Origin of the sequence: Candidatus Tisiphia endosymbiont of Nedyus quadrimaculatus, from assembly GCF_964059235.1 — a bacterium.
In the GTDB taxonomy this organism is placed as follows: domain Bacteria; phylum Pseudomonadota; class Alphaproteobacteria; order Rickettsiales; family Rickettsiaceae; genus Tisiphia.
In genome coordinates this window covers 980,415-1,211,100 of the sequence record NZ_OZ060452.1, presented here as the reverse complement: position 1 = coordinate 1,211,100, position 230,686 = coordinate 980,415, and the positions used below count along the sequence as shown (strand labels likewise).

At 33.0% G+C, this 230,686-nt stretch carries 224 protein-coding genes, 3 tRNA genes and 9 pseudogenes; 133 read left to right on the top strand and 103 right to left on the bottom strand.

Features of this window, described 5'->3' with window-relative positions; genetic code table 11:
- The first annotated feature begins 195 nt into the window (after positions 1–195).
- Complete coding sequence (locus tag AB3211_RS05785) at positions 196–711, top strand: hypothetical protein (protein WP_367363933.1); 516 nt, start codon at positions 196–198, stop codon at positions 709–711.
- On the opposite strand, the gene ruvC is transcribed toward AB3211_RS05785, so the two are convergent.
- The 6 genes from ruvC to AB3211_RS05755 form a co-directional block, all read right to left on the bottom strand.
- Entirely contained in the window at positions 706–1,191 is a 486-nt protein-coding gene (ruvC, locus tag AB3211_RS05780; RefSeq protein WP_341754291.1) for a crossover junction endodeoxyribonuclease RuvC, read from the bottom strand. The genes AB3211_RS05785 and ruvC overlap by 6 nt on opposite strands.
- A gap of 37 nt (positions 1,192–1,228) precedes the next feature.
- Positions 1,229–4,285: an efflux RND transporter permease subunit gene (locus tag AB3211_RS05775; RefSeq protein WP_367363932.1), complete on the bottom strand. Its 3,057-nt coding sequence runs from the start codon at positions 4,283–4,285 to the stop codon at positions 1,229–1,231.
- A 14-nt stretch (positions 4,286–4,299) separates the two neighbouring features.
- On the bottom strand, positions 4,300–4,959 hold the full coding sequence (locus tag AB3211_RS05770; RefSeq protein ID WP_367363931.1) for an amino acid ABC transporter permease: 660 nt from the start codon (positions 4,957–4,959) through the stop codon (positions 4,300–4,302).
- 539 nt (positions 4,960–5,498) lie between these two features.
- Positions 5,499–5,600 carry a hypothetical protein gene (locus AB3211_RS05765; RefSeq protein ID WP_367364828.1) on the bottom strand — a complete coding sequence of 34 codons (102 nt, stop codon included), beginning with the start codon at positions 5,598–5,600 and terminating at the stop codon, positions 5,499–5,501.
- 115 nt (positions 5,601–5,715) lie between these two features.
- Positions 5,716–6,273, bottom strand: a complete 558-nt coding sequence (locus AB3211_RS05760) for a histidine phosphatase family protein (protein WP_367363930.1) — start codon at positions 6,271–6,273, stop codon at positions 5,716–5,718.
- Positions 6,270–6,887 (bottom strand): chloramphenicol phosphotransferase CPT family protein, encoded by a 618-nt coding sequence (locus AB3211_RS05755; protein ID WP_367363929.1) that lies wholly within the window; start codon positions 6,885–6,887, stop codon positions 6,270–6,272. The genes AB3211_RS05760 and AB3211_RS05755 overlap by 4 nt, the downstream gene beginning before the upstream one ends.
- Before the next feature lie 245 nt (positions 6,888–7,132).
- Between AB3211_RS05755 and AB3211_RS05750 the strand changes: the two are divergent.
- Positions 7,133–8,164 (top strand): annotated as a pseudogene (locus AB3211_RS05750) (PDDEXK nuclease domain-containing protein); the annotation flags it as partial.
- Positions 8,165–8,561: 397 nt separating this feature from the next.
- Here AB3211_RS05750 and AB3211_RS05745 read toward each other — a convergent pair.
- On the bottom strand, positions 8,562–9,380 hold the full coding sequence (locus AB3211_RS05745; protein ID WP_367363927.1) for a YgfZ/GcvT domain-containing protein: 819 nt from the start codon (positions 9,378–9,380) through the stop codon (positions 8,562–8,564).
- A gap of 133 nt (positions 9,381–9,513) precedes the next feature.
- Between AB3211_RS05745 and AB3211_RS05740 the strand changes: the two genes are divergently transcribed.
- Complete coding sequence (locus AB3211_RS05740) at positions 9,514–10,317, top strand: RMD1 family protein (RefSeq protein ID WP_341754284.1); 804 nt, start codon at positions 9,514–9,516, stop codon at positions 10,315–10,317.
- A 332-nt stretch (positions 10,318–10,649) separates the two neighbouring features.
- Here AB3211_RS05740 and der read toward each other — a convergent pair whose 3' ends face one another.
- The gene (gene der / locus AB3211_RS05735; protein WP_367364827.1) at positions 10,650–11,999 is read right to left on the bottom strand and encodes a ribosome biogenesis GTPase Der; all 1,350 of its coding nucleotides are present in this window, start codon (positions 11,997–11,999) and stop codon (positions 10,650–10,652) included.
- 132 nt (positions 12,000–12,131) lie between these two features.
- Between der and phaZ the strand changes: the two genes are divergently transcribed.
- The 5 genes from phaZ (at position 12,132) to AB3211_RS05710 (ending at position 16,440) form a co-directional block, all read left to right on the top strand.
- Positions 12,132–13,370: a polyhydroxyalkanoate depolymerase gene (gene phaZ, locus AB3211_RS05730; RefSeq protein ID WP_367363926.1), complete on the top strand. Its 1,239-nt coding sequence runs from the start codon at positions 12,132–12,134 to the stop codon at positions 13,368–13,370.
- A 284-nt stretch (positions 13,371–13,654) separates the two neighbouring features.
- Positions 13,655–13,807, top strand: a complete 153-nt coding sequence (locus tag AB3211_RS05725) for a hypothetical protein (RefSeq protein WP_367363925.1) — start codon at positions 13,655–13,657, stop codon at positions 13,805–13,807.
- A 146-nt stretch (positions 13,808–13,953) separates the two neighbouring features.
- Positions 13,954–15,450: an IS21 family transposase gene (istA, locus tag AB3211_RS05720; protein WP_367363704.1), complete on the top strand. Its 1,497-nt coding sequence runs from the start codon at positions 13,954–13,956 to the stop codon at positions 15,448–15,450.
- The gene (gene istB, locus AB3211_RS05715; protein ID WP_367363705.1) at positions 15,450–16,199 is read left to right on the top strand and encodes an IS21-like element helper ATPase IstB; all 750 of its coding nucleotides are present in this window, start codon (positions 15,450–15,452) and stop codon (positions 16,197–16,199) included. Before istA (AB3211_RS05720) ends, istB (AB3211_RS05715) begins: the two co-directional genes overlap by 1 nt.
- Positions 16,200–16,209: 10 nt before the next feature.
- Positions 16,210–16,440, top strand: coding sequence for a hypothetical protein (locus tag AB3211_RS05710; RefSeq protein ID WP_367363924.1), 231 nt, complete (start codon positions 16,210–16,212; stop codon positions 16,438–16,440).
- 296 nt (positions 16,441–16,736) lie between these two features.
- Here AB3211_RS05710 and AB3211_RS05705 read toward each other — a convergent pair whose 3' ends face one another.
- The 6 genes from AB3211_RS05705 to AB3211_RS05680 all read right to left on the bottom strand — a co-directional run bounded on the left by AB3211_RS05705 (position 16,737) and on the right by AB3211_RS05680 (position 21,795).
- Positions 16,737–17,339 carry an ATP-dependent Clp protease proteolytic subunit gene (locus AB3211_RS05705; RefSeq protein WP_341754920.1) on the bottom strand — a complete coding sequence of 201 codons (603 nt, stop codon included), beginning with the start codon at positions 17,337–17,339 and terminating at the stop codon, positions 16,737–16,739.
- An 88-nt stretch (positions 17,340–17,427) separates the two neighbouring features.
- On the bottom strand, positions 17,428–18,207 hold the full coding sequence (locus tag AB3211_RS05700) for a GNAT family N-acetyltransferase (protein WP_367363923.1): 780 nt from the start codon (positions 18,205–18,207) through the stop codon (positions 17,428–17,430).
- 18 nt (positions 18,208–18,225) lie between these two features.
- Positions 18,226–19,197, bottom strand: a complete 972-nt coding sequence (locus AB3211_RS05695; protein WP_341754299.1) for an SPFH domain-containing protein — start codon at positions 19,195–19,197, stop codon at positions 18,226–18,228.
- Positions 19,198–19,283: 86 nt separating this feature from the next.
- Positions 19,284–20,297 (bottom strand): efflux RND transporter periplasmic adaptor subunit, encoded by a 1,014-nt coding sequence (locus AB3211_RS05690; protein WP_367363922.1) that lies wholly within the window; start codon positions 20,295–20,297, stop codon positions 19,284–19,286.
- Positions 20,273–21,034, bottom strand: a complete 762-nt coding sequence (locus tag AB3211_RS05685) for a DUF2608 domain-containing protein (RefSeq protein WP_341758297.1) — start codon at positions 21,032–21,034, stop codon at positions 20,273–20,275. The genes AB3211_RS05690 and AB3211_RS05685 overlap by 25 nt, the downstream gene beginning before the upstream one ends.
- The gene (locus tag AB3211_RS05680) at positions 21,031–21,795 is read right to left on the bottom strand and encodes an alpha/beta hydrolase (RefSeq protein ID WP_367363921.1); all 765 of its coding nucleotides are present in this window, start codon (positions 21,793–21,795) and stop codon (positions 21,031–21,033) included. The genes AB3211_RS05685 and AB3211_RS05680 overlap by 4 nt, the downstream gene beginning before the upstream one ends.
- 24 nt (positions 21,796–21,819) lie before the next feature.
- Here AB3211_RS05680 and AB3211_RS05675 point away from each other — a divergent pair, with 24 nt between their 5' ends.
- The 3 genes from AB3211_RS05675 (at position 21,820) to acpS (ending at position 23,912) form a co-directional block, all read left to right on the top strand.
- Positions 21,820–22,986: a glycosyltransferase family 4 protein gene (locus tag AB3211_RS05675; RefSeq protein ID WP_367363920.1), complete on the top strand. Its 1,167-nt coding sequence runs from the start codon at positions 21,820–21,822 to the stop codon at positions 22,984–22,986.
- A 153-nt stretch (positions 22,987–23,139) separates the two neighbouring features.
- The gene (gene rpoZ, locus AB3211_RS05670; RefSeq protein ID WP_341754303.1) at positions 23,140–23,532 is read left to right on the top strand and encodes a DNA-directed RNA polymerase subunit omega; all 393 of its coding nucleotides are present in this window, start codon (positions 23,140–23,142) and stop codon (positions 23,530–23,532) included.
- The gene (acpS, locus tag AB3211_RS05665; protein WP_341754304.1) at positions 23,529–23,912 is read left to right on the top strand and encodes a holo-ACP synthase; all 384 of its coding nucleotides are present in this window, start codon (positions 23,529–23,531) and stop codon (positions 23,910–23,912) included. Before rpoZ ends, acpS begins: the two co-directional genes overlap by 4 nt.
- On the opposite strand, the gene sucD is transcribed toward acpS, so the two are convergent.
- The 10 genes from sucD to AB3211_RS05615 form a co-directional block, all read right to left on the bottom strand.
- The gene (sucD, locus tag AB3211_RS05660; protein WP_367363919.1) at positions 23,909–24,787 is read right to left on the bottom strand and encodes a succinate--CoA ligase subunit alpha; all 879 of its coding nucleotides are present in this window, start codon (positions 24,785–24,787) and stop codon (positions 23,909–23,911) included. The genes acpS and sucD overlap by 4 nt on opposite strands.
- Positions 24,788–24,816: 29 nt before the next feature.
- Positions 24,817–25,977: an ADP-forming succinate--CoA ligase subunit beta gene (gene sucC, locus AB3211_RS05655; RefSeq protein ID WP_367363918.1), complete on the bottom strand. Its 1,161-nt coding sequence runs from the start codon at positions 25,975–25,977 to the stop codon at positions 24,817–24,819.
- A 248-nt stretch (positions 25,978–26,225) separates the two neighbouring features.
- Positions 26,226–27,062 carry a DMT family transporter gene (locus AB3211_RS05650; RefSeq protein WP_367363917.1) on the bottom strand — a complete coding sequence of 279 codons (837 nt, stop codon included), beginning with the start codon at positions 27,060–27,062 and terminating at the stop codon, positions 26,226–26,228.
- A gap of 128 nt (positions 27,063–27,190) precedes the next feature.
- Positions 27,191–27,865 carry a DUF5394 family protein gene (locus AB3211_RS05645; protein ID WP_341758289.1) on the bottom strand — a complete coding sequence of 225 codons (675 nt, stop codon included), beginning with the start codon at positions 27,863–27,865 and terminating at the stop codon, positions 27,191–27,193.
- Between the two features lie 24 nt (positions 27,866–27,889).
- A complete protein-coding gene (locus AB3211_RS05640; RefSeq protein WP_367363916.1) occupies positions 27,890–28,240 on the bottom strand; it encodes a hypothetical protein in 351 nt (116 codons plus the stop codon).
- 217 nt (positions 28,241–28,457) lie between these two features.
- A complete protein-coding gene (ctrA, locus tag AB3211_RS05635) occupies positions 28,458–29,219 on the bottom strand; it encodes a response regulator transcription factor CtrA (RefSeq protein WP_367363915.1) in 762 nt (253 codons plus the stop codon).
- A gap of 257 nt (positions 29,220–29,476) precedes the next feature.
- The gene (gene secB, locus AB3211_RS05630; RefSeq protein WP_367363914.1) at positions 29,477–29,926 is read right to left on the bottom strand and encodes a protein-export chaperone SecB; all 450 of its coding nucleotides are present in this window, start codon (positions 29,924–29,926) and stop codon (positions 29,477–29,479) included.
- 28 nt (positions 29,927–29,954) lie between these two features.
- Positions 29,955–30,521 (bottom strand): dCTP deaminase, encoded by a 567-nt coding sequence (dcd, locus tag AB3211_RS05625; protein ID WP_367363913.1) that lies wholly within the window; start codon positions 30,519–30,521, stop codon positions 29,955–29,957.
- Positions 30,522–31,137: 616 nt separating this feature from the next.
- Positions 31,138–31,632, bottom strand: coding sequence for a copper chaperone PCu(A)C (locus AB3211_RS05620; RefSeq protein WP_367363912.1), 495 nt, complete (start codon positions 31,630–31,632; stop codon positions 31,138–31,140).
- A gap of 112 nt (positions 31,633–31,744) precedes the next feature.
- Entirely contained in the window at positions 31,745–32,002 is a 258-nt protein-coding gene (locus tag AB3211_RS05615; protein ID WP_367363911.1) for a DUF2671 domain-containing protein, read from the bottom strand.
- A 125-nt stretch (positions 32,003–32,127) separates the two neighbouring features.
- On the opposite strand from AB3211_RS05615, the gene AB3211_RS05610 reads away from it, so the two are divergent.
- The 6 genes from AB3211_RS05610 to AB3211_RS05585 all read left to right on the top strand — a co-directional run bounded on the left by AB3211_RS05610 (position 32,128) and on the right by AB3211_RS05585 (position 42,076).
- The gene (locus AB3211_RS05610; protein WP_367363910.1) at positions 32,128–33,897 is read left to right on the top strand and encodes an ABC transporter ATP-binding protein; all 1,770 of its coding nucleotides are present in this window, start codon (positions 32,128–32,130) and stop codon (positions 33,895–33,897) included.
- 245 nt (positions 33,898–34,142) lie between these two features.
- Complete coding sequence (locus AB3211_RS05605; RefSeq protein ID WP_367363682.1) at positions 34,143–35,171, top strand: IS110 family transposase; 1,029 nt, start codon at positions 34,143–34,145, stop codon at positions 35,169–35,171.
- Positions 35,172–35,992: 821 nt separating this feature from the next.
- Complete coding sequence (locus tag AB3211_RS05600; protein WP_367363909.1) at positions 35,993–36,595, top strand: peroxiredoxin; 603 nt, start codon at positions 35,993–35,995, stop codon at positions 36,593–36,595.
- A gap of 305 nt (positions 36,596–36,900) precedes the next feature.
- Entirely contained in the window at positions 36,901–38,058 is a 1,158-nt protein-coding gene (gene dprA, locus AB3211_RS05595) for a DNA-processing protein DprA (RefSeq protein WP_367363908.1), read from the top strand.
- Positions 38,059–38,060: 2 nt separating this feature from the next.
- A complete protein-coding gene (topA, locus tag AB3211_RS05590; protein WP_367363907.1) occupies positions 38,061–40,580 on the top strand; it encodes a type I DNA topoisomerase in 2,520 nt (839 codons plus the stop codon).
- Positions 40,581–40,597: 17 nt separating this feature from the next.
- A complete protein-coding gene (locus AB3211_RS05585; RefSeq protein WP_367363906.1) occupies positions 40,598–42,076 on the top strand; it encodes a glutamate--tRNA ligase in 1,479 nt (492 codons plus the stop codon).
- 423 nt (positions 42,077–42,499) lie between these two features.
- Here AB3211_RS05585 and AB3211_RS05580 read toward each other — a convergent pair whose 3' ends face one another.
- Positions 42,500–44,629 carry a Sca4 family protein gene (locus tag AB3211_RS05580; protein ID WP_367363905.1) on the bottom strand — a complete coding sequence of 710 codons (2,130 nt, stop codon included), beginning with the start codon at positions 44,627–44,629 and terminating at the stop codon, positions 42,500–42,502.
- Between the two features lie 396 nt (positions 44,630–45,025).
- On the opposite strand from AB3211_RS05580, the gene AB3211_RS05575 reads away from it, so the two are divergent.
- Together AB3211_RS05575 and AB3211_RS05570 are read left to right on the top strand one after the other, a co-directional pair.
- Positions 45,026–45,604: a disulfide bond formation protein B gene (locus AB3211_RS05575; protein ID WP_367363904.1), complete on the top strand. Its 579-nt coding sequence runs from the start codon at positions 45,026–45,028 to the stop codon at positions 45,602–45,604.
- 226 nt (positions 45,605–45,830) lie between these two features.
- The gene (locus AB3211_RS05570; protein ID WP_367363903.1) at positions 45,831–46,292 is read left to right on the top strand and encodes a hypothetical protein; all 462 of its coding nucleotides are present in this window, start codon (positions 45,831–45,833) and stop codon (positions 46,290–46,292) included.
- 407 nt (positions 46,293–46,699) lie between these two features.
- Here the strand turns inward: AB3211_RS05570 and AB3211_RS05565 are convergent, their stop codons facing one another.
- Positions 46,700–47,545 carry a peptidylprolyl isomerase gene (locus AB3211_RS05565; protein WP_367363902.1) on the bottom strand — a complete coding sequence of 282 codons (846 nt, stop codon included), beginning with the start codon at positions 47,543–47,545 and terminating at the stop codon, positions 46,700–46,702.
- A 146-nt stretch (positions 47,546–47,691) separates the two neighbouring features.
- Here AB3211_RS05565 and secA point away from each other — a divergent pair, with 146 nt between their 5' ends.
- Together secA and AB3211_RS05555 are read left to right on the top strand one after the other, a co-directional pair.
- On the top strand, positions 47,692–50,424 hold the full coding sequence (gene secA, locus AB3211_RS05560) for a preprotein translocase subunit SecA (protein ID WP_367363901.1): 2,733 nt from the start codon (positions 47,692–47,694) through the stop codon (positions 50,422–50,424).
- 185 nt (positions 50,425–50,609) lie between these two features.
- Positions 50,610–51,485, top strand: coding sequence for an aminoglycoside phosphotransferase family protein (locus AB3211_RS05555; RefSeq protein ID WP_367363900.1), 876 nt, complete (start codon positions 50,610–50,612; stop codon positions 51,483–51,485).
- 265 nt (positions 51,486–51,750) lie between these two features.
- Here the strand turns inward: AB3211_RS05555 and AB3211_RS05550 are convergent.
- Positions 51,751–51,882, bottom strand: a pseudogene (locus tag AB3211_RS05550) (IS5/IS1182 family transposase); the annotation flags it as partial.
- Between the two features lie 162 nt (positions 51,883–52,044).
- Between AB3211_RS05550 and istA (AB3211_RS05545) the strand changes: the two are divergent.
- The 6 genes and pseudogenes from istA (AB3211_RS05545) to AB3211_RS05520 all read left to right on the top strand — a co-directional run bounded on the left by istA (AB3211_RS05545) (position 52,045) and on the right by AB3211_RS05520 (position 57,630).
- Positions 52,045–53,514, top strand: a complete 1,470-nt coding sequence (istA, locus tag AB3211_RS05545; RefSeq protein WP_367363899.1) for an IS21 family transposase — start codon at positions 52,045–52,047, stop codon at positions 53,512–53,514.
- The gene (locus tag AB3211_RS05540) at positions 53,515–54,096 is read left to right on the top strand and encodes an ATP-binding protein (protein ID WP_367363898.1); all 582 of its coding nucleotides are present in this window, start codon (positions 53,515–53,517) and stop codon (positions 54,094–54,096) included.
- A 73-nt stretch (positions 54,097–54,169) separates the two neighbouring features.
- A pseudogene (locus AB3211_RS05535) lies at positions 54,170–54,367 on the top strand (ATP-binding protein); the annotation flags it as partial.
- Between the two features lie 1,537 nt (positions 54,368–55,904).
- Entirely contained in the window at positions 55,905–56,363 is a 459-nt protein-coding gene (locus AB3211_RS05530) for a hypothetical protein (protein ID WP_367363897.1), read from the top strand.
- Between the two features lie 90 nt (positions 56,364–56,453).
- Positions 56,454–57,344, top strand: a complete 891-nt coding sequence (locus tag AB3211_RS05525) for an IS982 family transposase (RefSeq protein ID WP_367363772.1) — start codon at positions 56,454–56,456, stop codon at positions 57,342–57,344.
- The gene (locus tag AB3211_RS05520) at positions 57,316–57,630 is read left to right on the top strand and encodes a transposase (protein ID WP_367363896.1); all 315 of its coding nucleotides are present in this window, start codon (positions 57,316–57,318) and stop codon (positions 57,628–57,630) included. The genes AB3211_RS05525 and AB3211_RS05520 overlap by 29 nt, the downstream gene beginning before the upstream one ends.
- Here the strand turns inward: AB3211_RS05520 and AB3211_RS05515 are convergent.
- A complete protein-coding gene (locus AB3211_RS05515; protein ID WP_367363895.1) occupies positions 57,595–58,038 on the bottom strand; it encodes a transposase in 444 nt (147 codons plus the stop codon). The two genes, AB3211_RS05520 and AB3211_RS05515, sit on opposite strands and share 36 nt — an antisense overlap.
- A 105-nt stretch (positions 58,039–58,143) precedes the next feature.
- Here AB3211_RS05515 and AB3211_RS05510 point away from each other — a divergent pair, with 105 nt between their 5' ends.
- Both AB3211_RS05510 and istB (AB3211_RS05505) read left to right on the top strand, forming a co-directional pair.
- The gene (locus AB3211_RS05510) at positions 58,144–59,142 is read left to right on the top strand and encodes a Mu transposase domain-containing protein (protein WP_367363894.1); all 999 of its coding nucleotides are present in this window, start codon (positions 58,144–58,146) and stop codon (positions 59,140–59,142) included.
- 7 nt (positions 59,143–59,149) lie between these two features.
- Complete coding sequence (istB, locus tag AB3211_RS05505; RefSeq protein WP_367363760.1) at positions 59,150–59,983, top strand: IS21-like element helper ATPase IstB; 834 nt, start codon at positions 59,150–59,152, stop codon at positions 59,981–59,983.
- 40 nt (positions 59,984–60,023) lie between these two features.
- Here the strand turns inward: istB (AB3211_RS05505) and AB3211_RS05500 are convergent, their stop codons facing one another.
- Positions 60,024–60,635 carry a hypothetical protein gene (locus AB3211_RS05500; protein ID WP_367363893.1) on the bottom strand — a complete coding sequence of 204 codons (612 nt, stop codon included), beginning with the start codon at positions 60,633–60,635 and terminating at the stop codon, positions 60,024–60,026.
- 240 nt (positions 60,636–60,875) lie between these two features.
- Here AB3211_RS05500 and thrS point away from each other — a divergent pair, with 240 nt between their 5' ends.
- The 7 genes from thrS to istB (AB3211_RS05465) all read left to right on the top strand — a co-directional run bounded on the left by thrS (position 60,876) and on the right by istB (AB3211_RS05465) (position 69,278).
- Positions 60,876–62,789 carry a threonine--tRNA ligase gene (gene thrS / locus AB3211_RS05495; protein ID WP_367363892.1) on the top strand — a complete coding sequence of 638 codons (1,914 nt, stop codon included), beginning with the start codon at positions 60,876–60,878 and terminating at the stop codon, positions 62,787–62,789.
- 467 nt (positions 62,790–63,256) lie between these two features.
- Complete coding sequence (infC, locus tag AB3211_RS05490) at positions 63,257–63,712, top strand: translation initiation factor IF-3 (RefSeq protein ID WP_341753490.1); 456 nt, start codon at positions 63,257–63,259, stop codon at positions 63,710–63,712.
- 8 nt (positions 63,713–63,720) lie between these two features.
- Positions 63,721–64,968: a pyruvate dehydrogenase complex dihydrolipoamide acetyltransferase gene (locus AB3211_RS05485; protein ID WP_367363891.1), complete on the top strand. Its 1,248-nt coding sequence runs from the start codon at positions 63,721–63,723 to the stop codon at positions 64,966–64,968.
- Between the two features lie 164 nt (positions 64,969–65,132).
- Positions 65,133–66,200, top strand: a complete 1,068-nt coding sequence (prfA, locus tag AB3211_RS05480; RefSeq protein ID WP_367363890.1) for a peptide chain release factor 1 — start codon at positions 65,133–65,135, stop codon at positions 66,198–66,200.
- 309 nt (positions 66,201–66,509) lie between these two features.
- A complete protein-coding gene (locus tag AB3211_RS05475; protein ID WP_367363889.1) occupies positions 66,510–66,872 on the top strand; it encodes a hypothetical protein in 363 nt (120 codons plus the stop codon).
- A 160-nt stretch (positions 66,873–67,032) separates the two neighbouring features.
- Positions 67,033–68,529: an IS21 family transposase gene (gene istA, locus AB3211_RS05470; protein WP_367363704.1), complete on the top strand. Its 1,497-nt coding sequence runs from the start codon at positions 67,033–67,035 to the stop codon at positions 68,527–68,529.
- Positions 68,529–69,278 (top strand): IS21-like element helper ATPase IstB, encoded by a 750-nt coding sequence (gene istB, locus AB3211_RS05465; RefSeq protein ID WP_367363705.1) that lies wholly within the window; start codon positions 68,529–68,531, stop codon positions 69,276–69,278. The genes istA (AB3211_RS05470) and istB (AB3211_RS05465) overlap by 1 nt, the downstream gene beginning before the upstream one ends.
- 55 nt (positions 69,279–69,333) lie before the next feature.
- Here istB (AB3211_RS05465) and AB3211_RS05460 read toward each other — a convergent pair whose 3' ends face one another.
- The gene (locus AB3211_RS05460) at positions 69,334–70,446 is read right to left on the bottom strand and encodes an AAA family ATPase (RefSeq protein ID WP_367363888.1); all 1,113 of its coding nucleotides are present in this window, start codon (positions 70,444–70,446) and stop codon (positions 69,334–69,336) included.
- Positions 70,447–70,958: 512 nt separating this feature from the next.
- Here AB3211_RS05460 and AB3211_RS05455 point away from each other — a divergent pair.
- From AB3211_RS05455 to AB3211_RS05435, 5 genes are all read left to right on the top strand, one after another.
- The gene (locus AB3211_RS05455; RefSeq protein ID WP_367363887.1) at positions 70,959–71,549 is read left to right on the top strand and encodes a transposase; all 591 of its coding nucleotides are present in this window, start codon (positions 70,959–70,961) and stop codon (positions 71,547–71,549) included.
- Positions 71,550–71,684, top strand: a complete 135-nt coding sequence (locus AB3211_RS05450; protein WP_367364826.1) for a transposase — start codon at positions 71,550–71,552, stop codon at positions 71,682–71,684. It abuts the gene before it with no gap.
- Between the two features lie 891 nt (positions 71,685–72,575).
- Positions 72,576–74,237: a hypothetical protein gene (locus tag AB3211_RS05445; RefSeq protein WP_367363886.1), complete on the top strand. Its 1,662-nt coding sequence runs from the start codon at positions 72,576–72,578 to the stop codon at positions 74,235–74,237.
- A 68-nt stretch (positions 74,238–74,305) separates the two neighbouring features.
- Positions 74,306–74,818: a hypothetical protein gene (locus AB3211_RS05440; protein WP_367363885.1), complete on the top strand. Its 513-nt coding sequence runs from the start codon at positions 74,306–74,308 to the stop codon at positions 74,816–74,818.
- A 262-nt stretch (positions 74,819–75,080) separates the two neighbouring features.
- Positions 75,081–76,055 (top strand): IS481 family transposase, encoded by a 975-nt coding sequence (locus tag AB3211_RS05435; protein ID WP_367363884.1) that lies wholly within the window; start codon positions 75,081–75,083, stop codon positions 76,053–76,055.
- Between the two features lie 51 nt (positions 76,056–76,106).
- On the opposite strand, the gene AB3211_RS05430 is transcribed toward AB3211_RS05435, so the two are convergent.
- Entirely contained in the window at positions 76,107–76,691 is a 585-nt protein-coding gene (locus AB3211_RS05430) for a hypothetical protein (protein ID WP_367363883.1), read from the bottom strand.
- A gap of 789 nt (positions 76,692–77,480) precedes the next feature.
- Between AB3211_RS05430 and AB3211_RS05425 the strand changes: the two genes are divergently transcribed.
- The 4 genes from AB3211_RS05425 to AB3211_RS05410 all read left to right on the top strand — a co-directional run bounded on the left by AB3211_RS05425 (position 77,481) and on the right by AB3211_RS05410 (position 83,238).
- Entirely contained in the window at positions 77,481–79,568 is a 2,088-nt protein-coding gene (locus tag AB3211_RS05425; protein ID WP_367363882.1) for a MobA/MobL family protein, read from the top strand.
- 135 nt (positions 79,569–79,703) lie between these two features.
- Positions 79,704–81,200, top strand: a complete 1,497-nt coding sequence (istA, locus tag AB3211_RS05420; protein WP_367363704.1) for an IS21 family transposase — start codon at positions 79,704–79,706, stop codon at positions 81,198–81,200.
- Complete coding sequence (gene istB, locus AB3211_RS05415) at positions 81,200–81,967, top strand: IS21-like element helper ATPase IstB (protein WP_367363881.1); 768 nt, start codon at positions 81,200–81,202, stop codon at positions 81,965–81,967. The genes istA (AB3211_RS05420) and istB (AB3211_RS05415) overlap by 1 nt, the downstream gene beginning before the upstream one ends.
- 47 nt (positions 81,968–82,014) lie before the next feature.
- Positions 82,015–83,238: an IS256 family transposase gene (locus AB3211_RS05410; protein ID WP_367363880.1), complete on the top strand. Its 1,224-nt coding sequence runs from the start codon at positions 82,015–82,017 to the stop codon at positions 83,236–83,238.
- A 150-nt stretch (positions 83,239–83,388) separates the two neighbouring features.
- On the opposite strand, the gene AB3211_RS05405 is transcribed toward AB3211_RS05410, so the two are convergent.
- From AB3211_RS05405 to AB3211_RS05375, 7 genes are all read right to left on the bottom strand, one after another.
- Positions 83,389–84,033 (bottom strand): hypothetical protein, encoded by a 645-nt coding sequence (locus AB3211_RS05405; protein WP_367363879.1) that lies wholly within the window; start codon positions 84,031–84,033, stop codon positions 83,389–83,391.
- A gap of 4 nt (positions 84,034–84,037) precedes the next feature.
- Complete coding sequence (locus AB3211_RS05400; RefSeq protein ID WP_367363878.1) at positions 84,038–84,961, bottom strand: Rpn family recombination-promoting nuclease/putative transposase; 924 nt, start codon at positions 84,959–84,961, stop codon at positions 84,038–84,040.
- Between the two features lie 36 nt (positions 84,962–84,997).
- Positions 84,998–85,285 (bottom strand): hypothetical protein, encoded by a 288-nt coding sequence (locus tag AB3211_RS05395; RefSeq protein ID WP_367363877.1) that lies wholly within the window; start codon positions 85,283–85,285, stop codon positions 84,998–85,000.
- A 10-nt stretch (positions 85,286–85,295) separates the two neighbouring features.
- On the bottom strand, positions 85,296–86,873 hold the full coding sequence (locus tag AB3211_RS05390) for a portal protein (RefSeq protein WP_367363876.1): 1,578 nt from the start codon (positions 86,871–86,873) through the stop codon (positions 85,296–85,298).
- Complete coding sequence (locus AB3211_RS05385; protein ID WP_367363875.1) at positions 86,866–88,374, bottom strand: hypothetical protein; 1,509 nt, start codon at positions 88,372–88,374, stop codon at positions 86,866–86,868. Before AB3211_RS05385 ends, AB3211_RS05390 begins: the two co-directional genes overlap by 8 nt.
- A gap of 75 nt (positions 88,375–88,449) precedes the next feature.
- Positions 88,450–89,892 carry a hypothetical protein gene (locus AB3211_RS05380; RefSeq protein ID WP_367363874.1) on the bottom strand — a complete coding sequence of 481 codons (1,443 nt, stop codon included), beginning with the start codon at positions 89,890–89,892 and terminating at the stop codon, positions 88,450–88,452.
- The gene (locus AB3211_RS05375) at positions 89,858–90,394 is read right to left on the bottom strand and encodes a hypothetical protein (protein ID WP_367363873.1); all 537 of its coding nucleotides are present in this window, start codon (positions 90,392–90,394) and stop codon (positions 89,858–89,860) included. The genes AB3211_RS05380 and AB3211_RS05375 overlap by 35 nt, the downstream gene beginning before the upstream one ends.
- A 237-nt stretch (positions 90,395–90,631) precedes the next feature.
- Between AB3211_RS05375 and AB3211_RS05370 the strand changes: the two genes are divergently transcribed.
- Both AB3211_RS05370 and AB3211_RS05365 read left to right on the top strand, forming a co-directional pair.
- Positions 90,632–91,078: a DUF6978 family protein gene (locus tag AB3211_RS05370; protein WP_367363872.1), complete on the top strand. Its 447-nt coding sequence runs from the start codon at positions 90,632–90,634 to the stop codon at positions 91,076–91,078.
- Positions 91,075–91,845 (top strand): DUF1828 domain-containing protein, encoded by a 771-nt coding sequence (locus AB3211_RS05365; protein WP_367363871.1) that lies wholly within the window; start codon positions 91,075–91,077, stop codon positions 91,843–91,845. The genes AB3211_RS05370 and AB3211_RS05365 overlap by 4 nt, the downstream gene beginning before the upstream one ends.
- A 543-nt stretch (positions 91,846–92,388) precedes the next feature.
- On the opposite strand, the gene AB3211_RS05360 is transcribed toward AB3211_RS05365, so the two are convergent.
- The 6 genes from AB3211_RS05360 to AB3211_RS05335 all read right to left on the bottom strand — a co-directional run bounded on the left by AB3211_RS05360 (position 92,389) and on the right by AB3211_RS05335 (position 96,969).
- A complete protein-coding gene (locus AB3211_RS05360; protein WP_367363870.1) occupies positions 92,389–94,203 on the bottom strand; it encodes a hypothetical protein in 1,815 nt (604 codons plus the stop codon).
- Between the two features lie 137 nt (positions 94,204–94,340).
- A tRNA-Asp gene (locus AB3211_RS05355) sits at positions 94,341–94,417 on the bottom strand.
- A gap of 242 nt (positions 94,418–94,659) precedes the next feature.
- Positions 94,660–94,782: a hypothetical protein gene (locus AB3211_RS05350; RefSeq protein ID WP_367363869.1), complete on the bottom strand. Its 123-nt coding sequence runs from the start codon at positions 94,780–94,782 to the stop codon at positions 94,660–94,662.
- 65 nt (positions 94,783–94,847) lie between these two features.
- Entirely contained in the window at positions 94,848–95,612 is a 765-nt protein-coding gene (locus tag AB3211_RS05345) for a CDP-alcohol phosphatidyltransferase family protein (RefSeq protein WP_367363868.1), read from the bottom strand.
- Between the two features lie 37 nt (positions 95,613–95,649).
- Positions 95,650–96,345 (bottom strand): phosphatidylserine decarboxylase, encoded by a 696-nt coding sequence (locus AB3211_RS05340; protein ID WP_341748140.1) that lies wholly within the window; start codon positions 96,343–96,345, stop codon positions 95,650–95,652.
- A 153-nt stretch (positions 96,346–96,498) separates the two neighbouring features.
- The gene (locus AB3211_RS05335; protein WP_367363867.1) at positions 96,499–96,969 is read right to left on the bottom strand and encodes an RT0821/Lpp0805 family surface protein; all 471 of its coding nucleotides are present in this window, start codon (positions 96,967–96,969) and stop codon (positions 96,499–96,501) included.
- Positions 96,970–97,083: 114 nt separating this feature from the next.
- On the opposite strand from AB3211_RS05335, the gene AB3211_RS05330 reads away from it, so the two are divergent.
- The 4 genes from AB3211_RS05330 to AB3211_RS05315 all read left to right on the top strand — a co-directional run bounded on the left by AB3211_RS05330 (position 97,084) and on the right by AB3211_RS05315 (position 100,349).
- Positions 97,084–97,992, top strand: coding sequence for a cation diffusion facilitator family transporter (locus tag AB3211_RS05330; protein WP_367363866.1), 909 nt, complete (start codon positions 97,084–97,086; stop codon positions 97,990–97,992).
- 10 nt (positions 97,993–98,002) lie between these two features.
- Positions 98,003–98,446, top strand: a complete 444-nt coding sequence (locus AB3211_RS05325) for a nucleoside deaminase (protein WP_367364825.1) — start codon at positions 98,003–98,005, stop codon at positions 98,444–98,446.
- Between the two features lie 119 nt (positions 98,447–98,565).
- Entirely contained in the window at positions 98,566–99,399 is an 834-nt protein-coding gene (locus tag AB3211_RS05320) for an endonuclease/exonuclease/phosphatase family protein (RefSeq protein WP_367363865.1), read from the top strand.
- A 317-nt stretch (positions 99,400–99,716) separates the two neighbouring features.
- On the top strand, positions 99,717–100,349 hold the full coding sequence (locus AB3211_RS05315) for a 2OG-Fe(II) oxygenase (protein ID WP_367363864.1): 633 nt from the start codon (positions 99,717–99,719) through the stop codon (positions 100,347–100,349).
- A gap of 284 nt (positions 100,350–100,633) precedes the next feature.
- On the opposite strand, the gene AB3211_RS05310 is transcribed toward AB3211_RS05315, so the two are convergent.
- From AB3211_RS05310 to sdhC, 5 genes are all read right to left on the bottom strand, one after another.
- Complete coding sequence (locus tag AB3211_RS05310; protein WP_367363863.1) at positions 100,634–101,275, bottom strand: histidine phosphotransferase family protein; 642 nt, start codon at positions 101,273–101,275, stop codon at positions 100,634–100,636.
- A gap of 4 nt (positions 101,276–101,279) precedes the next feature.
- Positions 101,280–103,070 (bottom strand): succinate dehydrogenase flavoprotein subunit, encoded by a 1,791-nt coding sequence (sdhA, locus tag AB3211_RS05305; protein WP_367363862.1) that lies wholly within the window; start codon positions 103,068–103,070, stop codon positions 101,280–101,282.
- A 294-nt stretch (positions 103,071–103,364) separates the two neighbouring features.
- Complete coding sequence (locus AB3211_RS05300) at positions 103,365–104,258, bottom strand: HEPN domain-containing protein (RefSeq protein WP_367363861.1); 894 nt, start codon at positions 104,256–104,258, stop codon at positions 103,365–103,367.
- 178 nt (positions 104,259–104,436) lie between these two features.
- The gene (gene sdhD, locus AB3211_RS05295) at positions 104,437–104,820 is read right to left on the bottom strand and encodes a succinate dehydrogenase, hydrophobic membrane anchor protein (RefSeq protein ID WP_367363860.1); all 384 of its coding nucleotides are present in this window, start codon (positions 104,818–104,820) and stop codon (positions 104,437–104,439) included.
- A gap of 14 nt (positions 104,821–104,834) precedes the next feature.
- Positions 104,835–105,224, bottom strand: coding sequence for a succinate dehydrogenase, cytochrome b556 subunit (sdhC, locus tag AB3211_RS05290; protein ID WP_367363859.1), 390 nt, complete (start codon positions 105,222–105,224; stop codon positions 104,835–104,837).
- Between the two features lie 189 nt (positions 105,225–105,413).
- Between sdhC and AB3211_RS05285 the strand changes: the two genes are divergently transcribed.
- From AB3211_RS05285 to AB3211_RS05275, 3 genes are read left to right on the top strand one after another with little or no spacing between them, the layout of a single operon-like run.
- Positions 105,414–105,635: a hypothetical protein gene (locus tag AB3211_RS05285; protein WP_367363858.1), complete on the top strand. Its 222-nt coding sequence runs from the start codon at positions 105,414–105,416 to the stop codon at positions 105,633–105,635.
- Positions 105,632–105,745: a type II toxin-antitoxin system PemK/MazF family toxin gene (locus AB3211_RS05280; RefSeq protein WP_367364824.1), complete on the top strand. Its 114-nt coding sequence runs from the start codon at positions 105,632–105,634 to the stop codon at positions 105,743–105,745. Before AB3211_RS05285 ends, AB3211_RS05280 begins: the two co-directional genes overlap by 4 nt.
- A 25-nt stretch (positions 105,746–105,770) precedes the next feature.
- Positions 105,771–106,046, top strand: a complete 276-nt coding sequence (locus AB3211_RS05275) for a type II toxin-antitoxin system PemK/MazF family toxin (protein ID WP_367363857.1) — start codon at positions 105,771–105,773, stop codon at positions 106,044–106,046.
- A gap of 345 nt (positions 106,047–106,391) precedes the next feature.
- On the opposite strand, the gene AB3211_RS05270 is transcribed toward AB3211_RS05275, so the two are convergent.
- Positions 106,392–107,063: a hypothetical protein gene (locus AB3211_RS05270; RefSeq protein WP_367363856.1), complete on the bottom strand. Its 672-nt coding sequence runs from the start codon at positions 107,061–107,063 to the stop codon at positions 106,392–106,394.
- A gap of 262 nt (positions 107,064–107,325) precedes the next feature.
- Between AB3211_RS05270 and AB3211_RS05265 the strand changes: the two genes are divergently transcribed.
- The 6 genes and pseudogenes from AB3211_RS05265 to AB3211_RS05240 form a co-directional block, all read left to right on the top strand.
- Positions 107,326–107,616 (top strand): LuxR C-terminal-related transcriptional regulator, encoded by a 291-nt coding sequence (locus tag AB3211_RS05265; protein WP_367363728.1) that lies wholly within the window; start codon positions 107,326–107,328, stop codon positions 107,614–107,616.
- Positions 107,588–108,340 carry an IS21 family transposase gene (istA, locus tag AB3211_RS05260; protein ID WP_367363855.1) on the top strand — a complete coding sequence of 251 codons (753 nt, stop codon included), beginning with the start codon at positions 107,588–107,590 and terminating at the stop codon, positions 108,338–108,340. Before AB3211_RS05265 ends, istA (AB3211_RS05260) begins: the two co-directional genes overlap by 29 nt.
- Positions 108,341–108,436: 96 nt before the next feature.
- Entirely contained in the window at positions 108,437–108,925 is a 489-nt protein-coding gene (locus AB3211_RS05255) for a hypothetical protein (protein WP_367363842.1), read from the top strand.
- Positions 108,926–109,081, top strand: coding sequence for a hypothetical protein (locus tag AB3211_RS05250; RefSeq protein WP_367363755.1), 156 nt, complete (start codon positions 108,926–108,928; stop codon positions 109,079–109,081). It abuts the gene before it with no gap.
- A complete protein-coding gene (locus tag AB3211_RS05245; protein ID WP_367363841.1) occupies positions 109,078–109,656 on the top strand; it encodes an ATP-binding protein in 579 nt (192 codons plus the stop codon). The genes AB3211_RS05250 and AB3211_RS05245 overlap by 4 nt, the downstream gene beginning before the upstream one ends.
- A 73-nt stretch (positions 109,657–109,729) precedes the next feature.
- A pseudogene (locus AB3211_RS05240) lies at positions 109,730–109,927 on the top strand (ATP-binding protein); the annotation flags it as partial.
- 262 nt (positions 109,928–110,189) lie between these two features.
- On the opposite strand, the gene AB3211_RS05235 reads toward AB3211_RS05240, so the two are convergent.
- Both AB3211_RS05235 and AB3211_RS05230 read right to left on the bottom strand, forming a co-directional pair.
- The gene (locus AB3211_RS05235) at positions 110,190–110,501 is read right to left on the bottom strand and encodes a hypothetical protein (protein ID WP_367363854.1); all 312 of its coding nucleotides are present in this window, start codon (positions 110,499–110,501) and stop codon (positions 110,190–110,192) included.
- A 36-nt stretch (positions 110,502–110,537) separates the two neighbouring features.
- The gene (locus AB3211_RS05230; protein WP_367363853.1) at positions 110,538–111,083 is read right to left on the bottom strand and encodes a hypothetical protein; all 546 of its coding nucleotides are present in this window, start codon (positions 111,081–111,083) and stop codon (positions 110,538–110,540) included.
- A gap of 305 nt (positions 111,084–111,388) precedes the next feature.
- On the opposite strand from AB3211_RS05230, the gene obgE reads away from it, so the two are divergent.
- The 5 genes from obgE (at position 111,389) to AB3211_RS05205 (ending at position 114,199) form a co-directional block, all read left to right on the top strand.
- Positions 111,389–112,393, top strand: a complete 1,005-nt coding sequence (gene obgE / locus AB3211_RS05225) for a GTPase ObgE (protein WP_367363852.1) — start codon at positions 111,389–111,391, stop codon at positions 112,391–112,393.
- Between the two features lie 475 nt (positions 112,394–112,868).
- Complete coding sequence (locus tag AB3211_RS05220; protein WP_367363851.1) at positions 112,869–113,027, top strand: hypothetical protein; 159 nt, start codon at positions 112,869–112,871, stop codon at positions 113,025–113,027.
- 17 nt (positions 113,028–113,044) lie between these two features.
- Positions 113,045–113,416: an IS630 transposase-related protein gene (locus tag AB3211_RS05215; RefSeq protein WP_367363850.1), complete on the top strand. Its 372-nt coding sequence runs from the start codon at positions 113,045–113,047 to the stop codon at positions 113,414–113,416.
- A complete protein-coding gene (locus AB3211_RS05210; RefSeq protein WP_367363849.1) occupies positions 113,380–113,898 on the top strand; it encodes an IS630 family transposase in 519 nt (172 codons plus the stop codon). Before AB3211_RS05215 ends, AB3211_RS05210 begins: the two co-directional genes overlap by 37 nt.
- 205 nt (positions 113,899–114,103) lie before the next feature.
- Complete coding sequence (locus AB3211_RS05205; protein ID WP_367363848.1) at positions 114,104–114,199, top strand: helix-turn-helix domain-containing protein; 96 nt, start codon at positions 114,104–114,106, stop codon at positions 114,197–114,199.
- A gap of 520 nt (positions 114,200–114,719) precedes the next feature.
- Here the strand turns inward: AB3211_RS05205 and AB3211_RS05200 are convergent.
- The 4 genes from AB3211_RS05200 to AB3211_RS05185 form a co-directional block, all read right to left on the bottom strand.
- Complete coding sequence (locus tag AB3211_RS05200) at positions 114,720–115,589, bottom strand: IS4 family transposase (RefSeq protein WP_367363847.1); 870 nt, start codon at positions 115,587–115,589, stop codon at positions 114,720–114,722.
- A 167-nt stretch (positions 115,590–115,756) separates the two neighbouring features.
- Positions 115,757–115,969 (bottom strand): hypothetical protein, encoded by a 213-nt coding sequence (locus AB3211_RS05195; protein ID WP_367363846.1) that lies wholly within the window; start codon positions 115,967–115,969, stop codon positions 115,757–115,759.
- A 277-nt stretch (positions 115,970–116,246) separates the two neighbouring features.
- Positions 116,247–116,663, bottom strand: coding sequence for a type II toxin-antitoxin system VapC family toxin (locus tag AB3211_RS05190; protein ID WP_367363845.1), 417 nt, complete (start codon positions 116,661–116,663; stop codon positions 116,247–116,249).
- Positions 116,656–116,889 carry a type II toxin-antitoxin system Phd/YefM family antitoxin gene (locus AB3211_RS05185; RefSeq protein ID WP_367363844.1) on the bottom strand — a complete coding sequence of 78 codons (234 nt, stop codon included), beginning with the start codon at positions 116,887–116,889 and terminating at the stop codon, positions 116,656–116,658. Before AB3211_RS05185 ends, AB3211_RS05190 begins: the two co-directional genes overlap by 8 nt.
- Before the next feature lie 290 nt (positions 116,890–117,179).
- Between AB3211_RS05185 and AB3211_RS05180 the strand changes: the two are divergent.
- A pseudogene (locus AB3211_RS05180) lies at positions 117,180–117,290 on the top strand (recombinase family protein); the annotation flags it as partial.
- A gap of 152 nt (positions 117,291–117,442) precedes the next feature.
- Here the strand turns inward: AB3211_RS05180 and AB3211_RS05175 are convergent.
- A pseudogene (locus AB3211_RS05175) lies at positions 117,443–117,637 on the bottom strand (ATP-binding protein); the annotation flags it as partial.
- A gap of 155 nt (positions 117,638–117,792) precedes the next feature.
- On the opposite strand from AB3211_RS05175, the gene AB3211_RS05170 reads away from it, so the two are divergent.
- The 18 genes and pseudogenes from AB3211_RS05170 (at position 117,793) to AB3211_RS05085 (ending at position 132,679) form a co-directional block, all read left to right on the top strand.
- Positions 117,793–118,110 carry a helix-turn-helix domain-containing protein gene (locus AB3211_RS05170; RefSeq protein WP_367363757.1) on the top strand — a complete coding sequence of 106 codons (318 nt, stop codon included), beginning with the start codon at positions 117,793–117,795 and terminating at the stop codon, positions 118,108–118,110.
- Positions 118,082–118,834 (top strand): IS21 family transposase, encoded by a 753-nt coding sequence (gene istA, locus AB3211_RS05165; RefSeq protein ID WP_367363843.1) that lies wholly within the window; start codon positions 118,082–118,084, stop codon positions 118,832–118,834. The genes AB3211_RS05170 and istA (AB3211_RS05165) overlap by 29 nt, the downstream gene beginning before the upstream one ends.
- A gap of 96 nt (positions 118,835–118,930) precedes the next feature.
- Entirely contained in the window at positions 118,931–119,419 is a 489-nt protein-coding gene (locus AB3211_RS05160) for a hypothetical protein (RefSeq protein WP_367363842.1), read from the top strand.
- Entirely contained in the window at positions 119,420–119,575 is a 156-nt protein-coding gene (locus tag AB3211_RS05155) for a hypothetical protein (RefSeq protein ID WP_367363755.1), read from the top strand. It abuts the gene before it with no gap.
- Positions 119,572–120,150, top strand: coding sequence for an ATP-binding protein (locus AB3211_RS05150; RefSeq protein ID WP_367363841.1), 579 nt, complete (start codon positions 119,572–119,574; stop codon positions 120,148–120,150). Before AB3211_RS05155 ends, AB3211_RS05150 begins: the two co-directional genes overlap by 4 nt.
- Positions 120,151–120,223: 73 nt before the next feature.
- A pseudogene (locus AB3211_RS05145) lies at positions 120,224–120,421 on the top strand (ATP-binding protein); the annotation flags it as partial.
- 577 nt (positions 120,422–120,998) lie between these two features.
- On the top strand, positions 120,999–121,157 hold the full coding sequence (locus tag AB3211_RS05140; protein ID WP_367363840.1) for a transposase: 159 nt from the start codon (positions 120,999–121,001) through the stop codon (positions 121,155–121,157).
- The gene (locus AB3211_RS05135; protein ID WP_367363839.1) at positions 121,127–121,645 is read left to right on the top strand and encodes an IS3 family transposase; all 519 of its coding nucleotides are present in this window, start codon (positions 121,127–121,129) and stop codon (positions 121,643–121,645) included. Before AB3211_RS05140 ends, AB3211_RS05135 begins: the two co-directional genes overlap by 31 nt.
- 257 nt (positions 121,646–121,902) lie before the next feature.
- Complete coding sequence (locus tag AB3211_RS05130; RefSeq protein ID WP_367363838.1) at positions 121,903–122,757, top strand: dTDP-4-dehydrorhamnose reductase family protein; 855 nt, start codon at positions 121,903–121,905, stop codon at positions 122,755–122,757.
- Positions 122,758–122,766: 9 nt separating this feature from the next.
- Complete coding sequence (locus tag AB3211_RS05125) at positions 122,767–123,777, top strand: polysaccharide biosynthesis protein (RefSeq protein ID WP_367363837.1); 1,011 nt, start codon at positions 122,767–122,769, stop codon at positions 123,775–123,777.
- Complete coding sequence (gene wecB / locus AB3211_RS05120) at positions 123,770–124,897, top strand: non-hydrolyzing UDP-N-acetylglucosamine 2-epimerase (RefSeq protein WP_367363836.1); 1,128 nt, start codon at positions 123,770–123,772, stop codon at positions 124,895–124,897. The genes AB3211_RS05125 and wecB overlap by 8 nt, the downstream gene beginning before the upstream one ends.
- Before the next feature lie 50 nt (positions 124,898–124,947).
- Positions 124,948–125,760 (top strand): 2OG-Fe(II) oxygenase, encoded by an 813-nt coding sequence (locus tag AB3211_RS05115; protein WP_367363835.1) that lies wholly within the window; start codon positions 124,948–124,950, stop codon positions 125,758–125,760.
- A 6-nt stretch (positions 125,761–125,766) separates the two neighbouring features.
- Positions 125,767–126,999, top strand: a complete 1,233-nt coding sequence (locus AB3211_RS05110; RefSeq protein ID WP_367363834.1) for a glycosyltransferase family 4 protein — start codon at positions 125,767–125,769, stop codon at positions 126,997–126,999.
- On the top strand, positions 126,996–128,837 hold the full coding sequence (locus AB3211_RS05105; protein WP_367363833.1) for a hypothetical protein: 1,842 nt from the start codon (positions 126,996–126,998) through the stop codon (positions 128,835–128,837). The genes AB3211_RS05110 and AB3211_RS05105 overlap by 4 nt, the downstream gene beginning before the upstream one ends.
- 66 nt (positions 128,838–128,903) lie before the next feature.
- Positions 128,904–130,646, top strand: coding sequence for a glycosyltransferase family 2 protein (locus AB3211_RS05100; protein WP_367363832.1), 1,743 nt, complete (start codon positions 128,904–128,906; stop codon positions 130,644–130,646).
- Positions 130,647–131,112: 466 nt separating this feature from the next.
- Complete coding sequence (locus AB3211_RS05095; protein WP_367363831.1) at positions 131,113–131,634, top strand: hypothetical protein; 522 nt, start codon at positions 131,113–131,115, stop codon at positions 131,632–131,634.
- A complete protein-coding gene (istB, locus tag AB3211_RS05090) occupies positions 131,634–132,383 on the top strand; it encodes an IS21-like element helper ATPase IstB (protein WP_367363705.1) in 750 nt (249 codons plus the stop codon). Before AB3211_RS05095 ends, istB (AB3211_RS05090) begins: the two co-directional genes overlap by 1 nt.
- A 122-nt stretch (positions 132,384–132,505) precedes the next feature.
- A complete protein-coding gene (locus AB3211_RS05085) occupies positions 132,506–132,679 on the top strand; it encodes a hypothetical protein (protein WP_367363830.1) in 174 nt (57 codons plus the stop codon).
- Between the two features lie 110 nt (positions 132,680–132,789).
- Here AB3211_RS05085 and AB3211_RS05080 read toward each other — a convergent pair.
- Positions 132,790–132,877: transfer RNA gene (locus AB3211_RS05080), tRNA-Ser, on the bottom strand.
- Between the two features lie 354 nt (positions 132,878–133,231).
- Positions 133,232–133,870 (bottom strand): endonuclease III, encoded by a 639-nt coding sequence (nth, locus tag AB3211_RS05075; RefSeq protein ID WP_341754065.1) that lies wholly within the window; start codon positions 133,868–133,870, stop codon positions 133,232–133,234.
- A 50-nt stretch (positions 133,871–133,920) separates the two neighbouring features.
- On the opposite strand from nth, the gene grxD reads away from it, so the two are divergent.
- Positions 133,921–134,253 (top strand): Grx4 family monothiol glutaredoxin, encoded by a 333-nt coding sequence (gene grxD, locus AB3211_RS05070; protein WP_367363829.1) that lies wholly within the window; start codon positions 133,921–133,923, stop codon positions 134,251–134,253.
- Positions 134,254–134,307: 54 nt separating this feature from the next.
- On the opposite strand, the gene AB3211_RS05065 is transcribed toward grxD, so the two are convergent.
- The 5 genes from AB3211_RS05065 to AB3211_RS05045 form a co-directional block, all read right to left on the bottom strand.
- Positions 134,308–134,715, bottom strand: coding sequence for a response regulator (locus AB3211_RS05065; protein WP_367363828.1), 408 nt, complete (start codon positions 134,713–134,715; stop codon positions 134,308–134,310).
- 1 nt (position 134,716) lies between these two features.
- The gene (locus tag AB3211_RS05060; RefSeq protein WP_367363827.1) at positions 134,717–135,493 is read right to left on the bottom strand and encodes a sensor histidine kinase; all 777 of its coding nucleotides are present in this window, start codon (positions 135,491–135,493) and stop codon (positions 134,717–134,719) included.
- A 315-nt stretch (positions 135,494–135,808) separates the two neighbouring features.
- Positions 135,809–136,408 carry a recombination mediator RecR gene (gene recR, locus AB3211_RS05055; protein ID WP_367363826.1) on the bottom strand — a complete coding sequence of 200 codons (600 nt, stop codon included), beginning with the start codon at positions 136,406–136,408 and terminating at the stop codon, positions 135,809–135,811.
- A gap of 218 nt (positions 136,409–136,626) precedes the next feature.
- Entirely contained in the window at positions 136,627–137,112 is a 486-nt protein-coding gene (locus AB3211_RS05050) for an RDD family protein (RefSeq protein WP_367363825.1), read from the bottom strand.
- A 158-nt stretch (positions 137,113–137,270) separates the two neighbouring features.
- The gene (locus AB3211_RS05045; protein ID WP_367363824.1) at positions 137,271–137,921 is read right to left on the bottom strand and encodes an MJ0042-type zinc finger domain-containing protein; all 651 of its coding nucleotides are present in this window, start codon (positions 137,919–137,921) and stop codon (positions 137,271–137,273) included.
- A 95-nt stretch (positions 137,922–138,016) separates the two neighbouring features.
- On the opposite strand from AB3211_RS05045, the gene dapD reads away from it, so the two are divergent.
- From dapD to AB3211_RS05010, 7 genes are all read left to right on the top strand, one after another.
- Positions 138,017–138,841 (top strand): 2,3,4,5-tetrahydropyridine-2,6-dicarboxylate N-succinyltransferase, encoded by an 825-nt coding sequence (gene dapD / locus AB3211_RS05040; RefSeq protein ID WP_367363823.1) that lies wholly within the window; start codon positions 138,017–138,019, stop codon positions 138,839–138,841.
- Positions 138,842–139,224: 383 nt separating this feature from the next.
- Positions 139,225–139,917, top strand: coding sequence for a polyprenyl diphosphate synthase (gene uppS / locus AB3211_RS05035; RefSeq protein WP_367363822.1), 693 nt, complete (start codon positions 139,225–139,227; stop codon positions 139,915–139,917).
- Positions 139,904–140,566: a phosphatidate cytidylyltransferase gene (locus tag AB3211_RS05030; RefSeq protein WP_367363821.1), complete on the top strand. Its 663-nt coding sequence runs from the start codon at positions 139,904–139,906 to the stop codon at positions 140,564–140,566. The genes uppS and AB3211_RS05030 overlap by 14 nt, the downstream gene beginning before the upstream one ends.
- A complete protein-coding gene (locus AB3211_RS05025) occupies positions 140,563–140,880 on the top strand; it encodes a septum formation initiator family protein (protein WP_341754077.1) in 318 nt (105 codons plus the stop codon). Before AB3211_RS05030 ends, AB3211_RS05025 begins: the two co-directional genes overlap by 4 nt.
- Before the next feature lie 97 nt (positions 140,881–140,977).
- Positions 140,978–141,589 (top strand): ribonuclease D, encoded by a 612-nt coding sequence (locus tag AB3211_RS05020; RefSeq protein ID WP_367364823.1) that lies wholly within the window; start codon positions 140,978–140,980, stop codon positions 141,587–141,589.
- Between the two features lie 35 nt (positions 141,590–141,624).
- Complete coding sequence (locus tag AB3211_RS05015; RefSeq protein ID WP_367363820.1) at positions 141,625–144,189, top strand: N-6 DNA methylase; 2,565 nt, start codon at positions 141,625–141,627, stop codon at positions 144,187–144,189.
- Positions 144,190–144,201: 12 nt separating this feature from the next.
- The gene (locus AB3211_RS05010; protein ID WP_367363819.1) at positions 144,202–146,277 is read left to right on the top strand and encodes an ATP-dependent DNA helicase RecG; all 2,076 of its coding nucleotides are present in this window, start codon (positions 144,202–144,204) and stop codon (positions 146,275–146,277) included.
- Positions 146,278–146,795: 518 nt separating this feature from the next.
- Here AB3211_RS05010 and AB3211_RS05005 read toward each other — a convergent pair.
- Positions 146,796–147,488: a CvpA family protein gene (locus tag AB3211_RS05005; protein ID WP_367363818.1), complete on the bottom strand. Its 693-nt coding sequence runs from the start codon at positions 147,486–147,488 to the stop codon at positions 146,796–146,798.
- Positions 147,489–147,671: 183 nt separating this feature from the next.
- Between AB3211_RS05005 and AB3211_RS05000 the strand changes: the two genes are divergently transcribed.
- From AB3211_RS05000 to fabF, 4 genes are all read left to right on the top strand, one after another.
- Positions 147,672–148,244, top strand: coding sequence for a YqgE/AlgH family protein (locus AB3211_RS05000; protein ID WP_367363817.1), 573 nt, complete (start codon positions 147,672–147,674; stop codon positions 148,242–148,244).
- A gap of 70 nt (positions 148,245–148,314) precedes the next feature.
- Complete coding sequence (locus AB3211_RS04995) at positions 148,315–149,217, top strand: TerC/Alx family metal homeostasis membrane protein (protein WP_367363816.1); 903 nt, start codon at positions 148,315–148,317, stop codon at positions 149,215–149,217.
- Positions 149,218–149,428: 211 nt separating this feature from the next.
- Positions 149,429–149,725, top strand: coding sequence for an acyl carrier protein (acpP, locus tag AB3211_RS04990; protein WP_341757856.1), 297 nt, complete (start codon positions 149,429–149,431; stop codon positions 149,723–149,725).
- Complete coding sequence (gene fabF, locus AB3211_RS04985) at positions 149,715–150,974, top strand: beta-ketoacyl-ACP synthase II (RefSeq protein ID WP_367363815.1); 1,260 nt, start codon at positions 149,715–149,717, stop codon at positions 150,972–150,974. Before acpP ends, fabF begins: the two co-directional genes overlap by 11 nt.
- Before the next feature lie 3 nt (positions 150,975–150,977).
- Here the strand turns inward: fabF and AB3211_RS04980 are convergent, their stop codons facing one another.
- The 3 genes from AB3211_RS04980 to infA all read right to left on the bottom strand — a co-directional run bounded on the left by AB3211_RS04980 (position 150,978) and on the right by infA (position 153,056).
- Positions 150,978–151,694, bottom strand: a complete 717-nt coding sequence (locus AB3211_RS04980; RefSeq protein WP_367363814.1) for an HD domain-containing protein — start codon at positions 151,692–151,694, stop codon at positions 150,978–150,980.
- Positions 151,695–152,192: 498 nt separating this feature from the next.
- Complete coding sequence (locus tag AB3211_RS04975) at positions 152,193–152,825, bottom strand: Maf family protein (protein WP_367363813.1); 633 nt, start codon at positions 152,823–152,825, stop codon at positions 152,193–152,195.
- A gap of 15 nt (positions 152,826–152,840) precedes the next feature.
- Entirely contained in the window at positions 152,841–153,056 is a 216-nt protein-coding gene (gene infA / locus AB3211_RS04970; protein WP_341757860.1) for a translation initiation factor IF-1, read from the bottom strand.
- A gap of 418 nt (positions 153,057–153,474) precedes the next feature.
- On the opposite strand from infA, the gene AB3211_RS04965 reads away from it, so the two are divergent.
- Positions 153,475–154,395, top strand: coding sequence for a hypothetical protein (locus AB3211_RS04965; RefSeq protein WP_367363812.1), 921 nt, complete (start codon positions 153,475–153,477; stop codon positions 154,393–154,395).
- A gap of 400 nt (positions 154,396–154,795) precedes the next feature.
- On the opposite strand, the gene AB3211_RS04960 is transcribed toward AB3211_RS04965, so the two are convergent.
- On the bottom strand, positions 154,796–155,038 hold the full coding sequence (locus tag AB3211_RS04960; protein ID WP_367363811.1) for a hypothetical protein: 243 nt from the start codon (positions 155,036–155,038) through the stop codon (positions 154,796–154,798).
- Between the two features lie 347 nt (positions 155,039–155,385).
- On the opposite strand from AB3211_RS04960, the gene AB3211_RS04955 reads away from it, so the two are divergent.
- Complete coding sequence (locus AB3211_RS04955) at positions 155,386–156,039, top strand: queuosine precursor transporter (RefSeq protein WP_367363810.1); 654 nt, start codon at positions 155,386–155,388, stop codon at positions 156,037–156,039.
- Between the two features lie 10 nt (positions 156,040–156,049).
- Here the strand turns inward: AB3211_RS04955 and AB3211_RS04950 are convergent, their stop codons facing one another.
- The 3 genes from AB3211_RS04950 to AB3211_RS04940 form a co-directional block, all read right to left on the bottom strand.
- On the bottom strand, positions 156,050–156,673 hold the full coding sequence (locus tag AB3211_RS04950) for a bifunctional (p)ppGpp synthetase/guanosine-3',5'-bis(diphosphate) 3'-pyrophosphohydrolase (protein WP_367363809.1): 624 nt from the start codon (positions 156,671–156,673) through the stop codon (positions 156,050–156,052).
- A gap of 514 nt (positions 156,674–157,187) precedes the next feature.
- A complete protein-coding gene (locus AB3211_RS04945) occupies positions 157,188–157,664 on the bottom strand; it encodes a Na+/H+ antiporter subunit E (RefSeq protein WP_367363808.1) in 477 nt (158 codons plus the stop codon).
- Positions 157,654–159,216: a DHA2 family efflux MFS transporter permease subunit gene (locus AB3211_RS04940; protein ID WP_367364822.1), complete on the bottom strand. Its 1,563-nt coding sequence runs from the start codon at positions 159,214–159,216 to the stop codon at positions 157,654–157,656. The genes AB3211_RS04945 and AB3211_RS04940 overlap by 11 nt, the downstream gene beginning before the upstream one ends.
- Positions 159,217–159,367: 151 nt before the next feature.
- Here AB3211_RS04940 and AB3211_RS04935 point away from each other — a divergent pair, with 151 nt between their 5' ends.
- Complete coding sequence (locus tag AB3211_RS04935) at positions 159,368–160,309, top strand: hypothetical protein (protein WP_367363807.1); 942 nt, start codon at positions 159,368–159,370, stop codon at positions 160,307–160,309.
- A gap of 1 nt (position 160,310) precedes the next feature.
- On the opposite strand, the gene AB3211_RS04930 is transcribed toward AB3211_RS04935, so the two are convergent.
- From AB3211_RS04930 to AB3211_RS04920, 3 genes are all read right to left on the bottom strand, one after another.
- The gene (locus AB3211_RS04930; RefSeq protein WP_367363806.1) at positions 160,311–161,948 is read right to left on the bottom strand and encodes a hypothetical protein; all 1,638 of its coding nucleotides are present in this window, start codon (positions 161,946–161,948) and stop codon (positions 160,311–160,313) included.
- A gap of 142 nt (positions 161,949–162,090) precedes the next feature.
- Positions 162,091–163,446, bottom strand: coding sequence for a DASS family sodium-coupled anion symporter (locus AB3211_RS04925; RefSeq protein WP_367363805.1), 1,356 nt, complete (start codon positions 163,444–163,446; stop codon positions 162,091–162,093).
- A gap of 163 nt (positions 163,447–163,609) precedes the next feature.
- A complete protein-coding gene (locus AB3211_RS04920; RefSeq protein ID WP_367363804.1) occupies positions 163,610–163,876 on the bottom strand; it encodes a BolA family protein in 267 nt (88 codons plus the stop codon).
- An 80-nt stretch (positions 163,877–163,956) separates the two neighbouring features.
- On the opposite strand from AB3211_RS04920, the gene AB3211_RS04915 reads away from it, so the two are divergent.
- Together AB3211_RS04915 and AB3211_RS04910 are read left to right on the top strand one after the other, a co-directional pair.
- Positions 163,957–165,171 carry an EAL domain-containing protein gene (locus AB3211_RS04915; protein ID WP_367363803.1) on the top strand — a complete coding sequence of 405 codons (1,215 nt, stop codon included), beginning with the start codon at positions 163,957–163,959 and terminating at the stop codon, positions 165,169–165,171.
- A gap of 770 nt (positions 165,172–165,941) precedes the next feature.
- Entirely contained in the window at positions 165,942–168,242 is a 2,301-nt protein-coding gene (locus AB3211_RS04910) for a tetratricopeptide repeat protein (protein ID WP_367363802.1), read from the top strand.
- A gap of 288 nt (positions 168,243–168,530) precedes the next feature.
- Here the strand turns inward: AB3211_RS04910 and cyoE are convergent, their stop codons facing one another.
- The 4 genes from cyoE to lgt form a co-directional block, all read right to left on the bottom strand.
- Positions 168,531–169,406 (bottom strand): heme o synthase, encoded by an 876-nt coding sequence (gene cyoE / locus AB3211_RS04905; RefSeq protein ID WP_367364821.1) that lies wholly within the window; start codon positions 169,404–169,406, stop codon positions 168,531–168,533.
- A 59-nt stretch (positions 169,407–169,465) separates the two neighbouring features.
- The gene (gene parC / locus AB3211_RS04900; protein WP_367364820.1) at positions 169,466–171,676 is read right to left on the bottom strand and encodes a DNA topoisomerase IV subunit A; all 2,211 of its coding nucleotides are present in this window, start codon (positions 171,674–171,676) and stop codon (positions 169,466–169,468) included.
- Between the two features lie 323 nt (positions 171,677–171,999).
- Positions 172,000–173,079 (bottom strand): class I SAM-dependent methyltransferase, encoded by a 1,080-nt coding sequence (locus tag AB3211_RS04895; protein WP_367363801.1) that lies wholly within the window; start codon positions 173,077–173,079, stop codon positions 172,000–172,002.
- Complete coding sequence (lgt, locus tag AB3211_RS04890; protein ID WP_367363800.1) at positions 173,058–173,849, bottom strand: prolipoprotein diacylglyceryl transferase; 792 nt, start codon at positions 173,847–173,849, stop codon at positions 173,058–173,060. The genes AB3211_RS04895 and lgt overlap by 22 nt, the downstream gene beginning before the upstream one ends.
- A 385-nt stretch (positions 173,850–174,234) precedes the next feature.
- Here lgt and AB3211_RS04885 point away from each other — a divergent pair, with 385 nt between their 5' ends.
- Together AB3211_RS04885 and AB3211_RS04880 are read left to right on the top strand one after the other, a co-directional pair.
- Positions 174,235–175,398, top strand: a complete 1,164-nt coding sequence (locus tag AB3211_RS04885) for a mechanosensitive ion channel family protein (RefSeq protein WP_367363799.1) — start codon at positions 174,235–174,237, stop codon at positions 175,396–175,398.
- An 18-nt stretch (positions 175,399–175,416) separates the two neighbouring features.
- Positions 175,417–176,136 carry a class II aldolase/adducin family protein gene (locus tag AB3211_RS04880; protein WP_367363798.1) on the top strand — a complete coding sequence of 240 codons (720 nt, stop codon included), beginning with the start codon at positions 175,417–175,419 and terminating at the stop codon, positions 176,134–176,136.
- Positions 176,137–176,372: 236 nt separating this feature from the next.
- Here the strand turns inward: AB3211_RS04880 and erpA are convergent, their stop codons facing one another.
- Entirely contained in the window at positions 176,373–176,705 is a 333-nt protein-coding gene (erpA, locus tag AB3211_RS04875; protein WP_367363797.1) for an iron-sulfur cluster insertion protein ErpA, read from the bottom strand.
- A 124-nt stretch (positions 176,706–176,829) separates the two neighbouring features.
- Here erpA and AB3211_RS04870 point away from each other — a divergent pair, with 124 nt between their 5' ends.
- The 5 genes and pseudogenes from AB3211_RS04870 to AB3211_RS04850 all read left to right on the top strand — a co-directional run bounded on the left by AB3211_RS04870 (position 176,830) and on the right by AB3211_RS04850 (position 182,964).
- Positions 176,830–177,981 carry a deoxyguanosinetriphosphate triphosphohydrolase gene (locus AB3211_RS04870; RefSeq protein WP_367363796.1) on the top strand — a complete coding sequence of 384 codons (1,152 nt, stop codon included), beginning with the start codon at positions 176,830–176,832 and terminating at the stop codon, positions 177,979–177,981.
- 3 nt (positions 177,982–177,984) lie between these two features.
- Positions 177,985–179,718, top strand: coding sequence for an arginine--tRNA ligase (argS, locus tag AB3211_RS04865; RefSeq protein WP_367363795.1), 1,734 nt, complete (start codon positions 177,985–177,987; stop codon positions 179,716–179,718).
- Between the two features lie 24 nt (positions 179,719–179,742).
- Positions 179,743–180,552, top strand: coding sequence for an SPOR domain-containing protein (locus tag AB3211_RS04860; RefSeq protein ID WP_367363794.1), 810 nt, complete (start codon positions 179,743–179,745; stop codon positions 180,550–180,552).
- Between the two features lie 408 nt (positions 180,553–180,960).
- A complete protein-coding gene (gene dut / locus AB3211_RS04855) occupies positions 180,961–181,407 on the top strand; it encodes a dUTP diphosphatase (protein WP_367363793.1) in 447 nt (148 codons plus the stop codon).
- A 333-nt stretch (positions 181,408–181,740) separates the two neighbouring features.
- Positions 181,741–182,964: pseudogene (locus tag AB3211_RS04850) on the top strand (IS256 family transposase).
- A gap of 18 nt (positions 182,965–182,982) precedes the next feature.
- On the opposite strand, the gene AB3211_RS04845 reads toward AB3211_RS04850, so the two are convergent.
- The 5 genes from AB3211_RS04845 to AB3211_RS04820 form a co-directional block, all read right to left on the bottom strand.
- Positions 182,983–183,942, bottom strand: coding sequence for a hypothetical protein (locus tag AB3211_RS04845; RefSeq protein ID WP_367363792.1), 960 nt, complete (start codon positions 183,940–183,942; stop codon positions 182,983–182,985).
- 122 nt (positions 183,943–184,064) lie between these two features.
- Entirely contained in the window at positions 184,065–184,820 is a 756-nt protein-coding gene (locus AB3211_RS04840; protein ID WP_367363791.1) for a YaaA family protein, read from the bottom strand.
- Between the two features lie 150 nt (positions 184,821–184,970).
- Positions 184,971–185,918 (bottom strand): malate dehydrogenase, encoded by a 948-nt coding sequence (mdh, locus tag AB3211_RS04835; protein ID WP_367363790.1) that lies wholly within the window; start codon positions 185,916–185,918, stop codon positions 184,971–184,973.
- A gap of 285 nt (positions 185,919–186,203) precedes the next feature.
- Complete coding sequence (gene rho, locus AB3211_RS04830; protein ID WP_341757619.1) at positions 186,204–187,556, bottom strand: transcription termination factor Rho; 1,353 nt, start codon at positions 187,554–187,556, stop codon at positions 186,204–186,206.
- A 644-nt stretch (positions 187,557–188,200) separates the two neighbouring features.
- Positions 188,201–190,432 (bottom strand): palindromic element RPE1 domain-containing protein, encoded by a 2,232-nt coding sequence (locus AB3211_RS04820; protein WP_367363788.1) that lies wholly within the window; start codon positions 190,430–190,432, stop codon positions 188,201–188,203.
- A 231-nt stretch (positions 190,433–190,663) separates the two neighbouring features.
- Between AB3211_RS04820 and nuoF the strand changes: the two genes are divergently transcribed.
- Positions 190,664–191,929: an NADH-quinone oxidoreductase subunit NuoF gene (gene nuoF, locus AB3211_RS04815; RefSeq protein ID WP_367363787.1), complete on the top strand. Its 1,266-nt coding sequence runs from the start codon at positions 190,664–190,666 to the stop codon at positions 191,927–191,929.
- Positions 191,930–191,980: 51 nt separating this feature from the next.
- Here the strand turns inward: nuoF and AB3211_RS04810 are convergent, their stop codons facing one another.
- Positions 191,981–192,490: a DUF805 domain-containing protein gene (locus tag AB3211_RS04810; protein WP_367363786.1), complete on the bottom strand. Its 510-nt coding sequence runs from the start codon at positions 192,488–192,490 to the stop codon at positions 191,981–191,983.
- A gap of 319 nt (positions 192,491–192,809) precedes the next feature.
- Here AB3211_RS04810 and AB3211_RS04805 point away from each other — a divergent pair, with 319 nt between their 5' ends.
- On the top strand, positions 192,810–193,796 hold the full coding sequence (locus AB3211_RS04805; protein WP_367363785.1) for a hypothetical protein: 987 nt from the start codon (positions 192,810–192,812) through the stop codon (positions 193,794–193,796).
- A gap of 67 nt (positions 193,797–193,863) precedes the next feature.
- On the opposite strand, the gene AB3211_RS04800 is transcribed toward AB3211_RS04805, so the two are convergent.
- Positions 193,864–195,033: an IS256 family transposase gene (locus AB3211_RS04800; protein WP_367363784.1), complete on the bottom strand. Its 1,170-nt coding sequence runs from the start codon at positions 195,031–195,033 to the stop codon at positions 193,864–193,866.
- A gap of 59 nt (positions 195,034–195,092) precedes the next feature.
- Between AB3211_RS04800 and AB3211_RS04795 the strand changes: the two genes are divergently transcribed.
- Positions 195,093–195,317: a hypothetical protein gene (locus tag AB3211_RS04795; RefSeq protein WP_367363783.1), complete on the top strand. Its 225-nt coding sequence runs from the start codon at positions 195,093–195,095 to the stop codon at positions 195,315–195,317.
- Between the two features lie 39 nt (positions 195,318–195,356).
- On the opposite strand, the gene AB3211_RS04790 is transcribed toward AB3211_RS04795, so the two are convergent.
- On the bottom strand, positions 195,357–195,938 hold the full coding sequence (locus AB3211_RS04790) for an IS110 family transposase (protein ID WP_367363782.1): 582 nt from the start codon (positions 195,936–195,938) through the stop codon (positions 195,357–195,359).
- Between the two features lie 443 nt (positions 195,939–196,381).
- Here AB3211_RS04790 and AB3211_RS04785 point away from each other — a divergent pair.
- Positions 196,382–196,458: transfer RNA gene (locus AB3211_RS04785), tRNA-Arg, on the top strand.
- Here AB3211_RS04785 and AB3211_RS04780 read toward each other — a convergent pair.
- The 4 genes from AB3211_RS04780 to AB3211_RS04765 form a co-directional block, all read right to left on the bottom strand.
- Positions 196,429–197,985 carry a recombinase family protein gene (locus AB3211_RS04780; protein WP_367363781.1) on the bottom strand — a complete coding sequence of 519 codons (1,557 nt, stop codon included), beginning with the start codon at positions 197,983–197,985 and terminating at the stop codon, positions 196,429–196,431. The genes AB3211_RS04785 and AB3211_RS04780 overlap by 30 nt on opposite strands.
- Before the next feature lie 619 nt (positions 197,986–198,604).
- Positions 198,605–198,868, bottom strand: coding sequence for a hypothetical protein (locus AB3211_RS04775; RefSeq protein WP_367363780.1), 264 nt, complete (start codon positions 198,866–198,868; stop codon positions 198,605–198,607).
- Between the two features lie 15 nt (positions 198,869–198,883).
- On the bottom strand, positions 198,884–199,060 hold the full coding sequence (locus AB3211_RS04770; RefSeq protein ID WP_367363779.1) for a hypothetical protein: 177 nt from the start codon (positions 199,058–199,060) through the stop codon (positions 198,884–198,886).
- A gap of 317 nt (positions 199,061–199,377) precedes the next feature.
- Positions 199,378–199,506, bottom strand: a complete 129-nt coding sequence (locus tag AB3211_RS04765) for a hypothetical protein (protein WP_367363778.1) — start codon at positions 199,504–199,506, stop codon at positions 199,378–199,380.
- An 83-nt stretch (positions 199,507–199,589) separates the two neighbouring features.
- Here AB3211_RS04765 and AB3211_RS04760 point away from each other — a divergent pair, with 83 nt between their 5' ends.
- Both AB3211_RS04760 and AB3211_RS04755 read left to right on the top strand, forming a co-directional pair.
- Entirely contained in the window at positions 199,590–199,823 is a 234-nt protein-coding gene (locus tag AB3211_RS04760; RefSeq protein WP_367363777.1) for a hypothetical protein, read from the top strand.
- A gap of 183 nt (positions 199,824–200,006) precedes the next feature.
- A complete protein-coding gene (locus AB3211_RS04755) occupies positions 200,007–200,711 on the top strand; it encodes an HD domain-containing protein (protein WP_367363776.1) in 705 nt (234 codons plus the stop codon).
- Here AB3211_RS04755 and AB3211_RS04750 read toward each other — a convergent pair.
- Both AB3211_RS04750 and AB3211_RS04745 read right to left on the bottom strand, forming a co-directional pair.
- Entirely contained in the window at positions 200,644–201,975 is a 1,332-nt protein-coding gene (locus AB3211_RS04750) for an MFS transporter (protein WP_367363775.1), read from the bottom strand. The genes AB3211_RS04755 and AB3211_RS04750 overlap by 68 nt on opposite strands.
- Before the next feature lie 580 nt (positions 201,976–202,555).
- Entirely contained in the window at positions 202,556–203,446 is an 891-nt protein-coding gene (locus tag AB3211_RS04745) for an IS982 family transposase (RefSeq protein WP_367363772.1), read from the bottom strand.
- Positions 203,447–203,582: 136 nt separating this feature from the next.
- Between AB3211_RS04745 and AB3211_RS04740 the strand changes: the two genes are divergently transcribed.
- Entirely contained in the window at positions 203,583–204,215 is a 633-nt protein-coding gene (locus AB3211_RS04740; protein WP_367363774.1) for an HD domain-containing protein, read from the top strand.
- On the opposite strand, the gene AB3211_RS04735 is transcribed toward AB3211_RS04740, so the two are convergent.
- A complete protein-coding gene (locus AB3211_RS04735) occupies positions 204,166–205,491 on the bottom strand; it encodes an MFS transporter (RefSeq protein WP_367363773.1) in 1,326 nt (441 codons plus the stop codon). The two genes, AB3211_RS04740 and AB3211_RS04735, sit on opposite strands and share 50 nt — an antisense overlap.
- 510 nt (positions 205,492–206,001) lie before the next feature.
- On the opposite strand from AB3211_RS04735, the gene AB3211_RS04730 reads away from it, so the two are divergent.
- Both AB3211_RS04730 and AB3211_RS04725 read left to right on the top strand, forming a co-directional pair.
- Positions 206,002–206,892, top strand: coding sequence for an IS982 family transposase (locus AB3211_RS04730; RefSeq protein WP_367363772.1), 891 nt, complete (start codon positions 206,002–206,004; stop codon positions 206,890–206,892).
- A gap of 32 nt (positions 206,893–206,924) precedes the next feature.
- Positions 206,925–207,572, top strand: coding sequence for an HD domain-containing protein (locus AB3211_RS04725; RefSeq protein ID WP_367363771.1), 648 nt, complete (start codon positions 206,925–206,927; stop codon positions 207,570–207,572).
- Between the two features lie 4 nt (positions 207,573–207,576).
- On the opposite strand, the gene AB3211_RS04720 is transcribed toward AB3211_RS04725, so the two are convergent.
- Both AB3211_RS04720 and AB3211_RS04715 read right to left on the bottom strand, forming a co-directional pair.
- Positions 207,577–208,800, bottom strand: coding sequence for an IS256 family transposase (locus AB3211_RS04720; protein WP_367363661.1), 1,224 nt, complete (start codon positions 208,798–208,800; stop codon positions 207,577–207,579).
- A gap of 202 nt (positions 208,801–209,002) precedes the next feature.
- The gene (locus AB3211_RS04715) at positions 209,003–209,281 is read right to left on the bottom strand and encodes an IS110 family transposase (RefSeq protein ID WP_367363770.1); all 279 of its coding nucleotides are present in this window, start codon (positions 209,279–209,281) and stop codon (positions 209,003–209,005) included.
- A 485-nt stretch (positions 209,282–209,766) separates the two neighbouring features.
- Here AB3211_RS04715 and AB3211_RS04710 point away from each other — a divergent pair, with 485 nt between their 5' ends.
- The 9 genes from AB3211_RS04710 (at position 209,767) to istB (AB3211_RS04670) (ending at position 221,444) form a co-directional block, all read left to right on the top strand.
- Positions 209,767–209,952, top strand: coding sequence for a type II toxin-antitoxin system prevent-host-death family antitoxin (locus AB3211_RS04710; protein ID WP_367363769.1), 186 nt, complete (start codon positions 209,767–209,769; stop codon positions 209,950–209,952).
- A gap of 188 nt (positions 209,953–210,140) precedes the next feature.
- Positions 210,141–210,272: a hypothetical protein gene (locus AB3211_RS04705; RefSeq protein ID WP_367363768.1), complete on the top strand. Its 132-nt coding sequence runs from the start codon at positions 210,141–210,143 to the stop codon at positions 210,270–210,272.
- A gap of 92 nt (positions 210,273–210,364) precedes the next feature.
- Entirely contained in the window at positions 210,365–212,908 is a 2,544-nt protein-coding gene (locus tag AB3211_RS04700; protein ID WP_367363767.1) for an N-6 DNA methylase, read from the top strand.
- Between the two features lie 791 nt (positions 212,909–213,699).
- Entirely contained in the window at positions 213,700–214,971 is a 1,272-nt protein-coding gene (locus tag AB3211_RS04695) for an HlyC/CorC family transporter (protein ID WP_367363766.1), read from the top strand.
- Positions 214,972–215,187: 216 nt separating this feature from the next.
- The gene (locus AB3211_RS04690; RefSeq protein WP_367364791.1) at positions 215,188–216,372 is read left to right on the top strand and encodes an IS256 family transposase; all 1,185 of its coding nucleotides are present in this window, start codon (positions 215,188–215,190) and stop codon (positions 216,370–216,372) included.
- A gap of 122 nt (positions 216,373–216,494) precedes the next feature.
- Entirely contained in the window at positions 216,495–218,525 is a 2,031-nt protein-coding gene (locus AB3211_RS04685) for a heme lyase CcmF/NrfE family subunit (RefSeq protein ID WP_367363765.1), read from the top strand.
- On the top strand, positions 218,522–219,052 hold the full coding sequence (locus AB3211_RS04680) for a histidine phosphatase family protein (RefSeq protein WP_367363764.1): 531 nt from the start codon (positions 218,522–218,524) through the stop codon (positions 219,050–219,052). Before AB3211_RS04685 ends, AB3211_RS04680 begins: the two co-directional genes overlap by 4 nt.
- A 146-nt stretch (positions 219,053–219,198) precedes the next feature.
- Positions 219,199–220,695 carry an IS21 family transposase gene (gene istA / locus AB3211_RS04675; protein WP_367363704.1) on the top strand — a complete coding sequence of 499 codons (1,497 nt, stop codon included), beginning with the start codon at positions 219,199–219,201 and terminating at the stop codon, positions 220,693–220,695.
- On the top strand, positions 220,695–221,444 hold the full coding sequence (gene istB, locus AB3211_RS04670; protein WP_367363705.1) for an IS21-like element helper ATPase IstB: 750 nt from the start codon (positions 220,695–220,697) through the stop codon (positions 221,442–221,444). Before istA (AB3211_RS04675) ends, istB (AB3211_RS04670) begins: the two co-directional genes overlap by 1 nt.
- A gap of 182 nt (positions 221,445–221,626) precedes the next feature.
- Here the strand turns inward: istB (AB3211_RS04670) and AB3211_RS04665 are convergent.
- From AB3211_RS04665 to AB3211_RS04655, 3 genes and pseudogenes are all read right to left on the bottom strand, one after another.
- A pseudogene (locus AB3211_RS04665) lies at positions 221,627–221,995 on the bottom strand (DDE-type integrase/transposase/recombinase); the annotation flags it as partial.
- 161 nt (positions 221,996–222,156) lie between these two features.
- Entirely contained in the window at positions 222,157–223,062 is a 906-nt protein-coding gene (locus AB3211_RS04660) for an ankyrin repeat domain-containing protein (RefSeq protein ID WP_367363763.1), read from the bottom strand.
- A gap of 167 nt (positions 223,063–223,229) precedes the next feature.
- On the bottom strand, positions 223,230–223,442 hold the full coding sequence (locus AB3211_RS04655; RefSeq protein WP_367363762.1) for a hypothetical protein: 213 nt from the start codon (positions 223,440–223,442) through the stop codon (positions 223,230–223,232).
- A gap of 246 nt (positions 223,443–223,688) precedes the next feature.
- Between AB3211_RS04655 and AB3211_RS04650 the strand changes: the two genes are divergently transcribed.
- Complete coding sequence (locus AB3211_RS04650; RefSeq protein WP_367363761.1) at positions 223,689–223,838, top strand: hypothetical protein; 150 nt, start codon at positions 223,689–223,691, stop codon at positions 223,836–223,838.
- A gap of 213 nt (positions 223,839–224,051) precedes the next feature.
- On the opposite strand, the gene istB (AB3211_RS04645) is transcribed toward AB3211_RS04650, so the two are convergent.
- Positions 224,052–224,885 carry an IS21-like element helper ATPase IstB gene (gene istB / locus AB3211_RS04645; RefSeq protein ID WP_367363760.1) on the bottom strand — a complete coding sequence of 278 codons (834 nt, stop codon included), beginning with the start codon at positions 224,883–224,885 and terminating at the stop codon, positions 224,052–224,054.
- A gap of 7 nt (positions 224,886–224,892) precedes the next feature.
- Positions 224,893–226,326, bottom strand: coding sequence for an IS21 family transposase (istA, locus tag AB3211_RS04640; protein WP_367363759.1), 1,434 nt, complete (start codon positions 226,324–226,326; stop codon positions 224,893–224,895).
- Between the two features lie 684 nt (positions 226,327–227,010).
- On the opposite strand from istA (AB3211_RS04640), the gene AB3211_RS04635 reads away from it, so the two are divergent.
- Positions 227,011–227,184: a hypothetical protein gene (locus AB3211_RS04635; protein WP_367363758.1), complete on the top strand. Its 174-nt coding sequence runs from the start codon at positions 227,011–227,013 to the stop codon at positions 227,182–227,184.
- A gap of 26 nt (positions 227,185–227,210) precedes the next feature.
- On the opposite strand, the gene tnpA is transcribed toward AB3211_RS04635, so the two are convergent.
- Complete coding sequence (gene tnpA / locus AB3211_RS04630) at positions 227,211–227,651, bottom strand: IS200/IS605 family transposase (protein ID WP_367364806.1); 441 nt, start codon at positions 227,649–227,651, stop codon at positions 227,211–227,213.
- Between the two features lie 469 nt (positions 227,652–228,120).
- Between tnpA and AB3211_RS04625 the strand changes: the two genes are divergently transcribed.
- From AB3211_RS04625 to AB3211_RS04605, 5 genes are all read left to right on the top strand, one after another.
- Positions 228,121–228,438, top strand: a complete 318-nt coding sequence (locus AB3211_RS04625; RefSeq protein ID WP_367363757.1) for a helix-turn-helix domain-containing protein — start codon at positions 228,121–228,123, stop codon at positions 228,436–228,438.
- Positions 228,410–229,612: an IS21 family transposase gene (gene istA / locus AB3211_RS04620; RefSeq protein WP_367363756.1), complete on the top strand. Its 1,203-nt coding sequence runs from the start codon at positions 228,410–228,412 to the stop codon at positions 229,610–229,612. Before AB3211_RS04625 ends, istA (AB3211_RS04620) begins: the two co-directional genes overlap by 29 nt.
- A 5-nt stretch (positions 229,613–229,617) precedes the next feature.
- Positions 229,618–229,773 carry a hypothetical protein gene (locus tag AB3211_RS04615; protein WP_367363755.1) on the top strand — a complete coding sequence of 52 codons (156 nt, stop codon included), beginning with the start codon at positions 229,618–229,620 and terminating at the stop codon, positions 229,771–229,773.
- Between the two features lie 167 nt (positions 229,774–229,940).
- Positions 229,941–230,348, top strand: coding sequence for an ATP-binding protein (locus AB3211_RS04610; RefSeq protein WP_367363754.1), 408 nt, complete (start codon positions 229,941–229,943; stop codon positions 230,346–230,348).
- 40 nt (positions 230,349–230,388) lie between these two features.
- Complete coding sequence (locus AB3211_RS04605) at positions 230,389–230,619, top strand: ATP-binding protein (protein ID WP_367363753.1); 231 nt, start codon at positions 230,389–230,391, stop codon at positions 230,617–230,619.
- The last annotated feature ends 67 nt before the right edge of the window (positions 230,620–230,686 follow it).

The window sequence follows — 230,686 nt, the reverse complement described above, 5'->3', positions numbered from 1 at the left end:
AATTGTATCTATTTTACATCAAGTTAGTTTCTTATCCTGTAGTTAGGAGGTAGTTTAACTAGTCTTATAACTAATAATTAAACTTTAAAACTAGTTGATAGTATATTATTTTTGCTTAAATGAAATAATTAGTTGAAAATCATAATAGTTTATATATTATACCTTTCTTATTTAATATATAAAAAGGTAACTCTTATGATCACTAGACTATTCTACATATTATTTATTTCAATTTTTAGTTTAAATGTTAGTGCTAATCCAGCTCCATTGGGTTTTGAATTAAATAAAGCAAGTATAGCAGATGTAGAGCAAGTATATCAGATTACCAAAAAAGAGAGAAATCATTGGGATGGATATAATTATTATGTTAATGTTAGAGATGTCAAATTAGAGGGGATGACTGAGTTATTAGTAATATGTAATGATGATAATATTATCCAAGCAATCATCTTAACGATAAATAACGATAAATTTACAGAGTTTTATGAGTTACTTTCAGAAAAATACAAACTCACCCATAGCCAAAACCCTAATTTAGGTAATAAGGAGATTAGATTTGCCGATGGTGGTTGTACTATTATATTAGATGCTCCATTCCTTAGCTTTAGTATGAGTCTTATATACATAACAGATGAGTTTCTAACAAAATTTAAAGGTAAGCAAAAAGAAGAAGAAAAAGTAAAAAAAGCAAAAGGTAAAGAATTGCTATAATTCAATTATGGGAGTTTTTGAAGTATAAGCCCAACAAACATAAGCCACTGCAAGGGCATCTGCTTGATCAAAGTTACTGATTGCAATTGCTCCTGGTAGTAAAAGTTTAATCATTTGCAGAACCTGATTTTTTTCAGCATGACCATAACCCACTACCGATTTTTTGATAACATTAGGTTTAAATTCTTGAAAAGCAATATCATATCCTCCTATAAGTGACATGACTGCTCCTCTAGCATATCCCAATTTTAAAGATGAAACACTATTCATATTAACAAATGTCTCCTCCATAGCAACAATAGCAGGTTTATATTGTACTATTATCTTTTGCAAGGACGAGCTAATGAAAGCTAGCCTTTTATGCATTGGTTCGCTTGATTTAGTCTTTATAACCCCACTATCTAAATATTTCAGAGGATCGGTATCGATTACCCCCCATCCCATACCAGCTAAAGATGGGTCAATTCCTAGTATAATCAAAATTATTCCCCCACTAATAGATTTTTTATAAAATTATCTAATGCTTCAATTCATTTATTTGAATATATTCCCTTTTAAAACTTTGATATAAAACTGGAATAACAAATATAGTGAAAAGAGTTCCTATACTCATTCCTCCAACTATTACCAAACCAATAGAATTTTGAGCGGCTGCTCCTGCTCCAGAACTAATCACTAATGACATTGCCCCAAAAATGGTTGCTAGAGTAGTCATTAGAATAGGTCTAAGTCTTAAGCTAGAGGCTCTAGTTACAGCTTCTCTAACACTTAGTCCTTGGTCTCTTAAGTTATTAGCAAATTCTACTATCATAATAGAATTTTTTGTTATCAAACCAATTAAAGTGATCAAGCCAATATTACTATACATATTAAGCGTATTACCACATATTAAGAGCATTAATACCCCTCCAGTAATTGAGAATGGTACAGCAATAAGTATTAATATAGGATCAGTAAAACTTTCAAATTGTGCTGAAAGTACTAAATAAATAAACAACAAAGCAAATAAGAAAGTAACAATAAGACTACCTTGCGATTCTGTCATTCTTTTAATCTCTCCAATATATTCTAATGTAGTTGTGCTACTATCCAATAATTCATCAGCTATAGTATTTATCGAATTTATGGCATCGGTAATTTTTTGGTTTGGAGCTAAACCTGACGAAATCGTTACCGATCTAGAATTATTATAGTGGTTATAATACTTAATAGACACTGTCTCAACCATATTAGCGACTACACTTAATGGCAGCAAATTATTAGTTGGTTTATTGGTTGGTATCAGTATCTTACTAAAATGATCGGTACTATTACGGTATTTTAAATTATATTGCATAGTTATATCATACAGATTATTGCCCATTCTGAAATCACCAATTTTTCTTCCTGCCAGCAAATATTGCAATGTTATCCCTATATTTTCTAAACTCATACCAAGCAGATAAGCTTTATCTCGGTTAACAATTACGTCAATTGTCGGCATAGAAGCATTTAAATCTCTACCCACATCGATAAAAACTGGATCTTTCTTCATTCTATTAACGAATTTCTGTGATATTTGATCTAACTCGTCATATTCAAGCGAGGTTTGCAAAGTAAACTCGACAGCATTTCTAGCATTACCACTAAACAACGAAGGATGATCATTAACAAAAATCGACATTCCAGCTATTTGTTGAAATTGCTTATTAAGCATATTTTTTATAGCTTCTTGTGACATTGACCTTTCCTTCCAATCTTTAAGAGATACGAAGGCAAAAGCACTGTTACTACCTCCCCAGCCAATTACTGTCAAATAACCTGCTATATCTTTATGAGGACTAAGTATTTTCTCAGCTTCTGCTACTATTTTTTCTGATTGTTTAATACTAGAACCTTGAGGACCAGAGAAGAAAACTTGTAATAAACCATCATCTTCCTGAGGAATAAAAACTTTTTTGACAAAGATAAAACTAACAACTAGTACAACTAAAGATAGTGCAATAATAAGTGAGAATTTCTTTTTATGATCAAGAGCAAGATCTAAATAGTACAAATACTTGCTTTGTACTAATTTAATGAACTGATCAAATTTAACTAAAAACCCTAAAGGAGGTTGATCATTTTTGTTAATCATTCGACTTGCCATCATTGGCGTTAAAGTAATCGCCACAAAACCGGAAAATAAAACGCAGAATGCTAAGGTCCAAGCAAATTCAATGAATAACTTGCCCATAAATCCATCAATAAAACCTATTGGTAAGAATACTGAAACAAGTGTTATAGTCATCGCTACAATGGCAAAAGCAATTTCCTTAGATGCAAGAAAGGCAGCTTCTATAGGAGAATGCCCCATCTCATTGTACCTAAAAATGTTTTCTAACATTACTATTGCATCATCTACTACCAAGCCAATAGCTAATATCATTGCTAAAAGGGTAAATATATTGATAGAAAATCCTAAATAATACATAACAATAAACGTACCAATTAATGATATCGGAACAGTTACAAATGGTATGAGGGTGATTCTTACTGATGCCAAGAACAGGTATATTACTACCATAACCAAAACTAGTGCTTCCATGATAGTGAAGAACACTGATCTGATTGAAGCCCTAACTGGAATTGATTCATCATAGGCTATATCAATTGTTATACCCTTAGGTAGATTTTTTTTTATTTTATCTAGTGAAGATCTAACCTCTTTGGATAAATCAAGTATGTTTGCCTTCGATTGTTTTATAAGACCAAGTGCTATCGAGTTTTTTCCGTTATATCTAAAAATTACCTCAGTATCTGGAGGGGCTAAATATATTTTAGCAATATCTCGTAACTTTAATATATTAGCATCTTTCACTTTTAGTATAATTTTTTCAAACTCTTCCGGTTTACTTAAAGAACCATCTAATCTTACAGCAAAATCACGTGCAGCTGTTTTAATAGTTCCTGCTGGATAATAGATATTTTGTTTTTTTATAGCACTCTCAATTTCTAACACTGACATTTTATGTTGATATAATTTTACCGGATCTGGTTCTATACGCATAGAGTAATCTTTAGCACCATATATCTCAACCTGACCTATTGTTTCAAGTTTGTCTAAAATGGTTTTTACGCTATCTTGAACAATTTGGGTTAATTGTAAATCATCATATACATCACTACTGATACTTAAATACAAACTAGCGGAATTATCTGCATCCATCTTATCAACATAAGGCATGCTCATATCTTGGGGGAAGGAACTTATATTAGAAATTTTAGACCGAACATCGTTTAATGCTGTTTCTATATCAGCCGATGATAGAAACCTTAAAGTAATATGGCTGCTACCTGTAGAGCTTTGTGAAGTGATAGTATCAAGGTTTTTGACAGTTTTTAGTGCTTTTTCAATACGAGTTGTTATCTCTTTCTCCATATAAAGAGCATCTGCCCCAGGGTAATCTGCATATACTGTTATTACAGGAAAAGAAATATCGGGAATAGCCCTAATTTGCAGTTTAGTAAAAAATACCGCCCCTAAAATAACAACCACTAGACTCAACACTGTTGCAAATACTGGACGTTTTATACATATTTCACTTAAGTACATATTATCAATAAATCCTACTCAACTCCAATTACTAGTCTTTTTTCAATAATTTTAGCTAATTTACTGATAATTATTACCATAACATAGTAACAAAGTCCTGCTATTAACATAGGAGTAAAAAAAGTAAGATGTTCAGCCGATACTAGCTGAGCTCTCCGCATTAAATCCATTTCACCGATCATTGATATAATCGCCGACTCTTTGATTAAATTAATAAGCTCATTAACTAGTGAAGGTAAAATATTTCTTATGGCTTGAGGCAAGATAATATCTTTCATCATTAATCTCTCGGGTATAGCTAATGCTTTAGCTGCCTCAATCTGCCCTTTATCAACACTATTAATTCCAGCTCTAATTATTTCCGAAACATATGCCCCAGAGTTTAATGAGAAAGCTATGCTACCAGCAACGAAGACACCAAGCTTAATACCAATTACACTAGGTAAACCAAAATAAATTATGCTAAGTTGTATAAGTAATGGAGTACCACGAAAAACAGATGTATAGAAATTAGCAAACAGTCTTAACGCACAACTTTTACTTACCTTACAAATTGCTAGTAAGATACCAATAATCAATCCTAATAACACTGAAACTATACTGTATTTCAGTGTTACTACCATCCCTTGCATAATAAAATATATAGAAGAAAAATCAAGTAATTGCTCAAACATCTAACACTCTTAAGTAATCTCCATTAATAAAGCCAATGAATACCAGTGTACTCAGGCGGGAATGATGTCATCTACCGTCTTAAGAGTCAAGAGTAAAAAACATTATTTTATATAAATTTTGTTATCTTTTAACATAGAATTTAAACAAATAATAATTTTACGCATGACAGCTACCAATGCAACTTTAGCCGGTTTACCCGATTCAATTAAGCAGTAGTAAAAGACTTTCATTTTATAGCTAACCCGAAAAGGTTTAAGGCATATTAATGTAATAGCCTTGATGTCATTCCCGCTTCGGTCAGGAATCTAAAAAAATAGCCTAAAGACTATTAGATATTATATATCCCTGCCTACGTAGGGATGACATCGCTTCTAGCTAATCTAAGATTAACATATACCTAAAACCTTTTCGGGTTAGCTATATCATTAGATATCTTTTGAAACTCGCTTATGCTGAGGAATTTAAAGAAGCTACGGAACCTTGACCCGCAGCGTACTCAGATGCACGTGAGGAGCAGAGTACCGGTAGCACGAATAAATTACCAGCAGAAGTAGAGTTTCAAAAGATATCTATTATAACGCATAGCCACCAAAGCCGCCATATATAAAGCTTTTCTAGCATAAAATTTGCCGCCACTAATATACCCCTTACCAATTTTCTTACCACTCTTATTAATATAATCCTGAACTCATTTCAGGATGACGTCCCCTAAGTCCAAAGATGTGGGTAATAGTAAGCTCACAACTAACCTGAGGTTAACTGAGTTCACACATAGACCATGATTGACTTTGTCCGATTGGTGGACTGTGAAAAATAGCAGAACAATTTTTAAGATGTATAATTGGCCATCCTAAAAGTCTTTGGATAGCATAATAAACTCCACCATGTGCAACAATTAAAACTGGCTCTTGAAAGCTGAGCGTACTATTTAAAGCACACAAAACTCTCTTGTCAAAATCATTTACATATTCTGCTCCTTGGTGAGTATTGCCATCTCGCCATCTCTTCCAAATATTATCATCAACGGATTGACCTTCATATTCACCCCAACAACATTCTGCTAACTCCGGGACAATTGTAAGATCAACTTTTAGCTTTTCATTGACGATCTCAGCAGTCCTGTATGCTCTCATAAGCGGGCTTGTGACAATATGCTTTATATCCTTTTCTCCAAGAATATCAGAGGCTTCCCTCGCTTGGTTTTCTCCAGTTTGATTGAGAGGAATATCCTGCGAACCCATGTAAATATGGTGTCTATTCCAATCTGTTTCACCATGACGTAAAAAATAAAAAGGTTTTAAGGGAAGCGTCATAACTGTAATCTCTCATGCATAGTCATAAAACCTTGTGGGGCAGGATTTTCCTCTACAAAAGTCAGAATTTGCTTGGCAATCTCAAAAGGTGACCGGCTCGTAGTATCAACTGTTAAATCATATTCTCGCAGGCTACCTGCATGGACTCTATCTATTTGATCATTCGATAAACCTATAGCACGATCACAGCGTAAAATTTCTCGCTCTTGCATCACTGAAAGATCACAAAAAACTCCGACAAAATGGACAATATACCCTTTCAAGACTTTTATGTAAGATTTGAGGTAAACATCATCAAATAAGACTTCATCGATAATGATATTGTTTCCTCGACCTGCAAGCAAATTAGTAAAATCTGGCATGATACCAAAGAGTTGTTCACCTTTTTCTCCAACCTCAACACGCATGGTTGGGCCACGGTCATTTATCCCCGGAACGAAGGAAAAGTATCTAACATCCGGTTTATCATCAGATAAGCATGGTAATGGTGTCATGCTAATAAAAGTATCTATGCCAAAAGTAAGCCAAGAATCCTTACTTAAATACTGTATTGCTCTTGCGATAGATGTTTTACCAGCAGAACCACATCCATTTAAAAATATAATTTTACTCATATGGTATCTTGCTGTTCTTTCTCATTGCTACTAATACTGTGTCCTCCTAGGGTTAACTATATATAATAAATATAACAGATTTTTATGCTCCACTAATAGCAATTTTTATTATTTTTGCAAGGTTGCTTATTTTTTTTCATTCCTCAATACATTACTCTTGCTCACATTTTTTTAAAGAGTTATCATTATCTAGAGCTGAAGTTATAGTAATTAAGTTAGGTAATCAATAAATTAATAGAAATACCATGGATAAAAATATTATAACTACAGAATATAAAGAGTTTTTAGAACAGTTAAAAGTCCGTGTAGCTACAAGTCGCTATCAAGCAGCACGATCTGTTAATAAAGAGCTGATAATTTTATATCACCATATTGGTAGCGAGATTTTGACTCGTCAAGAGCAACATGCCTGGGGAACTAAAATAATTGACAAACTTAGTCGTGATTTAATATCTGCTTTTCCTGAAATGAAAGGATTTAGCACTAGAAACCTTAAATATATGCGACAATTTGCTAAAGAATATCCTGAACCTACATTTGTGCAAGAGGTACTTGCACAATTAACATGGTATCATAATATTACTTTACTAGATAAGGTAATAGATAAAGAGATTCGTCTTTTTTATATTAAGCACTCTATTACATATGGTTGGTCAAGAAATGTAATGGTTATGCAAATTGAATTAGCTCTACATAAACGTCAGAGTCAAGCTATAACAAATTTTAAAAATAAATTACCATCTCCGCAGTCAGATTTAGCCCATCATACTCTAAAAGATCCATATATTTTTGACTTCCTTAGCATAGGCAATGAAGCACATGAAAGAGAAGTTGAAAAAGCGTTAGTTTCTCATATAGAAAAATTTCTTCTTGAACTTGGAGTAGGCTTTGCCTTTGTGGGACGACAATATAAATTATCAATAGGAAATGAAGATTATTATATTGATCTGTTATTCTATCATTTGCATCTTAGAGCCTTTATAATTATTGAGCTCAAGGCAGGTAAATTTTCTCCTCGTGATGTAGGACAATTAAATTTTTACTTATCAGCTGTTGATGAACAATTAAAACATTCAACTGATAATCCATCTATAGGCTTAATTCTTTGTAAGGATAAAGGAGAACAAATCAAAGCCGAATATGCACTACGGGACATGACTAAGCCAATTGGTCTTGCTGAATATAAGTTGACTGAAAGCTTGCCAAAAAATATAAAAACTGCCCTACCAACCATTGAAGAGCTGGAAGTTGGATTGTCCGAGTATTTTGATTATGAGACTCTTGAGCGGACAACTGCTAAATTACAATCATTACCTAACTTACTAGCCCAAGAAAGAAAATCATTGCACAAACTTGCTGAGCTATATCCTGATCTAGCAAGTCAGTTTGTAGGAAAACATTATGATACCCATGCAACAGAATATCAACGAGAGAAAACAGCAGATGCAAGTAGTACAGCATTAGAAGAGTTGGAGAACATTGTGAGAATATGTGGTGGTTATGAGAAATTAGGTTTAACTCCAGTACAGCCACAATTACCTGAATTGGGCAAAACACGACAACACTCTACCATAATAATCAAAAAAGTAACCAAGTAATGACCAAGTTATAGCTAACCCGTTTAGGTTCTAGGAGTACAACTGTCAAAAGTGACTCCTCGCAATGACAAAATAGTTAACTATAACGCCAAGGTGGAACAACCAAAGAAACAGGTAAGTTTTTTACAGTAATAGCTGTATTTTGTAATGAATAATAATCATCCTCTCTAATTAAAGCTATTGCCATGTTCTGATAAATCGAACATATTGTACCAATTTTTATATTATTGGCAATAATCTCATCATCTTTTGCTATATCTGAACTGCCTGTATTAATGGAATCTATGTTAACGGATAATTTAAATATTTTTTTCCTTACTACTCCTTGGTATTTTGTTCTTGAAATAACTTCCTGTCCAATATAGCAACCTTTGGTATAACTTACAGCGTTTAATTCCTCACAGCCATATTCGACCGGAATGGATCTGTTGAAAATTAGATCCTCATACCCATCAACTATGGCAAAATTATATTTATCTTGCAGGTATAGTCCTGCTGTTCCTGCAGTTATTGGTACATCTTTACTAACAATGGAACGGAAACCGAGTTGATCATAACGAGGGTCTTTATATCCATTAAATTCCAACTGTTGTTTTGAGTAAATAACCTGATAGATGTTAGTTAAGTCGTTCACTTCAATTTTAGCACGTAATTTATACCGCACTAAGTGATTTTTAAATAAATCAGACTGATTAACATTTATATCAATAAAAAACCTTGTTGCTGCTAGTTTTAATACAAAGAAATCAAATAAATACCTTCCTTGATTACTTAGAGCATAACTATAACAATAATTATTATTTTTTATATCATTAGTTGTCAAATTATGCAAGAAATTCATCGCATCATCACCAAAAACTTCAATAATTGCTCTATTTGTTAATATTTCATGCATAATTACCAACTATGATATTTTAATTGACTTTAATAAGTTTTATAATACTATATTATACTGATGCAACAGTTGTTTGCTATAAATTATTTATTATATGAGATGTGCTTCCTACTGTACGACTTCTGAATATAAGATGAATGACTTAGTAATAAATCTCAATAAGATTGGTCTTGAACCTAAACACTTCGATGATGTACTATATATTCAAAAAGAACAAGTAAAAAACTTAGACCCTATAGATGTTTTCTTTTTCCCATTTGGCTGTGTTACTATATGGGGAGCTGAAGAAAGCCAAGAAAAAATGATTCTAGAAGACATAGTAGCTCTGCAAGCTAATCAAACTGACGAGATAATGTCTGACTTTATCTATTTTGATTATGATGAAACTACAGGTAAAACCTTTATAGATGAAGAAAAAAACCAAATCATTCTAGCAGATAAATCAACTTTTATAAAATTATCTATATCGCATGCTTTAGCTCAGTCAGTTAAGCTTAGTGTACTGGAAAAATCAGTAAGTAATTTAATTGTAAAAACAACACCGATTCAACAAGAGCTAGCCAGCACTGGCAGTGTATCACTTTCAAAAAAGGAAATATCTCAACAAATTGGCATATTATTTAACGAACGATATTCTATTAATTTACACAGCGATATACTAGATACTCCTGAATTTTTTTGGCGTCGTCCTAGTTATGAGCCTTTATACTTAATGACGGCAGAGTTTCAAGATATTCAAATTCGTCAGAATATTCTTAACCATCGACTGAACATGATTCATGAACTCTACAATATTTTGTCAAATGACTTAAACTATAAACACTCAACTAGACTTGAATGGATCATTATAATATTAATTACCATAGAAGTGGTACTATCCCTTGTTCACGATAAACTCTTTTTCAAAATAATTGGTTATCTTCTGAATAAAATTTAACTATTCACCTTACGTATAGCATTTAAAAATTGCAGAAAAGTACAAGACGTCTATTAGCGAGACCACGTGAGTGTAGTGGCAATCATAGTACCCTACATTTTTTATGTCACTACTGTTAAGAGTTCTTCCGAGCGTCATTGCGAGGAGTCGCTGAAAGCGGCGACGCGGCAATCCAAGATACGCGAAGCGTTACTCTAAAAAAACAGCTTCGCTGTTTACCTGGATCGCCACGGCATCTAAAGATGCCTCGCGATGACGATTATGATGACGATTATAGAAAAATGTAGGGTACTATGGTCGCAGCTCCTCGCAATGACGCTAGGCTGTTTTTCCTATGACTTTACATATGGATTCTCAGTTTTAGTATAAGTAAATCTTATTGGCACACCGGGTAAATTAAAAGCTTCCCTCAAGTTGTTTACAAGGTATCTAGTATAACTATCCGTGATTTTCTCAGGATTATTAGAGAATAGTTTAAAAGTTGGTGGGCGAGTTTTTGTTTGGGTCATATATTTAATTCTAACACGTCTACCACCTTTTTGTAAGGGCAGCGGATGTTGCTCGAGTGCAAAACCTAACCAATTATTCAGTTTACTGGTAGCAATTTTTTTATTCCATAAAGTATAAATTTTTATAGCCTCATCTAGTACCATATTAATATTCTGCTTTTTTAAGGCTGATATGAATATTATCGGTACTCCTTTAACTTGCGGTAGATTGGTTTCCATCTTATAAAGAAATTCTTCCTTAAATTTATCTTTATTTTTCCCTTCAATTAAATCCCACTTATTAACTACTATGAGCAGGCTTCTGCCCTGCTCTATAACATAACTGGCAATATTCAGATCTTGTTGCTCCAAATTCGTTCGTGCATCAACCATCAAAATAACAGTATTAGCAAACTTAATACTATTAATAGTATCAGAAGCTGATAATTTTTCTAAGGACTTGTTAATAGCTCCCTTTTTTCTTAGACCAGCCGTATCAATTAATTTAAATTTATTATCATTATATAACCAATCAATTTCTATAGATTCCCTTGTTATACCGGCTTCAGGTCCTGTTAACAATCTTTCATTGTTAATAATACTATTAATAAGAGTAGATTTTCCTGCATTTGGTCTACCACTCACCACTATTTGTATACAGTCAGCCTTTATTGGATCAGTTAATTCTTCCTCTAATTCCTCATCTCCTAATTCTTCAGTTATTGCATCGTGTAAATCTGCCATACCAACACCATGTTCTGCAGAAATTGGTACTACATTATCAAAACCAAGCTTGTAGTATTCTTTAGCAAAATCAAACCGTCCTTCACATTTATTGACAATCAACACAGATTTTTTATCATATCTTCTGATAAAACTAGCAAAAAACTTATCTTCCGGTAATACGCCATCCTTACCATCCACCATAAGGCATAGCAAGTCTGCTTCTATAATGGCTTCTACAGTCTGTTGCATCATTCTATATTCTAATTTTTCACCGATTGCTTCTTCTAAACCAGGAGTATCAATTACCGTAAAATCAAATGGCCCAATTTGGGCATCAGAGTATTTTCGATCACGTGTTACCCCCGGGAGATCATGTACGATAGCCTTTTTCCTGATAGCCAAACGATTAAAGAGCGTAGACTTCCCTACATTGGGTCTACCAATAATCGCCACAATTTTTTTATGCATCACCTTTATATTATCATAATAATTCATTAGCACTAATACCCAAATCATTTGAATATTGCAGTATTTGAGTATATTATTAACACTTAATTATATAAAATTAAAGTATAAACAGACTTCTCAAGGACAAATATTATGCATAATGGCAGTTCTAATAATCTTTATTATGCACTAGAAGGCTTTAAAACTATGCTTATTCCAATGCGAGCAAACATAGAAATTTTAGAGCAGTGGTTTAAAAATAGCAATAATCCTATAAAAGATAGCGGCTATACTCACGTTATGTTAGCATATTTGACGCTTGCTGAAAGGATGACTAGAACATACAAGAAGCCAGAATTTAACATTAATGAATGTATTATTGATGGTACGTCTTATGTGGTTAAAGAAAAAACAGTTGCTACTAAAACATTTTGTCAATTAAAGCATTTTAGCAAAATTGCTATTAAGCAAGAAATGCCAAAATTATTAATAATCGCTCCACTGTCAGGACACCATGCTACCTTACTTAGGGACACTGTAACTGAAATGCTCCCATACGCAGATGTATATATTACAGATTGGCTTGATGCAAGCACTATACCTAATCAACTTGGTAAATTTAACTTAGATGATTTTATAGACTACTTAATTGAGTTTATGACGCTTCTAGGAGCAAATCTGCATACTATGGCAGTATGCCAACCAACAGTCCCCCTTCTAGCTGCCATTAGTATAATGTCTGCAAATAATGATGTAAATGTGCCGCGGTCAATGATTTTGATAGGTGGACCTATTGATGCAAGGCTTAATCCTACAGATGTTAACTTGTTTGCAATCCATAAAAGTATGCAATGGTTTTGCCAAATGATGATTACATCCGTACCCTCTAACTATCCTGGTTACGGAAGAAATGTCTATCTAGGGTTTGTACAACTTATGGGTTTTATCAGTTTAAATATTCCTCGGCATATTAATTCGCATTTAGATTTACTACAAAATTTGCTAGATGGCAACCTTGAAAAAGCTAATCATACCATAAAATTTTATGATGAATATTTAGCCACTATGGATATGACATCGGAATTCTATCTCCAAACAATACAAGAAGTATTTAAAGATTTTGCTCTTGCCAAAGATGAATTTGTCTCAAAAAATCGTAAAGTTCATTTAAAAAATATAACAAAATGTGCTTTACTAGGTATCGAAGGCGAGAATGACGATATAGCTGCGGTTGGACAAACTAAAACTGCATTAGATTTGTGTTCCGGTATTCCTATGACAATGAAAAAATATCATTTACAAAAGGGAGTTGGGCATTACGGCTTATTTAGTGGTAGCAAATTCAAACAGTTTATTGTCCCAATAATTAGGGATTTTATATATACTCGATAATCAAGTTTTTTTTCTGAAGGCTACAATTCATGGCAGTTTATGTCATCCCCGCGTAAGCGGGGATCCATAACACTTAATAGTCTTTCAGGCTTATTTTTTTAGATTCCCGCCGTTGCTAAGAATGACATCGAGTGCATATTAAGCACTTTTTCCTTTATCTATTAGGCTTGCAGCCCGACTTTTAAATTACCCTAGACTTCTAATGCAAAAAAGTTATTGCATTAACTGTTAATCCGTTTATAACGGATTAACAGTTAATGTTTAACTAATTAAATGCAAATTATATGAGCAAAATAAAATTCCAACTTTTACCACAAAGAGAAATTAAAGTGAATTTTAAATCACTTGATTTACTTCCAACAAGACAAAGTAATGAAGCTTTTATAAGCAATATTTGTGCTAATGCTCATTATGAAGTGTTAAAAAGCGTGCAATAATGACCCACTAAATGGGTTAATGTGCGTTGAAAAATGACCCACCTAAGAAGTGGGAAAAGTAGTACGTTATTAATCCATTATTATCAACCTATACTTCTATTATTTTCAGAATAAATAATAGGAGTATAAAATCAGAGATGTTAATAATGGAAAGTAAGAGAAAGATATTAGGACGTTATCGTCGTGGAGAAGGTATACGTTCAATAAGTAGAGAATTAAATATATCACGTAATACAGTTAGAAGTATCATTCGTACGCAAGGAGAGATTAAATCTGATTATATACGAATAATTCAACCTATACCTAAACTCGGGAAATATATTGAGAGTCTTGAGAGGATGTTGCGGGATAATAAGAATTCAAAGCCTAAAAAAACAGGGAAAGCTTTATTTGAGGAGTTAAAGATTTATGGGTATCAAGGCAGTTACTCTGCTGTTAGTCGTTATATTAACACTTGGAATGATAGAAATTTTGAGATTAATATAAAAGCTTGCGTACCTTTATCCTTTGCTCCTGGGGAAGCTTACCAATTTGACTGGAGTAGTGAGCAAGTAATATTAGCTGGAGAAATAATAAATGTTAAAGTAGCTCACTTTGTTTTGTGTTATAGCCGTAAAAAATTTATCTATATTTATCCTACTGAAGCTCAAGAGATGGTATTTGATGCACATGTTAGAGCCTTTACTTTTTTTGGTGGTAGTCCAACTAAAGGGATTTATGATAATATGAAGACTGCTGTCAGTAAGGTTTTAAAAGGCTCTAATAATAGAGAATGGAATCCAAAGTTTGAAAAGCTCTGCGCACATTATCTCATTGAACCGATAGCATGTTCTCCAGCTCGAGGTAATGAAAAAGGTAGGGTTGAGCGACAAGTACAGATTGACCGGGAACAGTTCTTTACTCCTATGCCAAAAGCTTTAACCTTGCAAGAATTAAACGATATATTAACCAGCAGATTAGTTACTTATAATAGCTCTCATAAACACCCCGAATATAAAGATAAGACTATAGATGAAGCATATCAACTAGAACGTAATTTTTTAGTATCCGTGCCTGTATTATTTAACGGTTGCAAAGAAATAGATATCAAGGTTTCTATTACTTGTTTGGCTAGATATGAAAGCAATAATTATAGCGTTCACTGTAGTTGTGCTGGGAAAATAGTACAATGTAAGATATATGCTGAACATCTAGTATTTATTTATAATGGTCAAGAGGTAGGTCGTCATAAACGGAAATTTACTAAGGGAGAAACTTGTTATGACGTCAATCATTATCTGCCAATATTAAGGTATAAACCCGGAGCATTAAGAAATGGTGAACCATTCCTTAATATGAATTTACCAGAAGAGCTCATAGAAGTTAGAAGACGTCTTGAGAGCAGCCCAGCAGGTACAAGAGATTTTGCTCATATATTATCGTATATAGCAATGGAATCCATAGAAGCAGTAGTATCAGCATGCACCCAAGCACTAAAAATAGGAACTGTTAGTAAGGAGGTAATTTTAAATATTATATTACGTAATAAAGATGAGTTAAAAGTAACAGAGCCAAGTAATTACCAAGAATATCATACTTTAAAACATATCCCGAAAGCTAATTGTGAGATATACGATAATTTTCTCAAGTTAGGAGGTAAGTAATGAACAATGTATATCAAGAATCTACTAGAGAAGATATTATAAATGTTATGAGAAAGCTAAAATTTACAGGGATGCTTGAGTCTTATGATGAAATTATATCTGATGCCATAAGGCGTAAAGAAGCCTCGAATTATATTTTACATAATTTATTAAAATCTGAACTAACAACACGAACTCTTAGGTCTATTCAAAGTAGGATTAGCGCAGCAAAGTTTCCTGAGAAAAAAGATATAGATAATTTCATATTTATCGATACCCCAATAAACCAAGAACAAATTATGCATCTATATAGTTGCGAGTTTATTAAAACATCTAGAAATATAATCCTAGTTGGTGGTACTGGTAGCGGTAAAACTCACCTAGCTATTGCATTAAGTACAAAAGCAGTACGAAAAGGTTATAAATCAAGATTTTTTAATCTTGTAGATCTTGCTAATCAATTAGAATATGAAAAGAACTCTGCTCAGGTAGGAAAACTAGCAGCTTCCTTGCAAAAAATAGATGTACTAGTCCTAGATGAGCTTGGTTATCTACCATTTTCTAAGAATGGCGGTCAACTTATCTTTCATCTATTATCTAAAATACATTCCAACACTTCAATTATTATTACTACTAATCTTATATTCTCAGAATGGTCACAAATATTTGGTTGTAATAAAATGACTTCAGCGCTACTTGATAGAGTTTGTCATAATTGTGATATCATTGAAACGGGAAATGAAAGTTATCGTATGAAAAAAAAACAATAGTTCTAGACTTATGTGGGTCATTTTTCAACGCTCTTCCTGGGTCATTTTTCAACGCTTATTGACAACCAGATTACTGGCTTATAAAACTTATATAAATGAATATAACAAAAAATTAATGTTATTTACTAAAGAAATGAATCATAAAGAAGTAGCAAAATATACAGAAAACACTACTTACGAAGAGATTTATTGTACTAATCATAATAACGAACCACAACTAATAGGAGCAATAGATGAGTAGGAGTCAAGACTCAGTTTAACAATTAGCCTTATGGTCACTCAATTGCAGGATAATGCAAAAATCACAATTAATAGTTGTTATAGATATAAATTCAACCACCATCGATGTCATCCCCGCGTAGGCGGGGATCTATATTACTTAATAGTCTTTCAGGCTATTTTTTTAGATCCCAGCTTTCGCTGGGATGACATCGAGTGCATATTAAGCACTTTTTCCTTTATCTATTAGGTTTGCAGCCCGACTTTTAGTTTATGTCATCCGAGCTGCGGCGGGGATCCAAAAATAACCTGCAAAGGCTATTTTCTTACTAAGATTTTTGCTCTATCGGTGATGATTTCATCAACAAGTCCAAAAGATTTAGCTACTTCAGGATCCATGAAATTATCACGTTCCATACTTTTTTCAATAGAATCTAGTTCTTGCCCTGTATGCTTGACATATAAGTTATTGAGCATTCTTTTTAATTTCATGGTTTCTTTAGCATGAATTTCTATATCTGTAGCTTGCCCTTGGTAACCACCCGACGGTTGATGGATCATTATACGACTATGTGGTAGGGAATAACGCATATTTTTCTCACCAGCAGTAAGCAACAAAGACCCCGCGGAACAAGCCTGCCCTATACAAAGAGTAGAAATTTTAGGTTTAATATATTGCATAGTATCATAAATTGCCAAGCCAGAAGTCACAACACCACCAGGAGAGTTAATATACATAAATATATCTTTTTCTGGATTTTCTGCCTCTAAGAATAGTAATTGGGCAACCACCACATTGGCCATATAATCTTCAATTTGACCACAAACAAAAACGATGCGTTCCTTTAATAACCTAGAATAGATATCATAGGCTCTTTCCCCTCTAGGGGTTTGTTCAATTACTATAGGCACGTATGTCATTAAATTTTCTCCTAAATTTATTGATAAAAAGTCTAAGTTCTTATATCTGAAGAATGTGGTATACTCAAATGATTTCAAGAATTATTTTTTAGCCAATTGGTGAGGCTAGGCTTGGACTAAGTACATTGTCTATTTTAGGTATCATTTGTACGAAATAATTTGATATAAAAAAACCAAGTTTAAGCCCCAATCTAAGTGATGATCGATTGTGCATGTGGCAACTCCACATAGGGGCTATTTTTGCTTCTTCACATTTTTTAATTAGATGTGATACAACCTGTGCAGCGTGCTGTTTACCACGGTAATCAGGATGGGTAATAACTCCAATTTCTGCATAACCGCCTCCAGTAATGGCGTACGTTTCACTTACAACTTGATCATCTTGACACAAAGCGTATCCTGTACCATATTTTAAAAAGTCCTCATCTGAACCGTACAATTCAGAAGTCTCTTTATACCAAAAGCACTTTTTAAATAATTCCGCTGTGTCTATTGGTTTAATCGTCATAGCTTCATCTACTGTCTCAATTTTTATCAAACTTTTTAACCGTAATTCAGCACGCAAATTAAAATCCCACCCTTTCTCTAAAAACAAATAATGATATATAGGATTACAATAAATCATTGGAAATTCATGCCCATTTACAAGAGAAATACACGTTTCAACTGATTGATCTGTTAAGTTTCCAGCTACAAAAACAAATGGATCTCTACAATTTTCTAATACCATGACAACACCCCCCGGAAGTTCAAAAATCTTTCCAATTTTATTCCTATCGACTATTGCCCATAGGACTGCTTGATTTGGAAAATATTTCAACTCTGAGATAATTGCCGAATTGCTGATTTTTTTGATTTCTTGAATCATTTTTATTCAGCTACCTTATTATTCACTAGCACTCGTTTGTTTCTTCATAGAAGATTCCTTAGACAATTTTTTATTGCTCACTGATTTTAGCTGATCAAAAATGCTTAAAGCTTGAGTTATAAAACTTCCTGGTTCAGAAAGATTTGCCGGAAGAATTACTGTATTACTATCTTTGGCTAACTCACCAAAAGCATTTATATATTGTTCAGCAATTTTTAAAGATACTGCGTCATTACCCCCAGACTTTTGAATAGATGCGGCAATAACTTCAATACTTTTAGCAGTAGCCATTGCTACTAATCCTATTGCCTCAGCTTCACCTTTAGCTCTATTTACTTGATCAGTATAGGAAGCTTCAGAATTTAATACAACTTGAGCCTTCTCACCTTCTGCATGGTTTATTTTTGCTTGTCTATTGCCTTCTGAATCCAAAATTTGAGCTCGTTTCTGACGTTCTGCTGCAACTTGTAATTCCATCGCTTTAAGTATTGTTTGTGGTGGCTGAATATCTTTAATTTCATAACGCATACATTGTATCCCCCAATTTATTGCAGCTTGGTTAATAGCAGACACAATAGCGATGTTTAACGTTTCTCGTTCTTCAAAAGTTCTATCTAATGGTAACTTACCTATTTCTGAACGCATGGTGGTCTGTGCAAGCTGTGTGATGGCATAATATGGACTACTAACACCATAAGATGCAGCAACTGGATCAACAATTTTTACATATAAAACACCATCTATTAATAACGTAACATTATCATTGGAAATGGCTGTTTGAGCAGTAACATCAATAGCTTCCTCCTTCAAAGTGTGTTTATAGGCTACTCTCTGAATCACTGGTATCAAAATATTCAATCCAGGCTGCAAAACCCTATCAAATTTTCCAAACTTTTCTACAACCCATGCTTGTTGTTGTGGTACAACCTTAACCATCTGTACAATAATAAGAATTGCCACGATACTACAAACTAATAATATATATTCCATTTTAATCCTCTGTTAATTTAATCATAGTTGATGACATCGTTCGCAGTTGATGCTTAACAATGTAACTTTGTTACATTGAATTCAGGTTAATCTAACAATTTGACGACACTACCATCATAAATCTTAGTAACCCCTTCCAGTACCACCATATCTCCTTCCTTAATTTCGTTTGAGATAATCTCTGTTAAACCATTTAAACTAGTGCCAAGTGTAACATAAAGTTGTTGTACCTTATTGTCATTGAGTTTATATACAAAATACTCACCTTTATTATTACTCTGTACCGATTGATTAGGCACAGCTAAATTCCTATGTTTGTTAAGAATTAGATCTATATTTACATAGCTTCCATGCACAATATTACTATTAGAATCAACGATAATTTTAGCACTTATAGTGCCATTATCTGAAACATATTGTGAGATTTCAGCAATCTTTCCATTAATTAATCCACCCTTATTATCGGTTATCACTAAATTAGTGGATTCTGACACCTGATTATAAAGCCCCTCAGGTAGCTCCATTAAAATATTATTAGTAGTAGAGTTTTGAGCAATAATGCTAAAAAGATAATCTCCTTGTTTTATCTTATCCCCTATTTTGGATTTTATTATACCAATATATCCATCAAATGGAGCTATAAGAACCATATCGTTGTAACTATTCATTGCTTTAGCAAAAGCAAGCTTAGCTTCTTCTAACTCGCTGCTAAATTTGTCTAGCACATCACTACTAATATATTTTTTGGCAAGTAATTCCTTATTACGGTTATAAGAAGCCTTGGCCTTTCTTAAAGAGACTTCCGCTTGTGACTTAATTGACATAGCTAAATCTTGGTCAATAATAAGCAAAACATCACCTTGATGGATCTTACCTCCTTGGGAAGTAGATACTACATCAAGTCTACCAGAAACATGTGCATAATAATCACGGCTCATACCACTCTTACATTGTCCTATAACGCTGAAAACATTATATAAATCAGCCATTTGTACTTTAGTAACTTTTACCCCAATACTTTCTTGTTCTTCAGCTATAGCACAGCAAGAAGTAATGCATATACACAAAAAAATAATTATAGTTTTAAATCTGTTATCCAACGATGTTCCTTCTCTAAAATCTCAAAACGAATTTTTTCACTTTTTTTATCTAGTTCTGTTTCCGGGATCAAAGAAGCTCCGTCAAATTCAAAACCATAAAAATTAATCTGTAATTTGCTACATATTTTTGCCACTGACTCAATATTTTCTAAAATATCGTCAACAAATATTATTGTTTTAGGATAGTAGTTTTTTTTGTGTAAAATATTCTCTAATACTGCACCTTTATCAACATCGGCTGTAAGAATCACCCCTTCTTTCATCATTGGCACACCACCCCCAATATGTAATTCATCAACTAATATTTCCTCTTTTATCGGAGTAGATTTCATAAAATCTATATTTATCCCTTTAAGCTCTGTAAGACGCCAATTGGTAAAATCCTCAATAACACCAAATTTCCCTGTATATAATTTGGTCAGAGCAGCAGTTGGGATTTGCATCTTCCATAATCTACCTAGTATATCAGTTATATTATAGTCCACTAAGCGAATAGTACGATTTTTTAAAATAATACTGAATAAAAGATGTCTTTCTTCTCTCGTAAGACGGTTTTTGCTTTCAGCACGCCACTGCCGTCTATAAGGATGAGTTAAGCGATATTCATCTTGATCCATGATAAGTACGTCATCTACATCAAAAAGCACCAAGCTATCTTGATCTAGCTTATCTATTACTTCTGATATTTTTAAAAAATCGGAAACCTTAGTTGTTTTAGCAAATATATGTTTATTCATAGTTCTAATGATAAGTTTATTATTTCTTCCAAAGAATTAGCTATTATAGCTAAATCTGATTCTCGTACAAGAGTATGAACTCCGTCTTTTATTAATTTCATCACTACCATATCACTAGTAATCTTTTCTACCAGGTTATTTGAGATGGTATAAGGTACGTCTTCATCTAGCATCCCGTGAATTAAATGAATAACTCCCTTAAGATTAATACTATTTGAATTTAGTAACAAGTGATTTCTAGCTTCGAGTATTAATTGATAACTTATTGGATATTTATAGCTGCAATTAGGACTACCAATCTCAAGGTACTTTTGTTGTTGCATTTGTGTTTTTTGCATTTCAGTTAAATTTTGCCAAATATTTTCTGTAAAATCTAGGGCAGGAGCAATACAAACAAGACCACAAACCTTACTAGGAAATTTTATAGCAGCAAGAATAGCTAACCAACCACCCATACTGGAGCCTATTATAATAGCTGGTTGCACTACAAGTTTATTTAAAACTAGTTCAACCCCTGTAAGCCAAGATCCAATCGTTTCATCTAGAAATCTACCTGATGATTCTCCATGACCAAAGTTATCAAATGTGATAAAATTATAATCACGTTTTTTACAGTAATTCTCAAGAAATATAGCCTTTTTACCATTCATACCCGACATTAAGCCATGCAAGAAAATTACCGATGGCATATTTTTTTTACTACTTTCGTGATGATTGTAAGTGATAAATCTTTTCTTTTCTGTATTATATATTTTACGCATTTAAATTAATTATGTAAAAGATTAATGATTTCATCAGATTCACCCAAACGATATCATACACCCACCATTTTGCAAGTAGTTCCAGCTTTATTCTCTGGTGGAGTAGAGCGAGGAACAATTGAAGTGGCTAAAATGTTAAAAAAAGTTGATTATAATGTTATTGTAGTTTCATCTGGTGGTTCATTGGTTGAAGAATTAGTGGCGGCAGGAGTGCCACATATTTCTATGAATAGTGCTACTAAAAATCCTTTGACAATATGGAAAAACGCAAGAATTCTGTCAGAAATAATTAAGGAATATAACGTAGATATAGTACATGCAAGATCGAGAGCTCCAGCTTGGAGTTGTTATATGGCGGCAAAGGCTACAGGCACTAAATTCTTAACAACATTCCACGGAGTCTACAACATCTCGAATCCTTTCAAACATTTTTATAATAGCGTCATGGTCAAAGGCGAAAAGATCATAGCTGTGTCTAATTTTGTAAAACACCATATATTAATTAATTATCAAATCCTAGAAGATCAAATTGTTGTAATATGTCGAGGGGTAGATTATCGTTATTTCAATCCAAAAAATGTTACAGAAGAAAAATTACTAAAACATAAAAAGAAATACGGTATATCTAACAATACTCCTATAATATTATTACCATCAAGAATGACCAGTTGGAAGGGGCATCTTACCCTTGTTGAAGCACTTGGCAAATTAAAACATCTAGATTTCTACTGTCTAATGGTTGGAGATTTATCCAAACATCCCAATTTTACCAACCGAGTAAAATCTCTTATAAACTTATTGAAGCTACAAAGTAAAATTCAAATTTTTGGTAATGAAGCTGATATGCTTAGCCTTTACGGTATTTCAGATATAGTAATATCTACTTCAATTGAGCCAGAAGCATTTGGTCGAACTATAACTGAAGGACAATCAATGGAAAAGCTAGTAATTGCTACAAATATAGGTGGAGCTATTGAAACAATATTAGATAAAAAAACTGGATTTCATGTCAAACCAAACGATGCTGTCGATTTAGCAGAAAAAATCGAACATTGCTTATCTATACTCAAAACCAATGAAGGTAAAAAAATACAACAAGCAGCAAGAAAAGCAGTAATCGATAATTTTTCCCTTGATTTAATGCTTAGTAAAACCTTAGATCTATATAAAGAAATGCTCAAAAAAACATAATATTTTCCCCAGTTCTTTGTAGTTCTCTTATATCTTCCCACCTGTAGCTACGATTTTTAAACTACCCTAGAGAGGCAATGAAAATTCTATTCTTGAAATATACTAATTATACTTTATACTGACCCGTTATTGTAAGATTAAAAAGAGAGTATTATGGCTAGGATAACGATTGAAGATTGTGTTGGAAAAATTCACGATAGGTTTAAGCTTGTAGCTTTAGCTGCTCAAAGAGCAAATGATATAAATTCCGGTAGTAAAATGACTATTAATAACGTTAAAGGTGATAAGGCAACTGTGCTGGCATTACGTGAAATAGCTGCTGGTCATATAACGATTCCAGCCCTAAAGGCACAATTATTAAAACGTCTTCGAACAAAAAGTAGAATCGATCCTATTGATGAAGAAAATACTGAGGCTTCCCTTGATACTGCTGTAGAAGAGTTTGATTATTTACCAAGCGGCTCAGATCTTTGTGTTACTGAAGACTACTCTGATTTAGATGATCAAATATTTGATGATAATGCTAGTGATGATGAACAAAAATGATTATTGGTGTTGGTACAGATATAGTACAAATTCCAAGAATAGAAAGGATCTTAAACCTATATGACCAGCGTTTTATAAACAAAATTCTTTCTAAAACGGAAATACAAAAGCTAACTTCTCTAAGCAAAGACCAATATGGTTGTTTTTTGGCGAAAAGGTTTGCTGCGAAAGAGGCAGTTAGCAAAGCCCTTGGTGTCGGAATTGGGCGGGGTTTACAATTTAAAGACATCTCTGTACTAAATGATGCCTTAGGAAAGCCCTTTGTCCAAATTTGTCATCCTGAAAATCCAAACAAATTTGGACAAATCAAAATTCACTTGTCCATTTCAGACGATTACCCAATTTCTGTAGCTTTTGCAGTCATTACCTCTAAGGTTTAGAGCTTTTCTAATAGTTCAAACATAGTTTTACCAATATCAGCTGGCGATCTAGTGATAGTAACACCTGCACTTTGCAACGCCTCCAACTTATCTTCAGCTGAACCCTGTCCATTAGAAATAATAGCACCAGCATGCCCCATTCTTTTACCTTCAGGAGCAGTAACACCAGCAATAAAACTAACCATTGGTTTTTTAATCTTTGAGCTTTTTATTAATTTAGCAGCATCTTCCTCAGCACCCCCACCTATTTCACCAATCATAATAATCGATTTTGTTTCATCATCTTGTAAAAACATTTCAATACAATCAACAAAATCGGTGCCGTTAACTGGATCTCCACCAATACCAATACAGGTAGATTGACCAAGGCCAACAGCTGTAGTCTGTGCTACTGCTTCATAAGTCAAAGTACCGGACCGGGATATAATTCCCACCCCACCTCTCTTATGAATATAACCAGGCATTATACCGATTTTGCATTCATCAGGAGTAATAATACCAGGACAATTTGGCCCAATTAATCTAGTTTTTGATCCGATTAATGCCCTTTTGACCTTTATCATATCAAGTATCGGTATTCCTTCTGTAATACACACTACCAAACTAATTCCTGCATCTATAGCTTCCAAAATTGAATCAGCAGCAAAAGGTGGTGGAACATAAATAACGCTGGCAGTAGCCTTAGTTTTTGCAACTGCCTCATGTACTGTATTATATACAGGTAGATCTAGATGAGTATTTCCACCTTTTCCAGGAGTTACCCCTCCTACCATTTTAGTACCATAACTGATGGCCTGCTCAGAATGAAAAGTCCCTTGAGAGCCAGTAAAACCTTGGCAAATTACTTTTGTATTTTTATCAACTAATATTGACATATATGCATTTTCCGTATTTTTTATATGAATTATTTTACTGCATCGACGATCTTAACAGCAGCATCACCTAAATCATTTGCAGCAATTATTTTTAAACCAGAATTTGCTAAAATATTTTTACCTAATTCAAAATTGGTCCCAGCTAAACGTACAACCAGTGGAACTGTAATGCCAATCTCTTTCACTGCAGCAATAATTCCTTCAGCTATTATATCACAACGCATTATACCACCAAAAATATTAACTAAAACCCCTTGTACATGTGAATCTGATAAAATTATTTTTAGTGCTTCCGTTACTTTCTCACGATCAGCCCCACCACCAACATCTAAAAAATTTGCCGGTTCAGCACCATAAAGCTTGATAATATCCATTGTAGCCATAGCTAGCCCAGCCCCATTCACCATACAACCAATAGTACCATCCATCTTAACATAACTAAGACCAAGGCCAGCTGCTTTTATTTCAAGAGCATCTTCTTCATCATCATCCCGCATATTTAAAATATCAGGATGTTTAAATAGTCCATTATCATCAAAGTTAATCTTGGCATCAAGTGCCAATAAACTACCATCAGCTTTTGTTATTAATGGATTAATTTCAATTTGATTAGCATCAGTTGCTATAAAAGCTCGATAGGTTGATTCAACAATTTTCATCATTTGTTTTGCCTGATCATTCTTAAAGCCAAGCTTATATGCCATTCTACGACAATGAAATGGCTGTATGCCTGTTGCAGGATCAACTGATACTTTAATAATTTTCTCTGGAGTATTATGAGCAACTTCTTCAATATCTATCCCACCTTCAGTAGAAGCTATAAAAGTTACCTTGCTATTACTACGATCAAAAACGGCACTAAAATAATATTCTTTTAAAATATCACACCCAGATTCAACATAGAGATGGCGAACCTTTTGGCCAATAGCTGACGTCTGATGAGTTACTAAGTTAATGCCAAACATTGCATGTGCTGCTTTCTTTGCCTCTTCTTTAGTTCTTACAACTTTTACACCACCAGCTTTTCCCCTACCACCTGCGTGGATTTGGGCTTTAACCACATATATTTCTGCTTCTAAACCATCAATTAGCCTATCGATGTCTTCTTTTTGCAATATTACAACTCCTGTAGAAGTAGGTATACCATATTGCCTCAGAATCATCTTTGCTTGGTATTCATGAATATTCATTTTTATAATTCTTTAAATAATTTAATCCTAGGCTCTTATATACTACAAATGTTGCCAATTTGTAAAGCTTCATTTACTACTTGTTAGGCAGGGTAATTTAAAAGTCACAGTTATTAGTTGTTATAGATGTAAATTTAACCACTACCGATGTCATCCCTAATGGTGATGATTACTTAAGCCTACTATTAATTTATTACATCAAACTGAGGTTAAACTAATAGGTATATTCATCTTACTCTACTTTTTGCTTACGATTTTTGTCTCCTAGATATATATACTCCACTTGAGATTATTATTATTGCTCCAATAATTGAAAAACTATCCGGTATTTCTTGCCATATAACTACACTTAAAATTAAAGAAAATACAACGCTGCTATAAGCTAGTATACTCATTTCAGTAGCTAAACCAATTTCTAATCCCTTATTTAATAATATTTGGTGTAAAAGCATCAACAGAGCGTTGATTAATAGCAATATCCAATCCTTTGAAGAAACTTGCGTTATATTAAAATCCACTAAAAATGGTAACATAATAAGAGAGGAAATCCAAAAATAATACACTAATACTCTATCTGAGGTCTCTGTTTTTAGTAAGTTGTGTAATGATATAATAGTTAATGCCATAAATATTCCGCTAAATAATCCAAAAATGGCTCCTAAATTTATAATTTCTACTGATGGCTTCAGTATTAATAAACAGCCAATAAACCCAATCATTGCTAAAAATAATAGATCATTTTTGATAGATTTATCAGTAAAAATACCCGTTATTAGCAGTACCCAAATTGGAGACAGATTCGTAAGTGTACTAACATTGAAAAGAGACAAGTAATTTACTGATGAAAACACGCAATACCAATATGCTGTACCCAATAATCCCCTTGTAATTAATGCACAATATCGCTGTGATACTATTAATTGACCACGAGACCTAATAACTTTTGGTAAAAAAAAGATAGCACAAAGAAAGAATTGTAAAAATACAACTAGAGAAATAGGTATACTACTATTAAGAGATTTTACTATACTAGCTTTCATTGCTCCAAGTCCAAATGCACTTAAGATATATAATGTTGCTTTCATAGTGGTTCTACTCTAATGAATTGACTTTGCAAAATTTCTAGGTATTCGCGTATACTTCTCCTACTTCAATTGGAACGTAAAACAATCCATAATACGCGAATTGGGGTATAATGGGTAACTCGCATTAATCAATAAATTGTCCTACCACTACCTTTAAAATTCTGATGAGCCTTATCTAATTTTTTGATAAATTCTGGAGAATAAGATTTAAGATCATTTTTTGATCCACCTTCATATTTTTTAGCTAGATCTATCCCCCCTCTAATCATATTATAAGCAAAATTTTCTTCCTTTGTTTCTCCAGCTATTCTTTTAGGGTTCATGAACTTATAAACTTGGTATAAAGCAAAATTTTTCACTAAACGTCTTGCTTCCAATCTAGATTGATTACTTATACCTTGTAGCTTATCTTTTGATTTTATCAAACCTCGGTTAGCTTCTTTTACCAATTGCGAATGTTGTTGCATTAAGTAACTACTTACTTCAGCAACATTCTTACTAACAAGGTTCTCATCAATTTTAACACCTAATTTTTCTAATTTCTTGTGTCCAAGTTTACCTAAATATTTTTTTATTAATAGGATGATCTGAGTCTGTAATTTTGTTAGATCCATTGTTTGCTCGTTAAGACAAGCCAATATTTGTTCTATTTCCTGTTCGAAAGCATCGTTTTTACTTAACTCATTGAAAATTTCCATCGCCTCATCAGATCCAAGCTCATCATCAGTGATGCCTACTAATGCATCCTTAATTTGGTCTGCCAATTTTCTAGAGTCCTTTGGTTTTTTGTCATCTGTTTCCATTTATTAGTCCCCTGTTTACGAAGTCTATTCTTGAGTAGTAAAATGTCCTCTATAAGTTCGGTACAACGTGACTCCCCGATGTTTTTCAATTATACTTCGGCACAGTAAGGCTGAGTCAATAGATTTTTGTTTTTTGGTAAATTTATGTTCTTTTTCGAAACATAACTCACTTATACTAATATTTTGCCAAACAAGTCCATCAAAAATTTTTGCTTTAATATAACCACTTGACTTTAAGTTATCATAATCTCCTTTATTAAGACTCAACGCATCATCATTTAATAAAAGCTTAACATCCCCGACATCTGGTGCTGGTATAGGATCAACATATTTAATATAGACTTTACCGGTTAATTCTATCTTGCTAGGTATCATGATGCTCTATCTATATTAAATTAAGTTTCTGTCATATCTTTGATAAAAATCATAATCTTTTATTTTATTATACTACTCGTAAATGAAGAGTTGATAGACGAAGATAAAAATTATGAAGTGCTAGGAGTCAAAGGGTCGAGGTGCTAGGCGTACATTTAGTACGTGGCTACCTACGATCCCTGAAGACGACAACGCAATTCTTGATTTTTATCGAGTATCACGACTCTTTGTTATCTTCTACCTCTGATTCTAGAGATGGTTCAATAACTTCTCCTTGAGAATGATGCAATAATGTTTCTTGTTCATCATATTCTTTCAACATATAACCACGTCCCCATACTGTATCAATGTAGTTTGTACCACCAGCAGCATCAGCTAATTTCTTACGTAATTTGCATACAAATACGTCTATAATTTTAATCTCCGGCTCATCAACACTACTATAAAGATGGTCTAAGAACATCTCCTTATTCAGTACTGTTCCCCTACGTAAGACTAATAATTCTAAAATAGCATATTCCTTATTCGTTAAATGAACCCTTGTTCCATCAACTTCTACAATTCTAGTATCAAGATGAATACTTACCTTGTCAAACCTAACCACTGACTCAGAATGTCCTTTAGAACGACGAACAATTGCATAAATACGAGCAATTAACTCTTCGCGGTTAAATGGTTTTGTGATATAATCATCTGCCCCACACGTAAGTCCTTTGATTTTTTGATCAACTGTAGTAATACCTGATAAAATCAGTATAGGTATTTTTACTTTAGCAGAACGTAATCTCAGTAGGACTTCGAATCCACTAATATCTGGCAGCATCAGGTCTAAAATAATTAAATCATAATTATAAATTTTAGCTATTTCTATTCCTTCTGTACCAAACTCCACCACCTCACAAATAATTCCTTCTGAAGCTAAGGTTAATTCAATAGAACTAGCTATATCACTATTATCTTCTACTAACAGTACCCTCATGACATTTCTCCCATTAACAAATTTTTCTATAATATTAATTTATTATTCTTTATTACATAGTCTATGTTCTCATTTTATCTCTATAAGAGCAAGTAATTTTATCAAAATAAGATTCAACTATACTCTTCTGCTGTGAAAAATTGTTTTTTGAAAATATCAAGGACTCGCGTACTCATGTACATTCCGTTCGCTTGCCCCTCATTTTCGAATCCAATGCTCCAAATCATTTGAGTATATATCAAATAAATATTACTTGGTTAATTATCATTTTCTTGCATTTTTTTATGATATAAAGCACCAAAATCAATCGGGTCAATCATCAATGGTTGGAAACCGCCATCCTGAGTAACATCAGCAATAATTTTTCTAGCAAATGGGAAAATCATTGCTGGACAATGAATTGCTAGTATTATTTGGTGTTGATCTTCCTCTATATTAATTAAATTAAAAACCCCCGCATATTTTAGGTCTATTATAAATAGTTTATGCTTTTCACTCATTGCTTTAGCTTCTATACTTAATTCTACCTCATAAAAATTCTCTTCCGGTAAATTAGAAATATTGAGGTCTAGGAATAAATCAATTTGTGGATTACGTTCCAAAGATACTAAAGATCTCGGAGCATCTGGATTTTCAAAAGACAAATCCTTTATGTATTGTGCATTAACAGCGATATGAGGCATTTCTTTTTGGTTAGTATCTTTCATAATAATATAGTCCTTTACATTTTAAATTTTAAGTTATTGGAAGGGTAACACCTTTTTGTTTCATATATTTCCCATAACGATCGGCATAAGATATATTACAAGTTTGATCACCTTTTAAAAACAAAAATTGACATGCTCCTTCATTAGCATAAATTCTTGCTGGCAGTGGGGTAGTATTGGAAAACTCTAATGTCACATGCCCTTCCCATTCCGGTTCTAACGGCGTTACGTTAACAATTATACCACATCTTGCATAGGTTGATTTGCCAACACAAACAACTAGCACATCTCTTGGAATTTTAAAATACTCAATTGTTCTTGCTAAGGCAAAACTGTTTGGTGGAATAATACAAACATCAACCTCTCTGTCTACTAAACTATATTCATCAAAATTTTTTGGATCAACTATTGCTGAATTAATATTAGTAAATATTTTAAATTCCTTCGAGACTCTTGCATCATAACCGTATGAAGATAAACCATAAGAAATAATTCTCTCTGAATTATTCAATCTAACCTGCGTATCAGTAAAAGGTGCAATCATATCGTGTTCTATACACATTTTTCTTATCCAATTATCAGACATAATGGTCATATATAATTACACATACTATGTTTAAATTCTCGAATATAAATGATATAGTTAAAAATTAAAAGTACTAAAACTTTAATTAGCAGGGCAGCTTCATTAAAATATTTATTAGTTTCGCAAAAATGTGGGAGATTTGCGTATATACCCGATGAATTGCAAGAGTTGGCTAGGCGTACGAGTGGCGAGTAAGCGGAGCGTAGTCAAACCGTTGTTCCTACGCGAAGTCCCATCGTGCCACAACGCCAACACTTGAAAGGCGAAGGGTATACTCGGATGATCTAAAGAATGGGAACAATAACCAAGGAAGGCTTTGCCAGCGTAGATGACATCTAGACTATTACCGATACTAGAGTTAACGATAGCTGGCCATAGTACCCTACATTTTTTATATAACCACTATTAAAATGGCTGCTGATCGTCTATTAGCGAGGAGTCGCTGAAAGCGGCGACGCGGCAATCCAAGATACGCGAAGCGTACTAGAAAAAACAGCTTCGCTGTTTACCTGGATCGCCACGGCATCTAAAGATGCCTCGCGATGACGATTATAGAAAAATGTAGGGTACTATGATAGCTGGCACATAAGGTGTATAAATATCCATTCATTATAAGAACGACTAACTACTTTGTTTTTACTTCTACTTGAACAACTTTCTGAAGACCATTATCGAAATATAAGGATAAATCAAAGTGATCACCAACTTTTAGTATGGTTTTTATATCCAAGAGCATAATATGCATACCACCCGGTTGTAAAATAGCACTACTTTTAGCTGGGATGACTAGCTTATCGAGTTTTACCATTCTGCTAACCCCTTTTTCATCAACAAAACTTTTATGTAATTCAACCTTGTTAGCTATATCTGAAGAAACATTTACCAAATTATAATCGAGGTCAGAGTCATTAAAAATCTCAAAATATATTGCAGAATTATTAGTAGCAGAATCTCTTGCCCAAGCATTTAGTATTTTAATAGATGCAGTTGATGCAGTAGGAGTTGATACTTCTAATGATGCTGCTGGATTGTTATTACTTGGCGTGGTAGTTGCAAAACATATTGATAGGCTGAAATATAAAGTAACAGCAATGAGGGTTACTATGTTCTTAAGTAGCATATTATTACCATAAATTAAATTAATTACACACTCGAGTCACTTAATTATACAACATATTATACATACACTAAGTATATTTTGCAAAAAAATAATATATTTATAGTGTATAATGCTAACTTTGGCTTACTTTAACAAATCTTTGTTTAACAGAATCCCAATGATAGTGAACATTTACTGTTTTAATTTCTGTAACTGTAATATCTCCATTAGGTAACTGGGCAACATCAAAGCCTTTTTGTATAGATTCAGTAATTAGAGTCGTTGATTGACAAATATACTTAACATTAAAAAAGGGATTATTCTCAGTATCTAATGAGCTTATAGTTTTCTTAGTTGGGGTATTCAAAATAGGTACGTTTTTTTCTTTCATTCTCAACAACTTCAGATATTGTGTACGTTTTTATAACAGTTTAGTAATAAGGTGGCAAGAGTTTGTTGTTAGGTTAATTTAGGTTATTTAGTCTAATTAGTTTTTTTTGTAATGAGGTGTGTGCTGTGCTAGAAGGTTTTGATTTTTCAAAGTCTGCAATAGGGTTATTTTTCTATTTTTTAAAGCAAAACAGAATTAAACTAACTATTTTAGGGTTGTTATGCATAATACGGGGGATGATACCAGCTGTTGATAGTGTATTGCTACAAAAAATTATAAATTTGATTGAGTCTTTTTCTGATGAAACAGTTAAAGACCTACCTTCCTCCATGTTATTTTGGGCAATAATATATGCATTTTGGTGGGTATGTGTAAATACTATGTGGCGAATTTATGATTATATTTATCTAAAAACAATGCCGTATATCAAAGCTCAGATATTAGACAAAATGTATAATTACACTCAGTACCATAATCATAGATTTTTTCAAGAAAACCTTGCTGGTCATATTACCAATCGTATTACTGAAGGAGCTAGATCTTTTGAAATGGTTTTGTCTTTATTTGGAGAGAAAATTCTATACAAACTAGCTATAATTGTTTTTGCTATTGGAACAATGTACTGGGTACATCAAATATTTGCTACTATATTCCTTATACATATTTGTGTTTTTGTAGGGACTAGCGTTATCTGTTCAAGTACAATAAACAAATATTCAGTAAATTATGCACAAAGCAAATCAATAGTTGCCGGCAGTATTGTTGATGCAATTGCAAATATTGGTGCAATACGGATGTTTACTTCTCATAAATTTGAACGTCAGAATCTAGAAGTAAGAATAGATGATGCTGTAGTTAATGAACAAATTATGCAACTCTTTATGTTTAAGCTACGTATTGTACTAGGCATAGCTTGTTCTATAATGATTTTTATAATGGTTTATTATCTAGCTCAGCTTCGTAGTCAAATGCAAATAACTATAGGAGATTGCGTATTGATACTTACTTTGTCTATAACGGTTAGTAGTGAAATTTGGGATCTAACGCAGGAAGTAGGAGATATGTTCGAAGAGTTTGGTTCTTTTAATCAAAGTGTATCATTAATGAAACCTCATATTATAGAAGATATTGAGAATGCCCATCTTCTAAAAGTTACAACAGGTGAGATAATATTTAAAAATGTTAGTTTTAAATATTATCATAATAATAATTTATTTGAGAATAAATCCGTTACAATTTTTAGTCAACAAAAGGTTGGATTAGTAGGGTTTTCTGGTTCAGGAAAAACAACTTTTATTAATCTTATTACACGGTTGCACGATATAGACCAAGGAGAAATTCTAATTGATGGGCAAAATATTAGATATGTCACACAAGACTCTTTACGAGAAAATATTAGTATAATACCGCAAGAACCGATCCTATTTCATAGGACAGTCATGGATAATATTAGATATGGAAAAAAAGATGCTAGCTTAGAAGAGGTAATAGAGGCAGCAAAATTAGCTCATATACATGAATTTATTGAGGGTCTACCAGAAGGATACCAAAGCTTATGTGGTGAAAGGGGTAATAACTTGTCAGGTGGTCAGAGACAGAGAATAATAATAGCACGGGCCATATTAAAGAATGCTTCAATATTAATTCTTGATGAAGCAACAAGTAGTCTAGATAGTGAGACTGAGGAGTTGATACAAGATTCTCTATATTACTTAATGCAAAATAAAACTGTATTAGTTATAGCTCATAGATTATCAACTTTGTTGAATATGGATAGAATTTTGGTTTTTAATGAAGGTAGCATAGTTGAAGATGGACAACATGAGGAATTACTAAAAAACAGTAAATTGTACAAAAAACTATGGAAATCACAAGTAAAAGGTTTAATAATTTAAAGAAATTGCTGATTATTTATTATACCATTTCCCATTATTAACTACGCTCAAAACGATGTCATCCCAGCGAAAGCTGGGATCTAATAATGTTTAATAGTCTTTTAGGCTGTTTTTTTAGATTCCCGCCGTTGCTAAGAATGATGGTATGGACGAGTAAGTAAAAGAAACTTTACTTACTACCGTGATCACGAATATAATTCGGTCACATAATTATACTATTTAATAATTAAAAAGGAGTCCATACCATGAAAGATATTAATATACTAGGCATTGATTTAGCAAAAACAATTTTTCATATTGTTGCATTAAATAAAGATGGTGAAAAAATATTAGCTAAAAAATTACACAGAGAAGAATTTGAAGACTACATTTTAACAAACATTCCCAAGAATAGTTTATTGGTAATGGAAGCATGTGGCAGTTGTCATTATTGGAGCAATAAGTTTATGGAATCAGGTTTTACAGTAAAATTACTTAAACCATGTGATGTAAAAGCTTTTGCAAAAACTCGGCAAAAAAATGATACAAATGATGCTTTGGCAATAGCAAGAGCAGGAAAAGATCCGGAGTTAAAATCGGTTCGTATAAAAAATATATCACAACAAGAGATTAGTTGGTTACATAAACGTCGGCAACATATTATTAGACAAAGAGTACAATATAGTAATGGTTTAATGAGTGATTTACTTGAATTTGGTTATTACATAAAAATGAGTAAATCTAAATTTGCCCGTGAGGCATTAAATATAGTAGAAGATGCCAAAAATGCTGGTGTGATTTCAGAGAGAATGTATAAGGAAATGAAGGTAATAGCTGAAGAAATTGCTACGTTATTAATACAAGAATCAGCAATAGATAAACAGCTAATAGCAATAAATAAAGAATCTGAAACAGCTACTTTATTAAAAACAATACCAGGTATTGGAGAAATTAATGCTAATATACTAAGCATAGCAGCTTATGAAAATTATGATGATTGTCGAAGTTTTGCTGCAAGTTTGGGATTAGTGCCTAAGCAAAATAGCACAGGTGGTAAAACAAGTCTTGGATCTATCACTAAGAAAGGAGATAGATATGTTAGAACTATGCTGATACAAGGAGCAAGGTCTATTGCAATCAGAGCAAAAATACAAAAGGATCCTACTGATCATTTAGTGCAATGGGCAAAGAAATTGCTGGAAAGGATGAGCTTTAATAAGGCTGCTGTGGCAATAGCAAACAAATTAGCTAGAATAGCGTATGTATGTGTTACAAGAAAATGTGCATATGCTTGATAGTTGGTGGTGTATATAGATTTATCTGTATTTTATCTATATAAAAAGAAGAAGTAAGTAAATAGGATTTAAGAGGTACGATATAAGCGAAAGTGATTGGAGATAATAAAAGGGCATTCCAAAAACAAGTCCGAGATTTTATGTCAAGGCTCTAGAAGCCGTAAGAATGAGTGGATAACTCCAAGGATTGCGTGGAATGCGAAAACTATTATGGCACTAGATGCCGAATATATGACAGCTTATTTTTTTATTACTCCCGCATCATTTTTCTTATTGACTTACTTACTCGTCCATATATGACAGCTCTAGGTAGTAATACCATTTCCGATCATGGCATACACTCAATTATTGATTGTAATTTTTAAATTACCCTGCTAATTCATTTAAGATTTGGTATTGTAATACATTATCATTTTGTGTATCATAATTTGAGTTCGATATGAGACATCGGTTTAATAGCCTAGGGTGTATCCCTGCGTAGACACACTAGTGTCCGGTTTAAGTCGGCGGCGTCATCTTAGGCAAGTGAGAGCCTTCGGTGCGAACGCTCGAACCGGGATCGAAGGACTTCAAATTGTCGTAAGGCTGATTTGTCAATCTTACTTAACCTGAGTTCGATATAACTTGTTATCAGTATCATCCCTGTTAGGGTTGATGTTACCCCTGATTCCCCTTCGATGTCACTCCTGCGTAGGCAGGGGGCTAGAAAAGTCTAAATAGTTTTCTTGGCTATTTTTTAGACCCCTGCCTACGCAGGGGTGACATCGAAGGGGGTTAGAATAATAATTATTTTTAATCACTTAAAACTGAAGGAATTTAAAATGCAAGTATTCGTTGGAAAAGCTGCACCGGATTTTACAGCTAAAGCTATTATGCCTGATAATAGTATAGAATCTGAATTTAATCTTAAAAATTATGCTAAGGGTCATAAAGTTGTATTGTTTTTTTATCCCCTAGATTTTACTTTTGTTTGTCCATCAGAAATTATAGCCTTTAATAATAGATTAGGAGAATTTAATGATAGAAATACAAAGTTACTAACAATAAGCGTTGACTCGCATTTTTCTCATTTGGCTTGGAAGAATACTCCTTACAATAAAGGTGGTGTTGGTAATATCCAAATTCCCATGGTGTCAGATCTTAATAAAAGTGCCTCACATAGTTATAATGTACTTCATGATGATGGAATGTCACTGCGTGGTACTTTTGTTATTGATGAAGAATTTATAGTAAGGCACTTGTTAGTTAACGATTTGCCAATTGGTAGAAATATTGATGAAGTAATAAGAGTGATAGATGCTCTAGACTATAATGCAAAGCATGGTGAAGTATGTCCAGCTGGATGGCATAAAGGTGATGAAGGTATTACCCCCTCACATAAAGGAGTGGCAGATTACTTAGCTTCTAATGCAGAAAAATTATAGTATATAGCGTAGGTTTCTACTGCCAATTGTAATTTTTAAACTTCCTTAGTTAGAAATTAATTGTTTTTTTATTTTTTTACTTAGTGGGAAAAAATTTTGCTATATACTGCAAATATCATTCAAGGGATAATACCATTTCCCATTATTAACTACGCTAATACTACAGTTGTAGTTACTACCCAGAGCTGTCATTCCCGCGTAGGCGGGAATCTAAAAAAATAGCCTGAAAGACTATTAAACATTATTAGATCCCAGCTTTCGCTGGGATGACATCGTTTTGACATTAGTACTACAAAAGAGATTTGATGCTTAAGGAGCTATTTTTGGATACTAACCGAGTATCTTATACAAAAGAAACAATTGATATTCTAAGACTAATTAGGAGTGAAAATGTTGGTCCGAGAACTTTTTGGAGTTTAATAAAGTTATTTGGTAGTAGTAGTACTGCAATTGAAAATATACAAGAATTTTCGCTGCGAGGTGGACGCTCTAAACCAGTAAAGGTATTTTCACAAAGTGAGGCAAGTAAAGAACTTGAGATTTTGGAAAAGAATAACGCCAAAATTATTACCTATAAGTCTCTAGAATATTCAAGGTTATTGTTAGAGATTTTTGATTGCCCGCCGATACTAAGTTATAAGGGCAATATCGGGTTATTATCACACGAAAGATGTTTAGCAATTGTTGGAGCAAGAAATGCTTCAGTAAATGGTCGTGCTTTTGCAGCTAAAATCGCTAAGGAATTGACAGACGCAGATTATATAATGGTTTCTGGACTTGCAAGAGGTATTGATACGGCAGTGCATCAAGTTAATACCTCTAAAACAATAGGAGTTATAGCTGGAGGAATTGATCATGTCTATCCCATAGAAAATGGGAAATTATTCGAGCAAATTCAGCAAGAGGGGTTAATAATTGCTGAATTACCAATAGGTTCAAAACCTCTTGGACAACATTTCCCACAGCGCAATCGATTGATTTCTGGTATATCTCTTGGAACGGTAGTAATTGAGGCAAGCCTAAAATCTGGATCATTAATAACAGCAAGGTTTGCTTTAGAACAGAATAGAGAAGTATTTGCAGTGCCAGGATTTCCGCTAGATCCTAGGTGTCAGGGTACTAATAAACTTATCAAGGAAGGAGCATACATGGTGGAATCTACCCAAGATATAGTAACTAATCTACCACATTTTTCTAAGGTTGTCAGCAAATCTAAGGATGTGGCAAATGATTCAGCTGAGAATAACCAGTTTAAAGCGTTAGATGTAAAATATGCTAATCCAATTACCAACGATATGCGTATGAAAGTTAAGGAGCTTTTATCTTCAACTCCTATAGATTTTGATTGTTTGCATCAAACGCAGCTACCTTTGCAGGTTATATATATGATAATACTGGAGCTAGAACTGGCTGGAAAAATAACTAGATATCCTGGCAACAAGATCTCTTTAATTTATAAATAAATATGAAATTAGTAATAGTAGAATCGCCAGCAAAGGCGAAAACGATAAATAAATATCTAGATAATGGTTTTAAAGTTATTGCTTCGTTTGGACATATTAGAGATTTACCATCTAAAAATGGTTCAGTTCTGCCAGATGAAGATTTTGCTATGAAATATATTATATCAGATAAAGCAGAAAAATATGTTGAAGCAATAACTAAAGATGCTGCCAAAGCTGAAATGATTTATCTAGCAACAGATCGAGACCGAGAAGGAGAATCAATTGCTTGGCATGTTGCAGAAATAATAAAAGAAAAAAACTTGGTTAAATCTAGTGATTTCTTTAAAAGAGTAGCATTTGATGAAGTTACAAAAAAAGCTATTTTACATGCAATTGAAAACCCAAGAAAAATTGATATTGATTTGGTCAATGCTCAACAAGCAAGGAGGGCATTAGACTATTTGGTAGGATTTACTTTATCGCCGATATTATGGCGTAAATTGCCAGGATGTAGATCAGCCGGAAGAGTGCAGTCTGTAGCACTGAGACTTATTTGCGAACGAGAAGATGAAATTGAACGTTTTAAATCGCAAGAATATTGGGATATTAGTCTTAATGTTCTTAATAGTAATAATGAACCGTTTTTAGCGAGATTAACTCATGTTAATGGTAAAAAATTAGAGAAATTCTCAATTACTAATGAACTGGCTGCCAATGATCTAGTCGAGAAAATAAAATTAAAGAATTTTCATGTTGCCTCTATAGAAAAAAAACAGCAAAAACGTCAACCGCAACCGCCTTTTATTACCTCTTCGCTGCAGCAAGAAGCTGCAAGAAAATTAGGGTTTACTGCTAAGAAGACTATGCAAATTGCCCAAAAACTTTACGAAGGTATGGATATAGGTAATGAAACTATAGGTTTGATCACTTATATGAGAACGGACGGGACAACTCTTGCTAGTGAAGCTGTTGAGCAAATACGTCAGTTGATAGATAAGAATTTTGGGGATAAATATCTGCCAACTAGCCAACGAGTTTATAAATCTAAAGCTAAAAATGCCCAAGAAGCTCACGAAGCGATTAGACCAACTGATATTACCCTGCTACCAGAAAAGTTAAAGGATAAACTAGATAAAGATTATTACAAGCTTTATGACCTAATTTGGAAGAGGACGGTAGCTTGCCAGATGGAAAATGTTATTATTGATTTGGTAGTAGCTCAGCTTGATACAGTCAATTCAGGAGAATTTGATGCTAGGAACGATGGAGCGAAGCCTATAGATAATAGGCGAGCGACGAGTGACGACGTCACCAAATTCTCATCAATTGACTGTACAGAAGATAAAGAATTTACATGCAGAGCAAATGGCTCAATTATTGCGTTTGATGGTTTTTATAAAATTTATCGAGAAGGTCTAGATGATGAAACAGAAGAAGAAAATAGGCTTCTACCACCGCTAAAAGAAGGAGAGAAATTAATTACAGATTCAGTGAATCCAGCACAACATTTCACTGATCCGCCCCCAAGATATTCTGAAGCTAGTTTAGTAAAGAGGCTTGAGGAACTTGGTATTGGTCGCCCGTCTACTTATGCTTCAATTATATCAGTGTTGCAAGATAGAAAATATGTAGTTGTTGAGAAAAAACGATTCTTTCCAGAGGAATTAGGGCGTTTAGTTACAACATTTTTGACAGGTTTTTTTAAGAAATATGTGGAATATGATTTCACAGCTGATCTTGAAAATGATTTAGATGAGGTGGCAGAAGGTAAAATAGAATGGAAGTCTTTACTAAAAAAATTCTGGGATGGGTTTAATAATAATGTAGAAGTAGTTAGTGGAAAGAAAATATCTGATATAATTACTTATGTTGAAGAAGCCTTAGATTATCACTTATTTGGAGAAAAGTCAGAAAGTAACAATTCAAGAATTTGCCCATCCTGCTCTACAGGTCAATTAGGTCTGAAGCTTGGTAAGTTTGGAGCATTCTTAGCTTGTAGTAATTACCCAGAATGTACTTTCAAAAAACAAATTACCTCTAAAAATAGTGATGATGTTGCTACTATGGAAGAGAACAAACTATTAGGAGTAAATAAGGATGGTTTTGATGTTTTTCTAAAGAAAGGTCCATATGGTTTATATGTACAGACTAGTGAGCAAGTTGCCAAGGGTGAAAAGCCAAAACGTGCATCGTTGCCACCTTCTATTGCACAAAGTGATGTTACTCTTGATTTAGCTATGAGGTTGCTTGAGTTGCCAGTGAAATTATGTTTACATCCTGAATCTCAACAAGAGATTATACTTGGTATAGGTAGATATGGTCCGTATCTTAAATATCTTGATAGGTTTATTTCAATACCAAAAAGATACGATCCTTTTACCATAACAACAGAGATCGCTGTAGAAATAATTGAAGCTAGTAATAATAAGTTAAAGAATAAACAAGAGAAAGATAATGGCAAACAGGTGATAGTTGCAAAAAAAACTTCTAAAAAGAAGGCTACAGCAAAAAAAACAACAAGAAAGAAAAAAGTACAATAAGCGGTTAAGATAAAATTATGGGAAGGGTTATCACAAGATTCGCACCATCACCAACAGGTATGCTGCATATAGGTAATAGTAGGACAGCTCTTATAAATTGGTTATATGCTAGAAAGCATAATGGCATATTCATTTTAAGGTTTGATGATACCGATCTTGAACGTAGCAAACAACAATATAAAAATGCTATTGAACAGGATTTGAAATTTCTAGGGCTTAACTGGGATCAAACTTTTTGCCAATCTAATAGACTTGCTAAATATGAGGTTGTAAAAACATTATTATTGCAAAAAAATAGATTATATCCTTGTTTTGAGACTCAAGAAGAGCTGGAACTGAAACGTAAATTACAATTATCAAGAGGACTCCCCCCCATCTATGATCGGGCGGCTTTGAATTTGACTCAACAACAAATAAATGATTATATTAGTCAAGGAAGAAAGCCGCATTATCGATTTTTGGTATCGCACACTCCAATTATGTGGCAAGATATGATTAAGGGTGAAGTTAAATATGATGGGAAGAATCTTGGTGATCCGATAGTTATCAGAGAAGATAATAGTATGACTTATATGCTTTGTTCAGTCATTGATGATATTGATTATTCGATTACCCATATTATTAGGGGCGAAGATCATGTAACTAATACGGCGATTCAACTACAAATGTTTGAAGCACTACAGGGAGAGCTATACTCAAATCAAAAGAGTATACCCGATGCATTTCAAGAGTTGGCTAGGCGTACGAGTGGCGAGCGAACGGAGCGTAGTAAAACCTACGTGAGTACGCGAAGTCCCGAAGTACAACAACGCCAATACTTGAAAGGCGAAGGGTATATACCGAATTTTGCTCATCTTGGTCTAGTCATTAGCCGAGATGAAAAAATATCTAAAAGAATAGGAGGGTTTGAGATCGCTGCTCTAAGGGATGAAATTGGATTAGAACCAATGGCAATTAATAGTTTTTTTAGTTTAATTGGTTCGTCATCAAGTATTGTATCGTTTAAGAATTTAGATCAGCTAATAAAAGAGTTTGACATTAATAATTTTTCTAAAAGTCCAACAACTTATTTGCCGGAAGAATTAGAACGTCTGAATCATAAATTACTAATTAGCCTTAGTTTTGATGAAGTAAAAGATCGCTTAAGAGAGATTAAGGCTGAGCAAGTAACTGAACAGTTTTGGTTGGCAGTGAGAGCTAATTTGCAAAAATTATATGAAATAAAAGATTGGTGGAATATTTGTTACTCACCATCTAAAGTTGAAGGCTTAGATAAAGATTTTTTAAAACAGGCAGCTATATTGTTACCAGACGAACCAATAACCCTCGACAGCTGGAGCATATGGACTAAAAAAATTATGGTCGTTACTGGTAAAAAGGGCAAGGATGTATTCTTACCTCTAAGGCTTAGCATAACAGGAATGCCATCCGGACCGGAAATGTCAGTAATATTACCCTTACTTCGCAGAGAAGAAATTATAAAAAGATTAAGTTGATTTTTGTGTTGATCTAAAAAAATAGCCTGAAAGGCTATTAGATATTATGGATTCCGCTACCTACGCGGGAATGACATAAACGCTCCGATGTCTGCCTCTCTTACGATGTCACCCCACAACTGTTGAAAGTTAAAAAATCGTCATTGCGAAGCTGTTGTAAGGCTTAAACCGTCATTGCGAGCGAACGTACGTGAGCGTGGCAATCCATATGACCAAGCTTCATGGATTGCCACGCTCACGTACGTTCGCTCGCAATGACGGTTTTTTAACTTTTAACAGTTATGAATGTCACCCCCTGCATAAGTAGCGGGATCTAAAAATATATAAACAGCCTGCTAAACTATTTTTAGATCCCAGCCTACGCTGGGATAACACCCTAGGCTATTAAACCGATGTCTTACATAAAACTGAAATTAAAGTAAATTAGGATAAACCATGACTTCCTACCTTCCGAGTTTTTAAAGCAGGAGCTGGCTTTTGGGATTCTTGATTAATTTCAACAATTCTATTCTTTAGGAATGTTTGTAAATTTACATCATCTTTAACATTAACATGTTCTCCTTTCTGTTGGTATCCCATTTGAGGAGATCCATTTGTACTTTCTCTCCTCTGTTCTGTTCTTAATCTAACCTGCCCTACATTTGCTTCTTTCTCTCCTCCAAGACCAATTTCTTTAACTCGTTCTCCCCTTCTATCAGCTTCAACCCGTGCTAATTCCTGCAATAGTTTTATCTGTTCTTGAGGAGTTGATAATTTTTTTAATTCTTCATTGATATATTGTTTCTGCTTTTCAAGTTCATTTTTTTGCAAATTTTTATATATCTTTTCTGCTTGTACAGTAATCTCAACATTGGTTTTTCGAGATGGAATTACCTGTGTTGTGAAGTTGTTCCTAAGGGATTGTGCTAGCTCTTGTGCAGTTTCCTGAACAGACTTTGACTCAACTAATTTGCTAGCTGTACGAACATTATCAACTACTTCTGGTGTTAGAACGGGGGCATTTTTAAGAGTGGGGTTAGGTTCATCTAGAATATTACCCCTTGGATTTACTTTTACATTTGCTTTTTCTGGTGTTAGAACAGGTGTGGTATCTAGGGCATCAAGAGGCTTATCTAGAATATTAACCCTTGCTTCCTCTTGGGTCGTGTCAGCAAGAGAAACCACAGCCTCTTTTGTTCTACCCAGCTCTTCAGTCTTCTGAGGGGAAGTTATAATACGATCTACAGATGGTGTATCGATAGATTGTGAAATATTCACGCCATGTCCCTTGTTTTGGGCTACTTCTTGCATCATTGCTTTATATTTTTCTTGAGTTACTGGCAAGGTATATATCTGTCCACCATGCTCTATATACCCAACTGCATTAGGGTCAGTTCCACTAAACTTAACTGGACGTGGTGAGCTGACCTCGATTAGCTTACCATCATCATCATAGTGAGCAGTAAAATATACAGCCTTACTTGCGGCAATATTTCTGCCAAGTGAATCCTTTACCGCTAGCGATAAATGCATTGGCCCGCCTTCATTAAGTTTTATCGGAAAATCTATCGTCCTATAATTTTTAATTTCTACTGTAGTACCATCACTTTTTTGCACTGTTTGAGGAGGATTTATTTGATGTGTTGCTTCTGTTAATCTAGCAATCTCGTTGTCATTTACATCTCGTACTATCTGCGTTTTAGTAGTAATACCATTACCACTTTCTCCAACTCCATCCTTCCATTCCATAGTACTAAATCTATCTGCAAACTGGGTATGAACATTTTTGTAGCCGGCAATTTCTACTTGTTCTAAAGCTCTTTTTAACTCAACTCCTCTAAGAACTTCACTGATTTTTTCTTTGTTTTCTTCATTTTCACAGTACGCACGAAATTTAGTTATATCTCCAATTTCTTTTGGTTGTGCTATATTATTATTTACTAGAGCTGCAACTATTAGCTCCCTCTGCTTGGTTAAGATTTGATTTCTAATTGCTTGGGTTATAGGGTCAACATCTTGATCGGCAGCAGAAAAAGAAGAGGTACGGATAGCGTCCAAAGAAGGGTCTTCTAATTCTTTAAGACTTTCCTCAGCAGAATCTTGCAACACAAAGACGTCCTGAGCAAGTTCTTCTATTTTAGTAGAAGCAATGATTGCCTGCAACTTATCTTCATATCTTTGCCAACCATCAGGCATTTCCCCTTGCTGTATGGACTGTGCCAATTTGTCAGCTAGTTTCTCAAACACTATAGCTTTCTTAAATGTTAACTCATCTTGTTCAGTATTTTCCCCTATCTTTTCACATTCATCAGCATTAGTCTTGATTGCTTCAGCAAAACCGTCTAATACATCATTTACTACAGCAATCTTGCCTTCTTTTGAAATCGAATGATCTCCCAAAACTCTATTTGGAATTTTAAGTAGATAGTCAAATAGAGAATTAATGGCCTGATTTTCAACTGGACTATCTTCTAGATCAATGGCTACTGTTTTTCCAACTTTATCTATTTCAATCATCAAGTCTGTATAATAATCAAAATACTCTCTAGGATTTTTCTCTTCACTCTTACTCATTTTTACCACCCTATTCTTAAATTTTAATTATATTAATGCTAGATAATATTCTTCTTTAAAGCAACTAATTTGTTTTATTTTTAAGGCAATTTCCTTAAAAAGTAGGCTCATTCACTTTAATTATATCATAAATAATATTAGCACTAAGCATATACGCAATTATATCTTGACATTTTCTTTGCCTAGAGTCAAACTAGGCTTTAACAGGCAGTAGTAGTGGTAATTATGATCTTGATATTTATTTTAAAGTTTTATGTTTTTACAATTAATAGGCATAGAAATACCCAAAAGAGCTATAATTTTATCATACCATTATTTTATATTAATTTTTTAATAGCTAGTATCTATTTTTACTTACATGCTACTGACCACTTAAATATCTCATTTTAATTTGTTATGAATCCAGTTTTAAGCCGACCTACAATTATATATATTGCTATTGCTATTTTATGTATAGTAACAAATGTCGTAGCCTTTATTTTCCAATTTTTTTATTATGAACTACCCTGCCCTTTATGTTTATTACAAAGATTCGGTTTTATTGCTATCGGACTTGGAGCACTACTTAGCATAATATATAATCCTTCTTGGAAATATGATATGATTATATTCACCTCTAGTGTTTATACGTTGATGGTAGGGATTAGGCAGGTTTTGCTGCATATTTTACCCCATGATTTAGGATATGGTAATACTTTTCTTGGGTTACATTTTTATACATGGTCAGCAATAATTTCTTTTTCTTTAATCCTATTAATGTCTATAATCCCTATAGTTAGCCTTATTCTAAGTAAATTTAGTATACTACAATTTTATCCTAGTTTTGTACCTACGTTAATTGAGATTAGTTTGATAATTATCACTCTTGTTAATGTGTTTGCAACTTATTTTGAATGTGGTTTTAGTATGTGTCCTAGCGATCCTACAACTTACTTAGAATGGAAAAATTTACAGCAATTATTTGGTAGTAGTTAAGTAATTTTAATTTATTAGATTTCTGTTTAAAAAAGACGACTATTTCAAGAAGTTTAATTATATTACTATAACCTCAGTTTGATGTAATAAATTAATAGTAGGCTCAAGTAATCATCGCCATTAGGGATGACATCGTGGTATTAAACCGATGTCTTACATCAAACTGAGGTTACTATAACAGGACATCATAAAAATTTTTAATAATAACCAATAAATGGAGGATAAAATGTCAAAAAGCTTTGTAGAAAAAGTAGAAAAAAAGGCAAGAAGATTAGGAGAGAAAATAGAGCGGAAAGTAGAACAAATTGTTGACGCTATACCAGATAATGATCAGATAATGGACGAAGTGCAAAATGTATTTAAAAAAATTAACTCTAAAGTTGATCAAGTAAGCCCAAAAGCTGCAAGAGCTTTGCGGGATGCGGCAAGAAAAATAGGGAATAAAGCAAGTCCAGTTGATGAAGTAATTGAAGACTTAAATAATCTCAAAGATAATTTTATGAAAGATATGAAAACCCCAAAAGTTATCACTCAATTCGGTGATTTTTTAAAATCTACTATCGCTTTAATAGGATCTATTGGTAAATCTGAAAAAGAACGTGGAAAAGCATATGATAACTTTACAAAATCAACAGAAGCCCTAGGTAAAGCGATTAGCAAAGCATTTGAGGGGTCAAGAACACGTTGAGGATAAAATATTATCAAGGCAGATTGATTCCTGCGTGGGTTCATTAGTGTCCGGAGCTATCTTTATAGTTAACTTTTAGCTATAATAATAGAAGTGCTGTCACTCCCTGCGAAGGTAGCGGGGTCTAAAAAAATAGCATGAAGGTATGTTATATAGTTTTAGATCCCAGCTTTCGCTGGGATGACATGTAAGACATTGGTTTAACAACTCCGATGTCATCCCCCCTGCAGGGGTCCAGATTCCCGCCTTCGCGGGAATGACATCGTTTTTGCTTCTGTAAATAACCATTACTTACGTTGGCTTTTTGATCCACGTGGGCAAAGCCGAAGCGGGAATGACATTAACCCTAGCAGGGATGACACCCTAGGCTATTAAACCAATATCTTACATCAAATTAAGGTGTTAGATTATTTTTTAGTCTCATTTGTTATTTGTAACTTTGGTAACATTATTTTGATATCAGCTTTACTTTCAAGATCAGCAACATACTTTAATATAGCATCTCTACTAAGTTGATTGGTTATACCAGCAGTAGCTTCCTCCTTAGAAGGTATTTGTGCAGCTCTTTTATCAAGTACAGTAATTATATGCCAACCAAATTGGGTTTTAACTGGAGCAGAGATTTCATTTACTTTCATTGATAATGCTTTATCTTCAAATTCAGGCACTAGCTGTCCAGAAGTAATATAGCCTATTTCTCCACCATTTGCTTTAGACCCTTCATCTTTTGAGAAATCCTTAGCAAGCTTAGCAAATTTTTCCCCTTTTTTAAGTCTATTTTGTACATTTATTGCTTCTTTTTCAGTTGCAACCAAAATATGACTTACTTTTACTTCCTCTTTTCCTTTTAGGCTAGCAACTAATTTATCATATTCAGCATTAATCATTTTCTCATCAACATGAGATTTTACATAACGCTCCATCAATTCTTGCTGAACCAATTGGTTTTTTACGATATTCAACTTAGATTGGAATTCTTTTGAAGATTCAATATTAGAATTCTTGGCTTCTTGCTCAAGCAATTTTGCATCAATATAGCCCTTTACTAACATTTCCTGTATATTCGCATCAAAATCAGCAAACTTTTTTCCTTTAGCACTTGGTTGGGTATCTAAAGAAGGTTGGAATTGTTGCATAACCTGTGATTCTTTTACTTCACCACCTTTGTAGGTAGCAACAATTTTATCTTCATCAGCAAAAGCATTACTCGCAAGTAAACTAGCAGCTAAAAAAATTATAGTTGTTCTTTTCATTTGTTATCCATTATTATATATTGTTTATGATAGCTGGATTTTATAAGGATAACCCTTCTACGTCAACAGCTATTTACAATTTGTTTGATAAATATCATAAAATATCATATTTTACAGGATATTTACTATTTGAATCTAGGATATAAATGCTTTCTTTACTTAAAAAATTATTCGGCACAGCAAATGATAGAAGTATAAAAAAACTATCTTTAGAAATTGAAAAAATTAATTTGCTCGAGCCTTCAATACAAAAACTTTCTGATGATGATTTGAGAAATAAAACAGAGCAATTTAGGCAAAGATTAAAAGATGGTGAGTCATTAGATGACTTAACTTATGAAGCTTTTGCTGTTGTACGAGAAGCTTCAAAAAGAGTCTATGGGATGAGGCATTTTGATGTTCAGCTAATTGGTGGATTGATATTGCACCGTGGTATGATTACTGAAATGCGTACAGGAGAAGGAAAAACTTTAGTTGCCACATTACCCGCATATTTGAATGCTCTTACTGGTGAAGGGGTGCATGTTGTTACGGTAAATGATTATTTAGTAACACGTGATTCTGAGTGGATGGGAAGAATTCATAAATTCCTAGGGTTATCTGTTGGTTGTATCATCGCTAATATCAGTGATGATGATAGACGTAACGCTTATAGAGCAGATATTACTTATGCAACTAATAACGAGCTTGGATTTGATTTCCTCAGAGATAACATGAAATATAGTGAAGATTCTAAGGTACTTCGCCCTTTTAAATTCGCTATTATTGATGAAGTTGACTCAATTTTAATTGATGAAGCAAGAACTCCACTAATTATATCAGGTCCAGTAGACGATCGCTCAGATTTATACAGCATAATTGATAAATTAGTTCGTCAGTTTAAAGATGAAGATTACGAAAAAGATGAGAAATTACGGACAGTTAATCTTACTGAGAATGGTATAACTCATGTAGAATCAATGCTTGTAGCTAATAGTCTTATTGAAAAAGATTCAAGCCTTTACGATTTTGAAAATTTAAGTTTGGTTCATTATATCAATCAATCATTAAGAGCTCATATCCTCTTCAATCGTGATGTTGATTATTTAGTACGCGATGGAAAAGTTATGATTATTGATGAATTTACTGGACGCGTTATGGAAGGTAGACGGTATTCCGAAGGGTTACACCAGTCACTAGAGGCAAAAGAGCATGTACAAATTCAAAATGAGAATCAAACCTTGGCTTCTATTACTTTCCAAAACTATTTTAGGAATTATCCCAAATTATCAGGCATGACTGGTACAGCAATGACCGAAGCTGCAGAGCTAAAAGACATATACAATCTTGATGTTCTTGCTGTTCCTACCCATAATCCAATTACTAGAGTTGATTATGATGACGAGATTTATGGCAGTAAACAAGATAAATATGAAGCTATCCTAAAATTAATAAAAGAATGTCATGATCGTGGTCAACCTGTCTTGGTTGGAACAGTTAGTATAGAGAAGTCTGAAGAAATTTCTAACTTACTTACTAAAAATAAAATAACTCATAATGTTTTAAATGCAAAATTTCATCAGCAGGAAGCATTTATTATAGCTCAAGCTGGACGATTTAAGGCTGTGACTATCGCTACAAATATGGCAGGTCGTGGTACAGATATTATGCTTGGCGGTAACCCAGAAATGCTAATAGAACAACTATCTCTAAAGAACCTACCAAAAGAGCAATATGAATTAGAAATAGTAAAAATAAAAGAGCAGATAGCTGAAGAGAAGCAGCGTGTAATAGAGGCTGGAGGATTATTTGTTATAGGTACTGAAAGGCATGAAAGTCGTAGGATAGATAACCAGTTACGAGGAAGAGCTGGTAGACAAGGTGATCCAGGCAATACAAAATTTTTCTTGTCTTTAGAAGATGATCTGATGCGTATTTTTGCCTCAGACCGTATTTCCGGAGTTTTAAGAACGTTAGGTTTAAAAGATGGTGAAGCAATCCATCACCCTATGATTAGTCGTTCACTTGAAAAAGCTCAACAGAAAGTTGAAGGACATAATTACGAAATACGTAAAAATTTATTACGTTTTGATGATGTTATGAATGATCAACGTAAGATAGTTTATGAACAACGCAGTGACATCATTAAGTCAAAAGATGCACATGATTTTTTAACTAACATGACAAAAGAACTAGTGGAAAAAGTGGTATTAACTTTTATTCCACCTAGTTCTTATAGAGAAGACTGGGATATAAACGCTCTAACAGGAGAGTTGCAGCGTATTTTTGCTATAAAACTACATCATGAATCTATAACAAAAGCTGATGTTACCGAAGTACAGGTGGTATCTAACGTTGTACAAATGGTAAATGACTTGTACCAAGCAAAAGATGAAGCATATAGCGTTAACTTGATGAATGACGCAATTAAGTATATTTTACTAACAACTTTAGATCAAGTATGGAAAGATCACCTACATAATTTAGATCATTTACGACAAGGTATATCACTAAGGGCTTATGCCCAAAAAGATCCTCTTAACGAGTATAAAAGAGAAGCTTTCAATTTATTTGAACAAATGCTCGATAATTTGAAGGAATTATTTATCCAAAGAGTTTGTCACCTCCATATGGATACTAGCCATATTAAAAAAGAGTCAATGTCTTTGGAAAATAAAAAACTTCAAAAGACAATGCGAGAAACTAGGGAGGACCCAGCTTTTAATAAATATAATGCTGGTGTTAGTATTGAAACTCAACTTAAAACCATCAAAACTCAAGTCAACCCACAGGATAGAGTACAATCAGACCCATCAAGTTGGGGAAAAGTGGCTAGAAATGAGTTATGTCCCTGTGGTTCTAGCAAGAAATATAAATATTGTCACGGAAGTAATGAATAAGCAGGGCAATTTAAAAGTCGCGTCAATAGTTGATGTGAACATAAGTTTAACTACTTTCAACGTCATTCCCGCGTAGACGGAAATCTAAAAAATAGTCTGAAAGGCTATTAAGAAATATGGGAGTGTTACGATCTAATCCTACAAGCTGATCCTATAATAAGAAATTAATGATAGGTAAACAACTAATGATAGACAGCCAACTTGTGAGTTGCCTAGTAGCCACCCAGTTTCCACAATTTAGAGATTTGCCTGTTCAACCGGTTGAACTTAGTGGTTGGGACAACAGAACATTTCGCTTGGGTAAGCACATGCTTGTACGCATGCCAAGTGCTGAGAGCTATACAATACAGGTAGAAAAAGAGCAAAAGTGGTTGCCTAGATTGGCATCTTTGCTGCCACTTCCAATTCCAGTGCCTGTAGCAATGGGAGAACCTAGTGAAGACTATCCATGGAGATGGTCCATTTACCGCTGGATTGAGGGCGAAACTGCTACATCTGCACACATATCCGACCTAGGTGACTTCGCAACCAGTCTTGCACAATTTCTCATCGCTCTGCAAAGCATTGATCCCACGGACGGACCTCTACCAGGCTTACATAACTTCTATCGTGGTGGATCTCTAACGACCTACGACACTGAAACACGACAAGCAATTTCTGCATTAAGTAACAAGATCGATGTCAGCACTGCTACTAAAATTTGGGAAGAAGCTCTTACTACTACTTGGCAAGGTTCACCAATATGGATTCATGGTGACCTCAGCACCGGCAACCTGTTAGTGCAAGAAGGAAAGTTAAGTGCTGTCATTGATTTTGGAGGGCTAGGGATCGGCGACCCAGCCTGTGATTTGGCGATTACTTGGACGTTGTTTCAAGGAAAAAGTCGGGAAATCTTTCGAACAATGCTTCAGTTAGATGCTGGCACTTGGGTTCGCGGTCGTGCATGGACATTATGGAAGGCCTTGATTGTAGCAGCAGGCCTCCCGGGTACAAATGCTGCAGAAGTCACACAATCATGGCGTATTATTGATGAAGTGCTTACAGATTACAGGCATAACTAAACAATATAAAAATAATTATTATTCTAAGCACCTTCGATGACATCAACCCTAGCAGCATGGTAATTAGAGAGTAGACGTAAGCGTTACCACTTACGCCCCTCATTAGAAGCTGACAATTAGCCTTAAGTTTTAGTTGACATCAAATAAAACATTTGTGTGATTGGATAAAAAATTTTCAGAGCTGTCCACATAGTTTTTATACCTGGAGGAGCAGAGTGTTTTGTATGTTTGTATCCACTAAGTCTAGGTTCTGTTGACAAAAATTTTAACGTAACCATATTAAAGTTCCAACGAAATTTAGAAAAGCTAAAAAAGTGGCTGGAGCTTTATCAAATCTAGAAAATATACGCCTAAAATGTTTGATTTTACCAAATAAGCACTCAATTAAATGTCGTTGTAAATTGTAATGAACTATTGACGTATTTAGAGCAAGAATTGTAAAGAAAATTGACCCACCTAAAAAGAAATAGTAGCTCCTACATAAATTAATAATTTGTTAATAATTTGTAGGAGTTTTTAGGGAGTGTTTATCGTGGAATCAATTTCAAAGATACGTAAAATGTATCATGTTGATGGCAAGGCAATTAGAGCAATTGCCAAAGAGCTTAATATATCAAAAAATACTGTTAAAAAAGTTATACGCAGTGATGCGACCAAGTTTGAATTAGCTAAATATAGTAAAGCTAAGCCAGTTTTAGGTGAATATCTTGCGATGTTGAATCAGCTATTAGCAGAAAATATCAAAGAACCAGTCAGGCGTAGAATGACTGCCAAGAAATTACATCAGCAGCTGAAGATATCAGGTTATCAAGGTAGTTATGAATCTGTGAATCTAATAGTTAGAAGATTCCGAAGAGATCATGAAGCAAAAGGTAAGCAAGTTTTTATTCCACTAAATTTTGAGCTAGGAGGAGCGTTTCAGTTTGATTGGGGAGAGGAAGAAATATGTTTAAATGGGGAGGTTATTAGAGTTAAAGCAGCGAGAATAAAGCTATGCTATAGTCGTTATTCTTTGGTAGTGGTTTATCCTAATGAGCAGCTGGAAATGGTTATGGATGCCCATGATCAAGCTTTCAAGTTTTTTGTTGGTTGTTGTAAGAATGGTATTTATGACAATATGAAGACGGCTGTCAAAAAAATATTGATTGGCAAGGATCGTATATTTAACGAGAAGTTTATCCAAATGGTCTCTCACCATTTATTTGAGCCACTTGCCTGTAGTCCAGCATCAGGATGGGAGAAAGGACAGGTTGAGAAACAAGTAGGAGACACTAGACGTAACTTTTTTACTCCAATATTGAAAGGAGATAGTTATGAAGCTATTAACATTCAGCTAAGAGAGATGTCTATAGAGTGGGCTAAAACTAAAAGACATCCTGAATTTACAGAAAGAACGATTCTAGAAATATATGAGGAAGAGAAGGCATATTTAATAGGATATAGAGGGCAGTTTACCGGTTATAGATTACATCCAACGACCGTATCACCTTTGAGTTTAATACAATACGACAGCAATATGTATAGTGTTCCGTGTGAATATGTGGGACTTAGCGTACAGATTAAATCCTATGCTTGGCAAATAGTGATTTTACATGAAAGCAAGATTATTGCAGAGCATGTTCGTAGTTTTAAACGCTATCAGAAGAATTATAATCCATGGCACTATATAGCAGCTCTAGAACGTAAACCCGGTGCTTTACGTAATGGTGGACCGTTCAAAGAGTTAATGAGTTTGTTACCTGAGATATTTGGCAAACTACGAAATAAGTTAGAGACTTACAAGGATGGTGATAAACAATTTATAGATATCCTGCTACTTGTTAATAAGTATGGATTAGAAAAGGTAACAAATGCTTGTAACCTAACAATTGCTGCTGGCGGCTGTAGCTCTAAATTAGTTGAGCAATATTTGTTGCAACCAGCAATGAAACTAGATATCCAAGAGACTGAGTTTATTCAGCTAAAAAATCCTCCTGATGCTGATTGTAGTATTTATAGCAAGTTGCATTTAACAACGGAGGTAAATTAAATGAAAGACTTAATATTGTTATTAGATAAATTAGGTTTAGTCGGTATGAAGATGCAGTTAGCTGAGTCAAGTAATTTAACAAATGATGTTCCTACTACTAGTGTGTATGATGTGTTAAAGAAACTTCTTGAAGCAGAGTGTGAATATAAGAAGTCACGCTCGCTAGGTTATAGGTTGCAACTAGCTAAGTTCCCAACCATAAAGTTACTATCAGATACATGCCAAGCTAAATTGGTTGAAAATATTGATATACAAAAAGTGATTGATAATCATCAGAATATCATGTTCATAGGTGGTTCTGGGTCTGCAAAAACTCATCTAGCAATTGGTTTGGCGTTCACCGCCATTGAAAAAAGTTACAGGGTAAGATTTTATACTTTAAATGAATTAGCTAGCCAATTGCTTAATGCTAGAATCCATAATTATGAAAGCAAATTCATCGATTCAGTTAAGAGATTCCATCTGATTGTAGTAGATGAATTAGGCTATGTATACTCGATGAAAATCAACAATTGCGTTGTCCAAGACCTGCGGTGCTCACGTACTAGTGTACGCTGTACTCCTCGGCTTGGACACTCCTAGCACTTGTTGATTTTGATCTTCGTCTACCAACTCTTCATTTATGAGCAGTATACCAATAAAAGCCGAAGCTAGATTCCTGTTATTTGAGTTATTTGCTAAATTGTATGAGCAAACTTCAGTGATCATTACTACCCATTTGAGATTTGAAGAATGGAATGATATGTTTGGTAATGCTAAGGCAACAAAAGTAATTATCGATAGATTGACACATCATTGTCAAATCATAGAAACTGGTAATAAAAGTTTTAGAGGAGGGAAAGATGTAGATTAAAGATTAAAATAATAGACTACGGTATTAATTAAAAATTACAATGATTTTAGAAAATTCTATCTGAATTTTAACCAAAATTAACTAATTTTTTTATGTGGTTAGGGGGGGCAATAGCTGATTACAATTTACACTTTAATTGCTTTGCCATCAACGTAATACATTCTACGTATTCTTCCAATTGTTTCCACTATAAACACCCTTTTAAAAACTCCTTAAAAAAATATTAAAAATATTAATTTTTTGGAGATATTGTTACTTATTTAGGGGGTCAATTTTCATTACAATTTTTCCCTTAAAGGGGTCAATAGCTGATTACAATTTACAATTATAAAAATCTTGTTTAGTTTTAGAAAGAATCACTTTACTTACAGCTTTTTGAGTAAAAGCTAAGTCAAAAGTTGTCATATATCTACCTTAATTATATTATTAGTTTCAATAGCGTTTGCACTGATGATGTTATTGGTATTTTTTATTTAAATTAAGTAATTTTTCATTGATTTTTAATATAGGAGGGCATAGAGTAAAATCCTGTTTTTTGTTTTGTGAAAAATAGACACTGAGGTTAGATTGTAATTTGTTCGATTGTCTTCTAACCTCGGTGCTGACACTACACCACGTAGTATCGTCTTGCATAAATACAATTATTTTTCCGCAGAGTAAAGGGGATTTTTTAATAAAATTAAAAAATTTTTTAGGCTCTTCAGAATAATGTTAATCTAATAACAGGCAGTAAAATTGTTATTATAGTTTTCTAGGGTTAACATTTTTGCTGTTCTGAGCTTTCAGTTGGATAGCTTTGGTTATTGTATTTTTAGGAAGATGAAATGAACTGGTATCATATATCTAAGCTCTGAACAAAATTTAAATTACTCTATTTTAACTTTTTAGCTGCAAATTATAAGATTTTTTTGAAATAGGATTAACTATTATGGCAAAAATCTTATTAATTTTCGCTTAAAAATACTCAAAATATAGACAATTTAAATTTTGTTCACAGGGGCTAGATAAACTAAATTGTTACATAATTATTTAATATAATTATATAGAAACATTAACATTAATTAAGTACTTAAATTAACCTATTTTTGTTGACTATTATAATAATAGTACAACTAAAAGTATGATTTTAAAAACAATATTTTCATAGTGTTTTCATAGTGTTTTTTTGGGGATTTTCCTCAATTTTCACGAAAAATTGACTAATATATTAAGTCGAAGTAATTGCTAAAATGTTAATTAAAATTATAGGAGAAAAGCTTATGAGTATTAGGATTCCAAGGGTGCAGAACAATAACAAAAATAGTATCATTGTGAGGACACAAATTGCGTTCACTCCTCTATCAAATAGCAATACATGTGTGGCGACAACTATAATTACCGAAAATAGACAGCTATAATTACCGAAAAATTGGTGAGTAAATTTTGATACATCTGAAGTGAAAATAGATTAGATTAAGGGATTTTTAAATGCCCCACTATCTAAGGTTAAATCTCACAGATGACATGTACAACTCAACAAATAATAAGGTTAAAGCAAATGAGTCACAAATATAACAAGGGAATAGCAGCCGCTAAAAGTGGTATGAGTTCTAAAACTGCAAGGAAGTATCTATTATCTAACAAAATACCAAGCGAGGCTTTAAAAATTCGACACTGGAAAACCAGAAGTAACGTTTTTGAAGAAGATTGGTTAGCGATTGAAGATATGTTGTCCAAATCACCGGGACTTCAAGCTAAAACTATCCTTAGCTATCTCATTAGTCAGGACACAACAAACAAATTTAATAATAGTCATGAGAGAACATTACAGCGGTTAATACGTAATTGGCGAGCTACCAATGGAGTTGAAAAAGCAGTGATTTTCAGTCAGGAGCTAGAAGCAGGTAAGCAAAGTCAGTCTGATTATACGGTAATGAATGATTTGGCAATTACCATATCTGGACAACAATTTAATCATTTACTATTTCATTTTATGTTACACGTCAGTTCGGGATAAGATATAGATGAAATAGTAATAGATAAAAGGATTGTCAAAAAGGAGTGCCTGCAGTATTTATATTTTTAAACAAAAAAACAAACTACAGGCATGAAAAAAGATATCACAGAATTATATAGTTTTATAGATGATTTTTGTAAAATTTATTTGGAGTATGAACAGAGAAAGTTATTACCATCAAATAAGCAGAGAAATCGCTGTTGTAGCATGAGTTTAAGTGAAATGTTAACAATAATAATTATGTTTCATACATCCTATGCTAAGAATTTTAAATTTTTCTATAAAAGTTATATAGAGTGCATGCATAAGGATGATTTCCCTAAAGCCTTGAGTTATAATAGATTTGTTGAATTAATGGCACGATTATTCATACCGCTAAATATGTTGATTCATTTGTTGTTTGGTGAGGAAACAGGTATTTATTTTATTGACTCTACAACGATTAAAGCTTGTCACAATAAAAGGCGTTATAGCAATAAAGTTTTTAAAGGATTAGCCAAACATAGTAAATCCTCTATGGGGTATTTTTATGGTTTTAAATTACATGTAATAATCAATAATAAAGGGGAGTTTATGGCATTAAAAGTGACCAAAGGCAATGTAGATGATAGGGTTCCAGTACCGGAGTTAACAAAAAGATTAACTGGAATTATAGCAGCTGATAAAGGTTATATTAAGCAAAATTTGTTCTTAAATTTATATGAAAGAGGCTTAAAAATGATTCATGGAATTAAGAAGAATATGGAAAATAAATTAATGGATTTGAAAGAAAAAATCTTACTTCGAAAGCGTAACTTAATTGAAACAGTTTTTGATTATCTAAAAAATAAAATGAACCTTGAACATACTAGACATAGATCACCAATAAATGCCTTTGTCCATATATTATCTACTCTTGTTGCTTATTCATTAAAGAAAAATAAACCTTCAACAAAATTTGATTTTAATCTACATGTTCTCAATATCCTTATCCCGAATTGACGTAACTTGTAATACAGAACTATTTAATAATTGGGTTGAGAAGTTTTTAATTAAAGAATTAAAAGCAGGACAGGTTGTAGTACTAGATAATGCTAGTTTCCATAAATCAAAGAAGACGAAAGAATTAATAGAATCAGTAGGTTGTAAGGTTATTTTTTTACCCCCATATTCACCAGACTTAAATCCAATAGAAAAATTTTGGGCTAATATGAAAAAATGGATTAAAAATAAGATAACAGAAACTAGTAAATTATTCGAAGCTATTTCTATGTTCTTTGTCACCTAATTCAATGTATTTTAGTATACTATGTTTGGCTAATCCTTTAAAAACTTTATTGCTATAACGCCTTTTATTGTGACAAGCTTTAATCGTTGTAGAGTCAATAAAATAAATACCTGTTTCCTCACCAAACAACAAATGAATCAACATATTTAGCGGTATGAATAATCGTGCCATTAATTCAACAAATCTATTATAACTCAAGGCTTTAGGGAAATCATCCTTATGCATGCACTCTATATAACTTTTATAGAAAAATTTAAAATTCTTAGCATAGGATGTATGAAACATAATTATTATTGTTAACATTTCACTTAAACTCATGCTACAACAGCGATTTCTCTGTTCATACTCCAAATAAATTTTACAAAAATCATCTATAAAACTATATAATTCTGTGATATCTTTTTTCATGCCTGTAGTTTGTTTTTTTGTTTAAAAATATAAATACTGCAGGCACTCCTTTTTGACAATCCTTTTATCTATTACTATTTCATCTATATCTTATCCCGAACTGACGTGTTACCATATTCACGTTGGGAATATGCTGACATTTGTTATAGCGAAAGTTTTGAATCATTGAGTAAAGGCTATGATGAGGCAGTTTGGGCTTTGGGTTTTGTTGCCCCTGAACATCGAACTGATAATTTGACAGCAGCAACGCAAAGTTGTGGTTCTAAAAGAATATTTACCAAACGTTGGCAGGAAGTAATGGAGCATTATGGCGTAACACCCAGTCGTAATAATCCTGGAGTAAGTAACGAAAATGGTTCTATAGAAAAAAGTCATGATTTGCTTAAGAATGCTATTAGGCAACAATTGATGTTACGAGGCTCAAGTAATTTTGCCGAGCTTGCAGATTATCAATCCTTTATTAGGGCAGTAATTGCTAGTCGTAATTCTAGACGCTGTGATAGGCTTGAGGAAGAGATAAAATTACTAAAGCCACTACCTGACAAGAAATATTATGCCCCTATAGTTATTGAGGTTAAAGTCTCCCAGTTCAGCACTGTGCGAATCTTTAAAGTCAGCTATTCTGTAGCTAGTAGACTTATTGGCTACACTCTTAGAGCGTATATTTATCAAGGTGAAATAAAGCTTTATTACGGTCAGACATTGGTTCAAACAATGCCGCAAATTAAAGATAGTAAAAAGGAAGCATCAATTAATTATCGCCATATTATAACTAGCCTATTACGAAAACCTAGAGCATTTGCTAATTATTACTATCGGGAGCATTTATTTCCTAGTACCATTTTTAGAACAGCTTATGATATGTTAATAAAACATTATCCAGTAAATGGTACAAAACAATATCTACAAATCCTACAACTAGCGGCAATTGGTAGTGAGAGTGAGGTAGAGATAGCCTTAGAGCTATTGATAAATAATAAGGTAGCTCCATCATATGAGGAAGTACAAGAACTACTTAAAAGTTCTAAAGTGGTAGTATCTGATGTAAAAGTTACTTTACCATCATTAGAAGATTATGACTCCTTACTCAGTGTAGTAGCGTGAGGAAGTTATGATAAACAATAGTAAATTAGATACTAGTAAAACATTAGATACTATGCTTGAAAGCTTGAATTTACTAGCGATACGTGATGTTTACCAAAAGATATCTGAACAGGTTATAAAAGGTCAACTAAGTCCGATAGACTATTTGCAAGAACTAGTTCAAATTGAGCTTGAGCAAAGGTATCAAAGAACTATAATGCAGCTGATTAAATCAGCAAAATTACCAAGGAATAAGTTATTAATTGACTTTGATATTAGCAGGATACCAAACCTTCATCCTGGTTTGCTTAAGAATTTAAGTGGAGGTGATTTTATTGAGCGTAGTGAGAATCTATTAATCTTCGGTAATCCTGGTACCGGAAAAAGCCACTTATCAATGGCTTTGGCTAGGGAGTGGTGTTTACGTGGTAGGAAATGTTTATATCTTACTGCCGCAAGTTTAGTGCAAGAATTATTAATTGCCAAAAATAAATTTAGTCTGAACCAGTTTATCAAGAGGCTAGATCGATTTGAAGCATTAATAATTGATGATATTTCTTATATTCCGTATGAGAAATCTGAATCGGAGGTATTGTTTGTATTGCTAGCCGAGAGATATGAACAAAGAAGTGTGGTAATTACCAGTAATTTAGTGTTCTCAAAATGGCAACAGATTTTTAAAGACGAAATGACTACCAATGCTGCAATCGATCGGTTAGTTCATCACTCTACTATTTTGGAATTGAATGCTGAAAGTTATAGAATTAAAACTGCTAAAGGCAACCAACAAAATTCTCAGGAACAAGTGGCTAAAAAATTAGAAAAACAGAATAATAAAAAGGAGAATAAAAATGTAATTTAACTGCTAAATTTTTTGCCAAAAAATCGGTAATTATAGTTGTCTATTTTCGGTAATTATAGTTGTCGCCACACAGCAATACATCTTCTTTTTCTATCTTAGCTTCGTTAATCGCTTTAACTAATGCTATATCTTCGCTGACTTCCGATTGTCCATTACAAAATCTTATACTATTTGGTATTGAATTCTTTAATCCAACACTAATCTTAATATGCCTAGCTGTTTCCTTCCCTCCAGCATTTATACCATCTTTCAATAATTTACTAGATAAACTAATAATTGTTGAATCAAATATATTAAATTTTTGTTTATCATTTCCTGCAAATTTATTGTTATATTTATTTACTAAATCTTCATAAATTCCTTGAAAATATTTAACGTTTATACTTTCCAACCTCTTACCAATAGAACTATGATCTACTTGCTTCTTGTTTGGTCTTTTTGATTTTAACAACTCAGACAATTCTTTGCTATTATTACATAGCATCTCTAATGAGCGTAAACTAACAGCTCTTTTCATAAGAACGCATTTTACAAAATTTTTAACAATGAATTTTCCTGTAATTTTGTTATTGATTTTATCAACTTTATATAATGTTCCTAATTCCTCTAATTTTTCCTTATCTATTAAATTCATTATTTCCGATATATTCATTTGTATTAGCCTCTTTATGTTTACTAATACTTGATTATATCTACTTTTTTACTTATGAAAATCCTCTAAAATCCGCTCTACCTTCAAACTTTCGACAGTTGTGGGATAACACCCCTAGGCTATTAAACTGATGTTTTACATCGAATTGAGATTAAATAGAAATCTTCACAACCTAAAAATTAAGTTGAATATAAACTATTAACAAGCTAATATGAAGGTGCTAAAATTAGATAAAATAAAATGATTAATATTACTTTTCCAGATAGAACGCAAAAACAATTTGAAAAAAATATTACGGGATTGGAGATAGCTAGTAAAATCTCTACTTCTTTAGCAAAAGATGCCTTGGTTATTGAAATAAATAATGAACTAAAGGACTTAAGTTTACCTATAGAATCTGATTGTAATGTAAGGATTCTGACCCATAAAGATCCTGAATGTTTAGAGATAATACGTCATGATGCCGCTCATATAATAGCAGAGGCAGCTAAAGAATTATTCCCAGATATCCAAGTTACCATAGGACCTGCTATTGAAAATGGCTTTTTTTATGATTTTGCTAAAGATAAACCTTTTTCATCTGAGGATTTGCTTAAGATAGAAGCAAAGATGCATGAAATTGTTAAAAGAAATGAGAAAATCACTAGAGAAGTATGGAACCGTGATCAAGCCATAGAATTCTTTAAATCAATAGGTGAACATTATAAAGCCGAGATAATTTCAGAAATTCCGGCAAGTGAGGATATTACATTATATCGGCAAGGTAATTTTATTGATCTTTGTCGTGGTCCGCATGCTCCGTCAACTGGTTTCATCAAACATTTTAAATTAATGAAAGTGGCTGGGGCGTATTGGCGTGGTGATAGCAAGAATCCTATGCTACAAAGAATCTACGGGACAGCTTGGGCAACAAAAGAACAGTTAGACAACTACCTTTATATGCTTGAAGAAGCAGAAAAGCGTGATCACAGAAAATTAGGTCGAGAGCTTGGATTGTTTCACTTTCAGGAAGAAGCTCAAGGTATGGTATTTTGGCATGATAAAGGTTGGAGTATATATCGCATTATCGAGCAATATATCAGAAATAAAATCAGAAAAACTGGATATATCGAGGTAAAAACTCCTGTGCTTGTCGATAAAAGCCTGTGGGAAGCTTCTGGTCACTGGGAAAAATTTAGAGAGGATATGTTTGCTCTAAATCTCGCTGATGATAAAACACTAGCTATGAAGCCAATGAACTGCCCATGTCATGTGCAGATTTTTAAACAAGGTATCAAGAGTTACCGAGACTTACCGTTACGTATGTCTGAATTTGGTTTATGTCATAGAAACGAAGCATCTGGTGCATTGCATGGTTTGATGAGAGTAAAGGCTTTTCGACAAGATGATGCACATATTTTTTGTACTGAGGAACAAATTAACAGTGAGACAGTAAAATTTTTTAGCCTCTTAACCGAGGTTTATAAAGATTTTGGTTTTTCTGATATTAAAATTAAATTCTCAGATCGTCCTAAAATACGAGCTGGCAGCGATGAAGTTTGGGATAAAGCAGAAAATGCTCTAAAAGAAGCAGTAAAAGAAGCCGGTTATTCTTACATATTAAATCCGGGTGATGGTGCGTTTTATGGACCAAAACTAGACTTTTGTCTTAAAGATTCAATAGGTAGAGAATGGCAATGTGGTACTTTGCAAGTTGATTTTGTTTTACCGGAACGTCTTGACGCTCATTATATTACTGTAAGCGGTGAGAAAAAGAGACCAGTAATGTTGCATAGAGTTGTAATTGGTTCTTTTGAGCGGTTTATTGGCATATTAATTGAAGAATATGCTGGACGTTTTCCTTTATGGTTAGCTCCTGTACAAGTAGCTATTGCCACCATTACAAGTGACTTAAATGACTATGCACTGGAAGTACACAAATTGTTGATTAGTGAAGGAATAAGGTCAGATGTCGATATTTCACCTGAAAAGATTAATTATAAAATACGCTATTTTTCTAATAATAAAGTACCTATAATAGCTGTTGTTGGTAAACAAGAACTGGCAAATAATACTGTGACTATAAGACAACTCGGATCTGATCAACAAGAAATTATTTCTCTACAAAATCTAGTAAATCTTGTTAAAGATCAGAATACCCGCTATTTAATGTAAGTAGGAGAAGGAAGGCAATTTAAAAAAGCATAAACCTAGTACTACAGTTGTAGTACTAACGTCAAAATGATGTCATCCGAGCTACGGCGGGATTTAAAACGCTAACGTTAGTATGGTAATCTCAGTTTGATGTAATAAATTAATAGTAGGCTTAGCATCATCCCCATTAGAGGTGATGTCACCCCTGCGAAAGCAGGGGTCTAGAAATGCTCAACAGTACCTCGATCTACTTTTCTTAGATCCCTGCCTTCGCAGGGATGACATCGGGGCTATGTGATCTACGCGGGAATGACAGATCTGTGTAGTAATTACAACTGTAGTACTAGGAAAGGTTATGCTAAAGATGATTTTTATTTAAACAATAATTATGGAGAAGTTTTATTTCTGGAATTAAAAATAGTAATTTTCCTAAGGCTAATAGGGAAATTAGGGCTAGTCAAGTTCGTTTAGTCGATGAAAATGGTGAGATGCTTGGCATCGTTAATATTAGGGAAGCTTTAGAACGTGCAGAAAAAGTTGCTTTAGATTTGGTAGAAATTTCACCAAATGCCGAGCCACCTGTTTGTAAGATTTTGGATTTTGGTAAATTTAAATATGAGAGTAAAAAGCGTGTCCAAGACAGTAGGAAAAAACAAAGGGTTGTTGTCCTTAAAGAAATGAAGTTTAAGCCAAACATTAGTCAAGGTGATTTTAATGTGAAACTTCGCAAGATCAAAGATTTTTTGAAGGAAGGTGACAAAGTAAAAATTTCTCTATGGTTTAAAGGCAGAGAGATTATCCATAATGATATTGGTATGAAGTTATTTGACCGCATATCGTTAGAACTAGAGGGCTTAGCTAAGATTGATTCTGCTCCTAAAATGGAAGGTAAACAGATAATTATGTTAGTCAGCCCTGATCCAACCAAAATACCAACTAATTAGAACTATTTATGCCAATTAAAATTCTAATGCCAGCTTTATCTCCAACTATGACTGAAGGAAATATTGCAAAATGGCTTAAAAAAGAAGGAGATAAAGTTGTTCCAGGAGATGTTATAGCGGAAATAGAAACAGATAAAGCTACTATGGAAGTGGAAGCTGTAGAAGAGGGAATTCTTGCTAAAATAATTGTAGCACAAGGTACAGACAATGTGCCGGTGAGTTCGCTTATCGCTGTATTACTTGAAGATGGTGAAGATGCAAGCTTATTGGATAGTTTTATAGCAAGTAGTGATAATTCTGCTAAACCATCTACAGAACCAATAATATCTATAGAAGAAACTAAGGCGGTTAAGTACGATCAGCAACCTCAAACAATGAATGTGAAAGCTTTAGGTAGGATATATGCGTCGCCTTTGGCTAAAAGACTAGCTGCTATTGATAATATCGATCTGTCAAATATTCAAGGTAGTGGACCTCATGGAAGAATAATAAAAAAAGATGTGTTATCATACTTAGTGCTACCCACAAATAGTGGTAAGATTAGGGCGGTGAACAGAAATAAAGAGGAGTACAAGTGCGTCCCCAATAATAATATTCGTAAAATTATTGCTAAACGTTTGCTTGAATCTAAACAAACCATACCGCATTTCTATCTCTCAATAGAATGTAACATGGATAAGTTATTGGATATTAGAGAAGATATAAATAAATCGCTTATAGACGAGAGAAAAATTAAAATTACTGTTAATGATTTTGTTATTTTAGCAGTGGCAAAAGCTTTAAAAGCTGTACCGGAAGCAAATGTTAGCTGGGATGAGTCTGCTATTCGGTATTATAATAATGTTGATGTATCAGTTGCTGTGGCAATTGATAATGGTCTTATAACGCCTATAGTCAGAAATGCCGATCAAAAAGATATAATTACATTATCGCAAGAATTACAAACTCTTATAAAAAAGGCTCGAGATAATAAACTAACTCCTGAAGAATTTCAGGGAGGAAGTTTTTCCGTCTCTAACTTAGGTATGTACGGTGTTAAGAACTTTAGTGCTATAATAAATCCGCCACAAAGCTGTATCCTAGCAATAGGAGCAAGCTCAAAACGTTCAATAGTTGAAAATAATCAGATAAAAGTCGCTACTATCATGGATGTTACTCTTTCTTCTGATCACAGAGTTGTTGATGGTGCTGTTGGAGCTAAATTTTTAGCTTCATTTAAAAAATTTATGGAGAGCCCTGCGTTAATGCTCATATAACTACCCTAAAGAAGGTTTGGGCTAAAAGCACTGTCATCCCTGCTTTCACAGGGGTGACATCAATTCTATTACTATGGCTAGAACCTTCTTTAGGTTAGCTATGTAATATCAATTCTTCAAAGTAACAGAGTACTCCTCATTCCATTATAAATATAGAATAAATTATGAGTTTTTCCGATAATCTAGCAAAAATCTTGAATAAACATGAAGAATTATCGAAAAAGTTGGCCACTGGTATAGTCGGAGATGAGTTTATAAAATCATCGAAGGAATATGCCGAGCTAGAGCCTATTGTTCAAACAATTAATGAATATAATAAATATGTATCTGAATTGCACGACATCAAAGAGATGGCTCAAGAAGCAAATTTGGACAATGATACACAGACGATGATATATGATGAGGTGCATCGTTTAGAGGTCCTGATGCCTAAATTAGAAAGGGCAGTAAAACTCTCTTTGTTGCCAAAAGATGAAGCTGATACAAAAAATGCTATTATTGAGGTAAGAGCTGGTAGCGGAGGAGAAGAAGCGGCGTTATTTGCTGCAACTTTATTTAATATGTATCACCGATACGCAGAATTAAAAAACTGGCGTTTTGAAATATTATCAATCTCTGATACTGGTATTGGCGGATATAAAGAAGCATCAGCACTAATTAAAGGACGAGATGTATTCTCTAAACTTAAGTTCGAATCAGGCGTCCATCGGGTGCAAAGAGTTCCTGAGACTGAGTCAAGTGGTAGGATACATACTTCTGCAGCTACTGTTGCTGTCTTGCCTGAAGCAGAAGATGTAGATGTTAAGATCGATGACAAAGATTTACGAATTGATACATATCGTGCATCGGGAGCCGGCGGACAACACGTAAATACCACAGAATCAGCGGTAAGGATTACCCATTTACCAACTGGTATTGTCGTTGCATTACAAGATGAAAAATCACAGCATAAAAACAAAGCTAAGGCTATGAAAATTCTTCGTTCTAGAATTTATGAAGCAGAGCGATATAAAAAGGATATGGAAAGAGCCGAGGTACGCAAAGGCCAAGTTGGTTCTGGTGATAGATCAGAAAGAATTCGCACCTATAACTTTCCACAAGGTCGAGTTTCTGACCATAGAATTAATCTAACCCTTTACAGAATAGAGGATATCGTAAAAAACGGGCAATTAGATGACTTTATTGAAGCTTTGATATCGGCTGATGAAGCAAGAAAACTTTCAGAAGTTTAAATTATAGCTTACTCATCATTGTGAGGAAGCGTAAGCCAACTAAGCAATCCAATCTAATGAATAATGGATTGCCACTACACTCACGTGGTCTCGCAATGACGGAGTAATACTAATCACGCGAATTCGGGATAAGAACAGGGGGTGTGTTTTAAAAATTTCCTTCCAACCAGTATATATATTACCGTTCCAACTATTTGATAATTTCATTAAAAAAATTCTATACTGTTTTTGTAGTGTTTTTTTATCAAAATTCCCCAAATTTGACATACAAAATAGTCTGTTTTTAACCGTTTTTCACGGGGAGGAAATATGACAGAATCGTTAATTTTTTCCGACAACTTAATTGAAAATCCAAACACCATTTTCTATAATATAGTTGGTAATTTTGTCCCACCTGAATGGCGAAATCTTACCAATAATTGTGGTAAACAATTAAGTAAAACTTCTATTCAACTTCTATCTTTGATAGTTTCTTGCACGAAAACTGATAGCTACAACAATACACAAGAATTACAAGAAGGCTATTATTTTTTCGAGAAAGAGCTAAGAGTGTGCCAAAGACGGGTTAAACAATGTCTAATAGAATTACAAATAAGTGGGTTCATTTATCACACTTTGATTACTACGGTCAAACATAACCTAAAATGCCGTAATATTTTATCTATCTGTTAAAAAGCGTGCAATAATGACCCACTAAATGGGTTAATGTGCGTTGAAAAATGACCCACCTAAGAAGTGGGAAAAGTAGTACGTTATTAATCCATTATTATCAACCTATACTTCTATTATTTTCAGAATAAATAATAGGAGTATAAAATCAGAGATGTTAATAATGGAAAGTAAGAGAAAGATATTAGGACGTTATCGTCGTGGAGAAGGTATACGTTCAATAAGTAGAGAATTAAATATATCACGTAATACAGTTAGAAGTATCATTCGTACGCAAGGAGAGATTAAATCTGATTATATACGAATAATTCAACCTATACCTAAACTCGGGAAATATATTGAGAGTCTTGAGAGGATGTTGCGGGATAATAAGAATTCAAAGCCTAAAAAAACAGGGAAAGCTTTATTTGAGGAGTTAAAGATTTATGGGTATCAAGGCAGTTACTCTGCTGTTAGTCGTTATATTAACACTTGGAATGATAGAAATTTTGAGATTAATATAAAAGCTTGCGTACCTTTATCCTTTGCTCCTGGGGAAGCTTACCAATTTGACTGGAGTAGTGAGCAAGTAATATTAGCTGGAGAAATAATAAATGTTAAAGTAGCTCACTTTGTTTTGTGTTATAGCCGTAAAAAATTTATCTATATTTATCCTACTGAAGCTCAAGAGATGGTATTTGATGCACATGTTAGAGCCTTTACTTTTTTTGGTGGTAGTCCAACTAAAGGGATTTATGATAATATGAAGACTGCTGTCAGTAAGGTTTTAAAAGGCTCTAATAATAGAGAATGGAATCCAAAGTTTGAAAAGCTCTGCGCACATTATCTCATTGAACCGATAGCATGTTCTCCAGCTCGAGGTAATGAAAAAGGTAGGGTTGAGCGACAAGTACAGATTGACCGGGAACAGTTCTTTACTCCTATGCCAAAAGCTTTAACCTTGCAAGAATTAAACGATATATTAACCAGCAGATTAGTTACTTATAATAGCTCTCATAAACACCCCGAATATAAAGATAAGACTATAGATGAAGCATATCAACTAGAACGTAATTTTTTAGTATCCGTGCCTGTATTATTTAACGGTTGCAAAGAAATAGATATCAAGGTTTCTATTACTTGTTTGGCTAGATATGAAAGCAATAATTATAGCGTTCACTGTAGTTGTGCTGGGAAAATAGTACAATGTAAGATATATGCTGAACATCTAGTATTTATTTATAATGGTCAAGAGGTAGGTCGTCATAAACGGAAATTTACTAAGGGAGAAACTTGTTATGACGTCAATCATTATCTGCCAATATTAAGGTATAAACCCGGAGCATTAAGAAATGGTGAACCATTCCTTAATATGAATTTACCAGAAGAGCTCATAGAAGTTAGAAGACGTCTTGAGAGCAGCCCAGCAGGTACAAGAGATTTTGCTCATATATTATCGTATATAGCAATGGAATCCATAGAAGCAGTAGTATCAGCATGCACCCAAGCACTAAAAATAGGAACTGTTAGTAAGGAGGTAATTTTAAATATTATATTACGTAATAAAGATGAGTTAAAAGTAACAGAGCCAAGTAATTACCAAGAATATCATACTTTAAAACATATCCCGAAAGCTAATTGTGAGATATACGATAATTTTCTCAAGTTAGGAGGTAAGTAATGAACAATGTATATCAAGAATCTACTAGAGAAGATATTATAAATGTTATGAGAAAGCTAAAATTTACAGGGATGCTTGAGTCTTATGATGAAATTATATCTGATGCCATAAGGCGTAAAGAAGCCTCGAATTATATTTTACATAATTTATTAAAATCTGAACTAACAACACGAACTCTTAGGTCTATTCAAAGTAGGATTAGCGCAGCAAAGTTTCCTGAGAAAAAAGATATAGATAATTTCATATTTATCGATACCCCAATAAACCAAGAACAAATTATGCATCTATATAGTTGCGAGTTTATTAAAACATCTAGAAATATAATCCTAGTTGGTGGTACTGGTAGCGGTAAAACTCACCTAGCTATTGCATTAAGTACAAAAGCAGTACGAAAAGGTTATAAATCAAGATTTTTTAATCTTGTAGATCTTGCTAATCAATTAGAATATGAAAAGAACTCTGCTCAGGTAGGAAAACTAGCAGCTTCCTTGCAAAAAATAGATGTACTAGTCCTAGATGAGCTTGGTTATCTACCATTTTCTAAGAATGGCGGTCAACTTATCTTTCATCTATTATCTAAAATACATTCCAACACTTCAATTATTATTACTACTAATCTTATATTCTCAGAATGGTCACAAATATTTGGTTGTAATAAAATGACTTCAGCGCTACTTGATAGAGTTTGTCATAATTGTGATATCATTGAAACGGGAAATGAAAGTTATCGTATGAAAAAAAAACAATAGTTCTAGACTTATGTGGGTCATTTTTCAACGCTCTTCCTGGGTCATTTTTCAACGCTTATTGACATATATGATCAATCCAATCAGTCCCACCACTGTCAATCCAATAGTACTCAAGTTCACCTTCTCTTGATAAACATTGCATAATTGACCATGGATTATAAATAACTTCTCCACCAAAATTATAACCATTATACCAACTTTTAATTTGCTCTGCGTTGGTATTAGTTCCTATTTTACCAAACAACTCATCAACTTCTGATTGAGTAAAGCCATATTGGATTGCAAATTTTTTGTCTAATAGACTACACTCAGTCAAATTATTCAAATCTGAAAGCAAATTAGCCTTAGCAATCCGTAAGATACCAGTAATTATGCCTTTTTGTAATGAATCATTGCCTTTAAGACTATTGCCAAATATTGCACGGAATAGTTTAAGTACTTGATTAAATTCTTCTTTATGACCAAATTCTAAATATGCACTATTAATTGGCGTATCATATTCGTCAATTAGTATGTAAACTTTTTGATTAAAATGTTTATAAAGTAAATCACTTAAAAATTTTAAACTATTTTCAAGCTCTACTTTGTTAAACTTTCCAGTAAAATATCTAGTTAATTGCTCTTTTTCCACTTCTTCCAACAAATATTCTTTCTCACTTACATAACGTTTTAAATAACGATAATTGCTAAATAACTTAATTATTTGATATCTGATTTTACTTTCAATTTCTTCATAACTACTTCCTCTAACGCCCTTAAAACTTATAATAATAACTGGGAATTGACCTTGATAGTCTAAAATAATATCTGGATACTCAGATATTTTAAGTGGTTTAAGTAACTTTTTTCTACCACTTGCTAACCCCAAATCCACTTCTCCTCCGCTAAACAGCTTATAATTCACCCTTTGTTCTTGCGGGAGAGGCTGACCTTGTGCATTCACTTCTATTTCCATAAATCTCCTAACCATATCCATATTCAAGCTCTTCCCCCAGCGTCTTGGACGGGTGATTAGGGTGACTGCTCCACTATCTTCTAATAATTCTTTGATCATTAGACTCTTATCAACAAATACATCACTATTTAGTAATAATGTTTTGAAGTCATCGGTACCAACAAACATTCTTGGTTGGTAATTAATATTATTACTGGTTTGTTCTTCTGTCATATAATCTTACTTTTCTAATATCTATTATTATACTCCTTTTTTATTCTCCACTAATAGCTAATTAGCAAAATTTTTGCTATAAAATTATAATATATCTCTTAATGGCTCTATCAAAATGTAGTATAATGCAAATTAAGAGCTGAATTTGTTGTGAGATTTATACACCTTGTTACAACAAATAATGTAAGAAGAAATATAATGGTTCCCAAAATTTAGACAAAAAATTAAGAGGAAATGAGATAGAATTCTTTAGGAAAAGAATAAGGAGCTAGAGATGAAAAAACAAGCTAAGCAGTATGGTGCCGAAGAAAAAACTAAAATTGTCATAGAGCCAAATTGCTAAAATTTTGTCTAGACAAAGGGGACCACCATAAAGTATTATTTAGGAGACACGATATCAGCTATGAAAATTGGAGTATGCATTCACTTTCGTCAGTTAGTTATTTTCTGTAAATTAGAAAAAAATATGATTCTTACGCCAATATTTAAAAATTATATAAATATGTATCTGCATGCCAAATGTTGGGGTAGTGTTTTTATTGAAACGTTTTACTAACGTTGTGCCTAATAAGTTATATATAGAGGTTTGCGACATGATTAATGGTGTAAATTCTTCGGACTATATTATTAAGCAACTGAGTGATAAGCATAAAATTGGTGAAATTCATTTTATATTAAGTGAATTAGAACGTAAAAATTATATTCAAGAAAATACTAAGACTACTTCTTTAATATCCTGCTTTGACCAGCAGATAAATGACTTTTTTAAGAGCGATGTTTTGATGTTATCAGAGATTAATCTGATAAACATTAGTGAAATTGATGATAAGATATATCAAGATTTATTAAATACTTATAATATTAAAATAAATAACCAAGATGATTATACTTTAGTAATTACTGACAATTACCTTGATAAAAGATTAGCGATGCTAGCTAGCAAGAAAAAATGGTTTATATGTAAACCTACCGAAAGCATTATTTTCATAAGTAGTATATTTCCTGCTACTATAGTACAGTTATGTATAGTTCATATGGTTCGCAATTCAGTGAAGTATGTCTCATATAAGGATTTAAAGGAAGTGACCACAGATTTGAAGTAAATTTATACAACAAATACCATTGAATTTGTCAATCGTCAAATTAGGAAAATTATCAAAAATAAGGGGATATTTCCAGATGACAAATCAATTCAGAAAATAATATTTTTAGCTCTGCAAAATGCAGCTAAAAAATGAACCATGCCCATAAAAGATTGGTCATTAGCTTTGAATCAATTTGAGATACTTTGTGGAGATTTTAAATGTGATTTATTGGTATGTACAAAATAGAACTTTGTGAGTAGGTCTAACCAATCACTCAATTAGACCCCTCCTCAGAACCGTACGTGCAGAACTACCGCATACGGTCCCGAAAAGTAAGATAGGTGTATGAACCTTACTATTCTCATAACATCTCTAAATCAATAATATGTCCAAGATTATTGAACTAATATTTGTTGATTTTGTGATGCTAACAACTTTATACGTTTAAATTTTGTTAACCATGAGTTTCCGTCTCTGAGTACGGTCATTGTTTCCTCCTCACGTTCTTACCTTTCTGCCTGCCCTTTGCTCCACTCCCATTACGGAGTTTCATCACTACTACAGCTGACTCAGCCATCCTTACACCATCTCCAAAGCCTTATGTTTTGGCACTTGTACTTTAGATACTTACTTTGCAGTAAGAGTTATAAGGACTTCCCAAGTTGTGTCATTAATCTCTACAAACTCGCTAATGCCTTAGACCCCGGTGGTTGAAAACTATTGGATTTGCTAGGTTGACCTCCAGTTTTCTGTTGCTTACTGTCTTGTGTAGAACATCAGCTTCCACTACCAATAAAATTTCGGGGCTATCACGTTCACCATTTGGTTTCGGCTCAAATGTTTCGCTGTCTACGCTTCACCGTTGTCGTTACCTTCAGCAGTGCAAGACTTGCTATATGGTGGAGCTAGCTAATCCTTCCATAACAGGACTTTCACCTGTAAGACTAATGCACCTTTCTTGGCACACACACAAAATAAATGATTGACTCTTTATAATTGATCTCATATGCTAACTACTATAATTAATTTTTACCTGGGGAAATTATGGCAAAAAATGACAGTCCATCAAAATCACCTAATGTTATAAAAACAAGAACAGATACTTCTGATTCTACAGAACAAATCCTAAGCACAATACCTAAACACCATAAATCTCATCTGTATACTTTTATTGAAAACCTCTTTAAGATGGATATGAGTCAAGATGTATTGGTAGATATTGTAATTAATGATGACCTTACTAATCCATGTGATAATCGAACTACAATAGTAGGACGTCCAAAAGTATTAGGAAGTGCAACAAAACAAATGCGTCATGTGACTCCATATTCTTTTATAGAAGCAGCTATAAAAGCAAAAATTGAAATAACAGAAAAGTCTCATGGGTATTACTCTTACATAGATAGTATAGTAGAAAATATTAAGCCATTAATAAAAAGTAAGAAAGGTATCTGTTTAACAGCAGATCAATATTCTAAACTAGTTTCTAATATTACACTACAAGGTAAGAAATCTGAAATATTTAAATTATCTACTACCAGCAATGAGTACTACCTAATATCTCATAATAAACTTATAGAACAGTTCAAGAATTGTAATGATTTCCCACAAGATGAAAAAGATAAAGCTGAAACAGATTTTAGTACTAAATTTGAAAAATATATTACCTATGGTATAGAATATCTCACTGGAAAAATATTGGATTCAGAAGATATTAACACCATAACAATAGTTTGTGAGGGAATTGCAAGAATAATATTAACTTTATTTAATCAAGATAAGTATGCAGCTTTTCCAGAAGAAGGGAATTCTATGTTGGGAGAAATTCGCATATATAAAGATAAAGATGCTGCAAATAAACCATTAAAACAAAAATATGAAGTATTCTCTCATCAAGAAATAACGAAAGAAATAAGTACACTACCTATTAAGACTGCTATAGCTAGATATGATTTACACATTAGAATTGTAGATAATGAGGGGCCCACAGTAAAAAGAGTAGCAAAGGTATTAAAGATTATAAACTCATTAGTATCTAGTAAAATTTTTGATAAAGAAAATGTAGAGGATATAAAATATCAAAAAGAGTATAATGAGAAATATAATTTTACTGTAAATGATCCAAATCTTACATGCAGGGACAAATACAATGAAGATATTGATATTAAAAACAATTTAATGGATATTTTTCAATACCATGTAGCAAAACACTTATACTCTGTATTTGATTTTAAACCATTAGAGAAAAATATATTAGCCCCTAAACAAAAAGGAGATACGAAAACAATTAAAATATATCCTTCTGCTACCGGTATAAAAACAGCAGAATATTTAGTGCAAAGCGGACAAGAATATAGAGACTTGCAGTATAATTCTAGGAAAGGTTATAATGATGATGCGATATTTCGTTGCAAGATGACTGATGAAGAAACTATAAATGTGTTAAAGGATAAGGTTGTCAATCATGTCATTATTTCTCTTTTACCTTTTAAGGCATTAGAAGTTGGATGTATATTCGATAAAACACAATGTAAAAGTACTACAATACTTGAAGCCTTTTGTGAATTAGTAAAAGCAAAGTATGAAGCAGCAGGAGAGATACGGTTGGGTAATTCATGGATGGACGACGTACAATGTGAATGTTCTATGTATTTTGCAGATGTATTAGGTGAATCAAGAGTTATGGAAGATAATTATAATATTTAACTAGTATAATTATGCTGTAATTTTTAGAATAAGATTCTAGTTATAACAATTTAATTAAAGGTAATTTTATGTATAAAAACGTTTCACAAAGTGCATTAAAAGAAGCTAGTACTCAGTTTTTGGTTAGTGCAATTAGAAATAATTGTATGGAGTCGATAACATCATGGGTAGAAGAAAATTTAGTAAATGAAAGTTCTAATACTACTGCTGATAAAAAAATTGCCTTTTTTGAAGCAGAAAAATCACTGATTATTGAATATATTATGGAAAATGATTTTTCTGGGTTACAAAATCTTATGGATGCAATTGATAATAAAAAATTTGAAAATAATCAAAAATTAAAGGTAAATGAATGTAGAGTTTTAGCAAATGCTATAATAGAGAAAAAAAGATATTGTGAAGAAAAAAAGAGCGTGCGTAAAGATCTTCACGATAATCTTTATAAATTACTAGATACTAAGTATAATGAGTTAACAGATGAAAATTACAGAAGTAAAATATCAGAAAAAATAACAGAAGCTTTATCAATTGTTACTATTATGGGAGATGAGGGTTCAAGTGGTAGTACAGATAATTTATAGTTTTTAGTTCCTCCGTTATGTGCCAAGCAAAGTGCGTAAGGAACAGCTGGAGAAAATCCAGTCTACGTAAAGAATAGCCAATAATGCGGGATTCTATATTTTATAAGGTGTATCCCTTTGTCTAGACAAGAACTTAGATGTGTGGTTTATACACCTTATTACAACAATAATGTAAGAGGAAGTATTATCTAGTTGCTAAAATTTTGATTTATAGAGATTATTACAATAACAATATAATATTAGGAATATAAATTGACAGACCATGGATTCTAAAGTTCAGCTTCGTCTGGTTGAGCTATATAAGCAGTCGAATCATGCAGGAAAGGTATGTACACATTATGGCATTTCACGTTTTACCTTGCGTAAGTGGTATAAACGTTATGAACTACTAGGTGAAAAAGGATTATACGATATTAGTAGTATACCAAAAGCTTTTCCTCTTCAAAAAAGAAGTGAAACAAATGAAAAGCTTATAATTAATTTAAGGAAAGAAAGAAATTTAGGTGCTAGACGTATTCAGAGTGAATTAAAACGTTTGTATGGCATCTCATTTTCTACAGCTACCATTCATAAAGTGCTTAAAAAATATGCAGTAGCACCACTACATCTCAAACGTCATTATCGAAAACAACTCAAACGCTATAGCTGTAAAGTACCTGGAGAAAGAGTACAAATGGACGTTTGCAAAATTACTAAACATTTATACCAATACACTGCCATAGATGATTGTACCAGATATAAAGTTTTAGCTTTATATAAAAGACGTACTGCAGAGAATACTTTAGATTTTTTGGATCAAGTTATGGATCGTATGCCTTTTCCTATACAACGTATTCAAATAGATAGAGGGCAGGAATTTTTTGCTTATGTGGTACAAGAATATTTGCAGAAAAAGAATATCAAGTTTCGCCCTATCAAACCATTGTCTCCTCACTTAAATGGTAAGGTAGAAAGAACACAAAGAACAGATTTAGACGAATTTTATAGTAGCACTGATCTTAAGGATCAAGAGATTCAGAGTGAGCTTATGATTTGGGAAGAGTATTATAATAAGCATCGATCGCACAGTTCTCTGCATGGCATAGCTCCATGGGAAAAATATAAAGAACTCGAGCATACTATTCCTTCTATAGAAAAAGTACATAAAAGTTATGATTCTTCAAAGGAAACTTTTGCTATACAAAATTACAAATACGATCAGGGATTTAAAGCTGCTATTAAAAATAAAATATATTAAGTACAAAAATACAAGTCGTAATTTCATCTGACAATTACCTTGTAACAAGGTCTATGAATCACACATGTCAATCAAAGATGGACTAATTCTGATATCATACTTACACAATCTTTCTGATAGACCCGATTTTTTCTCTATAATAATCTCACCGGTGAGCCAGTGTGTTTGTGTTATATTATAAGGCAATAATATTTTTGCTTTTCCTTGCATCAATGGGTTTAATTCATCAAAAACATCTCTCCTATCATCTCTTTTTCCATAATCAGGTTCAGGTTGTTTTGATTTATCCAGAAAAAAATCTAACGGTATACTCTTTTCAGCACTATCTACAGCACCCGAATATAAAATATAATAAAGATCATTATTTTTACCCAATTGGTTTTTAAGAAGAAATGAACACTTAGCATCACTTACATCATCTTCAAATCCACCTAATCTATGTTTGATAACACTAGTAACATAAGTGTTGATATTATCATCAGTATACCAATACTTGGGGTTAATTGTGAGCTTATTTGTGTTATTTTCATCAACTTGCTCGTGAACCCTTTGAGAAGGGGGACTAGTTCTACTATCTTGCTTTTTCGCCTCAGGACTTGCTCCAGTTGGACTTGATGGGAGTCTTTTGTTTATCATATTAATATAACCTTAACAATGATACTTATGAGTCATAAAAGCTATTCATTAATAATTTTTACTCAAAATAAAGTAATGTATTAAAAAATTTCAGTATTTAGTTTATGTGTAAAACTCATAAACCTTATTATTAAGTCATATATAAGATGATCCTGCAATTTTCTTATTCTAAATTGGTATTCATAACTTAATACTAAAATAATTTTTAAGGTAAAGCAATAAATATTTTTTGGTTAAAAATACTTTTTTAACAATTCCGTCTCATGCTTCTACTTTAATATAGAGCTTCCGTAAAATGCAAGAAAAAATAACATTTAATAGCAAAAAAACAAATGTAGTTATGTCTTCAATTTATAGTTAATAAATTAGCTTAATTTATTCTATGATCCTTGTATCTTGTGTATGAGTAGTATAATTCAAAAAAATCAAGAATTTGCTAGTAAACTTACCAACTTTGGAACTGGTGTATTAATATGATTACTATCCGTTTTAATTAACAAATGGTACTCCAAAACTTACACAATCAATGTAAAAGACCCATTATTTAGCATCTCTGAGATTGTATCATAGATATCCTTTCATTGTTTTATCTAAGCCACTATGGAGATTTTGCTGCCTATATGAATCTTACCACACAAAATAAGCTGATTTATTTACGTCCAAGGTTTTAGCATTTACAGCTGGAATTCCGATAGGCGCACTTGGGCAAACTAGGTTTACCTAGTTTGCCTGCGTTCAAAGATTCGGTTCTTGCCTTTGCTATTACCCAAAACTCACGGCTTAGATAGTATGGCAATATATCATTGTAGTAAATCAGAAGTACAAAGAAGCAAGGGACATAATGCCGTTGCAGCAAGTAGCTATATTTCAAGAAGTAAATTGCAGCTTATTACAACTGATAATAGTACAAAAGAGAAACAAACTATTAGCTATAATTCTACCAGCAGAAAGGGGCTTGCTCATAGCATAATTCTAGCTCCAGATGACGCTCCTAGTTGGGTATATGATAGACAAGAATTATGGAACAGAGCAGAAAGTGTAGAAACAAGAAAAAATGCTGAAACAGCTAGAAAGCTAATCATAGCTTTACCGAAAGAATTAACCCTACAACAGAATATTGAACTTATCGAACAATTTGCTTTGGAGTGTTTAGTTAGTCATGGCATGGTAGCAGATATAAACATTCATTATGACAGTGAAGATAATCCACATGTTCATATTCAAATGACTACCAGAAAACTAATACGCTCACTGGAAAATGACCAAGTAGTTTTTGGTGAAAAAGGACGCGATTGGGGAAGGAGGAAATTTTTATATTATTACCGAGAAAATGTAGCTCATTTCATCAATTTGTATTTAGAAAAACATGGGGCTTTAGATAGGGTATCACATTTATCTCATAAGGCACGGGGCATTGATTTAGTACCAACTATCCATGAAGGAGCAGCCCATTATATAAAAGACTCAAAATTAAGATTAATAAATGAACAAATACTAAAAAAAAATGCTGCCAAGATTAGAACAAATCCAGAGTTAGTATTTGATAAATTATCGATTAATAAGCCAGTTTTTACTAGGGAAGAAATTGCTATAGCCTTATCTGATGCGTTAACTATAGATATTGAGTTAGGGCAAACAGATAAACAATTAGATGGTGGTAATAAACAAGGATTTCAGCAACGTTTAAGAGAAATAAGCAAACAATTAGTAGTAGAAGATTTACTAATAGAAAGTTTAGTAACAGAAAATGTAAAGGAAAGTCCTAACCAAGATTTAACTATTTTAGCAGATGGTAGTAGTAAGCAAGATAGTGAGCTATCTAGCACTAGTATTGTAGAAGGTAGTAATACTACTGGTAGTATTACTACTATTGATCATAGCAGTCATAATAGTACAGGACTATCAAATGTTGAGCTATTGGATCAAGCATATTCTACTGAATTTATGCGACTCTATAGTAATTTGTTGGCGTCTGATAAGATTAGTTTAATAAATCCTAGTGATTTAAAAGGTCGTACTTTGTATGCATTAACCAAAAGGGTAAAGTTAGAACAGAGATTTATTACCACAGTAGAAGAGTTACAGCACAGTCAGAACCATAATTTGTTTATTGATGATAGGGCAATAGGTTCTATGAAAGATAAATTAATTGGCAGTATTCAAAAAGTTGGTATGGCTGTGCAGGAGGTAGTAAACAACAAGGTTGGGTTACAGATCGAGCTAATCAAGGAACAAAATCATTCTTTAACAGAGGAACAACGCAAGGCAATAATAGATATTGTATGTGGTAAAGATATTAGCGTATTGGAAGGATACCCAGGAGCTGGTAAGACATTTGTCATGCGGGAAATAGTACGACAATATCAAAAAGCTGGTTATCGGGTAGTAGGGACTGCCCAAAGTAGTAGTGCTACAAAAGTTCTGGAAGGTGCTACTGGCATTGAAGCAAAGAATACAACACTATGGCGTAAAGAGTGGCAAGAAGCTAGGGGGCATGAGTTCGAGTTGCCTTTACGAACTGATTATTATACAGAAAGAGAATACCAATATCCAGATAGAGTGGAGAGTAATTTTAGTCAGCAGAAAAATGTTAGTGCCGAGTTAGACAATAAGACCGTATTCATCATAGATGAAGCAAGCATGATTGAGCTGGCGAATATGGATTATTTGCTAACTCAAGTATTAAAGTCAGGGGCAAAAGTCATAATAGTAGGTGATAACAATCAGCTTTCTGCTATTGGTATGGCAGGTGCTTTTAAGAAGATATGCACTATTGCTGATATTAGTAAATTAACTGCAGTAATGCGTCATAAACATCCCGATGAATATACTAGGGAACTACAGAGTGTTAAAAAGCGTGCAATAATGACCCACTAAATGGGTTAATGTGCGTTGAAAAATGACCCACCTAAGAAGTGGGAAAAGTAGTACGTTATTAATCCATTATTATCAACCTATACTTCTATTATTTTCAGAATAAATAATAGGAGTATAAAATCAGAGATGTTAATAATGGAAAGTAAGAGAAAGATATTAGGACGTTATCGTCGTGGAGAAGGTATACGTTCAATAAGTAGAGAATTAAATATATCACGTAATACAGTTAGAAGTATCATTCGTACGCAAGGAGAGATTAAATCTGATTATATACGAATAATTCAACCTATACCTAAACTCGGGAAATATATTGAGAGTCTTGAGAGGATGTTGCGGGATAATAAGAATTCAAAGCCTAAAAAAACAGGGAAAGCTTTATTTGAGGAGTTAAAGATTTATGGGTATCAAGGCAGTTACTCTGCTGTTAGTCGTTATATTAACACTTGGAATGATAGAAATTTTGAGATTAATATAAAAGCTTGCGTACCTTTATCCTTTGCTCCTGGGGAAGCTTACCAATTTGACTGGAGTAGTGAGCAAGTAATATTAGCTGGAGAAATAATAAATGTTAAAGTAGCTCACTTTGTTTTGTGTTATAGCCGTAAAAAATTTATCTATATTTATCCTACTGAAGCTCAAGAGATGGTATTTGATGCACATGTTAGAGCCTTTACTTTTTTTGGTGGTAGTCCAACTAAAGGGATTTATGATAATATGAAGACTGCTGTCAGTAAGGTTTTAAAAGGCTCTAATAATAGAGAATGGAATCCAAAGTTTGAAAAGCTCTGCGCACATTATCTCATTGAACCGATAGCATGTTCTCCAGCTCGAGGTAATGAAAAAGGTAGGGTTGAGCGACAAGTACAGATTGACCGGGAACAGTTCTTTACTCCTATGCCAAAAGCTTTAACCTTGCAAGAATTAAACGATATATTAACCAGCAGATTAGTTACTTATAATAGCTCTCATAAACACCCCGAATATAAAGATAAGACTATAGATGAAGCATATCAACTAGAACGTAATTTTTTAGTATCCGTGCCTGTATTATTTAACGGTTGCAAAGAAATAGATATCAAGGTTTCTATTACTTGTTTGGCTAGATATGAAAGCAATAATTATAGCGTTCACTGTAGTTGTGCTGGGAAAATAGTACAATGTAAGATATATGCTGAACATCTAGTATTTATTTATAATGGTCAAGAGGTAGGTCGTCATAAACGGAAATTTACTAAGGGAGAAACTTGTTATGACGTCAATCATTATCTGCCAATATTAAGGTATAAACCCGGAGCATTAAGAAATGGTGAACCATTCCTTAATATGAATTTACCAGAAGAGCTCATAGAAGTTAGAAGACGTCTTGAGAGCAGCCCAGCAGGTACAAGAGATTTTGCTCATATATTATCGTATATAGCAATGGAATCCATAGAAGCAGTAGTATCAGCATGCACCCAAGCACTAAAAATAGGAACTGTTAGTAAGGAGGTAATTTTAAATATTATATTACGTAATAAAGATGAGTTAAAAGTAACAGAGCCAAGTAATTACCAAGAATATCATACTTTAAAACATATCCCGAAAGCTAATTGTGAGATATACGATAATTTTCTCAAGTTAGGAGGTAAGTAATGAACAATGTATATCAAGAATCTACTAGAGAAGATATTATAAATGTTATGAGAAAGCTAAAATTTACAGGGATGCTTGAGTCTTATGATGAAATTATATCTGATGCCATAAGGCGTAAAGAAGCCTCGAATTATATTTTACATAATTTATTAAAATCTGAACTAACAACACGAACTCTTAGGTCTATTCAAAGTAGGATTAGCGCAGCAAAGTTTCCTGAGAAAAAAGATATAGATAATTTCATATTTATCGATACCCCAATAAACCAAGAACAAATTATGCATCTATATAGTTGCGAGTTTATTAAAACATCTAGAAATATAATCCTAGTTGGTGGTACTGGTAGCGGTAAAACTCACCTAGCTATTGCATTAAGTACAAAAGCAGTACGAAAAGGTTATAAATCAAGATTTTTTAATCTTGTAGATCTTGCTAATCAATTAGAATATGAAAAGAACTCTGCTCAGGTAGGAAAACTAGCAGCTTCCTTGCAAAAAATAGATGTACTAGTCCTAGATGAGCTTGGTTATCTACCATTTTCTAAGAATGGCGGTCAACTTATCTTTCATCTATTATCTAAAATACATTCCAACACTTCAATTATTATTACTACTAATCTTATATTCTCAGAATGGTCACAAATATTTGGTTGTAATAAAATGACTTCAGCGCTACTTGATAGAGTTTGTCATAATTGTGATATCATTGAAACGGGAAATGAAAGTTATCGTATGAAAAAAAAAGGCTCTGTCCAAAAAACTGTGTAAATTTCGAAATAGGTTATATATAAAAGTATAACAAAAAAGGAAATTACATGAATAAAAAAACTAATGAATCAATAAAGCAAGCAGTAGATTTATTAATAGATAATGATACAGATGTAAGTACAATACTGAAAGAAGGAGGTTTATTAAAAGAATTGACCAAACGTTTAATAGAGAAGGCACTGCAGTCAGAAATGAATAATCATCTAGGCTATGATAAATACAGTCGTGCAGATAATGATAATGCTCGTAATGGTATAACTAGCAAAAAACTGATCTCCGAACATGGAGCTGTAGAAATAGAAGTACCAAGGGATAGGCATAATACCTTTGAACCCGCAATACTACCAAAACGCCAGAAACGTTTTGATGGTTTTGACGATAAAGTACTATCATTATATGCTAAAGGCATGAGTATATCTGATATTAAGATTCAGTTACAGGAGTTATACAGTGTTGAAATAAGTGAAGGCTTAATCAGCCAAATTACTGATGATGTAATGGATGAGGTTAAAGCTTGGCAGAGTCGACCATTAGAAGAGATATATCCGATAGTATTTTTTGATTGTTTAGTAGTAAAAGTCAGGCAAGATAAAAGGATAATCAATAAGGCAGTATATGTTGCATTAGGAATTGATTTATCTGGTAAAAAAGATATATTGGGATTATGGATCAGTGAAAATGAAGGGGCAAAATTTTGGCTCGGTAATTTTACCGAAATGAAAAATAGAGGGCTAAAAGATATACTGATTGCCTGTAGCGATAATCTTACTGGTATGTCTGAGGCAATAGAAGCAGTTTATCCAAAAACAGAACATCAATTGTGTATTGTACATCAGATTAGAAATAGTTTAAAATATGTGTCGTATAAAGATAGGAAGCAACTGTCTAGCGATTTAAAGCCGATATATACTGCAGTAACGGAAGAACAAGCCCATTTAGCTTTAGTATCTTTTGAAGAAAAATGGAATAAACAATATCCACAAATTGCCAAATCATGGTATAATAATTGGGACAATCTAATGATTTTTCTAGGGTATCCTGAGTCAATTAGAAAGGTAATTTATACAACTAATTCAGTTGAATCTGTCAATAGTCAATTGCGTAAAGTAACAAATAATAAGCGGGTTTTTCCTAATGATAATGCTGTTTTTAAAAGTTTATATTTGACAATTGACTATATGACCAAAAAATGGACTATGCCCATTCCAAACTGGAATGAAGCTATGGCTCATTTGATGGTTAAATTTGAGGATAGGCTTAACAAAATTTAATGACCTATTTTTTCGAATTTACACAGTTTTTTGGACAGAGCCAAAAAAAACAATAGTTCTAGACTTATGTGGGTCATTTTTCAACGCTTATTGACACCCACTTCTTAGGTGGGTCATTTTTCAACGCACATTAACCCATTTAGTGGGTCATTATTGCACGCTTTTTAACACTTTACCAGTTACCAACGAATCGGATTTTAAGGTTTCACCAACCCTAACTAACAAATCTACTAAGGCTGGCGAGTAATTGGAATCTTCAATTAATTCAGCCAGTTCTTTAGTACCAAACTTAGATAAAGCTGCCTGCATCACTGTCATCTTACTGTCAAAACCTTCACCATAAGTGTTTTTCAACCAACCAATGTGAGAGTGACGTGTTTGCTCGATAGCATTTTTTTGCTGTTTTTGTAAATCCTGCGAAAAACCATACAGAGAATTAAGCAGCTTCTCACCTTGCCTTTTAGATAATCCGCTTTGGTAAAACATGTCTTCATAACGAGTTAAATACTCCTCATCTTCCTTAGATCGTTTGTCAGTATATTTCTTATCCTCAGGCAGCCCCATCCTAGAATAAAATTTATGCCACTCTTCATCAGAGCTGTCATCTTTTGGCACAGCAACTCGCTGATTCAAGCTCTTTTCTGCTTCCAAATAGCTCTGTGCTAAAGATGATACATCCTTAAATTTACCAAGTGACTCAGTTTTGCGGATGTCCTCAGGCATATTAGCTAGCCAATCGCTAGCAGAGGAAGTAGGGTTAGTTTCATAGTTATTAGCAGTTCCTTCTTTGCTCATTTGCTTATTCTTCTTTTAACACTTCTATTTCTTTTTTTAACTGTTCTATTTTTTCAATGGTTAGTTTTGTATATTTAACTATTTTTTCTATTGGCTCATTATTAATTAACATTTCTTTTGCTGTAGCTATAGCATGTTCTTTAATACCTCTAGCTTCACCTCTAGCTTCAGCATCTTCAATTTTTTGCAGTTCTACCGCTAAATTATCAAGACGAGTTTTAACTATTTTCTCATAGGTACGTAATTCTTCTTCACTCCAGTTAGCTTGGTCTACAGCATTAAAGGCTCTCCTAATAATTTCATCCTTACCTATTAACTGCTCTATTTCTTCTAATGTTAATGTACTATCTCCTGCATGCTTAAAAAAATACATCCACTTCTCTTCTATAGTTTTTAGCTCTTTAATAGTTTTTTTAAATTTTGCCAACTCTAAAAAAACAAAATGAAAATCTTTTAAATCATTGGCATAGGTCTCTGTCTCTAAAATACGATGTTCTGATTTCCAATGTTTTCTATCGCTAAACATCACAAAATCCGCTATTGCTAAAAATATTACTCCTTTTAATTTAGCGTATACTGCCATTTTCTTGTGTTTCTCATCTTCCTCAAGTCTTTGCTGAGAGTATGCTTTAGCTGCATAATATTGCGCTCTTTTTTCAAATCCTATATGTTTACTTACCTGCATCTCTACGATTATTTGATTACCGTTTTGATCTTGACATAGCACATCAATAATAGATTGCCTATATGCAGCAATATCAGGGTCTTGGATAGTTGGTAAAAACGTTACACTAGTTATTTTCTCATTTCCTTCAAACTTTAGAACATCATTTAAAAAATGAACAAGTATATCTTTATTCTTTTCCGTACCAAAGACTTGATGAAAACAAAAGTCATTTTTAGGATCAAGAAACTTTTCTAAAGCCATATAATATAACCTCGTAATTATTACTAAATGTTGCCTTTATTTATCTGATTCATTAGTCTTTTTAGCACCATCAATATTATTAACTCCATCATCTCTTGACGCCTGCGAGCATATATACAGGAACAACGCCCGATGTCCTTCTAGAAAAGCAGTGTACTCACTTTCTTGTCGAACAAAATTGCTGCGATATATGCCACTCATTTGAGCTAAATCCTCTAATATTATTTTACCATCTTCTCCACTAAAAAGCTTGCAATAAATTGATTTTAATTGCTCTTTTGTTAGTAAATTAGATGGGGATGAGGAGTTAATTGATAGTTTCATTTGTTCTTCCTTACCCTTGCATTTGTTGTTGCTGTTGTAATTGTTGCATTTGCATCATTTTACGTTGTTGTCTGATTTGTAATACTTCTTGCTCGTTCTTGAGGATTGAGCTTGGGGCTTCTCTCAGTTCGAAGAATAGTTTAAAACATTTATCCCAGTTGATATTATCATAAATCTCAGGAAAAAAGTTACTGATACCACTTCTTTGGAAAAAACCTAATACTTGTTCAACGCTGGCTATTGCTGATGTTTTCTGTACCCTAGATAGTGGTGATACATATTCAATCTCTATTTCAGGTGGGCTATTTGCCCCCTCTAAAATCGGTACTCTATTATATTTGATTAGTGTTTGATATATCGCCATAATTAACGGATTTAACAACTCACTCTCAATTCTTCCAACCATCGGGGACATTAAACGGTATTGTTCTTCTGTTCTAATTTGTACCTCAGTGGCAGTCATTTCTTTGTTTTCTTTCTGCATTCTAAAAATATCAACATAGAATGCCTTAAATATCGCATCGCGGCATTGATTCTGCTCGATTTCAGTTGGTAGGATATTCTCCATACCAGTTAGGGGTATTATTTTATCCGCCATACCGTTACGATAGAAATTAACACTACCCGGCGTAGTGTAAAGAGGTAAGTAATAGCCATCCTTAGGCACTAATAATGGTGGGTCTAGTTGTTTTTGTGCTACTTTCAGGGTAATTTGTCTTAAACTATTGAGTAGTTTAATATCAGGTAGCACATGATGAGCCGGAGCATAGCCATATACTTCACCTTCTTCTTTTACCCACCGCGTTACAAAAAATGGGAAATAAGAATAGCCTGATTGACTGATAATTTTTTGTTCAGCAAGATAGATGTATTCTGAACTATAGGGCAGTAGCGATGAGCTAGATGTTGAAGGACTAGCTGCCGTTAATTTTCTACCTTTACTTTTCTGATTTTGAGCTTGTGGGCTAACTATGTGCAATATTTCTACTATTTCATCAGGATTTCGGGCTAACCTTTCCTTGAAAGGGGCAAAGTCTACCCATTTAGCTGATGCCGATTTTATCGGCATGCTAAATAGTCGGTACATTGTATTAACAAAACCAAACTTATCCTCTTCAAAATAACATTCCTGTAAATTAATATTACGAAAGAACAGAGTCTGGGCTAATTCTATATCTTCTTCAACATAGAATATCGCAGTACCAAAAGCTGATAAATTCAAAAAAAACTGATGTATTTGACTATAGAAATTAGAAGCCGGATTATTAAATATATCCATTAGGGTTTTTTCTAGCATTTGGGCTAACATGCTGCGTTCAGCTGTGGTTAAATATTGCTGTTGCTCATCATTTTCAGCGACTATAGTAAGGTTAAACCAGTTCATTGCTGGGTTTACCAGCAAGCTTTGTAGACCTGATGCTAATTGCTCTCTTGACCAAATGGAAGTTGAATCAAATATTACCTTATTGCTTTCAGTTTGCGGACAAACATATTTCTTCAACTCATCCCATATATGATGCCATTTCTCCCGTTTAGTTTTGAGATTATCAAAATATTCAATCTTTTTGTTTAAATCATTATCAGGCATAAGATGTCACCATATTTGTGTTGTAATTGGTACGTGTTGAGTTTGGGTTTAAATAAGGCTCGCCCAGCTTCTTTGACACTTTCTTGAGTTTTTTAATAAACTCGTTATCATATAACACCTCATAGTTATACTTTTTGCCACTAGCTGCAGTCATACTAGGTAAGCCTAGAGTTAAACCTTCAATATCCTTAAGAGACACGATCTTGCCAAGAGATTCGTGCAACGGTGGTAAATCTTTTAATTGTGGCACTGACCGCATGCCAAAATGTTCCAACGCTTGTTTTAGACCACCAAGCTCAGGTATGGCTCTTTTTTCTAATCCTGATGGACCGTATCTTGCTACTGACGACAAATCAGCTCCTATACTTGGATCATTGTTGTTAAGATTAATTCTTTCAAAACCAGCAAGTTTACGACTAATATCGGATCTGTTCATATAATGAGCAATACCAACAAGCGGAGATAACATTTGGATTCCCGAACCTATCCCAGCAAGCATTGAACCACCAGTACCAATCGCTCCTAAGCCTGCCCCAAGTCCAAAAGTTAAAGCTGTTAGTCCCAATCCTTGTGCTAGCCCAGTATCTCTTGCAGATTTTTGATACTTACCAGCTCGCCACTCTAAATCCCTGCCATAGCTATCCAACTGGCTTTGAGCAGCTTCCCCATAACTTCTTAACTGGTTTTGCAACCCTTCAGCATGCGATCGCTGCCTTGTATAGTCAGCAGTGATTTGCTCTTGTCTATTCTGTTCTTGTTTGTATTGTTCAATCATGCTGAGCAATTGTTGTCTAGCATTATCAAAGTTACTAGTATCCTGCGACAATCGATTTTGCTGTGATTGATAGTTAGTAAGCTGATGTTCAAGATTAGCTTTTTCCCTTGTTAGCTGTTGATGCTCTTTGGTGATGCTATCCATCGAATGGCGTATTTTACTTTCTGTTTCACTACGTTGCTTTTTTAACAATTCAACGTCTTGCTGATATTGAGTAATATGGCTACCGGCTTCCTCTTCGGTTAAACCTTTCAAGCTTTCTCTTCGCTGGGCTACTTGATCATACAGGTTTTGAAACTGACCCGGTAATTGCTCTACCTCACTTATTTTGAAATCAAGGGCGGGAGCTTTTTGTTTCAAGCTTTCAAAAGCTTGTTTTAGTTGATTGGCTGATGCAGACAAACTAGCTCTTTGTGATTCTATGTTTCTTAAGCCACTATCATATTGTCGAGTATGATAATCTAGTTGGTGTTGCATATCATAGCTTCTCATGCTAGCTTGATACTGTTGCTCTTCTAGAGAGTGTAAGCCCTGCTGAGATTGTTGCAATTGCTGCGACAAATTATTGATAGTATTTTGTGCTTCACTCGCATAACTACTATAACGATCTCGTGACTCATTATAGAGACGCTTCTGTCTTGATGTATCAGCTCCAGTAATGTACCTGTTCCTAGATGCACCAACCGCTAAAGCACCAAGTCCTAGTAAACCTAATATTGGCCACATATATTACTTTGCCTTAATTATTTATTAATTACCATTTCAATTATTTCATCATCAATTCTTGCTTCTTCTGCTCCATCATCTTTCCAACGCATTGTAATCATTCATTACTTTACGATGTTGCACTATATCATATTGGGACTGCTGCTGTTCATCACCAGTTTTAACGTCCATCGCCATATAACAAAAGCTCTCGGTTATATCAGTTGCTCTAGATGAATTAGAATGCACTCCTCTTTTGGTAGCATCAAACTCGAAAAGTCCGTTAATGCCACGTTGACATTTTTGGGCGTCGATGCGGCATTTACCCAGTAGTATTCTTGCCTTGGTTATCATTTCTTCCCGTAAATATTTCCGACCAATAGCAAAAGGCGAGAAGCCTACTTTCTCTGCTACCTCATTAGCTTGTTGTAATCTTGTATCCAAAGTTGGCATTTGTCTTCGACTCATATCATGGGGCAATACATTGCGTCCATATTGATAAGGTCTAGTTCTTAAATGCGTCAAGTAAAACTCTAAATCCTTACCCCTGTTCATATAAAAGTCAATAATATCGATAGAATCTTTTTTTTCTTGAACAAACCAAATAACCGTATAATCAACAATCCCTATATCCCAGTAAGTATGAACCTGATAGGCTGGGTCATATGGTACATAGCCAATACGCCCCTGACTTTCAGCTAGTCGTAACTGTTCAACAAAAGTACCACCTTGATCAGCTCTCTTATAGCGATAAGCAGCAAAGTCACAATAAAACTCTCTTTGAATCTCTTCGTTACTCATGTCAACTGAAGTCAACTTGTTTTTGTCAACTAATGGCTGCCCCTCATGATCAGTAGTATCTTCAATAGTTTTTATTTGGCAAAATACTTCCGGACTATTTTGGTATTTAAGGTATAACTCTTCACCATGTGTTAGTTTTGGATTATCGGAAGGAGTATACAAATAAAGCAACCAACCATTATTACGAATTACCATCGGTTCTATAACGCAACTCATAGCTCGTGGATCATGATAAGAATACTCTGAAATAACTGCTCCCTTAATACCACTACCCCTGATAGTCGCATAACGATCGCTACCAACAAACTGAATCACTGAACCATTTTTAAATAATATCCGTTGCTTATATTGCTGACTACGAGCAATAATCCCTTTAGGAATAAATGACATATAAGGACGCCCCGATAATGTCATACCATCCCATATGCTCATTTTAGCTTGATTATAGGTAGGATAGACATACCAATAAATGCCAACTTCTCGAATAGCACTAGCAGTGATCCAGTTAATACCCATAATATCTTTACCAGCTCTTCTATGCCAAATGGCTATAGCTTTCTTACCACCCGAGTATAAATATCTCCACAAAGGCAACTGAAATGGATAGGGTGACCAATCCACCGGGAATTTAAGACTTTTAGAGGCAGAGCTAGTAACCTCTTTGCTGCCTTTAGTTTCACTAGTAGTTTTCATCACTTTGGTCTTACTGTCCTTTGGCAAGTGCATATTCTGCTTCATACGATTCTATTTCAAAATTAGCTACATCTATCATTTTTGACATTTCTCGGGCTTTGGTTACTTGTTCAGCTTCATCACTATTTTTCCTATGGTAACTAGCATCATGCTTCCTCGTTTGATATTTTTGCGAATTGGCTTTAAGATATTCCAACAATGACTTAGAACAATATTTTTTCTTAGTAGCTATTGCCTGATTATCCTTGTCATAGGTCACTTCCTCATAACCGTTAATTGCCCTGTCATATAACACCCCTTCTGCTCTATCTACTGCAATGGCTAAAGCTAAATTGACGCATTTGGCTAAATATTTATCGCTATTAATGATCCGGTGCAACCTAAGTGGTGAAATACAACCAGCCTTCTTAGCTGCAATAACGATGTTACCATGTTCACAAAGATATAATAGGAAATTAGAGATATCATCTATTGAGCCAAACTTACTAATGGTACTAGATGATATCTTTGCTAAATATTTTTCAAATAAGCTATAATTTGTAGTCATTTCTGTTCTTTGAAATTTCTTTGCTATTAGCCTTATTATAGCTCTTTTTCAGTCTTTTTTCCACTCTATTAATTAAAATAGGTTAGATATCTTGCATTATTATTTTCTACTTATTAGTGCTTATTAATTAATTATTTTCTATTTTATATATTATTCTTGCTGAATTTTTTATATATTGTTTTTAGAATAAATAAATATTAGCAACTAATTTTTTTATAAAAATAATTAGATTTTTAAATGACACAGATTAACATTACACAAGATGAAGCTGATTTTTTGTTTAAAATGAAAAAAATTAAAACGGATAATAATATTTGGAGTCTTCCGGATCTTGGCGGTAAAATAGCAGTACCTTTGATATCTCTTGATAAAAGGGAACATTTTATACTGGATGTTAGTAGAGGAAGATTAGATATGAAAAGACAAAAATATCAAAATCGTTCTAGAGAAGTCATAATATTGGCACGCTTAGATTTAGGGAGTAGTCATAGAAATCCTGATGGTGAAGAAGTAGGTATACCGCATTTGCACTTATATAGAGAAGGATATGGTGATAAATGGGCATTTGCTATCCCAAATAATATTTTTCGAGATATAAATGATTTTTGGCAAACTTTACATGATTTTATGGGGTATTGTGAAATTATTGAAGTTCCAAATTTTTCAAAAGGATTATTCTCATGACTTCAAGCTTAAATATAGAACATCTTTTAGAAAATTACTATAAATGGTTAAGAGATAAAACAGCATGGAAACAATTAAAAGATTGGCTTGAGATAACTACCCCTTATCTTGACCGCCATAATGACTACATACAAATTTATCTAAAACAAGAGGGGAATAGTTATATCTTGACTGATGATAGTTGGACTATTGATGATTTAGAACAATCAGGATGTTTGCTGGACTCTGACAGACGACAGAAATTTTTAGAAATGACTCTTAATGGTTTTGGTGTACATAAAAATAATAATGAAATGTTTGTTAAAACCAATCAGCAAAATTTTGCTTTAGCCAAACATAATCTCATTCAAGCAATTCTTGCCGTTAACGATATGTTTTACTTAGCAAGACCTAACATTGCCTCGTTATTTTATGAAGATGTACAAATGTGGCTAGATGCTTGTGATATCCGATATTCTGAAAGAGTTGCATTTTTAGGTCAATCCGGTTACCTTAGACATTTTGATTTTCTTATTCCAAAATCAAAATATGCCCCTGAGCGTATGATTCAGACAGTAAATACTCCAAATAAAAATAAAGCAACTAGTATTATGGGAGATTGGTTTGATACGAGAGAAGTACGTTCATCCGACGCAAAAGCATATACTTTCATAAATGATAATGAGAAACCTATACCAGAAAATTTTCAAGATGCTTTAAAAAATTATCAAATTATCCCTGTACCGTGGAGTAAACGAGATAATTTTAAGAGCGAATTAGCTGCTTAGTATTAAAAATGAGATTTTAATACTAACTGATTAATTACCTCAAAAAAATTTTTCGCGTGACGCCCCCTATACCCCATTTTGCGACGCGTACACCCCCCGGGTGATTCCGCGAACAATTTTTGCCAAAAAATGTAAAAAAGTGACAAAAACTGCTAAAAATCTCAGCAAAATAGCTATAGATGGTGAATTTAAGGGCGAGCTTCTGCCTGCTAGGCAGAGGCTCGACCTTTGTAACCTGCATTACTCTCATACTTTCCAAATCCTTACAATTTCATATGTGATTTTTATGTACTCTTCAACCTTCAGTAACTGGTTGATTATTATTAACTTCTTTGTAATCATTCTTTTTTCTCAACTGATACAATTAGTTTCATCAACTTAACTACCAATTCAAATTTTCGTTTGTTATTGCAATAATACCTTAAAATTTCGCAAATATAGACTCGTACAATAGCGTTATTTGTTTTTAATATCTTTCCTAGCTAAAAATTAAATCCTCTTATAAACATATTTAAAATAGCTTTAAATGCTATTTGCCATAGCTTACAGCCCAGCCATGCTATCGACTTTCATAAACTCAAAAGTATAATTCAGTTTACTGCAAACATATTCCAAATCTTTGCTGTACTTATCTTTAATCCAATAGCCAATAAAGGCAGTAGCTGGTTTGAGAATAAGCTTATTGCAGGTCGTATCTTCTTCAATTGCTTCTAACTTGCTAAACAAGGATTTGTCCAAGTGTTCACCGTATAATTTTAACAAATATTTCCTTACTTTATACCATACTGACTCTGGATTTAGCCCACTTAGCTCTAAATGATAATCCGATACCTCTCTTTTGTTGGTAATACGCAATTGCTGAACATCTTTGCCATATACTTCTTGCACTGTCTTGAGCAATGTGCATTTGTCAGTTTCTGACAAAGAGATATCCGCTAGATCAATCTTGTATTCATCGTCACATACTCCAAAAAAACTGCACCTCTTCAGCAATTGATAAGCAGTGCTAGGCTGATGCTCCTCAAAAGCTTCAACAATCTTACGTTTCAACTGATTCAGTGGTTTAACGCCCTTACTATCTTTTACCTTTTGCAAATAAGCCTTTCTTGCACTAGTAGCATTGTTCAGATCGAAGTTAAAATTTGGGTTATTTGCCTTAGCTGGTGGACGCCTTTCATGAATCAAAGATATCTTCATGTAATTCAGTACTGCTTGCTTGCAGGCAAAGCGATTATTAGGAGAGTCCAAGCTATGTTTAATCAATAGCTTGTTGACAAAACTCAATTCGTAATTACGACCTGTTGTCTTTCTTAACCAAGCAGCATCTTCTTCGGTTAATGGGTAAAACATCTCTAGCTTCCTACGTGAATACCAGCCTTTAGCCTTTTTGGCAATATCACTGATCCACCCCCCACTAGTTTCTTGCTCAGACCCGCTACCTCCTGAATACCCATCTGTTGAATCAGAATCTGAATCGCAGTCTGACTCGTCATCAGTTGGAGTTGCCTCAGAGGAATTGCAGTCTGTGGAATTGCAGGGTAACGTTTCATTTACTGAGTTTACCTTTGTCTCCATAGGTAAATTAAAACTTTTTTCTTCAGTTGACTCAGGTTTTGGTAAACTTTTTTCACTTGAACTTACCGTTATCTCCGGCGATGAATCAAAGATTTGCTCCGTAGTTGACGCAGATTCTGACACATTTTTTTCACCTCTTTTTGCCGTTACCTCAAGCGGAAAATTAATGTTGTGTTCTTCAGTTGATTCAGGCTTTGACACAGTTTGTCCACAGACTTGTCCACAATTTTCTTGATTTTTTCCATATCTAGATATTATAGATATATCTATAGATGCGTTTTTTTGAAAATTTTTTACAGTTGGGTGGTAATTTTTTTCCGGTTGAATTGAAATTTTTTTATGGCTAGATTGAATATTTGTGTAATTAAAGTGATAAGAACTATTATTAGCTTTACGAAAATTCATAAATTTCTTAAGGAGTTTGATAGATAAAATATTACGGCATTTCACGTTATGTTTGATCGTAGTAGTAATTAAAGTAAAAGCAATAAATCCACTTTCTTGTAATTCTGTTAGACATTGTTTAACCCGTTTTTGACAAACTTCTAGTTCTTTCTCGAAAAAATGATAGCCTTCTTGTAATTCATCCGAATTTCTATAATTACTAGTTTTCATGCAAGAAACTATCAACGATAAAAGTTGACGAGAAGTTTTACTTAATTGCTTACCACAATTGTCGGTAAGATTCCGCCACTCAGGCGGGACAAAATTACCGACTATGTTATAAAAGATAATATCTTGATTTTCAACTACAGAGCGAGAAAAAGTTAACGATTCTGTCATATTTCCTCCCCTTGCAATAGGGTTAAAAATAGATTTTTTTGTAGGTCAAATTTCAGGAAATTTGTCTGAGAAGTTACATATAAATTACATATGAAATTTTTAGTAAAGTAAGAAAATCCTGAAACCCTGATAAGAACTGGCGGGAGTGACGGGACTCGAACCCGCGACCTTCTGCGTGACAGGCAGACGCTCTAACCAACTGAGCTACACCCCCTTTATCAGGCTTACTATGACATATAGGTAAGCCGTAATATATATAAAGTCAACTCCTATGTCAAGAACTCATCAGTAACTAATTTAACTCGATTTCTTATATTGAATTTGGGCTAAATAATATTAGCTACTTATTGTTAACGAAAACCAACTACTACATATTTTGATCAGATTTCAACAACACGTTTTAGGTAAGAATTATCTTAGATATAAACTTTATATCTTGTTTCTAAAATATCTAAGTTAAGCAACCATTTTTTTTAAGGATATTTCTTCCCATTTATCAAAAGATTCTTCTACAATTTCTTGGGCTTTTTCGATAGACCAATTCTCCAAAGCGTTCGAGTATACTATATTTATACTCATAGACTGTAAAAAGTAAGTCCTTCTCCTTGACTAACTTACTTGTCCCTAGTTATTATGCCACAAATTTAATAGAATTTCTTGCTAATAAAATAGCATACTGGTATAGATAACATATATATAAAGGCAATGGATGGTAACAAATACCATGGATATATAATAAGACTTATAATGATAACAGCAAATACCATCATCGCTAATGATAAATATTCATGTTTTATATTAATATTTTTTGTTGAAAATGTTGGTAGGCTGCTGGCAAGTAAAAAAGCAATTACAACAATATATAAATCTATCATAATGGTATGTTCACGGATATTGATACCGAAAACGCTACTCACTTCAAAATCCAAAATCATTGGCATGAGAGCAAGTAAAGCTCCACAAGGTGCAGGCACGCCAGTAAAAAAATATTCTATTTTCTTATTATGTATCTCATGAAAAATAGTAGTATTAAACCTTGCAAGCCTTAAGGCCATGCATACCATAAACAATAATATAGAACCCCATGAAAGTACTTTATATTCATATTGTTGGAAAGACCATAAATATACAAGATAAGCTGGGACTACTCCAAAATTAGCAAAATCACATAATGAATCCAGTTCAGCACCAAAAGGACTGGTAGCATTTAGCATTCTTGCTATCCTACCATCAATTCCATCTATTATAGCTGCAACTAAGGTGCAATATACAGCCTTTTCCCATCTACCATCTAATCCAAATTTAATAGCACTAACACCAACCACAAGACCCAATAAAGTGATAAAATTAGGAAGCAATTTTATAAACGGAATTGGTTTTGTTATTTTAACTTTGTGTATTTTAAGCAATTTATACCTGTATACTTATATTAAAGCAGTAAGAGTATTATCTTTTTTCAAACTTAAGTTCAGATGTTTTCTTGATCCTAAAATCAGCAATAATAGTTTCTCCACCAACTGAAGTCTGTCCCTCAGTAACACAAAGTGCAGTTTTAAGCGGCAAATAGACGTCAGCTCTACTACCAAAGCGGATGATACCATACCTATCGCCAACCCTAACCTCAGTATCTTCTTCTAAATCACATAATATTCTTCTTGCTATTAATCCTGCTATTTGAACAAAAGCAATTTTATGACCACTATTTGTTTCCATTAAAACAGACTGACGTTCGTTATATATACTTGCCTTATCAAGAGAGGCATTGAAAAATTTTCCTGGATTATAATGTAGGGATAAAATCTTTCCATTAGCTGGAATACGATTTACATGAACATTAAAAATATTCAAAAAAATACTAACTCTAATCATTTCCTGATTACCAAGACCAAGTTCTAGCGGAGGAACTGCTTCAGTTATTTTTTGCACTGTTCCGTCTGCTGGACTGACTACTAGATCGTCACTAATAGGGGTAAATCGATCCGGATTCCTAAAAAAATATATACACCAAATCGTTATAACTAATCCTACATATCCAAAACTATTATGAACAGTAGAAAGTAAAAAAGTCACAACTGCAAAGCTTACGATAAATATGTAGCCTTCACGATGAATAATCTTCGAAAAATCACTATATTGCTTCATTCTCACTCTCTAATTTTGTTACGTTATCCCATTTACTTAAGGGTAATTTAAAAGTTGGTAGGGTTTACAATAGAAACAATCAGGCAGTACTAGCCTGATTGTTATATTCTAAACGGGGTATAAAGGTCAACTAATGATAAATTTTGATAGAGCTTAACGCACAATTTCCCATTGCCCGTCTGGTCTACGACAAGCTTTCCCATAAGCTTTTTCTTGCTTACCACCCACAACAACTACCTGAGTATACTCACGGCAATACTGACCACTATCGTCTTTGAAAGCTTTGCTTGGTGTTACATACCCGTAATTACCACTATCTGGGTTACGCCACTCTACACTCTGACCACTAGGAGTAGCCTCTAATGCTTTCTGAGAACTTAGCTCTGCCAATTTCCTATCATGTTCATCCATAGTCTGACCAATTTGACCACCAATAAGTGCACCAGCTAAAACACCTATACCAGTTGCGACAAGACGACCAGTCCCTTTACCAAATTGTGATCCTAAAAGTCCGCCAGCCACACCGCCAATTAGCGTTCCACCACCTTGTTTATTCATACCAGAACAGCCGTGTAACATTGTTGTTGCTAAAATAATTGCTATAATTTTGCATGTTAAATTCATAAAAACCATATGTTTAAGAGTTACGTTATTTGACACACCCTAGGGTTAGTATATACTATACACTAATATATACTAACACTAATACATTTTATACTATAAAATCGAAAATTTTCTATGACTAATTCAGAGCATCAAATTTTAATCAAGTCTGCATCTTACTTGTCTTTTAGTATAGCTGTATTCATTTTATTTATTAAATCTTATGCGTGGCTTGTAACTGATTCTCAATCTATTCTAGCGTCTTTAATTGATACTATGCTTGATATTTCATCATCTCTTATTAATTTGATTGCTATTCGTTTTGCACTGCAGCCACCTGATTATCACCATAGATTTGGTCATGAAAAAATCCAAGATTTGGCAATTTTTTCACAAGCAGTATTCTTTTTTGTTTCTAGTATATTTATTGGTTTTTCTTCTGTAAAGTCCCTTATTGATGGATCAGTTCCAAGCAATATAGAATCTGGCATTAATGTACTATATTTATGCATTATCCTAACTTTTATTTTGGTGGCTTATCAAACTTATGTGATAAAAAAAACTGATTCTGAAATAATCAAAGTAGATAAATTACATTATTTTACAGATTTATTAACAAATGTTGGCGTAATTGTTTCTATAAAATTAAGCATTCATTTTTGGTTTATAGATTCATTATTTGGCATTGGTATTGCAATATATATAATATATGCCTCTTATGCTTTATTCAAAAAAGCTTTTAAAAATCTTATTGATGAAGAAATGCCTGAAGAAGATAGGAAAAAGATTCTCTCAATAATTACTAGATTTAAAGAAGTAAAAGGTATACACGAAATGAAGACTAGATATGCTGCAAGTAAGCCGTTTATACAATGTCACATAGAAATGGACGGAGATATGTCATTGTATAGTTCTCATTATCTTAGTGATAAAATTTATAGTGCATTGCTATTAGCGTTTCCAGGTGCAGAAATAATTATTCACCTAGATCCATATGGTTATGAGGAAAAAGTGAATTACCGTGAGAACATCAAGCAAATTTAACAATTTCTTCATGGAGGAGGCTTTAAAGCAGGCACAACTTGCTTTTAATGAAGATGAAATTCCGGTAGGTGCTATTATAGTTAATAGAGTAAGTAACAAAGTGATTTCAAAGGCTCATAATATTGTTGAACAAACAAAGAATCCGCTACTCCATGCTGAAATTGTCGCGATAAATCAATCTTGTCAAATTCTATCTAGTAAGAATCTATCAGACTGTGATATGTATGTTACTTTAGAACCATGTACAATGTGTGCTGCTGCAATATCTTTCGCTAGAATAGGCAGATTATTTTATGCAGCAAATGACCCAAAACAGGGAGGAGTTGAAAATGGGGGGCGTTTCTTTAACAGTAAATCTTGTTTCTACCATCCTGAGATATATAGTGGTTTCTCAGCAAAAATTTCTGAGAATTTAATGAAGGAATTTTTTAAAAAAGTCAGATCACTGGAATAGATAGGATAGTTTAAAAATCACATTAAATCAAAGATATGATTAATTTTAAATAAAAGAAGATAATTTAATGAAAAATGTGATTAAGTGCAATAACTTTTATTATTTTGTTTAGCTGTTATATGCAATTTATAATTGGTAGCAAAATAGAACCGGTGTTGTATTCCACAAAGTCACCAAGTACAAAAGAATACAATGTAAATGAATCTAGACAAAAAAGTTTAAAACTTATCAGTCTTAACATATGGGGAGGACATATACGACAACCACTTTTAGAATTTATAAAATTACATAGAGATATTGATATTTTTTGTCTTCAAGAAGTATATAATAATGCTCTACATAAAGTATCAACTGATGATAACGAAGTTAGCCTTAATATTTTCTCAGAAATGAGTGCATTACTCCCAAAGCATAATGCATTTTTTACGCCAGTTGTAGGGGAGGGATATGGTATTGGGATATTTATAAAAAAGGAAATTGATATATTAAGTAAAGGAGAGACTAACATACATGATAATCAAAATTACATAGGTCGCGGTCCGACTCATTCTAGAGAAATGCAATGGCTTAAATATCGTTTTAATGACCAAATCTATACTCTCTTTAATGTACATGGTTTATGGAATGGGATGGGTAAAACGGATACACAAGAAAGAATAAATCAATCTCAAAGGATTAAAAATTTTGTAGATACTATTAATACACCTAAAATATTATGTGGTGATTTCAATTTAACTCTAGATACCAAAAGTGTAAAAATACTTGCAAATAGCATGAATAATCTTATAAAAATCTATAATATTAAATCTACACGTACTAATATATATACAAAGGAAGAAAGATTCGCTGATTATATTTTTACTTCTCCTGATATTATTATAAGTAATTTTGAAGTATTAAAAGATGAAGTATCCGATCACTCACCACTATTGTTAGAGATTAATACTAGATAATCAAGCCATTTTTTATTTACATCTAGACCTACTATTTTATTCATGATATAATCTCCTTCATCTTATTGTGCAAGGCTACTGTATCCCCGTACCTTCTGCAATTTACCCCAATTCGGGATAAGAATTAGTTAATTCTTATCCCGAATTCGCGTAATTTGTTCAAAGCAAACTTAACGATAAGAGGGTACTTATTCTGTCTACTCGATAATCAAGTTTTTATTAAGTTATATAATTCGGGGCAGTTTAAAAGTCATGAAAAGAAGCCGAAAAGATGTCATTCCCGCGTAGGCGGGAATCTAAAAGAAGAAATTAATTTTATGTCTTTTGCATTACTAAATTTAGATGAATTGGAATCAGCTTTGGTATCTAATTCTCCTTATACTTATATGGTTGCTAAAAATGTAATTAATATAGATAAAAAAGATATCGTTTCTAACGATTATCCCCAAATAAAGAGTTCTGGTTTTTTTCCTCTTGAAAGTATAAAGTATGAGGGAGTTTTTAAAAAACTAATCCAAGAATTGCAAGCTCCTAAACTTGCTGATATCTTGACTAAAAAACTAAAGATTGAGCTTAAAGATAAGCCTTTTTTGATAACTATAAGGAGGTGGTCAGCAAAATATGATGGCAGGATTCATAATGACAGTAAATCTAAAATTGTTACGGCTTTATTATATTTAAATGACAATTGGCCACACGGTAAGGATGGGGGTAGTTTTCGGGTATTAAAGGATAAAAAAAATTTTGAAAGTGCAGCAGCTATTATTCATCCGGAATTTGGTTCTTTTGTAGCATTTGTTCGCTCTGAAAATTCGTGGCATGGTCATATGTCGTTTGAAGGGGAGAGGAGAGTCATTCAAATAACTTGGCTTAATAGTATGGAAGATCTTGAGCGTAAGAATAAAAGAGGAAAATTAGCATTGTTTTTAAAAAATATGTTTAAGTTGTAGGTCATAGTACCTTACATTTTTCTATAATCGTCATCGCGAGGCATCTTTAGATGCCGTGGCGATCCAGCTAAACAGCGAAACTGTTTTTTCTAGTACGCTTCGCGTATCTTGGATTGCCGCGTCGCCGCTTTCAGCGACTCCTCGCAATGACACTCGGAAGACCTCTTAACAGCAGCGGCATAAAAAATGTAGGGTACTATGGTTGTAGGTTCTAGATAGCGTAACATTCTTTCTGTAAATTGAATGTTAACCCGCTTACTCACGTTAAATTTACAGAAGAAATGTTACATTATCTTCTTTGTGTTATTTGCAATAAGTGCGACAAAATCGGTTGATGGAGTAATAGCTAACTTATAACAATATTCCGTAATTAAGTAGTAAGTGTAATATTCGTGAACATTTTCTATACTTACATCATCAATAGTTCTTTTCCCAAGCAAAATATCTGCTCTATCCTGATCAAACCTGAGGTTTGGAGCTGTTACTACAATTTTTATACCAATAAAATTGTCATTTTGTATCTCTAGTTCAACCTTAATAACAGCATCTCTGTATATATTGCTAGATGCTGTAACAATTAAACACATAATAATCTGAGCTATATTGTCATCGATATTTGTGCTGATTAACCTTGTGAACACTAGTTCAATATTATGATTTTTTGATTTTAAAAAATCAGTACTTAATCTATTAATTTCTGCAATAGCAATTTTGTTCCCCTCAGAAGGTAGAGAGTATAAATAACGATAAAACTGTAAATAGCTCATGAGTCTATTTGTACTATCCTGAACCAGTTTAGTAGCTTTCTCTTGATACTCTATAGTTTTTATTAACCCAATAGCGTTATCTATAGCACCTATTGATCCTGCAAAATCATGACATATTTTTTCATTTAAAGCTTGGCATAATTTTAGTGAATTTAGCATATTCTTAATAAACTCGTTTAGCTGGCGAAATGCTATCTACTTCATCTGTCAAAGTTGTAAGAGTTACAGGCTTGTAATCTAACTTCACCTTACCTTGCTCATCAATCCAAGCGAGTGTATGTTTCATCCATTCTTCATCATTACGCTCTGGGTAATCCTCCCTAGAGTGAGCCCCCCTACTTTCTTTTCTAGCCGCTGCAGAATGCACAGTAATTACCGCTTGATCTAATAAATTAGCTAGTTCTAATGCTTCAACTAGGTCGCTGTTCCAGATTAATGATCTATCATTAACCTGAATATTTGCATATTCCTTTCTTACCTGGTCAATCATTTCTATTCCTTCATCTAGTACCTCTTGAGTTCTAAATACCGCTGCATGATTTTGCATAATTTTTTGCATTTTAAGTCTTAAGTCAGCTACTGGTAGGGCTCCTTTAGCATGACGTATACCATCAAATCTGCTAATTATTTTATCCAATATAGACTCCGGCAAGCTTTTATGCTTTTGCCCTACTTTAACAATTTCAGCAGCTTTTTGTGCTGCGGCTCTACCAAATACTACTAAATCAAGTAAAGAGTTTGATCCTAACCGATTGGCTCCGTGTACTGAAACACAAGCTGCTTCACCAATTGACATCAACCCGGGAATAATCTTATTATGATTATCCTGACCTTTATCAATCACTTGACCATGGTAATTTGTTGGTATTCCCCCCATATTATAATGTACTGTTGGTAACACAGGTATTGGCTGGATGTTAACATTAACCGAGGCAAAAATTTTGGCTGTTTCCGAAATACCGGGTAAACGTTCGTGAAGAATTTCCGGCGGCAAATGATCTAAATGTAAGAATACATGATCTTTATGCTCACCTACCCCCCTACCCTCTCTGATTTCCATGGTAATAGCTCTTGATACTACATCTCTTGAAGCAAGGTCCTTAGCAGCGGGAGCATATCGTTCCATAAATCGCTCTCCATTAGAATTTACTAAATACCCACCTTCTCCTCTAGCACCTTCGGTAATTAAGCAGCCAGCCCCATATATACCAGTTGGATGGAATTGAACAAATTCCATATCTTGCAAGGCAATAGAACTTCTTGCCGCCATGCCACCTCCATCACCAGTACAAGTATGAGCACTTGTCGCAGAAAAATAAGCTCTACCATACCCGCCAGTAGCTAATACCACTAAGTGAGCATGGAAACAGTGAATTGTTCCGTCATCAAGATTCCAAGCAACTACCCCTACACATTCTCCATTATTCATTAATAAATCAAGGGCAAAATATTCGATAAAAAATTGAGCTTTATTTTTTAAAGCCTGTTGATATAAAGTATGTAATATTGCATGACCAGTACGATCTGCTGCAGCACAAGTCCTTTGAGCTGCTTGTCCCTTACCATAATTTGTTGTCATACCACCAAAGGGGCGTTGATAAATTTTGCCTTCTTCTGTTCGAGAAAAAGGTACTCCATAATGCTCAAGCTCTAGCACTGCTGCAGCTGCATGTTTACACATATACTCAATTGCATCTTGATCACCCAACCAATCCGAGCCTTTTACTGTGTCGTACATATGCCAACGCCAATCATCTTGCCCCATATTACCAAGAGAAGCACTAATGCCACCTTGGGCAGCCACAGTATGACTTCTAGTTGGGAAAACCTTGCTAATGCAAGCAGTATTTAAGCCCTCTTTCGCCATACCAAAAGTAGCCCTAAGACCAGCTCCACCTGCTCCAACTACCACTACATCAAATTGATGGTGGATAATATTATAAGATTTAGACATTTATATAAATTCCTTTTGTTACAGAATATACAGGGTAATTTAAAAGTTACACTCTAGAGTTGAAATAAGTAATTATTAAGAACATCAAACGTCATTGCGAGGAGTGCGTAAGCACGACGAAGCAATCCAGGAAACGAAAGAAATAAATTATCGTATTTTTGCTGGATTGCTTCGTCGGTTGCAGCAAGCAACCTCCTCGCAATGACGCTTGCAATCACATATCCACCTAAAATTACTTCAGTTTTTCAATTTTAAAGTGTGACTTTTAAATTACCCTGAGAATATATCATATATTTATTCTTGACTAAGCTTTTCCAAACAAATTTTTTCAGTAATTTTTTGCAATTGCTCTACTCGGTCAATTAAATAAAGCAACTGCTCCATAGTAATCCTGTAGTTTTTGTCATATCTTGCTCTAACATAAGCATCACGAAGTAATGTAAAACATTCTTTTTGCTCTTCACTTTCATATGGAAATATTCGACAAAGGTCATGATAAAAAATCCGTGCACTTTGGTTTAGTTCTAATAAATCATGTACTTTAGGTTTATAACCATCAAATACTAACAAAATAGCATTATAAAAACTCTCAGTAGCTTGATGAAGCAAAAAAGCTGATTCGCGATAATTGTCATCTTCAAAAAAAGCCTTGATTCCAATAAATAGTTTTTTTCCTCTACCAAACCAATTTTCATATTCTTCTGCAGCTATTGGTCTGCGATCGTGCCATGGCAAGTCCTTAGCTTCCGATAGTACAAATTCATCACTATCATATAGTAGAATTCCTTCTTTTCTAATATCACGAAAAAAATACTTACCTTTTTCAAGTTGGTCATTTACAAAGTGGATAGACTCAACTATTAGTGTCACGGATGGTTGTGTCATGGCCACTAATCGGTCTGTATTAATATCTATTGGGAATTTTCTTTCTAATCTTTTTTCTATATTATGTTTTAAGTTAATAGCTTGATATCCAGCATATTTTCTTTTCTTTAAGACCAATAACAGATCTATATCACTCTGATAATACTCCCTTGAGGATAGATCTTGTACCCAATCACCTCTAGCATAGGAGCCAAATAAAATTATCATTGCTATTTTTGATCTTCCAGAAGCTAGAATTTCTTGGACAATAATGTCTAATCTTTCTTTAATAACTAATGAACGTTCAGGTAATGTGGTTTTCATAAGATTATTTTTATTAATCAGTGAAATTATAGATTGCTTCGTCGACCTTATGGTCTCCTCGCAATGACGTTTTATAGACGTATATGTCATTGCGAGCGAACGTATGTGAGCGTGGCAATCCATTTTGTTAAAACATGATTTTAATCTTTTAAAATCATGTTTTTAGCTGGTTAATCCATCAGATTACTATAACATAAAATAATGCTACCACTAAGAATGCAATCGTTATAATGCAAAATATTTTAAGTAATATAATTAACCCTGTGCGGAGCTTAACACAACTAATATAATCTTCAATTACCGCACGCATACCAAGCATTGAATGATAGAAAGAGGTAATAACCAATATTCCTAAAGGAACAATATTGTAAGGTCTTTGTACAGTACTAACAAAATGAGTAAAACCCTCTCCAGTAGTATATTTAATAAAAAATATTAGCCAAATAGAACAAATTGCTAAAATAATAGCTGTTATTCTTTGATGCAACCAGTGACTCGAACCACTTTTTGCCGAACCAACCCCTTTAGCTTTTGCCAAATCTGTCCTTAAATTATTATTCATATAGAGGCCATAAGTTAAATTAACAACCAAAAAGCTAATGTCATCAATATCGAAGCTACTACCACAAACCAACCTGTGAAGTTAATAGCCCTTATTGAAAAGCAATGCCCACTATCCCAAATTAAGTGACGCACCCCATTACATAAATGATAAAACCATGCAAAACTTATGAATATTAGAGGAATTCTAAGTAAATTACATTTAAAGCACTGTAAATATTCAGGATCAAATTTGCTAAAAGCTAATAAAATAAAGCACCACGACAATATTGATAGTCCAAAAAATAAACCTATCCCCGTTATACGATGCAAAATAGACAAAACAGAGCTTATCTGTTTTTTATATATCGTCAAATGAGGAGAAGTAGGCCTACTATTATAAATTTCCTGCTTTGTTTTTGTCATAAGTTTCTGTCATAAATTATCTATAGTGTAATCTAGATCCTGAAATAAATTCAGGATGAAGTCCCTATAACTCTAAATAGCAACAGTATAAACGCTAGTTAGAAAATACTCAAGTTTTCTTGCAATAATTTGTATTAGACCTATTTGGTTATTGTATAATAACTATTATACAATAATGAAGTTAATTTTATGAAAACGATGAGTATTAGTTTAAACGAGACCTTATATGATAAATTAAAATATATGATTCCTTCTAAAAAAATTAGTAACTTTGTAAGCAATGCTATTGCTAAAGAATTAAAAAAAAAGGAACTGGAACTTACTTTGGCATATAAAGATGCAGAGCAAGATAATGAACGTCAAAATTTGCTAAAAGAGTGGGATGCAATAGATGACATTAGTAAAAAATAATACGAGGCAATATTTATTGGGTAAATCTTGATCCAACAATTGGAACTGAAATTCAAAAAACAAGACCTGCAATAGTTATATACTCAAATGATTTGAAGAATTGGATTTGAAAATGAATGGTGAGCATGCGAATCCATGATATTTTCAAAAAACAATTCTTCAAAGCAGAAGAGTATATCTAATAATATTCAGAATAAAATATCTAGTAGAGTAATAATTATCCCCATTACCTCAAATATTAATAATATTTTTCCTTTTGAAGTAAGAGTTACAGTTAATACTGCAAAAGCGTTAACTGATCAAATTAGAACCATAGATAAATCTAGATTGGGAGAGTTTATAGAACAGTTGAATAAAACTGAAATTATTAATATTGAAAAAGCTATTAAAGTTACTTTAAGTTTGACTTAAGTAACCTAGGTTCGATATAACAGTGTCTTCATATGTCATCCCTATGAAGGTTTATGTCATTCCCGCGTAGGCGGGAATCTAAAAAAATGACCTAGATAGGTTGTGTTAAGTTATTTTACTCACCTTACGCATAATCCCCATGGCAATTTAAAAATTGCAGAAAAGCACAATACGTCATTGCGAGACCACGTAGTGGTCGTGGCAATCTACATTTATTAGATTGCTTCGTAGCCACCAAAGTGGCTTCTCGCAATGACGCCAAGCTGTTTTCCCTATGACTTTTAAATACCATGCGTAAGGTGAGTAGTTAACCCGATTAAGATTAATTTTATCCTTACAAAACACTCAAAAAAATAGTTTACTAATACTCGTGATAACATTGAGGATTTTTGCCTTAAGTCTGAAAATAATATAAGTAATAGTGCTTTGAGCAAACGTTATATACTTCTTTTTTTTCTCTTTAATTCTTTTTTTGTCATGTGACTGAGATGGGATTGGGATTACTTTATAACCACAACAATTCATTTTTAGCATAAAATATAGTAATGTTGTTTGTACTAAATATGCTGATATGATACGATAGAGCCAATCACTAACTATGAAATACTGTATAATTATATTAAACACACCTCCAACAAGAGTGAGAATAGTAATAAAACAGATGTCGTCAGTAATTTTACCACTTCTAGAAATTTCAAAATTTCTAGGAGAATAATGTTTTAAAAACTTAATATTAGCATAGGTAAAACAACTAATAACTACTATTATAACAAAAACTGTACCTATAACAAAACTGAAATTAACGAGTTCTGTTAAATCTCCTGTCTTGATATAATTAGATATTGCTTTTTCCATCCAGCTGCTATTGGTTAATATTTGGTTTATATATTCAAAACTTTTAAATCCTAATATGACTGGTATTATACTACAACATACTAATGTATAGTTATAACTCTTAGCAAATAGCCATAGTGATAGTTCTTTTTTAAGCATGTTAATAAATGCTAGTCTATTCATAAAATTACCTTTTTATTATTTAATTTGTATTATAACCTCATCTTACGCATGGTATAGCACTTAACATAAGGCTTCAAAATTATAGTAAAGTATTTGAAGTGTAAATTGTAATCAGCTATTGACCCCTTTAAGGGAAAAATTGTAATGAAAATTGCCCCCCTAAATAAGTAACAATATCTCCAAAAAATTAATATTTTTAATATTTTTTTAAGGAGTTTTTAAAAGGTTGTTTATAGTGGAAACAATCGGAAGAATACGTAGAATGTATTACGTTGATGGCAAAGCAATTAAAGCAATTGCTAGAGAACTGAATATATCAAAGAATACAGTAAAAAAAGTCATTTGCAGCAATCAAACTAAATTTGAGTTAGCAAAATATAGCAAAGGTAAGCCTGTTCTTGGCAATCATCTTGAAGTACTAAATCAGCTATTAGCAGAGAATAGCAAGGAGTCGGTTCGACGTAGAATGACGGCAGCTATACCAACAGCTTCAGATATCGGGTTATACAGGAAGTTACGAATCTGTGAATCTAATTGTACGAAACTTCCGTAGAGAATACGAGGCAAGGGGCGGGCAAGTTTTTATTCCATTAAATTTTGAAGCTGGTCAGGCGTTTCAGTTTGATTGGGGAGAGGAAGAAATATGTTTAAATGGGGAGGTTACTAGAGTTAAAGCAGCGAGAATAAAGCTATGCTATAGTCGTTATTCTTTGGTAGTGGTTTATCCTAATGAGCAGCTGGAAATGGTTATGGATGCCCATGATCAAGCTTTCAAGTTTTTTGCTGGTTGTTGTAAGAATGGTATTTATGACAATATGAAGACGGCTGTCAAAAAAATATTGATTGGCAAGGATCGTATCTTTAACGAGAAGTTTATCCAAATGGTCTCTCACCATTTATTTGAGCCACTTGCCTGTACTCCAGCATCAGGATGGGAGAAAGGACAGGTTGAGAAACAAGTAGGAGACACTAGACGTAACTTTTTTACTCCAATATTGAAAGGAGATAGTTATGAAGCTATTAACATTCAGCTAAGAGAGATGTCTATAGAGTGGGCTAAAACTAAAAGACATCCTGAATTTACAGAAAGAACGATTCTAGAAATATATGAGGAAGAGAAGGCATATTTAATAGGATATAGAGGGCAGTTTACCGGTTATAGATTACATCCAACGACCGTATCACCTTTGAGTTTAATACAATACGACACCAATATGTATATAGTTAAGTCCATAGGATTAGGTGACAAAGAACATAACGATTATAAGTTGTCTTAGCAACGGCGGGAATCTAGATATCTGCTTTCGCAGGTATGACACAAAATTTATATCACCTAATTCAATAGGTTTCACTATAGTGTTCCGTGTGAATATGTGGGACTTAGCGTACAGATTAAATCCTATGCTTGGCAAATAGTGATTTTACATGAAAGCAAGATTATTGCAGAGCATGTTCGTAGTTTTAAACGCTATCAGAAGAATTATAATCCATGGCACTATATAGCAGCTCTAGAACGTAAACCCGGTGCTTTACGTAATGGTGGACCGTTCAAAGAGTTAATGAGTTTGTTACCTGAGATATTTGGCAAACTACGAAATAAGTTAGAGACTTACAAGGATGGTGATAAACAATTTATAGATATCCTGCTACTTGTTAATAAGTATGGATTAGAAAAGGTAACAAATGCTTGTAACCTAACAATTGCTGCTGGCGGCTGTAGCTCTAAATTAGTTGAGCAATATTTGTTGCAACCAGCAATGAAACTAGATATCCAAGAGACTGAGTTTATTCAGCTAAAAAATCCTCCTGATGCTGATTGTAGTATTTATAGCAAGTTGCATTTAACAACGGAGGTAAATTAAATGAAAGACTTAATATTGTTATTAGATAAATTAGGTTTAGTCGGTATGAAGATGCAGTTAGCTGAGTCAAGTAATTTAACAAATGATGTCCCTACTACTAGTGTGTATGATGTGTTAAAGAAACTTCTTGAAGCAGAGTGTGAATATACTCGATGAAAATCAAGAATTGCGTTGTCGTCTTCAGGGATCTTCGGTGCTCACGTACTAAATGTACGCTCCGCTCCTCGACCCTTCGACTCCTAGCACTTCATAATTTTGATCTTCGTCTATCAACTCTTCATTTACGAGTAGTATATAAGAAGTCACGCTCGCTAGGTTATAGGTTGCAACTAGCTAAGTTCCCAACCATAAAGTTACTATCAGATACATGCCAAGCTAAATTGGTTGAAAATATTGATATACAAAAAGTGATTGATAATCATCAGAATATCATGTTCATAGGTGGTTCTGGGTCTGCAAAAACTCATCTAGCAATTGGTTTGGCGTTCACCGCCATTGAAAAAAGTTACAGGGTAAGATTTTATACTTTAAATGAATTAGCTAGCCAATTGCTTAATGCTAGAATCCATAATTATGAAAGCAAATTCATCGATTCAGTTAAGAGATTCCATCTGATTGTAGTAGATGAATTAGGCTATGTATACTCGATGAAAATCAACAATTGCGTTGTCCAAGACCTGCGGTGCTCACGTACTAGTGTACGCTGTACTCCTCGGCTTGGACACTCCTAGCACTTGTTGATTTTGATCTTCGTCTACCAACTCTTCATTTATGAGCAGTATACCAATAAAAGCCGAAGCTAGATTCCTGTTATTTGAGTTATTTGCTAAATTGTATGAGCAAACTTCAGTGATCATTACTACCCATTTGAGATTTGAAGAATGGAATGATATGTTTGGTAATGCTAAGGCAACAAAAGTAATTATCGATAGATTGACACATCATTGTCAAATCATAGAAACTGGTAATAAAAGTTTTAGAGGAGGGAAAGATGTAGATTAAAGATTAAAATAATAGACTACGGTATTAATTAAAAATTACAATGATTTTAGAAAATTCTATCTGAATTTTAACCAAAATTAACTAATTTTTTTATGTGGTTAGGGGGGGCAATAGCTGATTACAATTTACACTATACGTAATACATTCTACGTATTCTTCCAATTGTTTCCACTATAAACACCCTTTTAAAAACTCCTTAAAAAAATATTAAAAATATTAATTTTTTGGAGATATTGTTACTTATTTAGGGGATCAAATTTCATTACAATTTTTCCCTTAAAGGGGTCAATAGCTGATTACAATTTACACCATTGCTAGAATTGAGGTGTGATATCTTACTTACAGAACTTACCGCTGCTTCTGATTGAAAGTTTTGCTCTTGCGTTGACTTACTTTCTGCCAAGTTTTGTTGACAATTTTTTTCATTTTCCTCACAATCATCGCTAGAATTTAGGATGGGTATCTTGCTTACAGAACTTACCGTTGCTTCCGATTGAAGATTTGGCTCTTCCGTTGATTTAATCTCTTCCAAACTTTGTTCACAATTTTCTTCGAAAAAATTTTTTTTTGCCATATCTAGATATAGATATATTATATAGATAATTATCTATTATATTGTGTGGTGGAAAATTTTTTCCAGTTGAGTGGAAATTTTTTTCGAGTTAGGTTGAATATTTTGACCTATTGAGTTATGGTTTGTTTCAGATTGCTTTGAAAATTCTTGTTGGTTAGAATTATAATTATTAGTTTGGCAATTAGTTTTACGGAAACTGACAAAATTTTTAAGGAGTTTGATACATTGAATATTAGGACATCTCATATTATGTATAATCAAAATAGTTGAATGACAATCAATTAAACCACTGTCTTTCAGTTCTTCTAGACATTGCTTTACCCGTTTTTGACAAACTCCTAACTGTTGCTGGAAGAAAAGATAGCCTTCTTGTAATTCTTCTGCTGGCTTACCTATCTTGTTATAAAATTGTAGACGAGAAACTATCAACGACAAAAGTTGACGAGAAGTTGTACTTAATCGCTTACCACAATTGTTAGTAAGATTTCGCCACTCAGGTGGGATAAAATTACCCACAAAATTGTAAAAAATGATATCAGGATTTTCAACTAAATTGCCGGAGGAAATTAACGTTTTTGTCATATTTTCCTCCTCTGAAAATCAGTTAGAAAGAGACTTTTTTTGTGGTTGTATTTCTGCAACTTTGGTATAAAATCAACAGAAAACCAACAGAAAAGTTTTTGTGCAGAATCACAGAATGTTCTGAATCCCTGATAAGTATCTGATAAGAGTGGTGAAATTTGACCCAGCGATACTCTTCTCGCGTAGGCGAGGATCTAAAAAAGTAGCTAGGAAGAATATATAAACATTTTTAGATCCCTGCTTTCGCAGGGATGACATCAGAAGAAATAGGTATGACATACTAATTCAACTTACAATAATATATTATGAATTTTATCGATGAAGCTAAAATATACTTAAAAGCCGGTAATGGTGGTGATGGGGCGATTAGTTTCCATCGAGAAAAATATATTGATATGGGTGGACCTGATGGTGGCGATGGTGGTCGTGGTGGTAGCATTATTTTTAAGTGCAATTCTCATCTTAATACTTTAGTAAATTTTAGGTATAAACTGCATTTTAAAGCAGAAAATGGTGAGAATGGTAAAGGCTCGAACCGTAGTGGTAAGTCTAAACCTGCTTTACTCCTAGAAGTACCAGTAGGAACACAAATATTCTCAGAACATGGCGATGTTCTACTATATGATTTCACTTCCGATGAACAAACTTTTGAAATTCTTAAGGGAGGCAAAGGCGGGCTTGGTAATAGCCATTTTAAGTCATCTACCAATCAAGCTCCGCGACGTAGGACTGAAGGTGTTGTGGGAGAAGAGATGTGGGTAAATTTACAACTCAAACTACTTTCAGATGTTGGTCTTATAGGTCTACCTAATGCAGGGAAATCGACTTTCCTTGCAGCCACGACATCAGCAAAACCTAAAATTGCTGATTATCCATTTACCACACTAAGCCCTAATCTTGGTGTGGTTTATGTAGATGATGAAGAATTTGTGATAGCTGATATCCCAGGTTTAATAGAAGGGGCTCACTTAGGACATGGACTCGGTGATAAGTTTCTAAAACATATTGAGAGATGTAATTTATTGATTCATTTGATATCAGCAACAAGTGATAATTTGATTGCTGATTATAGAACTATTAGGAACGAGCTTGAATCATATTCGAGCTTATTAAAAAATAAGCTCGAAATAATTTGTTTGAATAAGTGCGATGTTTTGTTAGAAGAAGAAATTAAAGACAAAATTACAGAATTGCAAAAAATTACTAGTGAGGAAATTTTTGTAGTGTCTAGCTATACAAGAACTGGATTAAATGGGGTAATTAAAAAAGCTCTTGAAAACGTAAAAAACACAAATCAAAGGTTTGCATAATTGATTATATATAACCTCAACTATCGATGTAATAAATTAATAGTAGGCTCAAGTAATCATCGCTATTAGGGGTGATGTCACAACTGTCGAAAGTTTACAAATACCTATACCACAGCGTCATTGCGAGCGTAAGCGAAGCAATCCAGGAAACAATCTTAGATATAATGATGTTACTGGATTGCTTCGTCGGTCTTACGACCTTCTCGCAATGACGTATAAAGAAGCTGTATTTACTAACTTTCAACAGTTATGGGGGTGATGTCACCCCTGCCGCCATTATCTCACCCCTACTTGCCATTATGTCAATCCCTGCTTTCCTTTATGTCATTCCCGCGTAGGCGGGAATCTAGAATGTCTAAAGCACCCTTCCTGTCTATTTCTTTAGCCCGGATATTGCATGAGATAGGAGGAGACAAAATCCCTGTAATGATATATAATACTAGTGTTACAAAGCATTAAAGCAAGGAGTTTTGCCATGACAAATTGTATAGCATCAAATTACCAATTTACCAAAGTAAAAAATCGTCAATTAGCAATAAATTTCACTAGTGGTGATATTAGTAGCGATGGAGGTGTGTTGTTGCTAGGAGAAGCAGATATAGTGAAACACATTGAATTAGGTGAGTTTATATGATATAAATAAGAGAAAAAATGTCAACAAGCCCATATAGTCAAGATTTAAGAGAAAAAGTAATAAATTATATAGAAAAAGGTAATAGTCAAATATCTGCTGCTAAGATATTTGATATACACAAGAATACAATTAGTCGTTGGAAGGTAAGGAAGAAAAAAGAAGGAACAATATTAGCAAAAGCGAGATTAGGATTTAAAAGTAAAGTTGACAAGCAACAATTAGAAGATTTTGTTAAAAATAATTCAAATATTACGCTAAAATATCTTGGTAAAAGATTTGGGATTACAGGCACTCAAGTTGGAAGAATATTAAAGAAGTTAGGCTATAGTTATAAAAAAAACCCTTCAGCTATTTGGAAGCAAGTGCAGAGAAACGATCTGAATATTTAGAAAAGGTCAGTAAATATGACAAAGAGCAAATGGTGTATCTTGATGAGAGTGGTATAGATAGGACCATTTGCCAAGATAGAGGTTGGGGTAAGATAGGAGAATTGTTGGTTGGACAAAAAAGTGGTAAACAGTATCAAAGAACTAATATCATAGCTGGTTTAGTAAATAATAAGCCGATAGCCCCTTTTGTGTTTAATGGAACTTGTAATACAGAACTATTTAATAATTGGGTTGAGAAGTTTTTAATTAAAGAATTAAAAGCAGGACAGGTTGTAGTACTAGATAATGCTAGTTTCCATAAATCAAAGAAGACGAAAGAATTAATAGAATCAGTAGGTTGTAAGGTTATTTTTTTACCCCCATATTCACCAGACTTAAATCCAATAGAAAAATTTTGGGCTAATATGAAAAAATGGATTAAAAATAAGATAACAGAAACTAGTAAATTATTCGAAGCTATTTCTATGTTCTTTGTCACCTAATTCAATGTATTTTAGTATAGAAGACTTGGTATCACTAATGATGTAAATTGTAATGAACTATTGACGTATTTAGAGCAAGAATTGTAAAGAGAATTGACCCACCTAAAAAGAAATAGTAGCTCCTACATAAATTAATAATTTGTTAATAATTTGTAGGAGTTTTTAGGGAGTGTTTATCGTGGAATCAATTTCAAAGATACGTAAAATGTATCATGTTGATGGCAAGGCAATTAGAGCAATTGCCAAAGAGCTTAATATATCAAAAAATACTGTTAAAAAAGTTATACGCTGTAAATTGTAATATGGTTTTGACCCACTATTGTAATCACATCTGACCCACCTCTTGCAATAGTAAAACCCTGATGAGATATGGATTGTGGAGATTAAATTATGAACTTAGATGGGTCAATAGTTCATTACAATAGTGGGTCAAAAACACATTACAATTTACATATCTGATTTACTCATAATCTATGATTAATTACAATAATCGATCTATAGGATTTAATTTTGGTATATAGGTTAACTTTAATATTTCACTCATTGATATGTTCACATTTTAATATCTCATAGAATTTAATTACTTTGTTTATACTTTAAATGAAATATTAGTTAGATATATTATGTTCTTTGTCACCTAATTCAATTTGATGTACTATAAAACCTGAATTTACCCCAATTCGAGATAAGAATTAGTTAATTCTTATCCCGGATTGGCTTTAATATATATTGATGAACTATCAGAAGTTAATTAATTAGCTTAGCAGTTTAAATTAATCAATACTAAACAATAATTAAAATCTTAGTACAGGACAAAGAGATTAACAAGGTGATAATAGAAGTAAAGATGGTATTATTGTCTTAACAAATTTTGTTATAACTTCCATCCATTTTTCCATCATTTCTTCAATATTCAAAAATATTCTCTGCAAGTAATCTAAGCCATACCTGAATAAGGAGATAGACTTTCTACCATGTTTTTTAAGCTTTATAGGTTTGATAGAATTTTGCCATTGACCCACAACATAAGCAAAAGTAAATGCTATAGCAAGTAAACCAAGCAATTTACTAATTCTATCTAAATGTATTATATGGGTATTTTCAAAATTGAAGCCCCGCGTCTTAAGGCAAGCAAAAAGGCTTTCTATTTCCCATCTTTTTTTATATATATTTAGTGCTACATGCGGATTATCATTGGTAGCTATGATTACTAATACGCCTTCATCATTACGCAGTGCAGCCACAGATACTTTAGGTCCTTTATAATTCTTACCCAAATATCTTTTTCCTTTAAACAACATATATTCACCATTCTGTAACTTCTTAATTAAATGATTAGCAGTAACTAACTCATCTTCTGCTCTACCAATGGCAAGATTGGCTTTGATTCTAATATAAAATGGTATCATTTTATCGTCTAAAAACTTTAGCCATAAATCACCAATAAACTCCCGATCCCCAAGCAATGCTGACATCTTCTCTATGCCAAATACAGTAATAAACCTTTCCATTAATTGCTGACGTTCAATGTTATTAGAAGTTCCTGCTTTTGGCAACATATCCCACATAATTGGTATAGCAATGCCTTTATGGCAAATAGATAATACTAAAATATTGATGTCAAGCTTGCCAAATTTCCAATTTGTTCGATCAAGCACTAGTAACCATTGATCAGTATCAATTCCAGCCAACCTCACCAATAACTTGGCTAAGGACGTATATACTACTCGTAAATGAAGAGTTGATAGACGAAGATCAAAATTATGAAGTGCTAGGAGTCAAAGGGTCGAGGAGCGGAGCGTACATTTAGTACGTGAGCACCGAAGATCCCTGAAGACGACAACGCAATTCTTGATTTTCATCGAGTATATGATAATTCACATTTGGCAAAAAATCTCTGTAATTTCTTATAGCGTGATTCTTGCTTATCTCCTTTTATCGTTAAGGCAAGCTGGGTAAGATTTACATCTCTCACTTGCAGTAATCCTAATATTATTTGTTCTATTAATTTTATGCTTGCAAAACTATTAAAAAAGTAGTCTCCTATTAATTGTGATAACGCTGTACTCATTCTCTTGCCTCTTAAGTCTTCAATAACCTAAGTAATAGACCTTTGGCTACGCGTTATCTACTATTTTTTATTCTCTCCTTAATCTCTTTGTCCTGTACTGAGAATTAAAATAGTAAATAAAAGTTTACGAATAGTGTCAAAATAGTAACGGAATTTTAGGAATATATATTTTAACTATAGACTACAAAGTATCTATTATCCTGTAACGTGCATAATTATTTTGCACTATCACAAAATAAATTGGAATTATGGTGATTAGGTAATTTGCAGAAATTGGCTAGGTTGACAATGATTTAATATGTCCTAAATTAGCCCAAGTAAGAATTTTTTGGTCTCTAGTAAGTAACGTAGCCCCATAACATTTTGCTGTAGCCACAATAATTCTATCAGCTGGATCGCCATGAAACTCATCCATAAGAGAAATACTTTCTGCAGCAATTTCTGGGGAGATATCTTTGATAGATAATCCGTTAATATTAGCTATAGATTCTAGGAAGTCTTTTATAGGTTCATAAACGTTAATACGTTTTTTTAATTTAAGCATAGCAATTTCCCATAGAGAAATTGAACTTAGAAATAATTGCGAATTTTCTTGAGCTAAATTTATTTGTTGTTTAACATCTTCTGATAATTCTTCAGGTTGTAACAACGCCCATAGTAAAACATGAGTATCGAGTACTATAGGATTATTCATGTTCTACGTTCCATTTTTCGTCAATTGGTTCTAATATATCAGCTTTTATCTCAGCTTTATTTTTAAGCATTCCAAATAATGAAACTTTTTTGGTATCAATTGGTAATACTTTAGCTATTGCTTTCTCTCTTTTAGTAATTATAACTGATTGTCCATTAACTTGTAGTTTTGCAATTATTTCAAGACAATGAGACTTAAATTGGCTAATAGCTATTTTAGTAGACATTCTTTTAACTTATAATAAATATATAATTTATAGTATAATTAGTTAAATGTAATAGTCAAATATATTTATTATATTTATTGTAGGTTAATTTAGTCAACATTTGATTATATTAACTTAGTAGTTATAATAGTAGTTAAGATTTATCTATCTAACTATCAGAAAAACGACCGTTTTTTTGGCTTGGCAAAACCAACTTTAAAGTGAACAAAAAACCACAAGAAAACTAGTTGCATCAATCTGCATAAGTTTGTATCTTCTATTATAGCTTTTCTTATATAAAAAGGGTAATTATGTTAATAGGTTATATGAGAGTATCAAAAGCTGATGGTTCACAAGTTTTAGATTTACAACGAGATGCACTTATACAAGCAGGTGTAGACTCTGGAAGAATTTACGAAGATGTAAATTGTAATCAGCTATTGACCCCCTATTGTAATAAACTATTGCCCCCCTAACCACATAAAAAAATTAGTTAATTTTGGTTAAAATTCAGATAGAATTTTCTAAAATCATTGTAATTTTTAATTAATACCGTAGTCTATTATTTTAATCTTTAATCTACATCTTTCCCTCCTCTAAAACTTTTATTACCAGTTTCTATGATTTGACAATGATGTGTCAATCTATCGATAATTACTTTTGTTGCCTTAGCATTACCAAACATATCATTCCATTCTTCAAATCTCAAATGGGTAGTAATGATCACTGAAGTTTGCTCATACAATTTAGCAAATAACTCAAATAACAGGAATCTAGCTTCGGCTTTTTGTAAATTGTAATCAGCTATTGACCCCTTTAAGGGAAAAATTGTAATGAAAATTGCCCCCCTAAATAAGTAACAATATCTCCAAAAAATTAATATTTTTAATATTTTTTTAAGGAGTTTTTAAAAGGTTGTTTATAGTGGAAACAATTGGAAGAATACGTAGAATGTATTACGTTGATGGCAAAGCAATTAAAGCAATTGCTAGAGAACTGAATATATCAAAGAATACAGTAAAAAAAGTCATTCGCAGCAATCAAACTAAATTTGAGTTAGCAAAATATAGCAAAGGTAAGCCTGTTCTTGGCAATCATCTTGAAGTACTAAATCAGCTATTAGCAGAGAATAGCAAGGAGTCGGTTCGACGTAGAATGACGGCAGCTATACCAACAGCTTCAGATATCGGGTTATACAGGAAGTTACGAATCTGTGAATCTAATTGTACGAAACTTCCGTAGAGAATACGAGGCAAGGGGCGGGCAAGTTTTTATTCCATTAAATTTTGAAGCTGGTCAGGCGTTTCAGTTTGATTGGGGAGAGGAAGAAATATGTTTAAATGGGGAGGTTACTAGAGTTAAAGCAGCGAGAATAAAGCTATGCTATAGTCGTTATTCTTTGGTAGTGGTTTATCCTAATGAGCAGCTGGAAATGGTTATGGATGCCCATGATCAAGCTTTCAAGTTTTTTGCTGGTTGTTGTAAGAATGGTATTTATGACAATATGAAGACGGCTGTCAAAAAAATATTGATTGGCAAGGATCGTATCTTTAACGAGAAGTTTATCCAAATGGTCTCTCACCATTTATTTGAGCCACTTGCCTGTAGTCCAGCATCAGGATGGGAGAAAGGACAGGTTGAGAAACAAGTAGGAGACACTAGACGTAACTTTTTTACTCCAATATTGAAAGGAGATAGTTATGAAGCTATTAACATTCAGCTAAGAGAGATGTCTATAGAGTGGGCTAAAACTAAAAGACATCCTGAATTTACAGAAAGAACGATTCTAGAAATATATGAGGAAGAGAAGGCATATTTAATAGGATATAGAGGGCAGTTTACCGGTTATAGATTACATCCAACGACCGTATCACCTTTGAGTTTAATACAATACGACACCAATATGTATATAGTTAAGTCCATAGGATTAGGTGACAAAGAACATAACGATTATAAGTTGTCTTAGCAACGGCGGGAATCTAGATATCTGCTTTCGCAGGTATGACACAAAATTTATATCACCTAATTCAATAGGTTTCACTATAGTGTTCCGTGTGAATATGTGGGACTTAGCGTACAGATTAAATCCTATGCTTGGCAAATAGTGATTTTACATGAAAGCAAGATTATTGCAGAGCATGTTCGTAGTTTTAAACGCTATCAGAAGAATTATAATCCATGGCACTATATAGCAGCTCTAGAACGTAAACCCGGTGCTTTACGTAATGGTGGACCGTTCAAAGAGTTAATGAGTTTGTTACCTGAGATATTTGGCAAACTACGAAATAAGTTAGAGACTTACAAGGATGGTGATAAACAATTTATAGATATCCTGCTACTTGTTAATAAGTATGGATTAGAAAAGGTAACAAATGCTTGTAACCTAACAATTGCTGCTGGCGGCTGTAGCTCTAAATTAGTTGAGCAATATTTGTTGCAACCAGCAATGAAACTAGATATCCAAGAGACTGAGTTTATTCAGCTAAAAAATCCTCCTGATGCTGATTGTAGTATTTATAGCAAGTTGCATTTAACAACGGAGGTAAATTAAATGAAAGACTTAATATTGTTATTAGATAAATTAGGTTTAGTCGGTATGAAGATGCAGTTAGCTGAGTCAAGTAATTTAACAAATGATGTCCCTACTACTAGTGTGTATGATGTGTTAAAGAAACTTCTTGAAGCAGAGTGTGAATATACTCGATGAAAATCAAGAATTGCGTTGTCGTCTTCAGGGATCTTCGGTGCTCACGTACTAAATGTACGCTCCGCTCCTCGACCCTTCGACTCCTAGCACTTCATAATTTTGATCTTCGTCTATCAACTCTTCATTTACGAGTAGTATATAAGAAGTCACGCTCGCTAGGTTATAGGTTGCAACTAGCTAAGTTCCCAACCATAAAGTTACTATCAGATACATGCCAAGCTAAATTGGTTGAAAATATTGATATACAAAAAGTGATTGATAATCATCAGAATATCATGTTCATAGGTGGTTCTGGGTCTGCAAAAACTCATCTAGCAATTGGTTTGGCGTTCACCGCCATTGAAAAAAGTTACAGGGTAAGATTTTATACTTTAAATGAATTAGCTAGCCAATTGCTTAATGCTAGAATCCATAATTATGAAAGCAAATTCATCGATTCAGTTAAGAGATTCCATCTGATTGTAGTAGATGAATTAGGCTATGTATACTCGATGAAAATCAACAATTGCGTTGTCCAAGACCTGCGGTGCTCACGTACTAGTGTACGCTGTACTCCTCGGCTTGGACACTCCTAGCACTTGTTGATTTTGATCTTCGTCTACCAACTCTTCATTTATGAGCAGTATACCAATAAAAGCCGAAGCTAGATTCCTGTTATTTGAGTTATTTGCTAAATTGTATGAGCAAACTTCAGTGATCATTACTACCCATTTGAGATTTGAAGAATGGAATGATATGTTTGGTAATGCTAAGGCAACAAAAGTAATTATCGATAGATTGACACATCATTGTCAAATCATAGAAACTGGTAATAAAAGTTTTAGAGGAGGGAAAGATGTAGATTAAAGATTAAAATAATAGACTACGGTATTAATTAAAAATTACAATGATTTTAGAAAATTCTATCTGAATTTTAACCAAAATTAACTAATTTTTTTATGTGGTTAGGGGGGGCAATAGCTGATTACAATTTACACTATACGTAATACATTCTACGTATTCTTCCAATTGTTTCCACTATAAACACCCTTTTAAAAACTCCTTAAAAAAATATTAAAAATATTAATTTTTTGGAGATATTGTTACTTATTTAGGGGATCAAATTTCATTACAATTTTTCCCTTAAAGGGGTCAATAGCTGATTACAATTTACAAACTTAGATGAGAAAATGCTAGATAAGCACTTTCGTATACTTAATGATTTAGATGTGTACTAGTCAAGACGGACTGTTGAAAAAGTATAAATAGTTAAAATTATACTAATGTTTTTACTTTTTAGTAGCAATAGGTAAAAATACAAAAAAATAATTTTAATACACCGTCAAGTTAAGTTATAATGGACTGAAGAAATTAGACAAAAAAGAGAGTAGTTAAGTTTCCGTAATAAGTTAGAATAAAAGAGTTAAACTTAAAAGGAACAACTATGAAAAATAAGGTAAGAATTTTCAGTGCCGAAGAAAAAACAAAAATAGTGCTAGAATTATTAAAAGAGGATATTACATTATCTCAGCTATCATCGAAATATGAAGTTAATGCGAAGAGTATCCGAAATTGGAAGAGTCAATTTGTAGAGAAGTATTGAGTGAATATCAAGAGCAAATTAATAAGCTAAAGGAACAAAATGATGAACTTGCTAAAGCACTCGGGAAAACTACTGTTGAGAGGGATTGGGCTGTAGGAAAGTTAAAAAGCTTGGACTTATCAAATAGAAAAAGTCTTGTCGAATCCGAGCTAAAGCTGTTACCAAAGGCAAGACAGTGTGAATTATTGGAAGTTAATCGTGCTTCAGTATATTATAAAGCTAAGCCCTTTAGTACAGACAATTTGAAGGTTTTAAATAGAATAGATGAGATCTATACAGAAAATCCTGAATTTGGTTATCGTTATATTCATCAACAATTATTGGAAGATGGTTTTGCTGTTGGTAAGGATGGAGTACTAAAATATATGAGGATGATGGGGATAGAGGCTAGTTATCCACACAAGAAACAACTTACTTCTGTAAAGGATAATCAACATCAGATTTATAGCTATTTACTTGATCAATATTGGACTAAATTAAAGAGCTAAAAGATGGTATTGATAATTATATGAATAAATATAATTATCAAAGATTTCATTCAGCTATTGGTTGCAAAGAACCTATGGATATCTATCTTGATTATATGCAAAACTACATGCAAATTACTGCTTAATAAATGCAAAATAAGAAACAAAATTATCTTTTTTTTGTGTTGATTTTTCAGTCCATTATATGAGTTTGGTGATATAATAACGTAACCTAATGAATCCTAGCAAAAACTGAATAAAAGCTTGAAGAATAATCTATGAAAATATTAATCCTTGGTATAACAGGCATGCTTGGCAATGCCATGTTTAGGTTTATGGCTGAAGATCATAACCTTAACGTTTACGGGGCAGCTAGGAATAATGGTGCTTACCGTTATTTTTCTGAAGAGTCATCTAAACAACTCATTGCCCCAGTAAATATAGAAAATCATGATTCTCTTATTAAATTATTTGCAACAATTCGACCTGATGTGGTAGTAAATTGTATTGGGCTAATTAAACAACTAAAGGATGCAAATGATTCCCTACAAGCACTATCAATTAATGCTTTGCTTCCTCATAGACTTAGTATAATATGCCAAGCTATAGGGTCTCGTTTTATACATGTTAGTACAGATTGTGTATTTTCCGGGTCTAAGGGTAACTATACAGAGAGTGATTTTGCAGATGCTAATGATCTCTATGGTCGCTCAAAGTTTTTAGGGGAAGTAAATTATCCTAACACTATAACACTTCGTACTTCAATTATCGGGCATGAGTTATCGGGAGGTAAGAGTCTTATTGGCTGGTTTCTTGCACAAAAAAATCAAGTTAGAGGATTTGTCCAAGCCGTGTTCTCTGGACTTCCAACTATTGAATTAGCAAGGATAGTTCGTGACATCGTTATACCACGACCCGATATGCGTGGACTTTATCATGTCGCAGCAAAACCGATCAATAAATATGATTTGTTAAAACTTGTGGCTAGTACTTATAAAAAAACAATCGAAATAATTCCATCTAATGAACTGGTCATTGATCGCTCACTTAATGCCGAACTTTTTAATAAGGCAACGGGATATGCACCGCCTGAGTGGCCAGAGTTAATTCAACGTATGTATAAATTTCAATAAAAGGTAAGAATGTTTGTTAATAAAATTTTAATGATTACTGGAGGTACGGGGTCATTTGGTAACACAGTGATGAAACGATTACTAGAAAGTGATATTAAAGAAATTCGCATATTCAGTCGGGATGAAAAAAAACAAGAAGATATGAGGATTGCTTTCAATAACCCAAAGCTTAAGTTTTATATTGGGGACGTAAGAAATTATGATAGTATTTACTATGCTATGAAAAATGTTAATTATGTGTTCCACGCTGCAGCCTTGAAGCAAGTTCCATCATGTGAATTTTATCCGATGGAAGCAGTGCGGACTAATGTACTGGGAGCTGAAAATATGATGAATGCAGCTGTTGCCAATGGTGTTGAGCGGATTGTGGTACTCAGTACTGATAAGGCGGTATATCCTATCAATGCCATGGGTTTATCAAAAGCAATGATGGAAAAATTGTTGATAGCTAAAGCTCGAATGAGTTCTAAAGGAGATACCGTCCTGTGTTGTACTCGTTATGGTAATGTAATGGCTTCCCGTGGCTCGGTAATACCTCTTTTTGTTAATCAAATTAAAGAGGGAAAACCGCTAACTATTACCGACCCAAATATGACACGTTTCTTAATGTCACTTGAAGATTCTGTAAACTTAGTGTTATATGCCTTTGAACATGGGCAACAAGGTGATATTTTTGTGCAGAAAGCTCCGGCTGCAACAATTGAAGTATTAGCTCATGCTATAAAAGAATTATTTAATGCTAATAATGAAATTCGTTTAATTGGCGTGCGTCATGGAGAAAAAATCTATGAATCCTTGGTTTCTTCTGAGGAGATGGTCAAAGCTGAAGATTTAGGAAATTATTACAGGATTCCTGCCGATAATCGTGATCTCAATTATTCAAAGTTTTTTATAGAAGGAGATCTAAACGTTGCTTCTCTAACTGACTATACATCATCTAATACAGAAAGATTGAATATAGAACAAGTTAAAAAACTTTTACTAACACTTGACTTCATTAAAGAGCAACTTAATGCTTAAAGTAATGACCATTATTGGTACTCGCCCAGAACTTATTAAAATGTCTAGAGTAATTTCTGAGTTTGATGAGTATACGAACCATATTTTGGTTCATACAGGGCAAAATTTTGATTATGAACTGAATCAGATTTTCTTTGACGATCTTAACATTCGTAAACCAAATTATTTTTTAGAAGCTGCTGTTAGTGGTAATGCAACACAAACCATTGCACGCATTATTGAGAAAACTGATGAGGTTTTAGGAAAAGAACAACCAAATGCATTATTGCTTTATGGTGATACGAATTCCTGCCTTTCGGTTATCGCAGCCAAAAGGCGGAAGATACCAGTTTTTCATATGGAAGCCGGCAACCGTTGTTTTGATCAAAGAGTACCAGAAGAGCTAAATCGTAAAGTAGTTGACCATTTAAGTGATATCAATATAGTTCTGACTGAACATGCCCGTCGTTACCTTATTGCCGAAGGTGTATCTCCGGAGAGAATTATTAAGTCTGGTTCGCATATGCAAGAAGTGTTAGGTTATTTTATGCCTAAAGCGCATCTATCAAATGTGCTAGCTAGCCTAGAACTTCAAGCTCATCAATATTTTTTAGTCAGTATTCATCGCGAAGAGAATGTAGATGTGTCAGCCAATTTACAGGACTTACTTAACACTTTACAGATGTTGGTTAAAGAATATGATATGCCCGTGGTTGTATCAACACATCCTCGTACACGTCAGCTGTTAGAAAAATTAGGTATTAAAGGTTTGGATAAACAAATTCGGTTTTTAAAACCATTCGGTTTTCTAGATTACATCAAACTGCAAATGGAGGCTTTCTGCATTTTATCTGATAGTGGTACAATTACTGAGGAAGCTTCTCTTCTTAAATTACCAGCAATTACCATTCGTAATACTCACGAAAGACCTGAAGGTATGGATGAAGGTGTTTTGATAATGAGTGGTCTTAAAGTAGAAAAGGTTCTAGATGCTGTACGCATTGTAACCAAACAACATAGTAAACATAGTCATTTACAAACAATCGTTTCAGATTATAATGCTGGCTTAGTCTCACAAAAAATACTCCGTATTGTTTTGAGCTACGTGGATTATATTAATAGAGTTGTATGGTTTAAGTGAATTAGTACCACCCTCCTAAATTGAATTGTTAAATGTACATAAAGGTTTGTATGACTAGAATATCTCAGGCTAATTTGCCTTGTCGGTTCTCTCAATCTCAAATGAAAGAGTTTGCACTGCTTGCGAGCAATAAGATTATTGATGCAAAAAATAATGGTATGTATTATCTTGAGCCATTTAAACACCTAGTAATTGATAATTTTTTACATGCTGATTTAGCTCAAAGTTGTTTGGATAATTTTCCTTCCCCTAATGAAGATATATGGGATAGAAGCTATGATGAAGATATTGAGATAAAACAAAGGACTATATGGAAATCAGAATTTGATATACCGGAAGCTATTGTTGATACTATTCGTTTGCTCAATTCGTCTATATTTCTTTTAGCCTTATCAGAGACTTTTAATATTAAAAAACTTGTGCCTGATCCATATTTTACTGGTGGGGGGCTTAATCTCACAATGCCAAATGGTTTATTAGATGTACATGTTGATGGTAATTATCATGACGCAACGGGACTTAATCGTCGTATGAATGTTATTATATATTTCAACCCAAAATGGCAAGAAGGATGGGGAGGAGAATTTGGAATATATAATAATAATGGCGAGAATTGTTTAAAAAAGATTGCTCCATTATTTAATCGTCTTGTTGCATTCGATACGCACGATAAAAGCTATCATGGTTTACCAGATCCATGTAAATTTCCAAAAGGCGAATATCGTAAATCGATCATTTTATATTACTATACAAAAGCCCCTCGGGAATCTATTAATAATATTATTGACAAACCTCATAGAGCTCTGTGGAAAAAACGTAATTTTACTGATAAGGATGGTAAAGTTATTAGAGAATATAGCTGAGATTTTATGAGTAGTAGTTTAATGAAGATACTGCAAGTGAATGGATATGAATCACCAGGTCGTAGATTTAGTGGATTATCTATAACACCACTTCTTAAAAAATATGGCATTGAATCTCGTCATTTAATTTGGGAGAAGGATACTCAGAATCCGGAAATACTAACTTTTGAAGGATCAATAGCTCGAAAAATTAATCGGGTAATTAATAAAATAGAACGAATTACTTCTTTACAGTCGGTACTGCATTTGAACGCTTCGCGAATCATCAGAATGCCGGTCTTTAAAGAAGCTGATCTTATTCACCTTCATATTATAAGTTCAGGATATTTTTCTATATCAGATTTATCAAAGATTACCAAGCTAAAGCCAACGGTTTGGACTTTACATGATCCTTGGGCTATGACAGGACATTGTATTCATCCGTTTGATTGTAAACGTTGGATGACTGGTTGTGGTAATTGTCCTGACCTGACTAGCCATATACCACTTGCTAGGGATAATACTAGATTTTTATTTAATTATAAGCATGCAGCTTACAAGAGATCTAATTTCGATATTATTGTAGCCTCAAAATGGATGCAAGATATGGTTAATAACTCACCAATGTTTGAGAATAAACTAGTTCATTTAGTGCCATTTGGGTTAGATCTAAACTTCTTTTCCGCTGCTGCTTATCCAAATGCACGAAAGCTATTTGATATTCCTGAAGATGCTTTGGTAATATGCTTTCGGGTAGAGCAAAATGAGTTTAAAGGAGTACCTTATATTATTCAGGCACTCGAACGTATTAAGTCAAAGCAGCCAATTTGCTTGTTGACTTTGAGTAGTGGGGGAGCATTATTACAGCAATTTGTCGACCGATTCCAGCTGGTAAATCTTGGTTGGACTAATGATGAAGAATTAGTGCGGGATGCATTGGTAGCTGCAGATATTTTTTTAATGCCATCAGTTGCAGAAGCATTTGGTATGATGGCAGTTGAAGCAATGGCCTGCAGTAAACCTGTAATTGTTTTTGAAGGTACTTCATTGCCTGACGTTACTTTTGCTCCAGATGTTGGTTTGGCAGTACCTATGCGTGATGGAGAAGCTTTGTACTTAGCACTACAACACTTAATTGATAATCCGGATGAATGTAAACGGCGAGGACAAAAAGGTAGAATGATGGCTGAATTGCATTATGGAGATGAAACCCAAGCTAAAAAGTTAGCTGATATTTATAATAGGGTTGTTGCTAGATGAAAATTTTACTTTTAACAGATATGCCTCCTTGTCATAATTTTACTGCAGGATTAGTACTAGACCGTTTAGTACGGTTTTTACCAATTGAACAAATTGCAATTTGCTCAATTGTACACCCCTACCTTAAACCAATCATACCTAAAGAATTAGAGATAATTCCTCACCTTAAATTGATAAAACCTCGGGAAATGGCTCCGAGGAGATTGTGGGGCAAAGCAGGTAGGTTGCTAGCACTTGTCTTTGAGTTAATTCAAGCAATGCGGGTAAAATACTCAATATTACCACAAATTGTTAATTTTGCAAAACAACAGCAAGTTGATGCATTATGGGTGGTGTTGGAAGGACAAACTATTGTACGTTTAGCAAAACCTCTTTCTTGTAAGTTAGCATTACCATTATTTACTCAAGTATGGGATCCTTTCGAGTGGTGGTTGCGTGAGAATAATATTGATGTATATACTAGGCGACGACTTTTAGCAGAGTTCGATGAGGTCATAAAACATAGTAAGTCATGTGCATCTGCTTCATGGACAATGTCAAAGACTTATTTGCATAAATACGGTGTGCGTAGTATACCTATAATTGCTAGTTTACCTAATAAATTTGCCAAGATACCTGCAACAAGACCACATGAGAATAGGAATGAATTTATCATTGCTATAGCAGGACAATTATATGCACAAGATGCATGGCAATGCCTTATTAATACTCTGAATCAAGTTAATTGGTCTATAGCAGGAAGGCGAATTCGTCTTAGAGTCCTTGGGGCTCACTTTCAGGTATATACTCAGTCGCCAACCAATTTCGAATATCTAGGATGGCAGTCACAAGAAGAAACCATCAATTTCTTAGAAGATTCAGATCTCCTGTACATGCCGTACTGGTTTTCAGAAGAGTATCGTCTTGAGGCTACCAATAGTTTTCCTGGAAAATTGGTCTCCTATTTTGCCGCTGGTCGTCCTGTTTTTTGTCATGCACCATATTATGCATCACCTACTAGATATATAGCCAAGCATAATGCAGGGATTTTGTGTACATCTATGGATTCTCTAGTTGTTTTGCAAAAACTAGAACATGCTATCCTAAATACAACTTCATATGCAATAGTTACAAAAAATGCTACTGCTTGTTTTTTGATGGACTTTACTTTAGAGCATATGCAGAAAACATTTTTTGAGTTTTTAGGATTAGATAGTGCATCAAAAAATAACTTAAAGAATAAATTCTCTGAAGTATATAATAAGAATATTTTTGGAGGATCTGTATCACGTTCTGGCGAAGGGTCTGATCTATTACAGACGGAAATTGTTAGAAACGAGATACCAAAGATTATTAGAGAATTTAAAATTAAAACCTTTCTTGATGCTCCATGTGGTGATTGGTATTGGATGCAAAAGACAGAGCTTGAAGTAGAACAATATATTGGCGTTGATATTGTAGATGCTTTGATAGAAAAAAATAAAGAAGAATTTGGTAATGCTACAAGAATATTTAAAGTTTTGAATCTAGCTAAAGACACTTTACCAAAAGCTAATCTTATTTTTTCACGAGATTTACTAGTACACCTAAATTTTGAAGATGCATTTAAAGTAATAGCTAATTTTAAAAAATCAGGTGCTACTTATCTATTAACAACAACATTTGTAAATAGAGGGTTAAATGAGGAGCTTAAAGAAACTTTTTGGCGTGTTTTAAACTTGCAACAACCACCGTTTAATTTTCCAAAACCGATTTTATTAGTGAATGAGGGTTGTACAGAAGATGCGGGTTTATATTCTGATAAAAGCTTAGGACTTTGGTTATTAAAGGATATCTCATTATCAATTGGATGGGATTGAAAATGAGTAAAGAGAAATTGCTATGATGAATAAATACAGTTTAGACAAGTCATGTGAGCTATTTCAATGAGCAATAGCATCTTTTATCCAAAGGTTTCACTTGTTATTCCCGTTTACAACGGTGCTAATTATATGCGTGAAGCAATAGATAGTGCAGTTGCTCAGACTTATAAAAATTTAGAAATTTTAGTTGTTAATGATGGATCAAATGATAATGGTGCAACAGAACGCATAGCCTTGTCTTATGGTAACAAGATTCGTTATTTTTCCAAACCAAACGGGGGGGTAGCTTCAGCCTTGAATTTGGCAATTAAAGAAATGAAAGGAGAATATTTTTCATGGCTTAGTCATGATGATGTTTACGTTCTAGAAAAAATTGAACATCAAATTAATGTACTCAATAGTCTTCCTAACCGTAATACGATTATTTACGGGGGGTATGAAGTTATAGATCGTAAATCCAAATCACTGTCTTTTACAAGACCAGATCAAATATTATCAGTGGAAAAATGTAATATACCATTATTCCCTCTTATGCGGGGATTAATTCATGGATGTGTTCTCTTAATACCCACAAAATATTTCCGTGAAATTGGCATTTTTGATGAAACATTATTAACTACCCAGGATTATGCACTTTGGTTTGAGTTTTTACGGATAGCACCTATTCATTTTGATGATCGTATTTTAATTAAAAGTCGTACTCATCTAGACCAAGGAATACATAAAATTACTAGCCATATGAATGAATGTAGTGAATTATGGTCTGGGTTTCTCAGAAGGTTAACTTTAGAAGAAATGACTATAATGGAAGGATCGCCTTATTTATTCCTGCATCGTACTAGTGTTTTTCTTGCAAATGCTTCTTGTTATCAACCATCTAAGCTAGCTGAATCAATGGCTAATGCTCTTTTAACTGACATTAAGATTAGTGTAATTATGCCAATTTATAATAGAATTGATTTGGCAATTGAGTCTATAAAGAGTGTTGTTGCACAAACTCATAAATGTTTTGAATTGATTATAGTAGATGATGGTTCTGAAGATGATGTATCTAGGTTAATTGAGGAATGTAATAAAGATAGTAGAATTAAATATATTCGTAAGGAAAATGCAGGATCAGCAGTGGCACGTAATCTAGGTATTAAACATGCATCTGGGCAATACATAGCGTTCATTGATTCTGATGATTTGTTTTATGACAATAAACTTGAGGTTCAATTGAAGTTTATGGAGGATAATAGTTTGTTATTCTCGCATACTTCTTACCATAGGATAGATTGGGCTGGAAATTTGATCAAATATATAAACTCTGGTACTTTTAGCGAGCAAGTCTTTCCAAACATTATTACTAAATGTCCAATAGCAATGTCTAGTGTGATGGGAAAAACCTCCCTTTTTATGTCAAACAAATTCCCTGAAAATATAAAGATTGGTGAAGATATATGCTTATGGATCTCTATAGCAAGCAAACATGATATAGAAGCAATTGATTTGGCCTTATCATGCGTTAGGGTTAATTATGGAATTAGTAACTGTTTCAATAATAGAAAAATGACAATAAGGTTAGTTAATATTTTCTCATTTGTTATGAATGATGAATATTTAAGTCAATTTGATAAGCACGTTCAGTTGTTACTATTTTCTGCAGCAAATATATCTAGCTTTCCATTAGATAAATTAATAAAATTTAATGACTGGCCATCTGAGAGACGTAACCCTAATATAGTAGTGAAGTTAATTAGATCACTGCGTGTAGATGGTTTTAGAATAACGTGGAACAAAATTTGTAGGAAACTAGGTATATAATGGACTGAAGAAATTAGACAAAAAAGAGAGTAGTTAAGTTTCCGTAATAAGTTAGAAAAAAAGAGTTAAAGTAGAGAGTAGACGTAAGCGTTACCACTTACGCCCCTCATTAGAACCTCATCGTGCGGTTTTCCCGCAATGGGTTCAAGATAAATTCCTTCACCTGATTATTTTAATCTAGCTATCTAACACAGTTTAGTTGTCGTCAATTATTGAAAGTCTGTGCTTTCATAACGTTTCCCTGTGTTAGTCGAACTTACCCACCAGCCTTCCCTCCATTGGCATGTAAATTGTAATCAGCTATTGACCCCTTTAAGGGAAAAATTGTAATGAAATTTGACCCCCTAAATAAGTAACAATATCTCCAAAAAATTAATATTTTTAATATTTTTTTCTCAGTACATGACAAAAAGTGTTAAAAAGCGTGCAATAATGACCCACTAAATGGGTTAATGTGCGTTGAAAAATGACCCACCTAAGAAGTGGGTGTAGTTGTGCTGGGAAAATAGTACAATGTAAGATATATGCTGAACATCTAGTATTTATTTATAATGGTCAAGAGGTAGGTCGTCATAAACGGAAATTTACTAAGGGAGAAACTTGTTATGACGTCAATCATTATCTGCCAATATTAAGGTATAAACCCGGAGCATTAAGAAATGGTGAACCATTCCTTAATATGAATTTACCAGAAGAGCTCATAGAAGTTAGAAGACGTCTTGAGAGCAGCCCAGCAGGTACAAGAGATTTTGCTCATATATTATCGTATATAGCAATGGAATCCATAGAAGCAGTAGTATCAGCATGCACCCAAGCACTAAAAATAGGAACTGTTAGTAAGGAGGTAATTTTAAATATTATATTACGTAATAAAGATGAGTTAAAAGTAACAGAGCCAAGTAATTACCAAGAATATCATACTTTAAAACATATCCCGAAAGCTAATTGTGAGATATACGATAATTTTCTCAAGTTAGGAGGTAAGTAATGAACAATGTATATCAAGAATCTACTAGAGAAGATATTATAAATGTTATGAGAAAGCTAAAATTTACAGGGATGCTTGAGTCTTATGATGAAATTATATCTGATGCCATAAGGCGTAAAGAAGCCTCGAATTATATTTTACATAATTTATTAAAATCTGAACTAACAACACGAACTCTTAGGTCTATTCAAAGTAGGATTAGCGCAGCAAAGTTTCCTGAGAAAAAAGATATAGATAATTTCATATTTATCGATACCCCAATAAACCAAGAACAAATTATGCATCTATATAGTTGCGAGTTTATTAAAACATCTAGAAATATAATCCTAGTTGGTGGTACTGGTAGCGGTAAAACTCACCTAGCTATTGCATTAAGTACAAAAGCAGTACGAAAAGGTTATAAATCAAGATTTTTTAATCTTGTAGATCTTGCTAATCAATTAGAATATGAAAAGAACTCTGCTCAGGTAGGAAAACTAGCAGCTTCCTTGCAAAAAATAGATGTACTAGTCCTAGATGAGCTTGGTTATCTACCATTTTCTAAGAATGGCGGTCAACTTATCTTTCATCTATTATCTAAAATACATTCCAACACTTCAATTATTATTACTACTAATCTTATATTCTCAGAATGGTCACAAATATTTGGTTGTAATAAAATGACTTCAGCGCTACTTGATAGAGTTTGTCATAATTGTGATATCATTGAAACGGGAAATGAAAGTTATCGTATGAAAAAAAAACAATAGTTCTAGACTTATGTGGGTCATTTTTCAACGCTCTTCCTGGGTCATTTTTCAACGCTTATTGACATGAGTCAATTAGAAAGGTAATTTATACAACTAATTCAGTTGAATCTGTCAATAGTCAATTGCGTAAAGTAACAAATAATAAGCGGGTTTTTCCTAATGATAATGCTGTTTTTAAAAGTTTATATTTGACAATTGACTATATGACCAAAAAATGGACTATGCCCATTCCAAACTGGAATGAAGCTATGGCTCATTTGATGGTTAAATTTGAGGATAGGCTTAACAAAATTTAATGACCTATTTTTTCGAATTTACACAGTTTTTTGGACAGAGCCGCAAAAAACTTGAGACCTCCCTACGTTGCCCGTTCGATATTTTTGAAAAAACGACAACTTGTACCGAATGGCGGAGAGGAGGGGATTTGAACCCCTGACACGTTACCGTGAACACGCTTTCCAGGCGAGCGCCTTAAACCACTCGGCCACCTCTCCATCTATGAGAATTCAGAATAACAAGTTACATCAGATTCGGTTAACTACGTAAGCAATAGGTTTGGTATACTCTTCGTCTTTCAAGTGTTGGCATTGTCTTATTATCGGGACTTTGCGTACTCACATATACTCGATGAAAATCAACAATTGCGTTGTCGTTGTCCAAGACCTGCGGTACTCACGTACTAATGTACGCTGCACTCCTCGGCTTAGACACTCCTAGCACTTGTTGATTTTGATTCTATCGTCTACCAACTCTTCATTTACGAGCAGTATACTAAATGTATGACTAGTTAACTTGCCACTTGTACTCCTAGCCAATTCTTCAAATCATTTGAGTATATCTACACTTTGCTACTTCAGAAAATTATTAGCATAATATTCACAATATTCTTTAACTGGGCAAGCAGGGCAATTTGGTACTCGTGCTTTGCAAATATACCTACCAAGCAATATCAACCAGTGATGAGCATGTTGTAACCATTTTATATCGATAACTTTAACTAACTCAAGTTCTACTTTTTTGGGAGTATTACTATTTGCTAGTCCTAATCTTTTGGAAACTCTAAATACATGCGTATCAACTGCGATAGTTGACTTACCAAAGAGGCAATTCAATACTACATTAGCAGTTTTTCTTCCGACACCTGGCAATTTAATTAAGTCATCAAAATTGTTGGGTACTTTGTTGTCATACTTATCTATCAAAATGCGACAAAGTGCAACAATATTTTTTGCTTTGGTTATAAATAAACCTATTGATCTTATATAAGTTCTTAACCCTTCTTCCCCAAGCTCTAATATTTTTTCCGGTGTATTATACTCCACAAACAATAATCTAGTTGCTTTATTAACTGAAACATCAGTTGCTTGTGCGGATAATATCACCGCTACTAATAGAGTAAAATTATTAACATATTCTAGTTCCGTTCGGGGAGTAGGATTATTTTGGCTTAAAATTTCAAAAATTTTATCAACTATTTGAGCTTGCATAATATAACATTTAAGAGTAAAAGAAGTTATAATTTTTATCAGGTTTAGGAATGTTAGAGAATAAAAACTTTGATTTTATAAAAAATGAAATTGCTAATAATGATATTGTATTATTTATGAAAGGCGCTGCCAATTTTCCTCAATGTGGTTTTTCTGCTACCGTTGTTTCTATCTTAAAAAAACTTGGCATAGAATTTCGTGATATTAATGTCTTAACCAATCCTAGCTTACGTGAAGATATCAAATCTTTCAGTGATTGGCCTACCATACCACAGCTTTATATAAAAGGGGAATTGATAGGTGGCTGCGATATAGTACGTGAGATGTATGAAAATGGTGACCTTGTTTCATTATTAAAAGATAAACATATAATATCTAAGTAACCTCAATTAGATATAAGAATAAATATTCTTATATTGGTTTATAAATGAGTATATCTAGAAAGTTTTATGGAACTGCCTTATAGTTTCAAGCAGTTCTTCGTTTTTATAAGGTTTATGGATTAGGTATGTTGCTTGTTCTTGTAAGAGTTTTTGTATTTCCTGATGATTGCTAGACAAACCAGTTTGAAAAATTATAGGAATATGTGCAAGGTTCTCATCACTTCTTATTTGTTTATGTACTTCACAACCTGTCATATCAGGAAGAGAAATATCAAGAAATATTAACTCTATTGTATTAGCATGTATTTTAGATAAATTAACTGCTTCTTGTCCGGAATAAGCACTGATAATTTTATATTTTTGTTCATAATGTAGCACTAAATTTATTGCGTCATGGCAAATTGGTTCGTCATCAACAAAAAGTATAGTAAATACTTTTGCAATATTATCCTTTGTAAGCATTTTATGTCTCTTTTTTATCGTATACAGGAATCATAAATTCTAATTTTGTTCCTCTTTTATGGTTATTCTCGGCATAAATATAACCATTATGAGCCTGTACAATTTCTCGGCAAATAGATAAACCAACACCTGTACCAAGAAAATTATTATTAGTTCGTGAACTACGAGTAAATACTTCAAAAATAGTCTCAAGTTCTGAGTCTGGAATTCCTATACCTGTATCGATTAGGCTAAAGCACCAATAAGGAATATTTTCATGATTTTTTAAATCAATTACCGCTATAATTAATCCTTCCTTAGTATATTTGAGTGCATTATTAAATAAATTATTTAATAATTGGTTAATCCTAATTTTATCTCCATTAATCATTGCTTTTGTAATACTATGATCAATAAGAATAATATTAATTCGATCGTTAATTATGTTTAATTCTGTAAGTTGTTGCACGGTCTCTTTTATAGAAGATAATAGATCCATAGCAACAAAATTAAACTGCATTTTTCCGGTACTAAACTTAGATAGGTCTAGTAGGTCATTAATTAATTTTATAAGACGCTGATTATTTTTAGCTATTATACTGACATACTTTACGTGTTCTTGCTCATCCATTTTATCCCAATTTTCATATAAAAACTGAGCAATACTACTTCCCCCATGTATCGAAGTCCTAATTTCATGAGTAACGTGATTCAAAATATTATCTTGCTCTGATATCTTTTGTTCTAATTCTAATATTTTAGTTTTTGAATTATTTCTTAAATTAAACCACGAAAACATCTTGTACCTGCAAATATAAAGAACTACAGGAATCAAAAACATGACTAAAATAGTCCAAAAAAGTTGGTACATATGCTTACTTTACTTAAAATAATTATATGCAAGGTGAAATATAAAATAACTAATGAAAAGATCTAAAAATTTCAAATTAACATTTAGTGGTATGTTAATACCTATAATGTATAAATATTTAACATTTCATGTAAATAATTCTAGTTTAGTAACCTTTGATAATTTATTAACAAAATTTAATATATAACCAACAGCTTATATATTATATTAGATTTTTCAATACAATAAATAATTTTTAATAAATTAGTCAAAAGGCTGTCTTAAGGTTATTGCAGCTGATAAAGTTCCTTCATCTAAATAGTCTAGTTCTCCACCTATTGGAATGCCGCTAGCTAATCTTGATATTTTGATAGTATAATCTTTGAAATATTCAGTAATGAAATAAGCTGTAGTTTGACCTTCTAAGGTGGAATTAGTTGCAATAATTACTTCGTTAATGTTATTCTCTTGGCATCTAGCTAATAATTCTGCTAGTCTTAGTGTTTTAGAATTATGGCTATTTGCAGTTGATAAATTATGCCCTAGTACATGATAATATCCATTAAAAATGCCACTACGCTCTATTGCCCACAATTCTGTCACTGTTTCAACAATTGCTATAATAGATTCGTTGCGATCATCAGATGAACATACTCTACAAATATGATGAGAATCTATGTTGCCACAAATATCGCACTTGACAACATTATTATCTACGTAAGAAAGAGCTGAAATTAAACCTTTTAATCTAACGTCTTTTTCTTGTAAAAGATGCAGGACTATACGCCTTGCTGATCTTTGACCAAGACTAGGTAGTTTGGAGAAAAGATAGATCAACTGATCTATTTCATTTAGTTTATTCATTTTAGCATACCTTTACTACTTATAATAACCTCAAATATCGATGTAACAAGTTTATACTAGGCTCAAGTAATCATCCCCATTAGGGGGAAGATGTCAACAACTATGATTTTTGAAAAATTAAAAAAAAGTTTAAAATAAAAAAATCATAGTTGATGACATCGTTTTTACTACTAATAATCTAGTGATACTACAATTTTTAAAATTAATACTAATGTGCTTTAACTCTTAATAACCGCTGTTCCAGCAATTTTATCATGCAAAGCTTGGCGTTGTTTAGAAAAGAGTATAAACCAAATACCAACTAGCACTAATACATATCCACAAAATCTTTTAATTAATTGCCATTTACTAGGTTTTTCAAGAGTTACTGCGTCTACTATTTTCATATGCATAACCATTTTTCCTGGAGTAGCACCCAAATAAACCCAAAAACCAATAAAATATGTTGCAGCTAGGGCAAAATTAATTATAAGCATTAAAATAAATAATGTAAAAACACTACTAGCAGTTACATTTTGAACTAACTCCGGTTTCTTGCTACCCATTATTAGTATGTCCGCTATACTAGCTTTAAAAAAAAATAAAGACAGTCTAGATAACATAAAGTGGGTGATCGGAGTTGTAAAAATTGACAACAAAAACGAATCTAGGCAAGAAGCAAAGAGCCTAGGAATTAGTTTAGGGTATATAATTTGTTTATTCATTTTTTTCTATATATATCACGGAAGTTCGATGTAACAAGTTACATCGAATTCAGGTTATGTTAATACCCCAATTCGGGATAAGAATTAACTAATTCTTATCCCAAATTCGCGTGTTATGGGAGTATTTGAATTGATTATAAATCTCTTTCAGAAGAAGTCTAATGTAATATGAAATCCAAACTATTACCAAGCATAATATTTAACAACTCACTTGAACGAGGAACTACATCAAGATATGTAGCGATGTCGATATGTTGCTTAGGGGACAGTTTAATATTTTTTTGATTCATTATATAGGATTTTACTGTTACATATTTTTTATTGAGCAATCTAACCCTAATAAGTGGTATTATCACATCATGGTCGGAAGTATTACTTATCCTATAGGAAACTTTAATTTGTCCCATTTCTTTATTTTGTTCAACATGTATATTTCTTATAGTTAATATATTATTATTCTCTTTATACAGAGCTGGTATATTAAACTTCTCGTGAAATAACATTAATAATAAGAAGACAATTAAACTAAGCCACAATAATATAGATAAAATATGCGATTGCTCAGGAATTTTAGTTGGTAATAAAGCCGGTAAGTTAGTACCTTTGGTTAAATATATTTTATTATTTTCATTAGTGCTAGCGTTTTTTGTGGTATTATCTGATATAATAGGAGGTTCTTGCTGATCAAGCTCTGCCTTTTGATACCATATATGGTGGCATTTTGAACATTTGACCTTCCTACCAGTCATACCTATTTGTTCTTTTGAAACTATAAAGGTAGTGTTACAATTTGGGCAAGCAATACTCATTTACGTGATCTAATTTGTATACTCAAATTTGAGTATATAGGTTGACTTAAAAATAAAGTAAATTATGATTTTTTTAATAGTTTAGCAAGGACGTTATGCAAAAACATATCAATACTATAGAAGAATTGTGGCAAATACGCGATAAATTAACCAAGGATTCAGAAAAAACTAACTACGCCAAACAAATATTGAATAATATTATTGATGGTTTAAATCAAGGATTAATTAGGGTTTGTGCAAAAGAAGGGGCTGATTGGCGAGTTAATCTTTGGGTAAAAAAAGCAATTTTATTATATTTTATTGTAACTGATTCGCAAATCCATTCTGGTGATTGTATGAAATGGTATGATAAAATTGCTCCCAAATTTTCTACAAATCATAATGAAGAATTATTTAGAACCCATGGCTGTCGTATCGTTCCCGGAGCATTTATAAGAACGGGGGCATATTTAGCTAAAAACGTTATTGTTATGCCTTCTTTTATTAATATAGGTGCATATATAGGAGAAGGAACAATGATTGATACTTGGGCTACCATAGGATCATGTGCTCAAATAGGGAAGAATTGTCATATTTCCGGCGGGACAGGTATTGGTGGGGTACTAGAGCCAATACAAAATACCCCGGTAATAATTGAAGATAATTGTTTTATAGGTGCAAGATCAGAAATAGCAGAAGGGGTTTTAGTAGAAGAAGGAAGTGTAATTAGTATGGGAGTATTTATTGGTGCCTCTACCAAGATAGTAGATAGGGAAAGTGGAAAGATAATTTATGGTAGAGTTCCGGCCTACTCAGTTGTAGTACCCGGCAGCTTACCTGCTGATTCAGGAAAACCAAGTTTATATTGTGCAGTAATCGTTAAACAGGTGGATAAAGGAACTAGAAGTAAAGTATCTATAAATGATCTATTACGATCTTGAAAAAATTATCAATTTAAACCAAGTGTGCAAGTTTTGTCAACTTAAGCAGCCTCGGCGTCCGAGTTACGGTGGAGATTCAAAAAATAGCCTGCAAAAGCTATTAGATAATATAGATCCCGCTACCTTCGCAGGGATGACATAAAGGGAAGTAGGGATTGATATATATGATGGAACGCTGTCATTCCTAGCTAAAAGCGGAAATCCAAAAAATAACCTGCAAAGGCTATTAGATATTATGGATTCCCGCGTACGCGGGAATGACATTATAGGACTATTATACCTACTTAAACTTGCACACTTGGTAATTTAAGTAATTTCTAGTAGGTCATTATTTAAATTGGTCTTATATTGAACTAAGGTAAGAGTATATACAAACAATAAATATGAGTATAATCAACAAAGTAAATCATTTAGCCATCATCATGGACGGTAATGCAAGGTGGGCTTTAGAAAAAGGCTTACCAAAATCTGAGGGACATAGAGTAGGTGCTGATAGAGTAAAAAAATTATTACCAAATTTTATAGAACTTAATATACCTTACGTTACACTTTATACTTTTTCATCAGAGAATTGGCGTAGATCAAAGACTGAGGTTACATTCTTACTAAAATTACTACGTGACTACCTAAAAAATGAGACTGCGGCACTACACAAGAACGGAGTTAAAATAAAAATTATTGGTAGATTGGATCTGTTAGATACTACGTTACAAAAACAAATTCATGATGCTATAGAATTGACAAAACATAATAATAACAAAATAACTCTTTGTCTTGCTTTTAGCTATGGCGGGCGAGCAGAAATTGTTGATGCATGTCAGAAAATCATTAATTCTGGTAAAACAGAAATTAGCGAGAATGAATTTGCTAATTATTTGTATGATCCAGAAATGCCTGATGTAGATTTGTTAATTCGTACTAGTGGTGTATGTAGAATCAGTAATTTTTTACTATGGCAAGCCGCCTATGCTGAACTATATTTTTTACCTAAATATTGGCCTGACTTTGACAAACAAGATATATTAGAAGCGTTAAACGATTATTCAAGAAGAAAAAGGAATTTTGGTGCTAGATAAGAGGCCTAATATAGTAGTAAGAATATTATCAGCCCTAGTAATAGGACCAGTATTTATTATAGCGATAATGTTCATTAAGTCATTATTTTATATAGTTATGTTATTAATTGCCATAATTATGTTATATGAATGGTATCAAATGACAAAATCGTCCTTTTTGCATATATTACTGGGCTTTGTTATCATTCCCATTCCTACTATATCTTTAATAATAATTGCTACTGAAGATAAAAATCGATGGCTATTATTACTATATTTCATTATAATATGGTCAGTTGATATATTTGCTATGATTGGTGGGAAGAATATAGGCGGACCTAAGTTGGCCATCAAGATTAGTCCTAACAAAACTTGGAGTGGACTAATCATAGGGGTATTAGCTAGTGGGCTTACAGCGTTTTTATTAAGTTTAGTACCTAGCTTTGACTTACCAACTGACTATTTATTAAACAAACGGCACTTAATTATAGCAGCTATTTGTTTAGCACTAATAGCACAAATGAGCGATTTATTTATTTCATATTTTAAGCGTAAATTTGCTATAAAAGATACTGGTGCTATAATACTAGGTCATGGCGGTGTTCTAGACCGATTTGATAGCATAATTCTTACCGCCCCAATATTATTTTTTATTATTAAAATATTATGAATTATCAATATTTTATTGATTCAGTTAAAAATTCCAAAAAGATAATATTTAATGTTTTGCTATCTTTATTATTAGTTTATTTTATCTTCCACTCTATTTGTGGTAATAGAGGGATTATTGCTTATTTTACATTAAATCAACGACTCGAAAAAACCTATAGTGAACTAGAAACTTTAAGGGCAGAACGCGTTGAACTTGAACATAAAGTAAAACTACTTAGACCAGAATCTCTAGATAGAGATATGCTTGACCAAGAAGCAAGAAGAGTTTTAGGAGTAGCGTCGTCAAAAGAACAGGTTTTTACCATAAAATAACCTGAGTTCGATGAAACAGGTTTGATGTCACCTAGGCGATTAAACCGATGCCTTACATCGAACTTAGGTTAAAATAACTTAGGAGTAGGAGGTTAGTATTAGTATTATAGTTTTTCAGAATGATCTCCCGGAAGATTTTAATATTGCAGGAGACCTAGCAATCGATACAGAAACGATGGGATTAAACTTACATAGGGATAGGCTATGCCTTTTGCAACTGAGTAATGGAGATGGTAAGGCTTACTTAGTAAACTTTATTGACAAGAATTACGCAGCACCTAATTTAAAAAAACTATTACTTGATAATAATCGATGCAAAATATTTCACTATGCTAGATTTGATTTATCAGCAATAAGAAAATATCTTGGAATAGATTTGGAGAACATATTTTGTACAAAGATATCTTCTAAACTGGTTAGAACCTATACTGATGCTCATGGTTTAAAAGACTTATGCCGTGAATTACTTTCAGTCCAAATTTCTAAACAACAACAATCTTCCTATTGGGGTAGGTTGGATCTTACCTCTGAGCAAAAAGAATATGCTGCCAAAGACGTCCTTTACCTACATCAACTTCGTGCTATCTTGCAAGATATGTTACTGGCCGAAAATAGGTTAGATATTGCAAAACAGATTTTTAAGTTTCTACCTATTAGAGCCAACTTAGACCTAGTAGGATGGAACGATATTGATATTTTTATGCACTAAGCTCTAGATGCTGTGAACAAAATATAGTTACTATTATGAGTGAAGAATTACTGCAACGAGATTTAATAAAAAATCCCCCAAAAATAGGAACTTGGAATTTTTATAATATTGGTGCAACAACTATTAGTGCTTTGAAACAATATGATATAATAAGAAGTATAGATTATGGAAGTGTTGAATATAGAAAAGTTGATGCAATTATTGTAAAGCAGAAGGAAGTTATAGCAATAATTGAATATAAACATCCTAAGCAATTCAATACAGTTGACAAGAAAAATCAGGCTATTTTACAAGGAATTGAAGTTGCAAAGAAGTTAAAAACCAAGCTAATAATTGCAACTGATACTCAAGAAACGCTTTGGATTAATGTTGCAACTGGAAATAATATTGAAGATGCGAATGGTAATGCTTTTAAATATAAATTTAATCCAACAGATGAAAATTTACAAAAAATTATTACAGAAATAATACAATCGATAAATGAGAAAAATGATAGGATTTTACCTAAAAAACTAGTCAATCCAACAGATCTTTCCAAACAAATTTGGCAAGATATTTGGAGCGTAAGTGGTGCAACTCCTGAAAATTGCTTATATAGTTTTGTTGAGTTGTTTATATTCAAATATTTGAGCGATTTGAATATATTAACTGGTACTTATTCGTTTGATAAATTAATAGATATGTACAAATATGATGAATATAACGATGTACTACAACATTATGCAAATATTATAAGACCCAAAATAAAAGAGTTATTTCCAGAAAATCCTATAGACAAAACAACCATTATAAATGGCACTATATTTGTAAGTAAAGATCAAAAAGCCGTTGCTGGATACGGAACTGTCTTTAAAAAAGTTTTAGAAAAGTTTAGAGACTATGGTAAACTTGAACATATTGATCATGATTTTAAAAGCAAATTATTTGAAAGTTTTTTAAAGGAAAGTATAAGTAAAAAGAACTGGGGGCAGTTTTTTACACCGATTAAAGTGGTGCGTGCAGTGAATGAAATGGCAGAAGGTACATTAAAAGAAGGCATGACAATTTGTGACCCTGCTTGTGGTGTCGGAAAATTTCCTTTGGAATTTATAAAAGATAAACTTGATAAATTATTCACTATTGAAAATGGTGAAATAAAACAAAAGGTGAAAATAATTGGTTTTGATAAAGGTTTTGATAAGGATGAACAAAAAACGATTATCTTAGCAAAAGCAAATATGCTGATTTATTTTTGTGAGCTGATACAAGATAATGCGGGGCTTACAAAAGAATTTGCTAATATATTCAATGAAAGCTTCATTTTAAAGACAAATTCAATACTAGGTACATTATCAGAAATTGTTGAAAACCAGTATGATCTAATTCTTACAAACCCCCCTTATGTTAGTAGTGGAAGTAGTAATTTAAAAGCAGAGATTGCCAAAACAAACCTAAGAAACTATTACAAAATCAATGCAATGGGCGTTGAAGGTTTGTTTATGGAATGGATTATAAAAGCTTTAAAACCAAATGGCAAGGCTTTTATAATTGTACCTGACGGGATATTTAGCAGGCAAAATGATAAAAATTTAAGACAATATATTTTAGATAGTTGCTATATTGATGCAATAATTCCATTGCCTATTAAAACATTTTTTACAACTAATAAAAAAACATATATTTTAGCATTAACAAAGAAGAATACTATTACTGAAGTACAAACTGATCCAGTATTTACTTATTTAGTAAGTGAGATTGGAGAAAGTAGAGATATTTATAGATTTGATATTGAACAAGATGATCTAAAAGAAGCAGTCAATTTATACAATGCTTTTAAAGGAAGTAAAAAATATTTTGCTAATATCAATCATGATAAGAGATGCAAAATATTGGATATTGGGGTGTTTAAAGCTGAAAATGATTGGACAATTGAGAAATTATGGAATGAAGAAGAGAAATCTGCACTAGGCCTTTTTAAGAATGATAATTTATACTCAATTGATGATTTTAAAGGATATTTACAAAGTCTCTTAGATGAAATGACGTCTCTCTTATCAGAAATAAGTGAAGTTAATTCTGAACCGAGTGTAACCTATAAATCTTTTAAGTTAAGCGAGATATTTAATGTTAAAACAGGTAATTCAAAACTACAAAGAAACTATATAGAAAAAAACAAAGGTATTTATCCAGTATATTCTGCAAATACTAAACAAAATGGAGTTTTGGGATATATAAATGCTTTTGATTACGATATTGAATGTATACAAATTACAACAAATGGTTATGCTGGAACAGTCTTTTATAGAAAAAAACATAAATTTAGTATAAATTCTGATGCTAGATTATATATTCCAAAATATAAAGATCTTAACTGCCCCTACCTAGCTTTTGAATTACAAGGAGTATTAAATAAATATAACTTTAATTGGGTGTATAAGCCAACAGTAAATAGAACTAGCAATTTACTAATTAAAATCCCAATAACCCAGGCAGGAGAATTTGATCTACAGAAACAAAAAGAAATAGCAGAAAAATATCATAAAATTGAAGAAATAAAAAGAAATCTGAAAGCAGAGCTAGAAAAAATTGAGAATATTAAGGTTGATATAGGATTATACTAATTAAAAAAATATATGTTAACAATTAACAAGTTTTTTTTCTCACCGATTAAATCACGTATTAACGTTAGTGATAATATAATTATTGGACTCAAAAGATTGGGAATAATCAATTTAAGAGATTTGTTATTTTATTGCCCTACTTCTTATCAAGTTAAAATAATTTCACCAAATTTATCTTCACTAAAAAATGGTCAGTTAATTCAAACTGAAATAACAATTGAAGAAGTTCTTGTGCCTAAGAACAAAAAACAGCCTTTGAAAATTTTAGGATCTAATGGGACTGGCTCAATTCTGCTGATATTTTTTAATAGACCCTCTTATTTTATCCTAAGTAAACTTACAATAGGCAGTAAACATACAATTAATGGTAAGGTACAAGTTTTCTCTAGCTTACCTCAAATAGCCCACCCAATACTTATTTTTGACCAAAAACTTACCAGCCCCCTAGAACCAATCTATCCTTTAACCTATGGGATAATTAATAAGCAACTTTATTCCTATATAATAAAGGGGCTTGATTTGTTTGAGAAAGAGTGGAGCTGTATTCCTGAGAGTTTTCAAGAAGTAAAGGACTATACTAAATCATTATTAGAAGATTTAAAAACTTTGCATTTATATCAAGTTAAAACTAAGAAATTAGAAGAATTACATGCTCAAACCTTAAGACGATTAGCAGAAAAAGAACTTTTTGCTAATCAAATTTCATTACAATATCTCCGCCAGCAAACAAAATTAAAACAAGGTAATTCATTTACAGGGTCTAGTCAGCTACAACAAGCAATACTTAAGACATTAGGCTTTGAACTCACACTAGACCAAAAAAAAGTAATCGAAGCAATTGAGAAACATCAATTATCTTCTACAGAAATGATGTGCTTACTCCAAGGCGATGTTGGCTCTGGTAAAACCTTAGTAGCTTTATTGACAATGGTCACTGTAGCATACCATAAATTTCAAGCTGCACTAATGGTCCCTACCGATTTATTAGCAAACCAGCATTACCAATTCTTCGTTAAAGCCTTAAGTGAAACCGGAATAAGGCTTGGTTTACTTACTGGAAAAATATCTACCAAAGAACTAAACAAAGTTCTATCAAGCCTAGAAAACGGAGATATTGATATATTAATTGGCACTCATGCATTATTTCAAGAAAAAGTAAACTTTAAAAATTTAGGTTATATCGTCATTGATGAACAACATAAATTTGGTGTACAACAACGGTTAGATTTAATTAACAAAGCCTCGCATCCCGATGTTTTGGTGATGACCGCAACCCCTATTCCTAGAAGTCTTACTTTGACCATGTTTGGAGATATGGACATTGCTAAATTAACAAGCAAACCAAAAAATCGACTACCAATTATTACTAGCATATTGCCAAAGACCAAGTTAAATGATGTAATTTCAGTTTTGGATAAAAAGCTAAAATTTGGAGAGAAAATTTACTGGATATGTCCCCTTATCGATCAAAATGATGAAGAGTTAACAACGCAGGCAAAAAATACAGGATTAACCGATATCAACACTAGACTAGTTACCATTGAGAATGCCTACCCTAACATTACAGGTACTATACATGGCAAAATGAAAAATGAGCAAAAAGATATGATTATGCACCAATTTAAGAATGGTAATATTAAAATCTTGGTTGCTACAACTGTAATTGAAGTGGGTATCGATGTACCAGAAGCAACCTTAATAGTCATAGAAAATGCTGAACAGTTTGGTTTAGCTCAGTTACACCAGATAAGAGGTAGAGTTGGACGTGGAACTTTACAATCTCATTGTATTCTTCTATATGATCCTCAAAAATTAAGTATGGTTGCAAAATCTAGATTTGAAGTGATGAGAAACAGCAATGATGGTTTTTATATAGCAGAGCAAGATCTACTCTTAAGAGGTAGCGGAGAAATATTAGGAACAAAGCAAAGTGGTGAAATAAGATTCTTTTTTGCTGATCTAGCTAGAGATTTAGACCTTTTAACTAAAGCCAATAAATTAGCAGAAGAAGGTTCGAAAGATCATTCAGAACTCTCCCTACTCCAAACAAAATTATTTGCTCGAGTAGAGTTTAATGAATTGAACTAACAGTTTAACCGTTATTCATTCTGATTGTATATATATCACGCGAATTTTGGATAAGAATTGATAAATTCTTATCCAAAATTCGGTGGAATTATACCATTTCCCATTATTAACTACGCTATTTAGTGCTACAGTTGTAGTACTAATGTCAAAACGATGTCATCCCAGCGAAGGCTGGGATCTAATAATGTTTAATAGTCTTTTAGGCTATTTTTTTAGATTCCCGCCGTTGCTAAGAATGACAGCTTTGGGTAGTAACTACAACTGTAGTATTAGCTCAGTTAATAATGGGAAATGGTATTATAGAAACAATCAGGTTTGAAGCGGCTGCCCACCTGATTGTTAAAATATAACACTCCATTCAATATGTGATTTTAATTATTAAAATCACATATTGAATGATGAAAAAAGTTAAAATGCACTCGCATCAGCCGCTTCAAGAGTGCATTTTTCCTTATAACAAAGCCATAAGAATTATTAATTCTTATATCGAACTGAGGTTACTATAGTTATTCAATAGCCTAGTCATGATTCTCTACTTTTTTTGATAATACTTCATCAAGTTCTTGCATAAGATCTTCAGGGAGTTGTTTTACTTTATTGGGAGATTCTTGAGATTGTGATTTTTCTAACACATTTGTAGTATCAATAATCTTTGATTTTTTAGGTAATTTAATGGACTCAAAACTATCTTGTGGTAGAGTTCTTATAAGATTTTTACTTAAATTATCTAGATACGATGTAGTCACAGATTCCTTAAGCCATTTTGGATATTTATCAATAGTAGTATTTTGCATAACGTCTTTTAGGGTTTCTGCTTGTAAGTAACTGTCAGAAAAGAAAATTGTTAGGACTAGGAAGATACATAAACAAATAATCGTACCTCTAAGCATGCCTGCGGCTAAGCCTAGAGATCTGTCAATGACCCCACCACTTATAATAGAAATCATCAAAAGAAATTTACGGGTTACAAAAGAGCATATGATTAGAGAGATAATATAGGAAATAATCCCAGAGGTAACTACCAATGCAATGTGGTTATTAAAATATCGAGTAATAATGGAAATAGTATATGGAGATAGGTAATAGGCAAAAAGAATTGAGACTATAAAGCCAAGTAAGCTAATAGTAAGCTTTATTATTCCTCCATATGCCCCGAGCATCGATGAAGTAGTAATAATTGCCAGTATTATTATATCAAACCAAGTAAACATTAGACTTTTTCAAAAATTACTTTAAGTTTAGAACAGGAGTTGAGTATATTTACCATCATGTTCAAAATTTTTATTAGACCTCTCAGATGAAATTTCGAAAGAGGTCTATTGAATAGCCGTAATTTAACATTATATGTATCTAAAAGCTAGTATGTTAATAAATTTTAAAATACAATAAACATTATGAGTGTAAACGATAAGATTTTTGATAATTTATCTGGTAAGGTTCTGATCGCTACTCCTTACATGCTTGAGGGTATATTTAATAAATCACTTGTTTATATGCTGTCTCATACAGCAGAAGGAGCAATGGGTTTAATTTTCAATAATTTGGTGAATCATATAGAGATAAAATCGTTTTTTAAAATATCTGATGATCAAGTAGATAGTAACATTATGATGCCTATATATCTAGGAGGACCAGTTGAGCATGAACGCGGATTCTTCCTACATTCTGATGATTATAACGAAAATCTACTATTGAAGTTTCAGAATCATTTAGCAGTTAGCTCTAATCCTAAAATCCCTCATGATATTGCTTCTGGTCATGGGCCTAAAAATAGTTTATTTATTATTGGATACACTGCTTGGAAAGCAGGGCAGCTTGAAACAGAGATTAAGGAGAATTTGTGGATAATAACAAAGTGTGATAAAGAATTTATTTTTTCTGATCATCCAGAGAGTAAATGGCACAATGCTTTACAAAATCTCGGTATCAAAGAATCCCACTTTACTTCACAAATGGCTAATGCTTAAGATCATATGGAAAATTCAAGAACTTGAGAATTAATTCTTCAAGTTGTTATAGTAGTTTATGGAGGGAATCTTGACGTGGGTTGTTTTTTGTACAGTGATTGTAGGTTTACTAATCTACGATCTTGGTTTTGCAAACCAAGAAAATAAAGTGATGAGCTTCCGCCAAACTATTTATTTTAGTCTTTTTTATTTAATTATAGCATGCCTCTTCGGTATTTTCATTTTTTTTGATATGGGAGGAGAAAAAGCCCGGGAATACTACACTTGCTTTTTTATAGAGAAAGCTATGTCATTGGATAATATTTTTATTATATTGATGGTTTTTCAGTTTTTCTCTATTCCTTTAATATATCAGCATCGGATATTATTCTTGGGAATTCTAGGTGTCATTGTTTTTAGAGCCATAATTATATATCTAGGTGTCATTGTTATCTCGAAATTCTCTTGGTTATTATATATTTTTGCAGCTATTCTTATAGTTACAGGCATCAAAACTTTTTATATAGCAAAAAAAAGTTTTAAAGTAGAGGAATCGTATATTTATAGAATTCTGCAAAAATACTTTAATCTTACTCCTAAAATTTCCGGTTACAAATTTTTTGTTAAAACTAATAATAGATTGAGTATTACCCCCCTTCTTGCATCATTAATAATTATAGAAATCATGGATATTGTCTTTGCCATTGATAGTATACCAGCAATATTTGCTATCACTAAGGATCCTTACATAATTTATACTTCTAATATTTTTGCCATATTAGGTTTACGTGCCTTATTCTTATGTTTAGCTAATATTGTTGAGCAATTTAGTTATATAAAATATTCGCTAGCATTAATATTAATATTTATTGGCATAAAAATATTCGCTGAACATTTTATTGAGATTCCATCTTACTCTGCACTGGCTATGACTATTACTCTTCTGTTGTTTGGTATTATTGCTTCTATTATCAGGAAAAGGAGTGTATGCTAGACTGCAAGCCATTAGTAATATTTTAATTTAAGAACTAAAGAAATTTTACACTGGCATAAAATATATTTTTATGCTAGAAGTTTGAAATTGTTGTATCGACTTACTCGAGACTTACTTATGTATGAAACTATGTTGATTCTATACAAGTCATTATAAGTGGCTAGAGTTTGAGTGTTTTACTAAATTTAATTTATGTTATGAGGTTCTAATTATGAGTGAAAATATAAATATTACACAAAATGTTGTTGAGCAAGATATTGTCGAACAAGAGGTTATTGAAATCGTTGTTAATAAATTAAAAGTAAAAAAAGATTCAATTACCCTTGAATCTAGATTTGTTGAGGATCTTAAAGCCGATAGTTTAGATACAGTTGAATTAATGATGGAAATAGAAGCAAAGTATAAATGTGATATACCAGATGAAGATGCTAGGAAAATTTTAACTGTCTCTGATGTTGTACAGTACATAATAAAAAAACAACTAATTATAAATAATCATGTCGACTAGAAGAGTTGTTATAACCGGTATTGGGCTTATCACACCACTAGGAATTGGTGTAAAGCCCTCTTGGGAAGGTATTATAAAGGGTCGCAGTGGTATCAAGTCAATCACAAGATTTGATACTTCTAACCTTGCCTGTAAAATAGCGGGTACAGTGGATCACTCAACAGATAATGGCTTTAACCCGGAAAAATTTATTCACCCTCGCGATGTCCATAAGATGGATTTATTCATCCAATATGGTATCGCAGCAGCTATTGAGGCAGTTGAGGATAGCGGATGGAAAGTAAAAGATGAATTATCGGGAGATAGGACCGGCTTAATACTTGGTTCAGGAATAGGTGGACTTGGGATGATCGAAGAAACATCTGTAAAGTTTCATAAAGAAAATAATGGTAAAGTTAGTCCATTTTTTATTCCCTCCTCATTAATTAACCTCCTTTCAGGTCATGTTTCCATTAAATACGGATTTACCGGACCAAATCAGGCTGTCGTTACAGCTTGTTCCACTGGCTCTCATGCTATAGGGGATGCTATGCGTATGATTCAATACGGTAATGTAGATGTTATGGTTGCTGGCGGAGCTGAAGCACCGGTTACTCCGGTTGGAGTGGCTGGATTCGTTGCTGCAAGAGCATTATCTACTAAATATAATTCTACACCTGAACTTGCATCAAGACCATGGGATCAATATCGTGATGGATTTGTAATGGGAGAAGGGGCAGGTGTTGTAGTACTTGAAGAATATCAGCATGCTCTTGCTAGAAACGCTAAGATTTATGCTGAAATTATTGGATATGGTTCTACTGGTGATGCTCATCATATGACCTCACCTCATCCCGATGGAAGAGGGGCTTATAGAGCTATGTTTTACGCTCTTAAAGATGCAAAAATTGATGCAAGTCTTATTGATTATATCAATGCCCACGGTACTTCTACCCAAATTGGTGATGCTATAGAGTTAACGGCTGTTCAAAAATTATTTTGGGATGCTAACCCGAATGTTCTTATGTCGTCAACCAAATCATCTATTGGTCATTTACTTGGAGCAGCTGGTAGCGTAGAATTAATATATTCAATTCTTGCTATGCGAGACCAAGTCGCTCCACCAACTCTAAATTTGCATAAACCGATAGCAGAAGCAAAAATAGATTTAGTTGCTTTAGAAGCTAGAAATGCAAAGATTAGTTATGTGCTTTCTAATTCATTCGGATTTGGAGGAACTAATGCTAGTTTAATTATTAGGAAAGTATAGGATTTACTTTTGGTTTATATCATTTTCAAAAGTTGGAGTAGGAAGCTGGTATTTATGTTGGATAATTGTTGTGAGTTCTAAGGGGTCAGTAATTGGTAAATGTTTGTAACATAAAGTAGTTAATATATTTTCTAGTTGTTTTGTTCCACAACACATGCTAATACTTATAAAATTTTTAACAGTTTCTTCTATTATCTTCTTAATCTTTTCTGGAGATTTTATACCAACAGTTTCTAAATTGTGAATTCTGTCAAATATTTTAACCATTATGATATCATATCTCTTTTGCTGCCATAATAATTCCATGATTTCTGCCGAGCTAATCTTTCTGTCGCACTTAACCCTAGTTAGTTTTTCTACCTGATCAGCAATTAGATCACTAAAGATATAGGCAATATTGCTTTTGGTAAGTTTAGTATCCTCAATGGTATCATGCAGTATAGCGGTTACAGTTAAATCGGTTCTAAAGTACTGCTTATCATTTTGTGCTGCATATTCTGCAAGCCTATATGCCACTTCTATTGGATGCGAGTAATAGGGTTCTCCTGTTTGTCTTTTCTGCTCTCCATGATACTTTTTGGCGTAATAGATGGCTTTTTTAACAATGTTCAGATCTATTGGTTGATCTACTTCACTATTCAACTGAGAGAGTTTAGCGAGTAACCTATCAGCATAATCACATGATTCAAACTTTAACCAACTATTATTAATGCCTTCCATAAAAATCCTCAATATTTTGATATCCTAACTTATAGGTTAAACTAAAACTTAAGGTATTTGCAAAGATTTATTACTTTTTAGGTAATAAAAATAAATATTTCTTAACTTTGTTGTATAAATAGCTAGATTCTGTGAACATTTATATATAATGAGTAGGTTTATAATTCGCTAAACAAGAACCGCAAGCGGTACTCGAATTCCGCTACGGATTTGAGTGCCGAATCTTTGTCCCAATTACCAGCAAAAGTAGAGTTCGAAAGATATCTATTATCTAACCTTAATTCGATATAAGAATTGTCTTTGTTATAAGAAAAAATGCACTCTTGAAGCGGTTCTACGAATACATTTTAACTTTTTTCATCATTCAATAGGTGATTTTAATTATTAAAATCACCTATTGAATGGAATATTATATTTTAACAATCAGGTGTAAGCGAGCATCAAACCTGATTGTTTCTACTTAACCCCTTCAATATAACTTGTTATATCGAATTCAGGTTATTTAAGAGGTCTATTTTTAAAACCTAAAGAAGTAAGCATATGCAGGGTTTCCAGTAGTGGTAATCCCATAATATTTGAGTAAGATCCATATATGCTAGGAACAAAAGCTTCGGCATATCCATGAATTCCGCAGCCGCCTGATTTATTGATTCCTTCATCTAGGCTACAGTAAAATTCTATCTCTTGCTGGCTCAATCTTTTAAACTTGACTATGGTTTGCACTAATTTTTGTCGCAGCAGAACTTGTTCAAGAGTCTTTTTTATTATACAGATGCCTGTATAAACCCTATGACGCCTTCCAGATAAAATATTAAGGCAATATCTAACATCTTCACTTGTTAAAGCTTTAGGTAGTATTTTTCTACCGCGAACCACAACAGTATCAGCTGCTATAATTATAGCTTCACCACTTATTTTTTTGGCAACAACCTCGGCTTTTTCCTGTGCTAATCTTGTTACCAATTGGTTTGGTAACTCTCGTAAGTACTCTGTTTCATCTATATTAGCGGGAATAATTTGTGTAGGAAATACCTTTATTCTTTTTAGTAATTCAAGCCTTGCAGGTGATTGTGAGGCTAGAACTATAGGTATATTCTGCTGTTTTAAAAAAGTGGATTCTATATTTGACATAAAATATGAAAGACTCTAATGACGGTGGATAACACGACCTTTTGTTAGATCATAAGGTGTCATTTCCACTGTGATTTTATCTCCGACAAGTATCCTAATACGATTCTTACGCATCCTACCAGAAGTATGAGCGGTAATAAAATGACCATTTTCCAACTTCACTCTAAAAGTTGCGTTAGGCAAAAGTTCAAGGACAACACCTTCAAAATTAATTAGCTCTTCTTTGGTCATTACAACTTAACTAAATTATAATTTTTAATTTCTAAAATGGCTTGCCGTAGTGGACAATTTCAGAACCACGCTTGACATAAAATTATTAGTTATTCAAACGCTTATACACCAATATTAGAGAATCTATATTAATATAAAAAATTTGCAAGTAATATCAGGATCACCTCATGAAAAAAAATGGGAAATAAAAACATTAAGGAGGTTAAAGAAGGTGTTAATAATTACATAGATAAATATAACCACCTCAGATTTCTAACATTGGTTATCAAAAACCAATGAAAGTTTATCTTAATTATTTACAAAATGTTGCTTAAAGGTAACCTTAAATGGGAAACAAAATGAGTAAAAAATTTGTCTTGAAAAATTAGTCTAGTATACTACTATTACTGGACTCTACATTATATAAAATAAGAGGTTTATGCAACAAACAAATAAGTTAATCTTTAATTACAAAAAAACATCTCATATACCATGCATATTTAATAATCAGTCATTTATTGTAATTCGGTCATTTAAAAGGAGTAATGAGTACTATTTTGTAATAGTTAATATTAATACTCTAGAAGTTAAGATAGTCGCTCAGAACTTATGTGCTTACCGTAAGAGCGATCAAGATGGCAGATATTTCTCATTAAAGGAACTTGAATCTTCTGTATATTATAGATCATTGTATTATTTTAATAATATAAAAGATAGCAGAGAGAATCAAGGCCTCAAGAATATTCCTAAAGTCAAAGGATGTTTTTTATCCATAGATATGTGTCCCTCAATAAAAAGGTTAGAACATAATTTATTTGATGCAATTTTAAAAACTGCTAAAAGAAGTCAAAAAATAAACCTATTAATAGCTATAAGTGGTTTATGGATAGCAACTCATCTAGAAGACTTTATGTGGTTACAAACTCTTCCAGCCCAAAATATAAAAATCACGTGGGTTAATCATAGTTTTAGTCATATTTTCTACCCTGATAAAGATTTTACAGACAATTTTTTATTACTGCCAAATACTGATATAGAAAACGAAATATTACAAACCGAACACTTGCTAATTGAAAGGGGCGAATTACCATCTCCATTTTTTAGATTTCCTGGGTTAGTAGCCAGTCAAGAAATATTAGATATATTAACTTCTTATGGGCTAATACAATTAGGTGCAAGTGCATGGATACATAAGCTTCCTGAACATGAGACAGTAAAAGATGGTGACATAGTACTAATCCATGGAAATGGTAATGAAGATAAAGTAGCCTTAGATAAATTGATTAAATTAGTTCAATCAGATCAGTTTTTATGGAAAAATTTACAAACAGAACTAAGTTTGAGTAATATACTGCTATGATTTCAAGAGATAAAGTAGCTTACTAGAATAACCTGAATTCGATGTAACAAGTTACATCGAACTTTCGTGTTATATATAGAAACAATCAGGTTTGAAGCGGCTGCCCACCTGATTGTTAAAATATAACACTCCATTCAATAATGTGATTTTAATAATTAAAATCACATATTGAATGATGAAAAAAGTTACAATGCACTCGCGGAATCGCTTCAAGAGTGCATTTTTCCTTATAACAAAGCCAGTTCGATATAAGAATTAATAATTCTTATATCGAACTGAGGTGAGAATACAAAAACAAAAAGTAAGCTACTATGAATAGAATATTAAAATGTTTATTAAAAATAGTAAAGAATGAATTTAATAAAATTCATGATTAATGAACTAACCTTAATTACAGGACTTATTTAATCCCATAAAATTCTTTAGCATTTTGTAGTATAATACCAAATTCCTCGTCATTAGGTGTTGCACCTTCAATAAAAGTACCACCAATGACTCCTACATCATTAACACCAGTATTGGGCATATGTTTTGGGAAAATATAAAAATTACGTTCTACTTTCTGTCCAGACTTAGTTTTGCCTTCATCCCAACGAGTCAAAATCATATATTGTAGATATTTAGGATTTTGATCTTTAAGCATAATCAAGTGACCTTGGACTGACACATCAGAGTAACCATGCAAAGTACCTTAATTTTCTTGAGCATTAGTTGTAACCTTTAAAAAAATTATATTTAGAGTTAAGATGAGTTAATATAGATATTGGTGCATTTAGTAAAAAATAATTATATTATTCTACATACAAGAAAAGTAAAATTTTTGTATTAATGTCACAATATTAATTATATGGTGAAACCGTGGTGAATGATAATGTAATACAACAAGCTTTACCATATATAAATAATTTTATAAGTTGAATTTTAGGTAGACTTATTTATTTTAAATTATAGTTTTCACTCAAAATATTCTTAATTTATGATTCCAACAACATGACCATAGATGAAAAAATTTATATTACTATATGCGTATTATTTGCAATTCTCATTGTAATAGGTAATTTAATATATCAAAAGTTTGTTTTCTTACCAATATTACCTTTTTATACTTTTGAACTTTCTGTAGGTGCGATAACATACCCATTAACATTTTTACTTACTGATTTAATTGCTGAATTTTATGGGAAAAGCAAAGCTAATTTCTGTGTTAAACTTGCACTAGCTATGAATATAATTGTTACATTAATTATAGCAATAATGGATAGGTTAAATGCCACAGAGTGGTCTAAAATCGATAATATAACTTTTCATAAGGTTTTTGGGTTATATAGTATTGCTTTCATAGGTTCAATTATTGCCTGTTACACTGCTCAACTCATTGATATTACAATTTATTTATGGATACGTAAAGTAACTCATGGTAGATGGCTATGGCTTAGGAACAATGGCAGTACAGCAATTTCGCTATTTGTAGATACTTGTATTGTTATTAGCTTCATGAGTATATTTGGAGTGCTACCAATAGATCGTATATGGTCACTTATAGTGAACAGCTATTCATTTAAACTTTTCTTCACAATATGTAGCACTCCTTTATTTTACATAGGAGTTAGCATAATAAAATATGTTACTAAATATAAAAGTTAATTTTATATTTTTATTCCCCTATAAATTGTTCTCGTATCTCACACAAGTTATCTTGCAAACTATGCCAAAGAATTTCAATTTCCTGCTCATAAGCCATTAGTTCAAGCATAGTCCAATTGAACTGTTTAAAGAGCTTATATGCGTTATTTAGTCCAGTATGAATAGCAGCGACATTAAGTACCTTTTGAGAAAATATTTCTTTTATTTTTGCTTCTTGAGTCTTTTTATATTCATCATGATTAGCGGTGCTAAATTCTGCTATATGGTGCATATCTCTAGTCCGTATCTGTATTTCTGTATTACGTCTAAGTATACCAGCAGCAGCCACGACATGCAAAGAACTATAACCATTAGGTTTAGGATTAGCAATATAGTCTTCCTTATCAAAGATACAATAGTTATCATTAAGAATATCCAGTACTTTGTAACAGTCTTCTTGCTTATCAACTATAATCCTAGAGGCAATTGTATCAGTTAATCGGTGAAAACCAACATTTTTTCTTATCAACTTCTTTGTGATAGAACAAGGGTCTTTTAACCTAGAGGATATCTTCCCTACTATAGAGTTTTCATGCAACTTAATACTAATATTATCTGTGATCTTGTGTAAATCATTAAGATTTTCGTATAACATAAAAGGTACATCATTATTCTAGCATTAATTTAGCTACTTCAACTTGCAATTTTAATAAAAATTGCTGTTCCCTGTCAATAATTAAATTATTAATTTTTGGTATACTGTTCGTAAATGAAGAGTTGGTAGACGAAGATCAAAATCAACAAGTGCTAGGAGTGTCCAAGCCGAGGAGCACAGCGTACATTAGTACGTGAGCACCGCAGGTCTTGGACAACGACAACGCAATTGTTGATTTTCATCGAGTATATATCAAGTCATTTTTTACTTAACATCTATTAATAACATTCTAAAATGACCGATATTTATAACATAACCTCAATTAGATGTAAGACATCGGTTTAATAGCCTAGGGTGTCATCCCACAACTGTCGAAAGTTGTGGGATGTCACCCCTTGCGTAGGCAGGGGTGACATCACCCCTAATGGCGATGATTACTTGAGCCTACTATTAATTTATTACATCGATAAAAGCGATGTAATATTGAGTACTCTCCCCCTTATCTATTAGCCTTTCAGTCGTTCTTTGAAATGTGCTGAACTCTTTTACTCATAGTAAAATTACCAAATTTTAGATTGTCGATTGATGATTGTTCTAGAGCATGAACTAATAACATACTATTTGATATATTAAGTGTTACAGTTCCTGGTGTAAGGGTAATAGAATTACCATATATTACAAGACTTGTATCGTTTTTTTGTTTTGAATTAATCCACTCAAAGACTGGCTGTAGATTAAGATTTTTACGCCATATAATCTTCATTACTCCTAAGCTAGATACAACTATTTCTTTAATTAACCAAATAAAATATAATATAGAACGATAATTTAAATAGATCCTATCAGGGATCAAATTGAGCTTTATTGCCACAAGATAAGCTATACTGGGAATAATCAAGGAAACCAACAATGCAAAAATATCAGTAGGTACTCCTGTTAGACCAAACAACAGCAATAACAAAATAATTAAAGTAAAGATTTTAGTGTGCATCATACTTTCCTCCGCCTTTAACAGTTGATGTAAACGGTAGAAAGATCATTACCACAAAAAATAATGCACTTATAATACTAAAAATGCTATTTATCGCAATTACAAATGCTTCCTTATTTATATTACTGGCTAACAAAAAATACGAAGCCTTTTCCGGATCAACCACTTTACCATCCAATAATTGTCCTAGAAATTGTAATTTCATTAGAATAGAGGGTGAAGTGGAAGAAATATTTTCATTTAAATATTGGTTAAAAATCTTAGTTTTATCTGTAAGAAGTAGGCTAATAACCGCAAGCCCAACAGCCCCTCCAAGATTACGAGTAAGATTATATAACCCACTAGCATTCCCTACTTTATCTTTACTCATGCTATCTAAAGCAATATTATTAGTAGGTAAAAAGCAAAACATCATCGCCAGTCCTCTAATAAATTGCGGTAAGAAAAACTCGGCAAATTTAGCATCTGCTGTTAAAAAACTATTTAGGTAACAACCTAAACTAAACATAGCAAGACCGATAGCCAGCATAATTCTTAAATCTAGTCCAGAGCCAAGCATTTTTCCTGCAAGTGGAGCTGACAGAAATTGTGCCATACCAGTAACCATCATGGTAAAACCAATTTGCACAGTATTAAAACCAGCTATTGTAAATAAAAATAAAGGTAATAAATAGACTGCACCATATAGCCCTATACCTATGACAAAAGAGTAGATACAACCAAAAGTAAAATTTTTGTTAGCAAAAGTTGTTAGATCTAAGATTGGATTAATAAAGGTCAGTTCTCTAATAACTAACATAATAAATCCAACAACAATTAGTATGATAAGGAATAATATCAAATTATCTTCTATCCAGCCTTTCTTATTTCCTTCTTCTAAAACATATTGCAAAGAAGCAAGAGTAACAGTCAATAAAATAATGCCAACAAAATCAAAATTCTTAAGCAAATTGTAATTAGGTTGATCAAAATCAGCGTATAAATATACGACTACACAAACAAAAATACCAGGTATTACATTGAGTAAAAACATAAAATGCCAAGATAAGTTTTCAGTAATGTAACCACCCAGCGTTGGTCCAAGTGTTGGGGCTATTGTTACGACTAATCCTACTATCACAGTAACTACTGGGCGTTTTGAGGCAGGAAAAATTATAAATACTGTACTAAAGACAGTTGGTATCATTGCTCCACCAAAAAATCCTTGTAAAGCTCTAAAAATAATCATTGTTTCTATGTTGCTGGCTAGCGAACATAGAATACTCATAACGGTAAAACCAAGAGCAGCAATAAAATAAGAAATTCTAGTGGAGAGAAGCTTGGCTGTAAAACCGGTTATTGGTATTATAATCACTTCTGCTATAAGATATGATGTTTGAACCCAAGATAATTCATCACTAGAAGCAGAAAGACCCGCTGCAATGACTGATAAAGAACTGGCAACAATTTGAATATCCAACACTGCCATAAACATTCCTACTATCATTGCAAAGAATGCAAGTAACTGCTTATTTGATAGTGGGGAGGGGCAAGATCTAGTTGCATAGGAAATAAGCCCTAATTATAGCATATAACTTATATCACAAAAGTAACAATCTTACAAGCAAAGACCCTAAAAAAATATATATTTGATAAAATTATTAGTAGGATCTAATAGAATAAACTATAATAACTCATGTATTTAAATAGTGGGTTAGTTTCATATGTCCAAGAAAAAATCTAATGATTTGAGTAAGAAAATACAAAATATTGATGAAAAATTTGAGAAAACACTTGGCGAGTTAGATAAGAAATTGTTTGAATCCGAGATGGTGACAAATATGATTAGTGACTCATTAGATAGAATGGGTGGTTCTGTTTCTTCTTCGGAAGTAGATAAGTTGATAGAGGAAATGCAATCTGAAGTTAATTTAGATAATAAATATGCTGAGTTAGGTAACCGAAAAGATCGTGAAATAGAAGCTAGACTTAAGGCTCTAAAAGACACAAGACCTACGGAAGAAACATTAAAGAATTCTGCACCAACTCCAACTGTAGAAGGTGCAATTCCAACTGTAGACGATTTGCGAGAAACATTGAAAAAATTAAAAGAAGATGAGAAAAAAATACTTCAGTCAACAAAACCAATAGGTAAAGTAGCCCCACGCCCAAGGAATAATAATTTAGCAGCTAATTCTCGTAGGGTGCAGGAGCAGAAACCATCTAAGCCACCGGAAATTAACAATAATAATAGACGATACGATATTCCAAAGGAAAACGCTATTTTGGATGATATAAAGCCGGGGAAAAGCTGGTTTGCAAAGATTATAGATAAGGTTGTTGATATTGTTAAAGAACTCTTGAGCAATTCACAAAATCAGGATACTCCATCTCCCAAACAACAAAATCTACAGGAGTTCAAGCAGAGAAGACAAGAAATATTAGCCCCAGTAATACAGGCACAAAAGAAAGTAAAATTATTAAAAGAAGAACAAAAAGTGAGCAGAGAAGTATCCAAGGCAAAAAGACTAAGGCATAGTTTAGCAAAGCATGATAATCATAAACCTTTGCGTTCTAGTACTTCATCTATTACTTCACCACCTAGTACTCCTCCAGTAAAACCACTAGTAAATAAGCACGATAGGGGTAATAGTAATGATAGGTGAGTCACATTGAATGTTGATTATGGTTATCTATAGAATTACTTCTCTGCAGTTTCTTCCGATGAAGAAAGCGACCTTCTTCTTGTGATAAATTTGGTACAGATTTACTTTTTCGTAACTGTGCTATAACCTCAGGTGTTACGATCTCCTTAGCAGATTTCTTAGCAGCCTCCATAGCTTTCGTTAACGGGCTATAATCCCTTATTACCTTAGGTTGTTGATAAAAAGGATCATGTGTCCTAGCTAGATCTTTTAAAATGCTTAGTGTACCTTTTGCAGCTGCTGTCAGTATATTATTACTTTTGTTCTTTTCTTTAGTTTCAGGTTCAGTTGCTTTTTCATTAGGTTTTTCTTCAAGCTTATTGACTGTTGTATGAAGTGTAGCTCGTTTTTGCTCATCGGTTAACTTGTTATAATTTTTGTCAAACATCAGTTCAGTTAAAGCTTGTTGATATATATCAAATTTATTTTGTTTTTGCTCATCGGTTAACTTAAAATAATCTTTATCTTGCATTAATTCAGCCAAAGTTGCAGTTTGGATATGTTGTTTTTGGGCGACCTCACGTAGCTCTCGTAAATTCCGATAATGGGCAACATCATCCTTACGGAGTTCATCATTAATATTGATTTTAAATGCTGTAGTAAGGTTAGCTGAGTCCTTTTCAGCTACGCCTGAGCCAATCATAGAGACAGCTGAAAGTGCACCACTTTTTACCGCTGCAAGAATCTTAACAGGATTGCCACTAATAGCAGCACTTATGTCAGACGCTAAACTAGCGGCATTTTGAATATTATCAACTATGAATTTGCTTGCACTAAATACCATTTCTACTTTGGGATCTACATAGTGGTAATATTTACCTTTACCATTTGGAACGTGGTTATTTGGGACATGTAATTTATTTTCCAATGCCTTGGCTAATTTGGGATCGAGTAGTAATAAGTATTGTTGCTTGTCCATGTCCCCTCGATTTTGCATCAATAGGTCATTTTCTTGTGCAAGTTTACGGAGCTTTCTTGTTTTGATGACATCAACTATTATTTCACTAGTTACTGCCATTAACGCTATTGTAGCCGCAGCCAAGCCTACTGGAGGGGAGGCCCCGGCTAGTGTTACTATTGCAAATGCAATTGTAACAGCACGACCTATAGCACTACCAAATAGTACCTTAGCCAAATTTTTAGCCAATTTTGTATCTAACAGCCATTTTATCCCCTCGAAAGCCCTAGTACTCTTTGTCCAATTCCAAACAGATTTAACTTTATTTAAAAATCGTTTAATTCTTGATTCCTTCTTTAGTTCTATACTTTCCTGTTCTAAAGATTTTGCAAATTCATCTGAAATGTTAACTTCATTTGTTTTAAGCAATTTTAATTTCTCACTTTTCTCTTGCTCAATTATATATAAATCATCTTTACTTTTTACAGATTTGTGAGAGATAGTACGTCTTAACTTATTTTCACGTTCAAGCTCCATATCATCAAAGCTTTTGGAAAGCTTTGCTTTTCTTTGCTTGGGTTGCACTGTTCGATTGTCTAACGTATTAGCTATTTCTATCTCTTTAGGTACAATTGTAGTACTATCTATCTCAGAACTTTCAAGGTTTTCAAACGGCGTAGATTCTTTTTTGTCATCTGTCATAATATACTACCTATTGGTATTAGACTCCTAATCATGTTTAATCTTAAAAGAGAGTCTAACAGCAAATTATACAAGGTTAAAGAATAATTCTATAATAAATAAAATTATTCAGCAATGATTGCTATATATTTTAGTAGCAATTCTACCACAAACCTAGTGTTTTCCACCACATACCGCCTATAAAAATCCATATAATGCCATATACTAGACTCAAAACTAAACCAAGATACCACCATGTTCTGATCTTCATATATCCTGTCTCAAAATATATTGGAGCACTACTGAGTCCATAATGAGTAAGACCCGAAGATAATATTGATAAAAAACTAAGTAGCAATGCAGATAGTAAACCAGGCATTCTAGCATGCATAAATAACGCTAGAAAAGTAGGAAAAAGTATAGCAATATGGGTTGTAGTACTGGCAAAAAAGTAATGTATATAAAAATATATTACAGAAAGTATAATTATACCAATCATTGGAGAGAAAAAACATAATAAATTATCTCTAAGTTTATCACTAACCCATGATATTAAACCGAAATCAGACAAAAAACTTGAGATCATAACTAAAGTGCCATACCAAATAAAGGTATGCCATGCACCTTTATCTGCAAGAATATCTTCAAACTTAATTATTTTGCATAATAATAAAATACATACGCCCAACAGTGCGACTGTAGTAGCTGATAATCCCCATTTGCTGCCAAGCATCCATAAAAAAATTAAAATTACAAAAGTTATTAGCATAATAATCTCTTGCAATGATATATCACCTATTTCTTGCAATTTTGCTCTAGCTATTTGTATAGCAGATGGATCGTATTTAATTGAGGGGGGATGTAAGTAATAAAGAATAAGAGGCATAACAGCAAGAGAAATCACGCCTGGCACTATAGCTGCTATTGCCCAGTCACTCCATGAAATTATAATCCCAGCATCAGCTGCGAACTTAACAGCTAAAGGATTAGCGGCCATAGAGGTAATAAACATAGCACTAGTTATCACATTTGATTGAAAGACTACTTTCATGAGAAATCCACCGTTTGAAACGGATGTTTCGTAATTTGTTTTATCAGAGTAAGCGGTACAGAGTGACTGAGCGATAGGAAAAATTATCCCTCCTCCCCTAGCACATACACTAGGAATGAAAGGGGCGAGTATAAAATCAACAATTACCAAAGCATATGAAAGACCAAGGGTACTTTGTCCGACAAGTAGAATGATGTGATAAGCTATCCGCTCCCCAAAGCCTGTTTTTATAAAACCCTGAGCAATAAAAAAAGCAAACAGCACCAGCCATATAATGCTATGACTAAACCCGGATAGACTTTGTTCTAAGGAAAGGGTTTGGGTCAGAACACAACAGAGTATGCTAAATAAGGCTATAGCCCCCATAGGTAAAGGATTAAGAATTATAGCCACAATAGTGGTAATAAATATAATAGAAAGATGCCATACTTTAATATCAAGCCCTTCAGGGGCTGGTATATACCACATTACACAAGCTAAAATAACAAGAATTAGAATAGGTAAATTTTTGTTCCAATTACACATATTAGGTATAATAAATTTATTTCAAGATCGAGTAAAAGTTTATTTGAATAAACCTTGTCCATTCTTACGTAATATAATCGATTGTCAAGAAAAAAAGAAGAGTTTATTAATCAGTAGGTGAGCGGGGGTTTTTCGTATCAATTGATAATGCGTGTAGTCCACTAGCTAGTTCATCTGCTAAAAGATTGTTAATTATTTTATGTTGTTCTAGCAAACTTTTTCCTATAAAAGCTGCTGCAAAAATTTTGATCTTAAGATGACTTTCAGTAATGCCACCATTATGGCTAGCGTGCTTGTAACTTTCGTCAACTATTTCGCAATAATGTGGTTTTAACACATCTAGTTTTCTTTTTATTCTATTTATTTTGGTCATAGTTATATATATATAAAACTTTTACTTGTATCAATTCTACTGGGATTTTAGTATTTAGTAAATATTATATTTAGTTGGTTATGGCAAAATTAGATACAAAAATTAGAAATTTGCAATCTGAACTTAATAAAGCAGGGCATGGGTATTGTATCTCTTTTAAGTTATTAAATTACGACGAATTGAATGCTATGATGGGAGGAGATATTTATATAATTGACAAACTTAATAAAATTATTTCTGAAGTTTGTAATAAATTAATTACTGCTCCTTCTATATCAGTTTATAAACAAATTGAGCATGATAGAATATTGTTGGTTTTACCTACACTAGACCAAAATCTAGCTAAGGAAGTTGTCCTAAAAATACATTTATTATCTCAACTTTATGTCGATGATCTATTACCTGCAGTTTATATGAATTGCAGTAGTGCTAGCATAGAGTTTCCCAAATTTACCAATAAAGCTGAAGAAGTATATAATCTATTAAATTGGCTAGTTTCTTATCAAGGTGACCAAAGTTATTATCGTGAGTATGACCATAAATATTATAATATAGAGTGTGTTAAAGAGTCCAATAAGCAGCTGAATCTCTTAAGAAAAGCTTTATTAAACAAAACAATGGTTTTTGCTTATCAGCCAGTTATTGACCGTAAAACAATGAAAATTCATTACTATGAATGTTTACTAAGGATTCCTGACACAAATAACAATCTATTTTCTGTAGGAGCAATAATTCCAGAAGCTGAAAAGAAAGGTTTAATTTTTATAATAGATCAAATAGTGCTAGAAATGGCAATTAAAGAACTAGATGCTAACCCTAGCTTAGTGCTTGCAGTTAACATTTCAAATATTGGTATATTAGATGTTTCTCTCCTAGAGATAGCAGAAAAACTATTACAAACATATGATGTTTCAGGAAGATTAATTATTGAGATTACTGAGACTACCCTTAATCAGCATTACCAACAAATAAAATCCTTTATGCACAGATTAAGAAAATTTAGTTGTAAATTTGCTTTGGATGATTTTGGAGCTGGGTTTACTTCATTTAAACAATTACAAAATCTACCGATAGATATTATTAAAATTGATGGTAGTTATGTACGTAACATTACTAGCGATATACAAAGTCAAGATTTCATTAAACGATTAATTAAAATTTCTGAAAATTTAGGTGTTCAAACTGTAGCAGAATTTGTTGAAAATGGGGAGATAGCCAATTTTTTAATCAACTTAAAAGTCGATAATATGCAAGGCGATTTCTTCTCACCGGCATCGGTTAACAGAATAAAATAATCATCAGCACGATGTTCTCCCTGCCGCCATTATGTCACCCCTACTCGCCCTTGCTAGGGTTAATGTCATTCCCGCGTAGGCGGGAATCTAGATACCTGCCTTCGCAGGGTTGACATAGTATGCTGGAATAACATCGTCCCAGCGAAAGCAGGGGTGACATCTGAAGAGGTAGGGATGACACCCTAGGCTATTAAACCGATGTTTTACATCAAATTGAGGTTATTAGTATGGTTAAAACCTTCTCAAGTTCGCTATACTGAAAAACTTGAAGTATTTGCAAAGATACCATACGTTACAAAAAAGTTACTATTTATTATGGTTATTAATATAATTTTCGTGATGTTATATGATATTACTTGATTACTGGCTATAAACCTGTCTTAATTTACTGCAGACGTCTTGTATCGCTAAATTATGAAAGAGGAAGTTTTGGAAAAAAATTAAGCAAGGAGCATAAGTGGATCAAAATATGTATAATTCCTTGCTTAATTTTGACAACAAGATTGCCTTACAATGATGAAGTTATGCAAGAGCCTATTTCTACATACTATAAGTTGTAGTACTGGAGTACCAGTAGTACAAACGCTGTCATTCTCAGCAACGGCGGGAATCTGATCTAATAGCCTTTGCAGGCTATTTTTTGGATTCCCGCCATAGCTCGGATGACAGCTCTGTGTGTAGTAACACAACTAAAGTTTAGCCAGCAGGTTTAGATAATATAAAATCTAACTGCTACTAATTAAATAATAAAACAATAAGTAGAGGATATTATGTTTAAAGTGTTTCATAAGAAATCTAGTCCAGATAAGAGTTCTACTAGTGTAGGTAATAGCGCTACTCTAGGTAGAAGTTCTAGCCTAAGGGGTGCTAGTAATGATACTAGTACTGATCCTATTTTAGATGCCAAATTAAAGATTAAATTTCAATCTTTCCAAGATGTGCTTGGAACTTTAAAAAAACATGGTGATATAGTACCCCTGAAAGAATATCAAGATTTATATGAAGATATACAAAAATCTGAACTTTCAGATACGAAAAAAAATCCGTTACTCTTTAAGATATGCGAGGATAAAGCTGTTATAGCTTGGCAAAAAGGAGAATTTTCAACACATGAAAAGTCCTTAAAAGACATGTTCAATATTGCTAAACCATCCGCTCTTATAGCATTAGAACGCTGGAATGTTGAGTATAAAAAAAATATAAATAAAAATGCAAAAAACTGTATAAAGAATATTGAAACACTATACAAAGAATCGCTAATTAAGATAAAAGAAGAAGTAAACTCATTACTTAATGACAAAAAATATGATGCAGCTGTTACAAAGCTAGACTATTTGACTAAACATAGCAATAATTTTCAGATATTTGCCATGCACGCTAAGATTTTTATAAAACAAGGTGATGACTTGGTAGCTAATGGAAAAACATCAGTGGCTAAAGAATATTACAAGAACGCTTATCAGTATTGTAAGTCAAAATTACCTAAAGACGGAGATGTACAATACTATGTTATTCATGATACCTTTAAAGAATTAGCAGACAAGTTTTCCGTAGTTGGTGATACAAAATTTGCTGCCGAAGCTGCTACCTATGCTTCAAAGTACAAACCGAATCCAGTTAAGATTCTTATAGAACAAGGTGATGACTTGGCAGATGCTGGAAACAAATTAGAGGCTAAAGAATGTTACGAGAAAGCTTATCAGGATTGTAAGTCAAAATTATCTAAAGACAAAGATGTACCATACGATGTTATTCATGATACCTTTAAAGTATTAGAAGACAAGTTGTCCATAGTTGGTGATACAAAACTTGCTGCCAAAGCCGCTAGCTATGCTTCAAAATACAAACCGAGTGCATCTGCAGCTCTATCTGTAGACCCTGTGGTAAGGCAAGCTGGAAAAGAACTTGAAAAACTTAAAGATAAATATGAAGAAGCTTCCAATAAGTATGAGAAGGCTTTAACTCGTGCTGAACAGCAGGAACAGATAAAGGAAATTAAAGCTAAATACGAAGCTCAATTAAAAGATGAATTAGAGAAAGTTAACACTGTATTCAATACTAAATTAGAGGCACTTAAAGCTTCATATACAAAAGATACTAAAGTGGAAGTGGATGAAGCCGGTGACTTTTCTCCTACTTCATCTCTACCACCACCGTATAGCACTGTCAATATAAGTAGTCATCCATATTTGAAACTTGTTACCCCCACAGCTCCCACAGCCCCTACAGCTCCGGTCGTTACTCCTCTTGCCGAAGAGGTTAAAAATGAGTTAACTAAGTTAGCTGACTTGATTCCGTCGCTTGAGTGGTATGATTCAAAGTATGACCCTGCTAAAGATAAGGCTAAAAAACTTTTGAATGAAGCCGTTGAAAAGAATCCTGATGTATATAAAGAGATAGAGAATCCTAAAATTTTGGTACTTCTTGCTGATGCTCTTTTGTCTTTAAATAAAATGGAGAAAGCAAGAATAGTTTGTGAAAAGGCTCTTGAACTTGATCCAAATATATGGGAAGCTACCAATGATCAGATAGTTTTGCTAAATTTAGCTGGGGTTCTTTTATCTTCAAATCAACCAAAAGCTGAACAAATTTATAGTAAAGCTATTAGTATACGTATTTATTTTAAAGATGAACGCGGTAATTATGAAATGGATAATCATAGGACTACTATAGTATCCAAGACTGTTGCTCAAAATGAATATAGTGCTGCAGAGAGGGAGTGCTTAGTTAAGGTCTGTTTATCTTCCAATAAAATATATCAGAAAGTACAAGCTCTAGATTGTTATACACATACAGATGTTAATAAAAGACAAGAGATTGCTGAGCAATTAAAACAGTTAGCTAAGCAAATGCCGCTTACAACATTCCCTAGTTATCAAGCATATACGTTATATTCAAAGGCTTTTTCTGTTCTAAAAGACAATCTAGAATTAAGTCAGGATATGAAAAAAACATACGAACATAATTGTCCTTATGTTGCTCTGCCTAAATATTCTAGTACTTTTTATTATCCCCCTACTGAAGAATCTACTGCATACCTCATCGGTGAGTGTGCTAATAGCAATTATTAAGGCTATTCATAAATAGTGAATAAAGCCCCATAAATTATTCCTCCTACTTCAAAGCCATTAACAGCTTTTGAGGTAGGAGGGATAGTTGCTCATGTGGTAATTTAACCTCATTCGATGTAAGACATCGTTTTAATAGCCTAGGGTGTATCCCGGTAAGAGTTTATGTCATTCCCGCGTAGGCAGGAATCTATAATATTTAATAGCCTTTGCAGGCTATTTTTTAGATTCCTGCTTTCGCAGGAATGACATCGTTTTTGATCCATGCAACAATGCCCCCTCCGCAAACGGCTAGTTTCGAGAGAAATCCAATGTTAAAAAAATACTAAAAAGATAAAATATTGAATAGGCAAATAGTTTTTTAGCTTGTTTATGATCTTTATCACTAAACAGAGAGACAGCATAGTATAAAAAAATTATACCCAGTATAAATGCAGTTACTAAATATACAAGATTACTTATTGCTAAAAAAAAGGGCGTAAATGAAGTAATAAACATAATTATACTATAGGCAAGAATTTGCTTCTTGGTATAATATTCTCCCTTTACCACCGGCATCATCGGGACACCACAATTTTTGTAGTCTTCTGAGCGAAAAATTGCTAATGCCCACGAGTGTGGCGGTGTCCAAGTTAGAATAATCATAAATAAAGAAAAGGAGAAAAGTGAAATCTCATTAGTTACTGTTGCCCAGCCAATCATAGGAGGCAATGCACCTGCAACCCCTCCAATAACTATATTTTGCATTGTTGAACGTTTTAGCCACATGGTATAAATGAAGATATAATACAATATGGTTATTAGTAATAATAAAGCAGATAGTAGATTAACACAAAGTCCCATCAGAAAAACTGAGAAGAACCCCACAACCACACCAAAAGCTAAAGCATCCTGTGGTTCTATAACCCCAATAACTAGAGGCCTGTTTTGTGTACGTTTCATTATCGCATCAATATCCCTATCATACCACATGTTAATAGCTGCACTACTACCAGCTCCAAGTGTAATACAGAGCATAGCGATGCAAGCTATAAATGGATGAATGGGGTATGGAGCAAGCCATAGACCAGAAAAGCTGGTAAATACAACAAGTGCCATAACTCTTGGCTTCATGAGTAGGATATAGTCCATAACTGAGCTATTAGAGCTTTTTTGAGTAGTATTCATCTCTAGTTTTGTAAGAGGTCTATTAATATAATTAGAGGAATTATTCATATATCTTTATCTTAAGAAAATTTATTATTTTTAGGGAATCCACTAGGAGGGATTTTACCAACCGAACCTCGTCGTCCAAGAAATGGTAAAAGATCTTTCTCTACCCTAGTCTTGTCTCCTATTTTCCAGCTTAGTCCTAAACTACTATCAAATATCTTGACATCCATAAGTTTAGCATTTTTGAACTTTTGTAAAATTACACCTTGTCCTCGTTTCATTATTGGTATTTCGTCTAGTTTAAATACTAATAATTTCCGGTTCTCACCTATACAAGCTATACAATCACCTTCTACAGGCACACAAGCAATACAGGAATGATTTGCAGGAATTTGCATAATTTGCTTACCGAGTTTAGTTTGTGCTACTACCTCATCTGAATCAATGATAAAGCCTTTGCTAATACTACTTGCCAATAAAAGTTTTTGGGTAGACCTATAAACCAACATGCTTACTATTTCTTCATTGCCTATATCTATTATCAGCTTTATAGATTCTCCATTGCCTTTGCCTCTAAATATATTATCGGCTAGGATAGTGAAAAAACGCCCCGCTGCACTCAATATAAGAATCTTGTCGGTAGTATAGCCTTCTAGAATAAAATTTTCTGCGTCTCCTTCCTTATATTTAACAGTTGATAAATCGTTATTATGACCTTTTAAAGAGCGAATCCACCCCATCTTGGAACATATTATGGTAAGAGGTTCTTTGGCTATAAAGGCTGAAATATCAACAATTTGAGCGACAATATTAGCCTCTTCAAAACTAGTTCGGCGTAACCCCAATTTAGTGCTAAAACCAAACTTTGTTTGCACCATTTTAACTTCTTTCTTAACTATCTTTTTTAATTCACTCGGATCTTGTAGAATTTTCTGTAAATTTGCATGCTCTTTTTCGAGTAGATTATGCTCGTTAATAATTTCTTGTTCTTCCAATTTTCTTAAAGATCGCAATCTTGTATTAAGAATTGCTTCAACTTGCACATCAGTTAAAGCAAACTTAGCTATCATTACTTGTTTAGCTTCATCTTCTTCACGAATAATTTTAATTATTTCATCCAAATTTAAGTAAGCTATCCTTAGACCCTTGAGAACTTCCAACCTATGTTCAATTTTGCCAATAAGAAATTGAGATCTGCGAGTAATAACATTTTGTCGGTGTAATAAAAACTCCTGCAATATTTCCAGTATATTAGCTACTTTAGGAATATTATTTGAACCTATAACATTCATATTAAGCTGAATTCTATTCTCTAAAACTGTAAGTTTGAATAATGATTCCATAATAACATTAGGATCACAATTACGATCCCTAGGTTCAATAATTAATCTTATATCTTCTGTAGATTCATCTCTAATATTGCTTATTAAAGGAATTTTTTTGTCTTTTAACAGTGCAGCTATTTGTTCGATAAGTTTAGATTTTTGTACTTGATAAGGTATTTCAGTAATTACTATCTGATATAAACCATAACTTAGGTCTTCCTTTGCCCATCTTGCTCTTACTCTAAAGCTACCACGCCCCACGCTATAGGCTTGGCGGATTGAATCTATTCTATCAATAATTATTCCACCGGTTGGAAAGTCAGGACCTTTGACAAATTGCAAAATATCGTTAACATTTGATTGAGGATGGTCAATTAAATATATTAGTGCATCACATAATTCATGTAAATTATGTGGTGGTATACTGGTTGCCATTCCAACTGCTATACCTTCTGAACCATTAGCCAGTAAATTAGGAAACATAGCGGGCATAACTACCGGTTCGGTATCGGAATCATCATATGTAGCACGAAAATCGACAGTATCTTGATCTATATCTGACATTAATAAGGTACAAATTTCTGTCATTCTTGATTCTGTATAACGCATAGCTGCTGCGTTATCTCCATCAATAGAACCAAAATTTCCTTGTCCATCAATTAGTGGGTATCTGAGAGAAAAATTTTGTGCAAGACGTACTAATGTATCATACAGTGCAACGTCACTATGTGGGTGATATTTACCCATTACATCACCGACAACTCTTGCACATTTCTTATGGGCGGAGGTCGGTTCTAACCTTAGTTGGAGCATGCCGTACAATAATCTGCGATGCACTGGTTTTAACCCATCACGAACGTCGGGCAAGGATCTTGACATAATTGTTGATAGAGCATAAGAGAGGTAACGCTCTGATAATGCATTACCAAAGTCTATATTTTCTATTTTAGCATCATCTATCATACAAAACTTTTTCTTATATTTATTACGTGTTTAGTATAATATCCTAAATATATGCTAGCACTAATAGCAAAATGGTATTAAATAATAAAAATTATACTTTTTCTTTTAATCGTTCTATTTCAACAATATATTTATCACCTTGCTGGTCTTCAACCCATAACTGTTGAAAGTTAAAAAACCGTCTATTAGCGAAGCACTATTGTAAGGCTTAAACCGTCATTGCGAGCGAACGTACGTGAGCGTGGCAATCCATGAAGCTTGTCATATAGATTGCTTCGTCGACCTAAGGTCTCCTCGCAATGACGCCGTGGAATTATACCTTACTCCTGTACAAGGCACAATACTTTAAACAATAGTCCCATTTTATTGGGAGCTATTAGCCTATCAACTTGTTTTGCTATTATATTTGCCTCTATAGTAGGTAATTTATTTTGCAATAGTTTACTTCGTAATAATATACCATTAGCAATTAGAAAATCACGTTGTGTTATTGATCCATAAACATTTATTCCTATATCTTTGCCTATTGTTTTTAAGGCATAGAAGTCAACATGTGCTGACAAGTCAGCTTCTCCTAAAGTTTCAAGCAGTGGGCAATATTTATGATTTTTTATCGCTTGTAAAGTAGGGTCATATTGGTTACGCATTCTTTTTATTGGATCTATATCATAACCGTAATCAATAACTAAGCTAGCCCCACCAAATTTCATTATATGCTTGCTAATAAATTTTATGATTTCTAATGATTTAGGTGATTCTTCTATTACTGCTCCGTCATATGCGTTTGAGTGTTCTTGCAGTAAGTAGTGTTGCAATTCTTTACCAAGCTCTATCTTATCGAACTTAATTTTACCATCAGTTGGGTCAATGATAAGTATTGACTCGTACCAAAGTTCTTTGCTTTTAATATATTGCTTAATTGGCATAGCGTCAAAGAATTCATTCGCTATTATAATAGAAGGAATTTTAGATATATATTGTATTGCTGTATGGTGTTTAATAGGTAAACCAGCTAATTTGAGGTTTGTTTTCTGTTTCTTGATAAAATGAGGATTAATTTCAATCAATTCTATTGAAAGGGATTGGTAGAATTCTGGAACTAATTTAGCAACATTGAGCAAATCCCGCATTAATACTCCTTGTCCAGGACCTAGTTCAACTAAATTAGTTTTTCGAGGGCATCCCATTTTATACCATTGGTCAATAGCCCATAGAGCTATCATTTCACCAAAAAGTTGAGAGATTTCTGGAGCTGTGGTAAAATCTCCTAGACAACCTAACTTATTTTGTTTTTGATAATAGGAAGAAGGGGATACAGACGTTACTTGGAACATCATTTCATCAAGCTTAATACTACCATTTTGTTCAATAAGTTTTCTTATCTTGGAGTCGATTGGCATCTAATTCGTATTATTAAATAAATTCCTAGTATTAGCATAGGTAATGATAAAATTTGCCCCATAGTTAAGTTATTAAAAATAAAGCCTATGTGGTAATCTGGCTCACGAAACATTTCTGTAATAATTCGAAATATAGAATAGAATATTAGAAATATAGCAAAATTCAAACCATGAATCTTTATGCTTTTATATTTAAAAGTGGTATAAGCTAAAATTAAGAATAATATAGCTCCTTCAGAAAAGGCCTCATAAAGTTGGCTGGGGTGTCTTATTTGTAGATCACTATTTGGAAAAACCATCCCCCATGGCATTTTAGTTGCTCTGCCATATAATTCACCATTAATAAAATTGGCTATTCTACCTAGAAATAAACCGATGGGAGAAACTGTGGCTAATATATCGCTTAAAAGTAAGGGGTTAATTTTATACTTGCGGCAGAAAAAATAACTAGACACGATTAAACCAATCATACCCCCATGAAATGACATACCGCCTTCATAGCTTTTTAAAATGAGAATAGGATCAGAAAAATATTTAATTGGATTATATAGTAACACATAGCCTAATCTACCACCTATTACGATGCCAAGAATAGCCCAAGTAACAAAATTTTCTAAAGTTGTCGCGGTAACACCAATGTCGAATTTTTTTATAATTTTATAAGCATAGAACCACCCAACTATTATACCCAAAACATAAGCCATGGAGTACCAATAAACGGTAAATGGTCCAATAGAAAAAATAACAGGATTGATATTTGGGAAGAGCATACGGTAATTAACTTCAATTCGATGTAAGACATCGGTTTTATAGCCTAGGGTGTCCCTGTCTCTCCTTTTATGTCACCCCTGCGTAGGCAGGGGTCTAAAAAAGTCTAATAGTTTTCTTGGCTATTTTTTTAGATCCCGCACCGAAGCAGGGATGACATAATGGTGAGTAGGGGTGACATAATGGCAGCAAGGGTGACATCACCCCTACTGGTGATGATTACTTGAGCCTACTATTAATTTATTACATCGATAGTTGAGGTTAATTATATACACCAACTTGATAGATTGCAAGTGTTGGAAAAAATATTAACTAAATCATCAAATTAATTAGACTAATAGTTGGCTAATTAATATCATACAATGAACAAATATCAAAAAGGTTTATATGACACAGTATTTATGGAATCTTTATCACAAATACGATAAAGAAACTTTAATGTTAATAATTATGATAGTTTCAATCATTCCACTGATTATCGTTATTAAGACAGTAATATTTTCAATGATAAAAAACTATATTAATAAACGGCATTATGATTATGAAAAAATATTTAAAAAATATTCTATATACACCTATTTATTACATACATTGCTAAGTTTATACCTTATATTTTGGGGCAATATCTTACAGGCATTTCCTACTCCACATTGGATAATTAGTATTAAGAATATTGTAATAACACTCTATACAGGTAGCTTCGTTACACTGCTAACCCTATCTCTTATAGAGGCTTTTGCCGATATTTATCGAAACAAAATGGCAACTTCTGTACAAGCCTATTTAAGTTTATACACACAAATATCAAAAATACTTATTGTCTCTGTTGCTATCATTATAATTATTTCTAGTATTTTGAATATTTCCCTTGCTGCATTTTTTACTAGTTTAGGAGCAGCAGCAGCGTTGTTAACCTTCCTATTTAAAGATACTGTTACAGGTTTGTTGGCAAGCTTACAACTTGTTTCTCAGGATATAATACGAATTGGTGATTTTGTTACTGTTCATCAGTATAATATTGAAGGTACTGTAGAAAAAATTACTATTACAGTAGTTAAGATTAAAAATGCCGATCAAACTATTTCAACAATACCGACATCTAGTCTTTTAACAACTAATGTAGTAAATTGGCGTGGCATAACTGAATCAGTGGCAAGAAAAATTCAGAGAGCAATCTGTATTGATATAAACAGTATTGTACTTGTCCCAACTGTATTTATACAGGAATTAAAAAAATCGCCATATCTTGCAAAGGAAGTAATGAATAAAGTGGATTTGGAATCTATAGATGGTGATATAACAAACATAAAAATATTTAGATTATATGTAAAAGAATATCTTAAAAATCACCCTGCAATATATAAACAAAATTTTACATTTTTGGTACGTCAGTTAGCTCCAACCCCTAATGGTTTACCAATAGAATTATACGTCTTTACTAATGAAACAAGAAGGGATATATATGAAGATATTCAAACCGATATTTTTGATCATTTGTTTGCAGTGATTCCTGAATTCAAATTAAAAGTATTTCAAAATAGTAATGTATAAACTTAAACTAAGATAACAATGACTTTAGAAGAGATCAAATTTAACTTGGCTTCTGCATATCAAATTCTTGCGATTTTGGCCTTAGATGACCATACTTATACACATCTATCTGCAAGACCTGAAGGGGCGGATTTTTACTATATTTATCCTTTTGGTTTAAGGTTTGAAGAAGTAACTAGTGATAATCTACTGCGGGTTGGTTTCGATGGAACAGTTCTAGAGGGTAGCGAAGATAGTTACAATGAAACCGGCTACGTCACTCACGGTAATATATACAAAAAAAGAGCAGACATTTTATCTGTCTTTCATCTACATACTCCAGCAACTGTTGCTGTATCATCCATGCGAGTTGGATTGATGCCCATAAGTCAATGGGCGTTGCATTTTTATGAAAAACTATCTTATCATGACTATAACTCTCTTCTACTTAAATCTAATCAAAGTAATAAAATGCTTGATGATCTTGGACAAAATTATGTTATGTTTCTACGTAATCATGGAATGTTAGCTTGTGGTAAAACAATCCATGAAGCCATGTTCTATACTTATCATCTAGAGCAAGCATGTAAGACCCAATGTTTAGCATGTTCAACAAATCAGGAGTTAATCTTGCCATCTCAAGAAATTTGTAAAAAATCCGTGCAAGATTTATTGTCATTTGAAGAAGATTTAGGCAAACGTGACTGGATTGCTTGGCTTAACTTACTGAACTCAATTCGATGTAAAACATCGGTTTAATAGCCTAGGGTGTCCTTGCACCTTCCGATGTCACCCCTGCGTAGGCAAGGGTCTAAAAAAATAGCATAGAAGGTATGTTATATAGTTTGAGATCCCAGCTTTCGCTGGGATGACATAATGGCGGTGACATCACCCCTGATGGCGATGATTACTTGAGCCTACTATTAATTTATTACATCGATACTTGGGGTTACTTAAGAGAGTTAGTTCTACAAAGCAGAAGAGTATATACAGTATTATACAGAGAATGAATTACCACACCCACACTTAGTTTTTGCATTGGGATTTCTAATTTCAAAATAGGAACTACCTAATTCTTCGATAAAATCTATTATACAATCAACCATAAACTGCTGAGATATTTCATCGATAACTACTTTAATATTATCTTTTTCTATAATATAGTCATCTTTTGTTATGTCATTGCTTGGAACGAGAGCGTAATTATAAACAAATCCAGAACAGCCTCCACCATCAACAACTACTCTAAGAACCAAACTTGGATTACTTTCTAATTTTATTAGCTCATCTACTCTTTTAAAAGCATTATCAGTAACTTTTATTGACATGATCTTATATTATAAAGACCTTTAAAATAATCCTAAAAACCTAATTTTGCAAGAGTTTCATTTAAAAACCTTGAAAAGCTTGGTAGGTGATTCTATACTGGCTTTGTTAAATAGGAGTTAATATATGCTTGCTTCATATGCAGTAGATCCAGCCAAGAGTAGGGGGAGATTGTTTAATGAATATCCTACATCTTATAGAAATGAATTTGAACGAGATCGGGATCGTATAATTCATTCAAAGGCTTTCAGACGTTTACAATATAAAACCCAGGTTTTTATTAATCATGAAGGGGATCATTATCGAAATCGCCTTACTCATTCGATTGAAGTTTCTACGGTTGCACGTTCTATTGCTAACACCCTTAATTTATCAAGTGATTTAGCTGAAACTGTAGCCCTTGCTCATGATCTTGGGCATACTCCTTTTGGTCATGCAGGGGAGATAGCACTAAATAAATGTATGGAAGATTATGGTGGATTTTCCCATAATGCTCACTCATTAAAGATTCTTACTAAAGTAGAGAAAAGATACGCGGCTTATAATGGATTAAATTTGACATGGGAAGTGCTAGAAGGAATTGTTAAACATAATGGTCCTTTAATAAATAACATACCTAAATATATAGTAGAGTATGATTTACAGCATGATCTTGACTTAGCTCACTATTCCTCAGCTGAAGCTCAGATTGCTTCATTAGCTGATGATATTAGTTATATTTCTCATGATTTGGAAGATAGTGTTGGTGCTAAGATTATTGATTTTAATCATCTAGCAGAAATTAAATTTATTGATCAATATGCTTTTGAAATTAAGTCCAAGTTTAAGGATATAACAACTTCTCGTCTTATTTATGAAATTGTACGTAAATTGATGAGTGATTTAATTACCGATCTATTGCTCCAAACAAATGATAACTTACAAAAACAGAAAATAACTACAACAGCTGATATACGACATCTTGATTATCAGATTGTTGATTTTACTGACGAGACAAAAGAACATATAACAGCAATTAGACAATTCTTGTATAATAAAGTATATAAACATAATAAACTGACCTCTATGACTTTAAAGTGTCAAAACATTATACAAGGGTTATTTAGGGTATATATGGATGATATTGATTTATTACCATTTAGTTGGAAAGAATTAATTATACCAGGGGATATAAAATCCAAAGCTGATATAGTAGCAGATTATATAGCTGGCATGACTGACCGCTTTGCTATTCAAGAATATCAAGATCTTTATTCCTTCAATTTTAATAATATTTGATTTATGAATATATTTAATAAATTACGTGAAGATATCATTAGTGCAGCTAGACAAATATGCGATAATGAAGATGTGTTACAATTGGCGGCTATAGAAATTCCTAAAGATAATCTCAATGGTGATCTTTCAAGTAATATAGCTATGATTATTGCTGCAAAACAAAATATTAAACCCAAGGAACTAGCTATTAGATTTAAGGAAATATTAACGCCTCTTCCGTATATTGCGTCTATAGAAGTTGCTGGTCCAGGATTTATTAACTTTACTATCAAAGCAGATATGTGGCATAACTCTATCAATGACATATTGCTGGATAAGGAGGATTTTTTTAAGATTAATTTTGGTAGTAATCAAAAGGTTAATATTGAATATGTATCTGCAAATCCAACTGGTCCTATGCATATTGGTCATGCTAGAGGTGCTGTTTATGGTGATGCTTTAGCCAAAGTTCTAGATAGTACTGGCTATATTGTGACCAAAGAATATTACCTTAATGATGCCGGCTCTCAAGTGGATGACTTAGCTAGTTCAGTTATTCTACGCTATAAACAAGCGTTAACAAAAGAAGAGATCGTAATACCAGAAGGCCTTTATCCTGGAGAATATTTGGTAGATGTTGGACAAAAGTTGGTGGAAAAATTTGGTGATAAATTATTAACAATGACTGATAGACAACGTCATGAACTTGTTAAGAATTTTGCAGTAGAAGAAATGTTAGTTATAATTAAACAGGATTTAAAGGAGCTAGATATTGAACACGAGGTATTCTTCTCGGAAAAGTCACTGCATAATAGTGGTAAGATTGATGAAGTTGTACAAATGCTTACTAAAATGGGACTAATATATGAGGGGCAGTTGCCCCCTCCTAAAGGAAAAATAGATGAATCTTGGGATTCAAGAACTCAGAAATTGTTTAAATCTACGGCTTTTGGTGATAATCAAGATAGACCAATAGAAAAATCTGACGGTAGTTGGTCATATTTTGCCTCTGATTTAGCTTACGCTAAGGATAAAATAGATCGTGGTTTTAATCATCTAGTTTATATTCTAGGTGCAGATCATTGTGGTTACGTAAAAAGAATTGAGGCAATAGTTAAAGCTCTTGGTGGAAAAAAAGTTAAAGTTGATGTTAAGATTTGCCAGTTAGTAAATTTTGTTGAAAACGGTATCGCTATAAAAATGTCAAAACGTAGCGGTAATTTTACTAGTGTACGAGATGTAACAAATGAGGTAGGTAAAGATATAATAAGATTTATAATGCTAACCCGTAAAAATGATATTACTCTTGACTTCGACCTAGTAAAAGTAAAAGAACAATCAAAAGATAATCCTGTATTTTACGTACAATATGCTCATGTTAGGACAATGTCTATACTGGAAAAAGCTAAAGAATCTATGCCAAAAGCATATAGTAAATTCCTAGAGAATGAGTATGACTTGTCGTTACTTTCCAGCGAAGAGGAAATAGAAATAATTAAACTTCTTGCTTCATGGTCAAAAGTTTTAGAGATTTCGGCGAAATATTTTGAACCCCACAGAGTAACTTTTTATCTGATTAATTTGGCTTCAAAATTCCATGCTTTATGGAATTTTGGCAAAGAAAATAATGATTATCGGTTTCTAATTGAAGATAATATAGAGTTAACCACTGCTCGGCTTGCTTTAGCAAAGTCTATTCAAAAGATTATAAAAGTTGGTTTTGGTGTTATAGGGGTAACGCCTATGAATAAAATGTAATGAAGTATTGTAATTTATAAGTTGATGACTAACCGCACTTTACTCTTACTAATTATTCTCTCAATAATTAGTGGTATTACATATTTAGTTTATACTAATTACAGCCAAAATAGTGGCCAAATAGTAACAATTTACCCTGATCCATCACCTACAAAAATTAAACCACAAGATAGTGGTGGGATAGTAATACCAAATGCGAATAATATAATTTATGAGAGTTTACAACAAAAAAAGACCAACAAACCTGTAATATTACAACCTGAACCGGAAAAGCCATTAAATATCGCTAAACAAAAACTAGCAGAAAGTGATGAAGAACTTGACTCGATAGACACGATTTTATTTAGTATAGTAGAAACTGATCAAGCTAAGTATGAAAAACACAAACTAAGTAAAGATGAAGAAGGAACGGAAACAATTTTGCCTAATATAATAAAAAATGACTTGGTGCAAAAAGAGAATTTAATAGAACAAAAATCTGTTCCAATAGTTCAACAATCTAATAATAAAGCTGGTTTAAATGTAATAAAAGTTACTGAATCACATCGCAAAATTGATGAAACACAGTTAAATAAGTCAAATCAAGGTGGTTATAAAATTCAATTAGCTTCGGTAAAGTCTGAATCAGAAGCTAATCAAGAAGGAGAAAGAATCAAAAAAAAATATGCAAAAATCCTTAATAATACGGTAGTAAATATTAAGAAGATACAATCTAGTACAGGAAGTTTTTTCTATTTAGTATTAGTAGGTAACTACCAAAGTATAAGCCAAGCTAAAGCGATCTGTAAGAAACTATCTGACAATCAGCAAGGTTGTATAATCACTAACCGTTGATGGATTCTTGGCACACTGACTTTAAAATTAGCAGGGTAATTTAAAAGCCACAATCATTAGTTGCTATAGATGCAAATTTAATCACTACCGATGTCATCCCTGCGAAGGCAGGGATCTATATTACTTAATAGTCTTTCAGGCTTATTTTTTTAGATTCCCGCCTACGCGGGAATGACATCGAGGTTATCACCATTACTATGCCTTAAACCTTTTCGTGTTAGCTATAACAATCATGGAATGGAAAATTTTCACCCCAACTATTTATGAATAGTGTTATACTCGATAATCAAGTTTTTATTTTATAGTGAAACACATTGAATTAGGTGGGTTTATGTGATATAAGCAACTAGTAAATTATTCGAAGCTATTTCTATGTTTTTTGTCACCTAATTCAATGTATTTTACTATATGAACATTAAAGTTAAAATTAAAAAATTAGAACATTCTGTAGATATTTTGCCCAGTTATGCTACTGAACATAGTGCTGGTATGGATCTAGTAGCAGCAAATATTGAACCAATAACTATAAAACCACAAGAAGTAAAGTTAGTACCCACGGGAATTTGTATAGCATTACCTAGTCATTTAGAAGCTCAAATCAGACCAAGGTCAGGTTTAGCACTAAAACATGGCGTTACCGTGCTGAATTCACCTGGTACAATTGATGCTGATTATCGTGGTGAGATAAAGGTAATTTTAATTAATCATGCTCAAGAAGATTTTATAATTGAGCGTGGTATGAAAATTGCTCAGATGGTTATCGCTAGATATGAGCAGATATTATGGGATGAGGTTGATTCGTTAGATGAAACATCTAGAGGTCTTGGTGGATTTGGTTCGACTGGGAAATTCTAAATTAGGCTAACGATACTGCCTAGCTATACTCTAATACAAAAATTAATAATTTAACCTGAATTCGATGTAACAAGTTAATGCTAGACCCAGTATCATCTCTATTGTGGGTGATGTCACCCCTGCGTAGGCAGGGGTCTAAAGAAGTAGCAAGGATTAAGTGCTTAAACATTTTTAGATACCTGCCTTCGCAGGGATGACGACATCGAGCGTGCAGAGAATAATAATTATTCTTACATCAAACTGAGGTTAATTTATATTTTCCGGCTCTGTCCAAAAAACTGTGTAAATTTCGAAATAGGTTATATATAAAAGTATAACAAAAAAGGAAATTACATGAATAAAAAAACTAATGAATCAATAAAGCAAGCAGTAGATTTATTAATAGATAATGATACAGATGTAAGTACAATACTGAAAGAAGGAGGTTTATAAAAAGAATTGACCAAACGTTTAATAGAGAAGGCACTGCAGTCAGAAATGAATAATCATCTAGGCTATGATAAATACAGTCGTGCAGATAATGATAATGCTCGTAATGGTATAACTAGCAAAAAACTGATCTCCGAACATGGAGCTGTAGAAATAGAAGTACCAAGGGATAGGCATAATACCTTTGAACCCGCAATACTACCAAAACGCCAGAAACGTTTTGATGGTTTTGACGATAAAGTACTATCATTATATGCTAAAGGCATGAGTATATCTGATATTAAGATTCAGTTACAGGAGTTATACAGTGTTGAAATAAGTGAAGGCTTAATCAGCCAAATTACTGATGATGTAATGGATGAGGTTAAAGCTTGGCAGAGTCGACCATTAGAAGAGATATATCCGATAGTATTTTTTGATTGTTTAGTAGTAAAAGTCAGGCAAGATAAAAGGATAATCAATAAGGCAGTATATGTTGCATTAGGAATTGATTTATCTGGTAAAAAAGATATATTGGGATTATGGATCAGTGAAAATGAAGGGGCAAAATTTTGGCTCGGTAATTTTACCGAAATGAAAAATAGAGGGCTAAAAGATATACTGATTGCCTGTAGCGATAATCTTACTGGTATGTCTGAGGCAATAGAAGCAGTTTATCCAAAAACAGAACATCAATTGTGTATTGTACATCAGATTAGAAATAGTTTAAAATATGTGTCGTATAAAGATAGGAAGCAACTGTCTAGCGATTTAAAGCCGATATATACTGCAGTAACGGAAGAACAAGCCCATTTAGCTTTAGTATCTTTTGAAGAAAAATGGAATAAACAATATCCACAAATTGCCAAATCATGGTATAATAATTGGGACAATCTAATGATTTTTCTAGGGTATCCTGAGTCAATTAGAAAGGTAATTTATACAACTAATTCAGTTGAATCTGTCAATAGTCAATTGCGTAAAGTAACAAATAATAAGCGGGTTTTTCCTAATGATAATGCTGTTTTTAAAAGTTTATATTTGACAATTGACTATATGACCAAAAAATGGACTATGCCCATTCCAAACTGGAATGAAGCTATGGCTCATTTGATGATTAAATTTGAGGATAGGCTTAACAAAATTTAATGACCTATTTTTTCGAATTTACACAGTTTTTTGGACAGAGCCTATTTTCCAGTCGGAGTGTTTAGTTTCTCCGGTTTTATAAAAAGAAGTGACTTCTTTTATAAAATGTTTAAAATCCGAATTTTCTTTAACTAGCCTATTAGCCATATTCCAATCAATCTCTAATCTTTCTTTAGCAGGAATTAGTATTCGACCTTTTTCGGATTTGTTTATGTTTAATAAAATAAATCCTATACCGTGCCTAGCAGAAAGAATTTCCAGTTCACGAGAAGTGTTACTATCCTTGCTTTCTACTAGAGAGAAAGCTACTAAATATCCATAGTGAGCCCATGACGAATTTGATAATGCTTGAAAAAAAGATTTTCGTACATTGGAGTGATTAATTTTTACTTTCACCTCAAAAGACCAAAGTTTAGCTTTCTTATCAGCAGATTGTTGAACACAATTTTTGATCGATTGTTCCCAATCTTTAGTAAGATACTCCATTCCCACTAGATCAGGATATAACCATTTATTACCATTAGTACCCTTACGACTTGAAGAACATTTTTCATTAATAATCATGTTATAAATACCAAGCTTATTCCAAAGAAATTCTGAAAGTTTTAAATATATCTCTTTTTCTTTTATGTTTGGTTCTTTCCCAGCATCTTCTATCTCTGCCTGATCAGTTTCTTTAGTATAATAATAGCTACGCGGACGTTCTTCTATTCTTTTAATATTAGGTTCCTGTTTCTGTATGTAGTCATCATACCACTCTCTTTTCATTTCTGCACTAAAGAATCCTTTTATAATTTGAGCTATTTTTGCTGGATCAGTTACATTGAGCATTGATTTGCATTTACTGTTCTCCGCTTTTCTCTTGACTTCCTCAGGATAAGTTTTTACTAGCCATGCAGCTATTTCTCTAGAAGTAAATTTCTGACCTTCATTGGCTTTAAGGAAACCAATGATTGCTTTGTTACGATTAAATTTCATAGTTAACCCTAATATTTTACAAACTATTAATTAAATAATAATCAAAATAGCAAAGAATTTAAATAGAATTAACATAATATAATTGCAAGTTATTATCTTTAAATTTAAATGTAGTTGTAATATTACAACTCATTTTTAATAAATACCCAATCTTTATCGGAAGACTCAGTTTCACTATAGTAATAGTTTTGTTTAGAGAATTGTTTTAATTTTTCAGGTACATCTATAAGATTTTCTGCAATAAAGTTAAGCATGCTGCCCCTAGCTTTCTTGGCGTTTATAGCTATTATTTGTAATTTATTATTTCTTATTTCTTTAAAATATATATTAATTATTGGATATTTAAGATCATTTTGATTTATGGCAGAGGAATATTCATTAGAGGCTAGGTTGATTAGATATTTATTTTGATGAGTTGCTAATATTTGATTTAGATAATTGGTAATATCAACTTGCCAAAAACTGGATAATTTTTCTAAATTTGGCAATTTTGTTGACATTTCTAGCCTATAGGGTTTTATTTTATCTAAAACTCTTAGTGGTCCATATAAACCTGATATAATTAACGTGTGTCCTTGCAAGAAATCCCATTGCTCTTTAGAGAAACTTCGTCTATCAATATTATCATAAACATCCCCATCATAGGCAAATATCGCTTGCTTTTGAGGATGGTTATCGAAATCTTGAAATCTATGATAATTAAGCTCAGCCAGTTTGCTACTTACATTCATTATCTGCTTGATCTGATTTTGTGATAGGCTTTTACATATCTGTAAGAGATACTGCATTTTAGTAAGGAAATGCGGCTGCGTACATGGTAAATCCGGTATTTCCGAGATGAAATCCTGAGTCTTAGCTGGTGAAATTATACTTAACATATCTGTAATCTAGACAAAAAATTTATACCATGTCCGAAAACTAATCATCACGTCGTCGTACTTCATGATCTCCGTTCCTCACGTACTAGTTGTACGCGAAGGTAGCCGACATTCGTACTCCGAGTAGCAATTTAGTTTTGGGAAATGGTATTACAACTTAACTGATTCAATTAATTTTCTAACTCCATCTACTGATTTATTAAATAGATCTTGCTCTTCATTATTTAATTTTATTTCCACTATTTTTTCTACACCATTTTTACCAATAATAACTGGTACTCCGACATACATATCTTTTACTCCATATTCCCCTTGGAGATAAGCAGCACAACTTAATATTTTACGTTTATCTTTTAGATAACTCTCTAACATTTCAATAGCAGAAGTTGCCGGAGCGTAATAGGCAGAACCATTTTTAAGTAGTGAAACAATTTCTCCACCACCATTTTTTGTGCGATCTATTATCGCATTAATACGTTCTTTCGTCGACCACCCCATTTCTACTAAATCTAAAACTGGTATGCCGTTAATTGTCGAATATCTAACCAAAGGAACCATTGAGTCACCATGACCTCCAAGTACAAAACTACTAACATTTTCTACGGAAACATTAAATTCATTGGCTAAGAAAAAGTTAAATCTTGATGAGTCAAGCACTCCAGCCATACCAACCACCATATTGCTAGCTAGTCCACTTTCCTTTAACATTACGTAAACCATAGCGTCAAGTGGATTGGTTATAACAATGACAAAAGCGTTCGGTGCATATTGCTTAATGTTGCTAGCCACAGTTTTTATAACAGTAGTATTAACATTAATTAAATCATCACGACTCATTCCGGGTGAACGTGGTACTCCAGCTGTAACAATGATAGCATCTGAACCTTCTATGTCTTTATAATCGTTAGTACCTTTGGCAATTATATCTGATCCGGTAATTGTTCCAGCTTGTGATATGTCTAAAGTCTTACCCTGCGAAGGACCTTCAGATAAATCAAACATAACTATATCAGCAAGTTCTCTAAAGGCTATCAAATGTGCAAGTGTTCCGCCAATCTTTCCCCCACCAATTAAAGCAATTTTTGTTCTTTTAGCCATACTTCCTCCTGAAAAGCATTTTATACCACAATTCTAGATAAGAATTAGTTAATTCTTATCTAGAATTGGCTTTAATATAAGGAAAAATGCATTCTTAAAGCGGTTTTGCGAATGCATTTTAAACCTTTCTAAAGCTAAAAACATGATTTTAAAAGATTAAAATCATGTTTTTAGCAAAATGGATTGCCACGCTCACCTACGTTTGCTCGCAATGACATATACGTCTATAAAACGTCATTGCGAGGAGACTGTAGGTCGACGAAGCAATCTATAATTTCGCGTATTTTATGAATTCATTGAATCAAAAAATTCTGTATTAGTTTTAGTGTTTTTAAGTTTATCAATTAAAAATTCTGCTGCATCGATAGTTCCCATTGGGTTAATGATTCTACGAAGAATCCACATTTTGGTTAAAATGGCTTTATCAACCAATAGCTCCTCTTTACGTGTACCAGATTTAGTAATATCAATCGCAGGGTAAATACGTTTATCAGCTATTTTACGATCAAGAACTATTTCAGAATTACCAGTACCTTTAAATTCTTCAAAGATCACCTCGTCCATACGCGAACCGGTATCAATTAAAGCAGTTCCTATTATAGTTAATGAACCACCATTTTCAATATTTCTTGCCGCTCCAAAGAATCTTTTTGGTCGTTGTAATGCATTTGCATCAACCCCTCCTGTAAGAACTTTACCAGACGAGGGTACAACAGTGTTATAAGCTCTGGCAAGTCTTGTTATTGCGTCAACCAATATTACCACATCTCTTTTATGCTCTACTAACCTTTTAGCTTTCTCAATAACCATTTCTGCAAGCTGAACGTGCCTAATAGCTGGTTCATCAAAAGTTGAGCTAACTACTTCACCACGTACTGAACGCTGCATATCAGTAACTTCTTCTGGGCGTTCGTCGATTAACAAAACAATTAAAAATACTTCTGGATTATTGGTAGTAATAGCATGAGCTATATTTTGTAATAGAACAGTTTTACCCGTTCTTGGTGGAGCAACAATCAACGCACGTTGTCCTTTACCCATGGGAGCAACCAATTCAATTATTCTTGTACTAAAATCCTTACTATTATCTTCTAGTTCTAGGGATAATTTTTCTTCAGGATAAAGTGGCGTTAAATTATCGAAATGTACTCTATGATAGGCCTTAGAAGGGTCTTCAAAATTAACTTTGTTTACTTTTAGCAAGGCAAAATAACGTTCTCCTGGTTTTGGAGCTCTAATTTGCCCTTCTACCGTGTCCCCTGTACGTAGTCCAAAACGACGAATCTGACTTGGAGAAATATAAATATCATCAGGACCGGCGGAGTAATTTACCTCTGGAGACCTAAGAAAGCCAAATCCATCAGGTAGAATTTCCAATACACCTTCCCCTGAAATCAAATCACCTTGTTCAACAGATTTCTTGAGTATAGCAAAGACTAGCTCTTGTTTTAACAAAGCACTAGAGTTCTCAATATTAAGATTTTCTGCTTGTATTTGTAACTCTTCAGGTGATTTACGCTTTAATTGTTTAAGATTGATGGTAACAATACCATCTTTATTAGGACTATCGTACTTGATACTATTATTGTAATGATTATCAGATGATTCCTTATTGTTAGTAACTGTATTTTGGGTCATACCTATTTTTTTTAGATTAGTTAAGATCAGACTTTTCTAGAAACTTTATTCTTTCTAGGTCATTTTGTTGTTAGAATCAATCGAAGGAATCCTCATGTACACTAGTACTACTTACGATTTTTTGATTAATTTTTTAGTAAAAATTCCTTTCATAGCTAGTTTTGAAATAGGTCTATTGCTTTAAAAACTGGGAGAATCACGAAACCTACGAAAGTCAAGTTACTTAAAGATTAAGGTTAGACTACTACTCGAATGATTAGACTTCTTGCATAATTCTACTTCTGTTGGTAATTTATTCGTCGTGTCTAGGCTCGAATCCGTAACGGAATTTGAGTACGCTGCGAGTCGAGATTCCGTGGCTTCTTTAAATTCTTGCACATAAACGAACTCTGCAAGAAGTTTATTGAAATTAGCAACACAAAATTTTGACAGTTCAGCTAGACTATGTGGACCTAGAGAGCATTCGTATTTCCGAGTAACTAACTTAATTTGGGAATTGGTATTAATACTAACTTAGTTATTTATATTTATCAAATTATTTTGCGGTTGTCAAACAAATTACACATGGTAGGGTAATTTAAAAGCTATAACCAATAGTTGATGCACATGTGTATACTAGTGCCTCCCATGACAAAGTCGGTCATTTACCATAACCTTCCTTTATTTACTGCTTTAAGAGTAGGTTTAGTAGGTGTTTCTAGTTCCTTTTTAATTGTTTCTATATGCCTTAACGTTTTCTTTACTTGTTGAATTTCTGTTTTAATAGTACTAGTAATCCTAGACATGCTTGGATTATTTTGCGGCTTCATTGATGATAATTTATCTGTTTGAGTTTCCTGAACTATAGGGGCTTTTGTAGGCATTTCTTGCTCTGATTTTATTGCTATCATTGAAGTATTTATGGTATCTTGCCTATCATGCACTTCTTCTACCTTTGGGTTGGGCATCCTAACAGTATCCTCAACTAGCTCTTGAGGTTTAGGTTTGTCCATCTGTGCTATCAAATTGCTCTGTAACTTATCCACCAAAACTCTGTTATCTAGTTGGTCCGTAGTTTCATTTAATCTGTGTGCTTCTATATTAGATCTCTTTCGAAACTCTACTTCTGCTGGTAATTTATTCGTGCTACCGGTACTCTGCTCCTCACGTACATCTGAGTACGTTGCGGGTCGAGGTTCCGTGGCTTCTTTAAATTCCTCAGCATAAGCGAATTTCGAAAGAGATCTATTTTCTAACTGAGCTTCTGTTGGTGTTGACACCACAAAATCAGAACTACTAGGTTCGGGTATTTGTTTTGTTTCTATGCTAGAATGTTGAGTAAGAGGAGGTGGTGGTGTAGACACTGAAGTTGACATGGTTGGTGTAGTTTGATTGCTATATTTGTCTGTAAGATATGTAGCAATATCCTGTAAATTATTTGTAGAAATAGGTAATTTTTTAATCACAGAAGAATACCAAGATTTATCTGCTGCAATTTTATTTGTTATGTCAGATATTATCCCCTCTTTATGATTTCTTAGTTGCTCAGAACCAAGTTCTATTAAAGTTGGAGATAATTGTTCCGAGATTTTGTTATTTTGTTGTTCTGTAATCTTTATATCTGTTTTATTTTGAATTTTGTTAATAGATTCTTCAAGGATTGGCTGTGATATTAATTTTGCATCTTCAGCTTTAATAATTGGATTAATAGAATCGGCAAATCGTTTGATATTTTCTTCTGTAATTTTTGTCTTATCTAAGGTTAGAAACGAAGAATTTTTTGGAGCATTATCTACACTAAAAAATTTCTGAGCTTCCTTGCCAATTAAGCTATGTAATTCTGTTGGTGTCCACTCTTCAAATAACTTAGTTGCTAATTCACTGGGCATATGAACATAAGGTAAAAGCTGTTTACAAAAAGCCTCTTGTCTACTCTTTTGTTCTTCCATAGAACCAGTATCCGTATCCTGTATCTTTGTACTAAGAGTCAATAAAAGCCTTTTGCTTTCATTTGCTCTATAATTAACAAGCTCTGGACTTAAGCCATTATTCCTACTAGCTGCTAATTCTTTTATAAAAGAATTAGCAGATTCATTAACTGCATTAGAAAGAGCTGTAAGTTCTGTCTTATTAAGTTCTTTGAAGTCTTTAGAAAATTTAACAGTTTTATTTCCTTGGTTAATAGTTTCGTTAAAAATATTAAGTTGTTCGGTACTAAAAGCTCTTGGATCCGCTTGTAAACTTTCCATAGTGTTGTTAATTACTGTACTGGCATAATCTGATTTAGGAATTGCTTGGCCTTTTAACTCTAATATTACTTTTTTAACAGCTTCAAGAGCGATCTTATTCTCATCATTGTTACTACTTTTAATATCATTTAATACAAATCCCTTTAAACTAGCTTCTAAGTTTGCAAATTGCCTATCTGTTTTTGCCTTGTCATTGTCGTTCATAAGTCCTTTAGAACGTTCTATATTTAAACTAAAATTATCAAGAAGTTCTTCTGTCTTTTGATCAGATAAATTACGGTAAAAATTTTCTACTGCTAATCCAGTTATTGCACTCATAAATGATTCGTTAGTATCAATGAGTAATTCATTAGCTATGAGTTCTTTTGATAATTGTGGAGTTAGTTTTTTTAGAAATTTAAGTTTATATGTGTATGCCCTTCCTATTAATTTATTTATATTTTCTATCTCATTTTTAGTCTTAACTCTAATAATATCATCTTTTTTGTCTGCTAAATTGCTATCACTTTCGTACCCAGAATCAACAGATCTTACCGATATATTATCATCTTGATTAGTACTATATTCAGAATGAATAGACTCCTTCTCACTCTCAAAATTAGATATATTTAAATTACCGGATTCTATAGTTGCTCTATCGTCTGACATAAAAACCTTTCATTATATTAACCACAAAATTGGAAGACATATAATCCCTATTACAAAAGAATCTCTATTGAATTGATGATTTTTGCAAGCATTTTGATATAGAACAAATATACTTAATGCATTTCAGAGTTGGCGTTGTTGTATTTTTGTGGAAAACCCTGCTAATATTTATTCTTCACAATTGTTTGCCTTCAGATATAATATCATATGTAGATATTCTAAGAGTTAATTATGTTACAAATTAGCGATAAAATTTTTTCTAATCTTAGTGGGCAGGAAAAATATGATATAATAAGTAGTAAGCAACGTGGAGATTGGGATAATACAAAAGATTTTATTATTAAAGGTAGAGAATGGATAATTGATGAAGTAAAAAAATCAGGTCTGCGAGGACGGGGTGGTGCTGGATTTTCGACTGGCATCAAATGGTCGTTCATGCCTAAAGACCATCCAAAGCCTAGTTACCTAGTGGTTAATGCTGATGAATCAGAACCTGGTACGTGCAAGGATCGTGATATTTTGAGGTATGAGCCACATAAATTAATTGAAGGTTGTTTGCTCGCTAGCTTTGCTATTAACGCACATACTTGTTATATATATATTCGTGGTGAATTTTATAACGAATCCTCCAATGTACAGCGTGCTATAGATGAAGCTTATGATGCCGGTTTTATAGGCAGTAATGCTTGTGATACAGGATATCATCTTGATATTCATTTGCATAGAGGGGCTGGGGCGTATATTTGCGGTGAGGAAACAGCTCTGCTCGAGAGTTTAGAGGGCAACAAGGGCTTCCCTAGATTAAAGCCACCATTCCCGGCTAATTTCGGCCTATATGGTTGCCCAACAACTATTAATAATGTTGAATCAATTGCCGTTGTGCCTACTATACTCCGGCGTGGAGCTGATTGGTTTGCTGGAATCGGTAAGCCTAATAATACCGGAACGAAGATTTTCTGTATTTCTGGTCATGTAAATAAGCCATGTAATGTTGAAGAAGCCATGGGCGTACCTTTAAAGGAGTTGATTGAGAGATATGCCGGAGGTGTACGGGGTGGATGGAGTAATCTGAAAGCTATTATCCCAGGTGGCTCATCAGTACCGTTGCTACCAAAGTCATTATGTCAGGATGTTGCAATGGATTTTGATAGTTTAAGGGCAGCTGGTTCGGCACTCGGAACTGGTGGGGTCATTGTTATGGATAATTCTACGGATATTATTTACGCTATTGCTAGGCTTAGTAAATTCTACATGCATGAATCTTGCGGTCAGTGTAGTCCCTGTCGAGAAGGTACAGGCTGGATGTGGCGAGTTATGATGCGACTGGTACGCGGTCAGGCAAAAATAGATGAAATAGATCAGTTACTGGACGTTACAAAAATGATCGAAGGACGTACTATTTGTGCCCTTGGAGACGCTGCTGCTTGGCCTATTCAAGGGTTAATTCGTCATTTCCGTCATGAGATTGAAGAAAGGCTAGCTCGGCAAGGGGTTTAGTGGTGGTATATCTTTTATAAATATCTATAAAATTGTAGTAGTATAAGGTATTCATTCAAGTAGTTTTCGCAAATATACTGCAATTACACAACAAATAATAAAAGTCCACAAGAACTTATCAAATAGTACGGGATTACCAATTTTGCTGGGACTTCCAAAGTGGTTTGACAACACATCTCCTTTTTTACAATACCAATATATTTGGAGAAGTAGACCAATGAGGGGTATAATACCAATTAATAACCACAAACCGCTTAAGTCAATATCATGTAAACGTCGAATCCTTATGAACAACCATGACAGCAAAATAGCGAATATAAGTGGTAAGATAACTGCTGAAAAAGGTCGATCATAACCTATTAGGATGCCTATAATGTTAGTAACATTAGCAAATAAAACAAACATAAGAACCGTAAACAAGTGCCACCACCAAAATTCGGCCCTACTAGCTCTACCAGTATAATTAAAAAAGTTTCGAAAACCTAGTATTATGGCTTCATAAAAATTAGAGTATCCAAAAACTGCATGTCCTTGATTTATTATTTTCTTAATGATCAACATAAATACCAACAAGGTTTAAGTTAAATAATTCGTATGCCTAATTATAACATTTGATTGATTTGTCTTATAAGAAATGTATGCTAGACTTCGCAAACAAGTATATATAAACTAATATATTAAATCAATTATCCTTAACTATATGAAATAAAATTCGTCTAATAAAATTAGTGTAGAAAAAATCATAGAAAAGCTAAAAGATTTTCGTAAGGGTAAGAAGCTAAATGGATTATCTATCAAAGAATTAATTAGTGAAGGAAGTAATACCCAAGTCTTTTGCATTAGATTGCTCTGTTACTGTTAACAAATTAGTATCATATAAATGAAGAAAATAATAGGTCTGAACATAAGTAGAAAATCTCAATTTATTATTGCATTTGGTATAATGGGGTTATTATTGCTTATATCATACTGTAGTCGTTCATCTTGTATTACTTACATGTTACCATCAGAATATTTAAATAATGGAAATTTAGCATATTTCCAATTTAATAATCATAATAAACTACAAGAATTACTTCCTAAAAATATTAGATATATCGAACAATATAATATAATTGCCAGTGGGCAATTTAGTGTTAACCAATTTAAAAATGCTATTGGATCTAAAACAGATATTATTGATGTTGATTTAAGGAATGAGTATCATGGATTCAACGACCTAAACCCAGTGTCCTTTATCAGTTTACCATATGATGACGTCAACGCTAATAAATCTCAAGAGGAAATTATAGTACGGGAGCAATATCTTTTTGGTTCAATATTACCAACTTACAAGCAACTTAGTATATATGTAAATAATTTGAAGACTACGCCAACAAAGAAGGACCCAGCAATCTGTATACCTATTTCTACTAAGACTGAAGCTGATATAATGGCAGGTTTGAATATTGATTATTATAGAATTACCACATTAGATCATCGAGAACCCAATCGTGATAATTTAGATAAAATGGTAGCACTTTTTGATCAAAAATTAAAATTAAATCCAAGTCGATGGGTTTATTTACATTGCTTAGGTGGAGATGGTCGTACCACGGCAGCTACAGCTGAGCTTATGATGTTAAAACAACAAGAAGTTGGTGAGTTACAACCATTCGATGATTTGGTAACATATGTAGAATCCGTGAGTAATGGTTATAAGTTAGTACCAAGTTGTAAGCCTAGTGATCAAAATTATCGCTGTCAATGGAAGTGGGATCGTTATAATACCTTAAAAATATTCTATAATTTTGTGCGAACAAGAACTGAGAATCAAACTTTTAGTGATTGGCATAATATAATATTCCAAAAGAAAAAGACATTGTAATTAACTTAATCATATTAATTAAAATAACCTGAGCATCCGTAATGGAAGTCAATAAAAAAATAGTAACTTAACATAAATTTTCATTCCAGGAAGAATTATTTTTTACAATAGAGTGCATAAAAGCCAGTAATTTGCGCATAACAGGGCTCTGTCCAAAAACCCGCTTATTATTTGTTACTTTACGCAATTGACTATTGACAGATTCAACTGAATTAGTTGTATAAATTACCTTTCTAATTGACTCAGGATACCCTAGAAAAATCATTAGATTGTCCCAATTATTATACCATGATTTGGCAATTTGTGGATATTGTTTATTCCATTTTTCTTCAAAAGATACTAAAGCTAAATGGGCTTGTTCTTCCGTTACTGCAGTATATATCGGCTTTAAATCGCTAGACAGTTGCTTCCTATCTTTATACGACACATATTTTAAACTATTTCTAATCTGATGTACAATACACAATTGATGTTCTGTTTTTGGATAAACTGCTTCTATTGCCTCAGACATACCAGTAAGATTATCGCTACAGGCAATCAGTATATCTTTTAGCCCTCTATTTTTCATTTCGGTAAAATTACCGAGCCAAAATTTTGCCCCTTCATTTTCACTGATCCATAATCCCAATATATCTTTTTTACCAGATAAATCAATTCCTAATGCAACATATACTGCCTTATTGATTATCCTTTTATCTTGCCTGATTTTTACTACTAAACAATCAAAAAATACTATCGGATATATCTCTTCTAATGGTCGACTCTGCCAAGCTTTAACCTCATCCATTACATCATCAGTAATTTGGCTGATTAAGCCTTCACTTATTTCAACACTGTATAACTCCTGTAACTGAATCTTAATATCAGATATACTCATGCCTTTAGCATATAATGATAGTACTTTATCGTCAAAACCATCAAAACGTTTCTGGCGTTTTGGTAGTATTGCGGGTTCAAAGGTATTATGCCTATCCCTTGGTACTTCTATTTCTACAGCTCCATGTTCGGAGATCAGTTTTTTGCTAGTTATACCATTACGAGCATTATCATTATCTGCACAACTGTATTTATCATAGCCTAGATGATTATTCATTTCTGACTGCAGTGCCTTCTCTATTAAACGTTTGGTCAATTCTTTTAATAAACCTCCTTCTTTCAGTATTGTACTTACATCTGTATCATTATCTATTAATAAATCTACTGCTTGCTTTATTGATTCATTAGTTTTTTTATTCATGTAATTTCCTTTTTTGTTATACTTTTATATATAACCTATTTCGAAATTTACACAGTTTTTTGGACAGAGCCCCTATAGATGCTATTAACAACACAAAAAACGAAATTAAAAGGGTAGCCCACAATACTATAATTAACCTTAAAGATTACCTTTTAACACCAATAGTGCCTTCCTCATTGCTAGATCAGGGATTTGCTGATGATAATATAGCAAATTTACAATGCATAAGTGAAGGTGGTTGGGATATAGTTATGATAGGTGATTCTTCTAATGGAATTTCATAAGTGCATTGTTCGGAAGGGTAAGGAAAAAGATATAAGCAATTATCTTTTTAAAAAAATTAAATATTTTTTATGTGATCCATCTATCAGCTCATTTAATTTTTCATCAAGCTCCGCTATTTCCTTTTGCAAAAATTTAATCAGTTTTTCTATGCTCTCTTTGTCAATACCATCAATGCTATTATGCAACCTCTTTTTTTCATTACTAAGCATCAATACTAAATCTTCCCGTCTTTGCTGATATCTCTTCAAAGTTTCTGATTCAACTTGATATAAGTAATTTGCGGTAAGTTGCATTTTATCACCGTAATACGCTAGTTTAAAAGCATCTTGTTTGTCAGTTTTACAAAAATTTACTGACTTACTAAATGAATTAAAATTATAAGTATTTACCTTATGAATTCGTTGCCCATTACTATATAATTTTTTGCAAATTTCAGCCTCGTATCCTCCAGTGGGTTCACACACTATTAGCTCAATTCCTTGATTTTTCGTCAGTTCTATAAATTCCTCATGACCTAAATTATCATTTGCAAAACGCTGATATATTGGTTTATTGTTTGATACATATATACATGCATCAAGCCATTTTTTACTTACATCTAGACCTATTATTTTTTTCATAGTATAATCTCCTTCATCTTATTGTGCAAGGCTACTGCACTGCAGTACCTTCTGCAATTTGTTCAAAGCAAACTTAACGATAGAGGGTACTTATTCTGTTCACGACTATTTCAGTCTAGCTTGTTTCAAGTCACCCTCTTACAACTACTTATAACATGTTTTTAAGATATAAGTTTGTTTATGTTTTTACATAATGCACAGCATTTTGTTTGGTGCTTATATCGAACTGAGGTTATGTTAGAGAAAAAGTTATTATTTTTTGCACTTGAAAAAGATCACCTTAGCTGATATAAAACAAGCATCTTTGTATATATACTCTTCTGCTTTGAAGAATTGGCTTTTGCAAATACTTGCGGGGATTTCGCATACTCACGTACTAGATGTACGCTCCGTTCGTTCATCCCTTGTTTTCCGTTCCAATTCTCTAAATCATTTGAGTATACGCACCCTTAGCTCAGCTGGATAGAGCAACGGATTTCTAATCCGTAGGTCAGAGGTTCGAATCCTCTAGGGTGCGCCATTCTCCGATTTCAGTGCATTTTACGAATGCGTCAAACGGTGGACGTAGCATAAAGTCTAGCTTTCCGTCTTTTAATTTTAGGTTCGTAAATACTAAATTTATCAATTTACGTTTTCCCTCCGTAGTCGAACCTTTAAAGGTTTCTAACGCTCCGGAAGCCAGTTCTACTAGGTTAACCAAGCATTCTGAAAATTTATCATTAGCATAATCATGGTTTTCTATTTCTTTCACGATATCTTCACGTTTTTGTATTAATTTCTGACGTTTTTCTTCATGATCTTCCTTGCTAATATCACCGTCTAAAAATAAATCAGTTAACCTATCCATACGAGTTTTAATCTTAGTATGCTCAGTATGTAGCTCTCCTATACGCATTTTATGAAAACCTTGCTCTATTTTTGCTGAGCTTTTAATATAACCAATGACTTCAGATCGCAATTCAGGCTCTAAATGGAGTGTTGCTAATACTTTTTCTACTTCTTGTAGTATTATTTCTTCTTTCACGTATATCCTCCTATCAGGTTCATTTGAGTCCCAAGTTCTTAAATATATCCATTCTTCAGTGTGACCATTAACATAGGTCTTCTTTTTGGTTTCAGCAGTAACAACTCGACCAGTGGCAGCACATTTTATTAACCCCCTAAATATATACTCTTTCTCTCCATATTTAAACGGTTTTTTATTCCAACCAAGGCGTACTGCTTGACAAGCATCAAATAACTCCTTACTAATGATTGGTGGATAAATATGCGGGTATTCTTTTTTAGTTTTTAGTAATCTCATTACCCCGTAATAAAATGGATTTGTAATAATAGAATAAAGATGAGAGTGGCATAAATAATCTTGATTACCTCTAGAATTGCGTAGTCCCCATTCTTTGGTTTTCTTTAGTATCTCAGGTAGAGTATGACTACCTGTAGCATATGTTTCAAATATTTTTTTAATCAAAGGACCACGGTTAGGATCAACTATTATTTTCCCCTTACCTCGATCTCTACTATTACTACTTGTTACATGCAAGTAACCAATGGGAGCAGTACTTACCCACTCTCCTTGGCGTAGTTTTTGGGCAATAGCACGATTTACGTTATCTCTAAGACTGTCAACGAAATTTTGAGCCATCATTACAAACATATTCCATACCATCCTATCTTGCGAAGTAGAATGCTTATGGATGATACAATTTTCCGTGTAAAAATGTAGTTCGATTTTTGCTCTTTCAATTAGATCATTTAGTAGAGGTGTTTCTTTATAACTACGTTGTAATCGATCAACTTTATCTGCAACTACTGCTATAACCTCTTTTTGTTTTTTAGCAAAGTCTATAGCTTCCTGAAACTTTTTACGATTACCTACTGTTGATGACTCCGAGAATTCAAATATCTTTAGAATTTCTAAACCTTTACGCAGACAATATTCTTGCAATCGGTATTTCTGTGCTTCAATAGAGTATCCTTCTTCTTGTTCTTTTGTTGAAACGCGAGCAAGTAAAATAGCTTTAGTAGCTTTTTGTGCTGTTTCTGTCATATTTCCCCTTAACAATAATAAATTTTGTTTAATTAAAAGCGTTATGCATTTAAAGATAGATTAAGCACCACATAAGTTCAGTTGAGTTTGCATTAAATTATCCTAGTATTAGAGCCAAGAGTAAAAAATATTTCTTTTTCAGTATTAACTCCTTCATCTTTGCTGTACTAGTCTGACATAATGTTCTTAAAATAGAATGAACTAAGGTCTAGAAAATCCAGATAATTTTTTTAACAGTGCAACTTTTCTAATACTCGATAATCAAGTTTTTTCTGAGTAGCAGGAAATAATTAGAAAATTATGCCTTTTAAGAGTGATTCCTAAAAAATAAGTACCATTTACTTAACTCTAAGACGATAAAAACTCTTGTAATTAATATAATAATAGCAGGATATGGTTTAAAGTAGCTGAGTATAATTTAAAAAGCTGCCTTAAAACCTAGTATTTATAAGTTCTTCAAAAAACTTGATCATCGAGTAATAGATTCTCAGAATTTTTAGACCTTTACAAGTGCAATATTCTTGCAGATAGTATTTTTGTGCTAATAGAGTAGCCTTTTTCTTGTTATTTTGATGAGACACAAGCTAGAAGAATAGCCTTAGTTGCCTTATTGGTGATATTATTCATCTATATTTAAATTTGATTTTTTACTACCAAATGTATGGTGTCTTTGACAATAAGTAGCAGCAACATATAAAAAATAATCATCCTCTATATTTACCTTTTGCAAGAGTACTTCTTCATAGCATCTTTCGTAAGTAGTAACAGTGATTAAGCTAGCAGATGACAAAGTACCAAGTACAGCCCAAAGTAGTGTATTAATTGTTTTATGCCGCAGATTTTCGTTAATTAGGATGGTGACAGGCTTATTATTGCAACTCATTACTCGGCGAATTAATTAACCAAGAGTGGTATGATCATAAGAGCCTTTAGATTCGATAATTTCTACTACTGTTAGTCCTTCTTGTTGGCTGGTAGTAATGACATCATTTCTAAGTTTCAGATCCTTAGGATGGTCATAAGCCGGATCAAAAAAGATGATTGCTTCAGAAGCTAAAGTTGTTGAATATATCATAGCAGTATCCCCTTTGTGATTAAACTTAAAGTTATTTAGTTTAACCACCAAAGAATCTTGATAGATTACTTTGGCGATCGGGGAGTTAGAAAAACTGCCATTCAACAGCTACGCTAGACTTTAGGCTTAAAGTAAATACCTTAAGCCCTGGACATAGCTAGCATCTCCCCGACCATGAAAGTCGAGGATTCATCATTTAATGGCTGATGATTACCATGAATGGATTACAGGTTTCTACACCCCAAAGTAACTTTGCAGTTACTTCATTTTTAATTTTAAACTATACTCCCCTAAAGTCAATAACAGTTTTTTTACCGTTAATTGTTATTTTCGTTATCTTCCTTTTCTTTCTTTTTCATCTTGTAATTAATAATTTCTTGACAGAAGCCAATTAAGTTTCTCGCAGCTTCATGAGCTTCTGAGTCAGTGATTTTGTTATGGTACATTACTTTTATCCTAATACTAATTATCTTTCAATATAGAATGAAGATGGTATAATTTAAGTTATAGAATAAAAATAAAAAAGCTAATGTCAGGTTATCAATATGTTTATCCATCAGAAACAGTTTGTCGGATGGAATTTTTGTTAAAATCAGCCTCAGATATGATAGCATTTCGTAAGATTCAATGTATTTATTTACGTGCCAAGTTTTCATATTTACCTAAGCAGATTTCTGAAATTACCGGTTTAAGTATTAGTCGAGTTAGGAGGGCAACAAAAGAGATGTTGCTAAAATACCAGCTGAAATTAGGGATGTATTAACCATCATCCACATATCCCATGTTAGCGAATTATTGGATATTACTTTTATGGATAAGAAACTGTATATTTATACAACAAGATTAGAAAATATGCATATTTTTAAAAATAAAAAGTAGTAAATGCTTTGAGTAATAAAAATTTTAGTTTATTGTAACTTTATAATTAAAAATATTATGATTTTCTATGGAAGAGATAAATTATTGGGATAATTCACAATACCAGTATTGTGCATATGCTGAGAGGTTGGTTAATGAATTAATTTTGCTAAATACAAAAGTAAAGCAACCAATAGACATTGATGTAGTAAAAAAAGGCATCTACTATGCTAAAAAATATCATGGCAGTCAAATGAGACAGTCCGGCGAGCCATATTACTCGCATCCGATTGAAGTGGCGTATATGGTTGCCCAGTACACAGCACTAGAACTTCCACAATATTTCAGAACAGACATGATTGTGACTGCATTACTACACGATACCATTGAGGATACACCACTTACCGAAAAGATGATTGCTTACATCTTTGGCAGTCAAGTAGCTAGTCAAGTGCAAGACTTGACTAGGGTTAAGCCTCATGGCAAGATTAGCTCGGCGGAAACATTAAATATATTATTTCAACAAAAGAAACATGATGTAGCATTGATTAAACTTTTTGATAGAATTCACAATTTAGAAACTGTTGGTGTAAAATCTTCAGAAAAGATTAAAAAAATAGTAGAAGAAACTATAGGTACATTTATACTTCTTGCTGCCCACCTAGAAACAAGAGATGTAGAAAACAAAATAATTCAACTTTGTATAGACCTTACTAGGAAGGAATCTACAAAGCCTCTTCCCTTTGGAAGTGATGAGTATCTACTTTCTCTAGTTCTTCAAAATGATATATAGCATATATAAAAGCTACAGATGCAGGAATTATAATGACTAAAATTCCCCAATGACCTAAGAAATTTGTACAATATACAAGTGAAAAAGAAGTTACTATATATATGAAAGCACGTGATAAAGCATATGCAAAACTAGCGTAGGTAAAACGTTTAAAAACAGGCAAATACTTATAACAGAGTGGTATTGCAGGATTTACCGTGGTGCCAAATACGGTAATAAACGTTTGAATTAGTAATATATCAAATGCTGATTCAGCGTTATTTAGTAAATATGGACAAGATATAATAAAAATTAAGAATATTGTTAGTCTAATTTTTAAGATCTTTAACGGGTATATTTTATAGCTTAAATATGTTAATACTAACAAACTACAGAAGTGTATCATCGATACTATAAAATTTTGGTGAATAATTTGTTCTGCATTAAGGTGAAAGGAATTTTTTAAAATACTTCCACAATATATATATGCAATATAAAAACATACTGGCCATGAACATTGCATAAAAAATATAGCTAAGGCAGTTTTATTGTTAACTTTTTCTTTCCAAATGGCACTTTTTTCTACAATTTTAGAATCTTGATTAGTTTTGATTACAGCTTGTTTGACCCTACGTTTTGCATCAACAAAATCAGGAGTTTCTCTAAGCCTTGTTCTTGCAGCAGCTCCAATTACTGCAACTCCTGCTCCTACCCAAAAAGCATTGCGCCAATTAAAACCATTAGATATAACAAGTGATGCAATACCTAATGCAAAAGTTCCGCCTAAAGCACTACAAATTGACCCAGTTGCCATTACAGCGGGGTATTGTATAGGTGGCTTGGTGATTTCAATAACGTAAATATCGGCTCCTACTACTTCCCCCATGGAAGATAGACCTTGAGCTATACGGCATATTGTAACCAACCAAGAGGCAGTAATACCTATTTGAGCATAAGTTGGTAAATTAGCCATAGCAATACAAGAAATCGACATCATAAAAGTTGTTATGACAACAGTATGCTTACGGCCATAATTATCTCCTATCCAACCAAATAGCAAAGCCCCAAATGGACGTAAAACATAAGTGGAACAAAAGGCAAATGCTGACATTACAGAGGCTGTCTTAGGATCAGTAGGCTCAAAAAACAACTCATTCAACAGTACAGCCATATGCACATAAAGCATCAAATCAAAATATTCAAGGAATGTTCCTATTGAAAGCAATCCAACTGCTTCTTTTTGTTCTCTAGTTAGGCTTCTTTGTTCTTGCTGATATCCTATCATTTTTTCACCTTTTATATATTTATATAATAACCAATGTCTTACATGTCATTCCCGCTAGGGTTAATGTCATTCCCGCGAAGGCGGGAATCTAGAATGTCTAAAGCACCCTTCCTGTCTATTTCTTTAGACCCCTGCTTACGCAGGGGTGACACCCTAGGTTATTAAACCAATGTCTTACTATAGAATTGAGATATAACATATATATATTGATGATTTGGTTGAACGATAGCAAGAAAAAATAATACAGAAAATTGAAATAATAAATCTTGGTTGTAACAATATCACATTTCTATAAATAAATTAGAATGGGGAAAAAGAGATATTTGGTAAAAATATAGGCTTAAGATCAAAGAGATGTTGAATATCAAAACTGCATAGCATGTTAGCGAATTATTGGATATTACTTTTATGGATAAGAAACTGTAATTTTACAACAAGATTAGAAAATATTGTATCTTTTTAAAAATAAAAAGTAGTAAATGCTTTGAGCAATAAAAATTTTAGTTTATTATAACTTTATAATTAAAATATTATGGTTTTTATGGAAGATATTAACTATTGGGATAATTCACAATACACGTCAATTCGGGATAAGGATATTGAGAACATGTAGATTAAAATCAAATTTTGTTGAAGGTTTATTTTTCTTTAATGAATAAGCAACAAGAGTAGATAATATATGGACAAAGGCATTTATTGGTGATCTATGTCTAGTATGTTCAAGGTTCATTTTATTTTTTAGATAATCAAAAACTGTTTCAATTAAGTTACGCTTTCGAAGTAAGATTTTTTCTTTCAAATCCATTAATTTATTTTCCATATTCTTCTTAATTCCATGAATCATTTTTAAGCCTCTTTCATATAAATTTAAGAACAAATTTTGCTTAATATAACCTTTATCAGCTGCTATAATTCCAGTTAATCTTTTTGTTAACTCCGGTACTGGAACCCTATCATCTACATTGCCTTTGGTCACTTTTAATGCCATAAACTCCCCTTTATTATTGATTATTACATGTAATTTAAAACCATAAAAATACCCCATAGAGGATTTACTATGTTTGGCTAATCCTTTAAAAACTTTATTGCTATAACGCCTTTTATTGTGACAAGCTTTAATCGTTGTAGAGTCAATAAAATAAATACCTGTTTCCTCACCAAACAACAAATGAATCAACATATTTAGCGGTATGAATAATCGTGCCATTAATTCAACAAATCTATTATAACTCAAGGCTTTAGGGAAATCATCCTTATGCATGCACTCTATATAACTTTTATAGAAAAATTTAAAATTCTTAGCATAGGATGTATGAAACATAATTATTATTGTTAACATTTCACTTAAACTCATGCTACAACAGCGATTTCTCTGCTTATTTGATGGTAATAACTTTCTCTGTTCATACTCCAAATAAATTTTACAAAAATCATCTATAAAACTATATAATTCTGTGATATCTTTTTTCATGCCTGTAGTTTGTTTTTTTGTTTAAAAATATAAATACTGCAGGCACTCCTTTTTGACAATCCTTTTATCTATTACTATTTCATCTATATCTTATCCCGAACTGACGTAATACCAGTTTTGTTCATATGCTGAGAGGTTGCTTAATGAATTAATTTTGCTAAATACAAAAGTAAAGCAACCAATAGACATTGATGTAGTAAAAAAAGGCATCTACTATGCTAAAAAATATCATGGCAGTCAAATGAGACAATCCGGCGAACCGTATTATTCGCATCCAATAGAGGTGGCTTATATGGTTGCCCAGTACACAGCCCTAAAAATTCCAAAATATTTCAGAACTGACATGATTGTTACCGCATTACTGCACGATACCATTGAAGATACAAAACTGACCGAACCTATGATTGCCTATATCTTTGGCAGTCAAGTGGCTAGTCAAGTGGCTAGTCAAGTGCAAGATTTGACTAGGGTTAAGCCTCATGGCAAGATTAGTTCGGCAGAAACATTAAATATATTATTTCAACAAAAAAAACATGATGTAGCACTGATTAAACTTTTTGATAGAAAGCATAACTTGCAAACAATTGGGGCTAAATCTCTAGAGAAAGTAAAGAAAATCATTGAGGAGACTATAGAACATTTTATAATAATCTCTACCTACCTTGAAATGCCACAAATAAGCAATGACATAATTACACTTTGTAAAAATAGTCTAGGTATCAAGTTACAGTCGAGTCATAACTACCAGTTACCTTCTCTAGATTTATGAAATGTAATAACCCAATCCCATATAATGTGATTATGGGGAGCATGACAACTAACAGCCCATAATTACCCAAATATTCTATAAGGTAAACAATTCCAAAAGAAGTCACTACAGACATTAATGCACGGGATATAGCAAATGTAAAGCTAGCGTAACTAAAACGTTTAAAAATAGGGAAGGCTCTATAAAAAATAGGATTAGCTGGGAATGTACTAGGGGCAAATACAGCTGTTAGTGCTTGAATTATAAATATACCTTGTACAGTATTAATATTATTTAGGAGAAGTGGATATACTAAAACCAAGCCAAAAAATATTATTGACTGTGTTTTTAAAATTTTTAAAGGATGTACCTTATAGGCTAAAAATGTAAGTGTGATAACTACTAGTAGGTCTACCATAGAAACTAAGAAATTGTGATGAATAACTTGACCAGCATCAAAATTAAAAGAATTCTTCATACTATTGCTACAATAGATATAAATAAAATAAAACCACACAGGTTGTCCTAGTTCCATAAAAAAATATGATATTGCAGTTTTTTTACTAACTTTTTCTTGAATAACAGGATTAGCAACTAATGATTTTGTATTTATAGTAAACTCTTCGAAAGTTTTTTTTATCCGTCGTTTCGCGTCAGCAAATTCTGGCGTTTCTCTAAGTGCTGTTCTTGCTATTGCACCAATCATAGCAATGCCTGTTCCAACCAAGAAGGCCATACGCCAGTTAAAACCATAACTAGTAAATAAAGAAGCAATAGCTAAGGCACATACTCCACCTAAACTTACACTTACCATTATTAATGCTACCACAAAATATTGCATGGGTGATTTTTGAATAAGTTCTGTTAAATAGAGTTTTGCTCCTACCACTTCTCCCATAGAAGACACACCTTGCATAATACGGCACATTGTCATTAACCAAGCAGCAGTAGCTCCTATTTGTTCATAAGTAGGTAAAACAGCTATAATAAAACATGAAATCGCCATCATAAAAGTTGTTATCACTACTGTTGTTTTACGTCCAATATTATCCCCAATCCAGCCAAAAATCAAAGCACCTATGGGACGTAAGACAAATGTCGAACAAACGGCAGTAGCTGCAAGAAGATTTGTCGTATGAGGATCAGTTTTTGGAAAAAACAACTCATTCATCAATATTGCCATATGTACATAAAGCATCAAGTCAAAATATTCCAAAAAACTACCGATTGATAATAACCCAACCGCTTCTTTCTGTTCTTTTGTTAAGCTTATTTGTTCTTTATAATTTCCTAGCATTTATCACCTTATATATTTATTAGTTTATAGATATTGATGATTTGGTTGAACGATAGCAAGAAAAAATAATACAGAAAATTGAAATAATAAATCTTAGTTGTAACAATATCACATTTCTATAAATAAATTAGAAAGGGAAAAAGAGATATTTGGTAAAAATATAGGCTTAAGATCAAAGAGATGTTGACTATCAAAACTGCATAGCATGTTAGCGAATTATTGGATATTACTTTTATGGATAAGAAACTGTAATTTTACAACAAGATTAGAAAATATTGTATCTTTTTAAAAATCAAAAGTAGTTAATGCTTTGAGTAATAAAAATCTTAGTTTATTATAACTTTATAATTAAAATATTATGATTTTTATGGAAGATATTAACTATTGGGATAATTCACAATACACGTCAGTTCGGGATAAGATATAGATGAAATAGTAATAGATAAAAGGATTGTCAAAAAGGAGTGCCTGCAGTATTTATATTTTTAAACAAAAAAACAAACTACAGGCATGAAAAAAGATATCACAGAATTATATAGTTTTATAGATGATTTTTGTAAAATTTATTTGGAGTATGAACAGAGAAAGTTATTACCATCAAATAAGCAGAGAAATCGCTGTTGTAGCATGAGTTTAAGTGAAATGTTAACAATAATAATTATGTTTCATACATCCTATGCTAAGAATTTTAAATTTTTCTATAAAAGTTATATAGAGTGCATGCATAAGGATGATTTCCCTAAAGCCTTGAGTTATAATAGATTTGTTGAATTAATGGCACGATTATTCATACCGCTAAATATGTTGATTCATTTGTTGTTTGGTGAGGAAACAGGTATTTATTTTATTGACTCTACAACGATTAAAGCTTGTCACAATAAAAGGCGTTATAGCAATAAAGTTTTTAAAGGATTAGCCAAACATAGTAAATCCTCTATGGGGTATTTTTATGGTTTTAAATTACATGTAATAATCAATAATAAAGGGGAGTTTATGGCATTAAAAGTGACCAAAGGCAATGTAGATGATAGGGTTCCAGTACCGGAGTTAACAAAAAGATTAACTGGAATTATAGCAGCTGATAAAGGTTATATTAAGCAAAATTTGTTCTTAAATTTATATGAAAGAGGCTTAAAAATGATTCATGGAATTAAGAAGAATATGGAAAATAAATTAATGGATTTGAAAGAAAAAATCTTACTTCGAAAGCGTAACTTAATTGAAACAGTTTTTGATTATCTAAAAAATAAAATGAACCTTGAACATACTAGACATAGATCACCAATAAATGCCTTTGTCCATATATTATCTACTCTTGTTGCTTATTCATTAAAGAAAAATAAACCTTCAACAAAATTTGATTTTAATCTACATGTTCTCAATATCCTTATCCCGAATTGACGTAATACCAGTTTTGTTCATATGCTGAGAGGTTGCTTAATGAATTAATTTTGCTAAATACAAAAGTAAAGCAACCAATAGACATTGATGTAGTAAAAAAAGGCATCTACTATGCTAAAAAATATCATGGCAGTCAAATGAGACAATCCGGTGAGCCATATTACTCGCATCCGATTGAAGTGGCTTATATGGTTGCCCAGTACACAACCCTAGAAATTCCACGATTGTTTAGAACCGACATGATTGTTACCGCATTACTGCACGATACCATTGAAGATACAAAACTGACCGAACCCATGATTGCCTATATTTTTGGCAATCAAGTGGCTAGTCAAGTAGAAGATTTGACTAGGGTTAAACCTTATGGCAAGATTAGCTCAGCGGAAACACTAGATTTATTAATTCAGCAAAAAAAATATGATGTAGCATTGATTAAAGTTCTTGACAGAAAACATAACTTGCAAACTCTAGGAGCTAAATCACCGGAAAAAGCTAAGAAGATAATTCAAGAGACAATAGGACATTTTATAACACTTTGTGCATATTTGGAAATACCAAGAGTAGAGCAAGAACTAATAAAACTTTGTCAACAATATCTATGTGTTAATCTGAACCCCTCTGAACTGCAGAAGCAAAATAATCGGCTCTGTCCAAAAAACTGTGTAAATTCGAAAAAATAGGTCATTAAATTTTGTTAAGCCTATCCTCAAATTTAACCATCAAATGAGCCATAGCTTCATTCCAGTTTGGAATGGGCATAGTCCATTTTTTGGTCATATAGTCAATTGTCAAATATAAACTTTTAAAAACAGCATTATCATTAGGAAAAACCCGCTTATTATTTGTTACTTTACGCAATTGACTATTGACAGATTCAACTGAATTAGTTGTATAAATTACCTTTCTAATTGACTCAGGATACCCTAGAAAAATCATTAGATTGTCCCAATTATTATACCATGATTTGGCAATTTGTGGATATTGTTTATTCCATTTTTCTTCAAAAGATACTAAAGCTAAATGGGCTTGTTCTTCCGTTACTGCAGTATATATCGGCTTTAAATCGCTAGACAGTTGCTTCCTATCTTTATACGACACATATTTTAAACTATTTCTAATCTGATGTACAATACACAATTGATGTTCTGTTTTTGGATAAACTGCTTCTATTGCCTCAGACATACCAGTAAGATTATCGCTACAGGCAATCAGTATATCTTTTAGCCCTCTATTTTTCATTTCGGTAAAATTACCGAGCCAAAATTTTGCCCCTTCATTTTCACTGATCCATAATCCCAATATATCTTTTTTACCAGATAAATCAATTCCTAATGCAACATATACTGCCTTATTGATTATCCTTTTATCTTGCCTGACTTTTACTACTAAACAATCAAAAAATACTATCGGATATATCTCTTCTAATGGTCGACTCTGCCAAGCTTTAACCTCATCCATTACATCATCAGTAATTTGGCTGATTAAGCCTTCACTTATTTCAACACTGTATAACTCCTGTAACTGAATCTTAATATCAGATATACTCATGCCTTTAGCATATAATGATAGTACTTTATCGTCAAAACCATCAAAACGTTTCTGGCGTTTTGGTAGTATTGCGGGTTCAAAGGTATTATGCCTATCCCTTGGTACTTCTATTTCTACAGCTCCATGTTCGGAGATCAGTTTTTTGCTAGTTATACCATTACGAGCATTATCATTATCTGCACAACTGTATTTATCATAGCCTAGATGATTATTCATTTCTGACTGCAGTGCCTTCTCTATTAAACGTTTGGTCAATTCTTTTAATAAACCTCCTTCTTTCAGTATTGTACTTACATCTGTATCATTATCTATTAATAAATCTACTGCTTGCTTTATTGATTCATTAGTTTTTTTATTCATGTAATTTCCTTTTTTGTTATACTTTTATATATAACCTATTTCGAAATTTACACAGTTTTTTGGACAGAGCCGGATAAGGATTAGTAAAAATGCTTTAGCTATAACTAATACAAGATTTTGGATATGTATAAATTGCATTTCTGTGAATTCATACATTAATTGCTCTTCGTAGTGTATATATGTCTGCTATTTTTACTAATCCTTATCCCGAATTAACGTAACTACGCACTTTATTAGGGTGTACTGTAGCAAAAGGCAATTTATTTATTTTTAAAAATTCTCTTAAATTATGTTCATATCCACCAGTAGGTTCAAAGACAACATTTAATTCAGATAAGGCAGTATAGTGTTTATTAATGGTGCTAAGCATAGTAGTAAAGCCTTGTTGATCATTGGTAACTTCAAAAGCCTTGTTAGTAGCTGGTATATAGATACTTAAAGTTTTTTTACTAACGTCCACACCAATATAAGTTGTTGCCATATAGAGCCTCATGATTTATATTAATAATAGGATACGCTACATACTCATACGCAAGGTTTAAACCTTCTGACATCCGTTCGTAGTCTTTATCCAAACAGGATGGGTCTTTGCTCAGGTACGAAGTCTTTAAAATTCAAAGCTTCAATTCGAGATACAGTTTACCCATCCTACCACTATATATAACTGATCACGTTATATTTATCATGGCTTTTTTATTGTATGAATTCGATGTAACTTGTTACATCGAACTTTCGTGTTATATATAGAAACAATCAGGTTTGAAGCGGCTGTCCACCTGATTGTTAAAATATAACACTCCATTCAATATGTGATTTTAATTATTAAAATCACATATTGAATGATGAAAAAAGTTAAAATGCACTCGCGTCAGCCGCTTCAAGAGTGCATTTTTCCTTATAACAAAGCCAGTTCGATATAAGAATTATTAATTCTTATATCGAACTGAAGTTAAAATAATTATTATCATGGAACAATTAAATGCAACTGAAGCAAAACGTGAGTTTGGTGTATTACTTATCAAAGTGCAAACAGAACCTATCAGCATTAGTAGAAATGGCAAGCCTATAGCTGTAATAGTTTCTGATAAAGAGTTTCAAGAATTAGAATCTTTTAAAGAACAAGTATTAAAACTTGCAATTTCTGCAGGGTAATTTAAAAGTCACAATCGTTAGTTGCTATAAATGCAAGTTTAGCCACTACCGATGTCATCCCTACGAAGGCAGGGATCTATATTACTTAATAGTCTTTCAGGCTTATTTTTTTAGATCCCAGCTTTCGCTGGGATGACATCGTTTTGACATTAGTACTACAACTGTAGTGCTAAATAGCGTAGTTAATAATGGGAAATGGTATAAGTCATGAACCGGCAACGATAAAAGGTAAAAGAAACAAGGCAGTTTTAATTTCATTTGAGGATTGGGAAGATATAAAAGAGACCTTATTTGTGGCGGATAATAAAGAATTACGGTAAAAAGAAAAAAAAGGATAACGATGATTTACAAATAATAGAAATAACACTAGTATTTTTGATATATTGTTAGTTAATTGTGTTAGATAGATAATATGTTAAAGGACGGATACATTAATGATTTTGCAACAAATAAGGTTGTAGATTTTAAAAAACCGGAAGAAAAGGTGCGTCAAGAATATGAAAAGATATTGTATGATGATTATTTTTATGACAAAGAGCAACTTGATATTGAGGTTTCAATACAAATGGGTAGTACTGTAAAAAAAGCAGATATCGTAATATACAAGAATGAATTAAAAAATAGAAACCAATATAGCGACATACTTGGTATTATTGAGGTTAAAAAGAGAAGTAGGAAAGATGGTTTAGAACAATTGACGAGTTATATGCAAGCTACTTCTGCTGTGTTTGGGGTTTGGACTAATGGAGAAGAAATTGAATATCTACATAAAAATTCTAAAGGAGAAGTAAAAAGAGATTGCTTATTTAATATACCGAAAAAAGGAGAAACAATAGAAGAGATAGGCAATATAACAAAAGATAAATTAAAACCAGTTAAAAATTTAAAACCTGTTTTTAGACGCATACTGAATACGCTATATTCTAATACAAATATTAGCAGAAAAGAAAAACTTGGAAGCGAAATGATTAAATTAATCTTTTGTAAGATTATTGATGAGAAATATGACATTAATAGTTTACCGAGTTTTAGAATAACAATAGAAGAAATGGAAGCAATCAATAATGACAAAAGTGAAAATGAAGAAATTAAAATAGTACAATATAATAAAGTTAAAAAACGGATACAAAAATTATTTATAAAAGTAAAAGAAGAGTTAGGAGATGATGGAATTTTTGTTCAAAATGAAGAAATAACACTTGATGCAAAATCAATTGTTTATGTCGTTGGTGAACTAGAGCAAATTGCATTATTAAAAACAGAAAAAGATACAGTTGGTGAAGCGTTTGAAACCTTTGCGGAAAGTAAATTGGTTGGTGAAAAAGGCGAATTTTTTACACCTAGAGAAATTGTAAAGCTTGCAGTACAAATTATAGACCCATCACCAAATCAAACCATTATAGACCCTGCCTGCGGTAGTGGTGGTTTTTTAATATATGCACTTGAACATGTTTGGAGAAAAATGGACAACAATCGAGTGTACAAAAATTCAACAGACATCAATAGATTAAAAAAACAAATTGCCGAAAAGTGTTTTTATGGATTAGATAAGGAAATAGATTTGGTTAAAATATGTAAAGCATATATGACTATCATAGGTGACGGCAAAAGTAAAATTGTTCAAGAAAATACATTGCATCCAATTCATGAATTTCAAGCAAAAACAAAAGAATTAATTACAACTAAAAAAGATGGTGAAATTGAACTAAATACTTTTGATTTTGTAATAACAAATCCACCGTTTGGTAGTAAAATCAAAATTTTAAAAGAAGACTGTAAATATTTTGAATTAGGGTATCAGTATAAAAAAGAAGGTAATAGTTTTATAAAAACTAACAAAGTAAAAGAAACCGAACCTCAGGAATTATTTATAGAAAGATGTTTGCAGTTACTAAAAGATGGAGGTAAACTTGCAATAGTTTTGCCGGAAACTTACTTTCATGCACCTTCTAAGAAGCATGTTTTAGATTTTTTAACCAAAAACAACAATATTATTGCAGTTGTAGATTTACCACATAACACCTTTAGACCTTATTGTAATGCAAAAACTTGTCTATTAGTGTTAGAAAAGGGTAAAATGCAAAATAATGATATTATAATGGCTGTTGCAGAGGAAATGGGTCATGACCACACAGGAAGATTGATTTATAGGTATGATAGTAAAACAGAGATGTTTACAAAGGAAATTTGGGATGACACAGAAACTATAAGAAATGAGTTATTAGCTAAAAAATTCAATAAAAATACTTTTACAACCTCGAGTTCTAATATCATAAATAGCGTTTATGTGCCACGCTATTACTGGAAAAGAAAAGAAGAAGAAATTAAAGATATTGCCAACAATCAAAATTTTAAATTGATTACAATTGACGAATTGTTAAAACAAAATATTTTGCAAGCATTTAATGGACACGGATCACCACCAAGTGAGTACAAGGGAACTGGAACAGTGCCATATATTAGAGTTGCCGATATAATCAATTGGGAAATTTATAAAAATCCAACTTCATTAATACCAGAACATATATATCGTAAAATCAAGGGTAAGAATGGCATATCTTTACAAGAAGAAGATGTAGTCTTTGTTCGTAGAGGAAGTTATAGAATAGGTTCGGTTGCAATGATTTCAAAATTTGATACCAATGTATTATTAACTAATGAAATTACAACTTTTAGAATTATTAATCAGCATAACATTTACAATATCACGCCATACTATTTTATGTTTGCAATGTCTCATTCGATTACACAAAAACAACTATATAACAAAATATTCATAGACACAACATTGCCAAACATAGGAGACAGGTGGACGGAGCTTTTAATACCAATCCCATTGGATAAGGATAAAACTTTAGAGATTTCAAATAAGATTAAGGATACATTTAGTCAAAAATGGCAAGCTTTGGAAAAGTTATCTATTTTAAAGAATGAGTTTGGCGATATAATAACATAACCTAAATTCGATGTAACAAGTTAGTAGGTTCAGGTTATTTACAGTTGCGACTTTTAGTGCACCACGAAGTGTAAATAAGCTAGCTGTTGAAAGAGCAGCCATAGAAGTGTTGACCTAGCACACTATGTATCGAGTCTTGAGCTGATTTTGGTAACAAAGTCAGTTAAGCGTAGACAGAAATATTATAGACCGTAAGCCGAAAGGTTAAAGTGATTGAGCCTCGTTAAGCAATTCTTTTGGGATCGCAGACTGTGTTAAAAGGCAGGAATGCAACATAATACATACCATAAATAGGCAGGTATGTGTTAGATCTCCGGGGTCTAAGAGCATGGCATGTAATAAAAAAAGTTTATTTATAAACGTGGGAGATCCTATATTCTCTTCTTTTAAGAAGTATTAGCCGACAAGTATAAAAAGCAAGGGAGCTAAAAAAGAATATAGGAAGTCAGATCCAGCATAGTACTGATGAAATTGGGTAATGCCAATGGAGGGAAGGCTGGTGGGTAAGTTCGACTAACACAGGGAAACGTTATGAAAGCACAGACTTTCAATAATTGACGACAACTAAACTGTGTTAGATAGCTAGATTAAAATAATCAGGTGAAGGAATTTATCTTGAACCCATTGCGGGAAAACCGCACGATGAGGTTCTAATGAGGGGCGTAAGTGGTAACGCTTACGTCTACTCTCTAATTACCCCTAAGGTTAAGAGTATATACTAAAAAAGTATTAGGGGAATTGCACAGTTGCCAATATAATTAGATTTACGCTAATAATTTACACAAGGATCAATGACTATTTTTTTGACAATCATTATTGTTCTAATGATAGGATGTGCCGCATTGCTTTCAGCTACTGAAACGGCCATCACCGCGTCTTCTCCGGGGAAAATACAAAAATTTAAGGCAAAAGGTATTAAACGTAACACTGTATTACAAGTTCTAAAGAATAAAGAAAAAGTAATTGGCACATTATTGATTGGTAATACTCTGCTTAATACTGTTTGCACTACCATTGCTACCAGTATATTTATCGATTGGCTAGGTGATGGCGGCACTGTCGTAGCTTCAGCAGTTATGGCTTTCGTGATAATTGTTTTCGGCGAAATAATACCTAAAGCTATTGCTGTAGCAAAAGCAGAACAGTTAGCATTATTCACTTCTCCAGCAATTATATTTTTTCTAAAGCTTTTAAAACCAATTAATTCTATTTTTGAAGTTATAATTAAGCTATTCTGTTTTATTTTCCGTATTAATCTACAACAAAATATCTCGGGAGCAGAAGAAGTCAGAGGAGTTATTGAACATTATCATCAAGAAGGTAATGTTTATAAATCTGACCGTGACATGTTAGGGGGTATATTAGATATTAGGAAAATGACAGTATCTGAAATTATGATACATAGAAGTAACATAGTAGCCATTAATGTAGATTTGCCTAAAGAGGAGATAGTGAGGCGAGCATTATTATCTAGTCCTCATACAAGAATACCATTATGGAAGGACACTCAGGACAACATAATTGGTGTACTTCACATGAGAGATCTACTTCGGGCTCTTTATGAAAAGAATAACGATGCAAAAAAAATTAATATCAAAGAATTAGTAAATCAGCCTTGGTTTATACCTGATAATGCTTTGGTAACTCATCAACTTCATGCTTTTAGAGAAAGAAAGAGCCATTTTGCCTGTGTTGTTGACGAATATGGTGATCTACAAGGTATTATTACTCTAGAAGATATTCTAGAAGAGATTGTTGGTCCTATTATCGATGAGCATGATTATCCTATTGACACAATTGTAAAAAAATCTGATGTGGAGTTTATTATTGATGGATCTGTAACTATAAGAGATGTAAATAGAGAATTAAATTGGAATCTACCTGATGATGACGCAAATACCATAGCTGGCTTAATTATCCATAAACTTGAGCGTATTCCCAATCAAGGAGAATCTATCAAGATATTTAATTTAAGTATCACTATTAACAAAAAAATAGGTAACAGACTTGATAGCATAAAGGTCATTATTCTACCAAATAAAGAATCTGAAAGTGATAAGTAGGGAATGTTCGTCTAACTGTGTCAAATAGAAAAAGATAATCTTTTAAATATATAAAATAAAGATTATTGATGTTGTAAATAGCGAAGAATGTGGATAAGTTACTATCAACTTATCCACATGTTCTTCGCGTAAAATAATAGGAAATTTGACATGAGTAAACCAATGAAACCAATTCAACTAGATAAAGTATCACAAATACTTAATCAAGATAAATGTATGGAGATCATACAAGGACTATACCAAGGCAAGCCATTACTTGGTCCAAGTGGACTGCTAACGTCTTTAGTGAAAGATTTTACGGAGCTTGCCCTAGAAGGTGAAATGGATTATCACTTACTAGAAAATAGTTTGGAACAAGGTAGTAACCGTAGAAACGGCATTAATACTAAGACTATGAAGACGGCTACAGGTTCCTTCGAACTTGAAACACCAAGAGACCGTAATGGTAGTTTTGAACCACAATTGATTAAAAAAAGACAAACTATTTTAAATGAGGAGCTGGATAATAAAATATTAGCTCTTTATGATCTTGGGACATCTTACGAAGGGATTGCTGGACACCTACAAGAGATATATGGTGTAGAGGTATCAGCTGCTACAATTTCATCTGTTACCGACAAGCTGATGCCGCAATTAAATGAATGGCGAAGTAGACCACTTGAAGCGATGTATGCGATAGTTTTTCTTGATGCTATGTTTTTTAAGGTTAGACAAGATAACAAAGTAACAACTAAAGTTGTTTATAATATTATGGGGATTGACCAAAATGGTCATAAGGATATTCTAGGATTTTATGCTTGTGAATCAGAAGGATCACATTTTTGGTTAGGTGTTCTTAACGATTTAAAAACACGTGGTATGAGAGATATATTAATAACCTGTATTGACGGGCTGAAAGGTTTTCCGGAAGCCATTAATACAGTATTTCCAAAAACTGAAATACAGCTTTGTATAGTACATCAAATTCGTAATTCTTTAAAGCATGTAGCTAGCAAAGATCAGAAATCATTTATGGTAGATTTAAAGATGATTTACCAAGCGGAAAGTAGAGATGTGGCAGAATATAACCTGCTACGACTTGAGGAAAAATGGGGTAAAAAATATCCGATGGTTATTAAATCTTGGCAACAAAATTGGGATAATCTAGCAACGTATTTTAAGTATTCAGGCGAGGTTAGAAAGCTGATTTATACCACCAATCCGATTGAGGGTTTTCACCGTCAAGTCAGAAAATATACTAAAACAAAAGGAGCTTTTACTAGTGAAAATGCTTTGTTTAAACTGGTATTTTGTGCTATAAAACAGATTACAGCTAAATGGAATATGCCAATACCAAATTGGGCAGTGACCGTTTCGCAGCTAGATATTTTCTTCCCTGATAGGTTGAATTTTAAAGTATGATATTCTATACTGACACAGTTCAGCGAATGTTCTCGATAAGTAGCCTTGGCAATTATTTACAAATATCTGCAATCTTATTCAGCATACTAGCAGTTGTTAACTCTTTATATCGTTCTGCTACTTTGTTTTTTTACCTTAGTTTCCTGTCAACATTATTGTCTTTCTTGCTATTAGTATATGGATTTATCATATCAGATTTTTCCGTGCAGAATGTCTTTCTGAATTCTAGTACATTAAAACCTCTTGGATTTAAAATTGCTGCTAGCTGGGCAAGCCATGAAGGTTCTATCCTATTATGGCTATGTTTATTACAAACTATAGGCGTTATTTATATTGCACTATTTAATAGCCGTCCAACTCGAGTCTATCACATAATTATACTAGCACTAATACAAATATTATTTGGTAGTTTTATTTATTTTACCTCTAACCCATTTGACAGCCTATCATTCCGTCCCGCCCAAGGCCTTGGTTTAAACCCTATGCTTCAAGATATTGCACTAATAATACATCCACCTATATTATATTTAGGTTACGTCTGTTACGTCGTACCTTTCACATCTGCTTGCGTAATTCTGCTCACATCTAGTTTAGACTTTGTTAATCTCAGAGCAATTAAAATATTTACCAATTTAGGAATGCTATTTTCAACCTTAGGAATAGCCTTAGGATCATGGTGGGCTTATAGAGAACTTGGCTGGGGAGGATTTTGGTTCTTTGATCCAGTAGAGAATATCTCCCTGTTACCATGGCTATCTGCTATTGCTCTACATCATTCAGTCTTGGTAACGATAAAATCTAGACAAATGAAAAATTGGACTATAACCTTATCAATCATCACTTTCTTACTTGTAGTATTTGGTACGTTTTTAGTACGTTCAAGCGTAATCACCTCAATTCACTCTTTTACATCATCACCTAAGCGAGCGGTCTATATGCTAGCAATATTTGCTATCCTTGCTATATCAAGTTTAGTTTTACTCATTCTAAAAGGTCAGAATATCGGTATCCTTCTTCCAACAAAATTAGACAAACCTAGACTTATTATTTGGGGTAGTAGCTTTTTTTTAACATCCTTAGTAGTATTACTATGTGCCACCATTTACCCCATTGTTTATTCTTTATTATACCAAGAATCTATTACCATTAGCGAAAGATTTTTTACCAATAATTTTATAATCTTTATTATTCCAACACTTCTACTAGCTGGTATTGCTCAAACAAATAATATAAGAACAAAAAACCTACTAAACTTCTTGCATAAATCAAAAAATCTCTCGAGATTTTTAGGAGAAATGAAGCCGAGTACCGCAAGCAGTACAATAGACGATTGTTCGGAGCGGAGGCGAGTTTCGAGCGAACAAGAATCACCAACTAGATTAATTTATGCAAGGAATCTACTTATCCTAGCTTTTTCTTTAGTAATAACTTTTACTAGCTCGTATCAAATTCAGTATGGTTTTATTTCAGCATGTACCATGACATTTTCTCTTTTTCTAATAATACAAAATTGTTATTACATACTAGCAAAAAGTAATTTTTTTAGAGAAAAGCTAAAAACTAATAAACCTCTTGCAAAATTCGCTTTTGCTAGGGAACTTGCAGGAGTCACAAAACCTCGACCCGCAACAGACGATGATTCCGCTACAGATTCAAGTCTAGGTGCATTGCCTAAATTACCAGCAGAAGTAGAATTATGCAAGAGGTCTAATATTGCCATGATCTTAGGACATCTAGGTTTTGGATTACTTGTTTTTACTATTACTGTTAATTCATTATTACAGAGCGAAGTAGATTTTATAGGAAAAGTTGGAGACAAGGTAGTATCAGGAAATTTTGTAGTTACACTCAGAGATATTAGAGTATCATCAGCTCAAAATTATTATCGTCAAATTGCTGAATTTTGGATTCAGGATAAACAGAATAATATCACTATCTTAAAGCCTGAAAATAGATTATATATAATAGAAAAGCAGCTATCGCAAGAAAGCAATATATATTCTTATTTAACTTATGATCTTTACGCGGTTCTAAGTAAAATTGATGATGATGTAATTCACGCAAAAATATATTACAAACCAATGATGAGTTTTATTTGGATATCTATTATGCTTATGGCTGGAGGATTCTTAATCGGATTATTGAAAAAATGACAGTTTTCTTCTTAATAAGGCATGGTGAAACTGATTGGGCATTAAACGAAAAGTATAAACTAAAAGGTGCAAGTAGAGATTTACCTTGTTTGACAGAAAATGGCACAAGAGAAGCTAACGAAGTATCTAAAGACCATAGATTAAAAAAAGCAGAAATAATTTTATCTTCTCCTTATACTAGAGCACTTCAAACTTCTGCAATTATATCAAAAAATATTAATCTAGATATTATTGTTGAATTTGATTTAAGAGAATGGCAACCGGATTTAAATTTTATGATAAAAAATCAATACGAATTAAAAAGTACCATTGAGGATTATGAAAAAAATAAAGGGGTATATCCAGCTGGTATTAGTAAAAGATGGGAATCAAAAGAGTTATTAAGTAATAGAGCAAATAATGTATTAAGAAGGTATTTAGATTATAAATATGTAATAGTTGTAACTCATAAACAAGTAATAAAAACTTGGATAAACACTATCAGAATAGATCATTGCTTTATTAATGTGTTAAAAAGCGTGCAATAATGACCCACTAAATGGGTTAATGTGCGTTGAAAAATGACCCACCTAAGAAGTGGGAAAAGTAGTACGTTATTAATCCATTATTATCAACCTATACTTCTATTATTTTCAGAATAAATAATAGGAGTATAAAATCAGAGATGTTAATAATGGAAAGTAAGAGAAAGATATTAGGACGTTATCGTCGTGGAGAAGGTATACGTTCAATAAGTAGAGAATTAAATATATCACGTAATACAGTTAGAAGTATCATTCGTACGCAAGGAGAGATTAAATCTGATTATATACGAATAATTCAACCTATACCTAAACTCGGGAAATATATTGAGAGTCTTGAGAGGATGTTGCGGGATAATAAGAATTCAAAGCCTAAAAAAACAGGGAAAGCTTTATTTGAGGAGTTAAAGATTTATGGGTATCAAGGCAGTTACTCTGCTGTTAGTCGTTATATTAACACTTGGAATGATAGAAATTTTGAGATTAATATAAAAGCTTGCGTACCTTTATCCTTTGCTCCTGGGGAAGCTTACCAATTTGACTGGAGTAGTGAGCAAGTAATATTAGCTGGAGAAATAATAAATGTTAAAGTAGCTCACTTTGTTTTGTGTTATAGCCGTAAAAAATTTATCTATATTTATCCTACTGAAGCTCAAGAGATGGTATTTGATGCACATGTTAGAGCCTTTACTTTTTTTGGTGGTAGTCCAACTAAAGGGATTTATGATAATATGAAGACTGCTGTCAGTAAGGTTTTAAAAGGCTCTAATAATAGAGAATGGAATCCAAAGTTTGAAAAGCTCTGCGCACATTATCTCATTGAACCGATAGCATGTTCTCCAGCTCGAGGTAATGAAAAAGGTAGGGTTGAGCGACAAGTACAGATTGACCGGGAACAGTTCTTTACTCCTATGCCAAAAGCTTTAACCTTGCAAGAATTAAACGATATATTAACCAGCAGATTAGTTACTTATAATAGCTCTCATAAACACCCCGAATATAAAGATAAGACTATAGATGAAGCATATCAACTAGAACGTAATTTTTTAGTATCCGTGCCTGTATTATTTAACGGTTGCAAAGAAATAGATATCAAGGTTTCTATTACTTGTTTGGCTAGATATGAAAGCAATAATTATAGCGTTCACTGTAGTTGTGCTGGGAAAATAGTACAATGTAAGATATATGCTGAACATCTAGTATTTATTTATAATGGTCAAGAGGTAGGTCGTCATAAACGGAAATTTACTAAGGGAGAAACTTGTTATGACGTCAATCATTATCTGCCAATATTAAGGTATAAACCCGGAGCATTAAGAAATGGTGAACCATTCCTTAATATGAATTTACCAGAAGAGCTCATAGAAGTTAGAAGACGTCTTGAGAGCAGCCCAGCAGGTACAAGAGATTTTGCTCATATATTATCGTATATAGCAATGGAATCCATAGAAGCAGTAGTATCAGCATGCACCCAAGCACTAAAAATAGGAACTGTTAGTAAGGAGGTAATTTTAAATATTATATTACGTAATAAAGATGAGTTAAAAGTAACAGAGCCAAGTAATTACCAAGAATATCATACTTTAAAACATATCCCGAAAGCTAATTGTGAGATATACGATAATTTTCTCAAGTTAGGAGGTAAGTAATGAACAATGTATATCAAGAATCTACTAGAGAAGATATTATAAATGTTATGAGAAAGCTAAAATTTACAGGGATGCTTGAGTCTTATGATGAAATTATATCTGATGCCATAAGGCGTAAAGAAGCCTCGAATTATATTTTACATAATTTATTAAAATCTGAACTAACAACACGAACTCTTAGGTCTATTCAAAGTAGGATTAGCGCAGCAAAGTTTCCTGAGAAAAAAGATATAGATAATTTCATATTTATCGATACCCCAATAAACCAAGAACAAATTATGCATCTATATAGTTGCGAGTTTATTAAAACATCTAGAAATATAATCCTAGTTGGTGGTACTGGTAGCGGTAAAACTCACCTAGCTATTGCATTAAGTACAAAAGCAGTACGAAAAGGTTATAAATCAAGATTTTTTAATCTTGTAGATCTTGCTAATCAATTAGAATATGAAAAGAACTCTGCTCAGGTAGGAAAACTAGCAGCTTCCTTGCAAAAAATAGATGTACTAGTCCTAGATGAGCTTGGTTATCTACCATTTTCTAAGAATGGCGGTCAACTTATCTTTCATCTATTATCTAAAATACATTCCAACACTTCAATTATTATTACTACTAATCTTATATTCTCAGAATGGTCACAAATATTTGGTTGTAATAAAATGACTTCAGCGCTACTTGATAGAGTTTGTCATAATTGTGATATCATTGAAACGGGAAATGAAAGTTATCGTATGAAAAAAAAACAATAGTTCTAGACTTATGTGGGTCATTTTTCAACGCTCTTCCTGGGTCATTTTTCAACGCTTATTGACAATCAAGCCAAATTTATATTTTTTGCCCAAACCGGACCAGTCTTAAGGTATCTGCGATGGGTTCTGTCGCATCAGTAAATCATGTTATAGCAAAATCATCGAAACTGAGGTTTTGGACATTATGCTGCCATTAGCATAGCAAAATTCTCAAAAGTAGATAGATTATCATTAACACCAATTATTTGTCTTTTTTGAATCATACAAACATTTTCTATACCAGTAATAGTCATTTTTGCAGAATGAAAGCTCTTAAAACCAAGCATTGGCTTTGTTCGTTTTTTGATAAACCTATGATCTTGTTCCACAAGGTTATTTAGGTATTTTTTCTGAATAACCTTAATTTCATAATCTTCAGGAACTTCTGTATTTAAATCATTAAGAGCAGCCGTATTACTACCGCTTTTATCAATTACTACTTTTTCAGGAACATTATTCTCTCTGAAGGCTTTACGAAAAAATCCAAGTGTTGCAGGCTTGTCTCTATTCTTACGTTTGCAGCAATACGGAACATTTTTGATATTTTTTTGATCACTATATCAATTTTTTCTATTGGGCAACAGATGCGACAGAACCACTTTTTATCCTACGCTGTGTTCATCTTTCACGCGATATGTAGAATTGTTACAAATGTAATGCCTAAAAACAAATGTTAAAGAATAGTGCAATATTGCACGAGCTGCCCTAAAATACTACTCTCTTCCTGTTGATTATCTTGTGATTCTAAATTATGTAATAAACCACCGTCTATTGCTAAGGCGTTTTGAGTATAATGAATTATCAAACTTAAATCTGAGTCGCAACCCATATCATAAAGTCTTTGTATTGCTATATGGTTTTTATTTGTTTCTAATAATTCTGTGACAGTAGACCAATCTTTATTTTTAAACGCCGTCGGTATCTTAAGTAATGCATCTATTTCCTGTTGTATGGTCGTATCTACTGTTTGTGCATAAGATATAGGCATAATACTTTGAGCACTATTTTTGATTAACTCTTCAACAATGCTTACTGCACCCAAATGAGCTGCTTTACACAACGCTGTACTGTTGTGTCTAGATGTAGCATTAACATTAGCGCCTCTGCAGATTAATTCTTGTACAACCTCTAACCCACTATATCCTAAATCATTAAAGGAAAACGTGCCTCTATGTGGCATATACTGAATGAACTCATGCAAAGGAGTTACTTTATCAATATCAGTAGCATTAACATCAACACCAAAATCAAGAAGTTTTTTTATCATGTCAAACCTATTGTGTCTACATGCTGCGAATAATAATTTTTCACCAATTGTTCTCTTGTCTACATACTCTAGGTTAGTTGCAGGCCTGCGATGCAAATCATCATCAGACGATGAGTCCATAATTAAGTTAAAAACATCAAGATTATTGCGTATAATTGGTATCTCTAGTAAACTTAAGCGGAAAAAGTTAACTCCTAATCCAATACACTCAGCAATTTCATCTAAGTCTCCTGATATCAGGATACCTTCTTTATTTATAGTACCTAGATCTTTAATATTTAACAAAGTTAACCTATCAATGAATCTTGCCATATTGCCTCCTGTTTATTAAAACGTTTTTTTACTAGCCAATATTTTATGAAACTTACACTATGATATAGATATTTATAAAAATAGCTATACTTAACTTGACGATGCCCTTTATACTTTTTATACGCGCGTAAAAACCACGGGACTTGCCCCATGGAGCGTTAACAACTTTAATCAACTTCTCCCATACAATCCGCATTTCCAGTCACGTCTACCATATTTTCGGGTATTATATTGCTCCAAGCACCTGAGTACATATCACCTTCTTCCCTATAATAATTATTATGCCCCCGAACCATTAATAATTTGGCATCAGAGATTATATCCTCCTGATATATAGCCTTATATTTATATACGGGGTTTTTACTAAAAACATAATCCATAATTTTTTCTACTAGTACTCCATCACCGATTCCTTTAGCTTCAAAGATATCATTTAATACTTTCCTTGCTGCGTATTTACACTCAGCTTGTTTTATTCTTTCTTCGCTACTAGCTTTTTCGTCATATACTTTATCCTATACATCGAGGGTTCATATTCCAGGAAACTGCTAATGGAGGGAGCGTTCTTTTGAAAAGCTCAATCTTAAATAAATCTACATCTTTAAATGTTGGAAGGTACTCCCTCAATGACATACAACTTAAAAATTTACAGTCTAGAACCTTTGGTTCCGTCATGTTTTCTAAACCATATTTCAATAAAGAAAGGTCTAGTTTCACTGGCAGCTGATCTTGAATTAGATATGGAGAAATTATTACATATGACACCGTATCTTTGATCATATTATGCGTATTAGTGTTATCTTGCGAAACCTTATTTTCTTCTTCTGTACCACAAGAAATGATATCAGTATTTGATTTTACGTAACTCAATTTTTGCTTTTCCTTCATATTCCCCTTTTTAAATATAATATATGATCTGTGTGGCGACAACTATAATTACCGAAAATAGACAACTATAATTACCGATTTTTTGGCAAAAAATTTAGCAGTTAAATTACATTTTTATTCTCCTTTTTATTATTCTGTTTTTCTAATTTTTTAGCCACTTGTTCCTGAGAATTTTGTTGGTTGCCTTTAGCAGTTTTAATTCTATAACTTTCAGCATTCAATTCCAAAATAGTAGAGTGATGAACTAACCGATCGATTGCAGCATTGGTAGTCATTTCGTCTTTAAAAATCTGTTGCCATTTTGAGAACACTAAATTACTGGTAATTACCACACTTCTTTGTTCATATCTCTCGGCTAGCAATACAAACAATACCTCCGATTCAGATTTCTCATACGGAATATAAGAAATATCATCAATTATTAATGCTTCAAATCGATCTAGCCTCTTGATAAACTGGTTCAGACTAAATTTATTTTTGGCAATTAATAATTCTTGCACTAAACTTGCGGCAGTAAGATATAAACATTTCCTACCACGTAAACACCACTCCCTAGCCAAAGCCATTGATAAGTGGCTTTTTCCGGTACCAGGATTACCGAAGATTAATAGATTCTCACTACGCTCAATAAAATCACCTCCACTTAAATTCTTAAGCAAACCAGGATGAAGGTTTGGTATCCTGCTAATATCAAAGTCAATTAATAACTTATTCCTTGGTAATTTTGCTGATTTAATCAGCTGCATTATAGTTCTTTGATACCTTTGCTCAAGCTCAATTTGAACTAGTTCTTGCAAATAGTCTATCGGACTTAGTTGACCTTTTATAACCTGTTCAGATATCTTTTGGTAAACATCACGTATCGCTAGTAAATTCAAGCTTTCAAGCATAGTATCTAATGTTTTACTAGTATCTAATTTACTATTGTTTATCATAACTTCCTCACGCTACTACACTGAGTAAGGAGTCATAATCTTCTAATGATGGTAAAGTAACTTTTACATCAGATACTACCACTTTAGAACTTTTAAGTAGTTCTTGTACTTCCTCATATGATGGAGCTACCTTATTATTTATCAATAGCTCTAAGGCTATCTCTACCTCACTCTCACTACCAATTGCCGCTAGTTGTAGGATTTGTAGATATTGTTTTGTACCATTTACTGGATAATGTTTTATTAACATATCATAAGCTGTTCTAAAAATGGTACTAGGAAATAAATGCTCCCGATAGTAATAATTAGCAAATGCTCTAGGTTTTCGTAATAGGCTAGTTATAATATGGCGATAATTAATTGATGCTTCCTTTTTACTATCTTTAATTTGCGGCATTGTTTGAACCAATGTCTGACCGTAATAAAGCTTTATTTCACCTTGATAAATATACGCTCTAAGAGTGTAGCCAATAAGTCTACTAGCTACAGAATAGCTGACTTTAAAGATTCGCACAGTGCTGAACTGGGAGACTTTAACCTCAATAACTATAGGGGCATAATATTTCTTGTCAGGTAGTGGCTTTAGTAATTTTATCTCTTCCTCAAGCCTATCACAGCGTCTAGAATTACGACTAGCAATTACTGCCCTAATAAAGGATTGATAATCTGCAAGCTCGGCAAAATTACTTGAGCCTCGTAACATCAATTGTTGCCTAATAGCATTCTTAAGCAAATCATGACTTTTTTCTATAGAACCATTTTCGTTACTTACTCCAGGATTATTACGACTGGGTGTTACGCCATAATGCTCCATTACTTCCTGCCAACGTTTGGTAAATATTCTTTTAGAACCACAACTTTGCGTTGCTGCTGTCAAATTATCAGTTCGATGTTCAGGGGCAACAAAACCCAAAGCCCAAACTGCCTCATCATAGCCTTTACTCAATGATTCAAAACTTTCGCTATAACAAATGTCAGCATATTCCCAACGTGAATATGGTAACATAAAATGAAATAGTAAATGATTAAATTGTTGTCCAGATATGGTAATTGCCAAATCATTCATTACCGTATAATCAGACTGACTTTGCTTACCTGCTTCTAGCTCCTGACTGAAAATCACTGCTTTTTCAACTCCATTGGTAGCTCGCCAATTACGTATTAACCGCTGTAATGTTCTCTCATGACTATTATTAAATTTGTTTGTTGTGTCCTGACTAATGAGATAGCTAAGGATAGTTTTAGCTTGAAGTCCCGGTGATTTGGACAACATATCTTCAATCGCTAACCAATCTTCTTCAAAAACGTTACTTCTGGTTTTCCAGTGTCGAATTTTTAAAGCCTCGCTTGGTATTTTGTTAGATAATAGATACTTCCTTGCAGTTTTAGAACTCATACCACTTTTAGCGGCTGCTATTCCCTTGTTATATTTGTGACTCATTTGCTTTAACCTTATTATTTGTTGAGTTGTACATGTCATCTGTGAGATTTAACCTTAGATAGTGGGGCATTTAAAAATCCCTTAATCTAATCTATTTTCACTTCAGATGTATCAAAATTTACTCACCAATTTTTCGGTAATTATAGCTGTCTATTTTCGGTAATTATAGTTGTCGCCACACATTTAGCGTACTTTTGTGAATTAGGATGCTCAATTACGTCTAATATACAATTACTTTCAATAGCCGAAATTATCTCTTCAAAACTTATCCCCCTTTCCAGTATAAGTTTTTGATTTTTTTCTGATGAAAAATTGTAAATATATTTTTTTATCATTCAATCATGGTATGACAATATATGCCTTTTGTCAACATATATCATTGTAATTGTCACTAACCGTTCACCTGAACAGATACCCATCAAGACGTACCCCCCATTTTTAGCTGGACTTCATTTTACAAAAAATTACAGTTATCCAAAACTAACCAGTTTGCTTGCGTCATTTATCTATTAAATATTTACGCCATTTATGTCATTTTTCAAAGTTGAGTTCAGCAGATTGTGTAAAAACCTTATAAATTCATTCTAGAATTATCAAAGTGAAGTTCAATTTTATCATAGACAAGTTCAATATATTGTGATTTTATCATAGACAAGTTCAATATGTATAAAAATCAAGATGGCTATGGATAATATTTCCACGATTGATGATAAAATTCTAATTGCAGAGCGTACTAAGGAAAGCATAAACACTGCTAGACTAAAAGGTAAAATACATGGTAGTCCTGCATTAGATAAAGGAAAACTTAGTTCAGCGTTCAAGCCAATTACTCCCCCTAGAAGTGGGAGTTTGTTATAGAACCGCTCAAAGCGGGTTAATATTACTTATTTTGACCTGTAAAACAGGTTAAGTTGATCAGCTCTTTTATCCTCAGATTCTTGGTTTTGAACGTATTTACGTACTACCTCTTCATTCGCTCCTACGGTACTCACAAAATATCCTCTTGCCCCAAATTTATGACCAACAAAATTTTGCTGTTTATTTGCTATATTTTGTGCTACCCATATAGAACTTTTACCTTTAATAAAACCCACAATGGTTGAAATAGAATGTTTGGGAGGAATGGATATTAGCATATGCACATGATCCTGCATTAAATATCCTTCCTCTATCTTACATTCCTTTTGACCCGCTAAACGATGCAACACTTCTTTTAACTCTTTCCTAATTAATCCAAATATCGTTTTCTTGCGATATTTGGGTGTAAAAACAACATGGTACTTACATTCCCATGTACAGTGGTTTAAACTATTATAGTTTGGCATATACATTATCCTTCTTGATTCTGCTTTGAGCGGCAAAATCATTTAGGGATATCTTTAGTATATGTCAAACTCTATGATTCCACCGCTGAAAGCGGTGGCTTAGCATTTGGGATAGTTAAATAAAACAATAATATCTTTAACCAGTTTAATTGGACTATAGCATAACCTATTGATTATGAGCAAACAATTGAAAATCTTTATCGAATTTATCAAGAACTTACGTGAAATACAAAGTACATAGTGTTATTGAGTAACTACTTAAAATATATGGTTAGATAATTATGAGCAAATTTGTCCAAGCAGATATAAGAATTATTGATAATCAGACTAGTCTGTAAATTGTAATCAGCTATTGACCCCTTTAAGGGAAAAATTGTAATGAAAATTGCCCCCCTAAATAAGTAACAATATCTCCAAAAAATTAATATTTTTAATATTTTTTTAAGGAGTTTTTAAAAGGTTGTTTATAGTGGAAACAATTGGAAGAATACGTAGAATGTATTACGTTGATGGCAAAGCAATTAAAGCAATTGCTAGAGAACTGAATATATCAAAGAATACAGTAAAAAAAGTCATTCGCAGCAATCAAACTAAATTTGAGTTAGCAAAATATAGCAAAGGTAAGCCTGTTCTTGGCAATCATCTTGAAGTACTAAATCAGCTATTAGCAGAGAATAGCAAGGAGTCGGTTCGACGTAGAATGACGGCAGCTATACCAACAGCTTCAGATATCGGGTTATACAGGAAGTTACGAATCTGTGAATCTAATTGTACGAAACTTCCGTAGAGAATACGAGGCAAGGGGCGGGCAAGTTTTTATTCCATTAAATTTTGAAGCTGGTCAGGCGTTTCAGTTTGATTGGGGAGAGGAAGAAATATGTTTAAATGGGGAGGTTACTAGAGTTAAAGCAGCGAGAATAAAGCTATGCTATAGTCGTTATTCTTTGGTAGTGGTTTATCCTAATGAGCAGCTGGAAATGGTTATGGATGCCCATGATCAAGCTTTCAAGTTTTTTGCTGGTTGTTGTAAGAATGGTATTTATGACAATATGAAGACGGCTGTCAAAAAAATATTGATTGGCAAGGATCGTATCTTTAACGAGAAGTTTATCCAAATGGTCTCTCACCATTTATTTGAGCCACTTGCCTGTAGTCCAGCATCAGGATGGGAGAAAGGACAGGTTGAGAAACAAGTAGGAGACACTAGACGTAACTTTTTTACTCCAATATTGAAAGGAGATAGTTATGAAGCTATTAACATTCAGCTAAGAGAGATGTCTATAGAGTGGGCTAAAACTAAAAGACATCCTGAATTTACAGAAAGAACGATTCTAGAAATATATGAGGAAGAGAAGGCATATTTAATAGGATATAGAGGGCAGTTTACCGGTTATAGATTACATCCAACGACCGTATCACCTTTGAGTTTAATACAATACGACAGCAATATGTATAGTGTTCCGTGTGAATATGTGGGACTTAGCGTACAGATTAAATCCTATGCTTGGCAAATAGTGATTTTACATAAAAGCAAGATTATTGCAGAGCATGTTCGTAGTTTTAAACGCTATCAGAAGAATTATAATCCATGGCACTATATAGCAGCTCTAGAACGTAAACCCGGTGCTTTACGTAATGGTGGACCGTTCAAAGAGTTAATGAGTTTGTTACCTGAGATATTTGGCAAACTACGAAATAAGTTAGAGACTTACAAGGATGGTGATAAACAATTTATAGATATCCTGCTACTTGTTAATAAGTATGGATTAGAAAAGGTAACAAATGCTTGTAACCTAACAATTGCTGCTGGCGGCTGTAGCTCTAAATTAGTTGAGCAATATTTGTTGCAACCAGCAATGAAACTAGATATCCAAGAGACTGAGTTTATTCAGCTAAAAAATCCTCCTGATGCTGATTGTAGTATTTATAGCAAGTTGCATTTAACAACGGAGGTAAATTAAATTAAATGAAAGACTTAATATTGTTATTAGATAAATTAGGTTTAGTCGGTATGAAGATGCAGTTAGCTGAGTCAAGTAATTTAACAAATGATGTCCCTACTACTAGTGTGTATGATGTGTTAAAGAAACTTCTTGAAGCAGAGTGTGAATATACTCGATGAAAATCAAGAATTGCGTTGTCGTCTTCAGGGATCTTCGGTGCTCACGTACTAAATGTACGCTCCGCTCCTCGACCCTTCGACTCCTAGCACTTCATAATTTTGATCTTCGTCTATCAACTCTTCATTTACGAGTAGTATATAAGAAGTCACGCTCGCTAGGTTATAGGTTGCAACTAGCTAAGTTCCCAACCATAAAGTTACTATCAGATACATGCCAAGCTAAATTGGTTGAAAATATTGATATACAAAAAGTGATTGATAATCATCAGAATATCATGTTCATAGGTGGTTCTGGGTCTGCAAAAACTCATCTAGCAATTGGTTTGGCGTTCACCGCCATTGAAAAAAGTTACAGGGTAAGATTTTATACTTTAAATGAATTAGCTAGCCAATTGCTTAATGCTAGAATCCATAATTATGAAAGCAAATTCATCGATTCAGTTAAGAGATTCCATCTGATTGTAGTAGATGAATTAGGCTATGTATACTCGATGAAAATCAACAATTGCGTTGTCCAAGACCTGCGGTGCTCACGTACTAGTGTACGCTGTACTCCTCGGCTTGGACACTCCTAGCACTTGTTGATTTTGATCTTCGTCTACCAACTCTTCATTTATGAGCAGTATACCAATAAAAGCCGAAGCTAGATTCCTGTTATTTGAGTTATTTGCTAAATTGTATGAGCAAACTTCAGTGATCATTACTACCCATTTGAGATTTGAAGAATGGAATGATATGTTTGGTAATGCTAAGGCAACAAAAGTAATTATCGATAGATTGACACATCATTGTCAAATCATAGAAACTGGTAATAAAAGTTTTAGAGGAGGGAAAGATGTAGATTAAAGATTAAAATAATAGACTACGGTATTAATTAAAAATTACAATGATTTTAGAAAATTCTATCTGAATT

What these genes read in the sequence shown, in the direction of transcription:
- AB3211_RS05230 (WP_367363853.1), bottom strand. Translation starts at nt 111,083, where the DNA reads ATGACAAAAACGTTAATTTCCTCCGGCAATTTAGTTGAAAATCCTGAT.
- istB (WP_367363705.1), top strand. Translation starts at nt 68,529, where the DNA reads ATGAACAATGTATATCAAGAATCTACTAGAGAAGATATTATAAATGTT.
- AB3211_RS05575 (WP_367363904.1), top strand. Translation starts at nt 45,026, where the DNA reads ATGAATCCAGTTTTAAGCCGACCTACAATTATATATATTGCTATTGCT.
- AB3211_RS05615 (WP_367363911.1), bottom strand. Translation starts at nt 32,002, where the DNA reads ATGAAAGAAAAAAACGTACCTATTTTGAATACCCCAACTAAGAAAACT.
- AB3211_RS04760 (WP_367363777.1), top strand. Translation starts at nt 199,590, where the DNA reads ATGTCAGGTTATCAATATGTTTATCCATCAGAAACAGTTTGTCGGATG.
- AB3211_RS05000 (WP_367363817.1), top strand. Translation starts at nt 147,672, where the DNA reads ATGAGTGTAAACGATAAGATTTTTGATAATTTATCTGGTAAGGTTCTG.
- istB (WP_367363705.1), top strand. Translation starts at nt 15,450, where the DNA reads ATGAACAATGTATATCAAGAATCTACTAGAGAAGATATTATAAATGTT.
- AB3211_RS04605 (WP_367363753.1), top strand. Translation starts at nt 230,389, where the DNA reads ATGAGCAGTATACCAATAAAAGCCGAAGCTAGATTCCTGTTATTTGAG.
- AB3211_RS04710 (WP_367363769.1), top strand. Translation starts at nt 209,767, where the DNA reads ATGGAACAATTAAATGCAACTGAAGCAAAACGTGAGTTTGGTGTATTA.
- AB3211_RS05235 (WP_367363854.1), bottom strand. Translation starts at nt 110,501, where the DNA reads ATGGCAAAAAAAAATTTTTTCGAAGAAAATTGTGAACAAAGTTTGGAA.
- AB3211_RS05645 (WP_341758289.1), bottom strand. Translation starts at nt 27,865, where the DNA reads ATGGAAACAGATGACAAAAAACCAAAGGACTCTAGAAAATTGGCAGAC.
- dprA (WP_367363908.1), top strand. Translation starts at nt 36,901, where the DNA reads ATGCTTAAGGAGCTATTTTTGGATACTAACCGAGTATCTTATACAAAA.
- uppS (WP_367363822.1), top strand. Translation starts at nt 139,225, where the DNA reads ATGAGTATAATCAACAAAGTAAATCATTTAGCCATCATCATGGACGGT.
- AB3211_RS05770 (WP_367363931.1), bottom strand. Translation starts at nt 4,959, where the DNA reads ATGTTTGAGCAATTACTTGATTTTTCTTCTATATATTTTATTATGCAA.
- topA (WP_367363907.1), top strand. Translation starts at nt 38,061, where the DNA reads ATGAAATTAGTAATAGTAGAATCGCCAGCAAAGGCGAAAACGATAAAT.
- istA (WP_367363704.1), top strand. Translation starts at nt 79,704, where the DNA reads ATGGAAAGTAAGAGAAAGATATTAGGACGTTATCGTCGTGGAGAAGGT.
- AB3211_RS05705 (WP_341754920.1), bottom strand. Translation starts at nt 17,339, where the DNA reads ATGACATACGTGCCTATAGTAATTGAACAAACCCCTAGAGGGGAAAGA.
- AB3211_RS05025 (WP_341754077.1), top strand. Translation starts at nt 140,563, where the DNA reads ATGAATTATCAATATTTTATTGATTCAGTTAAAAATTCCAAAAAGATA.
- AB3211_RS05125 (WP_367363837.1), top strand. Translation starts at nt 122,767, where the DNA reads ATGTTTGTTAATAAAATTTTAATGATTACTGGAGGTACGGGGTCATTT.
- acpS (WP_341754304.1), top strand. Translation starts at nt 23,529, where the DNA reads ATGATTATTGGTGTTGGTACAGATATAGTACAAATTCCAAGAATAGAA.
- istB (WP_367363760.1), bottom strand. Translation starts at nt 224,885, where the DNA reads ATGATAAACAATAGTAAATTAGATACTAGTAAAACATTAGATACTATG.
- AB3211_RS05215 (WP_367363850.1), top strand. Translation starts at nt 113,045, where the DNA reads ATGTCAACAAGCCCATATAGTCAAGATTTAAGAGAAAAAGTAATAAAT.
- ctrA (WP_367363915.1), bottom strand. Translation starts at nt 29,219, where the DNA reads ATGAGGGTACTGTTAGTAGAAGATAATAGTGATATAGCTAGTTCTATT.
- AB3211_RS05110 (WP_367363834.1), top strand. Translation starts at nt 125,767, where the DNA reads ATGAGTAGTAGTTTAATGAAGATACTGCAAGTGAATGGATATGAATCA.
- AB3211_RS05320 (WP_367363865.1), top strand. Translation starts at nt 98,566, where the DNA reads ATGCAATTTATAATTGGTAGCAAAATAGAACCGGTGTTGTATTCCACA.
- AB3211_RS05700 (WP_367363923.1), bottom strand. Translation starts at nt 18,207, where the DNA reads ATGATTCAAGAAATCAAAAAAATCAGCAATTCGGCAATTATCTCAGAG.
- AB3211_RS05185 (WP_367363844.1), bottom strand. Translation starts at nt 116,889, where the DNA reads ATGTCTACTAAAATAGCTATTAGCCAATTTAAGTCTCATTGTCTTGAA.
- AB3211_RS05440 (WP_367363885.1), top strand. Translation starts at nt 74,306, where the DNA reads ATGTATAAAAACGTTTCACAAAGTGCATTAAAAGAAGCTAGTACTCAG.
- AB3211_RS05515 (WP_367363895.1), bottom strand. Translation starts at nt 58,038, where the DNA reads ATGAAAAAAGATATCACAGAATTATATAGTTTTATAGATGATTTTTGT.
- rpoZ (WP_341754303.1), top strand. Translation starts at nt 23,140, where the DNA reads ATGGCTAGGATAACGATTGAAGATTGTGTTGGAAAAATTCACGATAGG.
- AB3211_RS05685 (WP_341758297.1), bottom strand. Translation starts at nt 21,034, where the DNA reads ATGAATAAACATATATTTGCTAAAACAACTAAGGTTTCCGATTTTTTA.
- AB3211_RS05425 (WP_367363882.1), top strand. Translation starts at nt 77,481, where the DNA reads ATGGCAATATATCATTGTAGTAAATCAGAAGTACAAAGAAGCAAGGGA.
- AB3211_RS04910 (WP_367363802.1), top strand. Translation starts at nt 165,942, where the DNA reads ATGTTTAAAGTGTTTCATAAGAAATCTAGTCCAGATAAGAGTTCTACT.
- AB3211_RS04965 (WP_367363812.1), top strand. Translation starts at nt 153,475, where the DNA reads ATGCAACAAACAAATAAGTTAATCTTTAATTACAAAAAAACATCTCAT.
- AB3211_RS05340 (WP_341748140.1), bottom strand. Translation starts at nt 96,345, where the DNA reads ATGAAGCAATATAGTGATTTTTCGAAGATTATTCATCGTGAAGGCTAC.
- AB3211_RS05270 (WP_367363856.1), bottom strand. Translation starts at nt 107,063, where the DNA reads ATGAATAGACTAGCATTTATTAACATGCTTAAAAAAGAACTATCACTA.
- thrS (WP_367363892.1), top strand. Translation starts at nt 60,876, where the DNA reads ATGATTAATATTACTTTTCCAGATAGAACGCAAAAACAATTTGAAAAA.
- sdhD (WP_367363860.1), bottom strand. Translation starts at nt 104,820, where the DNA reads ATGAATAATAATTTAAGGACAGATTTGGCAAAAGCTAAAGGGGTTGGT.
- istB (WP_367363881.1), top strand. Translation starts at nt 81,200, where the DNA reads ATGAACAATGTATATCAAGAATCTACTAGAGAAGATATTATAAATGTT.
- lgt (WP_367363800.1), bottom strand. Translation starts at nt 173,849, where the DNA reads ATGCTCTTCCCAAATATCAATCCTGTTATTTTTTCTATTGGACCATTT.
- AB3211_RS05365 (WP_367363871.1), top strand. Translation starts at nt 91,075, where the DNA reads ATGACTTCAAGCTTAAATATAGAACATCTTTTAGAAAATTACTATAAA.
- nuoF (WP_367363787.1), top strand. Translation starts at nt 190,664, where the DNA reads ATGTTACAAATTAGCGATAAAATTTTTTCTAATCTTAGTGGGCAGGAA.
- infA (WP_341757860.1), bottom strand. Translation starts at nt 153,056, where the DNA reads ATGACCAAAGAAGAGCTAATTAATTTTGAAGGTGTTGTCCTTGAACTT.
- AB3211_RS04790 (WP_367363782.1), bottom strand. Translation starts at nt 195,938, where the DNA reads ATGAAAAAAATAATAGGTCTAGATGTAAGTAAAAAATGGCTTGATGCA.
- AB3211_RS05140 (WP_367363840.1), top strand. Translation starts at nt 120,999, where the DNA reads ATGAAAAATAAGGTAAGAATTTTCAGTGCCGAAGAAAAAACAAAAATA.
- AB3211_RS04805 (WP_367363785.1), top strand. Translation starts at nt 192,810, where the DNA reads ATGAAGAAAATAATAGGTCTGAACATAAGTAGAAAATCTCAATTTATT.
- AB3211_RS05005 (WP_367363818.1), bottom strand. Translation starts at nt 147,488, where the DNA reads ATGTTTACTTGGTTTGATATAATAATACTGGCAATTATTACTACTTCA.
- AB3211_RS05485 (WP_367363891.1), top strand. Translation starts at nt 63,721, where the DNA reads ATGCCAATTAAAATTCTAATGCCAGCTTTATCTCCAACTATGACTGAA.
- AB3211_RS05475 (WP_367363889.1), top strand. Translation starts at nt 66,510, where the DNA reads ATGACAGAATCGTTAATTTTTTCCGACAACTTAATTGAAAATCCAAAC.
- grxD (WP_367363829.1), top strand. Translation starts at nt 133,921, where the DNA reads ATGTTAGAGAATAAAAACTTTGATTTTATAAAAAATGAAATTGCTAAT.
- AB3211_RS05500 (WP_367363893.1), bottom strand. Translation starts at nt 60,635, where the DNA reads ATGAATATATCGGAAATAATGAATTTAATAGATAAGGAAAAATTAGAG.
- AB3211_RS05205 (WP_367363848.1), top strand. Translation starts at nt 114,104, where the DNA reads ATGTATCATGTTGATGGCAAGGCAATTAGAGCAATTGCCAAAGAGCTT.
- AB3211_RS05010 (WP_367363819.1), top strand. Translation starts at nt 144,202, where the DNA reads ATGTTAACAATTAACAAGTTTTTTTTCTCACCGATTAAATCACGTATT.
- AB3211_RS05315 (WP_367363864.1), top strand. Translation starts at nt 99,717, where the DNA reads ATGTCTTTTGCATTACTAAATTTAGATGAATTGGAATCAGCTTTGGTA.
- AB3211_RS05740 (WP_341754284.1), top strand. Translation starts at nt 9,514, where the DNA reads ATGAATGACTTAGTAATAAATCTCAATAAGATTGGTCTTGAACCTAAA.
- AB3211_RS04860 (WP_367363794.1), top strand. Translation starts at nt 179,743, where the DNA reads ATGACTAACCGCACTTTACTCTTACTAATTATTCTCTCAATAATTAGT.
- AB3211_RS05565 (WP_367363902.1), bottom strand. Translation starts at nt 47,545, where the DNA reads ATGAAAAGAACAACTATAATTTTTTTAGCTGCTAGTTTACTTGCGAGT.
- AB3211_RS05775 (WP_367363932.1), bottom strand. Translation starts at nt 4,285, where the DNA reads ATGTACTTAAGTGAAATATGTATAAAACGTCCAGTATTTGCAACAGTG.
- istA (WP_367363704.1), top strand. Translation starts at nt 13,954, where the DNA reads ATGGAAAGTAAGAGAAAGATATTAGGACGTTATCGTCGTGGAGAAGGT.
- AB3211_RS04945 (WP_367363808.1), bottom strand. Translation starts at nt 157,664, where the DNA reads ATGCACACTAAAATCTTTACTTTAATTATTTTGTTATTGCTGTTGTTT.
- AB3211_RS05375 (WP_367363873.1), bottom strand. Translation starts at nt 90,394, where the DNA reads ATGACTACAAATTATAGCTTATTTGAAAAATATTTAGCAAAGATATCA.
- istA (WP_367363704.1), top strand. Translation starts at nt 67,033, where the DNA reads ATGGAAAGTAAGAGAAAGATATTAGGACGTTATCGTCGTGGAGAAGGT.
- AB3211_RS04655 (WP_367363762.1), bottom strand. Translation starts at nt 223,442, where the DNA reads ATGGATTATGTTTTTAGTAAAAACCCCGTATATAAATATAAGGCTATA.
- AB3211_RS05745 (WP_367363927.1), bottom strand. Translation starts at nt 9,380, where the DNA reads ATGCATGAAATATTAACAAATAGAGCAATTATTGAAGTTTTTGGTGAT.
- AB3211_RS05265 (WP_367363728.1), top strand. Translation starts at nt 107,326, where the DNA reads ATGTATTACGTTGATGGCAAAGCAATTAAAGCAATTGCTAGAGAACTG.
- AB3211_RS05350 (WP_367363869.1), bottom strand. Translation starts at nt 94,782, where the DNA reads ATGAGTATAAATATAGTATACTCGAACGCTTTGGAGAATTGGTCTATC.
- AB3211_RS05695 (WP_341754299.1), bottom strand. Translation starts at nt 19,197, where the DNA reads ATGGAATATATATTATTAGTTTGTAGTATCGTGGCAATTCTTATTATT.
- AB3211_RS05310 (WP_367363863.1), bottom strand. Translation starts at nt 101,275, where the DNA reads ATGCTAAATTCACTAAAATTATGCCAAGCTTTAAATGAAAAAATATGT.
- AB3211_RS04840 (WP_367363791.1), bottom strand. Translation starts at nt 184,820, where the DNA reads ATGTTAAGTATAATTTCACCAGCTAAGACTCAGGATTTCATCTCGGAA.
- cyoE (WP_367364821.1), bottom strand. Translation starts at nt 169,406, where the DNA reads ATGAATACTACTCAAAAAAGCTCTAATAGCTCAGTTATGGACTATATC.
- AB3211_RS04960 (WP_367363811.1), bottom strand. Translation starts at nt 155,038, where the DNA reads ATGCTTAAAGATCAAAATCCTAAATATCTACAATATATGATTTTGACT.
- AB3211_RS04765 (WP_367363778.1), bottom strand. Translation starts at nt 199,506, where the DNA reads ATGTACCATAACAAAATCACTGACTCAGAAGCTCATGAAGCTGCGAGA.
- AB3211_RS04935 (WP_367363807.1), top strand. Translation starts at nt 159,368, where the DNA reads ATGTCCAAGAAAAAATCTAATGATTTGAGTAAGAAAATACAAAATATT.
- AB3211_RS04925 (WP_367363805.1), bottom strand. Translation starts at nt 163,446, where the DNA reads ATGTGGTATATACCAGCCCCTGAAGGGCTTGATATTAAAGTATGGCAT.
- dapD (WP_367363823.1), top strand. Translation starts at nt 138,017, where the DNA reads ATGCAAAAACATATCAATACTATAGAAGAATTGTGGCAAATACGCGAT.
- AB3211_RS05335 (WP_367363867.1), bottom strand. Translation starts at nt 96,969, where the DNA reads ATGAATTTAACATGCAAAATTATAGCAATTATTTTAGCAACAACAATG.
- AB3211_RS05650 (WP_367363917.1), bottom strand. Translation starts at nt 27,062, where the DNA reads ATGAAAGCAACATTATATATCTTAAGTGCATTTGGACTTGGAGCAATG.
- sucC (WP_367363918.1), bottom strand. Translation starts at nt 25,977, where the DNA reads ATGAATATTCATGAATACCAAGCAAAGATGATTCTGAGGCAATATGGT.
- AB3211_RS05755 (WP_367363929.1), bottom strand. Translation starts at nt 6,887, where the DNA reads ATGAGTAAAATTATATTTTTAAATGGATGTGGTTCTGCTGGTAAAACA.
- AB3211_RS05285 (WP_367363858.1), top strand. Translation starts at nt 105,414, where the DNA reads ATGAAAACGATGAGTATTAGTTTAAACGAGACCTTATATGATAAATTA.
- istA (WP_367363704.1), top strand. Translation starts at nt 219,199, where the DNA reads ATGGAAAGTAAGAGAAAGATATTAGGACGTTATCGTCGTGGAGAAGGT.
- mdh (WP_367363790.1), bottom strand. Translation starts at nt 185,918, where the DNA reads ATGGCTAAAAGAACAAAAATTGCTTTAATTGGTGGGGGAAAGATTGGC.
- AB3211_RS05220 (WP_367363851.1), top strand. Translation starts at nt 112,869, where the DNA reads ATGACAAATTGTATAGCATCAAATTACCAATTTACCAAAGTAAAAAAT.
- AB3211_RS05250 (WP_367363755.1), top strand. Translation starts at nt 108,926, where the DNA reads ATGAAAGACTTAATATTGTTATTAGATAAATTAGGTTTAGTCGGTATG.
- dcd (WP_367363913.1), bottom strand. Translation starts at nt 30,521, where the DNA reads ATGACCATTATGTCTGATAATTGGATAAGAAAAATGTGTATAGAACAC.
- AB3211_RS04915 (WP_367363803.1), top strand. Translation starts at nt 163,957, where the DNA reads ATGGCAAAATTAGATACAAAAATTAGAAATTTGCAATCTGAACTTAAT.
- AB3211_RS05680 (WP_367363921.1), bottom strand. Translation starts at nt 21,795, where the DNA reads ATGCGTAAAATATATAATACAGAAAAGAAAAGATTTATCACTTACAAT.
- AB3211_RS05460 (WP_367363888.1), bottom strand. Translation starts at nt 70,446, where the DNA reads ATGACAGAAGAACAAACCAGTAATAATATTAATTACCAACCAAGAATG.
- AB3211_RS05580 (WP_367363905.1), bottom strand. Translation starts at nt 44,629, where the DNA reads ATGAGTAAGAGTGAAGAGAAAAATCCTAGAGAGTATTTTGATTATTAT.
- AB3211_RS04750 (WP_367363775.1), bottom strand. Translation starts at nt 201,975, where the DNA reads ATGATAGGATATCAGCAAGAACAAAGAAGCCTAACTAGAGAACAAAAA.
- AB3211_RS05640 (WP_367363916.1), bottom strand. Translation starts at nt 28,240, where the DNA reads ATGATACCTAGCAAGATAGAATTAACCGGTAAAGTCTATATTAAATAT.
- AB3211_RS05710 (WP_367363924.1), top strand. Translation starts at nt 16,210, where the DNA reads ATGTGGGTCATTTTTCAACGCTCTTCCTGGGTCATTTTTCAACGCTTA.
- AB3211_RS04870 (WP_367363796.1), top strand. Translation starts at nt 176,830, where the DNA reads ATGCTTGCTTCATATGCAGTAGATCCAGCCAAGAGTAGGGGGAGATTG.
- AB3211_RS05385 (WP_367363875.1), bottom strand. Translation starts at nt 88,374, where the DNA reads ATGTGGCCAATATTAGGTTTACTAGGACTTGGTGCTTTAGCGGTTGGT.
- AB3211_RS05245 (WP_367363841.1), top strand. Translation starts at nt 109,078, where the DNA reads ATGAAAATCAAGAATTGCGTTGTCGTCTTCAGGGATCTTCGGTGCTCA.
- AB3211_RS04690 (WP_367364791.1), top strand. Translation starts at nt 215,188, where the DNA reads ATGGAGATCATACAAGGACTATACCAAGGCAAGCCATTACTTGGTCCA.
- AB3211_RS05095 (WP_367363831.1), top strand. Translation starts at nt 131,113, where the DNA reads ATGACCCACCTAAGAAGTGGGTGTAGTTGTGCTGGGAAAATAGTACAA.
- istB (WP_367363760.1), top strand. Translation starts at nt 59,150, where the DNA reads ATGATAAACAATAGTAAATTAGATACTAGTAAAACATTAGATACTATG.
- AB3211_RS05540 (WP_367363898.1), top strand. Translation starts at nt 53,515, where the DNA reads ATGAAAGACTTAATATTGTTATTAGATAAATTAGGTTTAGTCGGTATG.
- AB3211_RS05620 (WP_367363912.1), bottom strand. Translation starts at nt 31,632, where the DNA reads ATGCTACTTAAGAACATAGTAACCCTCATTGCTGTTACTTTATATTTC.
- AB3211_RS04755 (WP_367363776.1), top strand. Translation starts at nt 200,007, where the DNA reads ATGGAAGAGATAAATTATTGGGATAATTCACAATACCAGTATTGTGCA.
- AB3211_RS05105 (WP_367363833.1), top strand. Translation starts at nt 126,996, where the DNA reads ATGAAAATTTTACTTTTAACAGATATGCCTCCTTGTCATAATTTTACT.
- AB3211_RS05360 (WP_367363870.1), bottom strand. Translation starts at nt 94,203, where the DNA reads ATGACAGAATCGTTAACTTTTTCTCGCTCTGTAGTTGAAAATCAAGAT.
- sdhC (WP_367363859.1), bottom strand. Translation starts at nt 105,224, where the DNA reads ATGACAAAAACAAAGCAGGAAATTTATAATAGTAGGCCTACTTCTCCT.
- AB3211_RS05760 (WP_367363930.1), bottom strand. Translation starts at nt 6,273, where the DNA reads ATGACGCTTCCCTTAAAACCTTTTTATTTTTTACGTCATGGTGAAACA.
- AB3211_RS05390 (WP_367363876.1), bottom strand. Translation starts at nt 86,873, where the DNA reads ATGCCTGATAATGATTTAAACAAAAAGATTGAATATTTTGATAATCTC.
- AB3211_RS04730 (WP_367363772.1), top strand. Translation starts at nt 206,002, where the DNA reads ATGAAAAAAGATATCACAGAATTATATAGTTTTATAGATGATTTTTGT.
- AB3211_RS05325 (WP_367364825.1), top strand. Translation starts at nt 98,003, where the DNA reads ATGGAGGAGGCTTTAAAGCAGGCACAACTTGCTTTTAATGAAGATGAA.
- AB3211_RS05525 (WP_367363772.1), top strand. Translation starts at nt 56,454, where the DNA reads ATGAAAAAAGATATCACAGAATTATATAGTTTTATAGATGATTTTTGT.
- AB3211_RS04650 (WP_367363761.1), top strand. Translation starts at nt 223,689, where the DNA reads ATGACATACAACTTAAAAATTTACAGTCTAGAACCTTTGGTTCCGTCA.
- AB3211_RS05400 (WP_367363878.1), bottom strand. Translation starts at nt 84,961, where the DNA reads ATGGCTTTAGAAAAGTTTCTTGATCCTAAAAATGACTTTTGTTTTCAT.
- AB3211_RS04820 (WP_367363788.1), bottom strand. Translation starts at nt 190,432, where the DNA reads ATGTCAGACGATAGAGCAACTATAGAATCCGGTAATTTAAATATATCT.
- rho (WP_341757619.1), bottom strand. Translation starts at nt 187,556, where the DNA reads ATGACCCAAAATACAGTTACTAACAATAAGGAATCATCTGATAATCAT.
- erpA (WP_367363797.1), bottom strand. Translation starts at nt 176,705, where the DNA reads ATGTCAATAAAAGTTACTGATAATGCTTTTAAAAGAGTAGATGAGCTA.
- AB3211_RS05585 (WP_367363906.1), top strand. Translation starts at nt 40,598, where the DNA reads ATGGGAAGGGTTATCACAAGATTCGCACCATCACCAACAGGTATGCTG.
- AB3211_RS04955 (WP_367363810.1), top strand. Translation starts at nt 155,386, where the DNA reads ATGACCATAGATGAAAAAATTTATATTACTATATGCGTATTATTTGCA.
- AB3211_RS04715 (WP_367363770.1), bottom strand. Translation starts at nt 209,281, where the DNA reads ATGGCAACAACTTATATTGGTGTGGACGTTAGTAAAAAAACTTTAAGT.
- AB3211_RS05405 (WP_367363879.1), bottom strand. Translation starts at nt 84,033, where the DNA reads ATGAGCAAAGAAGGAACTGCTAATAACTATGAAACTAACCCTACTTCC.
- AB3211_RS05785 (WP_367363933.1), top strand. Translation starts at nt 196, where the DNA reads ATGATCACTAGACTATTCTACATATTATTTATTTCAATTTTTAGTTTA.
- AB3211_RS04775 (WP_367363780.1), bottom strand. Translation starts at nt 198,868, where the DNA reads ATGAGTTGCAATAATAAGCCTGTCACCATCCTAATTAACGAAAATCTG.
- nth (WP_341754065.1), bottom strand. Translation starts at nt 133,870, where the DNA reads ATGCAAGCTCAAATAGTTGATAAAATTTTTGAAATTTTAAGCCAAAAT.
- AB3211_RS05675 (WP_367363920.1), top strand. Translation starts at nt 21,820, where the DNA reads ATGATTTCATCAGATTCACCCAAACGATATCATACACCCACCATTTTG.
- dut (WP_367363793.1), top strand. Translation starts at nt 180,961, where the DNA reads ATGAACATTAAAGTTAAAATTAAAAAATTAGAACATTCTGTAGATATT.
- AB3211_RS04700 (WP_367363767.1), top strand. Translation starts at nt 210,365, where the DNA reads ATGTTAAAGGACGGATACATTAATGATTTTGCAACAAATAAGGTTGTA.
- fabF (WP_367363815.1), top strand. Translation starts at nt 149,715, where the DNA reads ATGTCGACTAGAAGAGTTGTTATAACCGGTATTGGGCTTATCACACCA.
- AB3211_RS04895 (WP_367363801.1), bottom strand. Translation starts at nt 173,079, where the DNA reads ATGCCAATCGACTCCAAGATAAGAAAACTTATTGAACAAAATGGTAGT.
- AB3211_RS04930 (WP_367363806.1), bottom strand. Translation starts at nt 161,948, where the DNA reads ATGACAGATGACAAAAAAGAATCTACGCCGTTTGAAAACCTTGAAAGT.
- AB3211_RS05370 (WP_367363872.1), top strand. Translation starts at nt 90,632, where the DNA reads ATGACACAGATTAACATTACACAAGATGAAGCTGATTTTTTGTTTAAA.
- AB3211_RS05605 (WP_367363682.1), top strand. Translation starts at nt 34,143, where the DNA reads ATGAAAGATATTAATATACTAGGCATTGATTTAGCAAAAACAATTTTT.
- AB3211_RS04880 (WP_367363798.1), top strand. Translation starts at nt 175,417, where the DNA reads ATGACTTTAGAAGAGATCAAATTTAACTTGGCTTCTGCATATCAAATT.
- AB3211_RS05600 (WP_367363909.1), top strand. Translation starts at nt 35,993, where the DNA reads ATGCAAGTATTCGTTGGAAAAGCTGCACCGGATTTTACAGCTAAAGCT.
- AB3211_RS04885 (WP_367363799.1), top strand. Translation starts at nt 174,235, where the DNA reads ATGACACAGTATTTATGGAATCTTTATCACAAATACGATAAAGAAACT.
- AB3211_RS04810 (WP_367363786.1), bottom strand. Translation starts at nt 192,490, where the DNA reads ATGTTGATCATTAAGAAAATAATAAATCAAGGACATGCAGTTTTTGGA.
- AB3211_RS04980 (WP_367363814.1), bottom strand. Translation starts at nt 151,694, where the DNA reads ATGGAAGGCATTAATAATAGTTGGTTAAAGTTTGAATCATGTGATTAT.
- AB3211_RS05060 (WP_367363827.1), bottom strand. Translation starts at nt 135,493, where the DNA reads ATGTTTTCGTGGTTTAATTTAAGAAATAATTCAAAAACTAAAATATTA.
- AB3211_RS04695 (WP_367363766.1), top strand. Translation starts at nt 213,700, where the DNA reads ATGACTATTTTTTTGACAATCATTATTGTTCTAATGATAGGATGTGCC.
- istA (WP_367363759.1), bottom strand. Translation starts at nt 226,326, where the DNA reads ATGAGTCACAAATATAACAAGGGAATAGCAGCCGCTAAAAGTGGTATG.
- AB3211_RS05330 (WP_367363866.1), top strand. Translation starts at nt 97,084, where the DNA reads ATGACTAATTCAGAGCATCAAATTTTAATCAAGTCTGCATCTTACTTG.
- obgE (WP_367363852.1), top strand. Translation starts at nt 111,389, where the DNA reads ATGAATTTTATCGATGAAGCTAAAATATACTTAAAAGCCGGTAATGGT.
- AB3211_RS05300 (WP_367363861.1), bottom strand. Translation starts at nt 104,258, where the DNA reads ATGAAAACCACATTACCTGAACGTTCATTAGTTATTAAAGAAAGATTA.
- secA (WP_367363901.1), top strand. Translation starts at nt 47,692, where the DNA reads ATGCTTTCTTTACTTAAAAAATTATTCGGCACAGCAAATGATAGAAGT.
- AB3211_RS05100 (WP_367363832.1), top strand. Translation starts at nt 128,904, where the DNA reads ATGAGCAATAGCATCTTTTATCCAAAGGTTTCACTTGTTATTCCCGTT.
- tnpA (WP_367364806.1), bottom strand. Translation starts at nt 227,651, where the DNA reads ATGCCAAACTATAATAGTTTAAACCACTGTACATGGGAATGTAAGTAC.
- AB3211_RS05410 (WP_367363880.1), top strand. Translation starts at nt 82,015, where the DNA reads ATGAATAAAAAAACTAATGAATCAATAAAGCAAGCAGTAGATTTATTA.
- AB3211_RS04770 (WP_367363779.1), bottom strand. Translation starts at nt 199,060, where the DNA reads ATGATATATTCAACAACTTTAGCTTCTGAAGCAATCATCTTTTTTGAT.
- infC (WP_341753490.1), top strand. Translation starts at nt 63,257, where the DNA reads ATGCTTGGCATCGTTAATATTAGGGAAGCTTTAGAACGTGCAGAAAAA.
- secB (WP_367363914.1), bottom strand. Translation starts at nt 29,926, where the DNA reads ATGAAAGATACTAACCAAAAAGAAATGCCTCATATCGCTGTTAATGCA.
- AB3211_RS05530 (WP_367363897.1), top strand. Translation starts at nt 55,905, where the DNA reads ATGAGTCACAAATATAACAAGGGAATAGCAGCCGCTAAAAGTGGTATG.
- AB3211_RS05395 (WP_367363877.1), bottom strand. Translation starts at nt 85,285, where the DNA reads ATGAAACTATCAATTAACTCCTCATCCCCATCTAATTTACTAACAAAA.
- argS (WP_367363795.1), top strand. Translation starts at nt 177,985, where the DNA reads ATGAATATATTTAATAAATTACGTGAAGATATCATTAGTGCAGCTAGA.
- AB3211_RS04920 (WP_367363804.1), bottom strand. Translation starts at nt 163,876, where the DNA reads ATGACCAAAATAAATAGAATAAAAAGAAAACTAGATGTGTTAAAACCA.
- istB (WP_367363705.1), top strand. Translation starts at nt 131,634, where the DNA reads ATGAACAATGTATATCAAGAATCTACTAGAGAAGATATTATAAATGTT.
- AB3211_RS04705 (WP_367363768.1), top strand. Translation starts at nt 210,141, where the DNA reads ATGGGAAATGGTATAAGTCATGAACCGGCAACGATAAAAGGTAAAAGA.
- AB3211_RS05065 (WP_367363828.1), bottom strand. Translation starts at nt 134,715, where the DNA reads ATGCTTACAAAGGATAATATTGCAAAAGTATTTACTATACTTTTTGTT.
- sdhA (WP_367363862.1), bottom strand. Translation starts at nt 103,070, where the DNA reads ATGTCTAAATCTTATAATATTATCCACCATCAATTTGATGTAGTGGTA.
- AB3211_RS05725 (WP_367363925.1), top strand. Translation starts at nt 13,655, where the DNA reads ATGAGCAAAATAAAATTCCAACTTTTACCACAAAGAGAAATTAAAGTG.
- AB3211_RS04635 (WP_367363758.1), top strand. Translation starts at nt 227,011, where the DNA reads ATGGATAATATTTCCACGATTGATGATAAAATTCTAATTGCAGAGCGT.
- prfA (WP_367363890.1), top strand. Translation starts at nt 65,133, where the DNA reads ATGAGTTTTTCCGATAATCTAGCAAAAATCTTGAATAAACATGAAGAA.
- AB3211_RS05130 (WP_367363838.1), top strand. Translation starts at nt 121,903, where the DNA reads ATGAAAATATTAATCCTTGGTATAACAGGCATGCTTGGCAATGCCATG.
- AB3211_RS04680 (WP_367363764.1), top strand. Translation starts at nt 218,522, where the DNA reads ATGACAGTTTTCTTCTTAATAAGGCATGGTGAAACTGATTGGGCATTA.
- AB3211_RS05190 (WP_367363845.1), bottom strand. Translation starts at nt 116,663, where the DNA reads ATGAATAATCCTATAGTACTCGATACTCATGTTTTACTATGGGCGTTG.
- istB (WP_367363705.1), top strand. Translation starts at nt 220,695, where the DNA reads ATGAACAATGTATATCAAGAATCTACTAGAGAAGATATTATAAATGTT.
- AB3211_RS04950 (WP_367363809.1), bottom strand. Translation starts at nt 156,673, where the DNA reads ATGTTATACGAAAATCTTAATGATTTACACAAGATCACAGATAATATT.
- AB3211_RS05015 (WP_367363820.1), top strand. Translation starts at nt 141,625, where the DNA reads ATGAGTGAAGAATTACTGCAACGAGATTTAATAAAAAATCCCCCAAAA.
- AB3211_RS05155 (WP_367363755.1), top strand. Translation starts at nt 119,420, where the DNA reads ATGAAAGACTTAATATTGTTATTAGATAAATTAGGTTTAGTCGGTATG.
- AB3211_RS05195 (WP_367363846.1), bottom strand. Translation starts at nt 115,969, where the DNA reads ATGAGTACAGCGTTATCACAATTAATAGGAGACTACTTTTTTAATAGT.
- AB3211_RS05570 (WP_367363903.1), top strand. Translation starts at nt 45,831, where the DNA reads ATGTCAAAAAGCTTTGTAGAAAAAGTAGAAAAAAAGGCAAGAAGATTA.
- AB3211_RS05435 (WP_367363884.1), top strand. Translation starts at nt 75,081, where the DNA reads ATGGATTCTAAAGTTCAGCTTCGTCTGGTTGAGCTATATAAGCAGTCG.
- der (WP_367364827.1), bottom strand. Translation starts at nt 11,999, where the DNA reads ATGCATAAAAAAATTGTGGCGATTATTGGTAGACCCAATGTAGGGAAG.
- AB3211_RS05455 (WP_367363887.1), top strand. Translation starts at nt 70,959, where the DNA reads ATGCCAAATGTTGGGGTAGTGTTTTTATTGAAACGTTTTACTAACGTT.
- AB3211_RS04615 (WP_367363755.1), top strand. Translation starts at nt 229,618, where the DNA reads ATGAAAGACTTAATATTGTTATTAGATAAATTAGGTTTAGTCGGTATG.
- phaZ (WP_367363926.1), top strand. Translation starts at nt 12,132, where the DNA reads ATGCATAATGGCAGTTCTAATAATCTTTATTATGCACTAGAAGGCTTT.
- AB3211_RS05555 (WP_367363900.1), top strand. Translation starts at nt 50,610, where the DNA reads ATGATAGACAGCCAACTTGTGAGTTGCCTAGTAGCCACCCAGTTTCCA.
- AB3211_RS04660 (WP_367363763.1), bottom strand. Translation starts at nt 223,062, where the DNA reads ATGGCAAGATTCATTGATAGGTTAACTTTGTTAAATATTAAAGATCTA.
- AB3211_RS04720 (WP_367363661.1), bottom strand. Translation starts at nt 208,800, where the DNA reads ATGAATAAAAAAACTAATGAATCAATAAAGCAAGCAGTAGATTTATTA.
- AB3211_RS05050 (WP_367363825.1), bottom strand. Translation starts at nt 137,112, where the DNA reads ATGAATAAACAAATTATATACCCTAAACTAATTCCTAGGCTCTTTGCT.
- AB3211_RS04800 (WP_367363784.1), bottom strand. Translation starts at nt 195,033, where the DNA reads ATGAATAAAAAAACTAATGAATCAATAAAGCAAGCAGTAGATTTATTA.
- AB3211_RS04745 (WP_367363772.1), bottom strand. Translation starts at nt 203,446, where the DNA reads ATGAAAAAAGATATCACAGAATTATATAGTTTTATAGATGATTTTTGT.
- istA (WP_367363899.1), top strand. Translation starts at nt 52,045, where the DNA reads ATGTATCATGTTGATGGCAAGGCAATTAGAGCAATTGCCAAAGAGCTT.
- acpP (WP_341757856.1), top strand. Translation starts at nt 149,429, where the DNA reads ATGAGTGAAAATATAAATATTACACAAAATGTTGTTGAGCAAGATATT.
- AB3211_RS05115 (WP_367363835.1), top strand. Translation starts at nt 124,948, where the DNA reads ATGACTAGAATATCTCAGGCTAATTTGCCTTGTCGGTTCTCTCAATCT.
- AB3211_RS04735 (WP_367363773.1), bottom strand. Translation starts at nt 205,491, where the DNA reads ATGCTAGGAAATTATAAAGAACAAATAAGCTTAACAAAAGAACAGAAA.
- AB3211_RS05150 (WP_367363841.1), top strand. Translation starts at nt 119,572, where the DNA reads ATGAAAATCAAGAATTGCGTTGTCGTCTTCAGGGATCTTCGGTGCTCA.
- AB3211_RS05445 (WP_367363886.1), top strand. Translation starts at nt 72,576, where the DNA reads ATGGCAAAAAATGACAGTCCATCAAAATCACCTAATGTTATAAAAACA.
- AB3211_RS04845 (WP_367363792.1), bottom strand. Translation starts at nt 183,942, where the DNA reads ATGAAATTTAATCGTAACAAAGCAATCATTGGTTTCCTTAAAGCCAAT.
- recR (WP_367363826.1), bottom strand. Translation starts at nt 136,408, where the DNA reads ATGAATAAACTAAATGAAATAGATCAGTTGATCTATCTTTTCTCCAAA.
- AB3211_RS04975 (WP_367363813.1), bottom strand. Translation starts at nt 152,825, where the DNA reads ATGTCAAATATAGAATCCACTTTTTTAAAACAGCAGAATATACCTATA.
- wecB (WP_367363836.1), top strand. Translation starts at nt 123,770, where the DNA reads ATGCTTAAAGTAATGACCATTATTGGTACTCGCCCAGAACTTATTAAA.
- AB3211_RS05520 (WP_367363896.1), top strand. Translation starts at nt 57,316, where the DNA reads ATGTTCTCAATATCCTTATCCCGAATTGACGTAACTTGTAATACAGAA.
- AB3211_RS05045 (WP_367363824.1), bottom strand. Translation starts at nt 137,921, where the DNA reads ATGAGTATTGCTTGCCCAAATTGTAACACTACCTTTATAGTTTCAAAA.
- sucD (WP_367363919.1), bottom strand. Translation starts at nt 24,787, where the DNA reads ATGTCAATATTAGTTGATAAAAATACAAAAGTAATTTGCCAAGGTTTT.
- AB3211_RS05275 (WP_367363857.1), top strand. Translation starts at nt 105,771, where the DNA reads ATGATATTTTCAAAAAACAATTCTTCAAAGCAGAAGAGTATATCTAAT.
- AB3211_RS04780 (WP_367363781.1), bottom strand. Translation starts at nt 197,985, where the DNA reads ATGACAGAAACAGCACAAAAAGCTACTAAAGCTATTTTACTTGCTCGC.
- AB3211_RS05430 (WP_367363883.1), bottom strand. Translation starts at nt 76,691, where the DNA reads ATGATAAACAAAAGACTCCCATCAAGTCCAACTGGAGCAAGTCCTGAG.
- AB3211_RS05380 (WP_367363874.1), bottom strand. Translation starts at nt 89,892, where the DNA reads ATGAAGCAGAATATGCACTTGCCAAAGGACAGTAAGACCAAAGTGATG.